General features: G+C 65.8%; 241 protein-coding genes, 8 tRNA genes and 1 pseudogene (1 of these 250 only partly in view). 97 read left to right on the top strand and 153 right to left on the bottom strand.

Translation table 11 applies throughout. The features are described 5' to 3' along the window. Positions 1–390, top strand: the final stretch of a protein-coding gene (coxB, locus tag C449_RS11655) for a cytochrome c oxidase subunit II (protein WP_006078219.1). Its footprint begins 471 nt before the window's first position; only the last 390 of its 861 coding nucleotides appear in the window; its start codon lies beyond the left edge, outside the window; its stop codon occupies positions 388–390. Positions 391–622: 232 nt separating this feature from the next. Further along, entirely contained in the window at positions 623–3,874 is a 3,252-nt protein-coding gene (locus tag C449_RS11650; RefSeq protein ID WP_006078218.1) for an FAD-binding and (Fe-S)-binding domain-containing protein, read from the top strand. A gap of 39 nt (positions 3,875–3,913) precedes the next feature. Here C449_RS11650 and C449_RS11645 read toward each other — a convergent pair whose 3' ends face one another. After that, entirely contained in the window at positions 3,914–4,774 is an 861-nt protein-coding gene (locus C449_RS11645; RefSeq protein ID WP_006078217.1) for a cytochrome c oxidase subunit 3, read from the bottom strand. Positions 4,775–4,890: 116 nt separating this feature from the next. On the opposite strand from C449_RS11645, the gene C449_RS11640 reads away from it, so the two are divergent. From C449_RS11640 to C449_RS11625, 4 genes are all read left to right on the top strand, one after another. Beyond that, a complete protein-coding gene (locus tag C449_RS11640; RefSeq protein ID WP_006078216.1) occupies positions 4,891–5,295 on the top strand; it encodes a DUF7541 family protein in 405 nt (134 codons plus the stop codon). Positions 5,296–5,335: 40 nt separating this feature from the next. Then, positions 5,336–5,728, top strand: coding sequence for a DUF6684 family protein (locus C449_RS11635; RefSeq protein WP_006078215.1), 393 nt, complete (start codon positions 5,336–5,338; stop codon positions 5,726–5,728). A gap of 191 nt (positions 5,729–5,919) precedes the next feature. After that, on the top strand, positions 5,920–7,713 hold the full coding sequence (locus tag C449_RS11630; RefSeq protein ID WP_049914146.1) for a cbb3-type cytochrome c oxidase subunit I: 1,794 nt from the start codon (positions 5,920–5,922) through the stop codon (positions 7,711–7,713). 370 nt (positions 7,714–8,083) lie between these two features. After that, positions 8,084–8,362 (top strand): DUF7520 family protein, encoded by a 279-nt coding sequence (locus C449_RS11625; RefSeq protein WP_006078213.1) that lies wholly within the window; start codon positions 8,084–8,086, stop codon positions 8,360–8,362. Positions 8,363–8,410: 48 nt separating this feature from the next. Here C449_RS11625 and C449_RS11620 read toward each other — a convergent pair whose 3' ends face one another. Next, complete coding sequence (locus C449_RS11620; RefSeq protein WP_241430109.1) at positions 8,411–9,304, bottom strand: hypothetical protein; 894 nt, start codon at positions 9,302–9,304, stop codon at positions 8,411–8,413. Between the two features lie 72 nt (positions 9,305–9,376). Here C449_RS11620 and C449_RS11615 point away from each other — a divergent pair, with 72 nt between their 5' ends. Beyond that, positions 9,377–9,772: a universal stress protein gene (locus C449_RS11615; protein ID WP_006078211.1), complete on the top strand. Its 396-nt coding sequence runs from the start codon at positions 9,377–9,379 to the stop codon at positions 9,770–9,772. 67 nt (positions 9,773–9,839) lie between these two features. Here C449_RS11615 and C449_RS11610 read toward each other — a convergent pair whose 3' ends face one another. The 8 genes from C449_RS11610 to C449_RS11575 form a co-directional block, all read right to left on the bottom strand. Then, positions 9,840–10,610, bottom strand: a complete 771-nt coding sequence (locus C449_RS11610; RefSeq protein ID WP_006078210.1) for a thioredoxin family protein — start codon at positions 10,608–10,610, stop codon at positions 9,840–9,842. After that, positions 10,607–11,350 (bottom strand): ABC transporter ATP-binding protein, encoded by a 744-nt coding sequence (locus C449_RS11605; protein WP_006078209.1) that lies wholly within the window; start codon positions 11,348–11,350, stop codon positions 10,607–10,609. The genes C449_RS11610 and C449_RS11605 overlap by 4 nt, the downstream gene beginning before the upstream one ends. Further along, positions 11,347–12,105, bottom strand: a complete 759-nt coding sequence (locus tag C449_RS11600) for an ABC transporter ATP-binding protein (protein WP_049914108.1) — start codon at positions 12,103–12,105, stop codon at positions 11,347–11,349. The genes C449_RS11605 and C449_RS11600 overlap by 4 nt, the downstream gene beginning before the upstream one ends. Beyond that, entirely contained in the window at positions 12,105–13,247 is a 1,143-nt protein-coding gene (locus C449_RS11595) for a branched-chain amino acid ABC transporter permease (RefSeq protein ID WP_006078207.1), read from the bottom strand. Before C449_RS11595 ends, C449_RS11600 begins: the two co-directional genes overlap by 1 nt. Before the next feature lie 181 nt (positions 13,248–13,428). Then, positions 13,429–14,400 (bottom strand): branched-chain amino acid ABC transporter permease, encoded by a 972-nt coding sequence (locus tag C449_RS11590; protein WP_006078206.1) that lies wholly within the window; start codon positions 14,398–14,400, stop codon positions 13,429–13,431. 205 nt (positions 14,401–14,605) lie between these two features. Further along, positions 14,606–16,057 carry a substrate-binding protein gene (locus C449_RS11585; RefSeq protein WP_006078205.1) on the bottom strand — a complete coding sequence of 484 codons (1,452 nt, stop codon included), beginning with the start codon at positions 16,055–16,057 and terminating at the stop codon, positions 14,606–14,608. Between the two features lie 159 nt (positions 16,058–16,216). Then, complete coding sequence (gene acs, locus C449_RS11580) at positions 16,217–18,193, bottom strand: acetate--CoA ligase (protein WP_006078204.1); 1,977 nt, start codon at positions 18,191–18,193, stop codon at positions 16,217–16,219. Positions 18,194–18,340: 147 nt separating this feature from the next. Continuing rightward, on the bottom strand, positions 18,341–20,041 hold the full coding sequence (locus C449_RS11575; RefSeq protein WP_006078203.1) for a methylmalonyl-CoA mutase family protein: 1,701 nt from the start codon (positions 20,039–20,041) through the stop codon (positions 18,341–18,343). A gap of 91 nt (positions 20,042–20,132) precedes the next feature. On the opposite strand from C449_RS11575, the gene C449_RS11570 reads away from it, so the two are divergent. Further along, positions 20,133–20,510 (top strand): winged helix-turn-helix domain-containing protein, encoded by a 378-nt coding sequence (locus C449_RS11570; protein WP_049914143.1) that lies wholly within the window; start codon positions 20,133–20,135, stop codon positions 20,508–20,510. A gap of 54 nt (positions 20,511–20,564) precedes the next feature. Here C449_RS11570 and C449_RS11565 read toward each other — a convergent pair whose 3' ends face one another. The 4 genes from C449_RS11565 to C449_RS11550 form a co-directional block, all read right to left on the bottom strand. Then, a complete protein-coding gene (locus C449_RS11565) occupies positions 20,565–21,380 on the bottom strand; it encodes an ABC transporter permease (protein ID WP_006078201.1) in 816 nt (271 codons plus the stop codon). Next, the gene (locus C449_RS11560) at positions 21,377–22,399 is read right to left on the bottom strand and encodes an ABC transporter ATP-binding protein (protein WP_006078200.1); all 1,023 of its coding nucleotides are present in this window, start codon (positions 22,397–22,399) and stop codon (positions 21,377–21,379) included. The genes C449_RS11565 and C449_RS11560 overlap by 4 nt, the downstream gene beginning before the upstream one ends. 185 nt (positions 22,400–22,584) lie before the next feature. Beyond that, a complete protein-coding gene (locus C449_RS11555) occupies positions 22,585–23,388 on the bottom strand; it encodes a CBS pair associated ParBc domain-containing protein (RefSeq protein WP_006078199.1) in 804 nt (267 codons plus the stop codon). A gap of 48 nt (positions 23,389–23,436) precedes the next feature. Then, complete coding sequence (locus tag C449_RS11550) at positions 23,437–25,047, bottom strand: DHH family phosphoesterase (RefSeq protein ID WP_006078198.1); 1,611 nt, start codon at positions 25,045–25,047, stop codon at positions 23,437–23,439. Between the two features lie 146 nt (positions 25,048–25,193). On the opposite strand from C449_RS11550, the gene C449_RS11545 reads away from it, so the two are divergent. Further along, on the top strand, positions 25,194–26,348 hold the full coding sequence (locus C449_RS11545; RefSeq protein ID WP_006078197.1) for an NAD(P)/FAD-dependent oxidoreductase: 1,155 nt from the start codon (positions 25,194–25,196) through the stop codon (positions 26,346–26,348). A 58-nt stretch (positions 26,349–26,406) separates the two neighbouring features. Here C449_RS11545 and C449_RS11540 read toward each other — a convergent pair. After that, positions 26,407–26,539, bottom strand: a tRNA-Ile gene (locus tag C449_RS11540). A gap of 201 nt (positions 26,540–26,740) precedes the next feature. After that, a tRNA-Asn gene (locus tag C449_RS11535) sits at positions 26,741–26,813 on the bottom strand. Positions 26,814–26,898: 85 nt separating this feature from the next. Here C449_RS11535 and cca point away from each other — a divergent pair. Then, positions 26,899–28,263: a CCA tRNA nucleotidyltransferase gene (cca, locus tag C449_RS11530; protein WP_006078196.1), complete on the top strand. Its 1,365-nt coding sequence runs from the start codon at positions 26,899–26,901 to the stop codon at positions 28,261–28,263. Between the two features lie 66 nt (positions 28,264–28,329). On the opposite strand, the gene C449_RS11525 is transcribed toward cca, so the two are convergent. Further along, the gene (locus tag C449_RS11525; RefSeq protein ID WP_006078195.1) at positions 28,330–28,767 is read right to left on the bottom strand and encodes a winged helix-turn-helix transcriptional regulator; all 438 of its coding nucleotides are present in this window, start codon (positions 28,765–28,767) and stop codon (positions 28,330–28,332) included. Positions 28,768–28,883: 116 nt separating this feature from the next. Between C449_RS11525 and C449_RS18850 the strand changes: the two genes are divergently transcribed. Then, positions 28,884–29,006 (top strand): hypothetical protein, encoded by a 123-nt coding sequence (locus C449_RS18850; protein WP_275039169.1) that lies wholly within the window; start codon positions 28,884–28,886, stop codon positions 29,004–29,006. On the opposite strand, the gene C449_RS11520 is transcribed toward C449_RS18850, so the two are convergent. The 4 genes from C449_RS11520 to C449_RS11505 form a co-directional block, all read right to left on the bottom strand. Beyond that, positions 29,007–30,017 (bottom strand): histone deacetylase family protein, encoded by a 1,011-nt coding sequence (locus C449_RS11520; RefSeq protein ID WP_006078194.1) that lies wholly within the window; start codon positions 30,015–30,017, stop codon positions 29,007–29,009. Continuing rightward, the gene (locus C449_RS11515; RefSeq protein WP_006078193.1) at positions 30,014–30,457 is read right to left on the bottom strand and encodes a histone-like protein; all 444 of its coding nucleotides are present in this window, start codon (positions 30,455–30,457) and stop codon (positions 30,014–30,016) included. The genes C449_RS11520 and C449_RS11515 overlap by 4 nt, the downstream gene beginning before the upstream one ends. Before the next feature lie 45 nt (positions 30,458–30,502). Further along, positions 30,503–31,984, bottom strand: a complete 1,482-nt coding sequence (locus tag C449_RS11510; RefSeq protein WP_006078192.1) for a single-stranded DNA binding protein — start codon at positions 31,982–31,984, stop codon at positions 30,503–30,505. 149 nt (positions 31,985–32,133) lie between these two features. Continuing rightward, on the bottom strand, positions 32,134–32,793 hold the full coding sequence (locus tag C449_RS11505) for a hypothetical protein (RefSeq protein WP_006078191.1): 660 nt from the start codon (positions 32,791–32,793) through the stop codon (positions 32,134–32,136). Positions 32,794–32,889: 96 nt separating this feature from the next. Between C449_RS11505 and C449_RS11500 the strand changes: the two genes are divergently transcribed. Next, positions 32,890–32,962 (top strand) — tRNA-Arg (locus tag C449_RS11500). A gap of 99 nt (positions 32,963–33,061) precedes the next feature. Here C449_RS11500 and C449_RS11495 read toward each other — a convergent pair. After that, positions 33,062–33,676 (bottom strand): YegP family protein, encoded by a 615-nt coding sequence (locus tag C449_RS11495; RefSeq protein ID WP_006078190.1) that lies wholly within the window; start codon positions 33,674–33,676, stop codon positions 33,062–33,064. Positions 33,677–33,780: 104 nt separating this feature from the next. On the opposite strand from C449_RS11495, the gene C449_RS11490 reads away from it, so the two are divergent. Beyond that, positions 33,781–34,401: a VOC family protein gene (locus C449_RS11490; protein ID WP_006078189.1), complete on the top strand. Its 621-nt coding sequence runs from the start codon at positions 33,781–33,783 to the stop codon at positions 34,399–34,401. Between the two features lie 46 nt (positions 34,402–34,447). Here the strand turns inward: C449_RS11490 and C449_RS11485 are convergent, their stop codons facing one another. Further along, complete coding sequence (locus C449_RS11485) at positions 34,448–34,894, bottom strand: MaoC family dehydratase (RefSeq protein WP_006078188.1); 447 nt, start codon at positions 34,892–34,894, stop codon at positions 34,448–34,450. A 192-nt stretch (positions 34,895–35,086) separates the two neighbouring features. On the opposite strand from C449_RS11485, the gene C449_RS17505 reads away from it, so the two are divergent. Next, positions 35,087–35,617 (top strand): DUF4112 domain-containing protein, encoded by a 531-nt coding sequence (locus tag C449_RS17505; RefSeq protein WP_006078187.1) that lies wholly within the window; start codon positions 35,087–35,089, stop codon positions 35,615–35,617. A gap of 67 nt (positions 35,618–35,684) precedes the next feature. Beyond that, complete coding sequence (locus tag C449_RS11475) at positions 35,685–36,305, top strand: DUF309 domain-containing protein (protein WP_006078186.1); 621 nt, start codon at positions 35,685–35,687, stop codon at positions 36,303–36,305. Between the two features lie 21 nt (positions 36,306–36,326). On the opposite strand, the gene azf is transcribed toward C449_RS11475, so the two are convergent. Together azf and C449_RS11465 are read right to left on the bottom strand one after the other, a co-directional pair. Continuing rightward, a complete protein-coding gene (azf, locus tag C449_RS11470) occupies positions 36,327–37,082 on the bottom strand; it encodes an NAD-dependent glucose-6-phosphate dehydrogenase Azf (RefSeq protein ID WP_049914105.1) in 756 nt (251 codons plus the stop codon). Positions 37,083–37,181: 99 nt separating this feature from the next. Continuing rightward, positions 37,182–37,790, bottom strand: coding sequence for a translation initiation factor IF-2 subunit beta (locus C449_RS11465; RefSeq protein ID WP_006078184.1), 609 nt, complete (start codon positions 37,788–37,790; stop codon positions 37,182–37,184). Between the two features lie 316 nt (positions 37,791–38,106). Here C449_RS11465 and C449_RS11460 point away from each other — a divergent pair, with 316 nt between their 5' ends. Further along, positions 38,107–38,478 (top strand): dihydroneopterin aldolase family protein, encoded by a 372-nt coding sequence (locus tag C449_RS11460; RefSeq protein ID WP_006078183.1) that lies wholly within the window; start codon positions 38,107–38,109, stop codon positions 38,476–38,478. Between the two features lie 10 nt (positions 38,479–38,488). On the opposite strand, the gene C449_RS11455 is transcribed toward C449_RS11460, so the two are convergent. Beyond that, a complete protein-coding gene (locus C449_RS11455) occupies positions 38,489–38,794 on the bottom strand; it encodes a MazG nucleotide pyrophosphohydrolase domain-containing protein (protein WP_006078182.1) in 306 nt (101 codons plus the stop codon). 110 nt (positions 38,795–38,904) lie between these two features. On the opposite strand from C449_RS11455, the gene C449_RS11450 reads away from it, so the two are divergent. Then, positions 38,905–39,978: a DUF7544 domain-containing protein gene (locus tag C449_RS11450; RefSeq protein WP_006078181.1), complete on the top strand. Its 1,074-nt coding sequence runs from the start codon at positions 38,905–38,907 to the stop codon at positions 39,976–39,978. Positions 39,979–40,097: 119 nt separating this feature from the next. Beyond that, positions 40,098–40,574, top strand: coding sequence for a DUF5790 family protein (locus tag C449_RS11445; RefSeq protein WP_049914104.1), 477 nt, complete (start codon positions 40,098–40,100; stop codon positions 40,572–40,574). Positions 40,575–40,589: 15 nt separating this feature from the next. Here C449_RS11445 and C449_RS11440 read toward each other — a convergent pair whose 3' ends face one another. The 4 genes from C449_RS11440 to C449_RS11425 form a co-directional block, all read right to left on the bottom strand. Then, positions 40,590–41,438, bottom strand: coding sequence for an ABC transporter ATP-binding protein (locus C449_RS11440; RefSeq protein ID WP_006078179.1), 849 nt, complete (start codon positions 41,436–41,438; stop codon positions 40,590–40,592). After that, positions 41,426–42,274, bottom strand: coding sequence for an ABC transporter permease (locus C449_RS11435; RefSeq protein WP_006078178.1), 849 nt, complete (start codon positions 42,272–42,274; stop codon positions 41,426–41,428). Before C449_RS11435 ends, C449_RS11440 begins: the two co-directional genes overlap by 13 nt. Further along, positions 42,271–43,341, bottom strand: a complete 1,071-nt coding sequence (locus tag C449_RS11430) for an ABC transporter substrate-binding protein (RefSeq protein ID WP_049914102.1) — start codon at positions 43,339–43,341, stop codon at positions 42,271–42,273. Before C449_RS11430 ends, C449_RS11435 begins: the two co-directional genes overlap by 4 nt. A gap of 116 nt (positions 43,342–43,457) precedes the next feature. Continuing rightward, positions 43,458–44,204, bottom strand: coding sequence for a creatininase family protein (locus C449_RS11425; protein ID WP_006078176.1), 747 nt, complete (start codon positions 44,202–44,204; stop codon positions 43,458–43,460). Positions 44,205–44,278: 74 nt separating this feature from the next. Here C449_RS11425 and C449_RS11420 point away from each other — a divergent pair, with 74 nt between their 5' ends. Continuing rightward, the gene (locus C449_RS11420; RefSeq protein WP_006078175.1) at positions 44,279–44,605 is read left to right on the top strand and encodes a DUF5789 family protein; all 327 of its coding nucleotides are present in this window, start codon (positions 44,279–44,281) and stop codon (positions 44,603–44,605) included. 12 nt (positions 44,606–44,617) lie between these two features. On the opposite strand, the gene C449_RS11415 is transcribed toward C449_RS11420, so the two are convergent. Both C449_RS11415 and C449_RS11410 read right to left on the bottom strand, forming a co-directional pair. Beyond that, on the bottom strand, positions 44,618–46,555 hold the full coding sequence (locus C449_RS11415; RefSeq protein ID WP_006078174.1) for an ABC transporter ATP-binding protein: 1,938 nt from the start codon (positions 46,553–46,555) through the stop codon (positions 44,618–44,620). Between the two features lie 105 nt (positions 46,556–46,660). Next, positions 46,661–47,182 carry a DUF192 domain-containing protein gene (locus C449_RS11410; protein WP_006078173.1) on the bottom strand — a complete coding sequence of 174 codons (522 nt, stop codon included), beginning with the start codon at positions 47,180–47,182 and terminating at the stop codon, positions 46,661–46,663. A gap of 82 nt (positions 47,183–47,264) precedes the next feature. Between C449_RS11410 and C449_RS11405 the strand changes: the two genes are divergently transcribed. Beyond that, positions 47,265–47,338, top strand: a tRNA-Val gene (locus C449_RS11405). 59 nt (positions 47,339–47,397) lie between these two features. Here C449_RS11405 and C449_RS11400 read toward each other — a convergent pair. After that, positions 47,398–47,901: a GNAT family N-acetyltransferase gene (locus tag C449_RS11400; protein WP_006078172.1), complete on the bottom strand. Its 504-nt coding sequence runs from the start codon at positions 47,899–47,901 to the stop codon at positions 47,398–47,400. An 86-nt stretch (positions 47,902–47,987) separates the two neighbouring features. Here C449_RS11400 and C449_RS11395 point away from each other — a divergent pair, with 86 nt between their 5' ends. From C449_RS11395 to C449_RS11385, 3 genes are all read left to right on the top strand, one after another. Then, on the top strand, positions 47,988–48,917 hold the full coding sequence (locus tag C449_RS11395) for a DUF502 domain-containing protein (RefSeq protein ID WP_006078171.1): 930 nt from the start codon (positions 47,988–47,990) through the stop codon (positions 48,915–48,917). Then, positions 48,914–49,339, top strand: a complete 426-nt coding sequence (locus C449_RS11390) for an archease (protein WP_006078170.1) — start codon at positions 48,914–48,916, stop codon at positions 49,337–49,339. The genes C449_RS11395 and C449_RS11390 overlap by 4 nt, the downstream gene beginning before the upstream one ends. A gap of 61 nt (positions 49,340–49,400) precedes the next feature. Further along, positions 49,401–50,903: an RtcB family protein gene (locus C449_RS11385; protein ID WP_006078169.1), complete on the top strand. Its 1,503-nt coding sequence runs from the start codon at positions 49,401–49,403 to the stop codon at positions 50,901–50,903. Position 50,904: 1 nt separating this feature from the next. Here the strand turns inward: C449_RS11385 and C449_RS11380 are convergent, their stop codons facing one another. Continuing rightward, positions 50,905–51,195: a hypothetical protein gene (locus tag C449_RS11380; protein WP_006078168.1), complete on the bottom strand. Its 291-nt coding sequence runs from the start codon at positions 51,193–51,195 to the stop codon at positions 50,905–50,907. Between the two features lie 282 nt (positions 51,196–51,477). Between C449_RS11380 and C449_RS11375 the strand changes: the two genes are divergently transcribed. Beyond that, entirely contained in the window at positions 51,478–52,332 is an 855-nt protein-coding gene (locus C449_RS11375; RefSeq protein WP_006078167.1) for a translation initiation factor eIF-2B, read from the top strand. Here the strand turns inward: C449_RS11375 and C449_RS11370 are convergent, their stop codons facing one another. Next, positions 52,333–52,542 carry a phage terminase large subunit family protein gene (locus C449_RS11370; protein WP_006078166.1) on the bottom strand — a complete coding sequence of 70 codons (210 nt, stop codon included), beginning with the start codon at positions 52,540–52,542 and terminating at the stop codon, positions 52,333–52,335. A gap of 130 nt (positions 52,543–52,672) precedes the next feature. Continuing rightward, a complete protein-coding gene (locus C449_RS11365; RefSeq protein WP_006078165.1) occupies positions 52,673–53,419 on the bottom strand; it encodes a proteasome assembly chaperone family protein in 747 nt (248 codons plus the stop codon). Positions 53,420–53,784: 365 nt separating this feature from the next. Between C449_RS11365 and C449_RS11360 the strand changes: the two genes are divergently transcribed. Beyond that, positions 53,785–54,804, top strand: coding sequence for a mechanosensitive ion channel family protein (locus tag C449_RS11360; RefSeq protein WP_006078164.1), 1,020 nt, complete (start codon positions 53,785–53,787; stop codon positions 54,802–54,804). 10 nt (positions 54,805–54,814) lie between these two features. Here the strand turns inward: C449_RS11360 and C449_RS11355 are convergent, their stop codons facing one another. Then, positions 54,815–55,222 carry a universal stress protein gene (locus tag C449_RS11355; RefSeq protein ID WP_006078163.1) on the bottom strand — a complete coding sequence of 136 codons (408 nt, stop codon included), beginning with the start codon at positions 55,220–55,222 and terminating at the stop codon, positions 54,815–54,817. Between the two features lie 136 nt (positions 55,223–55,358). Between C449_RS11355 and C449_RS11350 the strand changes: the two genes are divergently transcribed. Together C449_RS11350 and C449_RS11345 are read left to right on the top strand one after the other, a co-directional pair. After that, positions 55,359–55,598: a DUF5816 domain-containing protein gene (locus C449_RS11350; RefSeq protein ID WP_006078162.1), complete on the top strand. Its 240-nt coding sequence runs from the start codon at positions 55,359–55,361 to the stop codon at positions 55,596–55,598. Between the two features lie 67 nt (positions 55,599–55,665). Next, positions 55,666–55,986: a DUF7116 family protein gene (locus C449_RS11345; protein WP_006078161.1), complete on the top strand. Its 321-nt coding sequence runs from the start codon at positions 55,666–55,668 to the stop codon at positions 55,984–55,986. Between the two features lie 10 nt (positions 55,987–55,996). Here C449_RS11345 and C449_RS11340 read toward each other — a convergent pair whose 3' ends face one another. Beyond that, entirely contained in the window at positions 55,997–57,169 is a 1,173-nt protein-coding gene (locus C449_RS11340; protein WP_006078160.1) for a pyridoxal-phosphate-dependent aminotransferase family protein, read from the bottom strand. Positions 57,170–57,315: 146 nt separating this feature from the next. Here C449_RS11340 and C449_RS11335 point away from each other — a divergent pair, with 146 nt between their 5' ends. The 4 genes from C449_RS11335 to C449_RS11320 all read left to right on the top strand — a co-directional run bounded on the left by C449_RS11335 (position 57,316) and on the right by C449_RS11320 (position 59,889). Next, complete coding sequence (locus tag C449_RS11335; RefSeq protein ID WP_006078159.1) at positions 57,316–58,323, top strand: metal-dependent hydrolase; 1,008 nt, start codon at positions 57,316–57,318, stop codon at positions 58,321–58,323. A gap of 39 nt (positions 58,324–58,362) precedes the next feature. Next, entirely contained in the window at positions 58,363–58,950 is a 588-nt protein-coding gene (locus C449_RS11330) for a hypothetical protein (RefSeq protein WP_006078158.1), read from the top strand. Further along, the gene (locus C449_RS11325) at positions 58,947–59,618 is read left to right on the top strand and encodes a hypothetical protein (RefSeq protein WP_006078157.1); all 672 of its coding nucleotides are present in this window, start codon (positions 58,947–58,949) and stop codon (positions 59,616–59,618) included. The genes C449_RS11330 and C449_RS11325 overlap by 4 nt, the downstream gene beginning before the upstream one ends. A gap of 70 nt (positions 59,619–59,688) precedes the next feature. Continuing rightward, on the top strand, positions 59,689–59,889 hold the full coding sequence (locus C449_RS11320) for a dodecin (RefSeq protein ID WP_006078156.1): 201 nt from the start codon (positions 59,689–59,691) through the stop codon (positions 59,887–59,889). A gap of 254 nt (positions 59,890–60,143) precedes the next feature. Here the strand turns inward: C449_RS11320 and C449_RS11315 are convergent. From C449_RS11315 to C449_RS11175, 29 genes and pseudogenes are all read right to left on the bottom strand, one after another. Further along, positions 60,144–61,623 (bottom strand): annotated as a pseudogene (locus C449_RS11315) (TrkH family potassium uptake protein). Positions 61,624–61,700: 77 nt separating this feature from the next. Continuing rightward, entirely contained in the window at positions 61,701–63,188 is a 1,488-nt protein-coding gene (locus C449_RS11310) for a TrkH family potassium uptake protein (protein WP_006078154.1), read from the bottom strand. Beyond that, complete coding sequence (gene trkA, locus C449_RS11305; protein WP_006078153.1) at positions 63,188–64,522, bottom strand: Trk system potassium transporter TrkA; 1,335 nt, start codon at positions 64,520–64,522, stop codon at positions 63,188–63,190. Before trkA ends, C449_RS11310 begins: the two co-directional genes overlap by 1 nt. A gap of 135 nt (positions 64,523–64,657) precedes the next feature. Then, on the bottom strand, positions 64,658–66,409 hold the full coding sequence (locus C449_RS11300) for an alkaline phosphatase D family protein (RefSeq protein WP_006078152.1): 1,752 nt from the start codon (positions 66,407–66,409) through the stop codon (positions 64,658–64,660). 236 nt (positions 66,410–66,645) lie between these two features. After that, entirely contained in the window at positions 66,646–68,073 is a 1,428-nt protein-coding gene (secY, locus tag C449_RS11295) for a preprotein translocase subunit SecY (protein ID WP_006078151.1), read from the bottom strand. 10 nt (positions 68,074–68,083) lie between these two features. Then, positions 68,084–68,596, bottom strand: a complete 513-nt coding sequence (locus C449_RS11290; RefSeq protein ID WP_006078150.1) for an uL15m family ribosomal protein — start codon at positions 68,594–68,596, stop codon at positions 68,084–68,086. Positions 68,597–68,619: 23 nt separating this feature from the next. Continuing rightward, a complete protein-coding gene (gene rpmD / locus C449_RS11285; protein ID WP_006078149.1) occupies positions 68,620–69,084 on the bottom strand; it encodes a 50S ribosomal protein L30 in 465 nt (154 codons plus the stop codon). After that, a complete protein-coding gene (locus C449_RS11280; protein WP_006078148.1) occupies positions 69,084–69,719 on the bottom strand; it encodes a 30S ribosomal protein S5 in 636 nt (211 codons plus the stop codon). The genes rpmD and C449_RS11280 overlap by 1 nt, the downstream gene beginning before the upstream one ends. Then, positions 69,712–70,293 carry a 50S ribosomal protein L18 gene (locus tag C449_RS11275; protein ID WP_049914099.1) on the bottom strand — a complete coding sequence of 194 codons (582 nt, stop codon included), beginning with the start codon at positions 70,291–70,293 and terminating at the stop codon, positions 69,712–69,714. The genes C449_RS11280 and C449_RS11275 overlap by 8 nt, the downstream gene beginning before the upstream one ends. A gap of 2 nt (positions 70,294–70,295) precedes the next feature. Further along, positions 70,296–70,757, bottom strand: coding sequence for a 50S ribosomal protein L19e (locus C449_RS11270; RefSeq protein ID WP_006078146.1), 462 nt, complete (start codon positions 70,755–70,757; stop codon positions 70,296–70,298). Then, complete coding sequence (locus C449_RS11265) at positions 70,750–71,703, bottom strand: 50S ribosomal protein L32e (RefSeq protein WP_006078145.1); 954 nt, start codon at positions 71,701–71,703, stop codon at positions 70,750–70,752. The genes C449_RS11270 and C449_RS11265 overlap by 8 nt, the downstream gene beginning before the upstream one ends. Next, positions 71,693–72,244, bottom strand: coding sequence for a 50S ribosomal protein L6 (locus C449_RS11260; protein WP_049914097.1), 552 nt, complete (start codon positions 72,242–72,244; stop codon positions 71,693–71,695). Before C449_RS11260 ends, C449_RS11265 begins: the two co-directional genes overlap by 11 nt. 7 nt (positions 72,245–72,251) lie before the next feature. Next, positions 72,252–72,644 carry a 30S ribosomal protein S8 gene (locus tag C449_RS11255; RefSeq protein WP_006078143.1) on the bottom strand — a complete coding sequence of 131 codons (393 nt, stop codon included), beginning with the start codon at positions 72,642–72,644 and terminating at the stop codon, positions 72,252–72,254. Beyond that, complete coding sequence (locus C449_RS11250) at positions 72,641–72,814, bottom strand: 30S ribosomal protein S14 (protein WP_006078142.1); 174 nt, start codon at positions 72,812–72,814, stop codon at positions 72,641–72,643. The genes C449_RS11255 and C449_RS11250 overlap by 4 nt, the downstream gene beginning before the upstream one ends. Continuing rightward, on the bottom strand, positions 72,811–73,329 hold the full coding sequence (locus C449_RS11245) for a 50S ribosomal protein L5 (RefSeq protein WP_006078141.1): 519 nt from the start codon (positions 73,327–73,329) through the stop codon (positions 72,811–72,813). Before C449_RS11245 ends, C449_RS11250 begins: the two co-directional genes overlap by 4 nt. Continuing rightward, positions 73,326–74,123 (bottom strand): 30S ribosomal protein S4e, encoded by a 798-nt coding sequence (locus C449_RS11240; protein ID WP_006078140.1) that lies wholly within the window; start codon positions 74,121–74,123, stop codon positions 73,326–73,328. The genes C449_RS11245 and C449_RS11240 overlap by 4 nt, the downstream gene beginning before the upstream one ends. After that, a complete protein-coding gene (gene rplX / locus C449_RS11235; protein ID WP_006078139.1) occupies positions 74,116–74,472 on the bottom strand; it encodes a 50S ribosomal protein L24 in 357 nt (118 codons plus the stop codon). The genes C449_RS11240 and rplX overlap by 8 nt, the downstream gene beginning before the upstream one ends. A gap of 11 nt (positions 74,473–74,483) precedes the next feature. Further along, the gene (locus C449_RS11230) at positions 74,484–74,882 is read right to left on the bottom strand and encodes a 50S ribosomal protein L14 (protein ID WP_006078138.1); all 399 of its coding nucleotides are present in this window, start codon (positions 74,880–74,882) and stop codon (positions 74,484–74,486) included. Beyond that, positions 74,882–75,295 (bottom strand): 30S ribosomal protein S17, encoded by a 414-nt coding sequence (locus C449_RS11225; RefSeq protein ID WP_006078137.1) that lies wholly within the window; start codon positions 75,293–75,295, stop codon positions 74,882–74,884. Before C449_RS11225 ends, C449_RS11230 begins: the two co-directional genes overlap by 1 nt. Then, a complete protein-coding gene (locus C449_RS11220) occupies positions 75,286–75,648 on the bottom strand; it encodes a ribonuclease P protein component 1 (RefSeq protein WP_006078136.1) in 363 nt (120 codons plus the stop codon). The genes C449_RS11225 and C449_RS11220 overlap by 10 nt, the downstream gene beginning before the upstream one ends. Next, on the bottom strand, positions 75,648–75,872 hold the full coding sequence (rpmC, locus tag C449_RS11215) for a 50S ribosomal protein L29 (RefSeq protein ID WP_006078135.1): 225 nt from the start codon (positions 75,870–75,872) through the stop codon (positions 75,648–75,650). The genes C449_RS11220 and rpmC overlap by 1 nt, the downstream gene beginning before the upstream one ends. Continuing rightward, positions 75,872–76,990, bottom strand: coding sequence for a 30S ribosomal protein S3 (locus C449_RS11210; RefSeq protein WP_006078134.1), 1,119 nt, complete (start codon positions 76,988–76,990; stop codon positions 75,872–75,874). Before C449_RS11210 ends, rpmC begins: the two co-directional genes overlap by 1 nt. Next, positions 76,990–77,463, bottom strand: coding sequence for a 50S ribosomal protein L22 (locus C449_RS11205; protein ID WP_006078133.1), 474 nt, complete (start codon positions 77,461–77,463; stop codon positions 76,990–76,992). Before C449_RS11205 ends, C449_RS11210 begins: the two co-directional genes overlap by 1 nt. Positions 77,464–77,477: 14 nt before the next feature. After that, positions 77,478–77,900, bottom strand: a complete 423-nt coding sequence (locus C449_RS11200) for a 30S ribosomal protein S19 (RefSeq protein ID WP_006078132.1) — start codon at positions 77,898–77,900, stop codon at positions 77,478–77,480. Between the two features lie 3 nt (positions 77,901–77,903). After that, on the bottom strand, positions 77,904–78,617 hold the full coding sequence (locus C449_RS11195) for a 50S ribosomal protein L2 (RefSeq protein ID WP_006078131.1): 714 nt from the start codon (positions 78,615–78,617) through the stop codon (positions 77,904–77,906). A 2-nt stretch (positions 78,618–78,619) separates the two neighbouring features. Beyond that, entirely contained in the window at positions 78,620–78,871 is a 252-nt protein-coding gene (locus tag C449_RS11190) for a 50S ribosomal protein L23 (RefSeq protein ID WP_006078130.1), read from the bottom strand. Beyond that, a complete protein-coding gene (gene rpl4p / locus C449_RS11185) occupies positions 78,868–79,608 on the bottom strand; it encodes a 50S ribosomal protein L4 (protein WP_006078129.1) in 741 nt (246 codons plus the stop codon). Before rpl4p ends, C449_RS11190 begins: the two co-directional genes overlap by 4 nt. Continuing rightward, positions 79,609–80,622, bottom strand: a complete 1,014-nt coding sequence (locus tag C449_RS11180) for a 50S ribosomal protein L3 (RefSeq protein WP_006078128.1) — start codon at positions 80,620–80,622, stop codon at positions 79,609–79,611. 16 nt (positions 80,623–80,638) lie between these two features. After that, positions 80,639–81,481 (bottom strand): putative RNA uridine N3 methyltransferase, encoded by an 843-nt coding sequence (locus tag C449_RS11175; RefSeq protein WP_006078127.1) that lies wholly within the window; start codon positions 81,479–81,481, stop codon positions 80,639–80,641. 192 nt (positions 81,482–81,673) lie between these two features. On the opposite strand from C449_RS11175, the gene C449_RS11170 reads away from it, so the two are divergent. Then, a tRNA-Gly gene (locus C449_RS11170) sits at positions 81,674–81,744 on the top strand. Positions 81,745–81,881: 137 nt separating this feature from the next. After that, entirely contained in the window at positions 81,882–82,757 is an 876-nt protein-coding gene (locus tag C449_RS11165; RefSeq protein ID WP_006078126.1) for a homoserine kinase, read from the top strand. 9 nt (positions 82,758–82,766) lie between these two features. Here C449_RS11165 and C449_RS11160 read toward each other — a convergent pair whose 3' ends face one another. From C449_RS11160 to C449_RS11130, 7 genes are all read right to left on the bottom strand, one after another. Then, positions 82,767–83,279 (bottom strand): PH domain-containing protein, encoded by a 513-nt coding sequence (locus C449_RS11160; RefSeq protein WP_006078125.1) that lies wholly within the window; start codon positions 83,277–83,279, stop codon positions 82,767–82,769. Between the two features lie 381 nt (positions 83,280–83,660). Next, positions 83,661–85,001: a glutamyl-tRNA reductase gene (hemA, locus tag C449_RS11155; RefSeq protein WP_006078124.1), complete on the bottom strand. Its 1,341-nt coding sequence runs from the start codon at positions 84,999–85,001 to the stop codon at positions 83,661–83,663. Then, on the bottom strand, positions 84,998–85,708 hold the full coding sequence (locus C449_RS11150) for a precorrin-2 dehydrogenase/sirohydrochlorin ferrochelatase family protein (protein WP_006078123.1): 711 nt from the start codon (positions 85,706–85,708) through the stop codon (positions 84,998–85,000). Before C449_RS11150 ends, hemA begins: the two co-directional genes overlap by 4 nt. Before the next feature lie 286 nt (positions 85,709–85,994). After that, positions 85,995–87,062 (bottom strand): siroheme decarboxylase subunit beta, encoded by a 1,068-nt coding sequence (ahbB, locus tag C449_RS11145; protein ID WP_006078122.1) that lies wholly within the window; start codon positions 87,060–87,062, stop codon positions 85,995–85,997. A gap of 69 nt (positions 87,063–87,131) precedes the next feature. After that, entirely contained in the window at positions 87,132–87,527 is a 396-nt protein-coding gene (locus tag C449_RS11140; protein ID WP_006078121.1) for a DUF5778 family protein, read from the bottom strand. Positions 87,528–87,721: 194 nt separating this feature from the next. Beyond that, on the bottom strand, positions 87,722–87,916 hold the full coding sequence (locus C449_RS11135) for a cold-shock protein (protein WP_006078120.1): 195 nt from the start codon (positions 87,914–87,916) through the stop codon (positions 87,722–87,724). Between the two features lie 2 nt (positions 87,917–87,918). Further along, complete coding sequence (locus C449_RS11130; RefSeq protein WP_006078119.1) at positions 87,919–88,113, bottom strand: cold-shock protein; 195 nt, start codon at positions 88,111–88,113, stop codon at positions 87,919–87,921. Between the two features lie 132 nt (positions 88,114–88,245). Here C449_RS11130 and uppS point away from each other — a divergent pair, with 132 nt between their 5' ends. After that, positions 88,246–89,169: a polyprenyl diphosphate synthase gene (uppS, locus tag C449_RS11125; protein WP_006078118.1), complete on the top strand. Its 924-nt coding sequence runs from the start codon at positions 88,246–88,248 to the stop codon at positions 89,167–89,169. A 22-nt stretch (positions 89,170–89,191) separates the two neighbouring features. Here uppS and C449_RS11120 read toward each other — a convergent pair whose 3' ends face one another. Next, positions 89,192–89,590, bottom strand: coding sequence for a hypothetical protein (locus tag C449_RS11120; protein WP_006078117.1), 399 nt, complete (start codon positions 89,588–89,590; stop codon positions 89,192–89,194). Positions 89,591–89,707: 117 nt separating this feature from the next. After that, the gene (locus C449_RS11115) at positions 89,708–90,316 is read right to left on the bottom strand and encodes an undecaprenyl diphosphate synthase family protein (RefSeq protein WP_006078116.1); all 609 of its coding nucleotides are present in this window, start codon (positions 90,314–90,316) and stop codon (positions 89,708–89,710) included. 128 nt (positions 90,317–90,444) lie between these two features. Here C449_RS11115 and C449_RS11110 point away from each other — a divergent pair, with 128 nt between their 5' ends. Further along, the gene (locus C449_RS11110) at positions 90,445–91,830 is read left to right on the top strand and encodes a DUF92 domain-containing protein (RefSeq protein ID WP_006078115.1); all 1,386 of its coding nucleotides are present in this window, start codon (positions 90,445–90,447) and stop codon (positions 91,828–91,830) included. Further along, complete coding sequence (locus C449_RS11105; protein WP_006078114.1) at positions 91,827–92,288, top strand: GNAT family N-acetyltransferase; 462 nt, start codon at positions 91,827–91,829, stop codon at positions 92,286–92,288. The genes C449_RS11110 and C449_RS11105 overlap by 4 nt, the downstream gene beginning before the upstream one ends. On the opposite strand, the gene dnaG is transcribed toward C449_RS11105, so the two are convergent. Beyond that, positions 92,219–93,760 (bottom strand): DNA primase DnaG, encoded by a 1,542-nt coding sequence (gene dnaG, locus C449_RS11100; protein WP_006078113.1) that lies wholly within the window; start codon positions 93,758–93,760, stop codon positions 92,219–92,221. The two genes, C449_RS11105 and dnaG, sit on opposite strands and share 70 nt — an antisense overlap. A gap of 246 nt (positions 93,761–94,006) precedes the next feature. On the opposite strand from dnaG, the gene C449_RS11095 reads away from it, so the two are divergent. Further along, positions 94,007–94,549, top strand: a complete 543-nt coding sequence (locus C449_RS11095) for a hypothetical protein (RefSeq protein ID WP_006078112.1) — start codon at positions 94,007–94,009, stop codon at positions 94,547–94,549. Between the two features lie 64 nt (positions 94,550–94,613). Here the strand turns inward: C449_RS11095 and carA are convergent, their stop codons facing one another. Further along, entirely contained in the window at positions 94,614–95,678 is a 1,065-nt protein-coding gene (gene carA, locus C449_RS11090) for a glutamine-hydrolyzing carbamoyl-phosphate synthase small subunit (protein WP_006078111.1), read from the bottom strand. Between the two features lie 98 nt (positions 95,679–95,776). Here carA and C449_RS11085 point away from each other — a divergent pair, with 98 nt between their 5' ends. After that, positions 95,777–96,190, top strand: a complete 414-nt coding sequence (locus C449_RS11085; RefSeq protein ID WP_006078110.1) for an Lrp/AsnC family transcriptional regulator — start codon at positions 95,777–95,779, stop codon at positions 96,188–96,190. Between the two features lie 11 nt (positions 96,191–96,201). On the opposite strand, the gene C449_RS11080 is transcribed toward C449_RS11085, so the two are convergent. Continuing rightward, positions 96,202–96,906, bottom strand: coding sequence for a hypothetical protein (locus C449_RS11080; protein ID WP_006078109.1), 705 nt, complete (start codon positions 96,904–96,906; stop codon positions 96,202–96,204). A gap of 59 nt (positions 96,907–96,965) precedes the next feature. Next, positions 96,966–97,673 (bottom strand): CehA/McbA family metallohydrolase, encoded by a 708-nt coding sequence (locus C449_RS11075; protein ID WP_006078108.1) that lies wholly within the window; start codon positions 97,671–97,673, stop codon positions 96,966–96,968. Between the two features lie 53 nt (positions 97,674–97,726). Here C449_RS11075 and C449_RS11070 point away from each other — a divergent pair, with 53 nt between their 5' ends. The 4 genes from C449_RS11070 to C449_RS11055 all read left to right on the top strand — a co-directional run bounded on the left by C449_RS11070 (position 97,727) and on the right by C449_RS11055 (position 101,049). After that, positions 97,727–98,710: a diacylglycerol/lipid kinase family protein gene (locus tag C449_RS11070; protein WP_006078107.1), complete on the top strand. Its 984-nt coding sequence runs from the start codon at positions 97,727–97,729 to the stop codon at positions 98,708–98,710. 102 nt (positions 98,711–98,812) lie between these two features. Further along, entirely contained in the window at positions 98,813–99,385 is a 573-nt protein-coding gene (locus tag C449_RS11065) for an NUDIX hydrolase (RefSeq protein WP_006078106.1), read from the top strand. 359 nt (positions 99,386–99,744) lie between these two features. After that, positions 99,745–100,086 carry a tRNA-binding protein gene (locus C449_RS11060; protein ID WP_006078105.1) on the top strand — a complete coding sequence of 114 codons (342 nt, stop codon included), beginning with the start codon at positions 99,745–99,747 and terminating at the stop codon, positions 100,084–100,086. Between the two features lie 63 nt (positions 100,087–100,149). Beyond that, entirely contained in the window at positions 100,150–101,049 is a 900-nt protein-coding gene (locus tag C449_RS11055) for an HFX_2341 family transcriptional regulator (RefSeq protein ID WP_006078104.1), read from the top strand. Between the two features lie 108 nt (positions 101,050–101,157). Here C449_RS11055 and C449_RS11050 read toward each other — a convergent pair whose 3' ends face one another. The 6 genes from C449_RS11050 to C449_RS11025 all read right to left on the bottom strand — a co-directional run bounded on the left by C449_RS11050 (position 101,158) and on the right by C449_RS11025 (position 106,206). Continuing rightward, the gene (locus tag C449_RS11050) at positions 101,158–101,745 is read right to left on the bottom strand and encodes a hypothetical protein (protein ID WP_152415701.1); all 588 of its coding nucleotides are present in this window, start codon (positions 101,743–101,745) and stop codon (positions 101,158–101,160) included. Positions 101,746–101,827: 82 nt separating this feature from the next. Beyond that, complete coding sequence (locus tag C449_RS11045; RefSeq protein WP_006078102.1) at positions 101,828–102,013, bottom strand: hypothetical protein; 186 nt, start codon at positions 102,011–102,013, stop codon at positions 101,828–101,830. A gap of 62 nt (positions 102,014–102,075) precedes the next feature. Next, positions 102,076–103,080, bottom strand: a complete 1,005-nt coding sequence (locus C449_RS11040) for a Cdc6/Cdc18 family protein (RefSeq protein WP_006078101.1) — start codon at positions 103,078–103,080, stop codon at positions 102,076–102,078. 113 nt (positions 103,081–103,193) lie between these two features. Further along, complete coding sequence (locus C449_RS11035) at positions 103,194–103,907, bottom strand: DUF1405 domain-containing protein (RefSeq protein WP_006078100.1); 714 nt, start codon at positions 103,905–103,907, stop codon at positions 103,194–103,196. Between the two features lie 90 nt (positions 103,908–103,997). Further along, a complete protein-coding gene (locus C449_RS11030; RefSeq protein ID WP_006078099.1) occupies positions 103,998–105,185 on the bottom strand; it encodes a cystathionine gamma-synthase in 1,188 nt (395 codons plus the stop codon). Positions 105,186–105,225: 40 nt separating this feature from the next. Then, entirely contained in the window at positions 105,226–106,206 is a 981-nt protein-coding gene (locus C449_RS11025; RefSeq protein ID WP_006078098.1) for a PLP-dependent cysteine synthase family protein, read from the bottom strand. A gap of 178 nt (positions 106,207–106,384) precedes the next feature. Here C449_RS11025 and pdxS point away from each other — a divergent pair, with 178 nt between their 5' ends. The 3 genes from pdxS to C449_RS11010 all read left to right on the top strand — a co-directional run bounded on the left by pdxS (position 106,385) and on the right by C449_RS11010 (position 110,296). Further along, positions 106,385–107,293 carry a pyridoxal 5'-phosphate synthase lyase subunit PdxS gene (gene pdxS / locus C449_RS11020; protein WP_006078097.1) on the top strand — a complete coding sequence of 303 codons (909 nt, stop codon included), beginning with the start codon at positions 106,385–106,387 and terminating at the stop codon, positions 107,291–107,293. Positions 107,294–107,673: 380 nt separating this feature from the next. Continuing rightward, positions 107,674–109,050: an NAD-dependent succinate-semialdehyde dehydrogenase gene (locus tag C449_RS11015; protein ID WP_006078096.1), complete on the top strand. Its 1,377-nt coding sequence runs from the start codon at positions 107,674–107,676 to the stop codon at positions 109,048–109,050. 115 nt (positions 109,051–109,165) lie between these two features. After that, positions 109,166–110,296 (top strand): acyl-CoA dehydrogenase family protein, encoded by a 1,131-nt coding sequence (locus C449_RS11010; protein WP_006078095.1) that lies wholly within the window; start codon positions 109,166–109,168, stop codon positions 110,294–110,296. Positions 110,297–110,375: 79 nt separating this feature from the next. Here C449_RS11010 and C449_RS11005 read toward each other — a convergent pair whose 3' ends face one another. Both C449_RS11005 and C449_RS11000 read right to left on the bottom strand, forming a co-directional pair. Beyond that, positions 110,376–111,215 (bottom strand): phosphosulfolactate synthase, encoded by an 840-nt coding sequence (locus C449_RS11005; protein ID WP_006078094.1) that lies wholly within the window; start codon positions 111,213–111,215, stop codon positions 110,376–110,378. Between the two features lie 65 nt (positions 111,216–111,280). Beyond that, on the bottom strand, positions 111,281–112,633 hold the full coding sequence (locus tag C449_RS11000; RefSeq protein WP_006078093.1) for an MmgE/PrpD family protein: 1,353 nt from the start codon (positions 112,631–112,633) through the stop codon (positions 111,281–111,283). 111 nt (positions 112,634–112,744) lie between these two features. On the opposite strand from C449_RS11000, the gene C449_RS10995 reads away from it, so the two are divergent. After that, complete coding sequence (locus C449_RS10995; RefSeq protein WP_006078092.1) at positions 112,745–113,104, top strand: hypothetical protein; 360 nt, start codon at positions 112,745–112,747, stop codon at positions 113,102–113,104. Positions 113,105–113,289: 185 nt separating this feature from the next. On the opposite strand, the gene C449_RS10990 is transcribed toward C449_RS10995, so the two are convergent. From C449_RS10990 to C449_RS10975, 4 genes are all read right to left on the bottom strand, one after another. After that, on the bottom strand, positions 113,290–115,365 hold the full coding sequence (locus tag C449_RS10990; RefSeq protein WP_006078091.1) for a hypothetical protein: 2,076 nt from the start codon (positions 115,363–115,365) through the stop codon (positions 113,290–113,292). Between the two features lie 95 nt (positions 115,366–115,460). Beyond that, positions 115,461–116,327, bottom strand: coding sequence for a hypothetical protein (locus C449_RS10985; protein ID WP_006078090.1), 867 nt, complete (start codon positions 116,325–116,327; stop codon positions 115,461–115,463). Beyond that, positions 116,311–116,637 carry a hypothetical protein gene (locus tag C449_RS10980; protein ID WP_006078089.1) on the bottom strand — a complete coding sequence of 109 codons (327 nt, stop codon included), beginning with the start codon at positions 116,635–116,637 and terminating at the stop codon, positions 116,311–116,313. The genes C449_RS10985 and C449_RS10980 overlap by 17 nt, the downstream gene beginning before the upstream one ends. Before the next feature lie 242 nt (positions 116,638–116,879). Then, entirely contained in the window at positions 116,880–117,173 is a 294-nt protein-coding gene (locus C449_RS10975) for a hypothetical protein (protein ID WP_006078088.1), read from the bottom strand. A 111-nt stretch (positions 117,174–117,284) separates the two neighbouring features. Between C449_RS10975 and C449_RS10970 the strand changes: the two genes are divergently transcribed. Beyond that, positions 117,285–117,938, top strand: a complete 654-nt coding sequence (locus tag C449_RS10970; RefSeq protein ID WP_006078087.1) for a MogA/MoaB family molybdenum cofactor biosynthesis protein — start codon at positions 117,285–117,287, stop codon at positions 117,936–117,938. Positions 117,939–118,070: 132 nt separating this feature from the next. On the opposite strand, the gene C449_RS10965 is transcribed toward C449_RS10970, so the two are convergent. Beyond that, positions 118,071–118,868 carry an HpcH/HpaI aldolase family protein gene (locus tag C449_RS10965; protein WP_006078086.1) on the bottom strand — a complete coding sequence of 266 codons (798 nt, stop codon included), beginning with the start codon at positions 118,866–118,868 and terminating at the stop codon, positions 118,071–118,073. Between the two features lie 151 nt (positions 118,869–119,019). Between C449_RS10965 and C449_RS10960 the strand changes: the two genes are divergently transcribed. Further along, complete coding sequence (locus tag C449_RS10960; protein ID WP_006078085.1) at positions 119,020–120,000, top strand: Gfo/Idh/MocA family protein; 981 nt, start codon at positions 119,020–119,022, stop codon at positions 119,998–120,000. 229 nt (positions 120,001–120,229) lie between these two features. Here the strand turns inward: C449_RS10960 and C449_RS10955 are convergent, their stop codons facing one another. Continuing rightward, on the bottom strand, positions 120,230–120,577 hold the full coding sequence (locus C449_RS10955) for a hypothetical protein (protein WP_049914092.1): 348 nt from the start codon (positions 120,575–120,577) through the stop codon (positions 120,230–120,232). A 277-nt stretch (positions 120,578–120,854) separates the two neighbouring features. Between C449_RS10955 and C449_RS10950 the strand changes: the two genes are divergently transcribed. Continuing rightward, complete coding sequence (locus tag C449_RS10950) at positions 120,855–121,754, top strand: alpha/beta hydrolase (protein WP_006078083.1); 900 nt, start codon at positions 120,855–120,857, stop codon at positions 121,752–121,754. Between the two features lie 89 nt (positions 121,755–121,843). Next, the gene (gene kynU / locus C449_RS10945; protein ID WP_006078082.1) at positions 121,844–123,139 is read left to right on the top strand and encodes a kynureninase; all 1,296 of its coding nucleotides are present in this window, start codon (positions 121,844–121,846) and stop codon (positions 123,137–123,139) included. Positions 123,140–123,475: 336 nt separating this feature from the next. On the opposite strand, the gene C449_RS10940 is transcribed toward kynU, so the two are convergent. Continuing rightward, positions 123,476–123,790: a cupin domain-containing protein gene (locus C449_RS10940; protein ID WP_006078081.1), complete on the bottom strand. Its 315-nt coding sequence runs from the start codon at positions 123,788–123,790 to the stop codon at positions 123,476–123,478. Between the two features lie 114 nt (positions 123,791–123,904). On the opposite strand from C449_RS10940, the gene C449_RS10935 reads away from it, so the two are divergent. After that, on the top strand, positions 123,905–124,723 hold the full coding sequence (locus C449_RS10935) for an aldo/keto reductase (protein ID WP_006078080.1): 819 nt from the start codon (positions 123,905–123,907) through the stop codon (positions 124,721–124,723). Positions 124,724–124,756: 33 nt separating this feature from the next. Here the strand turns inward: C449_RS10935 and C449_RS10930 are convergent, their stop codons facing one another. Continuing rightward, the gene (locus C449_RS10930; RefSeq protein ID WP_006078079.1) at positions 124,757–125,515 is read right to left on the bottom strand and encodes a creatininase family protein; all 759 of its coding nucleotides are present in this window, start codon (positions 125,513–125,515) and stop codon (positions 124,757–124,759) included. A 149-nt stretch (positions 125,516–125,664) separates the two neighbouring features. Between C449_RS10930 and C449_RS10925 the strand changes: the two genes are divergently transcribed. Both C449_RS10925 and C449_RS10920 read left to right on the top strand, forming a co-directional pair. After that, a complete protein-coding gene (locus tag C449_RS10925; protein ID WP_006078078.1) occupies positions 125,665–126,339 on the top strand; it encodes an MBL fold metallo-hydrolase in 675 nt (224 codons plus the stop codon). A gap of 36 nt (positions 126,340–126,375) precedes the next feature. Then, positions 126,376–126,714 carry a hypothetical protein gene (locus C449_RS10920; RefSeq protein ID WP_006078077.1) on the top strand — a complete coding sequence of 113 codons (339 nt, stop codon included), beginning with the start codon at positions 126,376–126,378 and terminating at the stop codon, positions 126,712–126,714. Here C449_RS10920 and C449_RS10915 read toward each other — a convergent pair. Genes C449_RS10915 through C449_RS10900 form a run of 4 tightly spaced genes read right to left on the bottom strand, consistent with a single transcriptional unit; the run spans position 126,711 to position 130,280 of the window. Continuing rightward, the gene (locus C449_RS10915; protein ID WP_006078076.1) at positions 126,711–127,052 is read right to left on the bottom strand and encodes a DUF7126 family protein; all 342 of its coding nucleotides are present in this window, start codon (positions 127,050–127,052) and stop codon (positions 126,711–126,713) included. The two genes, C449_RS10920 and C449_RS10915, sit on opposite strands and share 4 nt — an antisense overlap. Beyond that, positions 127,049–127,966, bottom strand: coding sequence for a glutamine-hydrolyzing GMP synthase (gene guaA, locus C449_RS10910; RefSeq protein ID WP_006078075.1), 918 nt, complete (start codon positions 127,964–127,966; stop codon positions 127,049–127,051). The genes C449_RS10915 and guaA overlap by 4 nt, the downstream gene beginning before the upstream one ends. Further along, positions 127,966–129,609 carry a CTP synthase gene (locus C449_RS10905; RefSeq protein ID WP_006078074.1) on the bottom strand — a complete coding sequence of 548 codons (1,644 nt, stop codon included), beginning with the start codon at positions 129,607–129,609 and terminating at the stop codon, positions 127,966–127,968. Before C449_RS10905 ends, guaA begins: the two co-directional genes overlap by 1 nt. 59 nt (positions 129,610–129,668) lie before the next feature. Further along, positions 129,669–130,280: an alpha/beta hydrolase gene (locus tag C449_RS10900; RefSeq protein WP_006078073.1), complete on the bottom strand. Its 612-nt coding sequence runs from the start codon at positions 130,278–130,280 to the stop codon at positions 129,669–129,671. A 54-nt stretch (positions 130,281–130,334) separates the two neighbouring features. On the opposite strand from C449_RS10900, the gene C449_RS10895 reads away from it, so the two are divergent. Beyond that, a complete protein-coding gene (locus tag C449_RS10895) occupies positions 130,335–131,195 on the top strand; it encodes a PspA/IM30 family protein (RefSeq protein ID WP_006078072.1) in 861 nt (286 codons plus the stop codon). Between the two features lie 84 nt (positions 131,196–131,279). After that, positions 131,280–132,326, top strand: coding sequence for a hypothetical protein (locus tag C449_RS10890; protein ID WP_006078071.1), 1,047 nt, complete (start codon positions 131,280–131,282; stop codon positions 132,324–132,326). 26 nt (positions 132,327–132,352) lie between these two features. On the opposite strand, the gene C449_RS10885 is transcribed toward C449_RS10890, so the two are convergent. Further along, entirely contained in the window at positions 132,353–132,868 is a 516-nt protein-coding gene (locus C449_RS10885) for a deoxyuridine 5'-triphosphate nucleotidohydrolase (RefSeq protein ID WP_006078070.1), read from the bottom strand. Between the two features lie 165 nt (positions 132,869–133,033). Between C449_RS10885 and C449_RS10880 the strand changes: the two genes are divergently transcribed. Both C449_RS10880 and C449_RS10875 read left to right on the top strand, forming a co-directional pair. Beyond that, complete coding sequence (locus tag C449_RS10880; protein WP_006078069.1) at positions 133,034–135,007, top strand: aconitate hydratase; 1,974 nt, start codon at positions 133,034–133,036, stop codon at positions 135,005–135,007. A gap of 472 nt (positions 135,008–135,479) precedes the next feature. After that, on the top strand, positions 135,480–135,668 hold the full coding sequence (locus C449_RS10875; RefSeq protein ID WP_006078068.1) for a hypothetical protein: 189 nt from the start codon (positions 135,480–135,482) through the stop codon (positions 135,666–135,668). A gap of 34 nt (positions 135,669–135,702) precedes the next feature. Here the strand turns inward: C449_RS10875 and C449_RS10870 are convergent, their stop codons facing one another. After that, complete coding sequence (locus C449_RS10870; RefSeq protein ID WP_006078067.1) at positions 135,703–135,996, bottom strand: hypothetical protein; 294 nt, start codon at positions 135,994–135,996, stop codon at positions 135,703–135,705. Between the two features lie 51 nt (positions 135,997–136,047). Beyond that, positions 136,048–136,638, bottom strand: coding sequence for a DUF6663 family protein (locus tag C449_RS10865; RefSeq protein WP_006078066.1), 591 nt, complete (start codon positions 136,636–136,638; stop codon positions 136,048–136,050). 73 nt (positions 136,639–136,711) lie between these two features. Here C449_RS10865 and C449_RS10860 point away from each other — a divergent pair, with 73 nt between their 5' ends. Next, a complete protein-coding gene (locus C449_RS10860; RefSeq protein ID WP_006078065.1) occupies positions 136,712–137,641 on the top strand; it encodes a cobalamin-binding protein in 930 nt (309 codons plus the stop codon). Between the two features lie 20 nt (positions 137,642–137,661). Here the strand turns inward: C449_RS10860 and ubaA are convergent, their stop codons facing one another. Further along, complete coding sequence (gene ubaA, locus C449_RS10855; protein WP_006078064.1) at positions 137,662–138,477, bottom strand: SAMP-activating enzyme E1; 816 nt, start codon at positions 138,475–138,477, stop codon at positions 137,662–137,664. 146 nt (positions 138,478–138,623) lie between these two features. Between ubaA and C449_RS10850 the strand changes: the two genes are divergently transcribed. Further along, positions 138,624–139,502, top strand: a complete 879-nt coding sequence (locus C449_RS10850; protein WP_049914086.1) for a DUF7282 domain-containing protein — start codon at positions 138,624–138,626, stop codon at positions 139,500–139,502. Positions 139,503–139,642: 140 nt separating this feature from the next. Here C449_RS10850 and fer read toward each other — a convergent pair whose 3' ends face one another. From fer to cdd, 3 genes are all read right to left on the bottom strand, one after another. Continuing rightward, on the bottom strand, positions 139,643–140,287 hold the full coding sequence (fer, locus tag C449_RS18845; RefSeq protein WP_006078062.1) for a ferredoxin Fer: 645 nt from the start codon (positions 140,285–140,287) through the stop codon (positions 139,643–139,645). Positions 140,288–140,391: 104 nt separating this feature from the next. Beyond that, positions 140,392–141,219 (bottom strand): nucleoside phosphorylase, encoded by an 828-nt coding sequence (locus C449_RS10840; RefSeq protein ID WP_006078061.1) that lies wholly within the window; start codon positions 141,217–141,219, stop codon positions 140,392–140,394. Further along, the gene (gene cdd, locus C449_RS10835) at positions 141,216–141,611 is read right to left on the bottom strand and encodes a cytidine deaminase (RefSeq protein WP_006078060.1); all 396 of its coding nucleotides are present in this window, start codon (positions 141,609–141,611) and stop codon (positions 141,216–141,218) included. Before cdd ends, C449_RS10840 begins: the two co-directional genes overlap by 4 nt. A gap of 167 nt (positions 141,612–141,778) precedes the next feature. Here cdd and C449_RS10830 point away from each other — a divergent pair, with 167 nt between their 5' ends. Together C449_RS10830 and C449_RS10825 are read left to right on the top strand one after the other, a co-directional pair. Next, positions 141,779–142,105 carry a LysE family transporter gene (locus C449_RS10830; protein ID WP_006078059.1) on the top strand — a complete coding sequence of 109 codons (327 nt, stop codon included), beginning with the start codon at positions 141,779–141,781 and terminating at the stop codon, positions 142,103–142,105. Beyond that, entirely contained in the window at positions 142,102–143,307 is a 1,206-nt protein-coding gene (locus C449_RS10825) for an MFS transporter (RefSeq protein WP_006078058.1), read from the top strand. The genes C449_RS10830 and C449_RS10825 overlap by 4 nt, the downstream gene beginning before the upstream one ends. Before the next feature lie 3 nt (positions 143,308–143,310). Here C449_RS10825 and C449_RS10820 read toward each other — a convergent pair whose 3' ends face one another. The 6 genes from C449_RS10820 to C449_RS10795 form a co-directional block, all read right to left on the bottom strand. Further along, on the bottom strand, positions 143,311–144,399 hold the full coding sequence (locus C449_RS10820; RefSeq protein WP_006078057.1) for an ABC transporter permease: 1,089 nt from the start codon (positions 144,397–144,399) through the stop codon (positions 143,311–143,313). Continuing rightward, the gene (locus tag C449_RS10815; protein ID WP_006078056.1) at positions 144,396–145,676 is read right to left on the bottom strand and encodes an ABC transporter permease; all 1,281 of its coding nucleotides are present in this window, start codon (positions 145,674–145,676) and stop codon (positions 144,396–144,398) included. The genes C449_RS10820 and C449_RS10815 overlap by 4 nt, the downstream gene beginning before the upstream one ends. Next, positions 145,673–147,274 (bottom strand): ABC transporter ATP-binding protein, encoded by a 1,602-nt coding sequence (locus tag C449_RS10810; RefSeq protein WP_006078055.1) that lies wholly within the window; start codon positions 147,272–147,274, stop codon positions 145,673–145,675. The genes C449_RS10815 and C449_RS10810 overlap by 4 nt, the downstream gene beginning before the upstream one ends. A 44-nt stretch (positions 147,275–147,318) precedes the next feature. Then, positions 147,319–148,494, bottom strand: coding sequence for a BMP family lipoprotein (locus C449_RS10805; protein WP_006078054.1), 1,176 nt, complete (start codon positions 148,492–148,494; stop codon positions 147,319–147,321). A 292-nt stretch (positions 148,495–148,786) separates the two neighbouring features. Next, entirely contained in the window at positions 148,787–150,187 is a 1,401-nt protein-coding gene (locus C449_RS10800) for a phosphomannomutase (protein ID WP_006078053.1), read from the bottom strand. 57 nt (positions 150,188–150,244) lie between these two features. Further along, on the bottom strand, positions 150,245–150,703 hold the full coding sequence (locus tag C449_RS10795) for a DUF5793 family protein (protein WP_006078052.1): 459 nt from the start codon (positions 150,701–150,703) through the stop codon (positions 150,245–150,247). 145 nt (positions 150,704–150,848) lie between these two features. Here C449_RS10795 and C449_RS10790 point away from each other — a divergent pair, with 145 nt between their 5' ends. Both C449_RS10790 and C449_RS10785 read left to right on the top strand, forming a co-directional pair. Beyond that, entirely contained in the window at positions 150,849–151,514 is a 666-nt protein-coding gene (locus C449_RS10790) for a class I SAM-dependent methyltransferase (protein ID WP_049914138.1), read from the top strand. 41 nt (positions 151,515–151,555) lie between these two features. Beyond that, a tRNA-Gly gene (locus tag C449_RS10785) sits at positions 151,556–151,656 on the top strand. Positions 151,657–151,738: 82 nt separating this feature from the next. Here the strand turns inward: C449_RS10785 and C449_RS10780 are convergent. From C449_RS10780 to C449_RS10755, 6 genes are all read right to left on the bottom strand, one after another. Continuing rightward, complete coding sequence (locus C449_RS10780; RefSeq protein ID WP_006078050.1) at positions 151,739–152,746, bottom strand: YihY/virulence factor BrkB family protein; 1,008 nt, start codon at positions 152,744–152,746, stop codon at positions 151,739–151,741. A 104-nt stretch (positions 152,747–152,850) separates the two neighbouring features. Beyond that, complete coding sequence (locus tag C449_RS10775; RefSeq protein ID WP_006078049.1) at positions 152,851–153,636, bottom strand: ABC transporter permease; 786 nt, start codon at positions 153,634–153,636, stop codon at positions 152,851–152,853. After that, a complete protein-coding gene (locus C449_RS10770) occupies positions 153,633–154,613 on the bottom strand; it encodes an ABC transporter ATP-binding protein (protein WP_006078048.1) in 981 nt (326 codons plus the stop codon). Before C449_RS10770 ends, C449_RS10775 begins: the two co-directional genes overlap by 4 nt. 79 nt (positions 154,614–154,692) lie before the next feature. Further along, positions 154,693–155,982 carry an MFS transporter gene (locus C449_RS10765; protein WP_006078047.1) on the bottom strand — a complete coding sequence of 430 codons (1,290 nt, stop codon included), beginning with the start codon at positions 155,980–155,982 and terminating at the stop codon, positions 154,693–154,695. Between the two features lie 559 nt (positions 155,983–156,541). Further along, positions 156,542–156,614: transfer RNA gene (locus tag C449_RS10760), tRNA-Arg, on the bottom strand. A gap of 40 nt (positions 156,615–156,654) precedes the next feature. Continuing rightward, positions 156,655–156,978, bottom strand: a complete 324-nt coding sequence (locus C449_RS10755; RefSeq protein ID WP_006078046.1) for a Sec-independent protein translocase subunit TatA/TatB — start codon at positions 156,976–156,978, stop codon at positions 156,655–156,657. Positions 156,979–157,219: 241 nt separating this feature from the next. Between C449_RS10755 and C449_RS10745 the strand changes: the two genes are divergently transcribed. Together C449_RS10745 and C449_RS10740 are read left to right on the top strand one after the other, a co-directional pair. Continuing rightward, positions 157,220–158,041, top strand: a complete 822-nt coding sequence (locus C449_RS10745) for an HD domain-containing protein (protein ID WP_006078044.1) — start codon at positions 157,220–157,222, stop codon at positions 158,039–158,041. A gap of 74 nt (positions 158,042–158,115) precedes the next feature. Continuing rightward, positions 158,116–158,188: transfer RNA gene (locus C449_RS10740), tRNA-Gly, on the top strand. A gap of 22 nt (positions 158,189–158,210) precedes the next feature. Here the strand turns inward: C449_RS10740 and C449_RS10735 are convergent. Together C449_RS10735 and C449_RS10730 are read right to left on the bottom strand one after the other, a co-directional pair. Next, a complete protein-coding gene (locus C449_RS10735) occupies positions 158,211–159,974 on the bottom strand; it encodes an ABC1 kinase family protein (RefSeq protein WP_006078043.1) in 1,764 nt (587 codons plus the stop codon). 13 nt (positions 159,975–159,987) lie between these two features. After that, on the bottom strand, positions 159,988–160,365 hold the full coding sequence (locus C449_RS10730) for an Hsp20/alpha crystallin family protein (RefSeq protein ID WP_006078042.1): 378 nt from the start codon (positions 160,363–160,365) through the stop codon (positions 159,988–159,990). Between the two features lie 177 nt (positions 160,366–160,542). Between C449_RS10730 and C449_RS10725 the strand changes: the two genes are divergently transcribed. From C449_RS10725 to C449_RS10715, 3 genes are all read left to right on the top strand, one after another. Continuing rightward, positions 160,543–160,896 carry a hypothetical protein gene (locus C449_RS10725; RefSeq protein WP_006078040.1) on the top strand — a complete coding sequence of 118 codons (354 nt, stop codon included), beginning with the start codon at positions 160,543–160,545 and terminating at the stop codon, positions 160,894–160,896. Positions 160,897–161,008: 112 nt separating this feature from the next. Further along, the gene (locus C449_RS10720) at positions 161,009–162,223 is read left to right on the top strand and encodes a molybdopterin molybdotransferase MoeA (protein WP_006078039.1); all 1,215 of its coding nucleotides are present in this window, start codon (positions 161,009–161,011) and stop codon (positions 162,221–162,223) included. After that, positions 162,220–164,163 carry a molybdopterin biosynthesis protein gene (locus C449_RS10715; protein WP_006078038.1) on the top strand — a complete coding sequence of 648 codons (1,944 nt, stop codon included), beginning with the start codon at positions 162,220–162,222 and terminating at the stop codon, positions 164,161–164,163. Before C449_RS10720 ends, C449_RS10715 begins: the two co-directional genes overlap by 4 nt. On the opposite strand, the gene C449_RS10710 is transcribed toward C449_RS10715, so the two are convergent. The 8 genes from C449_RS10710 to C449_RS10675 all read right to left on the bottom strand — a co-directional run bounded on the left by C449_RS10710 (position 164,141) and on the right by C449_RS10675 (position 172,480). Beyond that, positions 164,141–164,770, bottom strand: coding sequence for an HAD family hydrolase (locus tag C449_RS10710; RefSeq protein WP_006078037.1), 630 nt, complete (start codon positions 164,768–164,770; stop codon positions 164,141–164,143). The two genes, C449_RS10715 and C449_RS10710, sit on opposite strands and share 23 nt — an antisense overlap. Positions 164,771–164,869: 99 nt before the next feature. Continuing rightward, the gene (locus tag C449_RS10705) at positions 164,870–165,145 is read right to left on the bottom strand and encodes a 4a-hydroxytetrahydrobiopterin dehydratase (RefSeq protein ID WP_006078036.1); all 276 of its coding nucleotides are present in this window, start codon (positions 165,143–165,145) and stop codon (positions 164,870–164,872) included. 76 nt (positions 165,146–165,221) lie between these two features. Beyond that, positions 165,222–168,440: a carbamoyl-phosphate synthase large subunit gene (gene carB / locus C449_RS10700; RefSeq protein ID WP_006078035.1), complete on the bottom strand. Its 3,219-nt coding sequence runs from the start codon at positions 168,438–168,440 to the stop codon at positions 165,222–165,224. Positions 168,441–168,661: 221 nt separating this feature from the next. Continuing rightward, the gene (locus tag C449_RS10695; protein WP_006078034.1) at positions 168,662–168,892 is read right to left on the bottom strand and encodes a hypothetical protein; all 231 of its coding nucleotides are present in this window, start codon (positions 168,890–168,892) and stop codon (positions 168,662–168,664) included. A 104-nt stretch (positions 168,893–168,996) separates the two neighbouring features. Continuing rightward, on the bottom strand, positions 168,997–169,524 hold the full coding sequence (locus C449_RS10690) for a DUF5815 family protein (protein WP_006078033.1): 528 nt from the start codon (positions 169,522–169,524) through the stop codon (positions 168,997–168,999). Between the two features lie 48 nt (positions 169,525–169,572). Beyond that, positions 169,573–170,397, bottom strand: coding sequence for a hypothetical protein (locus tag C449_RS10685; RefSeq protein ID WP_006078032.1), 825 nt, complete (start codon positions 170,395–170,397; stop codon positions 169,573–169,575). A gap of 56 nt (positions 170,398–170,453) precedes the next feature. Then, on the bottom strand, positions 170,454–170,873 hold the full coding sequence (locus C449_RS10680) for a DUF7124 domain-containing protein (RefSeq protein WP_006078031.1): 420 nt from the start codon (positions 170,871–170,873) through the stop codon (positions 170,454–170,456). 365 nt (positions 170,874–171,238) lie between these two features. Further along, complete coding sequence (locus tag C449_RS10675; RefSeq protein ID WP_006078030.1) at positions 171,239–172,480, bottom strand: NAD(P)/FAD-dependent oxidoreductase; 1,242 nt, start codon at positions 172,478–172,480, stop codon at positions 171,239–171,241. 244 nt (positions 172,481–172,724) lie between these two features. On the opposite strand from C449_RS10675, the gene C449_RS10670 reads away from it, so the two are divergent. Next, the gene (locus C449_RS10670) at positions 172,725–173,318 is read left to right on the top strand and encodes a DUF6149 family protein (RefSeq protein WP_006078029.1); all 594 of its coding nucleotides are present in this window, start codon (positions 172,725–172,727) and stop codon (positions 173,316–173,318) included. A gap of 72 nt (positions 173,319–173,390) precedes the next feature. Next, on the top strand, positions 173,391–173,651 hold the full coding sequence (locus tag C449_RS10665; RefSeq protein WP_006078028.1) for a hypothetical protein: 261 nt from the start codon (positions 173,391–173,393) through the stop codon (positions 173,649–173,651). Positions 173,652–173,767: 116 nt separating this feature from the next. On the opposite strand, the gene C449_RS10660 is transcribed toward C449_RS10665, so the two are convergent. After that, positions 173,768–174,175: a hypothetical protein gene (locus tag C449_RS10660; protein WP_006078027.1), complete on the bottom strand. Its 408-nt coding sequence runs from the start codon at positions 174,173–174,175 to the stop codon at positions 173,768–173,770. A 133-nt stretch (positions 174,176–174,308) separates the two neighbouring features. Between C449_RS10660 and C449_RS10655 the strand changes: the two genes are divergently transcribed. Together C449_RS10655 and C449_RS18120 are read left to right on the top strand one after the other, a co-directional pair. Further along, entirely contained in the window at positions 174,309–174,893 is a 585-nt protein-coding gene (locus tag C449_RS10655; RefSeq protein ID WP_049914082.1) for a nitrilase-related carbon-nitrogen hydrolase, read from the top strand. Then, positions 174,845–175,084, top strand: a complete 240-nt coding sequence (locus tag C449_RS18120) for a nitrilase-related carbon-nitrogen hydrolase (protein ID WP_049914080.1) — start codon at positions 174,845–174,847, stop codon at positions 175,082–175,084. The genes C449_RS10655 and C449_RS18120 overlap by 49 nt, the downstream gene beginning before the upstream one ends. A gap of 42 nt (positions 175,085–175,126) precedes the next feature. Here the strand turns inward: C449_RS18120 and C449_RS10645 are convergent, their stop codons facing one another. The 3 genes from C449_RS10645 to C449_RS10635 form a co-directional block, all read right to left on the bottom strand. Beyond that, positions 175,127–175,741 (bottom strand): class I SAM-dependent methyltransferase, encoded by a 615-nt coding sequence (locus C449_RS10645; protein ID WP_049914078.1) that lies wholly within the window; start codon positions 175,739–175,741, stop codon positions 175,127–175,129. 44 nt (positions 175,742–175,785) lie between these two features. Further along, the gene (rnz, locus tag C449_RS10640; RefSeq protein ID WP_006078024.1) at positions 175,786–176,703 is read right to left on the bottom strand and encodes a ribonuclease Z; all 918 of its coding nucleotides are present in this window, start codon (positions 176,701–176,703) and stop codon (positions 175,786–175,788) included. A gap of 483 nt (positions 176,704–177,186) precedes the next feature. Then, positions 177,187–177,903 (bottom strand): glycosyltransferase family 2 protein, encoded by a 717-nt coding sequence (locus tag C449_RS10635; RefSeq protein WP_006078023.1) that lies wholly within the window; start codon positions 177,901–177,903, stop codon positions 177,187–177,189. Positions 177,904–178,062: 159 nt separating this feature from the next. On the opposite strand from C449_RS10635, the gene C449_RS10630 reads away from it, so the two are divergent. After that, entirely contained in the window at positions 178,063–179,226 is a 1,164-nt protein-coding gene (locus tag C449_RS10630; RefSeq protein WP_006078022.1) for a glycosyltransferase family 2 protein, read from the top strand. Positions 179,227–179,365: 139 nt separating this feature from the next. Next, entirely contained in the window at positions 179,366–180,718 is a 1,353-nt protein-coding gene (locus C449_RS10625) for a glycoside hydrolase family 26 protein (protein WP_006078021.1), read from the top strand. Here C449_RS10625 and C449_RS10620 read toward each other — a convergent pair. Next, positions 180,715–181,737 carry a glycoside hydrolase family 26 protein gene (locus C449_RS10620; protein WP_006078020.1) on the bottom strand — a complete coding sequence of 341 codons (1,023 nt, stop codon included), beginning with the start codon at positions 181,735–181,737 and terminating at the stop codon, positions 180,715–180,717. The genes C449_RS10625 and C449_RS10620 overlap by 4 nt on opposite strands. A 277-nt stretch (positions 181,738–182,014) precedes the next feature. Here C449_RS10620 and C449_RS10615 point away from each other — a divergent pair, with 277 nt between their 5' ends. From C449_RS10615 to C449_RS10595, 6 genes are all read left to right on the top strand, one after another. Beyond that, the gene (locus C449_RS10615) at positions 182,015–183,250 is read left to right on the top strand and encodes a DUF7282 domain-containing protein (RefSeq protein WP_006078019.1); all 1,236 of its coding nucleotides are present in this window, start codon (positions 182,015–182,017) and stop codon (positions 183,248–183,250) included. Between the two features lie 58 nt (positions 183,251–183,308). Beyond that, on the top strand, positions 183,309–184,313 hold the full coding sequence (locus C449_RS10610; RefSeq protein ID WP_006078018.1) for an AAA family ATPase: 1,005 nt from the start codon (positions 183,309–183,311) through the stop codon (positions 184,311–184,313). 126 nt (positions 184,314–184,439) lie between these two features. Next, the gene (locus C449_RS18840) at positions 184,440–184,571 is read left to right on the top strand and encodes a hypothetical protein (RefSeq protein ID WP_275039168.1); all 132 of its coding nucleotides are present in this window, start codon (positions 184,440–184,442) and stop codon (positions 184,569–184,571) included. Beyond that, positions 184,565–185,575, top strand: a complete 1,011-nt coding sequence (locus tag C449_RS10605; protein ID WP_006078017.1) for a YeiH family protein — start codon at positions 184,565–184,567, stop codon at positions 185,573–185,575. The genes C449_RS18840 and C449_RS10605 overlap by 7 nt, the downstream gene beginning before the upstream one ends. Before the next feature lie 72 nt (positions 185,576–185,647). Then, positions 185,648–186,403 carry a helix-turn-helix domain-containing protein gene (locus tag C449_RS10600; RefSeq protein ID WP_006078016.1) on the top strand — a complete coding sequence of 252 codons (756 nt, stop codon included), beginning with the start codon at positions 185,648–185,650 and terminating at the stop codon, positions 186,401–186,403. An 82-nt stretch (positions 186,404–186,485) separates the two neighbouring features. Further along, entirely contained in the window at positions 186,486–187,361 is an 876-nt protein-coding gene (locus C449_RS10595) for a sulfurtransferase (protein ID WP_006078015.1), read from the top strand. Positions 187,362–187,385: 24 nt separating this feature from the next. Here the strand turns inward: C449_RS10595 and C449_RS10590 are convergent, their stop codons facing one another. Beyond that, entirely contained in the window at positions 187,386–188,360 is a 975-nt protein-coding gene (locus C449_RS10590; RefSeq protein WP_049914133.1) for an RNA methyltransferase, read from the bottom strand. 120 nt (positions 188,361–188,480) lie between these two features. Here C449_RS10590 and C449_RS10585 point away from each other — a divergent pair, with 120 nt between their 5' ends. Next, positions 188,481–189,050: a TATA-box-binding protein gene (locus C449_RS10585; RefSeq protein WP_005045880.1), complete on the top strand. Its 570-nt coding sequence runs from the start codon at positions 188,481–188,483 to the stop codon at positions 189,048–189,050. Positions 189,051–189,080: 30 nt separating this feature from the next. Here the strand turns inward: C449_RS10585 and C449_RS18350 are convergent, their stop codons facing one another. After that, positions 189,081–189,254 carry a hypothetical protein gene (locus tag C449_RS18350; RefSeq protein WP_006078013.1) on the bottom strand — a complete coding sequence of 58 codons (174 nt, stop codon included), beginning with the start codon at positions 189,252–189,254 and terminating at the stop codon, positions 189,081–189,083. 142 nt (positions 189,255–189,396) lie between these two features. On the opposite strand from C449_RS18350, the gene C449_RS10580 reads away from it, so the two are divergent. Next, positions 189,397–189,816 carry a RidA family protein gene (locus C449_RS10580; protein WP_049914131.1) on the top strand — a complete coding sequence of 140 codons (420 nt, stop codon included), beginning with the start codon at positions 189,397–189,399 and terminating at the stop codon, positions 189,814–189,816. 13 nt (positions 189,817–189,829) lie between these two features. On the opposite strand, the gene C449_RS10575 is transcribed toward C449_RS10580, so the two are convergent. Both C449_RS10575 and C449_RS10570 read right to left on the bottom strand, forming a co-directional pair. Beyond that, on the bottom strand, positions 189,830–190,153 hold the full coding sequence (locus tag C449_RS10575) for a hypothetical protein (protein ID WP_241430107.1): 324 nt from the start codon (positions 190,151–190,153) through the stop codon (positions 189,830–189,832). Between the two features lie 94 nt (positions 190,154–190,247). Next, entirely contained in the window at positions 190,248–191,198 is a 951-nt protein-coding gene (locus C449_RS10570; protein WP_006078010.1) for a hypothetical protein, read from the bottom strand. A 219-nt stretch (positions 191,199–191,417) separates the two neighbouring features. Here C449_RS10570 and C449_RS10565 point away from each other — a divergent pair, with 219 nt between their 5' ends. Then, positions 191,418–191,792 carry a DUF7473 family protein gene (locus C449_RS10565; protein WP_006078009.1) on the top strand — a complete coding sequence of 125 codons (375 nt, stop codon included), beginning with the start codon at positions 191,418–191,420 and terminating at the stop codon, positions 191,790–191,792. Positions 191,793–191,850: 58 nt separating this feature from the next. On the opposite strand, the gene hisG is transcribed toward C449_RS10565, so the two are convergent. The 5 genes from hisG to C449_RS10540 form a co-directional block, all read right to left on the bottom strand. After that, the gene (gene hisG, locus C449_RS10560; protein ID WP_006078008.1) at positions 191,851–192,696 is read right to left on the bottom strand and encodes an ATP phosphoribosyltransferase; all 846 of its coding nucleotides are present in this window, start codon (positions 192,694–192,696) and stop codon (positions 191,851–191,853) included. A gap of 132 nt (positions 192,697–192,828) precedes the next feature. Continuing rightward, positions 192,829–193,008, bottom strand: coding sequence for a hypothetical protein (locus C449_RS10555; protein ID WP_006078007.1), 180 nt, complete (start codon positions 193,006–193,008; stop codon positions 192,829–192,831). 4 nt (positions 193,009–193,012) lie between these two features. Next, positions 193,013–194,080, bottom strand: coding sequence for a hypothetical protein (locus C449_RS10550; protein ID WP_006078006.1), 1,068 nt, complete (start codon positions 194,078–194,080; stop codon positions 193,013–193,015). Position 194,081: 1 nt separating this feature from the next. After that, positions 194,082–195,614: a glycerol kinase GlpK gene (gene glpK, locus C449_RS10545; protein ID WP_006078005.1), complete on the bottom strand. Its 1,533-nt coding sequence runs from the start codon at positions 195,612–195,614 to the stop codon at positions 194,082–194,084. Between the two features lie 176 nt (positions 195,615–195,790). After that, positions 195,791–196,969 carry a Cdc6/Cdc18 family protein gene (locus C449_RS10540; RefSeq protein WP_006078004.1) on the bottom strand — a complete coding sequence of 393 codons (1,179 nt, stop codon included), beginning with the start codon at positions 196,967–196,969 and terminating at the stop codon, positions 195,791–195,793. A 338-nt stretch (positions 196,970–197,307) separates the two neighbouring features. Here C449_RS10540 and glpA point away from each other — a divergent pair, with 338 nt between their 5' ends. From glpA to C449_RS10515, 5 genes are all read left to right on the top strand, one after another. Then, positions 197,308–199,059, top strand: a complete 1,752-nt coding sequence (gene glpA / locus C449_RS10535; protein WP_006078003.1) for an anaerobic glycerol-3-phosphate dehydrogenase subunit GlpA — start codon at positions 197,308–197,310, stop codon at positions 199,057–199,059. Continuing rightward, complete coding sequence (glpB, locus tag C449_RS10530; RefSeq protein ID WP_006078002.1) at positions 199,049–200,323, top strand: glycerol-3-phosphate dehydrogenase subunit GlpB; 1,275 nt, start codon at positions 199,049–199,051, stop codon at positions 200,321–200,323. The genes glpA and glpB overlap by 11 nt, the downstream gene beginning before the upstream one ends. A gap of 16 nt (positions 200,324–200,339) precedes the next feature. Next, positions 200,340–201,707, top strand: coding sequence for an anaerobic glycerol-3-phosphate dehydrogenase subunit C (locus tag C449_RS10525; protein WP_006078001.1), 1,368 nt, complete (start codon positions 200,340–200,342; stop codon positions 201,705–201,707). An 85-nt stretch (positions 201,708–201,792) separates the two neighbouring features. Continuing rightward, positions 201,793–203,043 carry an FAD-dependent oxidoreductase gene (locus tag C449_RS10520; RefSeq protein WP_006078000.1) on the top strand — a complete coding sequence of 417 codons (1,251 nt, stop codon included), beginning with the start codon at positions 201,793–201,795 and terminating at the stop codon, positions 203,041–203,043. A 68-nt stretch (positions 203,044–203,111) separates the two neighbouring features. Next, the gene (locus C449_RS10515) at positions 203,112–204,404 is read left to right on the top strand and encodes an amidohydrolase (protein ID WP_006077999.1); all 1,293 of its coding nucleotides are present in this window, start codon (positions 203,112–203,114) and stop codon (positions 204,402–204,404) included. Here C449_RS10515 and C449_RS10510 read toward each other — a convergent pair whose 3' ends face one another. From C449_RS10510 to C449_RS10500, 3 genes are all read right to left on the bottom strand, one after another. Then, on the bottom strand, positions 204,405–206,084 hold the full coding sequence (locus C449_RS10510; RefSeq protein ID WP_006077998.1) for a PQQ-dependent sugar dehydrogenase: 1,680 nt from the start codon (positions 206,082–206,084) through the stop codon (positions 204,405–204,407). It lies immediately after the preceding gene. A gap of 72 nt (positions 206,085–206,156) precedes the next feature. Further along, entirely contained in the window at positions 206,157–208,280 is a 2,124-nt protein-coding gene (locus C449_RS10505) for a PQQ-dependent sugar dehydrogenase (protein WP_006077997.1), read from the bottom strand. Positions 208,281–208,385: 105 nt separating this feature from the next. Beyond that, positions 208,386–208,781: a type IV pilin gene (locus tag C449_RS10500; RefSeq protein WP_006077996.1), complete on the bottom strand. Its 396-nt coding sequence runs from the start codon at positions 208,779–208,781 to the stop codon at positions 208,386–208,388. Between the two features lie 116 nt (positions 208,782–208,897). Here C449_RS10500 and C449_RS10495 point away from each other — a divergent pair, with 116 nt between their 5' ends. Both C449_RS10495 and hjc read left to right on the top strand, forming a co-directional pair. After that, a complete protein-coding gene (locus C449_RS10495) occupies positions 208,898–210,175 on the top strand; it encodes an adenosylhomocysteinase (RefSeq protein ID WP_006077995.1) in 1,278 nt (425 codons plus the stop codon). Further along, positions 210,172–210,597, top strand: a complete 426-nt coding sequence (gene hjc, locus C449_RS10490; RefSeq protein ID WP_006077994.1) for a Holliday junction resolvase Hjc — start codon at positions 210,172–210,174, stop codon at positions 210,595–210,597. Before C449_RS10495 ends, hjc begins: the two co-directional genes overlap by 4 nt. A 219-nt stretch (positions 210,598–210,816) precedes the next feature. On the opposite strand, the gene C449_RS10485 is transcribed toward hjc, so the two are convergent. Continuing rightward, complete coding sequence (locus C449_RS10485; RefSeq protein ID WP_006077993.1) at positions 210,817–211,485, bottom strand: potassium channel family protein; 669 nt, start codon at positions 211,483–211,485, stop codon at positions 210,817–210,819. Between the two features lie 129 nt (positions 211,486–211,614). Here C449_RS10485 and C449_RS10480 point away from each other — a divergent pair, with 129 nt between their 5' ends. The 5 genes from C449_RS10480 (at position 211,615) to C449_RS10460 (ending at position 215,359) form a co-directional block, all read left to right on the top strand. Then, positions 211,615–212,691, top strand: a complete 1,077-nt coding sequence (locus C449_RS10480; protein ID WP_006077992.1) for an aminotransferase class I/II-fold pyridoxal phosphate-dependent enzyme — start codon at positions 211,615–211,617, stop codon at positions 212,689–212,691. Positions 212,692–212,755: 64 nt separating this feature from the next. After that, positions 212,756–213,130: a translation initiation factor IF-5A gene (locus tag C449_RS10475; protein ID WP_006077991.1), complete on the top strand. Its 375-nt coding sequence runs from the start codon at positions 212,756–212,758 to the stop codon at positions 213,128–213,130. A gap of 1 nt (position 213,131) precedes the next feature. After that, positions 213,132–213,947 (top strand): agmatinase, encoded by an 816-nt coding sequence (speB, locus tag C449_RS10470; RefSeq protein WP_006077990.1) that lies wholly within the window; start codon positions 213,132–213,134, stop codon positions 213,945–213,947. A 215-nt stretch (positions 213,948–214,162) separates the two neighbouring features. Next, a complete protein-coding gene (locus tag C449_RS10465; protein ID WP_006077989.1) occupies positions 214,163–214,948 on the top strand; it encodes a YihY/virulence factor BrkB family protein in 786 nt (261 codons plus the stop codon). Between the two features lie 90 nt (positions 214,949–215,038). Further along, positions 215,039–215,359 (top strand): transcription factor S, encoded by a 321-nt coding sequence (locus C449_RS10460; protein ID WP_006077988.1) that lies wholly within the window; start codon positions 215,039–215,041, stop codon positions 215,357–215,359. A gap of 24 nt (positions 215,360–215,383) precedes the next feature. Here C449_RS10460 and C449_RS10455 read toward each other — a convergent pair whose 3' ends face one another. Beyond that, positions 215,384–216,199: an aldo/keto reductase gene (locus tag C449_RS10455; protein WP_006077987.1), complete on the bottom strand. Its 816-nt coding sequence runs from the start codon at positions 216,197–216,199 to the stop codon at positions 215,384–215,386. Between the two features lie 165 nt (positions 216,200–216,364). On the opposite strand from C449_RS10455, the gene C449_RS10450 reads away from it, so the two are divergent. Further along, entirely contained in the window at positions 216,365–216,871 is a 507-nt protein-coding gene (locus tag C449_RS10450; RefSeq protein WP_006077986.1) for a YkgJ family cysteine cluster protein, read from the top strand. A gap of 52 nt (positions 216,872–216,923) precedes the next feature. Here C449_RS10450 and C449_RS10445 read toward each other — a convergent pair whose 3' ends face one another. The 5 genes from C449_RS10445 to C449_RS18345 all read right to left on the bottom strand — a co-directional run bounded on the left by C449_RS10445 (position 216,924) and on the right by C449_RS18345 (position 220,324). Continuing rightward, positions 216,924–217,400, bottom strand: coding sequence for a redoxin domain-containing protein (locus C449_RS10445; protein WP_006077985.1), 477 nt, complete (start codon positions 217,398–217,400; stop codon positions 216,924–216,926). 214 nt (positions 217,401–217,614) lie between these two features. Then, a complete protein-coding gene (locus tag C449_RS10440; RefSeq protein ID WP_006077984.1) occupies positions 217,615–218,259 on the bottom strand; it encodes a helix-turn-helix domain-containing protein in 645 nt (214 codons plus the stop codon). A gap of 102 nt (positions 218,260–218,361) precedes the next feature. After that, positions 218,362–219,225: a hypothetical protein gene (locus C449_RS10435; RefSeq protein ID WP_006077983.1), complete on the bottom strand. Its 864-nt coding sequence runs from the start codon at positions 219,223–219,225 to the stop codon at positions 218,362–218,364. A 72-nt stretch (positions 219,226–219,297) separates the two neighbouring features. Beyond that, positions 219,298–220,014 (bottom strand): SDR family oxidoreductase, encoded by a 717-nt coding sequence (locus tag C449_RS10430; protein WP_006077982.1) that lies wholly within the window; start codon positions 220,012–220,014, stop codon positions 219,298–219,300. A 127-nt stretch (positions 220,015–220,141) separates the two neighbouring features. Further along, a complete protein-coding gene (locus C449_RS18345; RefSeq protein WP_080504922.1) occupies positions 220,142–220,324 on the bottom strand; it encodes a hypothetical protein in 183 nt (60 codons plus the stop codon). A 47-nt stretch (positions 220,325–220,371) separates the two neighbouring features. On the opposite strand from C449_RS18345, the gene C449_RS10425 reads away from it, so the two are divergent. Beyond that, the coding region (locus tag C449_RS10425; protein ID WP_049914072.1) for a phytoene desaturase family protein at positions 220,372–221,502 on the top strand (1,131 nt) is incomplete at its 3' end.

Raw genomic sequence — 221,502 nt, 5'->3', positions numbered from 1 at the left:
CACTACCCCGAGGCAGGTGTCAACGCCTCCACGCTCGCCGTTCCGAACGGGACCGACGCCTACTTCCATATCACCTCGACCGACGTGATCCACGCGGTCCACGTCCCCGAACTCGGGCTGAAACAGGACGCGGTCCCCGGTGAGTACAACACCATCAAGACCAAACCCACCGAACCCGGCTCCTACCAGCTCTACTGCGCCGAGTTCTGTGGCTCGGGTCACTCCGGGATGCTCGCGAACATGACCGTGATGCCCCAGGGCGAGTACCAGCAGTGGCTCAGCCAGCAGGAGGCAGCCGGCGGTAACGCCTCCGCGGGCGGCAACGCTTCGGCAGGCGGCAACACCTCCAACAGCTCGGCGATGAGTGCGGCCCCGGCGAAGCCAGCATAGCTGCTTTTCGACACGACGAACACCGCCCCCGACCGACGTCACGGCTGCTCGACCAAAGAATCATTCTTGCGCTCTCGCTTGCTGTAACCGTGCAACGCATTCGTCCAGTCCGCTCGGTCGTGCCGGTCACGCAACGAGCGACTCGACCGCGGACAATCGAGCCAGAACTCGGGAGGCGTCCCCGTGATTCGATCTCTCTTGCCGGGACCGAACGCTGGAGGATCGTCCGCCGATGAGTGGCGATTCGCACCGATCGCCGACGGCCGACCGGCCAGCACACGACGCGAACTACGACCACCAAAGCACGGCGGTGGCGCGACCGGAGCTCCTCGACGATCTCCAGTCACGCATCGAGGGCGACGCACGCTTCGATACCTACACCAGGCAGCTCTACGCCACCGACGCGAGTGCCTACGAAGTGACGCCCATCGGCGTCGTCTTTCCCCGCTCGACTGCCGACGTGGCAAGGGTAATGGACTACTGTGCCAAGCGGTCGATCCCGGTGCTTCCGCGCGGCGGCGGAACCAGTCTCGCGGGGCAGGCCGTCAACGAGGCCGTCGTCCTCGATTTCACTCGCTACATGGATTCGCTCGTCGATATCGATCCCGACGCGCGGACCGCACGCGCCCAGCCGGGGTGCTATCTCGGCGACATCGACGAAGCGCTCGAACCCCACGGCCTGAAGTTTGCACCCGACCCGGCGTGGGGCGACAAGAGCGCACTCGGTGGCGCGATCGGCAACAATTCGACGGGCGCACACTCGCTCGTGTACGGCAAGACCGACGCTTACGTCGAATCGTGCGAGGTCGTCCTCGCCGACGGCACCGTAACCGAGTTCGGCGAGTGCACGATCGAGGACCTCCGCGACCGCGCCGATCCAGCAGGGGACCTCGAAGCTCGGATTCACGCCGCTGTCGCCCGGATCCTTGACGAAGAGACGGACACGATCGAGAACGCCTACCCCGATCTGAAACGAAACGTTTCGGGATACGATCTCGATCGGCTGGTCGAAGACGCGCGCGAGACGCAGCACGTCTCGGAACGTGCGAGTAGCGCGGAACGGAGTTCCGCGGACCGTTCGAGCGGGCAGGGCCCGCGAGAAGACGGTGGAACCGCGAGCGAGTCGGGTAGCGTCAACCTCGCCCGGCTGCTCTGTGGCAGCGAGGGGACTCTCGCGATCGTCACCGAGGCCACCGTTTCGCTCGAACCGATCCCCGAGACGAAGGCCGTCGCGCTGCTGACTTACGACTCGCTCGGCGACGCGATGGCAGACGTCACCGCCATTCTCGAACACGATCCGGCCGCCGTCGAGGTGATGGACGACGTGCTGCTCGATCTCGCGCGTGACACCAGCGAGTTCGCCGACGTCGTCGGGATGCTACCCGACGAGACCGATTCGGTGCTCCTCGTGGAGTTCTACGCCGATTCCAACAGCGACGGGAGACAACAGGTCGCCGACCTGATCGCCGACAGAGTGCCCGACGGTGATCCGGATACCGAGCCGAGCGATGGCGCGGCCGAACGAACTGACGAGCCACGCTACGCCCGGGGGGCGATGGAGGCCCACGATGCCGACACTCGCGCACGGTTCTGGAAGCTCCGGAAATCAGGGCTCCCGATCCTGCTCTCACGGACCTCCGACGCGAAGCACATCTCGTTCATCGAGGACTGTGCCGTCCCGGCCGATCGCCTTCCGGAGTACGTCGCCGGTTTTCAGGAGATCCTCGACGACAACGACACGTTCGCGAGTTTCTACGCCCACGCCGGTCCCGGTGTGCTCCACGTTCGGCCGCTGATCGACACCAAAACCGTCGACGGCGTCGAGACGATGGAGCGCATCGCCGACGCCGTTACCGATCTCGTGGTCGATCTTGATGGATCGGTCTCGGGTGAACACGGCGACGGCCGGGCCCGCACCCAGTGGAACCGGAAACTCTACGGCGACCATCTCTGGGAGGTGTTTCGCGACCTCAAGCGTGCGTTCGATCCCGATTGGCTGCTGAACCCGGGCCAGGTCTGTGGCTTCCTCGATGAGGCGGCGGGCGACACTGGGGAGGAGTGTGCGGACGCACCTGATCTGGCCGCAAACCTCCGGTTCGACCCCGACTACGAGTTCGACGCCGGGTTCGATCCCGTACTCCAGTGGGACAACGAGAACGGCTTCGAGGGGATGGCCGAGCTTTGTCACGGCTGCGGCGGCTGTCGTGGTCACCAGTCGACCACCGGTGGCACGATGTGTCCGACCTATCGCGCCGCAGAGGAGGAAATTCTGAGTACGCGCGGCCGGGCGAACCTGCTCCGGCAGGCGATGAGCGGCGATCTCGCTGAAGACGAGGCGTTCGACGTCGAGTTCATGAACGAGGTGATGGACCTCTGTATCGGCTGCAAGGGCTGTGTGAACGACTGCCCGAGCGAAGTCGACATGGCCAAGATGAAAGCCGAAGTCACTCACGAACACCACCAGCGCCACGGGGTGAGCCTTCGCGACCGTGTTTTTGCGAACATCGATCGGCTCTCGGCGCTCGGGAGTCGCCTCGCGCCGCTCTCGAACTGGGCGTCCGAAATCTCGGGCGCACGCACCGTACTGGAAAAGACCGTCGGGATCGCCGCCGAGCGCAGTCTGCCGACCTTTCACGACGAGTCTTTCGAGGACTGGTTCGAAGCACGCGGCGGCGCGTGGGTGCCGGCCAGCGACGCCGAACGACAGGTTCTGCTGTTTCCGGACACCTACACCAACTACAACCATCCGGAAGCCGGGAAAGCCGCCGTCAGGGTGCTCGAAGCCGCCGGTGTCCACATCCGGCTGCCGCTCGGCGTCGCCGACAGCGGTCGGCCCGCGTTCTCGAAGGGGTTTCTCGACAAGGCACGTGCGGCCGCCGAGCAGAACGTCGCCGCGCTCGCGCCGCTGACTCGGCGGGGGTGGGACGTCGTGGTCGTCGAACCCTCCGACGCGGTGATGTTCCAGTCCGACTACCCGGACTTGCTCGGAGGCGATGATGAGAGCGTTCCGACAGGCACCGTCCCGGCCGGTGAGGGCGGCGAGCAGCCGGCAACGGACGGTGGATCGACGAAAAGCGATGTCGAAGTCGTTGCCAGAAGCACCTACGGCGTGATGGAGTACGTCGATCGGCTCCGTCTCGACGAGGCGCTCGACGCTGCCACCCCCGACGAATCACTCACGTATCACGGTCACTGCCACCAGAAAGCCACGAAGAAGGACCACCACGCTGTCGGCGTCCTGCGACGAGCGGGCTACGACATCGATCCGCTGGATTCGGGCTGCTGTGGGATGGCCGGTTCGTTCGGCTACGAGGCCGAACATCTCTCGATGAGTCGGGCGATCGCCGACGTGCTCTTCGATCAGGTGGGCCGAAGCGATGGCGATCGGGTCGTCGCGCCCGGTGCGTCCTGCCGGAGTCAACTCGGCGAGCGAGCGGACTCCGAGCCGCCACATCCGGTCGAGAAACTCGCCGAGACGCTCTGATCGACTGTTCCGGTCAGCAAAACCGCGCTCTGACGGTCCTCAGACGTTCGCCACAGCGCCGACGTACAGCACCACCACGAGGAAGAGCCAGACCACGTCGACGAAGTGCCAGTACATCGAAACCGTGCTCACGGAGGTGTGACGTTCGGCGGAGTACTGGCCGGCGAACGCCCGCACGAGCACGATCCCGATCAAGACTGCGCCCAGCGTGACGTGGAGGCCGTGAAGTCCCGTGAGCCCGAAGAAGGCGCTCGCGAAGATCCCGCTGGTGAGCGTGAAGCCCTCCTCGACGATGAAGGTGTAGTATTCGAGGATCTGGCCGCCGATGAAGACTATCCCGAGAAGCGCGGTGGCGGAGAGCAGGCCGAGGAAGCGCCGACGATTGCCCTTCCGGAGCGCGACCTCGGCGAAGTGGAACGTGAAGCTGCTGACCACGAGGATCGCGGTGTTGGCGAGAACGAGCGAGCTTAGCAGATGCGGAAGCTCGCCGGGTGCCCACGTGCCGACTCGGATGAAGAAGTAGTAGATGAACCCCGCGCCGAAGGTGGCGATCTCGGTCCCGAGGAACAGGACCATCGCGAATCGGAGGGTGTCCGCGCTGTGTTCGTCGGTGCCACGCGTCCAGAAGTCGGCGATGAAGGCGTGATACAGCCAGCCGAACAGGCCACCGAGGAAGAGTCCGGTGCTGGCGATGAACACCGCCGGACCGGCCATCGGTGACACGATTTCCACGTCGCCACGCCCCAGCAAGAACAGGGCCGCGCCGACGTACAGTCCGGCCGCACCCGCCGCGCTCACGAACGGCCACCAGCTCGCCTCGCCGAACCCGCGCGGCCAGTCCTCGTCCGCCGGGAGGTGATGGCCGCCGTGGTCCTCCGCCGTATCGTCCGCTGTTCCCATGCGATCGGGTTGCGGACCGACCACCAAAAACCCTCCCAACCTCCTCGGTCGCCACGATCGTCGACGGTCGCGGTGGCTTTCGATGGATTTCTTACGTTCGCTACCCAACGATGGATATGGACGACCAGCCCGGGATCAGCGACCAGTACCGGATGTCGAGCCCCTGGCCGCTGATCGTGGTCCTCGGGTTCGTGTGTTCGGAGCTCGGCCTCCTGTTCAACGTCTTCCCGGTCGCCGTTGGCGGTCTCCTGTTGCTCGTCGGGTCGGTCGCGGGGATCGTCCAGGAGTCGGGCTACGCCGAGCGACCCTGGAACCTGCTCGTGGGGCTCGGGCTCGCGCTCGTGGCGCTCGGCGGTATCCTCGCGTTCACCCAGCTCGACAGCCTCTCCGTCGACGCGCTCGCGAGCACCCTGCTCAACCCCAGCGGGATCGTCACCCGTGGTGTGGCGCTCGCAGTCGCGGGACTGGTCGCCGCACTCGTGGGGGCCGGCGGACGGTACGTCGAGAGCGATCCGTACTGAACCGACAACCTATTTATCGGGCTGGTCGAACCCGCGGCCAATGTCAGAGCGTACCTTCGACCGCGAGACCCTCCTCGATCTCACGGTCAACGTCATCCCCCTGGGGATCATCCTGTTTTTCGTGGTGCTGTTTCTCGTCGTCAGGCCGTGGGAACAGAACCTCTTTCTGACGGCAGTGAGCATGGCGCTGCTGGTGGTTCCCTTCGTCGCGCTCGCGCTCCTCACGTACTTCTCCGGGCGGGCGATCGCCGGGGCCGAACAGGCCGACACCGAAGTGGCGGCCACCGATTCCAGCACCGCCGAATCCGGCTCGAAGGGCGCGAGTGCTGACCTCGCTGATGGCGTCACCGCCGATAGGGCCGACGACGAAACGACGGCCGATCGGGATGACGACGATCTCGAACCCGCCGTCACCGAAGCCGACTCGAAGTGATCGATCGGCCGGTCTTGACCGGCCACCGAAACGTCTCCACTCCCGTCGTCTGTCTCGGCCCAATTCGCCCGTGAAGAGGCTCCTGTCGGGCGATTCGACTTCCCGAACTGCTGGCCGAAATCTAAGGGTTCTTTACGCTGTGGATTCGAGATCCGGACATGGTTCAAGCCCAGCTCGCGCTGACGGTCCTGATGGGGCTGCTCCTCGTGGGCGTGGCGGTCTGGCTCACCCGTATCGAGGACTGGCGGTCGTACACGCCGCTGGCTGGCGGTGGCGGTGCCGTGGGTGGGGAGACCGGCTACGCACACGAGGAGAAGCCCGGGGGGATCATCCGGTGGTTGACGACTGTGGACCACAAGGACATCGGGATCCTGTACGGGACGTACGCGCTCATCGCGTTCTCTGTCGGTGGTATCATGGTCATGCTGATGCGTGCCGAACTCCTCGCGCCGGCCACCGACGTCATCGGCGCTGAGTTCTACAACTCGTTGCTCACGAGCCACGGGATCACGATGCTGTTCCTGTTCGGGACGCCCGCGATCGCGGCGTTCGGGAACTACTTCATTCCGCTGCTGATCGGCGCTGACGACATGGCGTTCCCACGGATCAACGCCATCGCGTTCTGGCTCCTTCCACCAGGGGCGATCCTCGTCTGGGCCGGCTTCTTCACCGCCCCGATCGCGAGCCTCGACATCGTCCCGGCACAGACCGCGTGGACGATGTACACCCCGCTGTCGGCCGGCGTCGGGGCCGGGACGCAGGCGAACGTCGGGGTCGACTTCATGCTACTCGGCCTCCACCTCACCGGGGTCTCGGCGACGATGGGAGCGATCAACTTCATCGCCACCATCTTCACCGAGCGCGGGCCCGACGTCAACTGGGCGAATCTCGACATTTTCAGCTGGACGATCCTGACCCAGTCCGGATTGATCCTGTTCGCGTTCCCGCTGCTCGGCAGCGCGCTCATCATGCTGCTGCTCGACCGCAACTTCGCGACGACGTTCTTCGCGGTCGGAGAGGGCGGGGGCCCGATCCTCTGGCAGCACCTGTTCTGGTTCTTCGGCCACCCCGAGGTGTACATTCTCGCACTACCGCCGATGGGAATACTGAGCCTCGTGATCCCGAAGTTCAGCGGACGGAAGCTCTTCGGGTTCAAGTTCGTCGTCTACTCGACGCTGGCAATCGGGGTGCTCTCGTTCGGCGTCTGGGCCCACCACATGTTCGCGACCGGGATCGATCCCCGGATTCGGGCGAGCTTCATGGCGGTCTCGCTCGCGATCGCGATCCCGAGTGCGGTCAAGACGTTCAACTGGATCACCACGATGTGGGGCGGCAACGTCAGACTGACAGCCCCGATGCTGTTCTGTATCGGCGCGGTGTCGAACTTCATCATCGGCGGGGTCACCGGCGTGTTCCTCGCCTCGATCCCCGTCGATCTCGTCCTCCACGACACCTACTACGTGGTCGGGCACTTCCACTACATCGTGATGGGGCTGCTCGGGTTCGCTTTCTTCGCCGGGATCTACTACTGGTTCCCGCTGTTCACCGGGAAGATGTACCAGAAGCGGCTGGCGAAAGCCCACTTCTGGCTCACCGCCATCGGGACCAACGTGACCTTCTTCGCCATGTTGTTCCTCGGCTATCTCGGGATGCCTCGGCGGTACGCGACGTACGACTTCGGCCTCGGGCCGGTGAACATCGTCACTGTCTTCCACCAGCTCGCGAGCCTCGGCGCACTGATCATCTTCGTCGGCCAGGTCATCTGGGTCTGGAACATCGTCCAGTCGTGGTACGAGGCCCCGACGATGGAGGACGCCGATCCGTGGAATCTGAAGGAGAGCGGCCAGTTCACCCACGAGTGGCAGTGGCACGAACGCCGTACCGAGACCGCCATCGCCGACGGTGGCGAAGAACCCGAGGAAGGAACAGCGATGACGGACGGCGGTGAGCAGGCCGAAGGCCTGCGAACGACGGAAGACGAGTGAAACGAGTTTTCCGGAAGCGAGCGGTCGCAACGCGACCGCGAACCACGCCGGACGAGCGAAGCGAGTCCGGCGATGGTGGGAGATGCGAAATCGAAGGCAAGCAGTGATTGCCTGACCGTTGGAAATCCACGGATTTCAAGACTTCTCGAACGGCGGGAAATGAGTAGAACAGGTAGCCGTGTCGTGCGGCCGGAGGTTCGAGCGCAGAGCGTCGACGGCCGTATTAACTGACGACCAGCACGACGGTCATCACCGCCATCGACATCGAGATGGCGACCAGAATCAACAGGAGGAGTTCTTTTTCGGCCATACGGCACGTGGGGCGTGCGAGGACAAAAGGCTGATTGTCCGGCGGGCGCGACGTAGCGGTATGTCGGAGAACCCGACGGCGACGACGCCATCGACGGGACGACGCGGCCGATCGGTGGTCTTGACCGTGTACGTCGTCGTCATCGCCATCGCGGGCCTCACGGGCTTTTTGCTCGGCACCTACGGTCCCGAGGAGCTCCGCCCGGTCGATCTCTTCTTCCTGATCGAACTCCAGCCCACCCCACTTGGACTCGCGATCTACGGGATGGGAACGATGGGAGTCGGGCTGGGGGTCCTCTTGATCCTCGTGAGCTACGCCTCACAGCGCTACGACGAATGACAACGGTAGACTCACGAGCACGCCAGACGACGGAGCTATCGGACTCGTTCAGCCGGCTGTCGTCGGCGTCGCACTCGTCTCGTTCCGCCTCGACGCCGTCGGGTCGGTTGCCGCGACCGCTCTTTCGTACCAGGCGGGTCGCTCGATGTCGGTCGCGCCGATCGCGGTGTAGCGCGCCGAAACGACGATCGTCGTCGCCCCGTCGGCTCCATCACCACTGAGTCGCTGAGTAAGCGTGTAGTTGCGAACGAGCCCCCGTTCGGTGACGCGAGCACAGACGCTGACGGACCGATCGAGGATGGTCGCCGTGTTCGACGAATTTCCTCGTGTCCCCGTCGGCACGAGGTGGTAGACCGTCGTGCCGTTGCGCTCCGTCCGGCCAGCGACGCGGGTTTCGGCGGCCACGAACATCGTTTCGATCCGTCCGCTGCCCCCATCCGAGACCGACGACCGCTGGGCGGCGACCGCCTGTGACGACAGCCGACGGTACGTCGTCGCGTCGTTCGTCCTGGTCGTCGTCACGAGAACTCGCTCGCCATCGTCGTAGTACCCCACTTGTTGCAGCGCTGTCGATCCGTTCCAGCGTTTCGTGACCCGGAAGCGGCCGTCGTCGCCGACACGGGTCGTGCTCTCGATCCGGCGGATCGGTATGCCGTCCTCACTCCGATATACCACGGTCTCTTGCATCGTGAACGACGTGTTTTCGAACGTATCGAGGTGTGCTGCTGCCAGTGCACTGGCGTTCGTGACTCCATCGGCGGTGAGGCCCGGTGCGAGCCGTGGCACGGGCGTCGGGGTCGGTTCGTCGGTCGGGACCGCTACCGGCGTGAGCGTCGGTGTCTGATCGTCGCTCTCAGTCACGAAAACACCGTTACAGCCGGCGAGGACGACACAGACGACGAGGACGTACGGGAGGAGACGGCGCATGCAGGTACTCTTCATGGTGGCCGTGATGCACTCCTGTGTTCGGCACCGTCACAACAGCTAAGTCGCCGCTCGCCGGAGTGATCGGACATGTACGAGATCCTGTTGTGTGTTGACGCGGACGGGGCGAGCCTCGATCGACAGCTCGACGCCGTCACCGATCTGCCGAGCGCAGCCGACGACGTTCACGTCACGATCTGTCACGTCTTCGGCGAGAACCCGTCGGGAGCGTCCGTAACCCAGGTCGGATCGGTCCGGCGCGCGCTCGATCGTCTCGAAGACGCCGGGATCGAAACCTCTGTCGCGGAGGAGAGTGGCGATCCGACCGACGCCATCCTTCGACTGGCGACCGAACGGGACGTGGACACAATCTACATCGGCGGACGAAAGCGCAACCCGTCGGGAAAGGCGCTGTTCGGCAGCGTGACCCAGTCGGTGATCCTCAATGCGGAGCGTCCGGTGCTCGTTGCCGGGCTGAACGACTGAGCACCACGTCACCTCGATAGCGTTCCGAAAATCGGAGTCGTTCGACGCGCGAACCGCCCTCTCGGTGCTACGCACCGTCGCCATCTTCGTAGACCTCGGTACACGCCGCGGCGACACGGTCGGGCGTCGCCCGACCGGTGAACGCTTCCCGAAGGTCCCCGTCCGCGAACAGCGCCAGCGCCGGGGCGGCGTCGATGTCGGTCGCGCGCCGAAATTTGGGACTGTCCTCGCCGTCGAGCCCCCCGACGGCCACTCCCTCGGGAACCGCGGCGAGAATGTCCTCGATATCGTCTTTCATCGCCTCGCATGGGTCACAGTGATGTTTCCAAACCGTGACGATCGCACGGTCGTGCGACGAGACGAACTCCTCGTAGCTCCCGTCGTCGAGTTCGACCACCGCATCCGGAACCGGCGTCCCGGGACGTAGCTCGCTCACGACGTGTGCCATCCTCGCGAGTGTCGCCGTCGACGGCGACCGATCGAGATGGGCGTCGATCGCGAGATACCCGACGAACTCCTCGCGAGTGACGCCGAGATCGTCGACCCGTTCGGCGGCGGCATCGGTCGAGTCGAGATCGAACACCTCGGCGACCGACCCGTGGAACCGCTCGGCCGACGCGTCGGCGTAGCTGTCGTGGTACACCGAACGGGTGTCCTCGAACGCTGCGGTCGTCGTCACGGCCGTGGTCTCCGAATCGATCGAAACTACACCACCCTCGACGAGCGCGTCGAGGAGCGCCTCGGCGTCGGAGTCTCCACTGGTGTCATCGCTGGCGTTGCCGCTGGTGTCCACGTCCGGATCGTTGCGTTCGTGCTGGCTGTCGATCCCGTCGGTCATACGCCGAGGTACCGTTCGCGGGTTTCGTCGTCCTCGCGAAGCTCTTCGGCGGTGCCGTCGAAGACGATCGCACCCTGATCGATCACGTAACACCGATCGGCGATCTTGATCGCCGCCGCGGCGTTCTGCTCGACCAACAGGAGAGTGGTCCCAGCGTCGCGAATCCGCTCGATCGCGTTCTCGACCGCCTCGATGATCTGTGGCGCGAGCCCCTCGTACGGTTCGTCGAGCATCAACAGCTCGGTGTTCTGTTTCAGCGCCCGCCCGATCGCGAGCATCTGCTGTTCGCCGCCAGAGAGCGTGCCGGCTTTCTGTGACTCGCGCTCTTCGAGTCGCGGGAAGAACTCGAACACCTCCTCCGTCGACATCCCACTTCGCTGTACCTGCACCGATCGACCGAACGTGTTCGACCGGTTGCGAGCGACGTCCGCGAGATGGAGATTCTCCCCTACTGTCAGATCCGCGAAGATCCGGCGTTCCTCGGGCACCAGCGAGATCCCGGCCATCGCGACGTCCTCGACGGCTCTTCCGGTGATGTCCTCGCCGTCGTAGGTGATCGTGCCGTCGCGGACTTCGGGCGGTTTCGAACTCGCGATCGAGCGGAGCGTGGTCGTCTTTCCCGCACCGTTGCGTCCGAGCAGCGCGCAGATCTCGCCGTCCTCGACCGTCATCGAGAGGTCACGCAGGATGTGGCTCTCGTCGTAGTACGCATCGACCTCCTCGAGCGTGAGCAGGCTCACAGTTCGACACCACCGAGGTAAGCTTCCTGAACGTCCGGATCGCCCTGTATCTCCTCGGGAGTCCCCTCCGCGATGACCCGGCCCCGATTGAGGACGATGATGCGATCCGAGACCTCGAAGACGATCTCCATGTCGTGTTCGATCAACACTAGCGTCAGTCCGAGTTCTTCCTTCACGTTCTCGATGAGCGAGACGGTCGCGTTGGTCTCCTCGGGGCTCATCCCCGCCGTGGGTTCGTCCATCAGGAGGAGGTCCGGCTCGCTCGCCAGTGCGATCCCGATCTCCAGCCGGCGCTTGTCGCCGTAGGGGAGATCCGCCGCCGGCACCTCGCGTTGATCCCAGAGATTGACGGCTTCGAGCGTGCGCCGCGTCGCGTCGTCGACTTCGGGATACCGGTTCCGATGACGGAAGAAGTTGAGACGGAACGAGCCGTGTTCGGCACCCAGCGCAGCAATCTCGGCGTTCTCCTCGACCGTGAGCTCCGGGAAGATCGAGGCGGTCTGGAAGGATTTGCTGATCCCCTGTTGGACCACCTCGTAAGGGGCCCGGTCGGTGATCGATTCTCCCTGAAACACGATGTCGCCCTCGGTCGGTTCGAGCATCCGCGTGATGAGGTTGATGAGCGTGGTCTTGCCCGCGCCGTTCGGCCCGATCACGCTCACGCGCTCGCCCTCTTCGATCGCAATGTCGACGTCGTCGGTCGCGGTGAGCCCGTTGAACCGCTTCACGAGCCCACGGGTTTCGAGCAGCGCCATCAGCGCTCCTCCAGCCGCGCTGTGATCCACGATCGACCGTCCTCCACGACGCCCCAGACCCCCTGCGGGAACAGGACGACGACCGTGACGAAGACCAGTCCGAGCACGAGATGCCAGTAGGGGCCGATCCAATCGAAGGGATAGCCGCCGCTCACGATGTACTCGACCCAGAGATAGATTCCGGCCCCGATCAGCGGACCGATCAACGTTCCGACGCCGCCGAGAACGGTCATGATGACCACCTCGCCGCTCGTGGTCCAGTACAGCGAGGACAGCGGGACGTACTCGCCGTGGACGGTGAACAGCGCCCCCGCGAGCCCTGCAAACGTCCCCGAGAGCACGAACGCCGCCAGCTTGTACCGCCAGACGTTGAATCCGACGAACGACGCACGCTGCTCGTTCTCGTGGATCGCGCGGAACACGATCCCGTACGGCGAGTTGAGGATCCGGAGGATCGTCGCGACGCTCACCACCAGCGCCGCCGCGATGAACGCGTAGCGCCACGTCCCGAGCAGCGTTCCGGCGATCGAGGGAAGTTCAGTTCCGAGGTCGAACGATCCGAGCAGCGGCCCGATCTCCACGCCAGTCAGCCCGTTGTCACCGCCGGTGATGAACGCGAGCGGTGCCGAAGCCATGTAGTAGAGCATCTGTGCGAACGCCAGCGTGAGAATCGCGAAATAGATCCCGCCCCGCCGGAGCGACAACACCCCGAGAACGACCGAGAGGACCACGGCGAACAGCACCGCGACCCCGACGATCACGAGGGGGGACTCGACGACGTTCGCACTGAGCCAGCCAGCCGCGTACGCACCCGCTCCCCAGAGGGCGGCGTGGCCAAAGGAGAGCAGTCCGGTGCGCCCGAGCAGCAGATCGAACCCGATCGCGAAGATCCCCCAGACGAGGATCAGCGACGCCAGCTCCTGATACCCTTGGAGGAGATCGCTGATAACCGGTGCTCGGGCGAGCAGATACGGAAACAGCGCGACGCCGACGATCGTCAGCGCGATGACCGTCGACTCCCGCCCGCGGACGCGCTCCCATCGGGCTCGGATCCCGGCGAGGGACGTCGTACCGGTCCCGCCACTCACAGTTTCGCCACCGTCGGCTTCGGTCTCGGTCGGATTTGGGTTCTGATCACTCATGCACACCACCTCCGTGGACGGCCACGAACCCACGCAGCCCGGTTTCGTCGACACCGTGGGAACGTACGATGTGTATCGGTACCGTGGCTGTCGGTTCCATGCCTCCCACAGGAAATACGCGTTAATAAGCGCCGCGGGCATGGCTCGATCGGTTCGCCGCCAGTCATCGTCGGTGCCTGTTTCATGAGATATCCACCTCGCTGCCGAGCAGCCCTTGTGGACGGACGAGGAGGATGACTGCGGCGATCGCATAGATCCCGACCTGCGACCACGGCGCGAACGCGTAGTTGATCCCGAGCGCAGGGATCACGAGACTCCACTGGATCAGGAACGACTGCGTGATCCCGAGGATCAGTCCCCCGAGCACCGCGCCCCTGATGCTGCCGAGCCCGCCGATCACGACCGTGAGAAAGGCCGGGACGAGGATGTCGGTACCGACCGTCGGATTCACGACGTTCAGCGGCCCGCCGACGACGCCAGCGACGCCCGCCAGCGCAGCACCGATACCGAACACCGCGATGTACGGCCGTGTGATCTTGATTCCGAGGAGTTGGACCATCTCCGAATCCTGAGTGCCCGCTCGCACCGTCAACCCGAAGTCGGTGAACTCGATCAGCGCGTACACGAGCACGACCAGTACTGCCGTGATGACGATGACCCAGAGCCGCCACTGGGGAAATCCGCCGACCAGCGGCAACTGCACCGCCCCTGACGCCCATTCGGGCTGGGCGAAGCTCTGGCTGTTACCGCCGAACAGCACCCTGAGAGCCTGTTGGACCACGATCGCGAGCCCGAAGGTGAGGAGGATCTGGTCGGTGTCGGGGCGGTCGTAAAACGGTCGTGCGACGAACCGTTCCATCGCCATCCCGAGGACGAAAACGATGATCGGGACGATGATCAGCGCGGCCAGAAACCCCATATCGAGCCCGAGCGTGCCGAATCCGAGCTCAGCAAGCTGTCCCTGCGAGAAGGTCGTCTCTTGGGAAACCAGGAGACCGACGTAGAGCCCGACGACGTACAGCGCGCCGTGGGCGAAGTTCACGAACTTGAGCGTGCCGAGGATGATCGACAGCCCGATCGCCAACAGCACGTAGATCGCCCCCGTCTGGAGACCGTTGAGCAGGATGCGGGCCGTTTCGGCGACGAGACTCATCGATCCTCCTCGTGTTCGTCGCTCGGTCGTTCTCGACGATCGGGGCCGAGAAATCGATGGTACCGTTGCTGTCGGCAGTACTGGCCGCACTGAGCGTCACTGTTCGATTCGGTCGCTGTCGGGGTGTGCATTGTATCGTCCCTCGTTCTATCGATCGGCTGTCGTTGCCACACGTCTTCGTCGGAAACGCGGTGTGATGGGAGAGCTATTCGTAGCTACCGAGCTCGCATTCGGCCGCTGGGCCGGTGTTGCAGTCGTAGCCAACCTGGTCGCTGGGGACGAGGTTGACGAGGTTCAGCAGGTCGCCATCGCTCTGCTGATCGACCGGTTTGCCCTGGACGACGGGGATCGCCCGTTGGGCCTGGTGGTCGCACTTGCGCATCACTTCCTGGCCCAGACCGATGTTGTTGTACTCGTAGCCCTCGAGCTGCCGGATGACTTCCGGTGGGTAGAACGTCCCGGCGCGTTCGGCGGCCGCCGCGTACTGGAGCGTCTGGGCGTACGCGACGTGCGCGACGCCCGGTGGTGGGTTGCCGTACTCCTGCTGGAACGCATCGGCGAACGTGTTCGACGGCTCGTTGTCGATCCCTGGGTCCCATGCGGTCGTGCCGAACACGCCCGGAATCGCCTGTTTCGCGTTGCCCGCCACCAGCTGGTTGTAGAGCGGCACGACGATCTCCATCTCCTCGTTCAGGCCCTGGTTGGCGGCTTGTTTGAGCGAGTTCGCGCCGTCGAGTCCGTACTCGACGAGGAACAGTGCGTCGGCGTCGGAGCTTTGGGCCTCCGAGAGATACGAGGAGAAGTCCGAGGTGCCGAGCGGCGTCGCCGTGTTACCGACCTCGGTCCAGCCGGCCTCCTCGAAGAACTGCTTCATCGACGACTGGACGCTTTGACCCCACGTGTAGTCGGCGTAGAGCTGGTAGAAGTTCAGATCGTCGCCGTACTCCTCCGTCACCGGCGGCACGAGCGCCTGTGCGGTCGTGTACCCGTTGAACATCTCTCGGAAGGCGTACCGCCGACAGTCCGCGCCGGTCGTGGCGTTCGAGTGGGTGAGACAGCACTGGTACAGCACTTTCTCCTGTTGGGCCAGCGACTGGAGCGCGATCGCCACTGCGCTCGACGAGCCGCCGGTGAACATGATCACGTTGTCCCGGTTGATCATCCGGCTTGCGGCGTTCCGTGCCGTGTCGGGGTCGGTCGCGGTGTCACCCTCCACGAAATCGATCTGCTTGCCGAGTACGCCGTCACCGCTGAGGTCTTCGAAGCTGTCGACCCAGCCACCGCCGTTGTTGAGATGGTCGATGGCGAGTTCGTACGCGTTGAGTTCGCTCGCGCCCTCCGCTTGGTAGGACCCACTCTGGGGGACGGTAAGCCCGAACGTCGCGGTGTCACCCTCGACGGGGAAGTTGCCGAGCGATGGGTAGTCCCCACCGCCACCACCGGAGCCGTTTCCGCCGCCACCACCGCCGGAACCGTTGCCGCCACCACCGGACCCATTGCCTCCACCACCACCGCCGGAACCGCTGCCGCCGCCGGAGTCGTTTCCGTCGCCTCCGCCACCGAGACAGCCTGCCAACCCGGCGATACCGACGGTGCCCGATGCACCGGCCAGTTTGAGCACGTCACGGCGGGTCTGTCCTGTGTCCTCGCGTCGCATACCACTTGCATGGAGGAAGAACATAATAATCTTTGCATCAGAACAATACCTGTGGTTGATCTGTAAAGGAGGCGCTTGATACCGCTCGCAGAACTGCATCGACATCGTTCGACACGTCGACCCGCGAGACGGGTCGGGTGCAGACGATCGGACGGCTGTTTAGTCGGTCTGGACCTGGTCGCGGATCTCTTCAGGGACGCTCGGATCCCGGAGTGTGGTGGTGTTGCCGAGCTCGTCGCCGTTCGAGATGTTCTCGAGCAGCCGGCGCATGATCTTGCCCGATCGGGTTTTCGGGAGATCGTCGACGAAGATGACCTCGTTCGGGCGTGCGAACTTCCCGATCTCCTGTTCGATCGCCCCTACGATCCGGTCACGGACCTCCTCGTTCTCCTCGACGCCCTCCCTGACGGTGACGTAGACATCGGGCACTTCGCCCTTCTCGGCGTCCTCGCGTGCGGCGACCGCGGCCTCGGCGACATCGTCGACCTCCGCCACCGCGCTTTCGAGCTCCATCGTTCCCAGCCGATGGCCGGCGACGTTCATCACGTCGTCGAGCCGCCCGAGAACGCGGTAGTAGCCGTCCTCGGCCTGGACTGCACCGTCGCCCGCCTCGTACACCCAGTCGCTCGAATCGTCCGAATCGGTGTCCGAAAAGCGTTCCCAGTACTCCGAGATGAACCGTTCGTCGTTGCCGTAGACGGTCTGCAACATCCCGGGCCACGGCCGTTCGATCACGAGGTTGCCCGCCTCGCCGCTTTCGGCCGGGATCGACTCGCCGTTGTCGTCGTAGATCGCGGGTTGAATTCCCGGTGCGGGATGGCCCGCGCTGCCCGGCTTCATGTCGTGGAGTGCGGGCAGGTTGGTGATGAGGTGGCCGCCGGTCTCGGTCTGCCACCACGTGTCGACGATGACCGCGCTCTCGTCGCCGATGTGCTTGTAGTACCAGAGCCACGCCTCGGGCTGGATCGGCTCGCCCACCGTGGTCATATGTCGAAAGTCGAAGTCGTGGCCCTCGACGTGCTCCTCGCCCCACTTCATGAACTGGCGGACGGCGGTCGGTGATGTGTGGAAGATGTCGACGTCGTACGCCTCCGCGATCTCCCAGATCCGGCTCTTGGTCGGGTGATCCGGCGCACCCTCGTACATCACCGTCGTCGTGCCCAGCGAAAGGGGCCCGTAGACGATGTAAGAGTGGCCGGTGATCCAGCCGATGTCGGCGGGACACCAGTAGGTGTCCTCGGGTTTGATGTCCTCGACGTACTTCGAAGTCCCCGTCACGTACGCGAGATACCCGCCGGTTCTGTGTTGACAGCCCTTCGGCTGGCCCGTCGTCCCGGAGGTGTACATCAAAAAGAGCGGATCCTCGGCGTCGCGGCTGACCGGCTCGACCGTCTCGCCACGGTGATCGTCCAGCAGATCCGCAACCATCGTGTAGTCATCGCTGACATCGACCTCCGGCTCGTCGTGACGGGTCCACGCGAGGACTTCGGGATCGCGGTCGGTCTCCGCCATGGCCTCGTCGGCCTTCTCGATGTGATCGAGGAACTCGCCGCGGCGGTAGTAGCCATCGATCGTCACAACGTGATCGGACTCGGCGCTGCCGACCCGTTCCGCGAGGGCGTTCGCCGAGAAGCCGGCGAAGACCACGCTGTGGGGCGCACCGATGCGCGCACACGCGAGCATCGTGATCGGGAGCGCGGGCACCATCGGGAGGTGAATCGTGACGACGTCGTCCTCCTCGACGCCCACGGATCGAAGTGCGGCCGCGGTCTCGTTGACTTTCTCGTGGAGATCGTCGTAGGTGATGTCGCGGGTTTCGCCGTCCTCTCCCTCCCAGAGGAGGGCGGTCTCGTCGCCGCGCTCGTCCAGATGGCGATCGACACAGTTGTGGCTCGCGTTCAGCTCCCCGCCAACGAACCACTCGTAGAACGGTGGGTTCGAGTCGTCGAGCACCGTGTCCCACTCCGAGTCCCAGTCGAGCATCTCGGCGTACTCCTCGAAGCCCCCGGGGAACTCGTCGAACCGGTCGTAGATCGCTGGATCAGCGGCGTTCGCCTGCTCGACGAACTCCTCGGGTGGCTCGAAGTAGTCCTGTTCGGCGAGCCGCGACTCGATCGTGATATCCTCGTCTGACATGATTGTCTTCCAGTCGTGTGGTTCGGTGGTACGCCACATATCATTAACGATACCCGCATTGTTCCGCGATATCGAACCACAAGCAAACAGAACGGACCGGCACGGGACCCATCGATCCGCATACACCGACTGTCGATGCGATCTCGATCAGGCCACGCCGACCGTCTCGCTGTACGAACCGTGGCGCGCCTCGAATACCCGCATGATCTCGCCCATCGACGCCCCGATCTTGACCGCATCGACGATCGCCGGCATCGTGTTCTCGCCCGTCTCGATCGCGTCTTCGAGGTCCGTGAGCGCGTCCTCGACGGCTCCGTCGTCGCGTTCGGCTTTCACCTCGGCGAGGCGGGACTGCTGTCGTTCCTGGACTTCCTCGTCGACTTCGAGGATCTCCGGTCGAGTGTCCTCGTCCATCGTATACTCGTTGACGCCGACGACGGTTTCTTCCCCTTCCTCGACGCGTTCTTGATACTCGAAGGAGGCGTCCTGGATCTCGCGGTGGAAGTACCCCTGCTCGATCCCCGTGAGAACGCCGTCCCGAACCGACCCGTCGCCCATCTCGCGGATCTCCTCGATGTACTCCATCGCCTTTTCTTCGGTCTCGTCGGTCAGCGACTCGACCGCGAAACTTCCCCCAAGGGGATCGACGATGTCGGCTGCACCCGACTCCTCCGCGATGATCTGCTGGGTTCGAAGCGCCACGCGAACGGCGTCTTCGGAAGGAAGCGCGAGCGCCTCGTCGTAGCTGTTGGTGTGGAGGCTCTGAGTGCCTCCCAGAACACCCGCGAGCGCCTGGACCGTCACGCGAGCGATGTTGTTGAGCGGCTGCTGGGCGGTCAGACTCTGGCCCGCGGTCTGGGTGTGGAACTTGAGCTGTTTCGATTTCGGATCCTCGGCGTCGTACCACTCGTCCATCACGTTCGCGTAGATCCGGCGGGCCGCGCGGAACTTCGCGACCTCCTCGAAGATGGCGTTGTGGGAGTTGAAGAAAAACGATAACTGAGGAGCGAACTCGTCGATGTCGAGGCCGCGCTCCATGGCGTCCTCGACGTACGCGAACCCGTCGGCGAGGGTGAAGGCGAGCTCCTGGATCGCGGTCGAGCCCGCTTCTCGAATGTGGTAGCCCGATATCGAGATCGGTTTGATCTTCGGGGTCTCTTCGACCGCGAACTCCACCGTATCAGTCACGAGGTCGAGCGAGGATTCGGGGGGCGTGACCCACTCCTTCTGGGCGATGAATTCCTTCAGCATGTCGTTCTGCATCGTCCCCCGAAGCTTCTCGCGTGGGACACCCCGTTTGTCGGCGAGCGCGACGTACATCGCGAAGATCACGGGCGCGCTCGGATTGATCGTGAAGGAGGTCGAGACCTCTTCGAGATCGATCCCGTCGAAGAGGATCTCCATGTCGCGGAGCGTGTCGACCGCGACGCCCTCTCTCCCTACTTCGCCGTCGGCCATCGGGTCGTCCGAGTCGATCCCCATCAGCGTGGGCATGTCGAACGCGGTCGACAGGCCAGTTTGGCCCTCGTCGACGAGGAAGCGGAACCGTTCGTTGGTCTCCTCGGCGGTGCCGAAGCCCGCGAACTGGCGCATCGTCCACGTCCGACCGCGATACATCGTGGGATAGACGCCCCGGGTGTACGGCTCCTCGCCGGGGAAGCCGAGGTCCTCTTCGTAGTCGATGTCCGCGACGTCGTCTGGAGTGTAGAGTCGATCGACTTCGAGGTTCGACACCGTGGCGAAGCGGTCCTGGCGCTCGCCGTGGCGCTCTAGTACCGGGTCGAGCGTCTCCTCGGTCCAGCGTTCCTTCTCATCGCGGATCGCGGCGAGATCCTCATCGTCGTACATGGGCGTAATTGTTGCCGGGTCGGTAAAGAAGATTCGGGCATCGATGTCGATCGAGCAAGGATTGATTCCGACGGCCGGTCGAACTCCGACCATGACCCACTCCACGGTGGATCCGACGGACGCCCTCTCGGCCCTTGGCAACGAAACGCGGGTCGCCATCCTCCGCGAGCTCGCGGACGCCGACGACACGCTCTCCTTTTCGGACCTACGCGATCGGGTCGGCATCCGCGACTCGGGAAAGTTCAACTACCATCTCTCGGAGCTGTGCGCGTACTTCGTTCGGGAGACCGAGAGCGGCTACGAACTCGGCCACGCCGGCACGCGTGTCATCGATGCGGCGACATCCCGCGACGAACCAGTACCACGCGACGACTCCGATGCTGTCGACGCGTCCGAGACGTGTCCGGTCTGTGGAACCGAGAACTGCGAGAAGCTCTTTCACGTCCACCTGTCCCCGCCGTGGGGCTGACGGCCGATCGCCGCATCCTGCACCGAATCGGGCGGAGACGGCGGCGTCGGGCTCTCAGTAATGACCCATGACGCCTTTCCGGCGCGCACGACGCTGTGCCCGGTAGAAGGCGAAGTAACCGACCCCGAGATAGCCGACGGCGGTGGCGACGAGGATCGCGAGCTCGGTCGCGGGGAACGCCCACAGTCGGACGCCGTCGGCCATCGCGCGCCCGAGGAGATGGCTGCCCTGGGCGAGCGGGAGCCATTTGAGAAGCGGGTACTGGGTGACCGGCGCGGCGATCAGCCCGATCAGCACGAACTGGACGATGTTGAAGGCGTTCTCGACCCGTTTGTAGAGCAGGGCGAGCGCCCCCATCGCGAACCCGACGCCCACCGCGGGCGCGATCGCGAGCGCGCCGAGGGTCAGCACCGTCACCGGCTCGATGACGAGGGACTGACCGGTCGTGGCGAGCATCAGCGCGAGGATGAGCACCCCCCAGAGGAACGCTTCCAGTACGTTTACCGCGGTCTTGATCGCCATCACTCGCCCGAAGCCGAACGGAGACATGTAGAGCTGTTCGAGGGTTCCCCACTGGGATTCGCGGGTCACGTTCCACGCGAGCCCGGAGTACGCCGTGATCGAGATGCTCCAGAGCAGGTAGCCTACGATGATCCCCTCGATCGACTCGGCGAGCGCCGCGCCCGCGATCGCGCGCCCGCCGAAGAAGATGATGAGGAAGACGAGATACATCACGCCAAACTGCGAGAGGGTGTTGACCGGGTAGCGCACGAGGAGCAGCACGCGCTTTTTCGCGACCGCCCGGATCAAAGTCGACAGGCCGGCGTCGGCTGTCGCACTCGTTTTCGAGCTTGCGGTATCCGTACTCATCCGTTCTCACCCCCAGTGAGTTCGAGGAACACGTCTTCGAGGTCCGGTTCGATCGAGTCAACTGACTCCGGTACCGTGTCGGCCTCTCGAAGCGTGTCCATCACGTCGTAGAGCGCGCGCCCGTCGGGTAGCGACACCGCAAAGCGCGTCCGGTCGCCGACTGCTTCGAACCCGTCAACGTCGAACTCGGCTGCGAGACGATCGCGCACCCCCTCCGGGAGATCGTCGACGGTGATGTGGTACGCCTGGCTCCGGAAGAGATCGATGAGACCGTCGACGGTATCGTCGGTGACGACGCGGCCGTCGTTCATGATGATTACCCGGTCACAGACTGCCTGTACCACGTCCATGTCGTGGCTCGACAGCACGACCGTCATCGATTCCTGCTCGGCGAGCCGGCGGAGCTCCCGTCGGAGTTCGAGCGAACTCTCCACGTCGAGTCCGAGTGTCGGCTCGTCGAGGAAGGCCACCGAAGCGTCGCGTGCGAGAGTGCAGGCGAGCGACACTTTCTGTTTCATCCCGCGTGAGAGATCGTTCACCGGAACGTCGGCCTTCTCTGTGAGCGCGAGCTGGTCGAGCAGCCGGTCGTGGCGGTCGGCCACCGCAGCGGGCCGCCGGCCGGAAAGCGCGGCGAAGAACTCCAGGTTCTCCCGTACCGTGAGCTTCCAGTAGACGTTTCGCGCTCCTTCGAGCATCGCGCCGACGCGCTGATAGGCCGCCCGCGGCTCCTCGTGAACGTTCACGCCATCGATCGTCACCGTTCCGGTGGTGGGAACGACCAACCCGAGCATCGCCTTGATCGTCGTGGTCTTCCCGGCCCCGTTCGGCCCCAACAGTCCGACCACGGTCCCCGGTTCGATGTCGAACGAAACGTCCTCGACGGCGCGAACGGCGTCGTCACCGTCTCCGTAGGTCTTTCCGAGCCCGTCGACCGAAACCACGGAGCGGCTCGACTCATTCGATTCCTCGGCCGTCCGGTCCCTTGCGTTCTCCCGTTCGAGCGGTGCGTTCGTGCTCATTCGGCTTCATCCCCACAGCCGCTGTCATTAAGCATTTCCAGAGTTATATTTCTGTTCTATAGATAACACATGTCGGCGGGGGTTTCGGTAGTAGTCGTACCGAACACCGATATGTCGAGAGCGTCGCGGGCGTCTCTACCTGTTCTAAGAACGGTTGGTGGTGGCGGCTGGCGCTGGCGCGTCGCTCACTCGGCTTCGTTCAGTCTGCTGATCGTCTGCACCAAGGGATGGTGGGCGTAGTCGACGACGCAGATGTCTTCGATCGATTCGAGCCCCTCCTTGCGCGCTGTTTCGGCCATTCCGAGCTCGACACCCTCCCCGAGCACGATCACGTAGGCGTCCGATTCCTCGATCCCCTGGCGATCGGCGGCCTTCACGCGGTGGTGGCCGTCGGCGAGCAGGAGGTCCCCGCCGTTGTCGATGACGACGAGAGGCTCGGCGAGTCCGTGTTCGAGTTCGTATCGCCGGCCTTCGAGTTCGTCGGCGTACACCTTCGACTGGGTGGGTGTGAGGTCGTCGAGTGCGACCCGCCGGCGCTCCTCTCGCGTGCTGATCTCGTGGATGTTTTCGAGGGTGCGCGAGAGCTTGCCGACTTTCTCGGGGGTGGCGCGCTCGATCTGGCTCCGGATCACGTCGGCGTTCGAGATGATCCCGACGAGGTTGCCGGCGTCGTCCACGACCGGGAGTTTCTGGATGCCCGACCGGAGGATGACCCGCGCGGCGTCGTCGAGGTCCATCTCGGGATGAGCAACCACGAGATCCTCGGACATCACCGTGAAGACGGCGGCGTTGTCCGCGGCGAGCAGGAGGTCGCGGGCGGTGACGAACCCCTCACACCGCCGGCCGTCACAGACCGGGAACCCGCTGTGTTCTTCGTCGCTCTCGGCGACGCGGCGGGCGACCGACGCGACCGTGTCGTCGGGCGAGACGGTCACGACGTCGCGAGTCATGTAGTCTTTGACCCGCGGTGTGCCGGTGTCGGTGGCCATCGAGTGTGTGCTCGCCGTCGCCGGACAAAAACCCCTCGTTCAGGCGGTTCAGCCGTCGTCGGGCGTTTCGTTCGGGTCGCCATCGTCGTCAGGTGTTTCGCGCCGTTCGTCATCGTCGCCGGCCCCGCTCTCGGATTCGCTATCGCTTCCGTTCGTCCCGTCTCCCGCATCCGTTTCGACCGCCTCGCTCGTTTCGTCCGCCCCAGCCGATCCGGCTGCCCCCGCGATCACGTCGGCTGTTGCCGTTGCTGGCTCCACGTCCGGCCGCGACTCGATCGCCCCGAAGAATCGATCGTTGATGACGTCGTGAACGATCCCCGAGAGCGCAGTCTCGTCGGCGTCACCGAGCAGCCCGAGCGGGAGCTGTGCGCCCGCCATGTCGGCGTGGCCGCCGGCACTCCCGATCCGATCGAACGCGTCCCGGAGCGTCTCGCCGATGTCGAGGCCTCCACCTCGTGTCCGACCGGAGCAGTAGATCGTGCCGTCGATGATCCCGTACACGAGCGTCGTCCGGATCTCCTCGATGTCGAGAAGCTGATCGGCGGCCTGGGCGAGCGCGTCGCGCTCGTGGAGGTCGTCGATGTAGCTCACCAGTACCGACCCCGAGACCTCGCGGTTCGAGATCGCGCGGGCGATCGTTTCGAGGGTTTCGGCGCTCATGCTCGGCGTCTCGACCTGCTCTAAGATGTCTTCGTCTGCGTACGGGAGCAGGAATGCGGCGGCGTCGAAGTCCACGGTCGACACCTCGCGCTGGAAGTCCTTGGTGTCGACCCGGATGCCGTAGAGCAGCGCCGTGGCGACGGTACTGTCGATCTCGATACCGAGTCGACCGAGATAGTCCACTAGCAGCGTGCTGGTCGCACCGACGTCGCTCCGGAGGTCGACGAACCGCGCTTCGACCGGCGCGCGCGGCGGGTGATGATCGATCAGCACGTCGATGGGGGTGTCCTCGGGGAGTTGGTCGTTGACTCCCGGCCGCGAGTGATCGACCAGCGCGATTCCTCCGTACTCCTCGATGTCGTCGGGAGCGAGCTCGCGCATCTCGACGTCGAGCAGGTTGACCATCGCCCGGTTCTGCTGGTGCGTGATCGCACCGAAATAGCAGACTTCGGCGTCACAGCCGGCCGCTGCGGCGATCCGGCGGAGTGCGAGCGCGCTCGCGATCGCGTCGGGATCGGGGTTGTCGTGGGTCACGATCGCGAGTGGGCCGTCGATCGTGCGGAGCACCCGCCACAGCCGTCGTGGCCGCATGCTCTCCTCGCCGATACGTTCGAGAAGTTCGGTCGCCGCCGTCGTCGCCGACGTGATCGTGCGGTCGGCGATCGACTCGATCGCGAACCGGCGGTCGTCGGTCGGTTCCTCGCCGGTGTACGCCAGCACGAACGCGTTCGGGTGAGTTTCGCGTGCCGCCGTCGCAGCGGCTTCGTTGGTCGCGGGGTCGTCGCTCGCCACGACGACGACGTCGACCGGTTTGTCGAGATCGGCGAGCGTCTCGGGTTCGGTCGGGTCGGCTCGTCGCGCCGCGACGCGATCGCTCCGCAGCGTCTCGACGCGGTGCTCGTCGGTGCAGAGCACCGTGACGCCGCCGGGTCGATCGCCGAGTGCGTCGACCAGGATGCGCCCGACCGAGCCACATCCCAGCACGAGCCGCGAGACCATGCCCACCGATGGACGCCACGATGGTTAAAACCCTCCGCCAGCATCCGAATCACGTCCCCGGACCGTCGTCGAACGGACGATCCGCCACCGTTCCGCTCCCGCCCCGGTTTCAAAGGCTTTGTAACGACTGGCCGCGCAGGACGGACATGACCGAAACCGTTGTCGTGCTCGGTGCTGGCTACGCCGGCGCTGGTGCGATCAAGAGCCTCGAAGACGCCCTCGACGACGAGGCCGACATCATCTGGATCTCCGATCACGATCACCACCTCGTGCTCCACGAGGTCCACCGGTGCATCCGGGACCCGAGCGTCCGCCAGAACGTCACGATCCCCATCGAGGAAATCAAATCCCCACACACTCGCTTCATCGAGGGCGAGGTTACCGGTCTCGACTGCGACGACCGGGAGATCGCGCTTGCGGACGGTTCGACGGTCGACTACGACTACGCGCTGGTCACGCTGGGTTCTCAAACGGCATACTACGGGATCGACGGGCTCGAAGCGCACTCGCTCACGCTCAAGAGCCTCGACGACGCGCTTGAGATCCACGACGCGGTGAAGGAAGCCGCTCGCGACGCCACCCCCGACGACCCGGCACAGGTCGTCGTCGGCGGCGCGGGGCTGTCGGGTATCCAGACTGCGGGCGAGATCGCGGAGTTCCGCGATCTGCACCACGCTCCGATCGAGATCACGCTCGTCGAGGCCTTAGAAGAGATCTTCCCGGGCAACGATCCCGAACTCCAGGGCGCACTCAGAAAGCGGATTCTGGAGCGCGACATCGAGATCTCGACCGACGATCCGATCACCGAGGCCGATGAAGACGTGATCCACTTCGAGTCGGACGCGACACTCGAACACGACGTGTTCGTCTGGGCCGGCGGGATCACGGGCCAGGAGGCGATGGACGGGACCGACCTCGACAACGAACACAACCGGGTCAACGCCGCAGCGACCTTCGAAACCTCCGACGATCGGGTGTTCGCACTGGGCGATTCGGCGATCGTCGACCAGCCCGAGGGGCCGTGTCCACCGACCGCCCAGGCCGCGTGGCAGGCCGCCGAGGTCGCCGGCGAGAACGTCGCACGGGCGCTCCACGGCCAGCCGCTGACGTCGTGGACCCACGAGGACAAGGGCACGCTGGTGTCGGTCGGCGAGAAGGCGGTCGCGCACAACGTCGTCAACGTCCCGATCAACACCTTCGGTGGGCCCGGTGCAAAGTTCCTGAAGAAAGCGGTCGCCACACGGTGGATCCGGGACATCGCCGGTTCGTCTCGGGCGGCGCGCGCGTGGCCCGATATGTAGCGCTTCAGGACACACAACGCATCCCTACGCCGTCCGTTCCTTTCTGGGTCGCTGTGAATGGGCCCTGTCGGATTCGAACCAACGACCACTCGGTGTCTCATGTCACCCGAGGACCGCACCGAGACAGTGTGCGATGAGGATCCTCGGATGTCAGTATGAGCCGAGCGCTCTTACCACTGAGCTAAGGGCCCTTGATTGGTGTCTTCCTGTGTCTTGCCCTTTAGCTTACCGAATATAATCCAACCTTACGCCGCCACTAGGGCTCGAACGCCGAAAGACGGTCGGCCTCACTTCGTTCGGCCGCTGCGACTTTCGAGCTCGACCCCTGGCGGCGGCGCTTTCACTGCTCACAGACGGTTCGTTACGCTCACCGTTGCGTTCGCAGCAGAAAGCGCCGCCGCCAGGGCTCGAACCTGGGACAACCTGGGTAACAACCAGGTGCTCTACCAACTGAGCTACGGCGGCTCTGTTCCATCCTAACGCGAGTTCGTTCATAGCCGTTTCGCTTTCGACCGACACGTTTTCGCCCGACCGCGGGGAAGCGTCCGGTATGACCGACGACGCCCTCGACGCCGTTCTCACACGGGTTCGCGATCGCGTCACCCCCGACGCCGAGGAACGCGCCCGTCTCGACGAGGCCGTCGATCGGCTCACCGACGCCACCGAGCGCGCGGTCGCGGACCGCCCAGTCGAAGCGGATGTCGTCCACGTTGGCTCCACCGCTCGCGGCACGTGGCTGCCCGGCGACCGTGACATCGATCTGTTCGTCCGATTCCCGCCGGGGCTTCCCCGCGAAGATCTCGAACACCACGGGCTCGCGATCGGTCATCAGGTGCTCCCCGACGGTCGCGAGGAGTACGCCGAACACCCCTACGTTACCGGCGATTTCGACGGGTTCGCGGTCGATCTCGTTCCCTGCTTTCGGGTCGAACGCGCGGCCGACGTCCGGTCGGCGGTCGATCGAACGCCCTTTCATACGCAGTATCTCGATTCCCGTCTCGACGCGGCGCTCGCCGCCGATGTCAGACTCGCAAAACAGCTCCTCTCGGCGATCGGCGTCTACGGCAGCGACCTCCGAACACGGGGGTTTTCGGGCTATCTCGTCGAACTCCTCACGCTCGAACACGGTGGATTTCGCCCGCTGATCGAGTCGGCCGTCGACTGGCACCCACCGGTACGGTTCGATCCCGAAGGCCACGGCACCCCCCAAAACGAGGGGTTCGACGACCCGCTCGTGGTGGTCGACCCGACCGATCCCGGGCGCAACGTCGCGGCGGTACTCTCGACCACCAATCTCGCCCGGTTCCAGCACTACGCTCGCGACCTCTGCGCCGACCCGCGCGAGTCTGCATTCACTCCCGATTCGTCCGCACCGCTCTCTGCCGCGGAGGTCCGGACCGAGCTCGAACGTCGTGGAACGATTCCGGTCGCTGTGCGGTTCGATCCACCGGATCTCGTCGACGACCAGCTCTACCCCCAGCTCGAACGCTCCCGACGGGGAGTGGCCGATGCGCTCGACCGGCGCGGGTTCGACTCACTCCGATCGGCCGCGTTCGCCGACGAGTCGGCCGTCCTGTTCGTCGAACTCGGGGTCGCCGAACGGCCCCGAATCGAGCGCCACGAGGGACCGCCGGTGAGCGCGCGCGATCACGCCACCGCCTTCTACGAGAAGTACGCCGACACGGACTGCTACGGCCCGTTCGTCGAAGGAGGACGGTACGTCGTCGAGCGCGAGCGAACGTTCCCCAGCCCACGGACGTTCCTCGAAAGCGACGCGCTGTTCGACGTGGCGCTCGGCGCGGACGTCGAACGTGCGCTCGCGGCCGACTACACGGTGCTCGTTGGCGACGAGACGGCTCGCCTGGCCGACGAGTTCGGCGCGAAGCTGGCGCGCTACTTTTCGCCAACGCCCTGAAAACGCCGAATTAGGACGATTCATCGGCCAAACAGCTCGTCGCAACGGGTCTCCCGGCCCGAAGAGTCAACAACACTCCTCGGTGGCCGCTGCCGTTCGCTCGGCATCCACGGTGGCCACCTCACACTCCTCCGCACAGCCACACTCGACGAGATCGACTTCCACCTCTAGCTCCCGAAGCACTGCGACGAATCGTCTCCCAGCAGGGGTGAGTTCGTACCGCGTCGAGGGCGGCGACGTCGCCTCGACGTGGCGCTCGACGAGACCGTGACACCGGAGTTCGGTCAGGCGTTCCGAGAGCGTCTTCGCCGTCGGTCCGTCGAGTTCACGGCGCATCTCGTTGAATCCCCGTGGTCCCTCGAAGAGCAGCCGAAGGACGTGCATCGCCCACTTCCCCCGCAGCGCTTGGTGGAGGCCGTGCCACACGGCCCGCCATTCCGACGATTCCTCGGTGGCGGACTCCGGTGGTTCGATGGCAGCACGTTCGGGTGACTTCTCGTTCATACGTCTCTTCGGTGCTACCAATACCTGAATCCCCACATCCGGTTTCCGTTCGGAAAGCGCGTTTCTATCGAGAATCTGACTTCTTTATGTCATCGAAGCCCGTCAGTCCGACTGCGATGGCAGAGCAACACTGTTGTGAGGCCGACGCCGAATCGCTCGCCGACCTGTTCGAAACCACAGTTGAGGTTCCCGTCGGGATGGTTCTCGCCGGCGGCTGCTGTTGCTGTCGGTGCTGTTGATCACCCGTTGAGGCCGTGAGCCGCTCGAACTTCGTCGATAACTGAGCGCGCACGATCGTCGACGGATCCCTCGGGTTCGACGGGATCGTACCCGCCGAAGACCTCGTTCACCGTCGTGATACTTTCCGAAAGGGTGTCGAGACCGTAGCCGCCTTCGAGGACGAACCCGAAGCCCGCGTCGGATCGATCCGCGAGATCACGGAGCCGTGCGGCCAGCACACCGTACCCCTCGGTCGAGACGCTCATCCGTGAGATCGGGTCGTGTTCGTGAGCGTCGAAGCCCGCACTCACGAGGAGGAGATCGGGACCGAACTCGTCGAGAAGCGGCGCAAACACCTCGTCGATCGCGGCGACGTACGCCGGATCACCCGCCCCGGAGGGGTACGCGAGGTTCACGGTTGCGCCTTCGCCGTCGCCCGTTCCGATCTCGCCGGCCTCGCCGGTGCCCGGGTAGAGCCCGCGCTCGTGGATCGAAGCGTAGAACACGTCGCCTCGATCCTCGAAGATGTCTTGGGTGCCGTTGCCGTGGTGGACGTCCCAGTCGACGATCGCGACCCGTTCCGCGCGCCCGTCGTCGATCATCGCCTCGGCCGCGATGGCGGCGTTGTTGAGGAAACAGAAGCCCATCGCGTCGTCGGCGACCGCGTGGTGGCCCGGCGGTCGACCGAGAGCGAAGGGAGTTTCGCGTCCGCTCGCGCCGTCGAGGGCGGCTTCGGCGGCCCACACCGCCTGTCCCGCACTTCGGAGTGCAGCGTCCCACGTCGCCTCGACCGCGACGGTGTCGGGGTCCCACTGACCACCGCCCGACGCACAGAACTCCCGAAATTCCCGAACGTAGTCGGCGTCGTGGGCCGCTCGGGCGGCCGACTCGTCGATCGGATCGGCCTCGACGTACTCGACGCCGTGACGTTTCGCGAGCGCCTGCCGGATGGCGCGGAGCCGGTCGGGGCTCTCGGGGTGGCGCGAGCCGGGATCGTGTTCGAGACACTCCGCGGAGTAACCGAATCTCATTCGTCGGGGAAGTACGGTGCGAGTTCGAAGTACGTCTCGACGTCGGCGACCGTGATCGTACGCCGGCCGGCGTGGCGCGCGAGCACTGCCGCGGCCGCCGCGATCCGGCCGGCGTAGCGTTCGAGCCGGTGGGCGAGCGCGACCCGGGCGTCCCGGGCGACTCGGTATCGGTCGTCGATGTCGAGGCGGGCGATGCGATCGACCGGCGCGACCGGGAGTTCGAGTTCGCCGGGCCCGGCGGCGTCGGTCTCGAAGTCAGCGGCCTGAAGGGTCTTGCGGTCGTCGTCGGTCGCGCGCTGGGCGGCGTCGGCCGCGAGGTGCGCGCCGCGCTGCTGGATGCGTTCGGCGAGCTCCTCGGTGGCCTCGCTGCTCACCCGCAGCGAGCCGGCGTGCCGTCGGATCACGGCGTCGACCGGCGCGAACGGGAGCTCGACGCTCATAGCGCATACGGGGACTGTTCCGGTCTTAAGGGTTTCCGTGGGACGTCAGAACACTTCGTCCGCATCGAGCGCGCCGTCGGCCTCCCGTCCCCGCGCAGTGAGCTCTTCGCCGAGGTGTACCGTTGCGGAGGTCTCGATGCGCATCGTCTCGCTGCCGTTGTCGAGCACTACCGGATCACTCGCCTGTACGACCGTCCCGGTGAACTCGATCGGCCCGTCGTCCGCACCGCTCTCGGTCCCGTTTTCGGTCGTCGCGTCCGTCGTTGCCGCATCCGTCGCTGCTGTGTCCGCCGCCTCACGTTCGGTTTCGGACTCGTGTCCGTCGGTCGTCGTCCCGTTCTCGCTGTTCGCACCATCGCCGGTGAACGCTCCGAGACCGGTCTCGTCGTCGCTGGTTTCGTCGTCTTCGGCAGTCGAAGGCACTCCGCCGGTGTCGAACGTCGTCACGCTCGTCTGCCAGCCCGCCGAGGCTTCGAGATCGTCCTGCCAGCCGTCCTGGATCTCGACGTCCGCGAACTGGACCTCGTCGCCCGGGCCCAGATCACGGTCGGCCTTCTCGCCCCACAGCGCCACCCGGATGTCGCCGGTCTCGTCCTGAACGCGGATGTTCTTGACCTGGCCCTCCGAGCCGTCGTCGCGGTCGAAGGTGCGTTTGGGATCGGTCGACCTGATGACGCCACCGATGTCCACAGTGGTATCGATCTCCAGATCCTCGATCGGGGTGGTTTCGGGCGTGTACTCCACCGTGGCATCGACCTCCGTGAGGCCACCGCGATCGCCGACGTGGAGTTCGAGGTCGCCGTTGCGCTCGCGGACGTAGCCGTCGGTGAGTTCGATCGTCGTGCCGGCTGTGAGTTCCTCGACTCGTCCTGCCTGGTCGTCCCAGAGTGTCACCCGCGTTCGGCCGGTTTCGTCGCCGAGCGTGAGGTTCGCCACCCGACCCTCCGAGCCGTCGTCGCGATCGAACGTTCTGACGGTGTCGGTGTCGAGGACGAGGCCCACGAGATCGACGTCGGACTGGCCGAGCGAGAGCCCCGCGATGGTGTCGGCGGCGTCGAGATCGACGTCGACCTCGACGTCGGCCGGTTCGACCCGATCCGCGCTGATCTCGATCCCGTTGTACCCCTCGCGCGGCCGGCCCGCGATCTTGAGTACCGAACCGGTTTCGAGCTCCTCGGCCGCGCTTTCGGCCCGTTCGTCCCAGAACGCCACTCTGATCTGTCCCGTTTCGTCGGCGACCTCGACGTTGATGACTTGGCCGTCCTCGTCCTCGCCGTCGCGCTCGAAGGTGCGGAGCTCGCCGACGCTCGTGACCTTCGCGACGAACTTCGCCTCCTCCATCCCCGGCTCGACGTCGGCGACGCCTTCGACCTCCCCGTCGGCGACCTCGTGGGCGATCAACATCGCGGCGGTCTCCTCGTCGGCGAGCCCCCCCATCTCCTCGACTTTCTCCTCGACGGCCTCTCGGAACTCCCCCTCGGGTACGTCGGCGTCGAGGTCCGCGTAGATCTCCTCTATCGCACCCATGTTCTACGCCAGTCCATGAGCGATGCGCGCTTAAGCGTTGTTGTCAGGATCCACCCCGCCGCTGTTGTGCGATTTCTATCCCGGGCGCATGCTCCGCTCTCGACGAAGTTGTCTACGTTTTCACTGATAAACTTCGGGTCGACTGCGACTCATCCACCGGGCTCGGCGGTGGTGACCGTCTCCTCGCCACCAGCGCCGCGGTGGATCACCGTTACCGACGCCGGCTGACTCTCGGTGGTGACGGTCGCGCGATAGCTGATCCCGACGAGCGCCTGCGTACACATGGTGCCGGCGTCCGCGGCGCGCTCGGTGGCGACCACGATCCGAACCTCGCCGGCGTCGGTGCGGACCGAATTGAGGGTAGCCGTCTGGCATCCGTTCTCGCCGGTGATCGTTCCGGTCACGACGATCCGCGAGCCGCCGCTCTCGACGGTCACACTCGCCTCGTTACCCGGTTCGCCTCCCGTCTCGCGCACCGTGAACGATCGATCGGCCGCCGAGCCGTTCGTCGTTGTCTCGTTGGCCGTCGGCCCATCCGTGGTCGTTCCGGCCGGCGTCTCAGTGCGGGCTACGGTCGTGGTTTCGGTAGCCTCGCTGCCAGTCGTCGTCTTCGCCGACCCGGCGGGCGTCGCCGTTTCGGTAGCGGTGGTCGTCTCAACCGTGTCCGTAGCATTGGTTTCGGTTGACCCAGTCGTCGTAGCGGCTCCGTCGGTGGGTTCGGCTGTCGAGCCGTTCTCGCTTCCGCCGTCGCCGAGACAGCCGGTACCCACGATGGCGGCAGTCGCCACGAGGACCTCACGACGGTTCATGTTGGCACGTCACCGGGCGAAAACATGTGTCTTGTGGCGGTCCGCCGACGCGGCAACCGTAACGGGTTTAACCCGAACTGGTGTAGAGGGGAGTGAGTCCTGGTTGGGTAGTGGACTATCCTACTGGCCTGCGGAGCCGGTGACCGGAGTTCAAATCTCCGCCAGGACGTTCACTCACTTCGTTCATGCCCTGGTGTGCCCCACGCTCGCTGCGCTCGCGTGGGACTCCGCCAGGACGTTTCTGCAGCACAAAACGGAGAGCGGCCGCTCAATCCTCGATTGCTGCGCCGAGCGCGTTCGTTTTGAGCGCGGTGATCGAGTCCTCGGCGTCCTCGCGCGACTCGTAGCCTGTCGAGCTGACCGCGAGCGTCTCGTCGTCGTGGGTCAGCCGCCAGCGCCAGTTTCCGCCGTCGTCCTCGTAGAGATCGAACGTCGCCGACGACCCCGACAGCGCGATCTCGACGGTCGTGTCGCGTGGGCCGGGAATCTCGACCGTTCGCGGCGTTTCGGCCGCCTCTTTGGCGTCCGTGATTTCGAGCGACGATTTCGACCGTCGCTCACGGAGGTCGCCGATGCGCTCGCGCAACTGTCGACCGTACTTGGTGGCGGTGTCGACGCCACGTTCGAGACCGCGCTCGACGTCGCCCGATTCGACGAACGGCGACCCGCGATCGAGCACGTTCTCGCCGTTGCGCGAGAGCGCGATCTCGTACCCCCGCCACACGATCCCCTCGCCGTCGTCGCTCATCCCGTCGATCCCCTCGTGGCCGTACTCGAACGCGAGTAGGGCCTTTTCGAGCGTTCCCTCGCCGGTGCTGTACGCGACCCGGAGGGTGGCGTTCGGTCGAACGGTCAGTGTGTAATCGTGATCGTGTTCACTCATGGAATCACCGTTGATTGTCCGTTCTCATAAATGTCCATCCGGCGCTCGCAAACCCTCCCCCACCACGGACAGATTCATCCACGTCGGCACCCGAGTTCGACGCGATGAGCGACGACGCACCCCCGATCACCGCAGACCGGCCCGACAGCCCTTTCCACACCACCGGCACCGATCACGTCACCGTCTGGGGCAGCAACGAAGCCGACACGCTCGCGTTCTACCGCGACCTCCTCGGAATGCCCCTCGTGCTTCGCCAGCCGAACCTCGACGATCCCTCCCAGACGCACCTGTTTTTCGACACCGGTGACGGCCGCATTATCACCTTCTTCGTGAGCGACGAGCGCGAGTCGAACCCCCAACCCCAGCGCAGCGGCGTCGGCGGGGTCCATCACCTCTCCTTCGGCGTCGATCCCGAACGCTTCGGCGAGGTGATGGCGGCACTCGACGACGACGGCCGCGGCTACAACGTCTTCGACCGTGGCATCTTCCACTCGCTGTACACCCGCGACAACAATGGTCTCGTGATCGAACTCGCCACCGACAAGTACGAGATCCCCGACGACCGCCGGGGTGAGGTGCTCGCGACTGCCCAGCGCATCCGCGAGGACGAGGGGGCCGATTACGCCGGGGAAGAACACCTCGCGGCCGCGCTCGAAGAACTCGACCTCCCCGCCGAACCGCACGACCTCCCGGACGCGTCGAGCGGGGTCGGTGGCGTCGAATAACTTCGGTAATCGTTCCGGCTGACGACCGTCAGTACCCGATCCCCGCTCACTCCGGGTCGCGGCGCTCGTACAGTACGAGTCCGACCATCGACATGACGGGCTCGTCGTTCTGGTTGTGGGTCGTCGTCTTGCTCCGAACCAATCCGAGACGATCGTTCCACGGTTCGGTGTCGAGCACCTCGGTCCGAACCGAGAGCGTGTCGCCCGGTCGTACGGGATTCGGCCACCGGAGTTCGTCGACACCGACCGCGCCCGTCGCGGCCGATCCCTCGAAGACGTTCGTGACGAGCAGTTCCATCGTCATCGCCGCAGTGTGCCACCCGCTCGCGATCAACCCGCCGAACATGGACTCCCTGGCCGCCGTTGTGTCGGTGTGAAACGGCTGTGGATCGTACTGGCCGGCGAACTCGACGATCTCCTCACGGCTCACGTCGCGATCGCCGAACTCACGGGTCTCGCCCACGGTGACGTCCTCGAAGTGTTCGCGCGCCATACCTCTGACTCTCGGCCGGTGGCCATAGCAGTTCCCCCACAGCCGACGCGCTCACTCCGACACTCCTCGCTTTCTGCTCGGTTCGACGTATCGCATCAGTCGGGGCTGCTCCCGACAGTGCTCCGGTCGTCGGTGTGGTTGCCCGCTCTCGCCGGCAGCATACCTATCCGTCCACGGGTTGATGATCGAACCATGTCTGCAGACGACTCGTCAACCGACGACGCCGAGGACTCGTTCACGAACGGTTCGGACGACTCGTTCACCGACACGTCCGGGGACTCCGCCGACGACGCACTCGGCACGCTCCAGGAGTGGTACGAGGAGGCGTCGACCCGCGAGGACGGTCCCGACCTCGACGAACTCTCGGCCCGCGAGCGCGGGGCGCTGAAGCGCGCCCGGGCGATGGCGACGTTTCTCGACGACGCGATCCCGGTTCCCGTGATCGGCTACCGGGTTGGGGCCGATCCGATTCTGAGCATCGCTCCGGTCTCGGGCGATCTCGCTGGCGCGGCGCTCTCGATGCACATCGTCGCCGAGGCCGCACGCCTCGGGGTACCGCCGAAGACTCTTGCTCTGATGGTCGGAGACGTCGCCGTCGACACGATCACTGGGTCGGTCCCGGTCGCCGGAACGCTTTTCGATGCGGTCTGGAAGGCCAACAGGCGCAACGTCGCACGGCTCGAATCCCACCTCGAAAACCGCACCGAGGTCCCCGTCGAGTAAGCGGACGAGAGGCCATCGCGTCGGCGCACCCGGAACGCGTTTCGGCCCGCCACGCGAACCGAAGTGTATGGACGCTCACCTCCAAGCCGGCATCGCGATCTACAACGCCGGTCGTTTCCACGCCGCCCACGACGCGTGGGAAGATCGGTGGCTCGCTCTCGATACGGGCGACGACGACGAGCGCTTTCTGCACGGGCTTATCCAGTTCACCGCGGCAGTCCACCACGCGACCGGGCGCAACTGGACGGGTGCGTGTGGCCTCGCCGAGAGCGCCCGCGAGTATCTCGCCGACCTCCCCGAAGACTACCGTGGCGTGAACGTCGGCGAGGTCCGAGAGTATCTCGCCGTTCTCGACGCCGACCCCGAATCGATCGAACGCGGGCCACCACTCACCGTAGCCCACGAGGGCCGCCAGCTCGGTCTCGACGATCTCGACTTCGAAGCGAGTGCCGTCGCTGCGGAGGTCCTCGCCGAGGCGGGCGACGCCGACCACGCGACTATCGAACGCGCCGTCGAATACGCCCGCGACGATTTCGCTGCCGGCAACGAGACCAGCCCGTTCGTGACGCTCGTGATGGATTTTGTCCGTGACTCCGACAACCGTGGGATCGTCCGCCAGCGTCTCACCGAGCACACCGAACGCCGCGCCGCCCGCGATCGGGACGTCGACGGACTGTTCGATCCGTAGTTCCGACTCGACGCTCGAACCCTAATACTCGACCGAGTTGTCCTGGGGATCGTAGCCGAGTACTTCGCGAGCGCGCTCGATGGAGTAGTATTTCCGGTCGTTGTCGGAGATGCCGTAAACGATCTCGTACTCGTAGTCGGCTTCGAGACACCGCTCGAAGAGGTGGGCACAGTCCCGATAGGAGAGCCACATCGCCTGCCCGCGCTCGTAATCGATCGGGGGGTGATCCTCGGTCAGGTTTCCGACGCGGACACAGACCGTGCTCATTCCCGTCTCGTCGTGGTAGTACCGACACAGCGTCTCGCCGGCGACCTTGCCGACGCCGTAGAGGTTGCTCGGCCGCGGGAGCTCGGTGCCGTCGAGCCGGAACTCGTCGTCTGTACGGTACAGTTCGGGCACGCGCTCGTCGGTCTCGAACGCCCCGACTGCGTGGTTCGAGGAGGCGAAGACGAACTTCTCGACGCCGGCGTTGGCGGCCGCCGCGACCACGGTTTGGGTCCCGTCGATGTTGTTCGCGAGCACGCTGTCCCACGGCGCTTCCGGCCGGGGGTCGCCGGCGAGGTGAACGACTGCGTCCATCCCCTCGACTGCCTCGCGAACGGCCTCCTCGTCGGTGACGTCCGCGACGACGTACTCGTGGTCGGGCTCACCGGTCGGCGGCTCGCGGTCGAGTAGCCGCCAGTCGTACTTCTCACCGAGCCGGCGCAGGATCGCCTCGCCGACGCGCCCCGACGCGCCGGTAAGTAACACTCTCGAATCCCGTGACCTCCCCGCCATTCAGCCGGGAGTCGGGAACCCGCCGGTAAGTAACGTGCGGTTCGCCCCGCGGAGGAAACCGCCGAAGGACAGCGATCCGCTGGAACCCGTCTCGGCGCGCTACGCCAGTCGGGCGAACGCGAGCGTCCCGCTGATGTTCTCGATGTAGGCGTCGACCACGTCGCCTTCCTGTGCGCCGGGCACGAAGATGGTGTACTTGCCCTTCTCCGCGACGCCGTCGCCTTTCCGGCCGGTGCCGGTGATCTTGACTTCGTAGGTCCGGCCCTCCTCGACGTCGGCCTGCTGGCTGGACTGCTGGGAGCCGGTGTTCTTCGCGACCGGGCGGAAGGCCCCACACGCCTCACACCGGAGCATTCGGGTCCGGCCTTCCATTTCGAGGCGTGTGTCCGGCAGGCCACACTCCGAACAGATCACGAACTCCTCGATGTAGCCGTCGATGGCCGTGCCGAAATCGTCGCCGGAGAACGAGCCGTTATACCGCGCGCGGTCGCCGCCGAACTGGCCGTTCGTCCCGAGTTCGCGCTGGATCACTCGGTGGAGGTGTTCGGGCTCGCGCGAGAGCGCGTCGGCGATCCGGCCGAGGTTCACGAGTCGCGTGAACGCGCCGTCCTTCTGGGCCTCCGCGTCGGGAACGTCGAGCCGCGAGTCGCCGGTGTCGAGGTCGGGGACCGAGTCCATCGCTCGGTCGAGACTGGCTTCGTAATCCATGGCTGATACGTGGGTCTCACTCCCTAAATGGATTCCGTGAGAGACCGCGCCAGGGACGTTCGCCGGCGTTTGGCACCGGAAGTGGTGGGCGGTGGCGCGCGGGAGCACGCCGCTTGTCGGCGCGCAACTCGCGTGCGAGGGATGACTGAGCGACCGTAGGGACCGAAGGAATCGGCTAGGGAGGGTGTGGCTTGCGGTCTCTCATTTGTGTCGGGATTCGGTGTAGACGAATCGTGTTAGATGGATTCCGCGGCGGGGATGTTCGAATCCGTTCGACTGACAGTATATTTGTCCGCTCCTCACGAACCACCACACGATGACCAGTAACTCCGGAACGAACTCGACTTCACCGACTGACGCCGAAACTGCCTGCTTCGAGGCCGGGATCAAGTTCGGCACGCTGTATCACCAGTTCGCCGGCACGCCGGTTAGCCCGGCGAGCGCGGCCAGTCTGGAGCGCGCGATCGAGGACGCGATCGAAAATCAGCCGTACTGCGAGTCGGTCTCGGTCGCGATCCTCGCCGACGAACTCGACGCCGCCATCGATCACGGCTACACGGAACTCACGGGTCGGTTCATGGAGGTCGAACTCGTCGTGGAGTACGAAGAACACCGAGTCACGGCACGGATGGCGATGGAAGAGGGCTACCCACGAATGCGGGTCGCATCGATCGAGACGCTGGACTAATCTCGCCGAATCAACTGTCGGACGATGCGCTTCCCGTGCCCTCGATCCGCTTCTCGTACTTCGCGAGTGATTCGTCGAGGGCGTCTCCAGCGTCGATGTCGAGCGACTCGGCGACAGCGAGCAGCGAGAAGAGGGCGTCACCGATCTCGTCGGTTTCGACGTCGAGATCGCTCGGCTTCGTTCCCCAGTCGGTTGATTTGGTCGCGTCGGCCGCGATCTCGCCGACTTCGGCTGCCAGATCGAGGACCCGAAACGCCGGCTCGCCCCGTAGATCGTACTCCTCGATGAACGTCGCGACGCGCTGTTGTTCGTTCATCGTCACGCTTCGTTCCTGAACGAGAAGTAAGTGTTCCGACGAATCGAGAGTCGGGTTTCAGTGGCTCAGATCCGCCGATAGCGTCATATACTCTCACGGCAATTGGATGTATGACACTTTACGCAGTCGACGACGTTAGTGACGCCTACGACGTGACCCGACGATTCCTGTTTCCGTTCACGCTCGGCCGATGGCTCAAACTCGCGCTGGTCGTCCTCTTCATTGGCGGCGCAAGTGCGGGATTTCCGGCCGGGTTCGATACGACCGTCCCGGTGGATCAGCCGACTGGGCCGGAGTTCGGAGCGGAGCCTGAGTTCGATGCAGGACCGGCCAGCGGGGCGGACATCGAGCAGTTCCTGCCGTTGATCCTCACACTCGCGGCGCTCGTCGTCGTGTTCGTGCTCGCGTTCGTCGTCATCGGATCGATCATGGAGTTCGTGTTCGTCGCCTCGCTCACCGAAGGAGACGTCACCGTTCGACGGTACGTCGGACGCTACTGGGGGAAGGGGCTGCGACTGTTGGGATTCCGGATCGTTCTCGGCCTCCTGACGGCGGCGATCGTGGCGATTCCGGTCGTCGTGGCGTCGGTCGTGTTCTTCGATCCGGGCCTCGGTATCGGCGGGGCAGCCGGCGCACTGGCACTCCTCGCGCCCGTCCTCCTATTTGTCGTCCTCGTCGCTACGCTGGTGAGCGGTTTCACGACGATGTTCGTCGTCCCGGTCATGCTCTTGGAGGACCGAGGCGTGCTATCGGCGTGGGGACGGTTCTGGCCGACGCTCCGTGGCCAGTGGAAGCAGTACTTCGCGTACGTCGTCCTCGAACTCGTTCTGAGCATCGCGGCCGGTGTGGTCGTCGCCGTCGTCACGGCTCTCGCGCTCGCCGTGCTCGCGATCCCGTTCGGCATGCTTGGCGTGCTCACCGTCGTGGTTGCCGGTGGGTTCGGTGACCTCTCGCTCGCCGTCGTTGCGCTGTTGAGCATCGGTGCGGTCGTCTTCACCCTGCTGGCGTTCTTCGTCGTCCTGCTCGTCCAGGTTCCGGTCGTGACGTACTTCCGGTACTACGCGTTGCTCGTCCTCGGCGATACCGACGAGTCACTCGACCTCGTTCCCGAACGCCGCCGTCGCGTGCGTGGCTCGGGATCGAGCGACGATCCGGCCTCGATGGGCGATCATCCAGCCGCGTAGTTTCACTTTCGACCGCCTAGCCGGTGGCGACGAGAGCGGGCCGAGAGAACGGCTGGACTCGATTTTCACTTCCGCTTTCGGGCGCGGGTTTAAACCCCGTGCGGGCGAACCGCATGGTCATGAGCCAGTCGACGTTCGAGGACGACGACCTGTTCGATGAGGCCGCGGCGGACGTCCGTACCGATGTCGAGGAGCACCTCGCGGCGGCGCGCGACGCGCTCCCCGAGTCCGACGCGATCTGGACGGTCGAGGCCGACAACACACTCGGGGTGCTCAACGCGCTCGGGCAGGCGCTCGACACCGGCGACGCCGCCGAGCGCCTCCGCGACGCCAAGAAATGGTACGCGATGGGCGAGCGCGCCGACGCCTTCGACGACGCCGACGACCTCGCCAAGCAGATCGAGGAGCTCGAAACCGTCATAGAGGACGTCGAGACCGCCCACGACCACGCAAGCGCCCTGTCGAGTACGGTGCCCGAACTCCGCGGTGCGCTCGACGAGGCCGGCGAGGCCGCAAGCGAGGGAGGAAACGACGAAGGGGAAAGCGACGCTGACACCGACGCCGACGCGGAGGAAGCCGAGGAAGCCGCCGAGTAGCACCCCGATAGGATATCAAAATCGATCGGTCGTCTCGTCACCGATGAGCGAGCGGATCCAGTCGGTGTACTCGACGAATGACTCATCGGTTCGAGAGCGCGGGCGCGGAAGATCGACATCGATCAGCTCTTTCACCCGTCCAGGTTCAGCACTCATAACAAGCACTCGATCACCGAGGAGCACCGCCTCGCTGATCTCGTGGGTCACGAACAGCGTCGTTTTTCCCGTCTCCTGCCAGATGTCGAGCAGTTCGGCGTGAAGCCGCTCACGGGTCTGGGCATCGACACTTCCGAACGGTTCGTCCATCAACAAAATGTCCGGATCAACGGCAAGTGCGCGCGCGACAGCGACGCGCTGTTTCATCCCTCCACTGAGTTCCTTCGGGTAGGCGTCCGCGAATCCGTCGAGGCCGACGAGATCGAGCATCTCGTAGCAGCGGTTGTCACACGCCTCTCGCGCCATCCCCTGTCGTTCGAGCCCGAAACAGACGTTCTCTTGGACGGTGAGCCACGGGAACAGTCCGTACTCCTGGAACACCATTCCGCGGTCGGTGTCGGGACCGCCAACCGCCTCGCCGTTGATCACGACCGCGCCCTCCGTCGGCGCTTCGAGCCCCGCGATCGCCCGGAGGAGCGTCGTCTTCCCACAGCCCGAGGGACCGACGATGCAGACGAACTCGCCAGTCTCGACGGCGAACTGCACGTCAGACAGCGCCTGCACCGACTGGCGGTCGGACTCGTAGCGCTTGCTCACACCATCGACGAGGATTTCAGGAGTGTCGTCGGTATCGTCCACGTCGCCAGTGCCGGTAGTGTGGGCACCGACGCGCTCGACCGCATCGACGCTCTCGTCTATTCGCGCCACGCGAGCATCCTCCCTTCGAGACTGCGGAACGCTCCATCGGTCACGAGATAGACGAGGCTGATCACCAGCATGTACGCGACGCTCGTGTCCATCGCGAGGTTGTTCGAGGCGTTGATGATCTCGTAGCCGACGCCGGGTGCGCCGAACAGCTCCGCACCCACGACGATCATCCAACACCGACCGATGCTCGTCCGAAAGCTCGTCAGGATCTGGGGCGCGGCACTCGGTAGGACGACGTAGCGAATCATTTCGAGATCCGCTCGCACTCCGAGGCTCGATGCGACCTCTGCGAGCTGGTTGGGAGTGTTCTCGACGCCACTGTACGCACCGTAGAAGTTGATCCAGAACGCGCCGATAAAGACGATGAACGCTGCCCCCGCGTGACCGATCCCGAACCACACGATCGCGAAGACGATCCATGCCAGCGGCGGGATCGGCCGGAGGATGCGCACGACTGGCGTCAGCGCATCGTCGAGTCGCCCACTCCACCCGAGAGCGACGCCCAGCGCGATCCCGAGCGACGCGCCGACGAGCAACCCCGGAATATAGTGGAGCAAGCTCTGGGCGAGTTTCACCACCATCCGTGCGGTCTGGATCTCAGTGCCGACCACCGGGAGGGTAAACCACGCACTCGTCGTGAGTTGTTCGGCGAAGGCGCTCGCCGCCGCTGGCGGACTGGGAAGGAGATACGCCGGTTCGACGACCGACGATGCTGCCCACCACAGCCCGAGAAATCCAAGCGTCCCGAGGACTCCGCGCACGATTCGACCGGCGTTCCACGCGGGAAACGTCCCCTCTCCAGTAGCCTGGTCAGCGTCGCTCGTTTCGATGCTCATTGGTTCGAGACGCTATCGTAGACACTGAAGTCGAACAGTTGCTCCGGCGAGACAACCGAATCGGTGTTGCCGACCTCTTTGACGAACTCGGCCATCGTCGCCGCCTGATCTCTGACTTCGTGTGGGTCGGAAATGAAATCGGACGCCTGTGAGTCGATCGCCTGCCGTGCCAGGTCGGTACTGACACCCGATCCGATGACCGCCGCGGCGTCTTCGGCCGCTTTCCTCGGGTTCTCGCGGACGAATTGGGTCGCCTTGGTGTGCTGTTCGACGAACTGCTCAGCAACGTTCTCGGGGACGCTGTTCTGGACGAACGTCACGGTTACTGGGTGCCCCGGGAGGATATCGCCCGACCATGCGACCTCACCGAAGCCCTGCTCGCTCGCAATCACTGTCGCAAACGGCTCCTGAATCATCGTCGCGTCGATCTCGCCCGCTTGAATCGTCTGTGGGGCCTTCGCCGGGGATACTTTCACCTTGTCTATCACCGACTCCATCTCTCCGAGATCGAGATCCTGCTCGATCCAGTATCGCAGGACGACGTCCGGAACACTCCCGTCGGGTGGGACGCCGAATTTTACCTTCCTCTCGTGCTGGTTCTCGAATACCGAGAACGCATCCTCTTGCTTGTTCTTGTATAGATCAGCGAACGCGCTCGTCGACATAACTCGGAAACCATTTCGACTGTTCGCCGCCAGTACACTCGCCGCTTTGCCCTTGTCGACGAGCACCATCGCTGGCGTGACGCCGAACAGCGCGATGTCGACTTCGTCGCTCGCAAACGCCTTGACCACGCTCGGGCCATTCGAAAAGCGTTCGACCGTCACCTCCGCGGAGAGCGATTCGTAGTAGCCCTCCTCTTGCATGATGTAGTGCTGCATATTGGGGTAGATCGGCACGTAGGCAACAGTGAGCTGGCCCATACGACTCGCAGTGGCAGTGGTGTTGGTTCCTTCGACATCGCTGCTGCCAGGATTACTTCCGCTGATACAGCCGGACAGCCCTACCACACTACCGGCTGCTACCCCACTCGACGCGAGGATCTGTCGTCGGGTGTATTTCTCCATCTGTTATTATCTACACGATCAATCTTAATAAGTGCTGCTATGTTGGATGGTTTAGTTGTTAAGAAAGTACGTGGCTCCCGCTACAGGATGTTCGATGTTTTCGTCCGGCAGTACAATCACTCCCGCATCTGTCGGCTGCCGTCGCGGTCCTCGATGGCGTCGAGCAGCGTGACGAGTGCTGCCGTCGCATCCTCTAAGAGTTCCTCGCCGCGCTCCGCGCTGCCGTCTCCGGGATCGCCGACTACACCGTTGTCGGTGAACTCCGCCGCATCGAACGCGAGATTCGTCCCCGAAACCCACTCGCCCCACGTCTCGCTCGCTCCAGCCTGCGCCTCCTCGATCCGGTTCTCGCGGACGAGATCGGGATGGATGGCGCGGAGGAGCGCGGTCTCGATCGGACCGCCGTGGCCCATCTCGGACAGGCTCGCGGCGGCCTCGAACCAGGTGAATGGCACCGCGTAGGCTGCATCGTGGCGGGTGATCGCCCCGCAGACCTCCCGGAGCGCATCGACGTTGCCGCCGTGGCCGTTGACGAGTACGACCCGATCCCACCCGTGTGAGGCGAGACTCGCGACGGTCTCCCGTACGTAGCTCCGGAGGGTGTCGGGCGCGACCCAGAGCGTACCGGCGAACTGATGGTGCTCCTCGGCGATCCCCACGGGGATGGTGGGTGCGACGACCACTTCGCTGCCGTGGACTTCCTCGTAGCGCTCCGCGCCCGCCGCCGCGACCGCACGCGCGGTGAGGCGGTCGGTGCCGAGCGGTGCGTGGGGGCCGTGCTGTTCGGTACTGCCGACGGGGAGGAGCGCAAGGTCGGTCTCGGTCGCGTCGGCGTCGGTCCACGTTGCCTCGGTGAGTTGCATACCGGGGTGAGCGCCGCCGGAGGCTTAAGCAGGCACAACTCCTTTGCCGTCGCTGTGCGTCGGTCCGCTGCACCATGACTGACGAAGACGACGCCAGAGAACACGGTATCGAGTTCGGGGACGTCGAGGACGAACTCGAATCCATGGACTACCCCGTCGACCACGAAACGGTGATCGAACGTCACGGCGACGCGGAGATCGGTCTACCCGATAGAAGCACCCCTCTCGAGGACCTCCTCGAACCGCTTCAGGACGAAGACCAAACCTATCAGGACGCCGACGAACTCACGACGATGATCAAGAACATGGTCGACGCCGACGCCGTCGGTCGTGAGGGCTACTCCGACCGAGGCCCCTCGACGGAACCCGATAGCAACGGCGACGATGCGGAGTCGCTCTAACCCGGCCGTCCGTCAGTCGTCGCCGGCTTCGGCCTCGGTCTGTGCCTGACGCTGGGTCGCGCGCTCGATGAACTCCTGTGGGAGTTCGTCGATCTCGCCGGCCTGGACCGCCCAGAGGTTCGCGTACAGTCCGTTCTCCTCGATGAGGTCGTCGTGGGTGCCACGCTCGCGCACCTGGCCATCCTCGAGGACCACGATCTGATCGGCGTCCTTGATGCTCGACAGCCGGTGGGCGATCGCGAACGTCGTTCGATCCGTGGTCAGCCGATCGAGACTGCGCTGGATCAGCATCTCGGTCTCGGTGTCCACATCGGAGGTCGCCTCGTCGAGCACCAGGATCTCGGGATCCTTGAGGATCGCGCGCGCGATGGTGATGCGCTGGCGCTGGCCCCCGGAGAGTTTCACGCCGCGCTCGCCCGCCATCGTGTCGTAGCCATCCGGGAGATTTCGAATGAACTCGTGGGCCTCGGCGGCCTTCGCGGCCTCGACGATCTCCTCGTCGGTCGCGTCGAACGTGCCGTACGCGATGTTCTCCTTCACTGTGCCGTAGAACAGGTAGGAGTTCTGACTGACGTAGCCGATCGACCGTCGGAGGCTCGACAGCGTGACGCTGTCGATGTCCTGGCCGTCGATCCGGATCTCGCCGTCGTCGACGTCGTACATCCTGAGCAGGAGTTTCAGGACGGTGGATTTGCCCGCGCCCGTTGGCCCGACGAGCGCTACCGTGTCACCACCCGGAACGTCGAAGTTGACGTCCTCGACCGTGGGGTTCCCATCGCCGCGCTCGCTCTCGTAGCCGAAGGTAACGTCGTCGTACTCGACGTGGCCTGCCGACACCGCCAGATCCTCGGCGTCGGGGTCCTGGTTCAGCCGGCTCGGCTCGTCCATCAGCCCGAAGATACGCTCGGCGGACGCGCGAGCGCGCTGGTACATGTTGATGATCTGCCCGAACTGTGCCATCGGCCAGATGAATCGCTGGGTGTAGAGGATGAACGTGACGAACAGGCCGGCCGAGAGGTCTTGAGTGAACGGTCCGAACGGTCCGTTGAGAACCCAGAATCCACCGACGATGAACGTGGCGACGAAGCCGATGCCCGCGATCACCCGGAGCGTGGGGAAGAACTTGATTCGGAGGTTGATCGCGCCCCACTGGGCGTCGTAGTAGGACTTCGAGACGTCACCGACGCGGTCGGACTCGTAGGGTTCGGTGTTGGTCGATTTGATGACCTGGATCCCGCCGAGATTGTTCTCCAGTCGGGAGTTCATCTCGCCGACCGTCGAACGGACTTCGGCGTATTTTGGCTGGATCTTCTTGACGAAGTAGTAGGTGAACCCGGCGATCAACGGCACCGGCAGCAGCGCGATGATGGCGAGCTGCCAGTTGGTAGCGAACATCACAACCGAGATGCCAACCACCATCGCCGCGAGCCGGAACACCGAGTTCATCCCGCCGTTCAGGAACTGTTCGAGCCGGTTGACGTCGTTCGAGAGTACCGACATCATCTCGCCGGTCTGCTTGTCGGCGAAGAAGTCCATGTTCAGCCGCTGCATCTTGTCGTAGGTGTCCGTCCGGACCTGGTGCTGGATGTTCTGCGAGAAGGCGTTCCACCCCCAGTTCCGTCCGTAGTGAAAGCCCGCCCCGCCGAAGAAGGCGAACGCGATCAGCCCGGCAAGCAACCAGAACTGGCCGGCTCGGGTCGTGGGAAGCCACGCCTGTGGAACGAACGCCAGCCCGAACGGCCGCGTCTGGTAGAAGATCGAATCGATGGCGATCCCGAGCAACAGCGGCGGTAGCAGATCCAGCACCCGTGCGACGAGACTCGTTAGTGTCCCGACCGCAAAGGAGAACCAATTCTCACGGCCGTAGACTGCAAACAGCCGCCGCATCGCGTTCTCCGTTCCCTCTCGTTGGTCTTCGAAGGGATCGTCATCATCAATAGAAATACCCATCACTATACTGCAAACCGACACGTGCCTAAAAGCGTTCGTAACCATGAGAAAATACCCCATAGTTACGGTGCGGGGATCGGTTTGCGACCGCCACGAACCCCGTTCCTATCGTCGATTCGATCGATCGATGTCGACCCGATGGCCGACGTGGATTCCGTGACTGGCCATCCACCCACGCGGCACTTCGAGGATATACTGTCCTCGGCCAGTGCGCTGGATGTTCTCGCCGTTCTCGTTCGGCCCCGGTGCGGGCGCGCTCTCGATCGCGTTGATGCGGCCGTCGGCTCCGATGAAGACGATGTCGAGCGGGAAATCCATCTCCCGCATCACGTAGGTGTGCTCCGACGACTCCTCGTAGGTGAACAGCATGCCGGAGCCGTTCGCGAGCGACGAGGTGTTCGAGAGCCCAGTGTACTTCTGCTGGTAGGTGTCGGCGATCCGGACATCGACGGTGCCGAGGGTCTGACTACAGTTGTTGGTGATCGTCACCTCTGCGCGCTCGTAATCGTCCGGCGCACCCATGAACGCCGCCGGTGGCGGGACGACTCCGGCCGCGACCGCCGCGGTGAGCACCAGCGCGAGCACCGCGACCACGCCGATACCGTTGAGAGCGCGCTGGAGCGCCATACTTCGATCGTGGGCCGGGGACGGCCTAAGCGTTCCGACAGAGAGAAAAGGTTATTCGGACCGCACCGATTGATCGGATGCGGGGCTCGTGGTCTAGGTGGTTATGACGCGGCCTTTACAAGGCCGAGGTCGGTGGTTCGAATCCGCCCGAGCCCATCCGTTCTCGATCCTGCACGAGTTCGAGGAGAGCGATCGTCCCCGGCAGCGAGCAGCGGTCAGCGCCGCATGAACTCGGAGAGCCGATCGGTGAGTCCGCCGCCGCCGAGTTTGAGGTAGTACGCCGCGCCGCCGTCCTCGTAGTAGTTTTCGATGTGCCGTTTGATCTCGAAGCCGATGTGTTCGTAGAAGTCGATGGCGGCCTCGTTGGTCGCGCGGGCGTGACAGGTCACGCTGTCGTGTTCGTCGGCGACGGTCGCCATGAGCTTGCGACCGAACCCCTCGCCGCGGTGGGTGGGATCGACCGCGAGAAAGAGGACGTAGCCGTCACGGCGAACGGCAGCGAATCCGATGAGATCGTCCGTCTCCGAGCCATGTTCGCCGCCATGAACGCCCGCGAACAGGAGATGGACGGTCGCGCGACGATAGGCGTTGGCGAAAAAGCCACGACGTTGTTTGAGAACGGCCTCTTCGTGCCGAATACACTCTTTCAGCTCCCACGCGGCGTCGACGTGCTCGTCGCTGCCCGCCTCGACGACGCGCCTCGTGACATCCACACTCACTGCCGACCGATAGCGCGCGCATCGATATAATTCCACCGCCCGTGCATGCACAACGCTTTCCGGTGGGGCTCCAATCAGGCGAGGGTATGTCCGATGTAGATACCCCTGCGACGACCACACCGGGGGCGAACGCGGGAGTTCGCGAAACGCTCCGCGAGTGGGTGATCACCGGGGCCGCACTCACGATCCCGTTTCTCATCACGGTGATGGTACTCGCGTTCGTATTGAACTTCGTCAGCAACCTTCTCACGCCGGTCGTCGATGTCGCCCGGTATTTCGGACTCGTTAGCCCGATGGTGATGATGGCGCGCTCGCTCGGCCTCGGGCCGGAGTTCGGCTCCGTGCTCATCGAACTCGGGACGGTGCTCCTCCTGGTGGCGATCGTCCTCGGCGTGGGGATCGTCGCCACCCACACCTCCTCCGACCGCGAGTTCTCGAAGCTCTTTCACACCGCGATGGAAGCGATTCCGGGAGTCGGCTCGGTCTACACCAGCTTTCGACGGATGAGCGACGTGTTGATCGAGAGCGACACCTCCAGCTTCCAGGAGGTCAAACTCGTTGAGTTCCCGAACGAGGGCACCTACTCCTTCGCGTTCGTGACCGCCGAACCGCCCGCTTCGGTCGACGAGGCCGCAAGCCACGACGACCTCCGGACGCTGTTCATGCCGCTCGCGCCGAACCCAGTGATGGGTGGGTTCCTGATCCACGTCCCGGCAGCGCAGATCTACGACGTTGATCTCACCGTCGAGGAGGCCGTCAGCGCGATCGTCACTAGCGGCGTCGCGATCGGCGACACCGACGACGCGACGAGTCTCTCGGCGGACGAACTCGCCGCACTCGGACGGTACGGCGGTGCCGAACAGGTCAACGGTGGCGAAACTACCGATGATGGCTCAGCCGGACCCGACGCTGTGAAAGCGACCGACACCGAAGAGGCGATGGTGGGGGCGACCGACGGCACCGAGTCGACGATCAGCAAGACTGAGGACGAACGGACCCGGAACGAGGAGCCGTGAGTTTCGAACTCCGGGAGCACACCGCCGACGTCGCGGTCGCCGCCGACGGTGCCAGCCTCGATGGAACCTTCGCGGCGGTCGCCAACGGGCTGGCGGCGGCGATGTGTGAATCGATTCCGGCGGACGGCGCGCGTTTCGATCTCACCACGTCGGCCGAAAACCGGGAGGCGTTGCTGTACGAGTACCTCGCCGAACTCATCTACCAGCGCGACGTCCGGGGCGTCCTGCCGGTCGACAACCACGCGACGATCCAGCGAGACGGCGGTGCGCAAGGGGAGGACGCCTGGCAGCTCGACGGGAGCGCACGCGGCGTCCCACTCGAAACCGTCGACGCCCGGGAGGTGAAGGCAGTCACGTACTCGGAGATGCGAATCGAACGAACTGCCGACGGCTGGCAAGCGTACGTCGTGTTCGACGTGTAGGGTGGGTGGAGTGGCCCCGAGAGACGAAACCCTCTCAGGGAACGCCGGAGTAGGCCCTGGTATGGACACCTACGACGCTGACGGGATCACGCTCGAACGAGTAGGGGAATACGTCTGGGAGATCCCCCAGGAGGGCGAGATGAACGCGCCCGCACGGGTGCTCGCGAGCGAGGCGCTGCTGGACGAGATTTCGGACGACATGACGCTCGAACAGCTCAAGAACTCGACGCACCTTCCTGGCGTGACGAAGCACGCGATCTGCATGCCCGACGGCCACCAGGGTTACGGCTTCCCGGTCGGTGGGGTCGCGGGCATCGACGCAGAGAACGGCTGTATCTCACCGGGAGCCGTCGGGTTCGACATCAACTGCGGCGTCCGGATGATGACGACGAACCTGACCTACGCGGACATCGAGGGCCACGAGGAGGAACTGGTCGAATCGCTGTTCGCAAACATCCCCTCCGGACTCGGCGGCGGTGGCGTGGTCGAGTCGGGCGTCGACACCGTGGAGGCAATCCTCGAACGGGGGATGGACTGGGCGCTGGAGGAGGGCTACGCGGTCGAGGACGATATCGCACACTGCGAGGACGAAGGCCGACGACCGGACGCCGATCCCGGGGTGGTCTCACAGAAGGCGAAGGACCGCGGGAAGAACCAGATCGGGAGCCTCGGCTCGGGAAACCATTTCCTCGAAGTCCAGCGCGTGACCGACGTTTTCCGTGAGGACGTGGCGGATGCGTACGGCCTCACTGAAGACCAGATCGTGGTGTTGATCCACTGCGGGAGCCGGGGACTAGGCCACCAGGTCTGCACTGAGTACACCCGCGAGGTCGAGCAGGCCCATCCCGGGCTGCTCGATCAGCTCCCGGACAAGGAGCTCGCGGCCGCACCCGCCGGCAGCCAGCTCGCCGACGACTACTACGGCGCGATGTGTGCCGCGATCAACTACGCATGGGTCAACCGCCAGCTCATCATGCACCGCACTCGCGAGGTGTTCGAACGCGTCTTCGATCGCTCGTGGGAGGACATGGAGATGGATCTCCTCTACGATGTTGCGCACAACATCGCGAAGAAGGAAGTCCACGAGGTGGGGGTCGGGCCGGAGGGCCGACCGGCAGGAGACGACGCAGCCGTCGACGGCGAGGAGCGCGAACTCTACGTCCACCGGAAGGGCGCGACGCGGGCGTTCCCGGCCGGCCATCCGGAAGTCCCGAGCGCGTACCGCGACGTTGGCCAGCCCGTCATCATCCCTGGAAGTATGGGCGCGGGGAGCTACGTCCTCCGTGGCGGCGAGGCCTCGCTCGAAACCACGTTCGGCTCGACGGCCCACGGTGCGGGCCGGACGATGAGCCGGACCCAGGCGAAAAACGAGTTCTGGGGCGAGGACGTCCAGGACGAGTTGGAGGAACAGAAGGTGTACGTGAAGGCCCAGAGCGGCGCAACGGTGGCCGAGGAAGCGCCCGGGGTCTACAAAGACGTCGACGAAGTGGTGCGGGTGTCGGACGAGTTGGGGATCGGTGATACGGTCGCACGGACGTTCCCGGTCTGCAATATCAAGGGCTGACTCAGAGGAAGTCGAACGAAACGTCCGCTGGCGTCGTGCGTGCGTCGATTTCGCGACCCGCCTCGTACTTCACGAAGTTCAGGTAGAACATCTCGCTACAGCCTTCACCCTCCGTCTCACTCGCCCCGCAGACGATCTCGACCCCGTCGCTTGCCTCGAACTCCTCGTACGGAGCGGCGTACTCCCAGCCGTCGAGTGCGAACGGCGTCACCGACTTGTCGGCGAGGCTAGCGTCGCGATCGAGGGTGACGACCGCATCGCAGCGTGGGCAGGTATACCGGACGGCGACCATATCGGCTGGTGGAACCGATCGCATATAGCTCCGGTGTCCCCGGCAGTAGTGATGCGGTGGCGGTGCGGCGGCGGTGGCCATGAGCGCGCCCGAGCGCGACAGCGCCGGGCGTGCGAACACGGGGGAGGGCAAGGACCTTAGCGCGTGCCGGGCTACGCGCCCGGCGCGCGCAATGCGTTGCTGTACGGACTGGTAGACATGAAAAGGGCGAGCGAGCGCGCCAAGCGCGAGCGAGGGCTTTCGGGCGGAACGGCTTTGAGGCCGACGCGAGAGGGTGGACGTATGATCGACGAGACGGTCGAGGAGATCCGGGAGATGCGGACCCACTCTTCCTCGGTGGTCGCCGTCAAGGCTGCCCGCGCGCTCGAAACCCTCACTGAACGTGAGTTCCGGAGCCTCGACGACTACCTTCGGGACGTCGAGCGCAACGCGACCGCGCTCCGCCAGGCGAACCCCTCGCACGCCTCGCTCCAGAACACCCAGCGCGAGATCGTCGACAGCGTGACCGACGCCGATCCCGAGGACATCGAGGCCGCGAAAGCCAGAACCAGCGAGGCCATTCGAACGGTGATCGAGCGGGTCGAGATGGCGAAACGCCGCGCCGCCGAGTACGGCGCAGCCGCGATCGAGGACGGAACGACCGTCCTGACCCACGATTACTCCTCCACCGTGCTGGAGGCGATCGAACTCGCCGCGCGGGACGGGGCCGCGATCGAGGTGTACGTGACCGAGGCGCGTCCCCGCTATCTCGGGCGGAAGAGCGCGCGCACCCTCGCGGGAATCGACCGGATCGAAACCCATCTGATCGTCGACAGCGCGTGCGGGCACTTCCTCCCTGAGTGCGACCGTGTCCTCTTCGGGATGGACTGCATCGTCGGCGACACTCTCTACAACCGGGTCGGAACCTTTCCGATCGCCGCGACTGCCGCGACCTGTGACGTGCCCGTCACCGTGATCGGTTCAGGGGCGAAGATCATCGACGAGGGGTTCGTCTTCGAGAACGAGTTTCGATCGAGTAGCGAAGTGATGCGCGAACCGGCCGAGGGGTTTCGGCTCGAAAATCCCGCTTACGACGCAACACCCACCGAACTGCTCGATACGGTCATCACCGACGAAGGAATGGGCGCGCTCGACTGACTACGCGATCGCGAGGCGGGTGGGCCGACGAGCGATGACCGCGCCACACTCGGGACAGATGTAGGCGGCGCGGTCGCGATCGTCGTCGGTCGTGTGTTCGACGTGCCAGTCACCATCGATCGTGCTTTCGTGGCCGCAGTCCGGGCAGTACAACGTCGTCTTTCTCCAAGTGCCGCCGTCCGGCGGTGGCCGGCGTTCCGATCGAGTCATGGCCGTTGATACGGTTGCGACGAATATACGTCTGGCGGAGAGTTCCCTCAAATGAACTATTTTGCCAATCAATGGTGCAGAATGGTGGGTCGGATAGAGCGGTCGGTGGGGAGTGTGTCGGGGCGGCGCGCTATCTGAACATCTGGTCGTCGTACCGGTGGTCGTCGGTCGATTCGACGTGTTCGGCCAGGCTCTCGTAGTGCTGGCGGACTTCCTCCGCGAACGAGCGCAGTGGACCGGCGTCGACACCGAGATCGTAGATCGTGTCGGCGGTTTCGAGCAGTCTCGCGGCGGCCTCGGCGTCGGGCGCGAGCGGATGCACAGGTGTCGTGAGCACACAGGCGTCGAGCGGCGAGTCGATGCCACGGGCCATGAGTGTCCCGTTGATACCGTCGAGGAAGCCGTTGCCCATCGGCTGGACGTCGATCCCGTCGAGCCGTCGCTCGCGGTAGGCCTCGGTGGCGACGTAGAACGATCGGTGTTCGCCGGGGCCGTGGGCCATCGGCACTCCCGACAGCACTGTGGTCTCCGTAACCCCGTTCGACTCCGTCCATTCGAGAACCGATTCGGCGAGCGCGGCGGCGGCCGGCAATGGGACGAACAACTCACCGACCAACACCGTAATATCGAGATCGGGACGGGAGAACAGTCTCGTGTGGTGGCGCGCCACGCCGTCGGAAAACGGCGTGATCGCGGGGAGTCGATCGGCGGTGATGTGGCCTGTCTGCTCGAGATCGAGCTGATCGACCAGCGAGTCGGCGGCGGTGAGGCCAGCCATCCCGAACTCCGCGAAGCCAGCGAGCAGCGTCTCCGGTGGCTCCGCGTCGTGGACCACGTCGAACGTCGCGTCGGGGCTGGTCCGGATCGTCTCGGCCATGGTCCGATCCACGACTGGCGGGCGTTTAGTCGTTTCCCGGTTGATGACTGCGCCGCGAACCACGATTTTGGTAGTGGACGCGGTCGCGGGGCAGTGGTGGCGGTGCGGTTGCGGTACCTGGCGGATGAAGGGCGAGGCCCGCGGAGCGGGCCGAGGGCTTCGGTGGTGCTGTGCGGATGCGGAGGCGGTTGCTGTAGCGGGGAGTGCCAGCGATCCCACCGCGAGCGACCGAAGGGAGCGAGCGGGGGTTTTTGATCCACATTTTTGCGAGGAGCGGTGCGCGAGTGAGCGAAACGAGCGAGCGCACCCGACGAAGTAAAAAGGTGGGTCGGAATCCTTTTTCCTACCGACGGTGAGCGGAGGACATGGAGGCGGAAGGCGTGACGTGGGGCGTCACGCAGCGAGCACAGGTCGGCACGCAACTGAACGGTACGCCCGAAAACGGTAGTATCGAGAACAGTACCGGCGAGGTCGTCGAGACCGCGACTCGGGTGCTGCCCGAGTGGGTTCCCCAGTGGTCGGTGCAGGTGGCGCTGGCACTGGTGGTGCTCGGGCTCGCGTGGTACGGATCGAAGCTCTTCGTCAGGCTGATCGGGCGTCGTGTCGCGCGCCGCTTCCGCCGCCCCAGCGTCACTCGGGCAGTGCTGCGCACGATCCGCGTCGTCGTCATGTTCTTCGGGTTGCTCACGGCGGCGGCGATCCTCGGAGTCGGACTTAGCAACATCCTGCTGTCGGTGACAGTGCTCACGGCAGCCACCGCCGTCGTGATCTCGCCGATCCTCGGCAGCATCATCAGCGGTCTGTTCGTCCTCTCCGATCAATCGTACGAGATCGGCGACATGATCGAACTCACCGATACAGATACGCAGATCCGTGGTTTCGTCGAGGACATCACCTTCCAGTACACCAAGATATTCACGCTCGACAACACCTTTCTGGTGATCCCGAACGGGACGATCCGCGACCGCGACGTGATCAACTACTCCGCCGAAGACCCACGGACGAGGCTCTCACTCGACATTCTCGTGACCTACGAGGGCGACCTCGCGCAAGCTCGGGATCTGATCGAGCGCGCGGCCCGGGACGTCGATACCGTGATCCGGGGTGGACCGGACATCCGGATCGGTAGCGCGCGCTATCCTGCCGCGCCGACGTGCTACATCAACGAGTACGCCGACAGCGGCGTGTTGCTGACACTGCGGTACTGGGTCCGAGAGCCGTACAAACTCTTGACTGTGCGTTCGGCGGTGCAAGAGAACATCTGGGAGCGACTCGACGGGACCGACGTCGAGTTCGCATACCCACACACGCAGGTCGTCTTCGGTGATTCCAACGACTCGTCCATACCGCACGACGGCCCGCAGTTCGACGACCGGCGAGGGTGAGAGAGCCGACTCACCCGGAACGCGGCGCGGCGACGACGTGACAGTCGAGCTGGTCGCTCAAGTACTGTGCGACGTCCGGCTCGTCGGTGATCCGGCGAACCATCCGCCGCCACCGGCCAGCCTGCTTCCGGCCGATCACGACCACGTCGGCGTCCTCGGTGGCGACCTCGTCGAGGATGGTCTCCTCGACGAGGAAGCCGGTGCGGACGGCGTACCGCGTCCGGTCGAGCGGACCGAACTGCTCTTCGACCGCGTGCTTGAGGTCGGCCTGCGTGACCCGCTGGTTCGACTGGTAGAGATCGACGTGGAGCACCGAGAGGGCGGCATCGCGTTCGTCGGCGACCGCGATCGCGGTTTCGAGCGTGCGCCGGGAGTGTTCGCTCAGCGGATACCGGACGGGCACGACGACCTGCGTCATCGATCGTTCGTAGCGGAGCGAGTTGCCTGAACCTTTTCATTCCACTATCGTGGCGGTGCGCGTCGCGCGACCGCTCGCAGCAACCTCAGTGCACCGGACCCAGTACGCACTTGTCCGGCGCGGCCCACCGTCGATCATGGACGCGAAAACGACCGCAGACGGCCGGCGGCTCTACGTCGACCGTGAGGCGGCCGAACGCGGCTCGAAGGGGCCGTTTTTCGTGGCGTACACGAGTGAAACCGACGACTCACGGTGGGGCTACTACTGCGCGAACTGCGGCGCGTTCGACAACGCGATGGATGCGATGGGCCGACTCAAGTGCAACGTGTGCGCCAACATCAAGAAACCGGACGAGTGGGACGCAGCCCACGAGTAGCGAACGAACTATACAGTGGCGTTCGGGGAGGAACACTTATTGCGTGACGTGTTGTACTCTCCGTCGAATGGGGGCTGTTAGCATACCACCGACCGAGGCGGCTCGATCGATCTTCACCGACCTCGGCTACACCGTCTCCGGGAGCGGCCGCGAGTTCAGCGCCGAGCGAAAGTGGCGTGTCGTCGCCGTCACGGCTGCCGATGAATCGACGGAACTACCCGAATCGGGCGATCTTCGGTGTTTCGTCGCTCGCACCGACACCGCACACGATCTCCGCGAGCGACTGCTCGCGACCAAACCCGACTACGACTGGGCGGTCATCGGCGTCGACGGTGCCGGCGACTACGAGGTGCTCCACCCCTCGCTCGGCCCCGCACTCGTCGCCTGAGGCCGTCGGACTACAGCCGGCGTCGTGCCGCCGCGAGCCCGGCGTCGGGATCGACGTCGGCGTCTTGATCTGCGAGCACGTCGCCGAGTGCCGCCACGAGCGCGAGAACGTTCGCCGGTCGTGCGGAGTGGCCCATACACCCCACTCGGAGCACGTCGCCAGCGAGGTCGCCGAGCCCGCCAGCGACCTCGATCCCGTGTTCGGCGAGGAGGTGATCGATGACCACTGTATCGTCGACGCCGTCGGGGAGTGCCACAGTGTTCAGGCTCGGGAGCCACGACTCGCTCGCGAGACCGAGCCCCATCGCCTCGACGCCGTCACGGAGCGCGCCCGCAACCCGCTCGTGGCGCTCCCAGCGTGCCTCGATCCCCTCCTCCGCCACCAGTCGAAGCGCCTCGCGAAGCGCGTAGACGTTGGTGATCGGCGCGGTGTGGTGGTACGCACGCTCCTCGCCCCAGTAGTCCGCGAGCAGTGAGAGATCGAGATACCATGACCGAACCGGCGCGTCGCGGCTCGTGACCTTCTCGACCGCGCGTTCGGAGAGGGTGAGCGGGCTCGCGCCCGGCGGCGCGGAGAGACACTTCTGGGTGGCCGAGTACGCCGCGTCGATCCCCCATTCGTCGACCCGGAGCTCGACGCCGCCGAGTGATGTCACGGTGTCCGCGACGACGAGCGCACCGTGATCGTGGGCGGTCTCGGTGAGCGCCGGCACGTCGTGTTGGAGCACGCCGGTGCTGGTCTCGGCGTGGACGAACCCCACCACGTCGGGGTCGTGGGTTTCACACGCCGCGGCCACGTCGTCCGGATCGAGCGGCGCACCCCACGGGGCGTCGACGCGCTCGACCGAACCGCCCGCCCGCCGGACCATCGAGGCCATCCGATCACCGAAGTACCCGTTGTCCGGAACTAGAACTGTGTCGCCGGGCTCGGTGAGGTTCGCGATCGCGCTCTCCATCGCGGCCGATCCCGTGCCGCTCACGGGGATGGTGAACTCGTTGTCGGTTTGGAAGGTGTATCGAAGCAGCTCCTGAACTTCGTCCATCAGGTCGACAAAGGCCGGGTCGAGATGGCCGACCAGAGGCGTGCTCATCGCTCGCCGCACGCGCGGGTGGACCTCGCTCGGGCCGGGCCCCATCAACATTCGATCCGGTGGCGTGAGTTCGCCGACTTCGGGCGGTTCCATACCGCCATCCGGAGGGCTGTGAGCAAAAGGATGGGGAAATCGGCGTGATCCGTTCCTCGGGACTGTCGATTGACGATCGAGCGCGGGACGGGAGTGCATCGCGTACCCACGAGTCACTTAATACTGTCGGCACGCTTTATCGAGACATGTTCGTCGGCCACGGACTGTTGGCGTTCGCGCTCGTTGCGGCCGGCGCACGCTGGGCCGGGCGCTCGCGCGAGCACGCGCTCACACTCGGCGTAGCGGCCGGCGCGTTCGCCACGCTTCCCGATGTCGACATCCTCTATGCGCCGCTCGGATTGGTGGCGTCCGGTGCATTCGACGTCGAGGGGTTCTGGGCTGCCGGCAACGTCGTCCACCGTGCAGTCACCCACTCCCTCGTCGTCGCGGCGATCGCGGCGATCGCGTTTCGCTACTGGAGTCGGGCGGAGCGGTCGGCGACCGCGCCGGCGATGAGCACCGCACGTGCGACGGGATGGTCGACAGCTGTGACTGTCGATCGCGCTGTGGCCGTCGTACTCCTCGCGAGCCTCACCGTCGTCGCCGGGATCGTCAGTGGTCTGCTCGGCGCGTTCGTCATGACCGTGTTCGGCCTCGTGGGCTGCGCCGTGACGACGGTGGCGGTTCGACGTGGCGATCTCTCCCCGAACGCAGTCCTGCTCGTCGCGGCGTTCGGCCTCGCCAGTCACCCGTTCGGCGATCTGGTCACCGGGGGACCGCCACAGCTGCTCTACCCGTTCGACCTCGGCCTGTTGACCCAGCGCATCAGCCTCGCTGCCGACCCGACGCTGCATCTGTTCGGCGCGTTCTGGCTCGAACTCGCCACGCTCTGGCTCGCGCTCGTGGTCTACACCACACTCACCGACCGCCGGGTGCGCGAGGCGATCCACGGCCGGGCGGCGCTCGGCGTGGCCTACGCAGCGGCTGTACTTGCCGTGCCTGCACCGACGCTCGCATCGTCGTACGAGTTCGTCTTCAGCGTGCTGGCGGTCGGAATCGTCGGTCCCGTACCGCTCGTGCGACGGCAGTGGCGCGCGTGGCGACGGACACACCGGCCGGCCGGCGAGTACGGTGGGATCGCGGCGGCGCTCACCGGCCTCACGGCGATCACGCTCGCGTCGGTCGGTTATGCGATCGCCTACGCCGTGCTCTGAGGACGGCAGTCTTATCCTTCGGGCGACGAACGAGGGGCTATGTCGCGGGCGGACATCGGTCGGATCGTCGAGAGCGAGCGCCTGAACGCGAGACTCGGGTGGGTGCTGATCGCGTTCGTCGCGGTGGTCGCAGCAGCGAACCTGTTCGAGGGCGACCTCCTCGGAGCAGGGTTCGCGGCGAGCGTCGTGGCTCTCGTTTCGTTCCCCTCGATCGCGTTCGGTTCTCCACGGGCGATGTTGCCGTGGGAGGTGCTCGCGGTCGTCGCACTTCCGATGATCGGCCGCACGATCGCCCCGCCGGTGGTCGCCGAAGTCGCCACGTACCTCGGTGTGGCGGCGATCGCACTGGTGATCGCGGTCGAACTGCACCTCTTTACGACTGTCGAGATGAGCTATCGCTTCGCCGTGGTTTTCGTCGTGATCACCACGATCGCGACCGCCGGAATTTGGGCGGTCGCGCGCTGGGTCTCCGATCTCACCCTCGGTACTGGTTTTCTGGTGTCCGAGGACGCGCTGATGTGGGAGTTCGTCGCCTCGACCGTCGCCGGGATCGGTGCGGGGATCGTCTTCGAGTGGTACGTTCGCCGGCGGCTCGACCCCGCCCGGTTCGCCGGAGGCGTCGAATGAACCTTCGCGATCGAATCGGAATCACCGAGCGCCGCCAGCGCCAACTCACGTGGGCGATGGAGGTCGGGTTGGTCGGGATGTTCTTCATCGGGCTCGATCGTGGGACCACGGGGATCGTGGTCAACACCGGCATCGCGTTGCTCGTAACGCGGCTCCCCTCGGTGCTCGAACACGATTTCGGGATTCCGATGGATCCAGGACTCACCCTCTGGATCACGAGCGCGGTGTTCCTCCACGCCTTTGGTACTGTAGGCCTGCCGGGGTCACCGCTCACGCCCTACCAGTCGGTCTGGTGGTACGATCACCTCACGCACGGGCTGTCGGCGTCAGTGGTCGCGGCGGTGGGCTACGCCGCTGTCCGTGCGCTCGACGTTCACAGCGACGAGGTGTCCTATCCGCCGGAGTTCACGGTCGTGTTCGTGTTCCTGTTCGTGCTCGCGTTCGGTGTGCTCTGGGAGGTCATCGAGTTCACGGTCGCGGAGCTCGCCGCGGTACTCGGGACCGGCAGCGTGCTGACGCAGTACGGGCTCGAAGACACGATGCTCGATCTCATCTTCGACACCGTCGGCGCGGCGGTGGTCGCGATCTGGGGTGGCGCACGCCTGAGTGGGGTCGTGAGCGCACTTGCCGACCGATTCGACGCTGCGAGGCGCGGTACCGAGCGATAGTCGTCGTCGGGATCACCGACCACCGGGAGCCACGGTTTTATGCCGTCGCCGAGCGAACCGGGCGACGCACATGGTGTACAAAAAGATCACACTGATCGGGACGAGCGACGAAGGGTTCGATGCGGCCGTCGATGAAGCCGTCGACCGAGCAGAGGATACCCTCGACAACGTGAAATGGGCCAACACCGAGAACCTCGGCGTCGAGATCGCGAACGCTGACGGTCGCGAGTACCAGGCCGAGGTCGAGGTCGCGTTCGAGCTGGACGAATAGTCCGACAACGGTGCGGACGGATGCGATCGCGGTGCGGGGCGGTTGCGGAACGGCGCGGATGCGGAGTGGTGCGGTGCTGCGCGGAGCGGTGGCCGTGAGCGCGCCCGAGCGCGACAGCGCCGGGCGCGCTAACATGGGGAAGGGTAGGGCCTTAGCGCGTGCCGGGCCACGCGCCCGGCGCGCGTAATGCGTTGCTGTGCAGCCTGGAGGACATGAAAAGGGCGAGGCGCGCCGCCAAGGCGCGCCGAGGGCTTTCAAGTGCGCCAGTAGGCCGGGGTGAGAAGCACCAGAACGGGCAGGATCTCGAGGCGGCCGATCCACATCAGAAACGTCAGTAGAAGCTTCGACGTGGCCGGAAACTCGAGGTAGCTGTTCATCGGGCCGACTACACCGAACCCGGGGCCGACGTTGCCGAGGGTCGCAGCGACGGCGCTCATCGACTCGAACGGAGTCACCTGATAGCCGACCCGCCACGCGTCGACAACAACCAGCACCGTGGCGACGAAAAAGAAGACGAGATACAGCAGCGTGAACGCGTAGATGCCCCTGATAGCGCGCTCATCGACGACCCGGCCGCCGAGTCGAACCGGCGAGACCGCTTTGGGATGGATAGTCGTGAAGAGTTCACGGCGGAGTGATTTGACGATCACTACCCACCGGACGATCTTGATCGCGCCGCCGGTCGAGCCCGCCGAGCCACCGACGAACATCGCGAACAGGAGGAGGTATTTGGCTGGCGCGCCCCACGTGTTGAAGTCCATGCTGGCGTAGCCAGTCGTCGTGACGATCGAAACGACCTGAAACGCCGCGTGACGCACCGAATCCTCGAGTGCGCCGATGATCGGTGGAACGGCCGACGGGTTCGTGTTGATCCCGATCCCGGTAACCAGCAGCCCCGCGATCACGGCCGTCAGCACGCCGACGACGCCGGCGTACGATTGGAACTCGGTGTCCCGAAACAGGCGTTCGGGCTCGCCGTTGAGGGCGTGCCAGAACAGCGCGAAGTTCGCTCCGGCGGCGATCATGAACGGGATGATGACCCACTGCACAGCGGCGGAGAACGCCTCGATCGAACGGGCTTCCGGTGAGAATCCTCCAGTCGGCATCGTCGTGAGCGGGTGCGAGACGGCGTTGAAGAGGTCCATGTTCGGGGCGAGCCCACCGAGATGGAGGCCGTAGAGGANGACGCTCTTCCGATCTATGGCTTCCCGGCGCTTCGGCGTCCATCAACTGCGCGCCACCGACCGAGAGTTCGGGCAGGATCGCCACGGCAAGAACGACGATCCCCATCCCACCGAGCCACTGGGTGAGCTGCCGCCAGAGCATGATCGCATGGGAGTGCCGATCGAGCGAGATGTCACCCATCACGGTCGCGCCAGTGGTGGTAAAGCCGCTCATCGACTCGAACAGCGCGTTCACGGGATGGGTGAGCGTCGATTCGGTGCCGAAAAATCCCGCGAGGAGGTAGGGGATCGTCCCGATGATCGCGACCAGGAGCCACGTGAGCGCGACCATCAGGAAGCCCTCGCGCGCGCCGAGGTCGGGATCGGGATCGACGCGTTCGAGGCCGACGCCGATGGCGACGGTGACGGCGAACGCGGCGGCGAACGTGGGTGCGTCGGCTCCGTAGTACAGACCCACGGCGAGCGGCACGAGCAACACTCCGGAGAGGTATTTGACGACCGTTCCGACGAGGCCGACGCTCGACCCCCAGTCGACGTGCGACCAACTCACCGCTCCCACCCCGAGATCACGTTCGATCCGGTGACTGTCGATCGGATCAATCTATCGCTCTCGATCCAGACGATCGCCTACGACCGCCAGAAGGCAGTCGTGAAGAGCACGAGGACGGGAACGATCTCGATACGGCCGATCCACATTAGGACGATCATCACCAACTTCGTTGAGACGGGGAACGCCTCGTAGCTTCCATAGGGACCGGCGAGTCCGAACGCCGGCCCGATGTTGAGAAACGTTGAGGCCGCCGCCCCCATCGCCTCAAACTCGCCGAGGGCGAGACCGACCCGCGCGGTGTCCACGATCACGAACACCGTCAGAAACGCGAAGATCACGACGCTCACCAGGGTGTAGGTGTAGACGTCGCGGATCGTCCCCTCGTCGATCGGCTGGCCGGAGAGGCGAATCGGTCGGATGGCCTCCGGGTGGATCGCCGTGAAGAGGTCACGGCGGAACGCCTTGACGACGACGAGCCATCGAAGCGTCTTGATCGAGCAGGTGGTACTGCCGGCCATCCCACCGACGAACATTCCGACGAGGAGGACGTGGCGCGCGAGCGGTGGCCACACGTCGAAGTCGACGGTCGCGTAGCCAGTCGTCGTGAAGATCGAGACGGCCTGAAAGACGGCGTGACGAACGGTATCGAGGCCCGAGAATCCCTCCTCGAACGCCAGTGCGGCCACGATGAGGGCCGTCGCGCCGGCGAGGACCGCGAGGTAGAAGCGAAACTCCTCGCTCTCGCGGAGCCGCGAGGGATCGCCGCGGGCGAGGTAGTACAGCAGGACGAAGTTGGTCGCGCCGACGATCATGAACAGGATCACGACCCACTGGACGGACGGGGAGAACGCCCCGACGCTCGCCGGCTCGGGCGAGAATCCGGCGGTCGAGACGGTCGTGAGCGCGTGGGCGACCGCGTTGTAGGGGCCCATGTTCGGAGCCAGACCTGCGATCCGGAGCGCGAGCAACACGAGGACCAACAGCGCCGTCAGCCCGACGTACAGTCCGCCGAGCAGACGCGCGGTGCCGGCGATGCTGGGGGTGAGTTTCGTGACGTTCCTGGTCTGAGTCTCGGTCTCCATGAGCTGTGCGCCGCTGACCGAGAGCTGCGAGAGCAGTCCGACCGCGAGCACGAGGATGCCGAGCCCACCGAGCCACTGGAGCACGCTCCGCCACAGCAGAATCGACCGCGAGTGGATGTCGAACGACTGGATGACCGTCGCTCCCGTGGTGGTGATCCCGCTCATCGACTCGAACAGCGCGTTCACCGGGGTCGCGAGAACGCCCGTGTCGGCGAGAACGAATGGAATCGCTCCGACGAGCGCGACCGAAAGCCACGAGAGCGCCACCAGCAAGAACGCCTCGCGTGGGCCCGTATCGCTGCGTTCGAACCGTTCCAAACCCTCACCTAGAACGAGTGCGGGGACGAGCGGGACGACGAACGGAACGGCCGATTCGCCGTAACCGAGCGCGACCAACGCGAGAACGCCGAACGGCCACGCGAGCCCCTTCAGCACGGTGCCGAGGAGGCTCGCGGTCGTCCGGAGGTCGACCCGGACGGCCATCAGACCTGGCTGGCGACGGCGTCGATGGCGTCGATCTCGGCGAACACGACGACGTGATCGCCGACCTCCACCACTGTGTCACCTCGCGGCGTGACGAACGCCCCGTCGCGAGTGATCGCGCCGATGGTCACCCTCGCTGGGAGGTCGGCGGCGGACTCGCGGATCGGGCGGCCGGCGAGCACGCTGTCGTCGGCGATCTCGATTTCGAGCACCTCCGCGCGGTCCCGGTCGACGATCGCGACGTTCTCGGGGGTGCCATCGTGCGCGAGTCGGATGATCTCCTCGGCGGTCGCCTCGCGTGGGTTGATCGCCGCGCCGACGCCCACCGCCTCGAAGAGGTCGGTGTACTCGGCGGTCTCGACCAGTGCGACCGTTCGTGGCACCCCGATCCGCGTGGCGAGTAGACTGGCGAGCAGGTTCTTCTCGTCGCTGCCGAGCGCTGCGATCACCACGTCGGCATCGTCGACGTGTTCGCGCTGGAGGAACTCCTGGTCAGTTGCGTCGCTCTGCATCACCGTGGTGCCGGCGAGCTGCTCCGCGAGCTCGCGGGCGCGGTCCGGGTCGCGCTCGACGAGCCGTGGGTGGAGCCCGCGGTCTTCGAGCAGCCGCGCGGCCTCGACCGCGATCTCGCTGCCGCCGACAATCACGACGTCCTTGCCGTCCTCGTTACGCCCCGGTGCGAGGTCGCCCGCGAACGTGCGCGTGTTCTCGGGGCTCCCGATCACGACCAGCTCGTCGCCGGCCTCGATCGTCGTCTCCCCGTCGGGAATGACGACCTTGCCGTCCCGGAGCATCGCCGCGAAGGTGAGTTCGGTGAAGTGATCGGCCTCGGCCACCGTCCGGCCCGCCACGGGGCTGCCCTCGGGCACGCAGAACTCCGCCATCATCACGCGGCCCTCGGCGAACACGTCGACGTCCCGAGCGGCGGGCAGCCCGATGACCCGGACCATGGTCTCGGCCGCCAGCAGGTTGGTACAGACCATGAAGTCGACACCGAACGCGCCACCGGCCTCCTGCCACGTGTCGAGGTAGTTGGTCCGCTTCACCCGGGCGACGGTGAACGCGTCGCTCGCGGTCTTTGCCGTCGCACACGCTACGATGTTGGTTTCGTCGTCGTCGGTGCTCGCGATCAGGAGGTCCGCCGCCTCGATTTCGGCTTCCCGGAGCGTCGACAGCGACGCACCGTCGCCCTCGATGGCGAGCACGTCGAGCGAGTACGTCAGCGCGTCGACCCGCTCCGCGTCCGTATCGACCACCACGACCTCGTGGTCGGTGTCGAGACTCGCAGCGATGGAGGAACCGACCTGCCCCGCCCCGATGATGACTACCCGCACGTGTACCGCCCTCGAACCATACCGACAGTTCTCCGGATCGGGTAAGTGGATTTCCCTTCGCTACCGCTGAGCCATGCCGTGGTCACGGCCAATGTCGCGGATCGTGGTTGCTCGGGACTCGTTTCCGGGTGGGATCTACTCGCGGTACTCGTCGGTCACGTCTTCGAGTTCCACGGTTCCTTCGGGGACCCGGTAGGCGGCGACGACGGAACGATCGGCGTCCGGCGAGTTCACCGTCTTGTCGACCGCGTAGCCGACGTACGTACAATCCTCGCGCGTGAACTCGACCACCGAGTAGCCCCAGTTGTGGCTGTCGAAGAACTCGATGTGAGGGTTCATCGTCGTGACCAGCCACGTCAGTAACGGTTCGGTGAGTTTGCCGCGCCAGCCCCGCGTGAGACGGAGCGCCTCGGCGATGTTGAGCGAGGTCACCGCGGGCGTCATGAACTCCACGCCGATCCGATCGCCCCGTGCGACGCCCTCACCGCCCGAGACTCGTCCCGGATAGGAGGTCTGCTGGTACGCCGCCACGTAGCAGTGCATGTCGCCGGTGAGCGTCACGTAGTTGTCGACGTCGGCCGCACCGATCGACTCCGTGATCCGCAGGCGTTCGCGCGTGTAGCCGTCCCAGCCCCCCTGAACCGGGTAGACCGACAGCGGCCCGGAGCCCAATCTGAGGGGGACCGTCAGCACCTCGTCGGCCCAAACCGTCCACGTCGACGTCGACTCGGTGATCGTGTCGATGAGCCACTCGCGCTGTTCCTCGCCGAGCATCGTCCGTCCGGGGGGTTCGTACTGGGGACCGACGTTGTCCACCGTTGGAATCGCTTCCCGTGGGGGATCGCGGAACAGGCGTTCGTCGGTCATCACGAGCGTCACGAAGTCGCCGAACTCGAACGAGCGCCACAATCGAAAACGCTCCTGGAGGGAGTCGCCGTTCGGGTCGTACTCCACGCGGGCAGGCATGTACTCCCACCACGCGTGCATCGCGTCGGCGACGAGGTCGGTCATGAACTCGGGGTCGTCGGCCCGTGGGTGGTCGCCCGCCGGCGCGTCCCGCCGGTCGTCCCAGTAGAGGTCGTTGACGAACTCGTGATCGTCCCAGCTGGCGATGATCGTGTGGGATTCGAGTGCCTCCTGGTAGAACTCATCCGAGCGATACTTGCGATAGAGGTAGCGATAGTCCTCCAAGCCCTGCACGCGGTCGTGGCCGCTCGGGAACGACTTCTCGCGGTCGTACTCGTCGACGTTGGGGCCGCTGAAATGGCCGTCGTCGGATTCGTAGATGGAGTCGCCGACGTGGACGAGGAAGTCGACGTCCTCCTCGGCGATGTGGTGGAAGGCGGGATAGTAGCCGTTCTGGTAGTTTTGACACGCGAGCACGCCGAGACGGAGCGAGTCGGGCGAGTCGTCCGGTCGGGGGAGCGTCTGACACTGACCGGTTTTCGACGCCACCCCGTCGTAGACGAACCGGTAGTGGTACGCCTGGTTCGGAGCGAGATGGCCGTCGAGATCGACGTTCACCGTATGGTCGTGAGCACGAATCCGCCGCTCGTCGTCGGTGACACCGCTGTACACGATGTCCTCGAACGCCGCGTCGGTGGCGACCTGCACTGCCAGGGATGCAGCAGCGTCGAAGGCGTCGGGTGCGATGCGTGTCCAGAGAATGACGCCCGTCGGCGTCGGCCCGCCGCTCGCGATCGACTGGGGGAACGTCTCGGCTGGGTCGGCTCCGGGATCGAAATCAAAGACCGACGCATCGCTCGCCGCGGAAGGAGCCACCGCGGTCGCGAGGTCGTGCGAATCGAGCGTCGACAGCAGCGCCGAGTGGTCGTCCGCTCCGCTCAGCAGTTCGTCACGCCCGCCGATACTCGCGTCGTTCGCCATGGCCGACAGTCGAAAGCGAAGCGCATCCGCGTTGCGGTTGACTCACCTGAGGCTACGGTGCCGCGATTTGAGACGATAATGGCTGTTCGGTGCGGAGCGGTGCGGAAGCGCCAGTAACAGAACCGCGAACGAGCGACCGTAAGGGAGCGAGTGAGCGGAAGTTTTTGGCCCAGGTTTTTGCGAGGAGCGGTGCGCGAGCGAAGTGAGCGCACCCGACGAAGTAAAAAGGTGGTTGTTCAGCCGAACATCTGGCGCATCATGGGATGCATCTCCATGAGCTGCTCCTCGGCGATCTCCTCGTAGAGTTTGTAGGTGATCGAGACCGTGAGCAGCAGTCCGGTCCCGCCGACGGTCCCGATGGTGCCGAGCATGTTCGCGCCGACCGCGAGCAGGCCCACCAGTGCGCCGCCGATCACCGTGACCTGCGGGATGTAGCGTTCGAGCACCTTCTCGATCACGCCGGGGTTCTGGCGGAAGCCGGGGATCTGCATCCCGGAGTTCTGGATCTGTTTTGCGGTGGCCTCGGGCCCCATGTCGGCAGTTTCGACCCAGAAGATCGCGAAGATCGCGCCGCCGACTACCATGAAGGTGAGGTCGACGCCGACACGAAGTGCGACCTGCCACGCAGCCTGGCTCGCCCCGAGCCAGTCCTGTGGGGTGTAGATCGGGGCGAAGTAGTAGAACAGCCCGCCGACTGGCTGGCCGTCCGAGTAGACGCCGATCCATGCCGGCAGGCCGAGCTGGGAGTTCAGGATGCGGCCGAGGAACTGGATGTTGGCCTGGACCGCGCGCACGAGGATCATCGGGAGGACGCTCGCGTAGATCAGCTTCACCGGGAACCGACCGCGTGCGCCCTTGACCCGTGCGTGGCTCAGCGGGATCTCGACCCGGACGCTCTCGGCGTACACCACCACCACGAAGATCAGGACGGTGGTGAACAGCGCCACGAGTTCGCCCTGTCCGAGCAGCAGTGTCTGGAGGCCCGAGCTGGTTAGCGGCGAGACCTCGATCGAACCGGTCAGGATCCCGAACCAGCTCGCGAAGAAGCCGTCGGAACCGATGAGCCCACCGACGAGCCGCTGGCTCACGCCCGCGATGATGAACAGTCCGATCCCCGAGCCGACGCCCCACTTCGAGATGACTTCGTCCATGAACAGGATCAGCACGCCACCGACGAAGATCTGGGCGAACAGTAGCCACTGAACGCCCACGATACCGATCCCGGTCGACTGCGCGACCGCTTCGCTCGCCGGCAAGAAGCCGCCGGCGAACACGTACGGCAGTCCCGTGACGCAGATCATCACGATCACGAGGAACTTCTGGAGCCCCTGATAGAGGATCTGATCCCGGGGATCAGAGGTGTCGAGTCCGAGCAGGTTGGCCCCGCCGAGGAGCTGGAGCACGATGCTCGCGGTCACGATCGGCCCGATCCCGAGCTGGAGGATGCTCCCCCGGCCTACTGCGAGGATCGAGCTGAACTGCCCGAACGGGTTCCCGGCCTGCCCCGTCTGGAGGCCGTAGAGTGCGACGTTCGTCAGGAAAAAGTACAGAACGAGCACCCCGGCTGTCCACCCGAGCTTGCGTCTGAAGGGTACGTGACCCTCCGGCTGCCGGACCGTCGGCATCCGCGTCAGAACCGGCTCGGCGGTCTCCTTCCAACCCATTTTCGCGCCCTCAGGACTCCGCGGTTGTAGCTTCTTCGTCTGATTCCTCGTCGTCGTCCTCGCGGGCGGCGAGGCGCTCCTCGCCGCGGTCGCTCAGAACGGCCTCGCCGCCCGCACCGTCGAGCAGATCGCGTGCGCTGTCCGAGAACGCGTCGGCGGTCACCGTCAGCGACTGACGGACCTGACCGCCGCCGAGCACTTTCACGACGTCGGCCTCGTGGCCGTCTTCGACGACGTCACGCGCGTCGAGACGGTAGCCGTCGTCGGTGTCCTCGGCGAGATCGTCGGCGGCGTACAGCGCCGCGTCTTCGTCGAGCTCGCGCACGTCGATCGTGCGGATGTCCTCTTTGACCTTTTCCGGGCGGTCGAACCCGTGTTTGCCGAGCGGTCCGTAGTTGTGGAACTCGTGATCGTCACGCCCCGCACGCCCGCGCCCGCCCCGGTGGCCAGCCCCGCGTCGGTTCTTGTGGGAGCCGCCGCCGTGGGTGCGCGACCCGCGCTGGCGTCGTTTCTTGCTTGTCATTGTTGTGATCGTGAACCGCGTGGTTACCGCATCGCCGTCAGCAGCGCGTCGATACCGTCGGTGTCGTGCTTACCGAGCTCGCCGCCCTCCGGCGTCGGGTGCTTGACGCCGTCGTGGCCGCCCCGCGGCGGGTGGAGCCGGAGCGCGGGGGCGAGTCCTGCCTCCCGCAGCGTGGTCTCCTCGTCGAGCAGCGCTGTCGCGAGCCCTGCGAGATCGTCGTAGTCGGTGTTCTCGGCCACCCACTCGTCGTCGATTGCTGCCGAGCCCTCGGCGGGCTCGCCACGGGTCCGGAGGGTGCGTTCGAGCACCGCCTGGCTCGGCTCGCCGTAGGCCACGTAGTCGTTGACCTTCGTGATCATTCCGCGGTAGGTGTCGGTCTCGGGCACCAGCGCACAGTGATTCGTACTGTGCATGTTGAGCATCGAGAGGGTGTCGCGCACCTCCTGGCTCATGTTGACCTCGCCGCGGAGCTGGACGAGCGCTTGCATCACTCGATCACCTCCCGCTTGCGGCGGGTTTCAGCGGGGACTCTGGCCTCGCCGGTCGCCCGGAGCGCGTTGAACGTCGCCTTCGCGAAGTTCACCGTGGTACGGGTCTTCCCCGACGAGCGCGTCCAGATGTCCTCGATCCCGGCGAGTTCGAGCACCGAGCGGACGGTCTCCCCGCCCGCGAGCCCGAGACCGCGCGGCGCGGGCCGGAGCTCGACCTCGACGCTGCCCGCCTTCCCGCTGGATCGGAGCGCGACGGTGTGGGGGCGGCCGCAGCCACACTCCCACGAGCCACAGCCCCGCGAGACGTTGACGATGTTGAGCTTCGCGATCCCGATCGCCTTCTGGATCGCCGAGCCGACCTGGTCGTCGCGGCCTTCGGCGTAGCCCACGTAGCCGTCGCGGTTGCCGATCGCGACCACACACCGGAACTTCACCCGGCGGCCGGAGTCGGTCATCCGTTGGACCATGTTGATGTCGAGGACGTCGTCCTCGAGTCCGGGGAGAAGCTGGTCGGTGATCTCGGGCTCCTTCAGCGGGAGGCCCGAGTTCAGCGCCTCCTCCATCGTGGTGATCTCTTCTTCGGCGACCTGCTTGCCGAGTCGCGTACGCGGCTCCCAGCCGCGACTACTCATCGGTGCCTCCCAGCTCGTGGTCGAATGCGTCCATGATGTCTTGGCGTACCTCCTCGAAGTGTGTCGGCAGTTCGGTCGCGTCGAACTCGTCGGAATACAGCGGCCCGTCGCGCGATTCGGCGTACTCCGCGACGTGCTCGCCGCTGGTGCGCGACCAGTCGGCGAACACCGACTCGTTGTGCGGGACGTGGAGTCCAGCATCGATCGCGCCCTCCTGGATCGCGAACACCTTGCTACCCGGCGTCGCGGTGTTGAGGCCGATGTCGAGCACGGCCTCGTCGACGTCGGTGTCTCGCGCGCGCAGTCCGGCGAGCAACCCCGTGAGGTACGCGCTCGGCAGGTTCCCCGTGGGAGCCTCCCAGCCGTACTCGGCGAGGTCGGCCGAACTCGCGCTCGCGTGTGTTTCGTCGCCGTCGGGGCCGGGAGTCACCAGCTGCGCCCTGACGTGGCGGTTGCTCTTGCGAGCAACCAGTCGGGGTTTGCCTGATTTCAACAGGCGCAACCGCTGATGGTAATCCGTCCGGACCTCGCGCCGGCGGCGCATCGGAACGTTGTATCGTGGTCCTGTTGCCATTGTTATTCGTCCTCGATCGTAACGTCGTACTCGTTCGTGGCGAAGGTTTCCAGCCGGTCGACGCTGTCGAACTCGCCACCGCCCGCCTTGTCGTAGAGCGCGCGGTACTGGGTTCGATCGAGCGTCCCGTCGGCCCGCAGCTCCTTCAGACGGCGGCGCTGAGCCCGAATGCGGGACACCCATGCGTCCTTGCGGTTCTCGCGGGCTCCGGCGGTACCCTTCCGCGTCCCGGGTCCTTTCCGGTGGCCGGCGGCGCGCTTCTCTTCGCGCTCGCGTGCGCGGCCTCGCGAGTTCGACTTCGCCGCTTTCGATTCGACAGTACCATTGGCGACCAGCTCGCGGATGTCCTCGCGGGTGATCGCTTCCGCGATCTCGCCCTGGGCCTCGGGATCGAACCAGACGCGGTTCTTCCCGACGTCGAGCACGTCCGCGGCCAGTCGCCGCTGTGCGCTCAGATCAGTCATCCTCTGTTACCTCGACTTCGACGTAGGTCGGGTTGAGAACCCGGATCCCGTCGTCCTCTGCTTGCTCCTCGATGCGTTCGCGCTTCCGGTCGCCGACCGACGATCCGATTCGCACTGCTTGGGAGTCGCCGTCGACGCCCTCCAGATCGTCCGTGTTCTCGACGCGGACCTCCTCGAACCCGCTCGGGTGGCGGCCCCGAACCGGCTTTGCGGTCCGGTAGCCCGCCTCGACGGTCGCGCCCTTGCCCTTGACGCCCCGACGCTGCTTCGAGAGCGTCCCGGTCGGCCGTCGCCACGAGGTCGAGACACGCTTTTTCATGTGGTGGTTCTGCCGGTCGAACGCCGGGCCCGAATCGCGTCGGCGCTCGGCGAGGAGGCGGCCCTCCTCGTCCTCGAGATCCGGGGTCTTCTCGGTGAGACCGCGCGGCTGGAGTTCCGTCTCGACATCCTCGGCCTCCTCGGTTTCGGTCTCGTCTTCGACCTCGGTTTCGGTCTCGTCGGCGACTTCGAGACCGCCGACGTCGGCCTTGATCCGTGCAGCGAGCGCGTTGCCGATCCCCTCGACGTCCGCGAGATCGGACTGGTCGGCCCGCCGAACGTCGTCGACGGACTCGAAACCAGCCTCGCGCAGCGTGTCGGCCTTCGCGTCGCCGACACCGCTGACATCGGTGAGTTCGTCCGGAACCTCGTCGGTCCCGTCGTCGGCTTCGTCCTCGCTAGTTTCACCGGCTTCGTCGGCATCGTCGACGTCGAGTTCGTCGACATCGGCCTTGATCCGTGCGGCGAGTGCGTTACCGACACCCTCGATCTCGGCGAGTTCGTCCTGATCGGCGTCGCGGAGATCGTCGATCGTCTCGAAGCCCGCCTCGCGGAGGTCCTCGGCCTTCTCGTCGCCGACGCCGTCGATCGCTGCGAGGTCGCGTTCGTTCTCGATATCAGTTGCCACCGGCGGTCACCTCCGGTTTCTGCGGTTTCTCGGTGATGTACACCCCGTCCTGGAACACTCGTGTGTCCTTGCCGCTGACGCGGGTGAGCTGTTCGATGTCCGCGGCGGTCTGGCCCACGTCCTCCTTGTTCGGTCCGGAGAGCGTGACCCGCTCGTCGTCGACTTCCACAGTCGTATCGCCGTGGACGGCCGTTCGTCGCGGTGCTTTCTCCCCGAGGAAGTTCTGGATCACGACGTCGCCGTCCTCGGCGCGGACCTGCATCGGAAAGTGCGAGTAGAACACTTCCATCTCGTAGGTCCATCCCTCGCGGACGCCGTGGAAGGCGTTCGCGATGTGGCTGCGGAAGGTGCTGACCGTGGCATTCGTCTTCGCGTCGTCGGCGTCGCTCTCGACGACGACCACGTCGTCCTCGACAGCAACGGTGACGTTCGGGTACCACAGCCGGCGCGTGACGCTGCCCTCTGGCCCGGAGACCGTGACGTCGAAGCGGTCGACTTCGACGGTTACGTCGTCCGGCATCTGTAGTCGTTCTTCTGTCATTGTTGGATCAGTAGACGTACGCGAGCACCTGGCCACCGAGGCCCTGCTCGCGTGCCTCGTAGTGGCTCATCACGCCGTGGCTCGTCGTGACGATCAGCGTCCCGTAATCACGGGCGGGGAGATACCGTTTCTCCCACTTTTCGAACTCGTCGGCTCCCGCGGAGTAGCGGGGCTTGACGGTGCCACAGCGGTTGATCGCGCCGCTGAGTTCGACCTCGAACTCGCCGGCGCGGCCGTCCTCTACGAACTCGAAGCCGTCGATGTAACCCCGGTCGTAGATGACTTCCAGCACCGAGCCGATCGTGTTCGAGGCGGGCTGTACGGTCAGGTTGAGCTTGCCGACGCGGCCGGCGTTGTCGAGCCCCGAGAGAGCGTCGGCGAGTGGATCGTTGTTCGTCATTTGTACTTCCTGAACCCCATGCCGCGTGCGATCTCGCGGAAGCACTGTCGACAGAGCCAGATGTCGTACTTCCCGACGAGGCCCTGTTTGCGCCCGCAGCGCTGGCAGTCCTCCAACTGGCCTGTTCGCTTCGTCGCGTGTTCGCCGGTGTCGGTTTCGCTCTCGCTCATTGTACCTCCACGTCGAATTCGTTCTCGAGGAACGCGATCGCGTCCTCGACGTCGAGCCGGTGACGGCTCGGCAGCTGGCGCGTAGCCTTGTTCCGTCGTTTCACCCGTGCGCCGGGTCGGTTGAGGTTGACCGTGACGTCGAGGCCGTAGATCCCGACGTTCGGGTCGTACTCCTGGTCGGGGAACTCGGTGTGTTCTGCGACCCCGAAGCTGATGTTGCCGGTCTCGTCGAACTGGGTTCGCGAGACGTCCGCGAGGTCGAGCGCGGTGTCGAGGAACGTCTCGGCGGCCTCGCCACGAAGAGTGACCTTCGCCCCGATCGGATCGCCCTCGCGGATGTCGAACTCGGGCTCGGTCGCCCGGGCGCGCGTCCGCACGCTCTCCTGGCCAGTGACGGCCTCGAGGATCTCCTCGGCGTTCGCCAGCTCGCGGCCACCCTCGCCGACGCCCATGTGGACGACGACCTTCTCGACCACGGGTTCGCGCATCGCGTGGAACTCCGCGGCTTCGCTCATTCGTCGTCACCTCCGTCGTCGGTTGCGTCGTCGTCCGTGGCCTCGTCGTCTGCCGTCGATTCCGCGTCCGCTGCGGTCTCGCCGGCGTCGTCCGTGGTCTCGTCGTCGACGAAGTTCTCGTCGATGACGACCACGTACTCCGCGACCGTCTCGAACCCGTCGCCGTTCGTTTGGGTGACGGTGACGTTGTTCGACGAGCTGCCTGGCGTGACCTGGATGTCGTCGATCTCGCCGACCTCGCCGGCGTGGCGACCCTCGACTGCGGTCACCAGCGCACCCTCCTCGTAGGAGAAGTGCGCGAGGATTTCGTCGTCCTCGTCGACAACGATCGAGTCGCTGCCGGCGTACTCGCTCGCGTCGTCGACTTCGAGGGTGCGCCCGTCGTGGAGTGCGAGCTGTGTCGCACCACCGGAGACCTGCTGTTTGCCCTCGATCTTGCCGAGCTTCGAGTCCGCGTCGTCGGCGTCGATCGTCGTCAGCGCGAGCCGTCCGCCCTCGTCGGGGAACACCCGGTAGTGTTCGTTCCGCTCGTCGAACTCGAGGATGTCGAACATCCCGATCGGGCGTTCCTCGTCGTCGAGCGCGTCGCCATTCACAAGGACCGAGCCCTGGTTCAGCGCGTAGCGCGCCTCCTTTCGGGAGTCGACGTAGCCGAGCACGTCTCGCAACACGACGAGCAGCGGAACGCCGCTTTCGCCGTGCGGGCCCGCGCCCGCCTTCACCGTGAACTTCTCGGTCTTGCGCTCGACGGGCCACGAGTTCGGCACCGAGAGCCGCTTCTGGTGCTTACTCATCGTCGGCCTCCAGACGCTCCTCGCGCCGGTCGTCCTCGAGATCGAGCTCCGTGATCCGAAGGTTGCTCGCGTCGAGCGGTCGGGCGACCTCCTCGCCGTCGGCAGTCTCGGTCGTGACGTCCTCGACGTGGACGGTCGCGTCCTTCAGGTCGACGCGCACGACGTCTTCCTCCTCGCCGGCGAAGTCGCCGCGGAGGACCTCGACGGTGTCGCCCTCGTTGACTCGGGCGTTCCGCCGGCCGTACTCTTCGCGGAGATCGTCGGCGAGCGTCGCACGGACCTGGCGATGCTTCTCGTGGAGCGGTGCGCGCTCCGTTCGTGTCCGTTGTTTGTGTGGTTGTTTGCTCATGCGTTCGTACCTCAGACGATCATCGTGGCCGCGCTCGCGATCGAGCCGAACCGCTCGGCGACTTCGCGCGCGACGGGCCCGCGGAGCTCCGTACCCCGGGGGTCCTCGTTCTCGTCGACGACCACGGCGGCGTTGTCCTCGAACTTCACACGGGTGCCGTCGGGTCGTCGGATCGGCTTGCGCTGGCGCACGATCACGGCTTCGAGCACCTGACGGCGCATCTCGGGTGTGCCCTTGGTCACCGAGACCGACACCTTGTCGCCGAGACCCGCCTTCGGGTGGCGGTTCTTCGTACCGGAGTAGCCCGACACGCTGATGACCTTCAGCTCGCGTGCGCCCGTGTTGTCCGCACACGTCACGAGCGACCCCTTCTCCAGGCCCTGTGTGACGTCGGCGGCGAGCGCTTCCATCAGGCGTCACCTCCCGCACTCTCGATCTCGTCGAGGGCGACCTCCGAATCGGGATCGGACGGCCCCGAGAGGCTGCTCGCGCCGAGGTCCCGCGTCGTGTCGAGCGTGCCGACCACGACGTGGGCCTTGGTCTTCGAGAGCGGCCGGGTCTCGGCGATCCGGACCGCGTCGCCCACCGAGAGGTCGAGGCAGTCGGGCGCGTGCGCGGGGGTGCGCGAGCGCCGCTTCATCTTCCGGTCGTACTTCGGGACCGTCACGTCGTACTCGCGTTCGACGATCACCGTTCTGTGCATCTCCGTCGAGGCGACCATCCCGTCGACCGTCCCACCGCGCACGGAGACCGTGCCGTGGAACGGACAGTTGGGGTCATCGCAGGTCGTCTCGGGTTCGTCGACGTTCAATCCTAGCGCCATGTCGAATCACTGCTCCGTTCGGTGCGGCGGGCCGGTGTCGCGACCAGCCGCTCGCCCTCGACCGTCACGTGGACGGTCTCGGCTGCTTTGGGGTCGGCCGGGGTGACGTCCGTCGGGGCGACCGACTCGCCATCGAGCGCGAACTCGAACGTCGCGCCCGCCTTCGGCACCTGTTTCGCGGCCGGTGTGGCCCCACTGTCGTCCGTCGAATCCGTCTCGACCGACAGCGTGTTCTTCGTCTCGCGCACGACCCGTCCCTCGATACCCGTGAGGGATGGGTTGTCGGCCGCTGCGACCCGCGTGTGCAGGCCACAGAGTTCGTGTCGAGCGAGCGTTGCGGGAGTGAGCGCCATCAGGCACTCTCTCCGTTCTCGTCGAGGTCGCCTTCCTCGTTTCTGATCGTTTTGAGTCGCGCGATCGTGCGCCGGAGCTCCCCGATCCGGCCAGGGTTTTCGGGCGCGCCACCGGCGGCCTGCACAGCTTTGGTATTGAGCAGCTCGGTTTCGAGCTCCTCGAGCTCGGCCTCGCGCTCGGCGGGCGTCATGTCGCGCATCTCTTCGGCGTGGAGGATCGCCATCAGGCGTCACCTCCGCCGAGATCCTCGGCACCCTCCTTGATGCGCTCGGCGAACGCCGGGCCGACGCCTTCGGCCTCGGCGAGGTCGTCCTCGCTCGCCGCGCGCACGGCCGCGACCGACTCGAAGCCGGCCTCGACCAGCGCGTCGGCCTTCGCGTCGCCCACGCCGTCGATGGCGGTGAGGTCCGAATCGGCCTCGGCGTCGTCCATCTCGTCGAGGATCGCTTCGGCTGCGGCGTCGGTCTCCTCGGAGAGCTCCTCGTCGATGTCCTCGCTCGCTTCGACGGATTCGTCCGGTGCGGTCTCGGCCGCACCCTGCTCGGCCTCGATCTCCTCTTCGATGATCTCCTCGGCTCCGGCCTCGGTGGTTTCCGCTTCGCCCTCGGGGGGCGTTTCGGTCACCTCGAAGTCCTCTTCGCTGTCGGACTCCTCGGGGCCGGCGACCGGCTCCTCGCCGTCGCCGCTGAGGAGTTCCTCGACGTCGTCGCCCTCGACCTCTTCGGGTTCGAGCACGCTGGTGTCGACGTCCTCCTGGATACGGAAGTCGTCGGGCAGCTCCGCATCCGGCGGGATGATCTTCACCGTGACGCCGATCGTCCCGAGCTTCATCACCGCGACGCCGTCGCCGCGATCGACGATGCTCTGGGCCGGCTCGCCGTTGTGCTTGATGTAGCCCCGGTTGAACTTCTCGTTGCGCGAGCGTGCGCCCGTCACCTTGCCGTTCAGGGTGATCTCCGCACCGCGCGCGCCAGCGTCCATGATCCGGTCGATCGTGGTGTGGCCCGCCTTCCGGAAGTACCAGCCACGTTCGAGGGCGTTGCCCAGTCGATCCGCGACGATCTGGGCGTTGAGGTCGGGTTCGTCGACTTCTTGGACGTCGATTTGGGGGTCGTCAAGGTCGAAGCGCTCTTCGAGCTGGGTCGTGATCTTCCGGATGTTCTTCCCACCCTTCCCGATCACCATGCCGGGCTTCTCCGCTCGCAGGACGATCTGGGTCCCCATCGGGGTCTTGGCGAGCTCCATCCCGCCGTAGCCAGCGCGCTCCAGCTCGTCGCCGAAGAACTCGTCGATCTGGGTCCGCTGCATCCCGTCCTCGATGAACGTCTGCTCGGAGCCCATCAGTTCTCACCCTCCTCGTCGGGTTCTTCGACGATCAACTCGACGTCGACCTCGGGCGTGTTCCACGCGCTCGCGCGGCCCATCGCCCGGGGCTGTCGGCCCTGCACCTCGCCGATCTTGTGAGCGGCGACGTGTTTGATCGTCATCGGATCGGGCTCGAACCCCTGGTGTTCGGCGTTCGCGCCGACGTTTTCGAGCAGATCGAGGAAGGCCTTCGAGGCCTTCTCGGGATAGCGACCGGCGTCCCAGCCGTCGATGTCGCTGCGATGCCCGACGCCCGAGTTGTGCGAGCGGAAGGGAACCGACTGGTCGCCCGCGATCACGCTCTCGAGATACTCGCGTGCGTCGGCGACGGTGCGCCCCTTCAGCTCCCGGGCGATCTCCTTGCTGTGCTTGTGGCTCATGTGGCGCTCCCGGAGCATGGCTTTCGCCGTTCGCTCGGGGTCAGCGTCCACGCTGTAGCTGATTCCCATGTCTTATGCCTCCATCATTTGAGCGGCACGAACTTCGAGGAGCGTGTCGCGCCGATCCCCGCCTGGCCGTGTTCGACCGAGGTCCGGGTGAGCTGGAACTCGCCCAAGTAATGGCCGAGCATCTCTGGCTCGACACGGACCCGCTCGAACTCCTGGCCGTTGTGGACCGCGAACGTCTTGTCGACGAACGCGGGCAGCACCGGCATGTCGCGCAGGTGCGTTCTGATCGGATCGTTAGCGGTCTCCTCGCTGCCGCTTTCCTTGGCCTCCTCGATCAGCTGTTCCTGTTCGACCGAGAGGCCGCGCTCGATGGTGCGGCGCAGGCGTGCGGGCAGCAGCTCCGCGACCGCCTCTCGGTCCATTGACTGTAGCTCCTCCACTGTGTGGCCGCGGTAGGTGAACTCGCCCTCGCGACCGGTTCTGTAGTCCGAACTCATGAGTCACTTCCTCCCGGTCCGCTTGCTGGCGATGTCGCCGACCTTCCGGCCGGGCGGCGCGTCGCGCGAGACGCTTTTCGGTTTCCCGGGGTGCTGGCGACCGCCACCGCCGAACGGGTGGTCGATGGCGTTCATCGCGACGCCACGCACCCGCGGGTACTTCGTCCCGCGCGCACGCATCTTGTGGTGCTTGTTGCCTGCCTTCACGAACGGCTTCTCCGTTCGTCCGCCGCCCGCGACCACGCCGATCGTGGCGCGACACTGCGGGTCGAGGCGCTTCACCTCGTCGCTCGGCAGTTCGACGACCGCCACCTGGCGGTCGTGGGTGATGAGTTGGGCGTTCACGCCCGATGCGCGGGCGAACTTCCCGCCGTCGCCCGGCTGACTCTCGACGTTACACACCGGGACCCCTTCGGGGATCTCGGCGAGCGGGAGCGTGTTACCCGGCTTGATCTCGGCCGAGACACCGACCTGAAGTTCCTCGCCGACGCCGATGCCTTCCGGCGCGAGCACGAGGCGCTGGTCGCCGTCCTCGAACTCGACCGCCGCCACGGGTGCGCTCCGGGCGGGGTCGTGCTCGATGTCGACGACCGTCCCCGAGATCAGGTCGTTATCCTCGGTCGATCGGTGCGAGAGCTCTGCCTTGTATCGATGGGATGGCGCGCGGAACGTCGGTCCGCCCCGACCCCGGCGCTGGCCCTGGATTCGTCGTCCCATGTTCAGAACACCCCGATGCGCGAGGCGACTTCGTCCGCATCGTCGTCCTCGCTGAGTTTGACGGTGGCTTTCTTCTCGCCGTTCGGCGTCACTTGCGTTGTGACGTCGACGATCGAGACGTCGAAGCGCTCCTCGATCTCCTCGGCGATCTCCGGCTTCGTCGCGTCGAGCGCAACGATGAACTGGAGCTTGTTCCGGTAGTCCATCTCGTTCATCGCCTTCTCGGTGACGTGTGGGTAGCGGATCGAACTCATCGGTCCGCCACCTCCTCGATGGCGCTCTCGGTCCAGATCGTCAGCCGGCCACCCTGTGCGCCCGGCGCGAGGTCCTCGGTGTTGACCTCCCGCGCGGTAGCGACGTCCGCTCCCGCGAGGTTTCGCGCCGCGCGCGATGGTTCGTCGCTCGTGACGAACAGGATCGACGACGGCCGCTTGTACTTCCGGCCACGCGTCGTCCCGCGACCCGCGCGGACGCGTTTGTCCTCGGCACGCTCGATGTCGTCGTGGACGCCGAGCGATTCGAGCAGGGAGACGACCTCTTGGGTCTTCACGAGGTCCTCGAACTCGTCACTCACCACGAGCGGGAGCTCGAGATCGTCGAAGTCGTGGCCACGGTCGACCACCCGTTCGGCGTCGGCCGTCGCGGCGATCGCGCTCCGGGTGGCGAGTTTTCGCTCCTTCGTGTTGATGCTCTTCGAGCTGTCCTTCTCTTCTTTCGGCGGGTGGGCCTTCCGGCCGCCCACGGTCTGGGGAACGCGGCGGCCCTGACCGTTCGATCGGGGAACGTGGGCCATGCCGCGACCGCTGCCCTGTGACTCGGCGGGTGTCCGCATCCCGGCGTAGTCGTCGGCACCGGTGGCCTGGGTGCGGTTCGCCTGTGCGGCGCGCACCGCATCGCCGATCAGGTCGGGCCGGTACGGCGTCTCGAAGACCGCGGGGAGGTCGACCTCGCCCGCCTCGCCGCCGTCGGTGTCGTAGACTGTTGCGTTCATTTATCCTTGCCCCTGGTTCGATGCCGTCGAGACGTACCGGACCTCGGGATCGAGGCGCGGTTGGTCACCGGGTCTGATCGCCGGCCGGAACCGGAGAAGCCGCTGGTCCGGACCGGGAAGCGACCCCTTCACGAGCGCGTACGGCCCGTCGATCTCGCCGTAGTTGACGAACCCGCCGTCGACCGAGGGTTCGTCGCCGTCGCCGGCGTCGACGAGGCGTTTGTTGAGCTCGGTTCGCTGGTGGTAGCCCGTCTGGCCCTGCTGGGGGACAGTCGAGCGAACCCTCGAGGGGTTCCACGGGCCGAGGTTGCCGATCCGTCGGCGGTAGCCCTGGCGGAAGTGTTTGCCCTTCCGTTTCTGGACGCCCCAGCGCTTGACGGGGCCCTGGGTGCCCTTGCCCTTCGTGACGCCGGCGGCGTCCATGTACTCGCCGGGGCGGAACACTTCGGTCAGGTTGTGTTCGCCGCCGCCGGTGATGAGCTCGAGCCCGAACTCGACCCGATCGTCGAGCGAGCCGCCGCCGATCCGGGTCTCCATCACGTCCGGGCGTTTCTTCGGGACGTTCGCCATCTCGCCCGGTACCGTGTGGGTGATCGCGCGGATGTCGCCGATATCGGCCTCACTGATGGCCTCCCGGAACGCATCCGGGTCGGCCTCGCCGTCGGGGACGTCGAGCGCGCGGTCGAGGTCCGCGTGGAACTCGTCGGTCCACGTCTCGGTCAACGGCCGCAGTCCGTAGGGCGTGTCCTCGTACGCCCGGAGCGCGACCGCCCGCATCGGTGGCGTCTCGACCACCGTCACGGGTACTGTCTGTTCCATGCCTTCGCGCGGGGAGTTGGCCGCGTCGTCGATCATCACGACGTGGCTCATGCCGGCCTTGTAGCCGGCAAAGCCCTGGAGCCCAGGCTGGCCGTCAGCCTCGGGCCACGAGCCGAAGCGCGGGACTTCGCTACTCGCGCGTTGTCGCGGGCCGTATCCCAACGAGCCCTTGCGTGGTCTGCTTGGTTGTACCATATGTGTTCTCCTCCTGCTATCGCGGTAGGGTGAGGCAGGCGAGGGTGGCGAACACCGCTTCCTCGGTGCGCACGACCTCGCTGCCCTGGTTCGGAACCGTGTCGAGCCAGCGATCGAACCCTCCAGGGTCCGACCCGGTCTCGTCCGCACTCGCCACCGACGCCGTGTCGATGCCGAGCATCGCCGGCAGCCCTCGCTCGGGCGCGCCGAAGGCGACAGTCATGCCGTCTTCGACCCGTCCGGCCAGCACTCCGAGTCGCTCCGTCGTGAGCGCCTGACCGTGGCGCGACGTGGCGATCCGGAGCCCGGCGTCCTCACGGCCGAGCGCTGCCGAGAGGTCCGCGCGCTCGACGACGAACCCCGGAAGGGGCTCGTCGACGATCCGCGCGCGGACCGGCTCTCGCGAAGAGATCCTGACGGTCACACGCTCCCCCTCGTCGAGTCCCACGTCGGTGGGATCGACCAGCGAGATCGGGTGTTGCAGTCCGCAATTGACCCGAACGCGTCCATCAGGGCCGACCTCGGTCACGATTCCCTGTCTTGACGACCCCGAACCTTGGGATTCGGAGCCGGTCCGTGAGACGGCGCGAAGCGGCGGCAGGACGCCCACCTGCTCCAGTTCGTCCCGCGTGCCCCACGCCTCCTTTCGGAGGTAAGGGGCGGTCGCGGCGTACTCCATCACTGTCGAAACGAACCCGCCACCCCATCGCCGGTCGCCGTCGGGATCCGGGAAGACCACCACACGGTCGACCCGGAAGACGGTGGCCGCGCGGGCAACGAGACCGACCTTGTGGGTCGCCTCGCGCTTGTCGGCGGCCTCCCGGCAAAGGGACGACGGCACGAGCAGGCTGACTGTCATACCGTGACGCTTTCGCGCCGTGCCACTAGACTGTAGCGCTTCTACCGTATTGGGTTACAAAAACGTAGCGCTTCGCTCGGTGAGTGTGTGGCGTTCACAGGCGATTCGAGCGACTGTACGGCGTTGGGTACTGCCACAGTCGGGTGGGTTCGGAACGTTTTTATCTCTCACCGGGGTACGAAGGAGCACAGGGCGCTGGTAGTGTAGTGGTATCACGTGACCTTGCCATGGTCACAACCCGAGTTCAAATCTCGGCCAGCGCACTTCTATCGAACCCACCTCCGAGCAGCTCGTCAATCGGTGCGTTAAATGCAGTGTGGGTAGCGAGCCGACGACAAACGATCCCTAGGCGAGGGTAGCGTCCGCTATCCTTTTGCGCCCCCTCGCACAACCCGCGGTCATGCTCACCGTCCGGGCCCCCGCGACGAGCGCCAACCTCGGCAGCGGGTTCGACGTGTTCGGCGTCGCTCTGGAGCGCCCGGCGGATGTCGTTCGGGTCGCGAGGGCCGACCGGACGACGATCGAAGTCACGGGCACCGGGAGCCAGTACATTCCCGAGGACCCCGAGAAGAACACTGTCGGGGCGGTCGCCGAGGCGCTCGACGCGCCCGCCCACATCGAGATCGACAAGGGGGTGCGGCCGGCCTCCGGGCTCGGATCGTCGGCCGCGAGCGCCGCCGCCGCCGCGGTCGCGCTCAACGAACTTTACGCACGCGGACGCACGCGCGAGGAACTCGTCCCGATCGCGGCCGAGGGTGAGGCGGTCGTCTCCGGTACGGCACACGCCGACAACGTCGCACCCGCGATCCTCGGGGGGTTCACGGTCGCGGCAGGTGAGGGCATCTCACAGGTCGACACCGCGATCCCGCTCGTGGCGTGTCTGCCCGAGATCGTGGTCTCCACCCGTGACGCGCGCCGGGTCGTCCCTGAAAGGGCGACGATGGAGGAGTTGGTCGAGACGGTCGGTGCGGCTGCGACGCTCACGGTCGGAATGTGTCGTGGCGATCCGGAACTCGTCGGCGAGGGGATGGACGATCCGGTGGTGACGCCTGCTCGCGCGGACCTGATCGACGGGTACGACGACGTCAGGACCGCAGCGCTCGAAGCAGGGGCGACAGGGGTCACCGTCAGTGGTGCGGGACCGGGCGTGCTCGCGGCGTGCGGGGCGGACGACCGGCGGCAGATTGCGAGCGCGATGCTCGACGCGTTCGCCGCTCGCGGGATCGACGCGCGCGCGTACCCGACGCGAGTCGGACAGGGCGCGACGATCCACTAATGTCTTCGCTCAGAGTCCCTTTCGCTCCCCGGCGGCGATCTCGTCGAGCGCCTCGGTCAGCGCCTGGTTGACCTGCTGGGGATCGGAGACACCGTTGAAGGAAATATCCATCGTGTCCGAACCGGCGGTATAGATCGTGATGTGGCCGTACGAGAACAGACGTTCGAGTATCGACTGTTCGTAGGTGGTGTTCTGGACGCGATCGAGCCTGACCTGAGCGACGTTGCGGTTCACGATCCCGGTCTTGCGGTAGACCTCCTCGCTCGTGATGATGTAATGGGTGCTCCGTTGTGAGACGTACGCCCACCCGATGATCGCGATCCCGATCGGGACCCCCACGAGGGGGAGCCACTGAAGCGAGGGTTCGGGGACGACGAATACCAATGCGACCCCGGCGATCGCGATCACGAGTCCGATCACGATCGACGGCAGGACCAACCGGAGGCTAGGGTGGCCCTCCCACCGAACCCCCTCGCCCTCAGTGAGTGTGACCCACTCCGGAACCTCGTCGTTTGCCGACATGCCTGCCGGTACTGACGGGTCCCGGATAGATGTACCGGCACTCGATGGCGCGATCGACTGGTGATCTCCGCCGATCGAACGAGTTCGAGCCTTGCACCGCGTGGCTGCGGCGCGGTGGCGGTGCGGGAGCGGTCCTGGTGGATGAAGGGCGAGGCGTGCGAGCGACTGGGGGGAGCGAGCAGCGAACGAAGTGAGCGCACGCCGAGGGCTTCGGCGGTGCTGTGTGGTTGCAGAGAAAATCGTCCGTGCGAGCGAAGCGAGCGCGGTTCGCCGCGAACGAGCGATAGCGAGTGAGCGGGTGTTTTTAGTCCAGGTTTTTGGAAGGGGTTCGAGGGAGCGCGCGAAGCGCGCGACCGAGGACCCCTTGTAAAAAAGTGGGTTTTAGTCGTCCAGTTCGTCGTAGACGGCCGCAGCGAACGCACGTCCCATCTCGGAAGCCGGCTCGTCAGCCGCTGGATTGTTCTCGTCGGTCGATGTGTCGCCGTCGAACGTGGGATCGAACAGCTGGAGCGCGGTGTTGATCGTCGACCAATCGTCGTCCTCGGCGGCGTCGCGCAAGCTTCGGGTCGGAGCGGCGAGCAGCTGGTTCACGAGCGTGTCCGCGAACGACTCGACGACGGCGCGCTGGTCGTCGGTCAGTCCGTCGGTTTCGAGCTTCGAAACCGCGTGCGCGAGTTCGCGCTCCTTCATCCGCTCCGCGCCCGCGTACATCGTCCCGATCACCTCGTCGGCACGCTGGCGCTTGTATCGAGCGAGCAGTCGATCGAACTCGTCGTCGATCAGCGCCTCGACCCGCGATGCGGCCTCCCGGCGACGGTCGTGGGTCTCGTCGGTGACGGATTCGAGCGCGTCGAGGTCACACACCGTCACGTTTGGCTGATCGTCGGCACTGGGTGGCACGTCGCGCGGCTGGGCGAGATCGACCACGAGCGTCTCGCCGACTGCCTCGAACGTCGCCCGTTCGAAGACCGGGTCGGGGCTGCCGGTCGCCGAAACCACGACGTCGGCGGCGTTGACCGCGGTCGCCACCTCATCGAGCGTGAGCGCGCTTGCCTCGACATCGACGGTACTGGCGACGTGCTCCGCGTTCGCTGCCGTCCGGTTCGCGATCAGGAGCTCGTCGACCGACTCGGCGAGCGCGGTGGCGGCGAGCGATCCCATCTCGCCCGCGCCGACAACGAGCGCGGTCGCATCCGCGAGGTCGGCCTCGCTCGTGGCGAGTTCGACGGCAGCACTCCCGAGCGAGACCACGCCCTCGTTGATCCGGGTCTCGGCCCGCGCACGTTCGCCGACGTGGAGCGCCTTCTCGATCCCCGTCTCGAACAGCCGCCCGATCCCGCCGGCCGCCCGGGCGGTCGCGTAGGCGTCCCGGAGCTGGCCGAGGATCTGGTCCTCGCCGAGCACGATCGATTCGAGTCCGCAGGCGACCCGCATAAGGTGACGAAGGCTCTCCTCGTGGTCCAGTTCGACCACCGCTTCGTCCGGCACGCCTTCGACGACCGACCCGACGATCGCCCGTCCGCGATCGCGATCGTCGGTGACAACGTACGCTTCGACCCGGTTGCACGTCTCGAGGACGTACGCCTCGCAGACGTCCTCACGGTCGAGCAGCGCCTCGACGGCCGCGCGTTCGTCACGGACGCCGGCAGCCTCGATCGTCTCGACGCTCGCGCGCCGATGTGAAACGCTAACGCCGGAGATGACACCGGTGGCCGTGGTCATTCTGCCCCTGTCGACGAGAGCACGTCGCTGATCACTGATTCCGCCTCTGTCCTCGCGTTATCGCTTGGATCACCTAAAGCCTTCCAAACCCGATCCGAGCGGACGACCGCCCGGATGGCTGCCCGGCGCTGAGAGGGACCGACCCCGCGCTCACGGAGCTCCGTGCGGAGCTGTCCAGAGAGATTCGCCATCGCCCCCATATCCGCGAACTCCGCCTCGAACCGCTCGCGAAGGTATCGACTGAGCGCCGGACTCCGCCCGCCGGTGGCGACCGCCATCATCACTGGGTCGTCCCGTACCGTCGCCGGTACGACGACTTCCCTCGCATGCCCGTCGCTGTCACCGCTCCTCCCGTCAGTCGTCCCGCCGTTCGATTCATCGGCGTTCCCACCTCTGCTCCGATCGGCGCGATTCAAAAGAACGCCGCGATCGTGCGCTACGCGCGCAACGGCGTCGTTCACCGCATCGTCGTCGGTCGCCGCGACCGCGAGCGCCGGCTCGATCCGTTCGAACCATTCCGGAACGGTTGCGGGGCTGGGGGCGGCGCGAACCAGCTCTCCACCGCCGAAATCATGGTCGCCGAACGTTGGGCTCACGACCACGACCCGCGCCTCACGGGCGAACCGGCGGACCTTGCGTGCTCCGACTGAGCCGCCACCGAACACCAGTACCGTCGATCCCGAGAAATCGTGGAGTAGTGGGATCATGTTGCGCCTCCTGATGCGCTGCCGCGGTGCGGTGCGCGGCGCGGTCTGCGGTGCCGTTGGCGTGGCGGTCTGCTATGGCGGCTCCTGGTGGACTGGAAGGGCGAGCGGGCTACGCAAACCCGGATGCCGCAAGCACCGCAACCGAGCGAGTGCAACGAGCGAGGTGAGGAGCGCAGCGAATCCCGGGAGCGTAGCCCGCGAGGGCTTTCGCCGTCGTCACGGTGGACGTTTCTGCTCTGCTGTCCTTGCGGCCCGACGAACTCGAACACGAACGATCGCGCCATACTCATTCGGTGTTCGCTGTAGCACGTTCGTCCAGCCGGATACCCGTCTTCTTCAGGATGCGCGTCGAGAACAGCGTGTCCCAGTCGTCATCGTTGACGTCAAAGAAATTATCCATCTGAGCCCTAACCTGTTCGATCCGGCGCTCGCTCTCGCTCTCGGAGCGGCCGTGGGTCATCGCGAAGAAGTTGTACGGCCAGACGCCCTCGTGGCGTGGGCGCTCGTAGCAGTGGGTCACGAAATCGAGGTCGGCGATCGCCGGTCCGACTTCGCCGACGAGCTCGTCAGGGACGTTCCAGACCGTCATCCCATTCTCAGTGTAGCCGAGCGCGTAGTGGTTCGGGACGACGCCCACGCGCCGAATCTTCCCGCCGCGCTCGAAGCGTGTGATCGTCTCGATCACCCACTCGACGTCCGCATCGATCGCCTCGGCGACGTCGCGGTAGGGCGTCGCGGTAATCGGCAGCCCGCCCTGGAGTTCGACCACGAGATCGCGTTCGGCGGGCGTGAGCCGGTCGTCGGTGGCGGGTTCGACGTCAGGGCTGAGGTCCGATAGATCGAGATCCCCAGTCGAAATCGGTCCGTCGAGCAGGAACTTCGCCTCGACCCGGAACTCGCGTTGTTTCGGGAGGTTGTAGGTTTCCTGTCCGGTTTCGGCCTCGATTTCGGCGAGCACTTCGTCGACGCGAGCCGCATCAGCGACGCTCACGACGAACCACATGTTGAGGTGGGGATGTTCGCGCTCGTAGTTGTGCGCGACCTCGCGGTGGGCGTTGACCGTCTCGGCGACCTCCTCGAATCGGTCTTCGGGCGCGTGCATCGCCACGAGGGTCGCCGTCCCGCCGATCGCCTCGGCGTCGATCAGCGCACCGAACCGCGAGAGGGTGCCCTCTTCGTCGAGTCGCTGTACCCGGTCGAGCAGTTCGTCGGCCGAAAGGTCGACGCCACGCTCGCGGAGGGCCGCAGCCGCGGGCTCGAACGGCCGCTCGACGACCGGGAACCCGCCCTGGAAGGCGTTGAGGATCGCGCGATCGCGGCGGTCGAGATCGACTGCGATGTCCGCCTCGTTCATGGTCGTTGTCGGTGCGCATCGGGGATAAACACCCCGTTCGGCCGGTCTTCGATACCACGGATTCTCCAGCTATCCTTCGACGCCGGTCACTGTGTACCCCTCGTCGCGAAGCTCGTCGAGGATCGCCGCGTGGTCGGCGCTCGCCTCGTAGTAAAACACCACGTCGTAGGTTCTCTCACGGAGGAGCTGCTGGCACTCCCAGACGAACTCGTCGCCCTCGATCGTGAGTCCCTGGTGTTGGTTCAGCCCGAACTCGGGGTCGTCGGTGCCCGAGTAGACGTAGGTGTCGCCCGCGTCCGCGTGACCTGCGATGATCTCGCCGATCTCGATCGTGGCCTGGTGGAGCAGGCTTTCCTCGGCGCTCGAAAACTCGGTATGCACCACGACGCCGTTCAGCTCGATCTCGCCGGGTTCGAGCAGCGCCGCCGCCCGCCGATAGAGGTCCTCGTCGATGGATTCGCTCATGTGGGTGGCTCGCGGTCGGCGTATATATACACTGTCGATCAGCGCCGTCCGAACGGTCGCCATCGGAGAACAGCCGATAGCGGGAGCGTCGACGAATCGATGACCGAGAGATCACTGATCGACAGTGTACTGCCGGAGAGCGATCGATGGAGCCGCCGCTCGCCGGGAGCAAATATTGTGTTCGAAGGTCGCCGTTACAGCCGTTCGAGGTTCTCGGCGCGCGGACCCTTGTCCGCCTGCACGATGTCGAACTCGACCTCCTGGCCCTCTTCGAGATCGGGGCCGCCGACGTCCTCCATGTGGAAGAACACGTCTTCCTCGGAGTCGTCGCTGTCGATGAAACCGTACCCGCCCGTGTCGTTGAAGAAGTCTACTGTGCCGTTCGCCATGATTACAGCCGTTCGAGGTTTTCCGCGCGCGGACCCTTGTCCGCCTGCACGATGTCGAACTCGACCTCCTGGCCCTCTTCGAGGTCGGGGCCGCCGATGTCTTCCATGTGGAAGAAGACGTCCTCCTCGGAGTCCTCGCTGTCGATGAAGCCGTAACCGCCCGTGTCGTTGAAGAAATCGACCGTACCTGTCGCCATTGCACTCGATCCGACGCACCGGGGACATAAAAACCTGCGCAAATCCCGGTCATCCAGTTCCTCACTTCTTCCTCGTTACCGCCAGCGCGACGTGGCATAAGACTCATTTCACCCGCGCGAGTGCGAACTGTAATGCCTTCCAGCGCGCGTCGCTTGCTCGATCGGACGTACGAACGTCTGCTCGAACGCGAGGTCGACGGCGCACCCTCCCACGTCGCCGTGATCCAGGACGGCAACCGACGGTACGCCGACGAGCGTGGTAAGGACGCCTCCGATGGCCACCGGGCTGGCGTGAAAACCACCGAGCAGGTGCTCGATTGGTGTGCGGACGTCGGTGTCGAGGAACTCACGCTCTACACCTTCTCGACCGAGAACTTCGACCGCCCGCCCGAGGAGAACGAACACCTCTTCGCACTACTCGACGAGAAGCTCCGGGAGTTCGCCGACGCCGAGCGCGTCCACGACCGGGAGGTCGGCATTCGGGCGATCGGCGAGACCGACCGGCTGCCAGCGCATCTCCGCGACGCCGTCGAGTACGCCGAGAGCCGTACCAGTGGGTACGATACCCTCCAACTCAACATCGCGCTCGCGTACGGCGGCCGCGCCGAGTTGTTGGGAGCGGCCCGTGACGCTGCCCGTGCGGTCGATGGAGGTGACCTCGCGCCACACGAGATCGATGCCGACGAGATCGACCGCCGGCTCTACGAAGGGCCGACGCGCGACGTCGACCTCATCATCCGCACCGGTGGGGACGAACGCACCTCGAACTTCCTCCCGTGGCATGCGAACGGCAACGAGGCTGCGGTCTTTTTCTGTACGCCCTACTGGCCGGCGTTCGCGAAAAAGGACTTCCTGCGGGCGATCCGGACCTACGAGTCCCGTGAGGAATCGTGGCGGCGCACCCGTGCGCGGCGTGCACTGGCGCTGGTGCGGGCGGTTGGCGGTGCGGAACTCGACGACGCGCGCGCCATCGTCGACCGGTTCCGCGAGTATCTCCCACGTCGCGAACTCGAACGGGTCGACCGTGACGACGGCGAGCCGGCGGCTGCCGACTGACTGGCGGCTCACCACCGAATAGTCATCGTACTGCTGTGCGACGCTCGACGGTCAACAGAACGGCGGCGATCACCGACAGAACCGCAAGTGGGACGATCACGCTGCCAATGCTGAACAGCGAAAGCACCGAAAACACCGACACTGCCACCGCCAGTCCCCACACACGCCAGACTTGTTCTGTCCACGCCCAGTAACCAACGCCAAGCGAGAGCGCAATGACGACAGCCGACCAGAAAAGCATTACTGGTGCGTTCTCGGCGGCGAGCGTTGCGCCGTCGACAAACAGATATGGAATCACGGATATGACGAGCAGATAGCCAGCACCGAGCAGTCCAACGAGGGCCGCGAGTAGTCCCGCTCCTCTGCCGATGAAGCCGAGCCGCGAACCACCGTCTCGTCCGCGATTGTGGGACAACGACATCACAATTGGAATTTCGATGTATTTACTGATAAGTATTGTGTGGAACAATCTTTGAGTCGTTGTAAATGGCGTCGTGACGTGTTTCCACGACGGTGATCCTCTTCTTTCGATCGAGATCTACTGCCCGTACCGGCGCTGTCGGTTCTGATAGTCCTGGAGAGCCCGCAGATAGTCGCGCTTCCGGAAGTCTCGCCAGTTTACGTCGGTGAAGTGGAGCTCCGAATACACGGACTGCCAGATCATGAAATCCGAGAGGCGCTCCGCACCGGTCTTGATCACGAGATCGGGATCGATCGGAAAGACCAGCCGCTCCTCGATCGCGTCGCCGTCGACGTCGCCGGGTGCGAGCGTGCCGGCCTCGACCTGGGTTGCGACCCCGCGTACTGCCGCCGCGAACTCGTGTTTGCCGCCGAGACCGATACTGACCTGGATGGGGGCGTCGGCGCGCTCGGCGTCGTCGGGCCCCCGGACCGCGAGTTCGCGCGGTGCGTCACACCGCTCGAAGACTCGTCGGATGGCGGGCACAGCGCCGGTATCGAGCACGCTAACGTACACCAGTACGCGGTCGGCTCCGTACTCGAACGCCCACGCGAAACAGTCTTCGAGGGTACGGTAGGCTCCGTCTTCCAGGAGATCGCGCTCGGCGATGACCACCGCGACCCGCTCGGGCAGCGGGGCCGGGTTCCGACGGACCCGGCTGGCGAGATACCGATCGTAGAGTCCCACACGCCGACTACTCGCGGGGTGCGCCTAAAACTCACGGCTCGCGCCGACGAAACCGGCGGTTCGCCGTGTCACACCTGCCGGTTCCGGGCTTCGGGAGTGTTAAGTGGCCATCGGCGAAACGACGGGCAGTGACATCCACCGTCCGGCGGGCGGGCGCGTTCGCACTCGTCGGCGCGCTCTCGCTCGCCGCGCCCCTCTTCGGCCCCGCGATCGCGGCCCCGTTCGCGCTGATCGCCGGCCTCGCGGCCTTCGTGATCGACGACGGGCCGGTGTTCGAGCTGTTCGCCCGGTCCGGTGATCGTCAGGAGCGCACGCTCTACGGGCTCGCTGGCTTCGCGCTCGCCATCGCGGGGCTCGCGCTGTTCTCGTCGGTGTTCGACATGCCGATGTTCGTGTTCGTGGCGAGCGTGCTCGTGCTCTCGGGCGGCACTTTCGCTGAGGCGGTGGCCCAGGAGTGGCGGGGGACGCCGATCGCGGGCGTCGTCGGGTTCGTGGTCGGTGGGACCCTCGCGGGTGTGGCGGGCCAGCTCGTGGTCGGACTCGCGGCCCCCGCGCCACCACCCGCACTCGCGGTCTTTTACGCTGCCAGCGGGGCGTTGCTCGGCGCGCTGGTGCGATCGGTGCTGTTCGAACGCGACGATCCCCTCGTGCTGTTCTCGATGGGGCTGCTCCTCTGGCTGCTGGCCGCCCTCTCGCCGTCGGTCCCTGCCACCGGGATCGGTCTCGCGCTCGCGGTCACCGCCGGGTTCGGGTATCTCGCGTACGCGCTCGACACCGCCTCGATCCCGGGGATGGTGACGGGGGTGCTCTCGGGACTGTTGATGATCGTCCTCGGCGGATTCGGCTGGTTCGCGCTCCTCATCGCCTTCTTCGCGGGCGGCGGGCTCGCCACCAAGTTCCGATACGACCGGAAGCGCCAGCGCGGAATCGCCGAGGACGACGGCGGCGCGCGCGGCAGCGGGAACGTCCTCGCGAACGCCGCGGTCGCACTGGCGGCGGTGCTCGGCTACGCCGCGGCCCCGCTGCATCCCGCCGGCGGCGAACTGTTCCGATTCGTCTTCGCCGGATCGATCGCCGCCGCGATGGCCGATACGCTGTCGAGTGAGATCGGCGGCCTCTACGATACGCCGCGACTCATCACGACGCTCGAACCCGTTCCGCCAGGCACTGACGGCGGCGTGACGTGGCAGGGTGTACTCGCCGGACTCGGCGGTGCGGCGCTGGTCGCCGGACTTGCCGCGCTCGTGTTCGACGTGACTCCTGCTGGCGCGGCGATCATCGCCGCAGCAGGCGTTGCTGGAATGGTGGTCGACAGCCTCCTCGGGGCGCTGTTCGAGAACCAGCGCTTCGACAGTCTCCTCCCGGGTGCGAACGACGCTGCGGGAACCGACCGAGACCTCGGTTTGCTCGGCAGTTTGGAGTTCGACAACCGGACCGTGAACTTCCTCGCGACGCTCGCGGCCGCGCTGGTCTGTGCGGCACTCGCCGTGAGTATCGGCCTCGCACCGGGATGACGCGCGAGGCGATCCGCGACGACCTCACGACGCTGCTCGCCATTCAGTCGACATCGCTCGATTCGACGTGGCCCGACCTCCTCCACGCGGGAATCGACGGCCCACCGTTGGTCCTCGTCGCCGGACAGCCGCCGGTGGGCTACGCGCTCGCGATCACGGGCGATCCCGCCTACCTCGCCGAACTCGCGGTCGCGCCCGATCATCGAGGGTCGGGCCACGGCTCGGCGCTTCTCACTGCACTCATCGAACGCGTGGGCGACAGCGAACTCCGACTCACGACCCGCGCAGACGCCACGGACGCACGACGGTTCTACGAGCGCCACGACTTCACGGTCGCCGAGCGGTTGCCGGGCCACTACGACGGCGACGACGGTCTCTTGCTCGTCCGTCAGTCCGAGGTCGACTTGCCAGGCGCTGACGACGAATCGGCCTCCCCGTCGGATTCGGGTCGGAGCTGAGCCGCCGTTCGCACCCGAACGCCGGTGGGTTTCTTGACGAACTCGCCCTCCGAACGCGCGACGATCTGCTCGACGCCGCGCTGAGCGGCGATGTCGAGCACGCGCTGGGAGAGTTCGCCGTCGAGCACCACGCTCGCTGGCACCGCCGTCGCCTCGGCGATGGTATCGAACGCCGCCGCCGCCGGGGCCTCGGCCACCGTCTCGAACTCGGTGTCGAGCAGCCGGACGAGCTCGGATCCGTCGTCGATGACCGCTCTGACGTGTCCCTGAAGCGTTTCGGGCTCGGGCGCGGCGTCCGGTTCGGTGTCGGGCGACTCGTCGTCCGTCGGATCGCTGTCCGCTGGTTCGTCGCTTCCCGGTTCGTCCGTCTCGCCGGTCGTCTCACCGCCAGCGTCGCCTCCGGCCGATCCGGCTCTCTCGGTCGTTGCCTGCTCCCCGGTTTCGTCCCCTTTGTCCGTCGAATCCGGTTCCGTCGAAGGCAGTTCCGTCGATGCGGCCGATTCGGTCGCCGAATCGCCGGCAGCGTCGTCCACCGCTGTCTCGACCTGGCCAGCGAGGGCGTTCGGTCCGGCCATACCGTCGGGTTCGACCGGCGGCGCGGGTCCGGCGCTCTCGGGTGCGGGCCGCAAACTGCCGTCGGTGGCGGCGACGGCCTCGCGCGGGCTGCTCGCGCCCGCGACGAGATCGTAGGCGACCTTCTCGCGGAGCGCAGACAGCGCCGCCTCGCGCGAGAGGTCCTCGACGCTTTCGCCTGTGGGCGCGACCGCGACGTAGTCGACGTCGCCGACCTGATCGAGTTCCTTCAGGATCAGGTCGCCACCACGGTCACCGTCGAGGAAGGCAGTCGTCGTGCGTTCCGTGGTGAGCGCAGCGACCGCGTCGGGGACGTTGGTTCCCTCGACCGCGATGGCGTTTTTGACGCCGTACCCGAGCAGAGTGAGCACGTCCGCCCGCCCCTCGACGACGATGATCGCGTCGGCGTCGGCGACCCGTGGGCCGGCCGGTAGTCCCTCGTAGGTGGTGATCTCTCCGGTGCGTGCGCTCTCGCGGACGGCCTCGACGAGCTCCGCCGAGCTCATCGTGGTCTCCTCGAACGCGCCCAGCAGTGCTTTCGCGCGATCGACCACCTCGCGGCGTTTGGCCGCCCGGACGTCCTCGATTCGGTCGACGTCGACGGTCGAGCGACACGGCCCGATCCGGTCGATGGTTTCGAGCGACGCGCCGAGGATCGCCGTTTCGACCTTGTCGAGCCCGCTCGCGATGGTGATACGGCCGAACGACTGGCCGTTGCGAGAGTTGATCGTCACGTCGATCCGGCCGACCTTCGAGGCGTCCTGGAGCGTTCGGAGATCGAGATCGTCGCCGAGCAGACCCTCAGTCTGGCCGAAGACCGCGCCGACAACGTCGTTGCGCTCCACCACCCCCTCGGCGGTGACGTCCGCGTGAATCAGATACTTCGCTGAGTCCTCCATGATTGTGAACTGCCCCGGTGGGGCGTACTCCGTGAACCGCGTTGAAACCGCGTCACTGATGCAGCAGATATTGCCAGTCCGAACGCATATACCTACCGCACCGAACGGATCGAGAGCGACAAAACGCCGTCCCTTTGCAAAGCGATTTCGGTTGCTTGGTGTGCCGGAGTTTCCGGTGGTGACCGTCCTACTTTCGCTGGCAACTCCTCCAATAGTTATATTGGTATCGTTACTGTTTTCTCACATATGCCGGCGAAGGAATCAGAATCCCACAGACTCGCTACCGTGGTGTCGGAGCTTCTCTACGCCGTCGCTGGCTGGATGCTGGTGGGATTGGGCGTGCTCGGCATCGTCGTACAGATCGGGTATGCCATAGAGGGACTGGCTGATCCAGTACTGACGCCTGCGGTCGTGCTCATCTCTTCGGCGCTCGTTCTCTTCGGTGTGTTCGTGAACCCGCGCTTTCGTCGCCGCTTGGATCGTCGCCACTCGCTCACCCGGCTTGGACGAGTCCGGAGCGTCGACGAGCGCGTGCTCCACGCTTCGGAAGGCTGGACGGAACGGTGTGTGAGCTGTGGCTCACGACTGAACCAGGGGTTGGTCCGGCGCTACCGCGAAGAGATCTGTCTTGCCGGGATTCCCGTCGTCACTACGTCCGTAGAACACAACCACTACTGCGTTGACTGTGCCACGACTGAGTTTCCGGGTCTTACGCGCTCGGATGCCGCTGCGATCGAATCACCGGACGAGTCGAAAGAAACAGCGCGGCCGGCGACCGAACGGCACTGACGAGCACCGATCTACCGACTCGGCTCACTCGGTTTGCTCCAGGGTGACGGCCGAGGATCGACGATCAGTCCGCGGTCGGGGCGATCTGCTGGGCGTCCGCCATCGCGAGCACGTCGTCGAAGAAGTCGAGCGAGTCGTGCGGGCCAGGGTTCGCCTCAGGGTGGTACTGGCGGGTGATGACGTCGAGTGCGTCGCTCGCGAGCCCTTCCGGCGTGTCGTCGTTGACGTTGATCTGCGTGACGTCGAGCTCGCCGGGGTCGGTCACGGTGTAGCCGTGGTTCTGGGTCGTCATCACCACGCGGCCGGAGTCGAGATCCTGAACCGGCTGGTTCACGCCACGGTGGCCGAAGGCCATCTTTTCGGTGGTACCGCCGAGCGCCGCCGCGACGATCTGCTGGCCGAGACAGATGCCCGCGAGCGGGAGCTCGCCCGCGAACTCCTCGACGAGCGCTTGGGCGGCCTCGAAGTTCTCGGGATCGCCAGGACCGTTCGAGACGAACAGGAGGTCCGGGTCGACCGCCCTGACGTCTTCTGGCGTGGCGTCGTACGGCAGCACGGTGACGTCCGCACCACGTTCGAGCAGCGACGACCGGATCGAGCCCTTCGCGCCGCAGTCGATCAGCGCGACCTCATACGCCCCGCCGCCCTCGTAGCGTGCGGGTTCGTCGACGCTGACCGTCGCACCGATGTCAGTGTGCTCGCTCATCCCCTTGCACCGATCGAGTTCGGCGAGCGCGTCCTCGGAGGTCGCGTCGGGACCGGCGGCGATCCCACACTCCATCGCACCCTCTTCGCGGACGTCAGTCACGACGTCGCGGGTGTCGAGGTGGTCGATCGCGGGGACGCCCTCCGCTTCGAGCCACTCGGCAACGTCGTCGGTGAGTTCTCGTGCGAGAACCGCCGTGGGCTGGACGCGATCCGACTCGAAGCGCTCGTCTCGGACGCCGTAGTTGCCGATCAACGGGTACGAGAAGGTGAGCACCTGTTCGGCGTAGGATGGATCGGTGAGACTCTCCTCGTAGCCGGTGTAGGCGGTCGTGAAAACCAGTTCACCACGGGCCGTGCCCGGTGCGCGCGCACGCCCAGTCAGGACGTGGCCGCCCTCGATCGCCACGTAGGCATCCGTCATTACGATATGCGCACGAACTCACCCGTAATAACCGTTGTGTTCGAAACAAGGTTACGATATTCGTAATCGTGAAGTGCCGGCGACGGGTACGATCGCGAATGGACGACCTCGATCGCCGCATCCTGAACGTCCTCCGGCGGGACTCCCGAACTCCCTACACCGAAATCGCCGAGCAGGTGGGGACTTCGGAGGGAACGGTCAGAAACCGCGTCGAGCAACTCGTCGACGACGGAACCATCGAACGGTTCACTGTGACCACCCGAACCGGTAATATCAAAGCGATGATCGAAGTCGGCGTCGCGGTCGACGTCGACACCTCGGCGGTCTCGAAGCGGATGACCGAGTGGCCCGAGGTTGACTTCGTCTGGCAGGTCTCGGGCGAGGAGGACGTGGTGCTCGTCGTCGATGCAGCCGATACGACCGCGGTAAACGCGCTGATCACCCAGGCTCGCGAACTCGATGACGTCGTGAGTACCAAGACCCGGCTGATCCTCGACGAACGCCGCGGGTAGGGTAGTCGTCGTCAGTCCCCAAGCGCCTCGATACCAGCGCGGAGCTGTGCTCTCCCGTTGGTCACCACGGCGTGTGGAAACCGCCGGCGCGCACCGTCGAGTGCGTCCGACAGCGCTGCCGCGGCATCGTCGAAAATTCCCTCACCGTGGCCGACGAGGACTCGTTCGGGTTCGAGGTCAACGAGCAGATTCCGCGGTGGGAGCGCTCGACACAGCAGGTAGATTCCGAGCCACTCCGCACCGACGGTAAACAGTGGCGCGGTCCCGAGCGCCTCCGGCACGTAGAGCGTCCGATCCGACTCGCGGTACGCGATGGCCTCGTTCCAGCCGGGAAACGGTGCGTACCGCTGGACCACGAATCCGCTATCGCCGAGCGACCACGCGAACCGCTCGACCGGTGCATCGATCCGCGCCGCGGCCCGGTCCAGCCACCGTGGCACGTGCACCGACACGCCGTGACGCTCGGCGATGGCGCTTGCACCCCGGGCATGATAATCGGAGAGAACCGCCACGCCAGCGATCTCGCCGACTGCTTCGAGTAGGTCGTCAACGCCCGGCGCGTCGAGCGGATCGATGATCCACACGCCGTCGTCGCCGCGGATCGCGTGACTTGCTCGCTGCCCGTTCTCATGGGGATGCGCCAGCCAGCCGACGCCATTCTCCCACCGACCGATGGGGCGGCACTCGGTCGGTTCGTCCCGTGCGTACATCGGCATGGCCGATCTGTCACTGGAACTCGTCAAAGAGATTGTGTTTCGATCCCGAACGACCGCCGTCAGTCGTCCTCCGGTGGTGCGCCGACACCGGGCGTCGCCCATTCCGGTCGGTCGAACTGGTCGCTGTCCTCGTGGATGTACCGGTAGAGTCGGCCGATGATCTGGTAGGGCAGCCAGTCGTCGACTCGTGGCTCGACCCGTCCGTCCTTGATGGCTGCGACCACGTTCTCGGGGGTCGGTTCGGTGACGTCGACCGCGGTGTACGCCCGGCCCACTTCCGGCGGGTAATGGACGTCGCTGCCGCCGGTCATCGGGAGGCCGTGGCGGTCGGCGAGGCGTTCGACCCACGCCCGCGTCCGGGGATGTTTGCCGTTGACTTCGATGGCATCGAACGACGCATCGACCTCTCTGACTGTCGAGTTCCGATAAGGATGAGCGATGATCGCGGCACAGTCCCGCTCGTGCGCGATCTCGACGACTTCTGTGGGTGTGAGCTCTCCACGGACCGTCTCTGACGGTGGATCGGGGCCGACCACGAGCACGTGGCCCTTCGTCGTCGAGACCTCGATTCCGGGGATGATCGCGACGCCGGCGAGTTCGTCGTCGAACGAGCGGTAGTAGTCGTGGTTGGTGGTGGCGACCCCGTCGAGCCCGCGGAGGCGCGCGGTCCCGGCGAGCAACCGGACCCCGAGCGGGTCGTAGGCGTCGCCGAGCCGCCGATGACCGTGGAAGAATCGCGTGTGTGCGTGGAGGTCGATCCGGTACACAGCCGACGGTGGAGCCGGCAGCCCTTTGCTGTTCCGTCCGCAATCGGTGGCCCATGACCGAACGATCGGCACTCACGACCCCGACCCGCCGGCGATCCATCCGCGCCGACGGCGGCCACGCCACCGACGTCGGGATCGAGGCGTCGCGGGTTCTCGTCTTGAACCCGGTGAGCGGGAGCGCCGATCACACCGAGCGGATCCACGAACTCGCCGCCGATCACGACTTCACCGTTCGCGAGACCAACGAGGCCGGCGACGCCATCGATTTCGCCCGCGAAGCGGCCGACGCCGACCTCGTCGCGGCCGCCGGGGGCGACGGGACGATCCACGAGGTGGTCCGAGGCCTCTACGACGCCGACGCACTCGATTCGACGACCGTCGGGGTCGTCCCGACGGGAACCGGCAACAACTTCGCCGGCAACGTCGGTGTCGACGACGTCGAAGAAGCCTTCGCGGTGCTCGAAACCGGTGACACCCGGGCGATCGATCTCGGGATCGCGAACGGCCGACCGTTCGTCAACTCCGCGATCGCGGGGCTGACCGCCGACGCGAGCTCCGAGACCACCGCCGACATGAAAGACAGCTTCGGCGTGCTCGCGTACGTGATGAACACCGTCCAAACCGCCGCGTCGTTCGAGGGACTCACGCTCGATGTCGAGACCGCCGCGGACGAGGAGTCGTGGCGCGGCGAGGCGGCGTTCGTTCTCATCGGGAACGGCCGTCGGTTCCCCGTCGAGGGTCACACCCAGGCCGACATGGAGGATGGCCGGTTCGAGGTCACCATCATCGAAAACCGGCCGACCGGGGAACTCGTCGGCGAGGCCGCCATCCGGCGGCTGCTAGGGACCGACACGTCGAACATCACCCGGCTCGACACCACTTCGCTCTCGGTGTCGGTCCGGGACGGCGAGCCGGGGACGTTCAGCCTCGACGGCGAGATGCTCTCGGCGCGCGACCTCGACGTCGAGACGGCGCGCGAGGCGCTCTCGATCCGGGTCGGCGAAGGCTACGAGATCGACCCGGAACCGCTGGACTGATTCTCGTCCATCTGCGTTCGGATCGGCGGCCGCACAGCCCCAGCGACGATCCACTCTGCCGGGAGTCGAAGCCGCTTTGAGGCCCCTCCGCGAGACCCATCCATGAGCACGCCCGACTCACCCAGTGCGGACGCCGGGACGGCCCACCCGAACGCCGGCCAGGACGTGATCGCGGTCGACGCCGACGACGAGTCGACGGGAACGGTCAACCGCCTCGACGCCCACACCGGCGACGGGACTCGCCACCGCGCGTTCACGGTGTTGGTCTTCGATCAGGACGGCCGCATCCTGCTCGCCCAACGTAGCCCGGAAAAGCGCCTCTGGGACACCTTCTGGGACGGCACCGTTGCCTCCCACCCTGTCGAGGGACAGACCCAGGTCGAGGCTACCCGCGAGCGCCTGGTCGACGAACTCGGCATCACCGCCGACCAGTACGAGGAGGTCCGGGTGACCGACCGCTTCGAGTACAAACGCTACTACTACGACGAAGGCGTCGAGCACGAGGTCTGCACCGTGCTGAAGGCCACCCTCTCGGACACCGACCTCGATCCCGACGAGAGCGAGGTCGCCGGCCTGCTGTGGGCACCCTACGAGCATCTCCACGAGAATCCACGGTGGTACCGACAGCTCCGACTCTGTCCCTGGTTCGAGATCGCGATGCGGCGCGATTTCTAACGCCCACCTTTTGCTGCGCTCAGTCGCGCTACGCGCTCCCTCGCTGGCAAAATGTGGATCAAAAGCCTCGTCACCCCCTCGCGTCGCTCGGGGGTTCCTCGGCCCGCTCACTCGGCCTGCGGCCTCGCTCGCGGTAGAACTGCTAGCGTTTTCCGCCTCCGCAACCGCACAGCACCGCCGAAGCCCTCACTCCCTTCGGTCGCTCGCCCTTCATCCACCGAGGTCCGCACCGCCGTCGCACCGCTCCCGCCACCGCCGCTGCACCGCCCCCGCCATCGCTACCGCACCGCGGCCACCGACCGCACCGACCGCCGCGCGGGTTCCGGTGCAGTCATGACACCCGACGACACACGAGATTCATGGGCATCGACGAACCCGACATCGACCCTGAAGCGTTCCTCGACGACGTGGAGATGCGCGTCGGCGAGATCGTCGCCGTCGAGGAGTTCCCCGAGGCGCGAAAGGATGTTTACAAACTCGACGTCGACTTCGGCGGCGAACGCCTCCAGTCGGCGGCCGGGCTGACGCGCTACGACCGCGAGGAACTCCTCGGTCGCCAGGTGATCGCGGTCGTCAACCTCGGCACCGTCTCGATCGCAGGCTACGAGAGTCAGTGTCTCGTGACTGGCGTCGACGCAGCCGACGGCGTCGTCCACCTTCAGCCCGAATCCGAGGTCGAAAACGGCACACGAGTGTACTGACGCAGGACGTGGCTGGTCGGTCCGCTCGACAACGCTTATTCGTCGTTCGCCGATAGGAGGCGTATGCAGACACACATCGTGCCGGTCGGGTTCGACTACGACCGGCTCATCGCGCCGCTGGTGCGCGATAAACTCGATGTCGATCACGTGATCCTCCTCGAAGGCGCGGTCGGCAGCGCTGCGAACGTCGAGTACTCCCGGAATCTCGCGGCAAAATTAGAACAGGACTTCCGGAACCTGCTCGGCGCGGAGACCGAGCGGTTCGTGGTCGACGACGTGTACGACTACGACGCGGCGTTCGAGCAGGCCTACGAGATGATCAACACCGAGCTCGACGCGGATCGGGAGGTCTGGGCCAACATCAGCGCGATGCCGCGAACGGTGAGCTTTGCCTTCGCTACCGCCGCCCACTCGATCGGCGTCGAGCGCAGCGAGGACCGCGGGCAGATTCACACCTACTACACCATCCCCGAGAAGTACCTCGAAACCGAACTCGCCGAGGAACTTCATCGGCAGATCGACCTGCTCGCAGATCTCGCCGGCGAGATCGACGACGAGCGCGTCGACGAACGCCTCCAGAGCGCGCGCGACCTGCTCGCGGAGTTCGACGAGCGCGGCACCACCATCGGCGCGAAGTCGGTCGACGGCAGTCACATCATCGAACTTCCGGTGGCTTCGTTCTCGAACGTCAAACCGTTCGAGGAGCTGATCCTGTTCAAACTCGGCGAGGACGGCCCCTTCGAGAGTGTCTCCGAACTCGCCCAAGCCCTTGCACGAGAACTCTCCGAGGAGTACACCGACAGCTTCCGCTCGAAGGTGATCTACAACGTCGATCGGCTCGGCCCCGGCGGAAAGGGGTACATCGAACAGGACGCTCACGGCAAGTCCCACCGGACGCGGCTCTCGCGGATCGGTGAGTTGTGGGTTCGTGCTCACGCGAACGGGGAAATCCGAACGGAGTGAGGATTTCCGAACGGTCGATCGGGGAGGTACGACCCGCGAGACGGCGAGGTGCGAACGGAAGGCGGACCACCGAACGGCTGACGCTGGCCAGCACACGATTGCTGCCGTTCAATCCCGAGGAGCGGCTGTCTGTGGCCAGCTTTGTGGAAACGTCGGACCGCCGACCGACGGGAACGACCGAGCGTAGAGATCGCAGGCAAGCGTTTCGATCTCGGTCAACCGGTCCGCGCTGTCGTCGGTGCAGTCGGTTCCACACGCTGCGTAGATCGTCCCTGCTCCGATCTGCTCGTAGCTGAGCCGGCCGTGACACCGTGGACAGCGAACGTCGACGTGAGCCAGCATCCAGTCGGCGTCGTGATCCGCGTGGCGCACTCGTGCGCTCAACGCGAGCCAGACGATCGCGTCGGGTGCCCGCGGTCCGCTCGCCGATTGCTTGAGCCGGCGCAGCCAGAGCGCGACCTTCCGGTAGAGGGCGGCGTTTTCCGCTTCGTGGTACTGATGACTGCGGCGAAAGTGCGCGAGCAGCGCGCGTCGCGATGACCGTATCGACCCCGCCGTGAGTTCGCCATCGAGTTCCGTCTCAGCGACGATTCCGTCCGCAACGGGTGCGCGGAGCGCACGGCCGTGTTCGTCGTAGTGGCGTCGTTCGGAGAGCTGTGCACCGGTCTTCGGACAGAAGGTGGTTGCGCCGATCATCTGCATCCCCCACCGGGAGGGAACCGACAAGCCGGTGTAAGCGAGCGGGACGGAGTGCCGGAACTTCCACACTGAGACGAGACTACAACCAACCGAGCATCCGGGCGATCGTGAGCGCCGTCGCGACGATAACGAGGGTCAACTTCACGAGCCGGAGGTACCGGTAGACCCGCGAAACGTCGTTCTCGCCGTGTGCAGCGTCGCCGTCGTCAGCAACGAACGACCTTACACGGCGAGCGCGGGCGCTGAGTGATTCGAGACTGTCCATGCAGTCGGACTATCTGGCCAACGATACTGAACCCGCGCGCCGGACTTCCGGAACGCCCAGTATCAGTCCTGAAGCCGGTAGGTCCGCCCGCGGCCGTCGCCTTCCTTGACGACGAGATTGTAGTGGGCGAGCTTCGAGAGGTGGTTGCGCACCGTCCGATCGGTTTTGGGGTCGTCGACGCGCGCGGCGTACGCCTCGTAGAGATCGCCCGGCGCGATCGAGCCGTGGTCGTCGACGATCTCGTAGAGCACGCGCTGGTGGGGTGTGAGCTGATCGACGTGTTTCCGCTGGACCGCGGTCCGGCCCGCCGGAATCGCTTCCTTGACCATCGTGGACGTGATCGTTGCAGTGCCGTCGCGCTCGGCCCGCCGCGCGGCGTTTCGGAGGACGGTGATCGCCACACGGGCGTCACCGGCGGCGGCGTCGGCGATCCGTGCGAGCCCGTCGCGGTCGATCGCGCCCTCGTCGAGCCCCCACCGAACTCGGTCTTCGAGAATCGAAACGAGTTCGTCGATCGCGTACTTCTCGAATCGGATGCGGGTCGCACCGTGGAGCCGCGAGACGAGCCGTTCGTCGAGCCGCGCGAACAGTTCGGGTTCGCGGTTGGCGATCAGCACCATCGTGATTCTCGGGATTCGGTAGAGATCGTAGAGCACGCTCTCGTCTTCGAGCTGGTCGACCTCGTCGAGGATCACCACGAACGGCGGACCGTCGTAGCTTTCGAGGCGTTCGAGGAGCTCGTCGGTCGGCGTCGACTGGCGGTGAACGTCGTAGGTCGGCCCGATCGCTTCGAGGAGGCGATACAGCGCACGAAATCTGGTGTAGTCCTGCCAGCAGTTGACGTACTGGTGGGTGAGATCGATCACGCTCTCGCGCAGCCGATCGACAGCAAACCGGGAGAGGCAGGTCTTGCCGGCCCCCGAGGGGCCAAACAGCAGGGCGGTTTCGGCGGGCTCGTCCCGCGTCACCGGAGCGAGCGCGTGAGTCAGCGCGTCCATCTCCTCGTCGCGATGCCCGACCTCGCTCGGGATGAACTCGTCCTGGAGGATTCGGGCATCCTGGATCATACCCGGTTGGTGCCGGCCGAACGAGTATAAATGGAACCGTCGTGTTTCCAGTTCTTCCGGGTGGCGGTTCGTTCGATGCCGACCATCGTTCGTCCTCGTCGGCAACTGTCCGCCTACTGCCCGGCTTCGAGCTTCTTCACCCGCGTCGCGAGCACGAGGAAGGTCGCGAGCAGTGTCAGCGTCACCGCCGCGGCCGCGGCGAGGTCGTGGGCAGGCAGCGAGTGATCGATCACGCCGTTGACGAACTCCGCGCGCAGGAGGGTGTGGTGGTAGTCGCCGACGAGCGGGACGAAGTAATCGACCACGTCGTTGAACCCGTACCATACTACAGCGATCGCGACCGCGCCGACCGGGAACTCGGCGTAGCGATGGATCACGAAGGCTTGCAGCGCCATCGCGAGATGGCTCAGGATGAGGAACCAGTAGAGCCACGCCGCGATGCCACTCGGGCCGTTGAGGAACAGCTGGACGAACGGCGTCCAGAGACCGAGTTTGAGACACCCGAAAAACGCGAGCGCGTTCAGCCGCTCCGGATCGTAGCCGAGTTTCCACGCCGCGAGCGACAGCGCGATGAACAACGTCGCTGCCGGACTGTCGGGCACGAACGGCCACATCACCAGCGGGGTTCCGGCGAACTGGACCCGATAGTACCAGAAACCGAAGGCCGTGCCGACGAGGTTCACCGTAACAACGAGCCACACGAGCCGAAACCCGAGATCCTCGATCGCACGCGGCACCGGTGCGACGTACCACGGCAGCGCGTCGCTGTCGGGAACCTCCCCATCGAGGACGCGCCCGAGCGGGCCGACACCGGGTTCTCCGGCCATTGCGTGGTCGAAGGGTGGCCGTGGCAAAACGATGGCGGTCCGATCGGCAGACGGCGTGCGATCGAGACCGCCGAACCGCAGCGACTGCCGTCAGTCGAGTGCGGCGTCGATCGCGCGGTCGAGGTCACGACGCTGATCGTCGAGGTGTTCGATCCCCACCGAGACGCGAATCAGACCGTCGGTCAGTCCCGCTTCGAGGCGCTCCTCGCGCGGGATCGCGGCGTGGGTCATCGCGGCGGGCTGCTCGATCAGGCTCTCGACGCCGCCGAGTGACTCGGCGAGCGTGAACACCTCCGTACTCTCGACGACCGTACTCGCCTCCTCCAAGCTACCGTCGAGTTCGAAGCTCAACATCCCGCCGAAGTCGTCCATCTGCCGTGCGGCGAGGTCGTGCTGTGGGTGCGAGCCGAGCCCGGGGTAGTACACCTCGCTCACGTCGGGATGATCGTCGAGCCACGTCGCGAGCGCGCGGGTGTTCTCGCAATGGCGATCCATCCGGACGGGGAGGGTCTTCGTCCCCCGAAGAACGAGGAAGCTCTCGAAGGGACCGGGCGTCGCGCCGACCGAGTTCTGGTAGAACCCGATCCGTTCGTCGAGGTCGTCGTCATCGACAACGAGTGCGCCACCGACTACGTCCGAGTGGCCTCCCAGATACTTCGTCAGCGAGTGGCTGACGATGTCCGCACCGTCTTCCAGCGGCCGCTGGAGGTACGGTGTGGCGAAGGTGTTGTCGACCGCGCACAGCGCGTCGTGGTCGTGGGCAAGATCGGCGAGCGCGGCGATGTCGACCACCCGCATGAGGGGGTTGGTCGGGGTTTCGAGCCAGAGGAGTTCGGTGTCGGGGCGCATGGCTGCCGCGACCGCGTCGTGGTCGGTGGTGTCGACGAAGTCGAAGTCGAGATCGTAGTCTTCGTACACCTGGGTGAATAGCCGATGAGTGCCCCCGTACACGTCATCGCCCGCCACCACGTGATCGCCCGCTTCGAGCAGGTTCAGAACGGTGTTGATCGATCCCATCCCGCTGGAAAAGGCGCGACCGTGTGCGCCACTTTCGAGGGAGGCGAGGTTGGCTTCGAGGTCGGTGCGGGTGGGGTTCCCCGTCCGGGAGTACTCGTAGCCACGATCCTTGCCGGGGGAATCCTGAACGTACGTGGAGTTCGCGTGGATCGGGGTCATCAGCGCGCCCGTCTCCCCGTCGGGTGCCTGGCCGGCGTGGATCGCGCGGGTCTCGATGTGATCCTCGTAGCTGTCGTGGTCCGTACTGTCGTCGTTCGCCATGAGTCGACGTGGGTGGCGCGAACTGTGACTCTTGTCGTTTCTACCCCTCCCAGCTCTCGAATTCGTCGTAGATCCCTTTCGAGAGGTAGCGCTCCGAGGAGTCGGGGAACACCGTCACCACCGTGTCGTGGGGGGCGTCGATTTCGCCGTCGCGGATCCGTTCGGCCACGTCGCGGGCGGCGACGCTCGCCATCCCCGCGCTCGCCGCCACGAGGTGGCCCTCCTCGCTCGCGAGCCGTTTGAGCTCGTCCTGGGCGGTGCGATCACCGACTCGGATGACTTGGTCGACGAGTTCGGGATCGAACAGCTCGTTCGTCGAGGGATCGTGCGTGCCGATCCCTTCGGTCTTGTACTCGCCTTCCTCGACCTCGGTGCCCATCACCTCGGCGTAGCGTGATCCCTGGGGTTCGACCGCGGCCACGAACGTCTCCGGATGCTGCTCGCGGGCGTAGCGCGCGATCCCCATGAGCGTGCCCGCCGTGCCACAGCCTGCGACCACCGCGCCCACCCGCCCGTCGAGCGCGTCGTGGATCTCGGGCGCGGTAGTCGCGTAGTGCGCCTCGGCGTTGAGCGGGTTCGCGAACTGCTGGGGCACGACCGCGTTCTCGTGTTCGGCGGCGAGTTCGTCGGCGCGATCGATCGCGCCGCCCATCCCCTCGTCGGTCGGCGTGTTGACGATCTCTGCACCCAGCGATCGCATCAGTTGCTGCTTTTCGAGGCTGAACCGCTCGGGCACTACGAACACCGCCTCGACGTCCAACTGGGTAGCGGCGAGCGCGATCCCGATTCCCGTGTTCCCCGCTGTTGGTTCGATTACGGTCCCACCAGGATCGAGGTCGCCGCGGTCGAGCATCTCTTCGAGCATGTACTGCCCGATCCGGTCCTTGACGCTCGCGCCGGGATTGAACGATTCGAGCTTCGCGTACACCGGGACCGACTCGGGCGCGGCGTGGACGCGAACCAGCGGGGTCTCGCCGATGGTCTCGTTCACCGAATCGAGTGGCTCTCGATGCGTCGTCATCGGTCGTGCGGGGGCGCGGGACTGGCTTCGGCGGCCTGGTTCGGGGGGGACATGAGCGGTATCATCGTTACGACTGAGGCAGTATTCGCGCGGCCGACGTTTGGTCCTTCTGCCTTCGGCGGCCGAACGATCTGTGGCCGAAGAGGAGGGTTAAGTGCGTCGGGCGGCAACTCCGGTCATGGCCGACGAGACCGACTTGGAGGAACTGAAACGCGGTACCGACCTCGTGAAGCGCGGGTTCGCCCGGATGCAACAGGGTGGGGTTATCATGGACGTCGTGAACGCGGAGCAGGCGCGAATCGCGGAGGACGCCGGTGCGGTCGCGGTGATGTCGCTCGAAGCCGTCCCCGCCGACATCAGAAAGCGCGGCGGCGTCGCGCGGATGGCCGATCCCGCCGACGTCACCGAGATCGTCGAGGAAGTCTCGATCCCGGTGATGGGCAAGTCACGGATCGGCCACACCAAGGAGGCCCAGATCCTCGAAGCCGTCGGCGTCGACATGATCGATGAGAGCGAGGTGCTGACGCCGGCGGACAACGAGTACCACATCGACAAGCGCGACTTCACCGCACCGTTCGTCTGTGGCGCGCGGAACCTCGGTGAGGCGCTCCGACGGATCGACGAGGGTGCGGCGATGATCCGAACCAAGGGCGAGGCCGGTACCGGCGACGTCAATCAGGCGGTCCACCATCAGCGTACGATCAAGGGTGCGATCCGGAAACTGGAGGGCATGAGCCACCAGGAGCGCGAGGCCTACGCCCGCGAGATCGAGGCCCCCGCCGGCCTCGTTCACGAGACCGCAGACGCCGGCCGCCTGCCAGTCGTGAACTTCGCTGCCGGCGGGATCGCAACGCCCGCCGACGCCGCGCTGATGATGCACCACGGCTGTGACGGCATCTTCGTCGGCTCGGGCATCTTCGGCGCGGAGAACCCCGCCGCGATGGGCGAGGCGATCGTCGAGGCCACCAACTCGTGGGACGACCCCGAGACGCTCGCACGGATCGCCACGAACACTGGCAAGGGAATGAAAGGCGACGCGAACGTCGACCTCCCCGAAGAAGAGAAGTTGCAGGGCCGCGGCGTCTAGTCACCCACTTTTTTACTTTGCTACGAGACGGCGAAGCCGTCTCGGCATGACGAAAGGCGCGAAGCGCCTTTCGAACCACGTCGGGTGCGCTCGCTACGCTCGCGCACCACTCCTTGCAAAAACCTGGACTAAAAACACCCGCTCACTCGGCCTGCGGCCTCGTTTGCGGCGGGGCTGCTGGCACTCTCCGCACCGCAACTGCTCCGCGACCACACCGCCGAAGCCCTCGGCCCGCTCCGCGGGCCTCGCCCTTCATCCGCCAGGACCGCCCCGCAACCACGCCACAGCCACGCTGCACCACTCTGTACCCGCACTACCATGCGAACAGCCGACGAATCGCAGGCCGAAACTACAACTACGCCCCCGTCCCAACGCGGCGCATGGACCGTGTGAACCCGGCCACTGGAGAGACGCTCGAACCCGTCGAGGGACACTCCGACGAGGAGGTCGACGACGCGCTCGCACGCGCGAACACGGCGTTCGAGTCGTGGCGCGACCGATCGATGATCGAGCGCCGCGAACTCCTCGCCGACGCCGCGGACGTCCTCCGTGGGAACAAACGCGAGTACGCCGAGATCATGACTCGGGAGATGGGCAAACCCATCTCGGGGGCGATCTCGGAGGTCGAGAAGTGTGCGTGGGTGTGTGACTACTACGCCGAGACCGCCGGCGAACAGCTCGCCGACGAAGCACTTTCGAGTGCGTCGGAAGCGAGTGCATTCGTCTCCTACGAACCGCTCGGCCCGATCCTCGCAGTGATGCCGTGGAACTACCCGTTCTGGCAGGTGTTCCGGTTCGCCGCGCCGCACCTCACCGCGGGCAACGTCGGCCTGCTGAAACACGCCTCGAACGTCCCCGAGTGCGCGATGGCGATCGCTGATGTCTTCGAGCGCGCCGGCTACCCCGAGGACGTCTTTCAATCCCTACTGATCGGTTCGGACCAGGTCGAGGCGATCCTCGAAGACGATCGACTCAGAGCCGCGACGCTGACAGGCAGCGAGTACGCCGGTCGAGCGGTCGCCGAGACCGCAGGCCACGAACTCAAGAAAACGGTGCTTGAACTCGGCGGGAGCGACCCGTTTGTGGTGCTCGACGACGCCGATCTCGACGCCGCCGCCGCGACCGGCGCGGGCGCACGCACCCTGAACTCCGGACAGTCCTGCATCGCCGCCAAACGATTCATCGTCCACGAGGACGTCTACGACGAGTTCCTCGATAAATTCACCGACGAAATGGACGCCCTGACGATTGGCGATCCCACCGACGAGGACACCGATATCGGCCCCCAGGCCCGCGAGGACCTGATGGAAGACCTCCACGATCAGGTCGAGCGCACGCTCGACGAGGGCGCGAGCCTCGAACTCGGCGGTGAGCCGATGGACCGCGAAGGATACTACTACCCGCCGACGGTCCTCACGGACGTTCCCCAGGATGCGGCGGCGGCCTGCGAGGAGACGTTCGGCCCAGTCGCGCCGGTGTTCCGAGTGAGTGACGCCGAAGAGGCGATCGAACTCGCGAACGACGTCGATCTCGGGCTGGGTGCCTCGGTCTGGACCGAGGACCTCGAACGCGGCGAGCGGGTCGCGCGGCGATTCGAGGCAGGGTGTTGTTTCGTCAACGAACTCGTGAAATCCGACCCCCGGGTGCCGTTCGGCGGGATCAAGGACTCGGGGTACGGCCGCGAACTCGCCGGCCACGGCATCCGTGAGTTCGTCAACAAGAAGACGATCTGGGTCCAGTCCCCCGAGGGCGAGTAGACTGAAAGTTGATCGGAAGACGTTCGTTTTTGCTGGCGTTCGATCGATGACGACCGTCCAACCTCCACCGTCGAAGGCCCCGTACAGTCAAGCGTCGTGCCATCGATACGCCGGTATGGGATTCGGACTGACGGACGCACAGCGCGACCTGCGGGACGACGTCCGGGAGTACGCCCGAACCGAAATCGCGCCGCGAGCCGCCGCACTCGATCGAAACGAGGAGTATCCGGCGGCGATCCTCGACGATCTCGGCGACCGACGGCTTACCGGTCTCACCCTTCCCGAGAAGTACGGCGGTCGCGACGAGGGACTCGTGGAACTCGCCGTGGTGATTGAGGAGCTCTCGGCCGCGATGATGCCCGTGGCGAGCGCGCTCGCCCTCCACCTCGGCGTGGCGACCGTCGTCGAGCACTTTGGTTCCGAACGGCTCCGGGAAGAGTTCCTGCCCGAGATGGCGCGGTTCGACACCGTCGGCGCGCTCGGGCTCAGCGAGGACGACGCCGGTAGTGACAAACTCGCGATGGAGACGCACGCCGAGCGGGACGGCGACGAGTGGGTCCTGAACGGCCACAAACGCTGGGTGACGAACTTCTTCGACGCCGACACGGTGCTCACGTACGCGAAGACCGGCCCGGACGACGAGGCCCCGCACAACGTCAGCGCGTTCCTGGTGCCGACTGCGGCGTTCGAGGTCGACACCGTCTGGGACACGCTCGGCGCGCGGAGCGTCAAATCCCCCCGCGTCTCGCTGTCCGATGTCCGCGTTCCGGCGGCACGGCTGGTCGGCGAGGAGGGGGAGGCGTACGTCCAGCGCGGCGCGGTCGATACGGGCGTCAACCTCCCCGCTCGCGCGGTCGGTCTCGCGCGGTCGGCGCTCGACGACACGGTAACCCACGTGACCGACCGCGAGCAGTTCGGACGGCGGATCGGCGAGTTCCAGGGAATCCGGTGGCGGATCGCCGAGATGGCGACGCGCGTCGACACCGCTCGCTTACTCACGCTCCGGGCGGCCGCCCGCGCCGACCGTGGTGCGGACATCAGTCACGAGTTGAGTATGGCGAAGATCCACGCGACCGAGGCCGCCGTCGAGAACACGAACAAGGCACTCCAGCTCCACGGTGGGATCGGCTATACGACCGAGCGCGACGTCGAACGATACCTCCGCGACGCACGGCTGCTCACCATCGCCGGAGGACCGAACGAACTCCACCGGAACACGCTCGCCGACGCCGTTCTCGGTGACTGAGGCCTCTCGACGACTGACGGAGTCGCAGTCGCATCGAACGGTGAGTCGTGGGCTGTGACCGCCATGTCGATGGCAGTCATTACTCCCGGCTGTACGACGTGATCCGGCCCCAGCTCGTGGTCTTCCCCCAGAGGCCCGAGCGCATGCATTCGAGTTCGACGATCTGGGAGTTGTCGACGAACAGGTTCACGTTGGGCCCGAAGTTCTTGATGTACCACTCGAACATCTCGGGGCCGGGGGCCTCGAACACGCAGTTTTCCATCCCGAGCTCGTTCGCGATGGTGTACACCACGTCGGTGCGCCACTCGTGGACCTCCTCGGTGATCCCCTCAGCCTCGACCATCAGGAACTCCGCGCCGGCGTCGAGATGACGTCGGCCTTCTTCGACCGCCATCTCGGGGTCCTGCTGGACCTCGCTTTCGAGTTCCTCGGGGCTCGACGCACCGCCCGCGCCGAACTGGACGTTGATCTCGGGTTTGGGCTCGACGCCGTCGGTCTCGGCGACCAGCTCCGTGAGCGCCACCATGTCGTCGGTGTCTATCGCGAGGAATCCCGACGAGATTTCCACGATGTCGAAGCCAAACTCCGCACACTCTTCGACGTACGCCTCGACGTTGTCGTTGTCCCTCACGAGGACGTTCTCGATGAACCCGCCCGTCGAGACCTTCACGTCGAACTCGTGGCAGACCTCGATGAGCTCCTCGACCGCCGTCTCGGGCATCAACGCGAACGAACCACCTGAAAACTTGTAGATATCGACGTACCATCCCATCGTTTCGAGGATGTCCCGGAGTTCGCGGGGCCCCATCGGATCGTAGTACGGCCCCCGCATCTCGGTGATCCCCTTCTCGCGCGGCTTGTCCGGGCGGTCGTTGACGTGCAGGAAGTCGAACGCCCGGTCGAACGGTCTCTCGGACATACCCGTTCCAGTAGGATCGCCGACCACTTAGGGATTGGTGGCGACGGCGATCGCTGGACAGCCGATCACTCCATCAGCGTGACGAGATCGGCGACATCGTGGGTTTCGAGGTTTCTGACGACATCGACGATCCGTTCTCTATGATCCTCGTCGTAGCGTTCCTCGGTCATCGTCTCGAACTTCGCCTCGACCTGCTCCCACGTCATCGGATCGGTGGGATGGCCGCTGAACGCGTCCTTCTCGATGTGACGTGTCGAATCGTTGGCGAGCTCGATGTCGACGACCGCGGGCATCTCGCCGTTCTCGAAGCGCTCGGTGAGTGCTTCGTCTTCCTCGACTTCCACAGTTCGAAGGAGTTTCTGGACGTCCTCTCGCTGAATACGCTCGGGATCGTAGGCGTCGTTGGTGAGTTCGCGGTCGATCAACGCCGCCGCGAGCATGTACGGCAGCGAGTGGTCGGCCTGGGCTTTCGTCTCGACTTCGTATCGCGACCCCTCGCCGCCGCCGATGATGAGCTTCGCGCCGTGGAACGTGTCGAGGTGGATCGTGTTCACCTGGTCGGGATCGATGTCGGCGTGTTCAGCGAGTTCGATCACGCCCTCGACCGCGGACTGGGCGTAGGTCTCGGCGACGTAGCGCTTGGTCATGGTGTCGAACACGCGCTCACAGCCGGAATCGAGGTCGGCAGTGAAATCGCCCGCAATGATCTGCTTCCACCCCTTCTGGCCCTCGAAGAGGTTCGTCGGACCGTCCATCCCGTTGCTAGCGAGTAGCGCCGAATAGACCGCGTTCCGGGCGGCGTTCGCGCTCGCGACCCCTTTCCACTCGTTGATCCCTCCCGTGCGAGTCACTCGGAGCGCGTTGTGGGCGGTCCCGGCGATCCCGACTGCGTTCCGCAGTTCTTCGTGGTCGAGTCCGAGCACCTTCCCCGCGCCGGCGGTCGCCGAGATGACGGTGTGGGTCACGTGATCGAACCCGCGATCGCGGACTGGCGCGTTCCACGCGAGCTCACCCTGGATCTCGTAGCTCACCCCGATCGCCTCCACGAGCTCCGTGCCGGTGGCGTCGGTGTGCTCGCCGCAGGCGATCAGACTCGCGATGTTGTCGCTCGGATGTGGCGTTTCGCCGGGCGCAAGAAACGAGTCCATGAAATCCAGATACCGCGTGAGCGTGGTGTTGTACATCGCCGCTCCCGTCGGGCTGGCGCGCGTCTCCGATCCCCACAGCCGGGCGGCGTCGCCCGGAGCAGTCTCTTCGACCGTCTCGCGGACGGCCTCGACCGGCTCCGCACCCAGTGCGCCCACCGCGATCCCGACCGAGTCGAGGACGCGCTTTTTCAGCTCCTCGATCGTGTCGTCGTCGAGCTCCTCGAACGCGACCGCCTCGGTGAACGACGCGAGCTCCTCGGTCGTGGCCATGATTCACATACTCTTGACTCCGGCAAAAGCTTTCGCCGCCGACCTCCACACTGCATCGCACCGTACTACCGCGGCGATTTATTCCGATCGACGGTCAACCACGGCCGAACCATGAGCGAGAGCGCGAGGTCTGCGGTGATCGGGACGGGGTCGCCGGTACGGATCACCGAACACGACAGCCAGAAGGTCAAACTGGTGTTCGGTCACGCCGAGTCCGGGGAACTGCTCGCCACCGCCGACGGGACGAGCCTCCCGATCCCGGAGACCGACGAATCGATCCGTTTCGGTGAGATCGGACCCGACGAGACGGGTGGTCAGGCCGCGAACGTCGGGGAGGAAACGTACGTCGTAGTGGATCGAGAGTATCACTACTTCGATGTTGACATCGCGGACGTCCCCGAACGCGAGGAATCGGCGTGTCTCGTGACCGTCGTCGTTCGGGTGCTGCCGGAAGTCACCGGCGAGAACTGATCGAGCAGCAAACGGTGACTTCTCCGTGGTGATCGATCGGTGACAGAGGGACGACACGCGGTCGTGCCGTCCAAATGTACTCGTCACGGTCACCGAGCGACGACCATCGGATGACGGTCGTTCTTCGCTGGAACTACCGAACTGTTGTGAGAGCGATCGCGGATGAGGCCGAAATCGAGTATCAGTCAGGCACCGGTTCGGAGGTCTTTCACGCCTACCTCGGTGCCATTGCGATAGAGCGTCACCGGGCCATCGGCGGCGACGAACACACGCGAAGCCCCGTCGATGCGGTAGCGGTGTTTCGCTTCATCGAGTTCGCCGCGCGCCGTGCCGAGGACGGGCTTGTTGCTGTCGCCGTTTCCGGAGCCACGTTTTTCGACCGCGCCATCGCCTCCAAGGACGTAGACGGTCTTTCCGGCCGCGGCCTCGATTTCCAGCTCCCACGGCTCGTCTTGCGCAGCACCTGCGGCGTCACCTGGACAGTGTTTGTCGGTCGTGAGGCCCTCGGTCGCGGCTCCCTCGACTGGCGTGCCGCTCACGTTCACGTTCGAGTTCCGCACCGTAGTGCCGGACGATCCGGTACACCGCACGCCGGTCCGGTTGTTCCCGTCACACGAGACACAGAGTTTGTCGATGGTCGAGCTCGGCCGATCGACCAGCCGAACCGCCGAAGCCGCCCCGCCTCGGCCAACGATTCCGACCTGTTCGATCGTCGCGGCGTGGGGCGTCGGCGGCGAACTTCGATTGCCGATCCCACACGGCTGTTTTCCGACCACGCCACGGACGCCGCCGGTGTCGATTCGGATGCGCACGTTGCGGACACCGAACGCGCCCGTATCCTGGTTCGCGACCACTGCACCGCCCGAATGTGGCGTGTCGGCGATCCGAATCGTGCAGTCGCGGGCTTCGGCCCCGTGGACTTTCGATTTTGGACCGTCGAAGCGGACGCCACGGGTGTTGAGCGCTGCCTCGGGGTTCGGCGAGCGCGAATCGCGCATATCGACTTCGAGCAGCGCGTTCTGCACGTAGCTGCCCTTGCTGCCGAGGCGGACCTGCGAGATGTCGTTGTTCCGGAACAGGCCACCCTCGACCCGGACCGCGCCGTTGGTCCGGCTGGTGTAGAGCCCATTGTTCGGGAACCCCTCGAAATTACAGCCCTCGATGGTGAGGGTGCCCTCATTCGCCTGACCGGTGAAGATCCCGACGCGGCCGTCACCCTCGTTGTACGCCCCCATCAGGCCGGCGTTGTGAGCGATGACGTGTTTGATCCGGCCGGTGCCGTCGGGAGCGCGGACGTGGGCGTTGAGCGCGTTCGCCACGTCGGGGTTGCCCGATCCCTCCCCGCGGGGCGTGGAGTCGGGATGGATACCCTGACCGCGGTAGCGGACGTGACGGACATCGAGACCCTCCTGCGCACCGAGATGGAGACCAGGGGTCGCGTTGTTCGCTCGGAGATCGACGTCGATGTTCTCGAACAGCGTGTTCATCCCGCGATCGATAACCACGAACTTCCCGTTGAACCCTTCAGGCGCGACGAACCGCGTCGCGTCCTGCCCACACAGCCCGAAGTTCTGGAGCCCCGTGTGGACCGTCTTCTCGTGTTTGGCGAACGCACCATCCGGAAAGACGATCAGCGTGTAGTCGGCGGCCGCGTCGCTGAGTTTCCCGTCGATGGGTTCGTTGCCGCCGGGGTCCATCCCGAGATCGTCGACGGCGTGGAGGACGGTTTTGAATCGGATACCGTGGCGCTCGATCGGCCCGTCGCCGCTCGCAGGCAGCGATCCTGCGCCGCAGTTCCCGCTACCACTGCTCCCGCTAGTGGTACTACCGCTACCATCGTTCCCACTGTTGCCACCGCCACCGCTGCTGCCGTCACCGTCGCTGGCGTTACTGTTGTTTCCTCCGCCACCGTCGTTACTGCCCCCGCCACTCCCCTTACCGCCGCTTCCGCCGGACCACGATGTCGTCTCCCCGAACGCGCTGGGGGGCTGCCAGTCCTGATCGTTGATCTTGATCCGAACGCGTTCGGGATGCTCGAACGCCATCCCGAGGCGCTTTCCGTAGTATCGATAGGCGTCGCGGCCACCGTAGACTTCGCCCTCGACACGGTACCCCTCCGCAGTCTTCGTGATCGAATCACTGTCATCCGTGGTCGCGCCGTGGACGGTCTCCTTTTCGGGTTGAGTGTCGCCGCTGAACGCGATCCAGTAGCTGTTTGCTTCGCCGTTGCCGTCGTCGCGGATCGTGATCGTGTGTCCCATCTGTTGTCCCTGATCGAGTTCGTTCGTCGTTCGATTCGCACACGCCGTCCACCGTTCATCAGCGGCTGCCGGGGTCGGATCCGTCCTCCCGCGAGCTACGTCCGGGAGCCCACTGTGTCTGGCGTTTCCGTGGCGTGTTCGTTCTGGGCGTCGGTTTCCGGCTCCGCAGCGAGGGAAACGTCGCGGATACCGTCGATGCGGACGGTGTGACCATCGGTAACGGTGATCGACTGTGCCGCCGCGATGTGGAGGATACGCCCGTCCATCGGCGCGGCTACATCCTCGCTCGTGCTCCCCGCATCCGTTCTGGTTCGGTCGGAGGTGGTTCCGTTTGACCCCGGGTTGGAGTCGTTGTTCGTCGGTGTCGCCGCTCCCGTCACCGAATCTGCCCCTGCCCCGTCACCGGACGTATCGTTCGCCTCCGTCTCGGCTGCATCGCTTGGCGCGTCGGTTGTGTCCGTCCGCTGTGCGTCGGCGGTTGTATCGGCTCCTGTGGCCGCTGTTTCGTCCATACCGAGGTCCGCGGCGACATCGTCCTGTGGGCCTGGCACACCATCACTACGGCCCGGTTTGTCGCGCCTCGCTTGGCCGCTATCCCCCGTTCCGAGGTCGGCCGCCACGTCGTGGCGCGGCGATGAATCGCCGTTTCGTTGCTTGCCATCGTTCTTCGTCGCTGCTTCGGCCGAATCCGCCGCAACGTCGCCGTCCCGGAACGCGAACGTATCACCGCGCGCGCCACCGTTCGTCGAGGATTCGGTCGTTTCGGCTGCGTCGTCCCCGGCTGCACCGGTTCCACCGGTCTGTTCTCGGGACGCTGCTTTCTCGTCCGTCGCTCGGTTCGCTGTCGTCTCCCCGTCCCCGAGGAGTTTCTCGGTGAATTCCATCGTGTGTGGGATCCGTGGTGTTCGCTCGTCGGTCGTATCGCTGTTCCAGCCGGAGTGGTCGTTACTTCCCGCCGCCACTGCTGCGATTGCCTCCCCATCTCTCGAACGCCATCTCGCCGAACGCCCAGACGCCGGCGGCCCCGACGAGACTCACGTAGACCACTCGCATCTCGACCGGGATCGCCCCCAGGTCGATGATACCCCGCCCGGCGATCGCCAACAACCCGATGAACGAGAGGGTGAGGACGATCGCGAGGATGTCGTTCGTCAGCCAGAACCGCGCTCTCGTGGACGTGGTGTCCTCCGTCGTGCCTTCGACATCGACGATCTTTTTCTCGCCCGTCTCGCCGCCGGTGTTCGATGGCTGCCCGCTTTGGTTGGATGACATTGGTTGCGCTCCGGTGTCCGCATCGTACGGCACTGCGATCGCTCCGCGATGCGTCGCTGTTGTGCTCTCCCCGTCGTCAGTTCGCCCGGTGGCTGAAAGCGGCCGTCGAGACGACCGACTGTCGGCTCGGGAGTCATCCGCGTCCGCGACGCGTCGTCCGGGGCGTACGTCTCGGAGTTGTCGCGTACGAACAAAACCTCGTCGTCGGTCTACAGATCAGCACTGTTCGTACCGACCGTTCCCTACGCCCGTGAAGCCGCCCACACCGCCGTCAGCCCGAGCGCGAGCGCGGGAAGCAGCGGGAGGACGAGAAAGGTATCGCGCCACGTCAGCCCGAGCGCGCTCAGCGTGCCGCCGGCATACGGTATCGCGAGAATCAGTCCGGGCGCGATCAGGAAGGCAAAAACAATCACGCCGACGAGTGCCCAGCCACGCCAATCGAACGAGCGATTCTCGCCGCGTGCAGCGGCCTCGTCGTACTCGCTCCGCGGGGTGTCCTCGAACGCCTCCGGGTCGTGGACGTACTCGTCGGTCATCCCGACACCCCACACCCTGTCGGTTGGCGTTCGGAACCGCACATGTCCTGAACCACGAGTTGTGTGGGCAAAAACCCGGCGGGTTTTGGTCGCGCGGGCGTAGATTCGACCATGCGACACACCGACGGCGGCAACCCTGACGACGCACACGGCGACGACGATCACGAACACAGTCACGCCGATCACGGGGGCGACCATGCTGCCCACGACCATGAGGACGAGGCCGTCCACGCTCACGGGCACGATTTCGGCCCGATCGGGGTCGGGGTCGTGACGGTCTCGACCAGCCGAACCCTGGAGGACGATCCCGCGGGCGACGCGATCACGGCCGCGATCGAGGACACCGATCACGAGGTCGCGACCCGCGAACTCGTCGACGACGACCACGACGGCATCCAAGGGAGCGTCGACGCCCTCGTCGGGCGCGAGGACGTCGACTGCGTCGTCACCACCGGCGGGACAGGCGTCACACCCGACGACGTGACCATCGAGGCCGTCCGGCCGCTGTTCGGCAAGGAACTCCCCGGATTCGGCGAACTGTTCCGCGCGCTCTCGCGCGAGGAGATCGGGACGCGAGTCGTCGCCACCCGTGCGACCGCGGGGGTCGTCGACCGGAGTTCGAGCGGCGGCGGGACCGAGGACGCCGGCAACGGCGTGCCGGTGTTCTGCCTGCCCGGCAGCGAGGACGCCGCCCGTCTCGGCGTGGATATCGTGATCGAGGAAGCGCCGCATCTCGCCGGGCTCGCCACCCGCGACGATCGGTAGGGCCGGCTCTTCGGCTCCCGCCGTCGATTCTGGGCTTGATTCGCCGGCAAGCGTGCCAGCACTCCCGCACCCGATCGAGTCTGGCTGGAGCGGGCGCTGCCGACTCCGCGATCTCGTCCCCGTCGGTCAGCGCTACGTCCCGTCGTCCGTCGCCGCTGCCCGCTCGAAGGCCGATCGCATCGTCTCGTTTCGTTCCACGAGGAACGTCGCATCGAACCCCACGATCGCGAAATCGAACCCCATCGCCAGCCAGTCATCGATCCGGTCGGGGTCCGTCGCGAACACTCCGACCGGTACGTTCTCGTCGGCCGCAGCGTCGATCACCGTCCCGACGGCGGCTCGGAAGTCGTCGGCCTCGAAGTCGAGATGAACGTCGAGCGCGGCGGAGAGGTCGGTCGGGCCGACGAACAGCGCGTCGACCCCCTCGACGCCGGCGATGTCGCCGGCCGCCGCCACCGCCGCTTCCGTCTCGATCTGGATGATCCGGGTCAGCGCGTCGTCGGCCCATTCGAGGTACGTCGGGAACGTTCGACCGTACCCCGAGGCACGACTGGCGGCAGTCCCCCGGACCCCGGCCGGTGGATACCGGGTGGCCTCGACCACGCTGGCCGCCGTCTCGGCCGAGTCCACCCGTGGCACCATGATTCCCCCGACACCCGTGTCGAGAAGACGCTTGATTGCGACCGGATCGGCGGTCGGCGGGCGGACGATCGGGATCGCGTCGCCTGCGGCGTCGACCGCCCGGACGAGGTTTTCGACCGTCTCGATGCTGTTCGCGGCGTGTTCCGTATCGATCGTCACGAAGTCGTAGCCCGCCGCTCCGGTGATCTCGGCGACCGCCGGGTGGCCGATCGACACCCAGCCGCCGACGACGGGCTCGCCCGAGCGGACCGCCTGCCGGAACGCCGCCATGTCCGCCGTTGGATCCATGTCTCCCCACCCGGGCCGGGCGGTCTTAACTCGCTCCGTCGATCCCGGAGCGCCGAAGGCGGACCTTGCCCTCGGATCGATCCGACGCTCTGGCTGGGGTCGCCGGGCATTCGGCGGATAGCTTTTCTCGCTGGCGCGTTCGAGTGACGCCATGCGATTCGGCATTCTCGGCACGGCGAACATCGGACGGATCGCGGTACTTCCAGCTATTCGGGCTACGGACCACGAAGCACTCGCGGTCGCCTCCCGCGACGAGGAGCGCGCCCGAGCCTTCGCCGACGAGTGTGACGTTCCCCGTGCGTACGGCTCCTACGAGGCGTTGCTCGCGGACGACGACATCGAGGCGGTGTACAACCCGCTGCCGAACGCCCGCCACGCCGAGTGGACCAAGCGAGCGGCCGACGCCGGCTGTCACGTGCTCTGTGAGAAACCGCTGACCGTCGACGCGGCCGAGGCCCGCGACCTCGGTGCGTACTGCGACGAGCGCGGCGTCACCCTGATGGAGGCGTTCATGTACCGATACCACCCCCGAACCGAGCGTGCGGTCGAGGTAGTGCGCGAACAACTCGACGACGTTCGGTTCGTGAAGTCGTCGTTCCAGTTTCCGCTCGGCCACGACGCCGAGGACGTCCGACTCGACCCCGATCTCGCCGGTGGGAGCCTGATGGACGTCGGGTGTTACGCCGTCACCGCCGCGCGACTGTTCCTCGGCGAGCCCGAGCGCGCGTACGCGAGCGCGGCCGACACGCGCGATGCCGGCGTCGACACCCAGTTGACCGGACTTCTCGAATATTCGGACGGCGCAACCGCCGAGGTGTCGTGTAGCTTCGACACCCAGGACACCCAGTTCTATCGGGTCGAAGCCGAAAACGGGTGGCTCGAAGCCGATCCGGCGTTCGTTCCCCGTGACGATGATCGAGCTACGCTCAGATACGCTGCCGACGGTCGAGAGGTCACCGAAACGTTCGATCACGTCGACCAGTACCGCCGCCAGATCGAACACTTCGCCGACTGCGTTCGCCACGACCGTCGGCCACGAACCGACGCCCGCGAGGCCGAGCGCACGATGGCGGTCATCGACGCACTCGCCGAGAGCGCCGAGCGGGGCGAGCCGATCGAACTCACTGAATGACGGCGGCTGTCGGTCGGCAGCCACAACGGTCTCTGGCGTCGCTCTTTCCCGCGTTCATCCATATAGGAGCCTCATCACCTCGTCAGCGATGCTGGATTCGACACGGACGCAGCGGTGGTCGCCTTCGAGCGCCGTGTCGGAGCCGGTGATTTAGCCACCGTAGGCGTCTCCTCAGTGTCGACGAGTCCGACGAATCAGCGGACAGCGTCGCCGACCCGGAACCAACCGTCTATGTCTTCCCTTGTTGTTCGATGTAGAACGCTGCCTTCTCACCGCGGGCAGTCACGCCGAAGATCGGTCCGTCAGTCGCCTCTTCGGGGACGAGCAGCTCGACGAGGTCGCGTTTGTGAAGCTCGGTCAGTGCCCGATGCGCGCGGCCGGTGCTGATCGGCGTGTCCGTTCCGATCGCCTGTGGGGACACCGGCCCCTCTATCAGCCGGAACAGCACCACCGCGCGCGCCGATCGCGTCGATTCCGCGGTGCTCACCGACGCCGTCGACGCACCCCCCGACTCCGCGATGAACCCGGCGTCCGCTGCCATCTGCTCCCGTTCGGATTCAATGGCGTCATTCGGCATACATTCGTCTTCGGACCTCACGACACTAAGTGTATCGCTCAGCCGAACCTCTATGGGTGGCTGATACGTCGGTGCAAAAGGTTCACACCACATTTTAGTGCAGTCGTCGCAGGCGAGGGTTCCGAAGCGCCGAACGAGATCAGCAGAACGGAACCGGTTGTCTCGGCCAATCGAGTCGGAACAATGATGGCCGATGCGGCGGAACGGATCACCATACCGACCAGTGACCCGACGACGAGCCGATACGGACTCCCTTCCATCGACGCTCCACCCCGCAATGGCAGCCGCCGTCGCGGCGATCCGCCGCCAGGAGGGACTGCCGGCGTGGCACGAGATGTCGATCGATCGGGCACGTCGCCGCGAGGACGCCGTATTCACCGCCGACGCCCCTGCCGTCGATCGGATCGGCGATCGATCGATTCCCGGTCCCGCGGGCGACATCTCGATCCGCATCTACCACCCCACGACCACCGCCCCCGCGCCGGTGTGCGTCTTCTATCACGGCGGTGGATGGACACTGGGAACGCTCGATTCTGCCGGCTCGATCTGCCGACGCCTCGCTCGCCGAACCGGCTGTGTCGTCGTTTCGGTCGACTACCGTCTCGCACCCGAACACCCGTTCCCGGCCGCGGTCGCGGACGCCGAGAGCGCGCTCTCGTGGACGGCGGCCAACGCCGAGACGTTCGGCGGCGATCCCGACCGCCTCGGCGTCGCCGGGACCAGTGCGGGCGGCAACCTCGCGGCGGTCGTCGCACGTCACGCGCGCGATACCGATCTCGACCTCCGCCACCAGCTCCTCCTCTACCCGATCACCGATCACGCCGCCGCCGCCGATCCCTGTGACGACCACACAGGGCTCCTCACACGCGCGGACATGGACTGGTTCTGGGAGCAGTACCTCCCGATGCCTGCCGACGGCGCGGACCCCGACGCCTCGCCGCTCCGCGCGGACGATCTCTCGAAACTCGCTCCGGCCACCGTCGTCACCTGTGGGTTCGATCCGCTCGGCGAGGAAGGCATCGCCTACGCCGATCGACTCCGCGATGCCGGCGTCGCCGTCGACCACGCCCACTACCCCCGAATGGCCCACGGTTTCCTCAGCCTCGCGGGCTCGGTCGACGCAGCGGACGAGGCGCTCGACGACGTGGCGGCTGCCGCCCGCGAACGACTCGGGTGAGTTCGTTAGACGGTCGGCGGAAGCGAGAGAACACACAGTCGAACCGAACGCCGACAGGACATTGTACCCCGGACGAGTAGCCTGGGCATATGGACGAGTTCGACGCCGACAGGGCGTCCGCCGAGCGGCTGGATCGGGACGATCCGCTGGCGTGGTGTGCCGAACGGTTCACGGTCCCCGCCGAGATCTATCTCGACGGGAACTCGCTCGGACCGCTGTCGGCCGACGCCGAGCGCGCACTCGACGACGCGATCGACGAGTGGCGGGAGCTGGGGGTCCGGGGCTGGACCGACGCCGACCCGCCGTGGTTTCGCTACGGCGAGCGCCTCGGCGACCGGCTCGCGCCGCTCGTCGGCGCACGCGAGTCCGAGGTGGTGGTGGCGAACGCCACGACAGTCAACATCCACACCCTGATCGGCACGTTCCTCGATGGGCTCGACGATGGGTCGAAAATCCTCGTGAACGAACTCGACTTTCCGACGGACCACTACGCGATCAGGGCGCAGTTCCGCCAGCGCGGTCTCGACCCCGACGACCATCTCGTGGCCGTCGAGAGCGTCGACGGCCGGACGATCGACGAGGAGCGCGTCGTTGCGGCGATGGACGACCACGACGTGGACATCCTGTTCATGCCGTCGGTGCTCTACCGGAGCGGCCAGCTCCTCGATATCGAGTATCTCACGAGAGCGGCCCACGAGCGGGACGTGCTCGCCGGCTTCGATCTCGCGCACTCGATCGGTGTCGTCTCGCACGATCTCTCGGAGTGGGAGGTCGACTTCGCCGTCTGGTGTTCGTACAAGTACCTCAACGCCGGGCCGGGCGCGATCGCGGGTCTCTACGTCAATCAGAACCACTTCGGCACGATGCCCGCCCTCGCCGGCTGGTGGGGTCACGAGAAGGCGACCCAGTTCGATATGAATCCGACGTTCACCCCGGCGGCCGACGCCGGCGCGTACCAGATCGGTACGATCCCGATATTCAGCGCCGCGCCGCTCGACGGCGCGCTCGATCTCATCGACGAGGTCGGAATCGACGCGATCCGCGAGAAGTCGCTCGACCTGACGTCGTATCTCGTCGCTCTCGTCGACGACCGCCTCGGTAACGAGATCGACGGCGCGGACGGCTGTACCATCGGGACGCCCCGCGATCCCGGGCGGCGGGGCGGACACGTCGCGATCGAACATCCCGACGCCGAACGGATCGCGCAGGCGTTGACTGAGAGCGGTGTGGTTGTCGATTTCCGCCCGCCGAACGTCGTCAGGATGTGTCCGTCGCCGCTGTACACCAGCTACGCCGACGTGTGGGACGCCGTCGAACGCTGGCGGAAAATCCTCGATACGGCGGCACACGAACGGTTCGACGCCGATCGGTCGGGTGTCTCCTGACGAGTGCGAAGTGGGGGCGGTGGGGATCGCTTCGCGGTCGCTCGACTCATCGGAGCACCGATCACTCGTCGTCCGATTACTCACGACAACGTCTTTCACAGATCTCTATAGAGGAATGCCGAAAGTACGGCCGTGAAATTCATTCGTTCTGACGGCCTCGCCAGAAATGCGGCACCGCCACCGCTACTGCCAATCACGTCGGGCGGGTGTTCGAGCCGACCGACCCACCGCCACCACCATCGTCGGTCGCTCGATCCCGTCACGCCGCTTTTCCGGCCGAACGACGACTTGTTACCGGGAGCGTCGCTCTCAACAGTCCATCGACCGGTCGTTGTCTCAACTCGGCAGCGGACACAGACTCGCGGTGAGTACCGTCCGTTCGTCGGTCTCGTTGTGCGCACCGTGGACCGCTCCACGCTCGTTGGGGACGACGCCGGGCGCGCTCACCCGCTCTTCCTCGTCGTCCCTAGTCACGACGACCGTCCCGTCGAGCACGTGGAAAACGTTGGTCGCATCGGGATGGTCGTGAGGGTCGACCGTCGCGCCGGGACCGAGCGCGAACGCCTTCACGAGGACGTCGTCGCTAACGTGGAGTTCTTCGGTCAGAACTTCACCCTCGTCCGGATCGAGGTCGGGATACTGATCGAGCACATCTCGACGACGAGGGCGAACGCCGTAGCCGTTTCGCCCGTCCAAGGGGGTGGCGACGGGACGGTAAATGCGATGAGACGGGAGCGTTTTACGCGCGCCGCTCCCCGTCACAGTATGGAACACGTCACTATCCAGGGTGTCTCGGTCCCGGCCATCGGGCTCGGTACGTGGCGGATGACCGGCCCGACCTGCCGGCGCGCCGTGTCGACCGCACTCGATCTCGGCTATCGCCGGATCGACACCGCCCAGGCGTACGGCAACGAGCGTGAGGTCGGCGCGGCGATCGACACTGCCGACGTCGACCGCGAGGACGTCTTCCTCACCACCAAGCTCGATGCCGGCAATCGAGACCGTGACTCGGTTCTCGACTCCGCCCGTGAGAGTCTCGATAAACTCCGGACCGAGTACGTGGACCTCCTCCTGATCCACCAGCCGAACCCGGTGGCCGACCTCTCGGAAACCCTCGACGCGATGGACGAACTCGTCAACGACGGGGCGGTGGAGCACATCGGCGTCTCGAACTTCGGCGTCGAGCGGCTCCACGCCGCACGTGAGCACGCCGACGCGCCGATCCTCGCCGACCAGGTCCAGTACCACCCGTTCTGGGATCAGACGACGCTGCTGGATTACTGCCAGATCAACGATGTCATGCTGACGGCGTACAGCCCACTGGCCCACGGCGGCGCGGTCGACGACGACGTGCTCCGGGACGTCGGCGCGCGCTACGGCAAGACGCCCGCCCAGGTCGCGCTCCGGTGGCTGGTCCAGCAGGAGAACGTCTCGACCATCCCGAAATCCACGAGTCCCGCGCACCTCGAAGCCAACCTCCAGGTGTTCGACTTCGAACTCACCGACGCGGAGATGGACGCGATCGCGCGGCCGTCGCTCTCGCGCACCGCGTCGAGCTTCCTCCGTCAGCGTCTCCCGTTCTGAGGAGATCGGTACCGACGGACGCCGTCGTAGTTCTCAGGTGGCGTCGCGTTCGGCGTCGATCCGCTCGGCGTACGCGGTCGCGATCCGTTCGAGAATCGCCTCACCCGCTTCGGCCGTTCCTTCCCGCGGATCGCCGAGAACCCCGTTCTCGCTGATCGCATCGAACCCTTCGCTGAGCAGTCTGGATGCCGACACCTCGCCTTCGTGACCGACCGCGAGTTCGTCCGTCCGGACGAGGCCCTCGTTCACCGCGAGCACGATCGCGGTTTCGGCGGCTCCCGCGTGGATCACCGGCTCCTCGTATTCGACACCGGCCTCGCGGAGTCCTTCGTTCATCAGCCGCATGTTCTCGTCGAGATCCGCGATCGCGATCACGTTCGCATCGATCTCGCGGGCGATCTCGGGTGCGACGGTGTTGACGGGCGCGAAGTTGCCGCCGTGGGTCGGAACGAGAACGACGTGCTCGAACCCGTGCTCGTCGAGCGACTCACAGTACGATCGAACCAGATCCATCAGCGTCTCGGGCGCGATCGTGATCGTGCCGGGGAACGCCATGTGATGGCCCGAGCAGCCGGGTCGGATCGTGGGTGCGGCGAGGGCGTCGCCAAGGCGGTCGGCGATCCGCCGCGAGAGTTCGTCGCCCGCGAGCGTGTCCATGATCACCGGAAGATGTGGGCCGTGCTGTTCGACCGATCCGACGGCCACGACCGCCGTCGTGGTGCCGTCGTCGAGCGCTGCCTCGATCTCCGGCCACGTGTGCTCCGCTAGCCGGACTGACGTGCGAGAAGACATCGGCAACTACCGCCGTCACAGGCGGGAGTATTAAACGTTCGTCCGCCGATGCCGCCCCGCTCGTCCGTTCGTTCGCTCCGACTGCGGTGGCGTGCTTCGGTTTCCGACGCAAGCGCCGGAGGTTTCACCTCGTGGATCGTACCTCCGTCATGGCCACGCAACTCGGTGACGGCATCTGGTGGTTCGATCTCCGCGGCGTGAACGCGTACCTGATCGAGGACGATGTCCTCACACTGGTCGACGCCGGAACGCCGCTCGGCGCGAGGGCCATTGCGGCTGGCATCGAGGAGACGGGCCACGCCGTCGCGGATATCGAGCGCGTTCTCCTGACCCACTACGACATGGATCACGTCGGCGCACTCGACCGACTCGATGACCTCGACGCGGTCGTGCGGGCGGGTGCGGCCGACGCACGGGTGCTCACCGGGGATGCAAAGCCGCCGTGGCGCAACCACAAGGGCGCGTTCCAGCGAGCCATGGGGCCGTTCGTCGGCACGCCGGACCTCCCAGTCGCGCCGATCGACGACGGTGAGGCGGTCGGCTCGTTCACCGCTTACCACACGCCTGGCCACACCCCCGGCCACACTGCGTTCGTCAGCGAAGAGCGCTCAGCGGGGTTTCTCGGCGATCTCGTCTTCGAGAGTGCTGGCGCGCTCACCGTCTCGGCGTGGCCCATGAGCTACGACACCCGCGAGGCCGCCGCGAGCGTCCGCTCGCTCGCCGAGTGCGCGCCCGTGTTCGACGGCCTCGGAATGGGCCACGGCGTCCCGTTCGTTCGAGACGGTGACCAGCGGCTCGCGGACCTCGCGCGGTCGCTCCGGTAGGAGGGATTTTACGCTGCGGCGTCGAACCTGCTTTCGATGAGCGCTACTGACGATGGACTTCCTGGCGGCTGGACGGAGGTCGACGACACCGAAGGAAAAGCCGGACAGTACGATCCACAGCGACCGCTCCGCTACGAACACGCCGACGAAATCGAACTCGTCGTCCAGCCCACGTCACCGAACGTCGCCGACGCCGACCAGGACGTCTGGCGCGTCCGCTCGATCCGCGAGGGTGGCGACGAAACCGAAACCCTCCGCGAAGGAATCGACGGTCGCGACGATGCGATCGGTGTCGCCCGCGAGTTCATGACGGCGTACGAAGAGCGGTGCGTCGAGGGCGACGAATCGCCAACGGAGCTCGCGGCGTCGTTCTAACCCGCGAGTTCCTCGGCCACGGTATCGGGGTCCAGCAGCGCGGGATCGACGAGCAGATCCGCCTGGCCCTTCGCGAACTCGGGTAGCGATTCACGCGCGTAGACGACCACCCGGAGGTCGGCCGCGAGATCGAGCGCGACCGGGATCGAGGTCGCGTGACCGACGTCGGTCAGCACGAACAGGTCCGCCTCAGCGATTCCGCCATCCTCCAACGCCGGCCGGTTCGCCGCGCCGTCGATCCGCGCTACCGACAATCCGTGTGCTTCGAGCGCGTCGCCGAGTCCTTCAGGATCGGGGCCAGCAACGACTGCCGTCTCGACGTCGTTTTCCATCGTCATTCGTACTCGATGGTCGCGGGCGGTTTGTGGGTGACGTCGTAGACCACGCGTGCGACGTTCTCCTGAGAGCCGGTGATCCGGCTCTGGAGGCGCTGGAGGGTCTCCCAGTCGAGTTCGAGGGCACGGGCGGTCATCCCGTCACGGCTCTCGACCGCCCGGACCGAAACCACCCAGCCGTGAACTCGATTGTCGCCCTTCACGCCCGTGGCCTTGCCGATCACCGCAGCGAGCGCCTGCCACGGGTCGTACGCTTCGAGTTCCTCCTCGACCGCGTGGGTCGCCTCGCGGGCGACGTCGAGTTTCTCCTCGGTGACTTCACCGAGAACTCTGACGGCGAGGCCCGGCCCGGGGAACGGCATCCGCTCGGCCACCAGTTCGTCGAGGCCGAGCGCGCGCGCGACCTCGCGGACCTCGTCCTTGTAGAGCTCCCGGACGGGTTCGACGATCCCCTCGAAGTCCACGATGTCGGGCAGTCCGCCGACGTTGTGGTGGGATTTGATGTTCCCCTCCGACTCGATCCGGTCGGGGTAGATCGTCCCCTGAACGAGGTAGTCGGCCTCGGCATCGCGGGCCTCGCGCTCGAACTCACGGATGAACCCCTCGCCGACGATATGACGTTTCTCCTCGGGGTCCGTGACGCCGGAGAGTGCGTCGAGGAACCGCTCGTGGGCATCGACGATCCGCAGGCTGTCCATGTACGAGAACGTCTCCGCGACCTGCTCGGTCTCACCCTTGCGCATCAGACCGGTGTCGACGTACACAGGAGTAAGACGGTCGCCGAGCGCCTCGTAGGCCAGCGCGGCCGCCACCGACGAGTCGACACCACCGGAGAGCGCGATCACCGCGTTCGCGTCGCCGACCTCGTTCTCGATTTCCTCGACGGCCTCCTCGATGAAGAGTTCGGTGTCGACCATCAGGCTTCGACCTCGTCGATCGCTCTGTGGTCGTCATCTCCCATAGCGGCGTCGAGCAGCCCCACGAACGGCGGGCTCGCCCGGCCAGGCCGCGACCGGAACTCGGGGTGGAACTGGGTTCCGAAGAAGAACGGATGGTCGGTGAGTTCGAGGATCTCCATCCGGTTGTTCGCTCGGCCCGAAAAGCGAAGTCCCGCGTCCTCCAGTCGGTCGATGTACTCGGGGTTGACCTCGTAGCGGTGGCGGTGGCGTTCGGTACACGACTCACCGTAGAGGTCGGCCGCGAGCGTCCCGGACTCGATGTCGGTTTCGTGTGCGCCCAGCCGCATCGTTCCACCGAGATCCTCGACGTCGTACTGCTCGGGCAGGAGCCCGATCACCGGGTGCGACGTTTCGGCTTCCATCTCGGTCGAGTGCGCGTCGTCGAGGTCACAGACGTTTCGTGCGTACTCGATGACCGCTATCTGGAAGCCGAGACACAGCCCGAGGAAGGGGACATCGTTCTCGCGGGCGTACCGTGCAGCGGCGATCTTCTCGGTCGTTCCGCGGGTGCCGAACCCGCCCGGCACCACCACGCCGTCGGCCTCCTTCAAGCGCTGCTCGTGGGTGTTCGCCATCTCCTCGGCGTCGACCCAGAGCACCTCGACCTCGACGCCGCGTTCGAGGCCGGCGTGTTTGAGCGCCTCGTGAATCGAGAGGTACGCGTCCTCTAGGGCGTACTTCCCGACGAGCGCGATCGTCACGGTACCGGACTGTTCGCGGGTCACGAGATCGCGCCACTGACTCGTTCGCTCGTCGGCGGGCAGCGCACGCCCCGCGATCCCCAGCTCGTCCATCACGTACTCGTCGAGGCCCTCGCCCTCGACCATCAGCGGGACGTGGTAGATGTCCTCGACGTCGGGGTTCGAGAACACCGCGTCCTCGGGGACGTCACAGAACAGCGCGATCTTCTCCTTTGTTTCGGGGTCGAGCTCGTCCTCGCAGCGACCCACCACGATGTCGGGCTGGAGCCCGATCGACCGCAGCTCTTTCACGCTGTGCTGGGTCGGTTTGGTCTTCTGCTCGCCGTTTTTCGAGTACGGGACCAGCGTGACGTGGGCGAGGAGAACGTCCTCGTCGTTCTCCTCGTGGCTGAACTGCCGGATCGCCTCGTAGTAGGGGCCACCTTCGATGTCCCCGACCGTACCACCGACCTCGATCAGACAGACGTCGTGGCCCGCGGCAGCCTCCCGAACGCGGCGCTTGATGTCGTCGGTGATGTGCGGGATGATCTGGACGGTCTTGCCGAGGTAGTCACCGCTTCGCTCCTTCTCGATAACGTTCTTGTAGAGCTTTCCCGTCGTGATATTCTGGTCGAAGCTCATGTCCGCATCGAGGAAGCGCTCGTAGTTACCGAGATCGAGGTCGACCTCGCCGCCGTCGTTCAGGACGTAGACCTCGCCGTGCTGGTAGGGGTTCATCGTCCCGGCGTCGACGTTGAGATAGGGGTCGATCTTGACGGCGGTGACGTCGAAGCCGGCGTTCGCGAGCAGCCGGCCGGTGCTGGCGGCCGTGATGCCCTTTCCGAGGCCACTCATCACACCTCCGGTGACGAAAACGAATTTCGGTCCCTCGCCGGGACCGGTGTCGGGGGTTGTCGGCATATCAACGGTGCGCCAGCGGGGGACAAAATCGTTTCGGAGCCCGCGGTGCCAGCTGTGCGTCACCACTCCTCGTCGAAGAACCCGACGACCGCCGCAGCCACCTTCTCGGCCTGCCCGACGAAGAAGTGATCCGCCGGTAGCGCCGTCACGGTGATCCCCAACTCGCGGGCGCGCTCGACGACTGGCTCCCAGTCGGCGGTCGTGTCACGCTCGGCGTACAGCACTTGTGTCGGGCAGTCGATCCCGTCGAGGGCGGCCACCGCATCCGCACCCTCGCGGCCACGGTCGGGCGCGAGCGCGCTCACCGCTCGAACCCCGTCGGTCTCGGCGGCCGTACACAGCGCCATCGTCGCGCCGAAGCTGAACCCGTAGAGGCCCACAGCGTCGGCGTGTTCGCGCGCCCACCGGACGGCGTTTTTCACGTCGACTTGCTCGCCCTGCCCCTCGTCCCACTTGCCGTAGTCGAACCGGAGACACGCGACGCCCCGGTCTCCGAGCGCGTCGCTCACCGCGACGAGCCGCCGATCGGAGCGCGTTCCACCGTCCTGTGGATGGGGCGGACACGCGACGACGACTCGTTGGAGGTCCGGCTCCGTGCTCTCGTCCGACGTATCGCCGGGGTGATCGAGCGTTCCACGTACGTCCCGACCGCCAGGAACCACGACGTCCATCGTCCGGGGTTCGCGTAGGAGGTGTTTTAAGATGACGGGACTCCAACGGGCGGCATGGGTATCCTCTCGCGCGCGTCGTACGTCGTGCGGTCGAAGCTGAACGCGGTCCTCAACAGCGCCGAGGACCCGAGCGAGCAGCTCGATTACTCCTACGAACAGCTCCGCGACCAGCTCCAGGACGTCAAGGGCGGGATCGCGGACCTCACCACCCAGAAGAAACGCCTCGAGATTCAGAAGCGCCGGCTGGAGGAAAACGTCGAGAAGCACAACGACCAGGCCCGCGAGGCCGTCCGTCAGGACCGCGAGGATCTCGCGCGCCAGGCCCTCGAAAAGAAAAAGCAGAAGATGACCCAGATCGAGGACCTCGAGAGCCAGATCGCCGAACTCCAGAACACCCAGGATCAGCTCGTCGAGAAGAAAAACACCCTCCAGGGTCGGATCGAAGAGTTCCGCACGAAAAAGGAGAGCATGAAAGCGCGCTACGAGGCTGCCGAAGCGAGTACGAGAGTGTCCGAAGCGATGACTGGTGCAGGCGACGAGATGGAGGACGTGAGCCGGTCGATCGAGCGCGCGAACGAGCGGACCGAGGACATGGAAGCCCGCGCGGCGGCGATGGACGAACTCGAAGAGTCGGGTGCGTTCGAGGACGCTCTCTCGGATAAAGACCAGCTAGATCGCGAACTCGAATCGCTCAGTTCCGACAGAGAGGTCGACGCCGAACTCGAAACGCTTCAGGCCGAGATGGGGGCCGACGGTGGTTCCGAGACGGCGAGCGAGTCGGCAAGCGAGGAGGTCGAATCGGCGACCACCGAGGTCGACGCCACGAGCAACGGAGCCAACGGTGGCAGTGACGAGTCGGCCGATCCCGCGGTCGAGGCCGAGCTCGAAGAGCTCCAGAACGACGAGGACACGTAACCGAACGAGCCCCCGTCGGTAGCGGGTTCCGTTCCGAGCGGCCGCAACCACAACCTTTTGCCCGACAGCGATGGGATGGTGAGTATGGCCGAGTCGGACGCCGACCAGCCGAGCGATACGATGCGCGAGCGGGTCGGCGAGAGTCGGACGAAGCTGTGGCTGTTGCTGGACGCCGACCGGCGGGTGATCGCAACGATCCCGCTCGGACTGGTGTTCATTTCGCTCGTCGTGCTCGGCGTGCTCGATCCCGCACCGATCTCGCGAGCGCTCGTCTCGGGTGATCCCCTCGAAACCGTTTTCCAGGGCTTTCTGACCGCCATCATCACCGGCGTCACCCTCGTGGTCACGATCAACCAGCTCGTACTCTCCCAGGAGCTCGGTGCGGTCGACGACCAGCGCGAACGGATGGCGGGCGCAATGGACTTCCGCGAGGACGTCGAGACCGCGATCGAGGCCCCGATCAGTCCTCCGGAGCCATCGAGTTTCCTCCGAGCGATCATTGACGTGACGCAGACGCGCGCAAACGCGCTCGAAGAGGCCGTCTCGGAGAGTCGAGACGAGCAGTTCAAAGAACGCACCGAGGACTACGTCGACAGCCTCACCGTAAACGCCGAAACGGTCGGTAACCAGCTCGAAGACGCCCAATTCGGCACGTTCGATCTCCTGTTCGCCGCGCTCGATTACAACTACTCGTGGAAGATCTACGAGGCGCGCCGCCTCCGCAACGAACACGAGGACGCGGTGACCGACGAGACCGACGACGCCTTCGAGAGTCTCATCGAGGTACTCAAGTTCTTCGGCCCGGCACGCGAGCATTTCAAGACGCTGTACTTCGAGTGGGAACTCATCAACCTCTCGCGTGCGATGCTCTACTCGGCCGTGCCGGCGTTGGTCGTGGTCCTCTCGATGATGCTGTACGTCGCCAATCCCGGCTCGATTACCGGAACCACGTTCGGCGTCGAGAACCTCGTTTGGGTCGCAAGCGCCGCGTCGACGATCGCACTGATCCCGTTCATGCTACTGCTCTCTTTCATCCTCCGGATCGCCACGGTCGCGAAACGAACCCTCTCGATCGGACCGTTCATCCTGCGCGAGTCCGCCCGGACCGAGGACATCGCGTGGGACGAGTGACGCTCCGTCCGACGGTCTGACGTCGATCAGTCGACGTTCTCGCCCTGGTAGCTTCCGTCGTACACACCGTCGTGGTCGGCCTCGGCGAGCACGAGCTGGGCGATGCGCGCGCTGCGCTCGATCTCGATGTCGTGGTGCACCTGGAGAAGCCCCTCGCCACGCCCCTCGTACCCTGCGTCCCAGACTGCGGTGTTGAGCATGCACGAGTTGCGCATGAGCGACGACCGTGGGTGGATGAACCCGATGTGACCGTCGGGGATCCGGACGGTTTCGGCGTACCGGACGACGTACCCACCCGGTGGGAGATAGTACGGGTCGGTCGCGGTATCGGTCCCGAAATCGATGTCGTCGGCTCCTGGTCCTTCGGTGACGTGTTCGCGGCGTCGGTGGCGATCGCCGATCTCCTTGCCGTCGACGCCAATATGGCCCGGCTCGTGCTGTTCGAACACCGCTTCGAGTGTCAAGTCGACACCGTTCGGTTGGATCTGTTCGTCCGTGACCGGCGTGACGTGTTCGGCGACGAACCGCCCGCTCTCGAACATACGCCCGCTTTTTCGAGGGGGAGCAAAGAGCTATCGGAGGGATTCTGTCGCCACCACGACCACGGCTGGCGCTGTCGCTCCGTACGGCAATACTTGCGGTGTGTGGCGGTCTTTCGTGCGAAACGCACGGGATTTATACCGGTGGCCGGCGGAGTATTCGGTGCTATGGGACAAACGCTGACCGAGAAGATCCTCGATGACCATCTCGTCGAGGGCGAACTCGAAACCGGTGAGGAGATCGGGATCGACATCGACCAGGTGCTCACCCAGGACACTACTGGCACGCTGGTCTGGCTCCAGTTCGAGGCGCTCGGCCTCGACGAGGTCCAGACCGAACTCGCGGCCCAGTACTGCGACCACCAGACATACCAGTTCGACTTCAAGAACTCCGACGACCACCGTTTCCTCCGGTCGGCAGCAGGCACGTTCGGCGCGCACTTCTCCCGGCCGGGTAACGGAATCTGCCATCAGGTCCACAAGGAGCGCTTCGCCGCGCCAGGCAAGACGATGCTCGGCAGCGACTCGCACACCCCGACCCCGGGTGGGATGGGCGAGCTCGCGATCGGTTCCGGCGGTCTCGACGTGGCCGTCGCGATGGGTGGCGGCCAGTACTACATCGAGATGCCCGAGGTCGTGAACGTCCGGCTCGAAGGCGAGCTTCCCGACTGGGCCACCGCGAAGGACGTCATCCTCCACCTGCTCGGCGAACTCTCGGTCAAGGGTGGCGTCGGCAAGGTGCTCGAATACACCGGACCTGGCGTCGAGAACCTCTCGGTGCCCGAACGGACCACCATCACCAACATGGGGACCGAGCTCGGGGCGACGACCTCGATCTTCCCGACCGACGACCACACCCAGGAGTTCCTCGACCGGCTCGGCCGCGGCGACGAGCACGTCGAGATCGGACCGGACGACGACGCCGAGTACGACGACGTGATCGAGGTCGACCTCAGCGATCTCGAACCGCTCATCGCCACGCCGTCGATGCCCGACAACGTCGTTCCCGTGCGCGAGGTCGCCGGCGAGGACGTCGATCAGGTCATCATCGGCTCGTGCACCAACGGGGCCTACGAGGACATCCTGCCTGGCGCGAAGATGCTCGAAGGCCGTGAGGTCGACAAGCGCACCGAGATGATCGTCGCGCCCGGCTCGAAGCAGGCCTCCGAGCTCCTCGCGCGCGAGGGCTGGACTGCCGAAATGATGGCCGCCGGTGTCAACTTCTCCGAGGCCACCTGTGGCGCGTGCATCGGTATCGGCCACGTGCCCGCCTCCGACTCGGTCTCGCTCAGAACGTTCAACCGCAACTTCGAGGGCCGGTCGGGCATCGAGGACGACTCGGTGTACCTCTGCTCGCCGGAGGTCGCCACCGCCTCCGCGTTGGCCGGCGAGATCGTCGATCCGCGCGACCTCGCCGACGAGCTCGGCGACCTCGAGGACCCTGGCTTCGAGATGGCCGACAAATACGACGGCTCGACCGCGGACCTCATCGCGCCCGACGAGGCCGTCGACGACGGGCTCGTGAAGGGGCCGAACATCGGCGACGTCCCGCTGAAGGACCCGCTCGACGCCCACCTTCAGGGATCGGCGCTGCTCAAGATGGACGACAACATCACGACCGACCACATCATTCCGGCCACCCAGGACATCCTGATGTACCGGTCGAACATCCCCAAGCTCTCGGAGTTCACCCTCTCGCGAGTCGACGACGACTTCGCCCAGCGCGCGCTCGACGCCGACGGCGGCTTCCTCGTCGCTGGCGAGAACTACGGCCAGGGGAGTTCGCGCGAGCACGCCGCGCTCTGTCCGATGTACCTCGGCGTCGAGGGCGTCCTCGCCCAGAGCTTCGCCCGCATCCACAAGGCGAACCTCTTCAACTTCGGGCTGCTGCCCCTCGAAATCGACGAGGACACCTACGCGGACATCGAACAGGGCGACGACATCGAGATCGTCGACGATGTCGAGGAGGCCGTGCGCTCGGGCCAGGACGAGTTCACGATCCGCGTGAACGACGACTGGGAGGCCACCGGCCAGCTCGACGCCTCCGCCCGCGAGCGCGAGATCCTCGCCGACGGCGGCAAGCTCCCGCACACGAAGGCCCAGCAGGACGATAGCTCGGGCGCGGCCCCCGCGGACGACTAGCGACTTTTTTACTTTGCTACGAGACGGCGAAGCCGTCTCGGCATGACGAAAGGCGCTTCGCGCCTTTCGAACCACGTCGGGTGTCCTCGCGCGCCTGCGGCGCGCTGCGGGCACCACTCCTCGCAAAAACCTCGACTAAAATACCCGCTCACTCGCGCTCCGCGCTCGTTCGCGGTAGGATTACTGGCGCTTTCCGCGACCGCCCCGCCACCGCAATAGCACCGCGAAACCCTCGCTCGCTCCGTTCACTCGCCCTTCATCCACCAGGAGAGCAAACTCTCCTGAACCCTGCGTTCGCGCTGCGAACGCAGGACGCCAGGACTGAAACCGCACCGCCCAGCGGTCACAGCCGTTCAGAAGGACGAACAGTACGGCAGACTACTGTCAGAACGCTCTGCATTGCACTACCGATTCACGATACGTTAGGTCAAATCATCAAAGCTTTAGCCGCCGAAATCAACTTCGATGGCACATGATCGCACTAGCTCTCGTCCCACTTCAACCGGGCCTCGGTGTAGTGTATGGACTCCTCCCAGTTATTCTACCTCTTGTCGCGTTCTACTTCCTCTGGAGTATTTGGAAGAACACCCGTCAGATAGCAGCCGATGTCGAACGCATCAGAGAAGTTGCCGAGGATCAGGAACCGAACAAGCGACGCTAAGGCACATTCTCTGTGCGAGAACGGGACGAAACCGCTACTCGTCGGACCGATCGCTGTAGGCGGCGTACCGGAGGAGATTCAGGCTCCACTCCTCGGGGAGTTCGGCGACGAGTTCGTTGACGCCCGTCTGTTCGTACTCCTCATCGAGCACGGCGGCGACGTGATCGGCCGCTTTCCCGTACGCGACACTCTTGCCCTCGGCTTCGCCGGCCTCGCGGTCGGTCCAGTCCTCTTGATTCTCGATGGCATCGAGCTTGTGCATCCCACTGAGAACGCGCAGCCGCAGCCGAATGTTCTCCAAGTCCTCGCGATCTGCCTCGTCGAGCATGGGGTTGGGTTGTGCGCTCCGGAGTATAAACGGACCGTCGTGACCGCGGGCTCAGGAAAAGTACGTATCGCGGATCGTCTCCGCGAACAGGGCGTCGCGGTCGAGCGCGAGCGCGACGAGTACGAACGGGTGCTCGGCTGGCCGGATGACGAAGGCCGCGTACGGTGGCTCTGAACCCTCGCCGAGCCGGTCGATCAAGGGTTCGAGCGGCGTGACCCCATCCCGGAACTCACCGTAAAGGTCGCGCTGGCCTGCCTGCTCCGCGAACGTGTAGACAACACCGTTTTCCTCGCCGTCGGTGTCCTGGGTCACTCGAGAGTTCATCGCCGCACCCTCGCGCCGCGCTTCGTTCCACGTCTCGCGCGCGACCTCGAAGATATCGGTCGCGCCGTCGGCGAACTCGATCGTAGTCCGGGTATCGATCGCGAGGTCGGCGAACCGTGGCGCGCCGTCGTCCCACGACAGCGTCGCGTCGATCCGATTTCCGGGTTCCAGCTCCGCGACCGCTTCGCCGAGGTCGCCCTCGTAGCCTACGGTCGTGACGTAGGTCGGGTCCTGGCTCTCGACGTCGAGCAGAAGCAACTCGTCGGGACCACGGGTGCTGTCGAGCACGCGGTAGGTCCCGGCCGTGGTCGGCTGCATACCCGTCATCGCTTCGCCGCGGGTAAATCCCTGTCACCTGAACGGCTTTGAGTCTCCCGTCCGTAACGAGTGCATGCGCATCGTCACGCTGCTGCCCTCGGCGACCGAGATCGTCTACGCGCTGGGGCTCGAACCCGTCGGGACCTCTCACGAGTGCGACTACCCGCCCGACGCCGCCACGAAGCCCGCGGTCAACCGCTCGCGAGTCGACGCCGAAGCGTCGAGCGCCGAGATCGACAGCCAAGTCCTCGAAGCCGAGGATGGTGACGGGGTGTACGACATCGATCTCGATACACTCGACCGACTCGATCCCGACCTCGTTATCTCACAGGGGATCTGTGACGTCTGCGCGGTGGATTCGGTGCTCGTCCGAGAGGCGGTCGAGAAGTTGGCCCTCGACTGTGAGGTGCTGACGACCGATCCTCACAGTCTGGGTGACGTCTTCGCTGACATCCGACGGATCGGCGACGCGACCGGGACTCGGGAACGGGCCGACGAACTCGTCGCCGACCTCGAAGCGCGCGTCGATACCGTCGCAGCCACCGTCGAGAAGGCCGACGAACGCCCGCGCGTGGCAGTCCTCGACTGGACCGATCCCGTGATGACCGCCGGCCACTGGGTGCCCGAAATGGTCGAACTGGCTGGTGGTTCGTACGGTCTCGCGGAGCCAGGCGACGCCTCCCGACCCCGCGAGTGGGACGCGATCCGCGAGTACGACCCCGAAGTGCTCGTAGTCGCGCCTTGCGGGTTCGACCTCGACCAGACCGCCGAAAACCTCGCGGATCTGACCGACCGCGAGGGCTGGGACGATCTCACCGCAGTGCTCGAGGGCCGAGCGTACGCGCTCGACGGCCACCAGTTCATGAACCGGCCAGGGCCCCGGCTCGTCGACTCGCTCGAACACCTCGCGGGGCTCGTCCATCCCGACCTGTTCGATTCGCCACCCGCCGAGGCTGCCCGCCCGCTCCGGACGCTCCGGGGCGAGCCCACGGTCGAACTCTGACGTCGGACGCGGCGTCCGACTCAGGTCGACGCGATCGCACAGGAGTCGGTGTACTCGACTTCGCCGACTGACTCGATCCCTCCCTCGCCACACACCGGACAGTCGGGGTTCGGTGCGATCGGCACCTCCTCGAAGTTCATGTCCATCGCGTCGTAGACCAGCAGCCGACCGTCGAGGGTTTCACCCACGTCGATCAGGTGTTTCGCGGCCTCGGTCGCCTGGATCGATCCCACCACCCCGGGGAGCGCGCCGAGCACGCCGACGGTCGCACAGTCGGGAACCGTGCCCTCGGGTGGCGCTTCGGGGAACAGACACCGATAGCATGGCGATCCTTGGGTGAAGGTCGTGACCTGTCCTTCGAAGCGATAGATCGCGCCGTGGCTGAAGGGAACGCCGGCGAGCGTGCAGGCGTCGTTCACGAGATACCTGGTGCGGAAGTTGTCCGATCCGTCGACCACGAAGTCGTAATCGGCAACGAGATCCGCGACCGTTTCGGAGCCGACGCGCAGGTCGTGAGTCGTGATCTCGATATCGGGATTCAGCCGCTCGACGAAGTCGGCGGCGCTGTCGACTTTCTTCCGGCCGACGTCGCTGTCGCCGTGGACGACCTGACGCTGGAGGTTCGATCGCTCCACCACGTCGTCGTCGGCGATCCCGAGTTCGCCGACGCCCGCGGCGGCGAGGTACTGGATCGCGGGCGAGCCGAGGCCGCCCGCACCGACCACGAGCACACGGGCGTCGAGCAACGCCGCTTGACCCGCCGGACCGATCTCGTCCATGATGACGTGGCGGGAGTACCGGTCGAGCTGCGTGGGATCGAGGCCGGGACCGTTCATACGGGATGTTGGCGGCGAACCGAATAAACCCGCGGGTGTGGCGGATTGCGGGCAGTGTAACCCCTGATCGGGAAACCTAATTACGGCTGCCGGTCCGTCGGATCGATCTCCACATTTATGTGCCCCGACTCTGTACGGTGGCTCGTATGCGAACGAGCACACTCACTGTTGCCCTCCTATCGGCGCTGCTGGTGGCAAGTGCCGGTATGGCGGGTGCGCTCACCACGAACGGTCTCCAGCCACAGGAATCACCGACGAACACCACGACGGGCGGTGGCGACGCGGCAACCGACGGGAGCCCGAGCGTCACGTTCGATGATCAAGAAAGTAGCGGCGAGTCGCTCCTCGTCGCGTCGGCGACCCTTCCCCGACAGGGCTTCGTCGCCATCTACGACAGCAGCCAGTCGGGTAATCAAACGGATCAGGTCATCGGTGCGTCGTACCTGCTCGAACCTGGCACGTCCGACAACATCCGGATCGCACTCGACGAATCCCTCGACAGCTCGGCGTCGCTGACTGCGGTCGTGCACGCTGATACCAACGAGAACGGCGAGTTCGACTACGTCTCATCGGATGGTCAGGAGGACACGGCGCTCACACCCGAAGGCGATCGACGAATCGTCGACATCGCTCAGGTCACCGTCGAGAACGCTGCCGGCACGAACGACAGCGCTGCCGACGGGTCGAACACGACCACAGCGCCCTCCGACGACGAGGCTGCAAACGCCACGACCGACGAAACGACTGCCGATGGGATGACGACTGCCGACGAGACGAGTGCCGAGGAAACGACTGCCGACGAGACGAGTGCCGAGGAAACGACAGCCGAAGAGACAGCTGCCGAGGAGACGGCCGCTGACGACGCCGCCGAAGCGACCGATGCGGCGGACGGAGCGGCCGCGAACGACACGAACGGTTCCGGCGATTCGGGCAGTAGCGGTGCGTTCGGGCCCGGGTTCGGTCCCGTGGTTGCCGTCATCGCACTGCTCGCGGCCGCGTTGCTCGCAGGCCGACGGCGCGAGTAACGTCCACGAACCGTCCCGAACTTTTTCTTCACACCGACGTAGCGTTCGAGTCCATCGGACAGCCAACCGCTCAGTAAACGACTTCATGAACGACCGAAAGACGCTCTGACGGTGCCGGTGTTTCGTCGGTCGAACGCGTTTCAGTCGCCCGGATACGCCTGCTCGAACGGCCGCGGCGGCAGTCGGAGCTCTTCGAGTTCGGGGAGGTGTTTGACGTTGTAGAGCACCTGCATCTCGTCGGTGACCGGGATACCGTTACACGACAGCCGGATGTCCTGATCGATCATCTCCGGCGGGAGGATGTTGTTGACCGGCATCGAGAGCTCGCCCTCCTTGACGATGACCGCACAGTTCGCACACGCACCGCCACGGCAGGCGAAGGGCCACATGAATCCTCGATTCTCGGCGGCTTCGAGCAGTGATTCGTGGGGTTCGACGAGGAACTCGCCGTAGTCCTCGTGATCGAGATCGCCCGCTGCGGCCTTGCCGAACAGATCGTCGTCGTCGAGGTCCCAGCCGTGATCGTCGAGCACCGCGTAGTTGAGATACTCGACCCGCGAGCCAGCCTGCTCGTAGCTCTCCTCGTCTTCGAGTTCTGGCTCGGTATCGACCTCGGGCTCGTAGCCCGCCTGGAGCTGCTTGTACGCCGTCCGGACTCGCTGAAACTCCTCGGGGGAGCCGCCGTGGTCCGGGTGGGCCTCGATTACGCGCTCGCGATAGGCCTGCTCGATCGCCTCCTCGCTTGCCTCGGGATCGACTCGGAGGACATCGAACGGGGACGCCACATCGAAAGGAGGGGCTCGGGATCGAAAAGGGTTCTCAATCGGGAAAGCGCCGTCATCGCGGATCCGTCTTCTGACCCCTCTCGACGACGGTGTTGGTCGTACAGTTACTCCGCCTCGATACCCAGCCCGGGATACCACCGATCGGCTCCGGCCTCGCGCGCCCGCTCGTCCATCTTGGCGAGCAGCGCGGTGGCGAGACTCGCGGTTTCGGCGGCACGGGTCTCACCCTCGGTCCGGAACTCGCCGGTGACGCGGTTGGCGTAGACCGTACAGACCGCGCCGGCGCGGAGGCCGTAGAGGTTCGCGAGGGTGCAGATCGTGCTCGCCTCCATCTCGATATTGAGGACGTTGGCCTCCCGAAGATTCTCGACGAGTTCGTCGCTGCCGGCGGCCTCGAATCCCTCGAAGCCCGGCCGGCCCTGCCCCGCATAAAAGCTGTCGGTGCTCGCGGTCACGCCGACGTGGTAGTCGTAATCGAGGCGCTCGGCCGCCGCGACCAGCGCCGCCACTACGCGGTCGTCCGCCGCCGCGGGGTAGTCCTCGCGAACGTACTCCTCGCTGGTTCCCTCCTGGCGAACGGCTCCCGAGGTGATGACGAGATCGCCCACATCCATTCCGGGCTGGATCGCGCCACAGGAGCCCACTCGGAGAAAGGTGTCAACGCCGACGCGGGCGAGCTCCTCGACCGCGATCGCCGCCGAGGGGCTGCCGATTCCCGTCGAGGTAGTGCTGATCGGCGTTCCCCGGTGCTCGCCGGTCGCAGTGCGATACTCGCGGTGTTCGGCCACGGTCTCCGCGTCGTCCCACACGCCGGTGATCTTCGGGATGCGCTCGGGGTCGCCAGGCAGGAGTACGGTGTCTGCGACATCGCCCTCGCCGACGCCGAGGTGGTACTGGACCTCGTCGTTTGGGTCCTCGCTGTCGCCGGTCATCGTCCCAGAGTCTCGGCGGTGATCGCGTCCGGAAGGAGGTCGCCGAGGCGATACTCGGCGAGTTCGCTCTCCTCGTCACAGAGCACGCGAAAGTCGTCGTCGCAGAACTCGGTGAAGGTCTGACGGCACATCCCGCAGGGGAGCACGCCGTCGCGCTCGCTCGACGTCACCGCAACCTGTGCGAACGCGTCGTGACCGTTTTTGATGGCCTCGGCGATCGCCACTTCCTCGGCGTGGAGGCTGTTCGAGTAGTTCGCGTTCTCGATGTTGCAGCCTGTGAACACCGTTCCGTCGGCGGTTTCGAGCGCCGCGCCGACGCGATACTCCGAGTACGGGACGTGGGCGTTCGCCGTGGCCTCGCGGGCGGCCGCGACGAGGTCTGCGTCGTCCATGTTCGTCGTCACCCGTGCAGCGTGAAATAGCCACCGGGAACGACGGGGCGAAGACCCCACACGATGATGCGCCACACAGATGGCTCACGAGGCTGGGTCGAGTACCTCGACAGATCGCGAGTGATGAGTACCATTACAACCAGCCGATTCGATGGGGGTGACGACCGATGATCTCGATCGAGACGGTGTTGGTGTTCGATCACGGCCTGCTGGTGAATGTCCTCGACCCGAAGGTCACACTCTTCTGTCTCGCCTTTTTCCCGCCGCTCGTCTTCGCAACCGCGTCGAACGCGTCGCTGCAACTCTTCGTCCTCGGCTGCCTGTACGCTGGACTGACACTACTGTATCTCGCCAGCGTCGCCGTGCTCTCGGGGACGATCCGGACGGCGCTGCGTTCGTGCGCAGGCATCGACGACTGGCTGCGCTATGGCACGGGAAACGCTCTCGTTGGCTTCGGTCTCGTCCTCGCGGTTGAGCGGGACTTCCTGTCGTGAGCGACATCGGAGCGATCCCCGAGTGGGTGCCGTGGGAGTGGCGTCACCGAACGAGCGTGCTCGTGCTGTGTGTGCTCGCGTACTTCGGCGTTCGCTTCGTCGAGTTCGCACTCAGTGTGGTGTTTCCGGACATCAAGACTGCTCTCGGTATCTCATCGTTCACCATCGGGCTCGCGGTCACGGTCAGCACGATCACCTACGCGCTCGCACAGCTTCCAAGCGGGGCGCTCGGCGACCGCTTCGGGGAACGAACCGTCGTCCTCGCTTCGGTGGGGCTGACGGGGCTCGCCAGCGTCCTTCTCGCTACGTCGTCCTCCGGGCTGTTCGTCGTTCTCGGTATGGGACTCGTCGGTGCGGTGAGCGGGGCGTACTACAGCCCGGCGACGTCGCTGCTGACCGATGCGTTCGACGACACCGGTCGGGCGATCGGGATCCACCGGCTCGGCGCGCAGGCCGTCGGGTTCACCGCACCGATCGTCGCGGTCGTCGGCGCTCGGTACAGTTGGCGTGTCGTACTCCTCCTCGGCGCGGCCATCACGGTCCCCGTTCTCGCCGGGTTCGCGTTCGTCGTTCGATCTCGCCCGCCTGCGTGCCCCGACACGTCGCTCCGCGAACAGATCCAGCCGTCCACGCTCGTCGCCCTCCTCTCACGGCCCCGCATCGCGTTCACGACGGTCGTCGCGGGCTTCGCTCAGTTCGCCGACACGGCGGCGTTTTCGTTTCTGCCGCTGATCCTCCGTGAGTACCATCGACTTTCGATCGGACTCGCCGGGACACTCTTCACCCTGTATTTCGTGATCCTCACGGCGACGCAGCCGGTCGCCGGCTGGCTCTCCGATCGCTTCGGGCGCGATCCCGTCACCGCCGTGGCGCTCCTCCTCGGCGTCGTCGGCTACCTCGGCCTCCTGCTCGGCAACGCCCTTCCGGCGGTCGCCGTGGCCGTTGGGCTGATCGGCCTCGGAATGGGCTGGGGGCCGCCCGTGCAATCCCGGTTCATGGACGCCCTCGGTGAGGACGAGCGTGGTGTCGGGTTCGGGCTGGTTCGGACGGTGTACATCGGGTTTGCGGCGCTCAACGGAGCCGTCGTCGGTGGGGCGGCGACGCTCGCCGGCTGGCGTGTCGGAATCGGAGTACTGGTTTTTTCGCTGATCGTGCCAGCGGCCGCGATCGGCGCGAACCGGATCGGCGGGTTCGGGCTGTAACCCTCAATCCTCACCGGATTCGTAGTGTTCGCCGGCTGCGGACGGGATCCGGGTTCGGCCGACGAGTGCGAGCACGATGATCACCGTGATGTAGGGGATCGTCTGGACGAGCGAACTCGGCACCGCGTAGGCCGGAATCTGCTGGAGACGGAGCTGGAGCGCGTCGAGCCCAGCAAAGAGCACACCGGCCCCGAACGCCCCCAGCGGGTTGTAGTTGCCGAAGAGGTAGGCGACGATCGCGATGAACCCGCGGCCGTTGACCATCGTCTGACCGTTCCCGATGAACAGTCCGACCTGGCCGAGCGAGAGGCCAGCCCCACCGATCCCCGAGAGTACGCCCGAGAGAGCGACGGCCACGTACCTTGTCCGGGTGACGTTCACACCGGCGGTATCGAGCGCCTTCGGGTTCTCGCCGCTCGCGCGGACGTGCCGACCGAACGACGTGCGGTTCAGGACGTACCACGAGCCGGCCACCGCGAACAGCATGATGTACACCACCGGGCTCGCATCGAACAGCACGGATCCCACGAACGGGAGTTCCGAGAGCACGGGGATCGTCCACGTCCCGAGCGTGCCGACGCTGTCGGTGTTGACGCTACCGTAGGCGACCTGTGAGACGAACGGAGCCAGCCCGAGCGCGATCAGCCACACCGCGAGTCCGGCGATGATCTGGTCGGCGCGGTACTCCAGACAGACTACCGCGAACAGCAGCGACAGCAGCGTGCTCGCGAGTACGCCGGCGAAAAAGCCGACCCAGATCCCGGGCAGGAACGCCAGCGAGCCGACTGCATCGGCGACGTAGACGCCCGTGAACGCCGAGATGATCAGGAGTCCTTCGAGCCCGATGTTGATCACACCGGATTTCTCTGCGAAGATTCCGCCGAGAGCGGCACACACGATCGGCACTGCGAGCCGGAGGGCGGCCCCCAGCGTGCTCTCGCTCAGCGCGACACGAAGGAGATCGCCGGCGGCCGTATTCGGGAAGATTGCACCGTAGGCCACTGCGATCGCGAGGAGCACACCAGCACCGTAGGCGAGTAGCCGCCGGAGCCCGTACTCCGCGACGGTGTTCTGGAGTCGAGCGGTACTCATGGTTCACCCTCCTTCAGCTCGTCGCCGTTAGAATCGCTTCGCTCGCCCGTCGAGGCTCGCGCACCTTCGACGCGCTTACCGCCGTCGGTCGCGACGGGATCGCGGCCGGTGGTGACGAAGCGCTGACCGATGAACCGGAAGAACTCCGGCATCGCCACGAACAGGATGATCAGTCCACGGAGCACGCCCACGAGCTGTTTCGGGGGCGACTCGGCCGAGAGCTGGAGCGCGAGTGACCCGCTTTTGAGCACGCCGAACAGCAACGCCGCGGGCACCACGCCGAGAGGGTTGTTGCCCGCGAGGATCGATACCGTGATACCGTCGAACCCGAGCGCGGGGACCGAGGCCGTGAATCGTCCCGTGACCATCAGCACCCAGACCGCGCCGCCGATGCCCGCGAACGCTCCCGAGAGCGCCATACTCGTCACGATCGTGCGATCGGCGTCGACGCCACCGTACTCGGCGGCTTCGGGCTGGAGCCCGCTCGTTCGGAGATCGTACCCGAACGCGGTTCGCTCAATCAGGTAGTACAACCCTGCGACCAGCGCGAGCCCGAAGACGAACACGAACACCGAGAAGTTGCTACCCGACCCGAACAGCGTGGATTCGAGCACCGCCGCTCCCGGAACCGTGCGCGTCTCGACCGACTGGCTCTCCGGCGCACTGAAGTACGACGAGACGAGGAAGAAGGCGATCTGGGCCGCGACGAAGTTGAGCATGATCGTCGTGATGACCTCGTTCGCGTCGGCGTACGCCTTGAGTGCCCCCGGAATCGCCCCGTAGAGTCCCCCGACGACTGCACCCGCGATCACGCCGAGCGGCACCAGCACGATCGCGCCGAGTCCGGCGGGCACGAACGGAGCGACGGACAGCACGGTGAGTGCGGTCGCGAGCGCCCCGGCCACGAGCTGGCCCTGTGAGCCGATGTTGAACAGCCCGGCGCGGAACGCGACCGCGACCGAGAGGCCGGTGAAGACGAGCAGCGAGGTCTCCTTCAGTGTGAGTGCGATCTGGAAGTTGAAGGGATCGGCGAGGACGTTCCCGATCGCGCCCTGGAACAGCTGGACGTACACGCCGACTGGATCGTAACACGACGTCGGCCCGAAGAAGGCGAAGGCCGGCTCCTCGCACGTCGCCGCCATCCCCGATATCACCACGATGACGCCCCCAACGACGATCGAGGCCGCGAGCGCCGCGAGGCTCAACAGCAGCCGTTCGACCCACGACGCCGCCACCAGCCGCGCGAGTCCGGCTTCGATGTCCTCCCGGCGGCTCATCGCTCACCTCCGGTCGAGCGGTGCTCCGAACCGGTTTCGTCGTCCTGTTGACCGCCGTCTGCGGTCACGTCGGCTGACTCGCGCTCCGTAGGCTGTTCGCCCGCCATCAGGAGGCCGAGGTCCTCCTCGGTGACCGTATCGGGATCGACGACATCGACGAACCGACCGTCGTGCATCACCGCAAGCCGATCCGACAGTCCCCGAACCTCCGTGAGGTTCGCCGATACCAGCAGGACTGCGACACCAGCGTCACGGAGTTCGAGCAAACGGTCGTGGATGAACTCGGTCGAGCCGACGTCCACTCCGCGCGTGGGGTGGGTCGCCACCACGACGTCGGGATCGCGCTCGAACTCGCGGCCGACCAGGAACTTCTGCTGGTTACCACCCGAGAGCGAGTGGGCCTCCGCCGCCGGTTCCGGCGGTCGGACGTCGTACTCCTCGATGATGTCCGTGGCGTGGCCGCGCGCGCCGTTCCAGTCGATCCGGCCACCGCCGATCGGTGGCGTGTGCTGGCTCCCCAGCACGCCGTTCTCGGTGAGGTCGAACTCCATCACGAGACCGCGTTCCTGGCGGTCCTCCGGGACGTAGGCCATCCCGCGGTCGATGTGGCCGCTTCGCGAGACTCGGGTGATTTCCTCGTCGCCGAGATTGACGGTGCCGGCGTCGGGTACCCGGAGCCCGGTGATCGCCTCGATGAGTTCGGACTGGCCGTTGCCGTCGACGCCCGCGATGCCGAAGATTTCGCCCTCCCGTACCGTGAATCCCGTATCCGTGACGTGCTTGCCGCCGTGCTCGCCATGAACCGAGAGACCGTCGACCGAGAGGACGCTATCGCCGGGATCGGCGGGGCCGGCGTCGACGTCGAGCACGACTTCACGGCCGACCATCATCTCCGCGAGCTCCTCGCGGGTGGTGGCGTCCGCATCCACGGTCCCGACGTTCACGCCGTCTCTGAGCACCGTGATATCGTCGGCGGCCTCCATCGCCTCGCCGAGCTTGTGGGTGATGAAGATCAGTGTCTTCCCCTCCGCCGTCAGCTCCTCGAACACGGCAAACAGCTCCTCGACCTCCTGGGGAGTGAGCACTCCCGTGGGCTCGTCGAGGATCAGTACGTCAGCACCCCGGTACAGCGCCTTCAGGATCTCGACGCGCTGTTGTTCGCCGACACTGATGTCCTCGACCATCGCATCGGGGTCGGCCGCGAACCCGTAGCGTTCGGCGAGCTCCCGGACCGCGTCGCGTGCCTGCCCGCGATCGGTCGCGAGACCGCCCCATTTCGTGGGTTCGTGGCCAAGTACGACGTTTTCGGCCACCGACATCGGCGGGACGAGCATGAAGTGCTGATGGATCATCCCGATCCCGGCGTCGATGGCGTCCCGTGGAGAGTCGAACGTTCTGGACTGTCCGTCGAGCTCGATGGTGCCCGCATCGGGCTCGTAGAGCCCGTAGAGCACGTTCATCAACGTCGACTTGCCTGCGCCGTTCTCGCCGAGCAGCGCGTGGACAGTACCGGATTCGACCGCGAGCGAGACGTCGTCGTTAGCGATCACTCCCGGGAAGCGCTTGGTGATCTCTCGGAGTTCGACTGCGTTCGTCATCGGACCTCCCACGTCGTCCGTGGCATGAATCGTTCGTCGGCCACTCACTCGACCTGGCCGGGCTCTTGTGGCACCGAGATGTCGCCCGCGATGATCTTCTCCTGGGACTCTTCCAGGGACTGTTTGACCTCCTCGGGGATCTCTGGGCCGAGTTCCTGGCCGTAGACCGCCTCGACGCCGTTCCCTTCGAGACCGAGAGTCGTCACACTACCGCCGTTGAAGCTGTCGTTAGCGACGTTCTCGATCGACCGGAACACGGCGTTGTTGACCTTTTTGACCATGCTCGCGAGGATCACGTCGGAGAACTTCGGCGAGCTTACCGACTGGTCGGAGTCGACACCGATGGCGTACCGACCCTGTCCCTGGGCGGCCTGAAACACGCCGATACCGCTTCCGCCGGCGGCGTGGTAGACGATGTCCGCGCCGTTGTCGTACATCGAGACCGCAGCCTCCTTGCCTGCACCGGGATCGGAGAACGAACCGGTGTACGCGACCCGCACGTTCGCCTCCTCGTTCGCGTGTTTCGCACCCGCCTCGAACCCGGCCTGGAACTTCTTGATCAACGGGACCTCCTCGCCGCCGACGAATCCGAGCGTCGCGTTTTCGGGGTTGGTTTCGCCCGCACCCGCGCTCATCTCGCGGGTCGTGAGCAGGCCCGCGAGGTGGCCGATCTGGAACGATCCCACGTGTTCTTTGAACGTGTAGCTCGCGACGTTCGGCTCCTCGACCACACCGTCGACGAGCATGAAGTTCTGGTCGGAGAAATTGGGGGCGACGTCCTGGAGCCCACTCACCTGCGCGAACCCGATACAACAGATCAGGTCGTAGGCCGGATTGGTCTGCTGGGCGAATCGGCGCTGGAACGTCGGAAAGTCCGAGTTCTGCTCGGGCTGGGCGTTGTTGAAACTCACGCCGAGTTCATCGGCGGCCCGCTTGACACCGCGGTTGGCCGAGTCGTTGAACGACTTGTCGCCGAGACCGCCCTTCGCGTACACCATCCCGACGTTCATGTCGGAGCCACTCCCCGACCCGCCGCTCGCGTTCCCGGTCGCGTTCGAGCCGTTGCCACCGGAACCGTTCGATCCCGCGGATCCGTTCGACCCGCCGGAGTCGTTGCCCGAACCGCTTCCACCACCGCCGCTCGTACAGCCCGCAAGACCGGCGATACCGGCTGCTCCAGCGATCTGCAGGAATCGTCGTCTGTCCGGACTCGTGCGCATGCCATGAACCACTGTCGTAGTGGAATAAGTGTATCGTTCATTCGGGACAGCCAGCGATGTTGACGATGTTCGAATACCAACATTGATGGACAGGTATGACTCTCGTCCATCGCCGCTCATCCGACGACTGACGTCTCCGAAAAGTCGACAAGCGACGACCGCTTGGCGCAAGCGGAATCAGCTCGGACGCGGCGGACGGCAGTGAGAACGCGACGGCGATCGGAACACCGGCTGTTGTTGGTGCGGTCGCGTCGTAGGACCACTCCCAAACCGATGTTCGCGGATTCGACGTTCAGTCTTCGACGGCCGCCTCGACCGTCGTGACCGCTTGTTCGCGGAGTTCGTCGACCTGTTCGCTCTCGGCGTACACTCGGACTTTGGGTTCGGTACCGCTCGGTCTGACGAGTACCCAACCTTCGTTGAGGTCGAGTCGGACGCCGTGTTCGGTCTCGATGTCGGCGTCCGGGAACGCCTCGGGGAGCGTCGTCGCGAGCTGCCTCATCACCGCGTCCTTTCGATCGTCGGGGCAGTCGACGCTCACCTTCCGGTAAGGGCGCTCGGCGATCGGCTCGCGGAGCGCGGCGAGTCCCTGCTCGGCGACCAGCCGTGAGAACACCGCGGCGCTCGCCACGCCGTCGATCCACGGTCCGAGGTCGGAGTGGATGTGTTTCCACGGTTCGGCCGCAAAGACCACCGACGTGTCGATGTCGCCTGCCTCGCGCACTGCCGCGATCCCGACGTGGAGCGCGCCGAGACGAACGCGCTCCACCCGACCGCCGGCCGCCGCGACCCGTTCGTCGATCCGGGAGGAGGCGTTCGGCGTGGTCACCACCACCGGGTCGGCGGCGTCGCTCGCGCGAGTGTAGTGTTCGGCGAGGATCGCCACGATGGTGTCTTCATGGACGATCTCACCAGTCTCATCGAGGAACACCACTCGGTCGGCGTCGCCGTCGTGGGCGATCCCGAGCGTCGGTCCATCGGTCCGGTCGGCCGTGTCTCCATCGTCGTCGCCGAGAAACGCCTGAAGATCGCCGAGCGTCTCGGGCGTGGGCTTGCTCCCACGGGCGGGGAAGTGGCCGTCGACGTTCGCGTTCAGTGCCACCACGTCGGCCCCGAGCGCGCGGAGCACCTGCGGGGTCGCGCGGCTCGCCATCCCGTTGCCGCAGTCGACGACGATCTCGATCCCGTCGAGCGCCGCCCCGTGACCCTCGGCGTAGTCGGCGATGCGGTCACGGTAACCCGCAAGCGGGTCGATCCGTTCCGCGTTGCCCCAATCGTGCCACGCCGCTGGCGAACCGTCCTCCTCGACGCGGCTCTCGATCCTGGCTTCGGCGTCGTCGCCGTACTCCTCGCCGTCGGCGAACAGCTTCAGCCCGTTGTCGGTCGGTGGGTTGTGACTCGCCGTGACCATCACCCCGCGGCGGCCGCGCGAGGCGAACGCGAGCGCCGGCGTCGGGAGTACCCCTGCCCGTCGAACCGTCGTACCCGCGCTTTCGAGGCCGGCTTCGAGCGCCGCCGCGAGCGCCGGGCCGGTCTCGCGGCCGTCGCGGGCGATCACGAACTCGATGTCGGCCGACGCATCCTCGCGATCGACGGCGTCGGTTCCCGCGGCCCGGCCGACCGCGAGCGCGAGCTCGGGCGTGAGGCGCTCACGGACATCACCACGGATGCCCGCGGTACCGAAGAGAGTCATGGTCGAGGATCGGACGGGTGGTATTTATGGCGGATGGTTTCCACCGACGGCTCCGTCTCAGAGTTCGACGCCGCCGGGGATCAGGGAGTGCTGACGCACGAGGTTCCCCTCGCTATTGTAAACGAGAAAGGTCGTTTTGTCCTGGGTGAGCACGTCACGGCCCTCGAAGCGGACGATCACTCGGTAGCGTCCCTCGTTGTCGGTCGCCTCGCCGTAGGCGCGCGCTGCCCGGATGAACCCGAGTACGCCGTCCGCATCGGCGTTGAGTTCGAGCACGAAGTCGCCGGTGATGCGGTTGGTGATACTGAGTACGCCGTCACCGTCGTCGGCGTGGAGGCGGTAGTTGACGTCGGTTTCGTCGGCATCGACGAGGCCGTCGTCGGCTCCCGCGAGTCGCTTCTCGAGCACCTCGCTCGGCCCGTCGAAGTCGATGGTGAGGGTGGGTTTCGCCGGCTGGCCGTCCACCGCCACCCAGTCGGTGTTGCTGACGTGGAGGTCGAAGTACTCGCGCCTCATTCGATATGGTTCGCCTACGACGCCTGGCGTCATGAACGTAACGCCGGTGTTCCGATCCGTCGGGAATCCGTTCGGATCGGCCGATCGCGGAGCCGAAGGACGAACGGTTGAGGTAGTCGTGGGTCGAACCACCGACGAGGACACGATGGACGAGAACGGCCACCCCACGCGCCGCGGCGTCAGAGAAACCTACGACCGGATTGGGAGCCACTTCGCCGAGACGCGCGCGCACCCGTGGCCGGCGGTCGAGCGGTTCGTCGAGCGTGCGTCCCCAACGACCGACGCGATCGAGTGGGGCCTCGATCTCGGCTGTGGCAACGCCCGCCATGCCGCCCTGCTGGCCGACCGCGCGGAGCAGGTCGTGGGGATCGACGCGAGCCGCACGGTGCTCGACACCGCCCGCGAACGAATCCGGGGGAAGAAAGCGGGTGGCGCGATCGAACTCTGCCAAGCCGACGCAACCCATCTCCCGCTCGCCAGCGACAGCGTGGCCCTCGGGGTCTACATTGCCACGGTCCACCACCTCCCGACCCGTGACGCACGTGTCGCGAGTCTCGACGAACTCTCGCGCGTGCTCGCATCGGGCGGGCGTGCTCTCGTGAGCGCGTGGAGTACGTCCCACGAGACGTTCGATCGGGAGGAGGGGTTCGATACGACCGTCGACTGGACGCTGCCCGGCGGCGAGACCGTTCCGCGATACTATCACATCTACGATCCTGCAGAGTTCGAACGAGACGTCTCAGCGAGTGCTCTCGGGCTCGAACGGGTCTTCGAGGAAACGGGAAACTGCTACGCCGTGGTGTGCGGCTAAAGGGAAAGGTCCTTAGTCGACGCCGAGAGAAACTCGAGTGAGCACCAGTGGTCTAATGGCAAGACCTGGGCCTTCCAAATGCGGACGGTCCCCGTTCGCGTGAAGACAGCCCATGATCCGAGTTCGATTCTCGGCTGGTGCAATCCCCGTTTGTTTTCTTCTACCGGTACATGATGTCAGTGTGTGGCTGTTCGATACCCATTCGATAACATTCATTGGGTGTCTTACGGCGGCCACTCGAATTCGAGGACGAGCGTCTCGTCGTCTGTTTCTGCCATTGCGTGGCGCGGCGACGGCAGGCGCACCTCCGTAGCGCCGACCACGATCCGCAGGTCGTCACCCTCCTCGACGTTCGCAGTCACGTTTCGGAGGTCAGCAGCGAGGTGTTCGCGGTCCAAGGCTCGCGTGCCGTCGGTGGCGTGATCCCCGATCACCGGATCGATGTCGATGTCTTGACTGCGATTCGAGAGCACGGCGTTGACCACCGCGCCGATCAGCACGATGAGCCCGCTGACGTACAGCCACGTGAGGAGCACGAGGATACCGACGATGACGCTGCCGTCCTCGCCGGTCCTGAGCGCGGCGTAGAACTGGAAGACCGAAACGAACGCCACGAGTCCGACGGCGGCGATGGCGACTCCGGGAATCACCTCGCGGACCGAGACATCGGCGTCGGGGAAGACGTAGTACATCGGGAAGAGAACGAGCCCCAACCCACAGACGAGCACCAGGCGTTCGAGCAGCCACGCCCCGAGACCCGGACCGTCGGTGGCGAGCACCGCATCGACACCCCACGCCACGGCGATCGCGAGGCCGACGGTGAGAAAGACCACGACCGCGTCGGCGAACTGGTCGGCGATGGTGTTGTGCGCCTCGGTCTCGTAGATCGCGGAGAACGCCGTGTCGAGCCCCCGGAAGATGCGGAGCGCGCCCCAGAGCAGAACCACGCCGCCGAGAGCCGAGACGCCGGTCGACGCGCCGGCGGATTCGAGTTCCCGCACCAGCGCGTCGCCAGCGTTCTCCGTGAGCACCGCGCCGGCGAGCGAAACGATCGCCTCCTCGGGTGGGTTGCCGACGGCCGAGAGCACCGCGATCACGAGGAGGAGGAAGGGGAGCAACGAGACGAACGCGTGATAGGCGATGCTGCCCGCCACGAACGTCACCTTCTCGATCCGGAGTTCGTGAACGATCGCCCGTCCTACCGTGATGGCGCGTTCGAGACTCGTGTTCATGCGCCGGCAACCGTCCGAACCCGCAAAAACGTGCGGGACGGCCGGTCGGCCGTCGGTGGCCGGATCGGTCGTCGGGACGGCTGTTGTGGGACGGGACGAACGGCCTACTCGGTCAGCCCGTAGCCGCGCTGGAACAGCCAGACATCGATCGCCACGACGGCTGTGGCCGCGCCAGCGAGCACGGCCAGTGAGACGTTCGGTTCGATCGATGCGATCCCGAGGAAGCCGTATCGAACCCCGTCGACCATGTAGACCATCGGGTTCACCAGCGAGACCGTTCGCCACACGGGTGGCAGCGCGTCGAGCGGGTAGAACACCGCACCGAAGAACACGAGTGGACGGATGATAAACTGGTTCAACACCGTGAGGTAATCGAAGTCGCGCGCCCACAGCCCGCCCATCACGCCGAAGCCCGCAAAGAGCACGGCGATCACGAGCACGAACGCGAGCGCGTAGACCGGGTTCGCGAGCCCGACGCCGGTCCCGATGGTCAGCGGGATCATGATCGCGCCGACGATCCCGATGAGGACGCCGATGATCACGCCACGGAGCGCGCTCGCGCTCACGTACGCACCGACCATCTCGGTGTACGAGAGCGGCGAGGTCTGGATCTCGTGGATGTACTCGTTCCAGCGGCCGTGGAAGATCGAGAAGGAGGCGTTCTCGAAGGCGTTCGCGATCACGCCGAGCACGATCAGCCCCGGGAGGATATAGAGGATGTAGTCGACCCCCTCGATCGCCCCGACTCGCGCGCCGAGGATCACCCCGAACACCGAGAAGTAGAGCACGTTGGTGATCAGCGGCGGCAGGAAGGTGTTCCGGGGCCGGCGGACGAACCGGAGGATCTCGCGGTGGACGAGGGTTCGCAGCCCGGTCGAGACGACGCTCATATCGAGGCCTCCGGCGATTCCGTTTCGTCGGCCGGATCGGCTTGATTGGTTTCGCCAGTTTCGTCGCGCCTGGTCAGCTCGACGAACACCTCTTCGAGCGAGGTCCGCGAGATGTCGATGTCGACCACGGTGTGACCCTGGCGGTCGAGCTGGCGGATGAGGTCGGGCGAGACCTCGCCGCCCTGCGGAGCCGTGACCACGAGGGTGTCGCCGTCGAGGTCAAGGCTCTCGACCCGTTCGTTGTCGATCGCGGGGACTCGTGCGGGCGATTCGCGGAGCTGGAGCCTGATGGTGTCGTTGCCGCGGGCCATCAGCTCGTCGGGGCTCGCGACCGTGACCTTCCGACCCGAGTCCATGATCGCGACCTCGTCACAGAGGCGTTCTGCTTCCTCGATGTAGTGGGTGGTGAGGAGGATCGTGGTGCCGTCGTCGTTGAGTTCGGTGATGATCTCCCAGAGGTCCCGGCGGAGTTCGACGTCGACCCCGGCAGTGGGTTCGTCGAGGATCAAGAGGTCAGGATCCGAAACCAGCGCACGGGCGAGCATGAACCGGCGTTTCATCCCGCCGGAAAGCCAGTCGAAGCGGGTCTCGCGCTTGTCGTAGATCCCCACCGTCTGGAGTGCCTCGTCGGCGCGCTCGCCAGCTTCCTCGGTCGAAATCCCGTGATAGCCTGCCTTGTGGATCAGGACCTCGCGGATCGGGAAGAATCGATCGACGTTGAACTCCTGGGGTGCGAGGCCGATCCGGTCGCGGGCCTCGCGGTACTCGTCCTCGACGTCGTGGCCGAACACGCTCGCCTCGCCGCCGGATTTCCGGACGAGGCCGACGAGGACGTTGATGAACGTCGTCTTGCCCGCGCCGTTCGGGCCGAGGAGGCCGAAGAACTCGCCCCGCTCGACCGACAGCGAGAGGCCGTCGAGCGCCTGCACGTCGCCGTAGCTTTTCTTGAGATCCGTCGTAGAAATCGCGAGCGACACTACCGGACAGTGGGTCGGCGGGCGATTAAGCGTGTTGGCTTCACCCGGGCGAAGTCCTCGCTGGTGTGGTCCCGGTAGGTCAGTCGCCCGGTGTGGGCGTCGCGCTCGGTGCAGGATCGAGGCTGTAGAGCGTGGCGAACACCCCTGTGGCAACCACGATGAACCCCGAGGCCGTCAGGAAGGCGACGAACACGCCCGTCGCATCCCAGATCGCGCCCACGGTGAAGGGACCGGCGACTTGGCCGACTTTCCAGCCGATCGAGCGCAGCGAGAGGCTCGCCGCCACCGCGTCGAAGTGCTCGCCCTCCTCGACGAACAACGCCATGCTCGCGGGGAGCCGGAGGCTGTCGGCGACGCCGATGACCGCGAACGCACTGAACAGCACGAAAAACGCGGGCGCGAGCGTGACCCCGCCGAACGCGCTCGTCGAGAGCGCGGGAAACACCCTATCGGCGTATTCGGCGAGCGGGATGATCGCCGCGCCGAGTGCGTACACCAGCGCGCCCGCGATCACGAACTGGTGTTTGTGGCCCACTCGATCGGTGTAACTCCCGACTCGTCCCTGGAGCAGCGATTTGGTGAGTTTGCCGCCCGCGAGCACGATCCCGACGAGGAAGGGGTTCATTCCGAACTCGGTCCGGGCGTAGATCGGGAGGAAGATGATGACTGCCATCTTGCCGAAGCTCAGCCCGAGCCGGAGCACGACGAGCGCGCGGATCGCGGTCCGATCGAGCAGTCGGCGGAGCGTCTCGACTCCGGTGGCCGCCTCGGGGTCGGTCCGCCCGCCGGGGTTGTCCCGGAGGAAGAGGAAGACCGCGACCGTCGCACCGATGGTGACCACGCTCAGGACGGCGTACGTCAGCGTGAACCCGTAGACGTAGAGGAGGAGGCCACCGACGAGATCGCCCGCGAGGCTCGAAAACGCACCGACTTGGTTGTAGGTCCCGAGCCACTTCCCGCGCTCCTCGTTCGGGCTGAGTTCGCCGACGACCGCCGAACCGGTGATCCAGAGGACGCTCGCGCCGAAGCCCTGGAGCACGCGCATCAGGATGACACCGCTGACGTTGCCGACCTGCGAGAACCCGACGAAGACGAGGACGTTCAGGACGAGCCCACCGAGCAGGAAGCGCTTGGCGTTGTGGGTGTCGATCAGCCGCCCGAGCGGGAGGACGATCAGGAGCTGGACGAGGGCGAACGCCGTCCCGAAAAGCCCCTCCACAGTCCCGGTGGTGCCGAACTGGTCGGCGTACAGCGCGAGCGCGATCAGGATGGTGGAGTACGCCTGCGAGCGCGCGAACGCGGTGCTCGCGAGCGCGACGAACTCCCGATTTCTGAAGAGGCTGAGCGAGCCGCCCTCAGTTCCTGACACTACTATGAAAACCGCGATGGAGACTGAAAAATTCGGCTGTTCCGGGGATGTTCGAAGGGTTCTGGCACGCTAGCACTAAGCATGGGTTGTTTGTGTGGCAGCGGCTGCGGCGGTGCGGGATGCGGCTGTGGGGTGGTAGTGCGGTTGCGGCAGCGGTGCGGTCCTGGCGTCCTGCGATCGCTCCGCGATCGCAGGGCTCAGGAGAGCGTCGCTCTCCTGGTGGATCGAGGGCGAGGACGCGAGTGAAACGAGCGTCTGAGGGCTCGGGCGGTGCTGTGCGGTTGCGGTGTGGATGTGGGTGAGTGCTGTCCGCGCGAGCGAAGCGAGCGCGGTTCACCGCCAGCGAGGCCGAAGGCTGAGCGAGCGGGTGTTTTTCATGAACGTTTTTGCGAGGAGCGGTGCGCTCGCGCACCCGACGAAGTAAAAGGTTCGGACGTGACGGGATTCGAACCCTGGTCGATCGCTTCCTCGCTCCCGTCGGTCGCGAGACTGCGCTCTCCCTGCTTCGAATCCCGCACGGTACGCTGTCGGTTGCTCACGTCCGTTCGCAACACGACAGCGGGCGTGGCGGGATTCGAACCCGCGATCGAGAGGTTAGGAACCTCTCGCCCTATCCGCTAGGCCACACGCCCCGGCAGGGGGAGGTGGCGGGTAGGAAAAACCGTTGTGTTGTTAGTTGCTCTCGACTTCGGTGTTCTTCTCGTTGACTTCCGGTGGGTTGTGATCGACCGTATCGCCCCCCGAACTGGCTTCGTTTGCGGCGTTTGCCGTCTCCGAAGTGGCGTCGCCCTGGGCGACGTCCTGCATGTCCTGAAGTTCGTCCTCGACTTCTGCTCGCCCTTGCTCGAACTCGCCACGAGCTTCGCCGAGCGCGCCGGCGAGTTCGGGGATCTTGTTCGCCCCGAACAGGAAGACGATGATCACGAGGATGATCAACACCTCCGGCCCGCCGGGGACGCCTGGTATCTGGAGTATGGCTCCGAGCATCGTGGCCATAGCTTACGATGTGTCAGTTATAGGCTTTTTGCTCGGGTAGGACGTGCTTTGCGGCCGTCCCGGCTCTTGCGGCTCGTGGTCGATGTCGGCGACACGGCCCCGAATTCGGTGCCCCGCTCGCGAACGGCGACCGCGTCGAGCCGTTCGCCCTCGTCGACCGGTGCGGCGCTGTACCGCCTCGACTGTCTACCGACACCCATCGACCCCATCAGTTTTCCTTCCAGCCACCGAACGCTGTCTCATGAGTGATAGCGTCGACGCCGCGAGCAGCGGTCGTGTCTATGCCCCCGAAGACGACCACGCGTTCCCCGACGAACGAGTCAACGAGGTGCTCGACCTCGTCGAGAGCGATCCCGAGATCCAGGCGTATCTCGACGCCCAGAACGTCAACCCGGTCGCGCGCAAACGCTACAACGACCACGGGGCGAAACACATCTCGATCGTGCGCAACCGTGCGCTCTGCCTCTACGACCTGCTCAAGGCCGGTGGCGTTCAGTTCAACGGCGCAGGTGACCAAGGACTCGACGAAGCCGACGAGCCCGTGATCATCGCGCTCGCCGCCACGCTTCACGACATCGGCCACGTCGTCCATCGCTCCGATCACCCGTACTACTCGATCCCGCTCGCCGCCGACGTGCTCGATCGGGTCCTCCCCGAGTTCGGGTTCTACGACACCGAGGCCCGCGTCCGTGTCAAGGGCGAAGTGCTCCACGCGATCCTCTGTCATCACACTCCGGAGACGCCGCTGACGCTCGAAGCCGGCGTCGTCCGCGTCGCCGACGCGCTCGACATGGAACACGGCCGCTCGCGCAAACCCTACGAACAGGGCGGGCGGGGGATCAACACCGTGTCGAGTCAGGCCATCCAGCAGGTCTCGCTCGAATCCGGCGACGGTGCTCCCGTCCTCGTCGAGATCGAGATGACCGACGCTGCCGGGGTCTACCAGGTCGACACGCTCCTGAAGGCCAAGCTCGACGACTCCGGCCTCGAAGATCACATCCGAATCGTCGCCGTCACGAACCACCGTGCCGACGAACAGCTGGTCGAACGCGTAGAACTCTGATTTCGCCGCACCTTTCTCGCCACAGCGCACGAGTTCGGGTGATTTATGTCGTCGAAGCACGTCCTCCCGGATGCGCGTCAGTGGTGTAGCCTGGTATCACCTCAGCTTCCCATGCTGATGACCCGCGTTCAAATCGCGGCTGACGCACTTCTCCACGTCCGACTACCGACTATTGGTCGTCGGTCTCTCGCTCGACGTCGATCGGCGTGCCGATCGGTCCTTCCTCTTCTGTCTCGGGCTCGGTCATGGCATCGGCCTCGCTCATCGACTCCGTGTCCTGTCCGCGACGCTGACGCAGGCTCTGGCGGGTGAACTCCGGCGTGGCCTGGAGTCGACGGCGGCTGCGGAACGACCGGTACAACAAGAGTGCCATCCCTACCGAAAACGCAGCGGCGACCCCAGTCGCAAATGGCGTCGCGAACGCGTAGAGTATCGCCACCGAAAGTACGCCCGCCGTCAGTAGGAGCCCGAAGACGAGGCGATTCGCGAGCGATTCGAACAGGCCGTCGGTGTCGTCGAGGTCGGCGTGAACAGTGAGATTGCCCCGGTTGAGCCCGTCGAGGGCGCGTTCGAGCTTTGGTGGGGTTCGCACCGTGGCCTCGGCGAGGTCGGTGAACTCCTCGCCACGGCTCTCGAGGAACTGCTTGATCCCCTCCTCGCGATACCCCTCTTCGACGAGGTAGTCGGTCGCGACCGAGACGAAGTCGAAGTCCTGATCGAGCGTGACACAGACTCCCTCGACCACGGTCGCCACACGGAGGACTAAAGCGAGGTTCGCGGGCAGTCGGAGCGGGAACTCGTAGATGGTGTCCTCGACCTGGCCGACGACCTCTTGGACCCGGTACTGGTCGACCTCTTCGCCCCGGATGTCCTGAATCGCGAGCTCCATCACGTTCCCCATCGTCTCGCGATCGGCGGTCGGGCTGAGAGTGCCCATCTCGACCAGTGCGTCGAGGATCGCGTCGATATCCTGGTTCGCGATCCCGATGTAGAACTCCACGATCTTGCTCTGAATGTACTCGTCGACCCGGCCGCTCATCCCGAAGTCGTAGAATACCAGCGTGCCGTCGGGTTCGACCGCGAGGTTTCCAGGGTGGGGATCGGCGTGGAACACGCCGTCGTCGACGATCATCTGGAGGTAGACCCGTTCGAGTCGCTCCGATAGCTTGGTGCGGTCGATCCCCATCCTATCGAGCTCGTCGACCGCGGTGATCTTGGTCCCGGGAACGTACTCCATCGTGAGGACCCGGGGGGTGGAGTGACTCTCGATCACGTTCGGGATGCGGATCGTGTCGTCGCCTGCGAAGTTCTCCCGGATCTCCTGAAGCATCCGTGCCTCCCGGCTGTAGTCGATCTCCTCGTGGATCGTCTTGTCGAACTCCTCGGCCAGCGTTTCGAGCGAGAACGAGCGTGCTTCGCCGATGAACCGCATGAGGACGGGGAGACTCCACTTGATGACCTGGAGGTCGGCCTCGATCAGTGATTCGATGTTCGGTCGTCGGACCTTGACCGCGACCGGCTCGCCGTCCAACTCCGCCCGGTAGACCTGGCCGAGACTCGCGCCGGAAATCGCGTCGGTGTCGAACGCCGAAAACGCTTCCTCGACCGGTCCCAACTCCTCCTTGACGACCGGTTCGGCTTCGGCCCACTCCGCAGGTGGGACCTCGTCCTGAAGCTTCGAGAACTCCGCGACGTATTCGGGAGGTAAGACGTCGGGCCGTGTCGAGAGGAGCTGGCCGAGCTTGATGAACGTCGGCCCGAGCGTCAATAGCGAATCGAGCAGGACTCGTGCGCGCTCGCGTCGCATCGTGCTCGTGACCTCCCGCCGCCCGCCGAACAGGAAGTAGCGTCGGCGGTCCCGAAGGTACGCGACGATCAGCGGGAGGAACTGGCGGAAGACGACGAAGAACCGGCCGTACGCACGGAGGTTCACAGCGTGTGCCCCGTCACAGCTCGTCGCGCTCGCTCCCGCCGACCGCTATCGGGATCGACGTCGCCTCGGTGGCGTCGCGCTTCGGGAGCCGGAGCGTGAGGGTACCTCGATCGAGCGTCCCCTCCGCACCCGTCTCGGCGACGTCCGGCGGCAGCGGAAGCTCCGCGTCGAGGAAGAGCGGTCGGTCCTCTTCGAGATACCGAAACGCCATCGGGAGGTCCTTCTCGCGCCGGGCCTCGATCCGGAGACGAGCCCCATCGAGTCGGACGTCGAGCGTCTCGCTGCCGACACCCGGCAGATCGATGACGAGGAGGTACGCCTCCGCCGATTCCAACAGATCGGCGAACACCGGGTCCGGGAGATCGCCCAACGCATCGCGCAGCGCGGACATGGAAGAGCCGTGGACCGCCGGGGCGAAAAACCCCCCGATAGCGGTCACCGATAACCGACCAATGGCCCGATTTCACACCTGAGACGCCGTGAAACAGTCCGAAACAGTGCTGAACGATCAGGAACGGTCGGTAACGGTCCTCATGGTTCATATTGGGGAGGTGCTATCTTCGGATAGATGACGCAGACCCGTCCCGATCCCAGGGTCGAAGGTGATACTGCCGGCCCACAGCCCACCGCCACCGAACCGCCGACCATCCTCCTCCGCAACGAAGACGACACCGATCACGCGCTCGACGTGTGTATCGCTGCTGGTGATGGCGTCCTCGTCGACGACTCTCCGACTGTCGACGGCGACAGTCAGCGTACCGTCACCGCCACGGCCAGCAGTGCCGGAACCGTCCGGGTCGAACTCCGCGCCGACCACGGCGGCTCCGCCAGCCTCGCGTTCGATCCCGGCCAGCCAGGCCCGACACCGGTCCCGGAGTTCGTCATCCGCCGGGAAACCATCGTCGTCGCCGGTCTCCGCTAAAGCGCTCGTTCTCCCGGCTCTCCCTTCGATCACTGACACCAGTCGCTCTCACCGTCGTTCCTCGTCACCGTTCCGGCACACGTTTTTGCCCACTCGTCCGGTTAGGAGAGGTATGAACGACGTCCGCGAGAGCGGGTTCAAACGACTCACTCGGCTCGAAACGGCGCGCGAGCGGCTTCTCGACCGGATCGAACCCTCGGAGCGGGTCGAATCGGTGGGACTCCTCACAGCCGACGACCGTGTGCTCGCCGAGCCGGTCGTCGCCGACCGGGACGTCCCGCACTACCGGCGTGCGGCGATGGACGGGTTCGCGGTCCGGGCCACCGACACGTTCGACGCGAGTCGGCGCTCGCCCGCCGTCCTCCGTCGGGGTGCGATCGACGATCCCGGCACCGCGACGCGGGTCCACACCGGCAGCGAACTCCCGGACGGGGCCGATGCGGTCGTGATGGTCGAACACGTCGAGACGGTCGGTGACGAGATCGAGGTGTTCGATCCGGTCGCCGCCGGCAAGAACGTCGCCCCGGTCGGCGAGGACGTTCGGGCGGGCAAATCCCTCTACGATCCGGGCCATCGGCTCCGTCCCTCGGATCTCGGCCTGTTGAAGTCGGTCGGTGTCGACGAAGTCGCTGTCTACGAGCGCCCGACCGTGGGTGTGATACCGACAGGCGAAGAGCTCGTCCAGCGTGATCCCGACCCCGGTGAGGTCGTCGAAACCAACGGCCTCACGACCTCACGGTACGTCGAACGCTGGGGCGGGCGGGCCACGTATCGGGAGGTCGTGACCGACGACCGGGCGGCGCTCCGGGCGGCGATCGAGCGCGACCTCACGAAGGACCTCGTGGTGACCACCGGCGGCTCGTCGGTCGGCGAGCGTGATCTCGTCCCCGAGATCGTCGACGACCTCGGCGAGGTGCTGGTTCACGGAATCGGCTGCAAACCCGGCCATCCCGCGGGATTCGGCGTCGTCGCGGACACACCAGTTTTGATGCTCCCGGGCTATCCGGTCTCGTGCATCGTCGCCGCAGTCCAACTGCTTCGACCCGCGCTTCGGCAAGTCGGCCACCGCTCGGCTCGACCCCACCCGACGACCGATGCGCGCCTCGATCGGAAGATCGCGAGCGAACCTGGTGTACAAACCTATGCACGAGTCGAGCTACGTGAGAACGACGACGATATGCCGACAGCCGTTCCGACGCGGACGAGCGGCGCGGGGGCGCTGTCGAGCGTCGCGCTCGCCGACGGCTGGGTAGTCGTCGCAACGGGGCGCGAGGGGATCCCAGCGGGTGAGACCGTTGCCGTCGAGCACTGGGAGGAAGCGCCATGAGCGAGCGCAAGCAGTTCCGCGATCTCGCCGCACCGGCCGAGGCCCACGACGCGATCGCATCACTCGACCTCGATCCGGAAACCGAAACCGTGGCGCTCGACGCCGCCGAGGGTCGGGTGCTCGCCGAACGGGTCGACGCGACCCTCGACGTTCCCGGATTCGATCGGTCGGCGCTCGACGGCTACGCGCTCCGTGCGCGCGAGACGTTCGGAGCAACCGAGACCGATCCCGCAGTGTTCGATCTCGTCGGCGTCGTCGAAGCCGGTGAGCGGCCGACCGTGGATCTCGACCCTGGCGAGGCGGTCGAGATCGCTACCGGTGCGGTGATGCCGTCCGACGCCGACGCGATGGTGGCGGTCGAGCGGACCGATCGGGTCGGCAGTGAGAGCGAGGAGAGGGACGATGCGGCGGGTGACGTGAGTGGCGAGCGAGTCGCGGTCCGAACGTCGGTGACACCGGGCGAGAACGTGATGCCAGCGGGTGCGGACATCGCGGCGGGCGAGCGCGCGCTCGGGCCCGGTACCCGGCTGACGGCGCGCGAGATCGGTCTGCTCGCCGCGCTCGGCGTCGATCGGGTTCCGGTCCGTGCGAAACCCCGGGTCGGGATCGTCTCGACGGGTGACGAACTCGTCCGCGTCGGCGAGGATCTCGACAGCGACGCGGGCCAGATCTACGACGTGAACTCCAACGCGACCGCGGCCGCCGTTGCCGAGGCCGGTGGCGAGCCCGTGGTGTATCCCCACGCTGGCGACGACTACGACGCTCTCGAAGACGTGCTCCGCGAGGCCGCCGCCGAGTGCGATCTGGTCTGTTCGTCCGGCTCGACTTCCGCGAGTGCGGTCGACGTGATCTACAAGGTCATCGAGGAGCAGGGCGACCTTCTCCTCCACGGGGTCGCGATCAAGCCAGGCAAGCCGATGATCGTCGGTCGTTTGGATGACTCGGCGTACGTCGGGCTGCCCGGCTATCCGGTCTCGGCGCTCTCGATCTTCCGGACGTTCGTCGCCCCCGCGATTCGCCGGGCCGCTGGGGTTCCGGAGCCTGCGACCGCTACGGTCCGGGGACGGATGGCGGTCGAGGAGCGTGCCGAGGAGGGTCGTCACCGGCTCGTGCCGGTCGGGCTGATCGAGGACGGCGCGGGCGAGACGCTGGTCTACCCGGTCGACAAGGGCAGCGGCGCGACCACCAGCCTCGTCGAGGCCGACGGGATCGTGGAGATGGCCGCCGAGGTCGCCTACCTCGATGCGGGCGAGGCAGTGACGGTCGAGTTGTTCTCGCCCGACGTTCGTCCACCGACGCTTCTCGGTGTAGGCGAGGACGACCCGCTCCTCTCGCGGCTACTCGACCGGATCGACCGGCCGCGCTACCTGAGCGTCGGGAGCCGCGCGGCCCGCCGCTGGCTCCGCGACGGCGTTCCCGATGTCGTGGCGGTTGCGGGCGATCCCGATGAACTGGACGCCAGCACGACCGAAATCGGTAGCTGGACTCGTGAGTGGGGCCTCGTCGTTCCGGCCGACAACCCCGACGACGTGGACGATCTCGCCGATCTCGTGGATCGCGATCTCGCCTTCGTCAATCGACCCACGACTTCCGGCCTGCGGACGAGCCTCTCGAACGCGCTTGCCGCCCTCGCCGACGAGCGCGACGCCGACCGCCACGACCTCGTCGACGCGATCGACGGCTTCGATTTCACCCTCGAAGCCCACGAGAGTCCGGCGCGGCGGGTGGCTGCGGGTGGGGCCGACGCGGGACTCGGGCTCCGTGCGACCGCCGAGAAGCTCGACTGCGGGTTCGTTTCGCTCGACGAGGAGACCGTCCGGGTGCTCGCTGATTCCGACCGGATGGAGAAGTCTGGCGTCGCGGCGCTCGATAGCGTCCTCGACGACCTCGACGAGCTGTGTGCGGACTTGCCGGGGTTCAGAGGTCGCCGAAGTCAGTGATACGGCGGTCACCCCGGACGCACCATCCCCGGCGATCGTGGCCGTGACGCTCGACGTGGATCCCGTCGAGGCCCGCGTTCCACGCCGCACCGACGTCGTGAGGGCCGTCACCGACGAGCACTCCCCGACTCTCCGGTGTGACGCCGAGGCGGTCGATTGCTAACTGCACGGGCGCGGGATCGGGTTTCCAGCCGATCTCGCTCGTACAGCAGACCACCGCGTCGAACCGTTCGCGGAGATCGAGCCGATCCAACACCGGGTCGGCGAGGAACGGCTGACAGTGAGTCACCACCCCGATCGGGGCGTCGACCGACGCGAGGAACGCCCGTGCGTCGTCGTAGAGGAAGGTCGCGGCCGCGCGAGCCTCGGGGTCCTCGACCGCGTGGAGCGCGTCCCAGAACCGGCCGACATCGATCCCCCACGCCCGGAGCTGGTCGTCGCGCAGACCGCCGAGCCCGTGCCAGAGGGTTTCGGCCTCGCGGTCGGTGAATCGCCGATCGAGGCGCTCGCCCACGCGATCGAACACGCTGCGGACGTAGCTCGCCTCGACGTCGACCAGCGTACCGTCGAGGTCGAGCAGCCAGAAGTCGTACTGTGGAGGGGCCATCGGGCTCCGTCAATAGGGTCGCCACCGATAAATCCCTTCTGCCGGTGGTCGACAGCGTGTAGTCGTCTACTGGAGCGCGACGCTGCTGGTTCCGGTGCGTTACCGCACGTCGTCGAACCGCCCGGCCATCTCGATGTCCTGGTCGGTCACTCCACCGGCCTCGTGGCTCGTCAGACGCACCTCGACCTCGTCGAAGCGCACCTGAATCTCGGGATGGTGAAACTCCTCGTCGGCGATTTCGGCTACTTCGGTGACGAAGGCCACGCCGTCGAGGTACTCCTCGAACTCGTAGACCCGAACGATCTCGTCGCCGTCCTGCTGCCACTCCGCGGGAGCGTTCTCACTGATCTCGTCGTCGGAGAGGATTTCGGCCATGGCCAATACATCGCGGCCCGGACGAATAAAGATGGTGTCGGCGGCGGACAGTTCGGCCGAATCGTCTACGAGACGATCAGTCGGCGCGACCCCACTCGGCGTCGTGTTTCGGCCGCCGATCGACCGCCGCAACCGCCGAGTCCGCGTCGCGCGCCGCGAGGCCGGAGAGTGCGGCCCGCGCGCTCGCCTCGGTCGAGAAGTACGTGACGTCCTCCTCGACACACACTTCGAGTGCCGCGCGGTCCCGCGAGATCACGAGGTCGACCTCGCCTTCGCGGATCGCCGCCGCGAGGTCGTCGAACTCCTGGCAGTCGAAGTGTGCGGCGAACCCGTCACGGAGATCGCGTCCCGCGTCGCTTGCGGGATCGGGGAACTCCGCCGCCGAGAGGTCGACCGCCGCGACGCCCTCGGCTGGGATCGGTTTACCCGTCGCGGCCTGGGCCTTCCAGTACGCCTTCCCGAACTCCTCGGCGGTCCCCATCACTTCGCCCGTACTCTTCATCTCCGGGCCGAGCCGCGGATCGCTCCCCGGCAGCCGATCGAACGGCAATACGACCTCCTTCACGCTCGTCTGCTCGGGGACCTGTTCGGTCGCATCGAGATCGTCGAGCGACGCACCCGCCATCACCTGGGCAGCGAGTTTGGCGATCGGCACGTCGGTGGCCTTCGAGACGAACGGCACAGTGCGGGACGAGCGCGGGTTCGCCTCCAGGACATAGACCTCGCCGTCTCTGACTGCGAGCTGGACGTTGAGCAGGCCCACAGTGTCGAGTGCGTCCGCGATCCCCTCGACGACATCGCGCACCCGCGCCAGCACGTCGGCGTCGAGAGAGCGCGGCGGGATCATACACGCCGAGTCACCGGAGTGAACGCCGGCGGACTCGACGTGCTCCATGATCCCGCCGATCAAGACGTTCTCCCCATCGGCGACCGCGTCGACATCGAGTTCCACTGCACCCGCGAGGAACTCGTCGATCAGGATGGGCTGATCCGGACTCACCCGGACGGCCTCCTCGACGTACTCCCGGAGGCCGTCGTCGTCGTAGACCACGTCCATCGCGCGGCCGCCGAGGACGTAGCTCGGGCGGACCAGAACCGGATAGCCGATCTCGTGAGCGAGTTCGAGCGCCTCGTGCTCGCTGACGGCCGCCCCGCCGACGGGCTGGGCGACGTCGAGATCGTCCATCAGAACGTTGAACCGGTCGCGGTTCTCCGCGAGATCCATCGCCTCGACAGACGTGCCGAGCACCTCGCAGTCGAGGCCCCGCCGATCGATCTCGCTCTCCAGCCCGCGCCCGATGTCGACGGAGGTCTGGCCGCCGAACTGGACCATCACGCCGTCGGCCCCGGTAGCCTCGATCGCGTCGGCAACCTCCTCGGGCGTGATCGGCTCGAAGAACAACCCATCGGAGGTGTCGTAGTCGGTCGAGACGGTTTCGGGGTTGTTGTTGACGACGTGGGCCTCGATCCCCATCTCGCGGAGCGCGCGCACCGCGTGGACCGAGCAGTAGTCGAACTCGACACCCTGACCGATCCGGATCGGGCCGCCGCCGACCACGACCACGCTCTCGACGTCGCGATCGACTTCGAGCTCGCCCGCCGCCCCTTCACCCTCGTAGGGACCGGTGTCGGCGTACTCGGGCTTCCGTGCGGAGTAGTAGTACGGCGTCTCGGCTGCGAACTCGCCGGCACACGTGTCGACCTGCTTGTACGTCCGGCCCGTTACCGACGACTCGACGTCGCCGACGCCGCCGATCTCGGCACCGCCGTCCGCGGCGGTCGCGGCGATCTCGCTGTTGGTGAATCCGGCGCTCGCTGCGGGCTGGAACTCGCCCGTGGCGGCCGCTTGCGCGGCGTCAGCGATCCGGACGTACCGCTCGGTGTACCACGATTTGATTCCGGTGAGGGCCGCCAGATCGTCGGCAGTGTAGTCCCGCTCGGCTGCCTCGAACATCGCGTACGGGCGGTCGGGCGTCGGCCGTTCGAGGTACTCCGTTTCGAGCGTCGCGTCGTCGACCGCGTCCCACTCGACGTCGGGCTCGTACTCGGTCGAGCGCAGCGCCTTCAGCAGGGATTCCTCGAACGTCCGCCCGATCGCCATCGCCTCACCGGTGCTCTTCATCGCGGTCCCGAGCTCGAACTCCACGTCCCGGAACTTCTCGCTCGGCCATCTCGGAACCTTGGTCACCACGTAGTCGATCGCGGGCTCGAACGCTGCGGTGGTCTCGCCGGTGATCTCGTTGTCGATCTCGTGGAGCCGTTTCCCCATGGCGACTTTCGCGGTGACGCGCGCGATGGGATACCCGGTCGCCTTCGAGGCGAGTGCGGACGAGCGCGAGACTCTGGGGTTGACCTCGACGACGCGGTACTCGCCGCCGGGCGTACCGTCGTCACGCCACGCGAACTGGATGTTACAGCCACCCTGGATGCCGAGATCGCGGATCACGTCGAGCGCCGCGGTCCGCATCTCCTGATGGCCGTCGTCGGGGATCACCTGGCTTGGGGTCACCACCACGGACTCGCCGGTGTGAATCCCCATCGGGTCGAGGTTCTCCATGTTGCAGATGATGATACACGAGTCGTCGGCGTCGCGCATCACCTCGTACTCGAGCTCGACCCAGCCGGCGATCGACTCGGTGATGAGCACCTCGCTGTTGCGCGAGAGCCGCAGCCCCTTCCGGACGCGCTCGTACAGCTCCTCGCTGTCCTCGACGACGCCCGACCCGCTCCCGCCGAGCGTGTAGGTCGTCCGGGAGATGACCGGAAGTCCGCCGACCGAATCGACCGCCGCATCGACGCGCTCGCGCAGGCCTGCCTCGTCGAGGTTCGTCACCGACTCGCCTTCGTCGAGAGTGATCGTCGTCGAAGCGGGCACCGGCTGTCCGATGTCCTCCATGCGCTGGCGGAACAGATCACGATCCTCGGTGGCGTAGATGGTGTCGAGCGGCGTCCCCATGATCTCGACGTCGAACTCCTCCAGCACCCCTTCCTCGGCGAGTTCGGCGGTCACGTTCAGTCCCGTTTGACCACCGAGGCCCGCGATGACGCCGTCCGGGCGCTCCTCCTCGATGATCTCGGCGATGGCTTCCGTGGTGATCGGTTCGATGTACACCTCGTCGGCCATCTCGGGATCGGTCATGATAGTCGCCGGGTTGGAGTTGACGAGGACGACTCGCGCGCCCTCCTCCGCGAGCGCGCGACACGCCTGCGCGCCGGAGTAGTCGAACTCCGCCGCCTGACCGATCTGGATCGGACCGCTGCCGATGAGCAAAAACGTTCTGTCCTCGTCTGTCATTACCCGTCGTGATGCGTACATCGTAATAAGCACCACGATAGAATACGAGATGCGCAATTGAGTTTCGAAAATCGAAACCGGTGAGCCACGGCGACTTCGTCCCGTGGCCTGTTCGAGGACGGAACTCCACAGCAAGCTCGTCGGAGCCGCCGTTTCGATGGATCGAAGCGCCGCTGCGGTCGAAAAGCAGTTGATCGACCGAAATCGCTCGACTTCGGCGGTCAGTTCGCCGTGTCGTCGAGCACGCGATATCGGTACGGGCGGTCCCGGATGACTTCGACCTCGCCGTCCGCACGGCGGCCGAGAACGGTGGCCACCCGGTGTGGGCTGTCGAGGGTTTCGCCGCGCTCGTCGAGCAGGTCGTGGATCTCCCGGGCCGTCAACGGCTCGTCAGGTTCGACCTCCGCGAGCGCCGTCCGGATGCGCTCGAACTCGCTCCGGCGGAGTTGCATACGTCTTCCCATGGCCTCCACCCACATAACATGGCGTCAGACAGCCGTATGACGCTCTGTTCGGCGAATCGCCAGCCGGCACCGATACGCCCGGTACGGGGGCGTCAGACGGGCGTGTCGGTCTCGCGTTCGAACTCGCGCTCGCGGCGGTACTGCTCGACGAACGCCTCCACGTCGAACTCGTGCATCTGGCGTTCGAACTCGCTCGCCGCGTCGTCGTCGGCGTGGCTCACCGCGTGTTCCATCAGCTCCACGATGAGTTCGACCACGATCTCGTGGAGTCGTCGGGCGTCGAAGTCGGTGGCCCAGACCAGCGCGTAGCCCACGTCGCTGTTCTCCGCGACGTCCTCGGCGACGACCTTCTGGGGGAACTCCTCCAGCACGACACCCATCAGATGGATCGTATCGAACTCGTCACCGTCCTCTGATTCGATCGTCTCGCGGAGCACCTCCACGAGTGACTCGGGGACGAATCGACTCGGCGGGTGGACGTCCATCACGAGGGCGTGGCGCTCGCCGCAGTCACAGCCGAACTCCCGCATCCCCATGTCGAGGTCCGCAATCGCGACCGACTCGCCGCAGGGGAGGGCGAGGTCCGACCCCCGACTCCCAGGGACGCGTGGCTCTGCCATACGTGGTAGCTGGTACGGCACGCGGTTAAACGCCGCGGCTCCCCGGCGTCAGACCGCCCACTCGTCGGTGTCGGCCTCGTCGTTCCGGACGGCGGCGCGGTCGGCGTGGAGCTGTGCGTACGCACGCGTTATCACCGCGGTGCCGAACACGGCCGTCACGCCGCCGACGAGGATCGAAACGATCACGTTGACAAGCGGGCTGACGGCCCCGAACAGCAACGGTACCACCGTCGAAACGAGGAAAACGAGAACGGCAACGCCGAGTACGAGCGCGAACAATTCGAGCCGGTCGCCCTTCGTCAGCTGCCAGCTACTCGCCATCGCGTCGACGAAATTCTCGTCCTCGACCGCGATCTCCTGTCTGAGAAAGAGGAAGGCGATCGCGAAGAAGATCCCTGGAACGATCAGGAAGATCAGCCCGATGGCGACGATGATGCCGACGACGATCCCGCCGACGATACCGTTGAGCGTCGCCAGCACGATGTTCCGGCCGGCGAGTCCGGCCGAGAGTTCCTGGCCGCTGTCGGCGAAGAAGGCTCGAACGGCGACGATGTTGACCGCCTCCGCGAGAATTCCCGTGAGCACGAGAAGCAGCCCCGCGACGAGTGGTGAGATCGGCAGCGCGAGCGGAGCCTGTCCTTCGAGAGCGGTCTCGATCTGGTCGATCTCGCCCGGAGTGAGATCCTCCGGTGCAGTCCCCGATTCTGTCCTGAGAGCCTCGATGAGCGCATCGACTGCCTCGGCGACGATCGTCTGTGTGGCGAGAGCGGTGACGATTCCGATGACGACGAACGCAACCGCGAGAACGAGACCGTCGCGCGTGACCGTCCGGCGGGCACCCTCGCGGAGTGCCGTCCCGATCCGTAGTGACATGGGACAACCGTCTGCGCGGCGGATATTAAATCAATGCATGCGAACGGCGATCGGATTCAGGGCCAGTCGTCGCGCGTCGCGGTGTCGGTGTCAGTATCGTTTTCGTCGGGCGCGTCGGCGGCGAGCGTCCACCCGGCGGCGTCGGCCGCGTCTTCGAGCGCGAGATACTCCCACTCGACGCTTTCCGCGAGGGTGGCGTCGTTCTCGTCGGTGCCGACGAAGACGTGACGTTCGGTGTCGAACTGGCGCTTGACGTTGTCGAGACTCTCCTCGCGCCCGCGTGGTCCCGAGAAGAAGTCCTGTCGGATGCGGTGTTTCCGGGTGAAGTTCGTGACCACGTAGGTGGGCTGATCGGAGATCACGCCGACGTACTCGGTCCACCGGCGCGCGTCCGAAACCACCTCGGTGGGGTCGGCAAGCGCTTCGAGCGCCGCGAGTTCGAACGCCAGCGTCATGTCGCCGCTGCCGCCTTCCATACCCCGGATCGGACGTGATGGAGGAAAACGGCTTCGATGCGATTCCCGCTTTTCGACGGAGACGACGGGCAGTCGGCGGCTCGTTCGACAAACTCAGTTGGGGGGTTTGGTGGCGACGGCCAACCCGTCGCCGACGAATCCCGACACAAATGAGGACCGCAGGCCACTCCCTCCCCAGCCGATTCGCTCCGCTCGCAGAGCTCGCTCCGCTCATCCCTCGCGCGAGTCGGGCGTCTTCGACGCCCTCCCGCGCGCCACCGCCACTCAGGGTAAACTGAGCTGTTCAAGTGATTCGGGCGACCGTCGGGATGCGAACCGCTGGAGCGGTCAAAGGCCTTCGCGTTAGGATAGCTGTTCGCGCTTGTCTACTGCTCGGGGGCGGGTGCGAGATCGTCGAGATCGACTTCCTCGGCCATCAGCACGTCCTTCTGGTCGGCCACGACGCGCTCCTCACGAGCCAGTTTCTTGTACTTGCTCTGGGGGGCGAGATCGCCGATCAGGACGCCGCCGACGATCTTGCCGTCCTTGAACGCGAGCCGCCGCCACTCGGTATCGGAGAACTTCGCCTCGGCGTGGTCGTCGCCGATCGTCGGGTGGCCAAAGGAGAGGAACGGGAAGTCGAAGTGAGTGATCGAGTACGACGAAACCCAACGGAACGCCTCTTCCTCACCGTCGGCGAGCATGTTCTTGGCCGCGATCGTGCCCTGTTCTTTCGCGCTACCCCACGAGCCATTTTGAGCGTAGTCGTCGATGATCGTGTCGTAAAACCGGGTGAGATCGCCCGCGGCGTAGACGTCGTCGACGCTGGTCTGCATGTACTCGTCGACCACCACGCCGTCGTCGCGCTCGATGTCGGTGCCCTGGAGCACTTCGAGGTTGAAGTCGAGGCCGATCGCCACCCCGGCGAACTCGCTGTCGTAGGTCTCGCCGTTCGGGTCGACAGTCGATGAGATGTGGCCCGAATCGTCGACTTCGAAGTGGTCGACGCCGCTGTCGAAGACGGGAGTGACGTTTTTCTCCTCCAGCGCGTTGTGGATGATGTCGGCTCCGTCCTTCGAGAGCGCGTACCGCCACCAGCACTCGCCGCGCATCAGATAGTGGGCGTCGATCTCCTGTGCGCCGCAGATGGCCGCGAAGTCGATCCCGAGAAGTCCGGCACCGACGACGACGCCGGTGTCGGCGTCTTCGGCGTGTTCCTTGATGGCGCGTGCGTCGTCGAACGTCCAGAAGTGGTGGACTCCCTCGGCGTCGCTGTTGTCGACGGGGAGTTGGACCGGCGTCCCGCCCGTCGCGACGAGGAGTTTGTCGTAGGTGTACTCCGTGCCCTCGTGGGTGTGGAGGGTGTGTTCGTCGGTGTCGATTGCGGTGACGTGGGTGTCGAGCTGGAGGTCGATGTCGCGCTCGTCGTACCACTCGGGGTCGTGGATCGACATCGGGGCCGCGGGCAGTTTCCCCTTCGCGAACTCCTTGATCAGAATGCGATTGTAGAGCGCCTCGCCCTCGTCGGTGATCACGGTGATGTCGGCGTCGGGAGCGCCCTCCCGGAGGCTCTCCGCCGCGGAGCTCCCCGCGATCCCGTCGCCGATGATGACGTACGACCCAGCCATAGGTGGGCTTCGACACCCGGGGTAATGTGAATTGCTATCTCCGTAGCCGGTCGGCTCGGGGGCTGGCGCGTCCGCGATCGATTCGTGGCCGGTCGTCTCCATCTGTCCACCTCAGCCGTCCGTCTCCGTCCGCGCTCGTGTGTCTGCCCTGCGTCTCGCCGCCGTCGACAGGGGGTCGAGACGAGTGCCCGGGTTTGGCGGTCGAGGCGGTGCGTTGATGTGGCTCCCGACCTGATATCCGACGATGAAGATCAACCAGAACGTGCGTCACTTCGCGGCGAAACAGGCGCTCACGACGCCCGGCGTCGCCTCGGTCGTCAACTACGGGCTGGTCAAACTCCACACGCGGGTGTTCCTCGGCAAGGCCGACCCCGCCCACGCGGCGGAGCGCGAGGACCACCTCGACGGTCTCTTCGAGGCCACGACCGATACGTACACCGCAGCGCTCAAAGCAGGATTCACCGAGGCCGAAGCGCGCGAGATCACCCACATTCAGGGAAACTTCGACTTCTACAACCACGGCTGGACCGAGATGATGGAGATCCCGGCCGACGAGATCGAGGCCCACTACGACCGCTATCGCGACTTTTTCTCCCACTACGACATCACCATCGCCGATCCGCTCGGCTCGTTCGCGCCGCGCGGCGGCATTCCCGAGGCTCCCTCGACGCCGGAAAAACTCGACGAGCCCGAGCATCCCCACGCCAAAGGCGGGTTCGCCGACGACGTCTACGTCGAAGGCCCGGACGGTGAAGTGCTGATCGGCGGTCACGACGAACCCCAGGATGTCGACCTCACCGACGCGCCCGGCGTCGGGTCCGAGGACGTCGAGAACTGATCGACTGTTGGCAACCGCGAACGTCCGGAGCGAAGGCCGCGCCTTTATCCATCCACCGGCACAGACGGGGGTATGGTCGATCCCGAACTCGGTCGCGCCACCATCGTCTACGACAAGCTCGACGAAGGACAGGTCGAAATCACCGTCGACAACGAGTACATTGCGTACTTCGACGACCACTGGCTCGTGAAAGTCGGCGAGGACGACGACGGCAACGACGTCGTCCGTCGCATTCCACGGGATCGCGTCCAGCACGTCGAACGCTCGGTCGAGAAGTTCCAGGACAAGCTCGACATGATGGCCGACGAGGCGAAAGAACGGCTCCCGTTCTGACCTTTTATTAGGTATCCCACGGCGGTAACCCAGGGCGACGACGGCGCGTCGTCTGGTTCCGCTGCTATACCCTGCTTCTCCAACGACTCGCTCCCGGAGGAACCCCTACCACGCCGTCAGATCGCCGCGACCCACGCCCGATACCCCTTAGAGCGGTCGTAGACCTGTCGAAAGACCCGATCCGCGAATTCGGCGATGCGCTCGTCGTCCGTCCGCGCCGTCACCCGGACGTTGGTGCCGTCGACATCCTCCGGCGTGGCGAGATCGTCGATGGTGAACGACGGGAACCCATCGAGCAGCGATTTCAGCCGGTCGAGCTCGTCGTCGGTGCAGTCGAGGTTGAGCGTACCGTCGGCGTACTGGATCCACGGTGTGGGTTCACTACTCTCTCCGGCTCCCTCGTCCGTGTCGTCCGTCGTGGCCTCGATCGTCAGGAACGCGCTGTTGCGCTCGGTGTGGGCGCGGATCGCGTCGGCAAAGAGTTCCTGACGAGCGTCCGCGGTGGCGGCGTCGAAGCGGGTCATGACGTGGTTTCGACCGTCGGAGTGAAAAACGGGGCGGCACGTCGTTCGTCAGGGAAACGGAGCCATTGGTCGTGTTCGACTCGTCCCCAGCGAACGGCAGGATTTATGTCCCGCGTCGCGTCGTCGCGGTGAGATGCGCGTCACCGTCTGTGAACTCCCCGAGGACCGCACCGCGTTCGAACGCACGTGGCCGGCGCTAGTCGAGCACGTCGCCCACGAGGACAGCGATCTCGTGGTGTTGCCCGAGATGCCGTTCGCGCCGTGGCTTCCCGCGAGCTCGACCGACGACGGGGCTGCGTGGGAGCGCGCCGTCGCCGCACACGACGAGTGGATCGAACGCCTCGACGCCCTCGCACCCGCGACCGTGCTGCTGTCCCGGCCGTCGATCCGTGGGGAGCGACGGTGCAACGATGGCGTCCGGTGGACCGCCGACGACGGCGCGACAACGGTTCACGAGAAGCGCTACCTTCCCGAGGAACCCGGGTTCTGGGAGGAGTCGTGGTACGATCACGGCCAGCGCGAGTTCTCTCTCGTCGAGTGCGCCGACGCGCAGACGGGATTTCTGATCTGTACGGATCTGTGGGCCGCCGAGGAGGCGCGTTCGTACGGCCACGCCGGCTCACACCTCATCGCCAACCCGCGGGCGACCGAGCAGCGCACCCTCGAGAAGTGGCGCGCCGGCGGGCGCTCGACTGGGTCGTCTCGGGTGCGTTCGTAGCGTCGTCGAACCGGGTCACGATCGAAGACGACCCGAGCGTGGTCTTCGGCGGCGAGGGATGGATCGTCGATCCCGACGGAGCCGTGATCGCCCGCACCACGCGAAACCAGCCGTTCGTCACGATCGAGATCGATCTCGATACCGCAGAACGGGCGAAGGAAACGTACCCACGTCCGGCGTTCCGTGACTGACGGCTCCCCTTCGATAGTGGTTCGGACGACACGACGGCCGCCTTACGGCGCTCTCGCGAGGAGGTGAAGCCATTCTCCGTCGCTTCCCTCGTGGAGCTCCTCGACGACGAATCCCGCGTCGATCGTGCGCTCGCGCAACTTCTCTGGAGTGTAGAGCGTGAAGTGCCGCTCGTCCCGTTCTCCATAGGTCTCGCCCCCGCGTGTCCGCTCGCCTTCGCCTCGCGCCACGGCACAGAAGAACACTCCGTTGGGCCGGAGCACGCGCCGGAACTCTCGAAGCGTGTCGCTGGCGTCGGCGTGTGGAACGTGGAGAAACGACGCACACGCCCACAGCCCGTCGACGGACCGCTCGGCCACTCCGAGCGTGCGCATATCCATCCGCGCACGGCTCGCCCCGGAAGCGACTTCGCCGGTGGCGTCGAGGAAAGACCGGGAGAGATCGATGGCGGTCACGTCGAGCCCGTGCTCGCGGAAAGTCGCGGACTCCCAGCCGGGACCGCAGCCGACGTCCAGCACGCGATCACCGTCGATCCCGTCGAGCGCCCCGAGGAACGTCTCGATAGCGTCGGCGATCACGCTGCGATCGGCGTGGCGCTCGCGGTACTCGGGGGCGACCCGTTCGTAGGTGGCGACCGTGTCAGCGACTGACTCGTCCATGGCGGTGACTCCAGCGGTGTCTCCATCAAGGTTGGTGAGCCTCGTCACTCGGGATAGGGAACGTCGATCGACTGGCCGTCCTCGGCGACGAACGCTTCGCCGTCGGCGACCTCGCGCGCCTCGCGTTCGAGCTCGGAGGCGTCGCCCGCGTACCGCGAGGAGATGTGGGTGAGAGCGAGCCGTTTCGCGCCGGCGCGATTGGCGAGTTCGGCCGCCTGGATCGACGTCGAGTGGCCGGTCTGGGCGGCGCGCTCGGCGCGATCGTCCGTAAAGGTCGCCTCGTGGATCAGGAGATCGGCGTCGGTCGCGGCCTCGACGGTCGTGCCCGTTGGTCGCGTGTCGCCGGTGTAGACGACCTTCCGGCCCGGCCGCGGCGGCCCCACCACCTGTTCGGGTTCGACCACGGTGCCGTCCTCCAACTCGACGGTTTCACCCTCGTGGAGTCGGGAGAACTTCGGCCCCTCGGGCACGCCGAGTTCCTCTGCGTGCTCGCGGTCGAATCGACCCTTTCGGTCGTCCTCAACCAGCGCGTATCCCACCGACTGGGTACGGTGGTCGGTCGCGAACGCGCGGATCTCGTACTCGTCTTCTCGGAGCACGACGCCGCCGGGCGAGGCTTCGTTCACCCGGACGGGGTAGCCGGGCCGCGCCCCGGTGACGCCGACGAGATTCTCGACCGTACTCCGGGTGCCCGGCGGCGTGTGGATCGCGAGCGGCTCTTCGCGGTCGTTGAAGTCGAGAGTCTGACAGAGACCGGGGAGCCCGAGCACGTGATCGCCGTGGAGATGCGTGAGGAACACATGAGAAACGGTGAAGCCGGTGCCGAAGCGCATCATCTGGCGCTGGGTCCCCTCGCCGCAGTCGAAGAGGAGTCGCTCGCCGTCGCGCCGGAGCAGGAGTCCGCTGGTGTTGCGCCGGGTCGTCGGGACCGCACCGCCGGTCCCGAGGAACGTTACTTGCATACTTCAAAACCCGTTCGACAGGGTTTCAAACTGTTGTCTTCGCAGCCTGTGGACAACACTACGAGTGATACACTCTCTCACGACGACACCGTACGTCTCGACAGCACTACCGTTCCGCAGTAGAACGCAACTGCTGAACGACGGAACACCACCGTCGATCAGGACAACCTCGTTTGTTCAATACCAAGCACTGTTTGGACGGATACTCGCCATTATCACTAGCTTTATGACGTATCGACGTATCACGTCGGATCGGCTGGTCATCAGCCGTGAAAACCCGACGGCAAGGGGACGATGCCAGGGTAACGGATCTCGATCCACAATCCCCTGCCTTCGGAGCGGGACACCAAGTCCCACCAGCAGTGCTACCACGTACTGTAATGGGTTTTGTGTTTCATGTGCGGTTGCACTACACTATGATCACCACTGAATCCGACAGTCCGATCTATCGTGATTTCCGCCGACGATCCATCCGTGGCCGAGCTATCGTCCGTCGATCGTCTCGGCGATCCAGCCGACGCGCTGGGCCACCCGTCGTGTGGTTCCGAGCCGCGAGTTCTCCCGAAGCGAAGTGTTGAGCGTCTGTCGCACGAGCCACCGATCGGATTTGCCGTCGAGCCGCCACCACCGCACGTCGGCCCGGCCGAGCAGATACGACTTTTCGAGGAAGTCCCGGAAGGACTCGACGTAGGTGTGCTCGACGGCGAGTTCGGGGACGTACTGGATCGCGTACTCTTCGGCGATCCGTTCGGCGAGTTCGGACTCCTCGTGGCCCCAGCCGAAGGCCTCCTCGTCGAACCCACCGACCGACTCGAGTACTTCTCGTCGGATCGCCATGTTACAGCCCGGCAGTAGATCGGTGGGTTTGGTCTCGTCGCCCTGATCGTACCACGGAAGTTCGAGGTCGCGATACGGCGCGTCCGCGGGCTGGACCACCCGGCCCGCAACCGCGGGGTAGGCGTCGAGCGCGACGCTCGCGATCCGGAGGTAGCCCCGACACGGGAGCGAGTCGTCGTCGAGGAAAACGAGCTTCTCGCCGTTGGCTCGCTCGATACCGACGTTGCGTGCGTGCGCTGCTCCCTCGTCGCGTCGGACGATCACCTCGTAGTCGTCGAACCCGTCGTGCGCGAGGCGCTCGACCGGCTCGATCGTCGCCTCGGGCGGCAGGGTCGTCGGAACGATGACGCTCACCTCGACCATCGCTCCCCGCTTTCACCAGCCACCGGAAAGCCCTTCCGGGCGCGCCGTGGGCTGTCCCGACCGTCGAGGCGGTGCGAACGGGCAACAGCATACGGTACGCTGTCTCGATGAGGGCGCAGTCAGCAACACTTAATGTGTCCGCTGTCGTTCATATTGCCAATGGAGGAACAGGTTCTCGCGGCGGTTCCCGCGATCCTCTCGGTGATCCTCTGGATCATCGTCCTCCTCTCTGCCTGTTCCATCGCGTACTGGACGTATCTCGTGGCGTTCGTCGGGCGGCGCTACAAGTATCCCGACCCTGCGTACGATCCCGGCGACGTTCAGGTGCGCTTTCTCACGGTCGACTCCGAGCGGATCGTCCAGGAGAGCGTGAACGCACTCCCCGAGTCGATCACCGACCGCCACGTGATCGCCGAACAGCCGATGACGATCGACGGTGCGACCGTCCACGTCGTCCCCGAGGCGTTCGAATGTGAGGCGATCCGGAAGGGACGAGCGCTCGAATGGGCCCGCCAGCATCTCACCTGCGAGAAGGAGTTCGTGCTCTTTCTCGACGAGGACAGCATCGTGACCGACCTCGACGGGATTCCGGATGCCGACGTGGTCCAGTTCCGCGAGCGCCCACGCCGGAGTCGGTCGTGGCTCACCTATCTCGCCGAAGTCTTCCGGCTCGGGTTTCAGATCGAGCAGCGCGCGTTTCCCTCGCTTTCGGTGCCGCTGTACGCGTGGGGTGGTGGGATCGCGATCCGCGCGGAACTCGAGGGCTGGATCGGGTGGGATCGGAAGACGATGATCGAGGACACCACGTTCGTCTGGAGCGTGGCGGCCGACGAGGGGATCGATCTCGATTTCGCGCTCGCGCGCGACATGTTCGACACCCAGGCCCCGCCGACGGTCCGGGCGATGATCGGCCAGCGAAGCCGGTGGATCGCGGGATCGCAGGCCCAGCGTGGCCTGCTCTCGCCGCTGTACCGGACGCTCACCACCGTCCGGAACATCGCGTGGGCGTTCTCGCCCGCGGTGCCGGTGTTGACGTTCGTTCCGTTGTTCATCCCGGGCACCATCGCGTTCGAACTCGCCTTCCAGGTGCTCTCGGTCGCGGTGTTCTCGTTCGTACTCGTCTGGTCACTCCTCGGGATTCGGTACTACGACGAGTCGTTGCTCGTCGGCGTGGCGTTGGTCGTGCTGACGCCGATCGTCAGCCTGCTCCACTCGCTCGGTGCGCTCGCTGGTCTCGTGATCCCGCCGACGGACTTCGCGGTGACGCGGAAGGTCAATCCCGATCTCGTCGAGACCACCGACCGCGAGATCGACGGCGACTGAACTCGTCGGCACGAAACGCGGATCCGGGTGTCGTGGGCGACTGCTCGGCTGCCGACTCTCCCTGACGGAATGTGGGTTTTCTCCCGGGCCGTCGCACCACAATCTTTAACGGGGCATGCAGCCATTCCCGAACCAGTAGATGAACCGTCGGACGTTCCTGCGGGCGGCAGGGGTTGCCGGAATCATCGGGGCCAGCGGCTGTGCGACGCCGTTCGATTCCCTCGGTGGTTCCGGACAGAACGGCTCGAACGATGGATCGGGATCGGGCGGTTCGAACGGATCGGCTGGAATGGGTGGCTCGTCCGGTTCGAACGGTTCGAACGACTCGACCGGGACGACCACCTCGACGGCGACGACAACGCCTGAAGCACCGTCGACGCGCTCGGGAGCAGCGCTCGCCGGTGTCTATCCTGGCGGGCCCGACTTCGCTTCGAACCTCGCACCCTACACGGAGTGGGTCGGCCAGCCGCCGGCGGTTGCCCTTCTGTTCGTCGATGCGCTCGGTCCGACCGAGAACAAACGGCGGTTCATCGAGGGGCCCCTCACCAACGTCTGGGAGGCGGGCCACGTCCCGATGATCTCGTGGCAGCCGTTCGTCCCCGAGCGACAGCAGACCTCCGAGGCGATCGAACGCGAGATCGCGAACGGCGAGTACGACGAGCAGCTCGAATCGTGGGCGTCGCTGCTCGAATCGTGGGCGCGCCCGCGAGGCGGCCAGACGCGTGGGCGGCGGTTTTACTTCCGGCCAGCCCACGAGATGAACGGCGACTGGTTCCCGTGGAGCGCGGTCGATTCGAGTCGTATCGAGGCGACGCCTGTGCCCGTCGAAGATACCGGCAACGCTACCGGCGGCGAGAACCCCGCAGCCGGAACGCCACAGGACTACGTGGAGATGTGGCGACGGCTGTACGACGCGTTCGGTGAGACTGATCTCGACGAGACGGACGTCCAGTGGGTCTGGGCGGCGAACGCCGAGCAGGTCCCCAGTGGCCTACAAACCGAACGGTACTACCCCGGCGACGAGTACGTCGACTGGGTGGGGATCGACGGGTTCAATCGCGGTGGGACGGAGTCGTATTCGAGCTGGCAGTCGCCGGCGCAGCTGTTCGACCCGATGCTCGGACGACTCCGCGAGCTGACCGACAAGCCGGTGGCGCTGACCGAGTTCGCCTCGACCTCGGTCGTCGGCTGGGAGGGTGGCACCGAACCCCGACCGTCACGCAAGGCCGCGTGGATTGAGAGCGCGTTCACGTACGTCGAGGAGAACGACATCAAGATGACGTGCTGGTTCAACGTCGACAAGACCGGGGTCGACGAGGCCGACTGGGCGATCTTCGGCGGCGAACGCGGGACGGGACAGGTCTCGGTTTCGGGCACCGAATACGCCGCCTACGAGGCGTACAAGCGATCGATCTCCCGCGATGCGTTCCTCAGTGCGCTCCCCGATTACCCGCCGCTGCTGACCGACGACGAGTTCGCCGGCGAGTTCTAACCTCGCCCGAGGAACGCCGCATCGCTCACGATCCGTGATCGCGGTGGCTCCGCACGGTTGTCGTTGACGAGCGCCGCTCTGTACGTCGCGTACGCCTCGTGTGATGGCTCGCCAGCGACACGTTCGGTTCCGCGCTCGCCGCCGAACACTGCCCAGTCGGTCTCCTTGTCCTCGTTGAACCAGCACGCCAGCGCTACCCCTGCGTCGTCGAGATACCCGTATGCCGCCCGGATCCACGCCGCCTTCCGTGCGGGGTCGTGGCCGTTCGCGGTCAGGGAAGTGCTCGCGAACTCCGGCACGGCGATCGGGTTGTCGGCGAGCTGGGTCAATCGATCGATCGCGTCGTCGAAGACCGCTGCGGGCGAGTGCCACGCCGACCACTCCCGACTGTCCCCCCAGTTGAACCCGTCGACGCCGAGCCAGTCGACGAACGCGTCGCCCGGATAACAGTCCTCCATCGACACCCCGCCCACGTCGACGTGGTTGACACACCAGAGCCACTGGCAATGCGTGTTCTCGATACCCCCTCGCTCGATGCGATCGTGAACGTGTCGCCACATTTTGCGGTACGTCGACGGAGCGTCCGTCGTTCGGCTACTGTTTTCGCCGACGGTCGGACTCCAGGGATACCAGTCGCCGTTCATCTCGTGGGCGAGTCGGAGATACAGCCGTCGATCGTCGGTAGTGCCCAGTTCGCCGTCGGGACCGGCGAGCCACGCGGCCAGCCGGTCGGCCCACCGGTCGAGATACTCGTCGTACTCCCCAGCGATGATTCGGGCCGCGATATCCGTTGGTGTCGCGTCGGGCGTCGGAGTGAACGGCTCCCACGTGAGGAGGGGGACGCGACCCGCCGCCCAGATCGACGGGAGGATTCGATCGAACAGCTCGTCGATGACACCCGGACTCCACGGCGCGAACACCGTCTGGATCGCGTGGGACGTGCCGAGCCACTGCTCCATCCGTTCGATGACGGCCATCCGATCCGGGTCGGTGTAGACGCCGAACAGCGGGGTGGTCACGCCGCCGACTCCGCGTGTCGTGTGCTTATACTATCGGGTGATACTGTGAGGCGAATGACTGTCGGTCGTCGGTGCCGCACGCGACAGCGGGATCAATGACCATTCACCGACCGCGACGACCGCCACCGAACGGGTTCGCATAGTCCGCGTAATCCGGATGGCTGACGCCCGTCGGGCACATCGTCGGGCTTTTAACCGTCCCTCTCGTTCCAGAACTGATGACGCTGACGAGGGCGACCGCCCGCCACGCGGCGTTCGCCCCGGCGGAGCTGTTCGCATGACTTCGATTCGACGACGCAGCGCCCTCCTGCTCGCCGTACTCGCAGCGGCAGCCCTCGCGATGACGACGGGAGTTGCCGGGAGCGTGCCTGCGATTTCGGCCGACGGAGTAGCGTTGCAAGCCGACGATACGAATGCAACGACGAACGCCTCGATCACCGTCGCGAACCAGACGCGTGACGGCCGGTCGATTGCTATCGAAGCCGCTACCCTCCCCGACGGTGGGTTCGTCCTGCTCGAAGCGGCCGGGCCGAACGGTTCGGTCGTCGGGGTGAGCCTGCCGCTCAGTGCTGGCACCCACGAGGGACGGGTGACGCTGCGCGGCGTTCCCGGGGCCGACGCGAACGTGAGCCGTCTCGGCACGAACACGACGCTGGTCGCCACGCTCCACCGCGACACCGACGGCGACGACCGGTTCGACGGGCTGGTTGCGGCTGATACCGACGGGTCGTACACCGCGAACGGATCGCCGGTCGCCGAGCGCGTCCGCGTGACGGTTCCGCCCGATGAACGGCCGACGAACGCGACGCTCGCGTTTCCGAATCAAACCACGAACGGCTCGACCGTCACCGTCGGGCCGGTCACGCTCCCCGAGGGCGGCTACGTCGGGGTGCATCGGAGTCTGTACAACGACTCGAACGCAACCGAGAGTGCGATCGGGGCCACCGACTACCTCGAACCCGGCAGCTACACGAACGTCACCGTCCCGGTCAGTAGCGACGATTCCGGCCTGAACGCCACGGCACAGGATCGGAGCGTGCGTCTCAGCGCGGCCGCCTACAGCGACTCCGATGGTGACCGCGAGTTCCAGTACGTGCCTTCCAACGGGAGCGAGGACGAACCGTACACCGACGATGGGACGGTGAACGACTCGGGCGTCGTCACCATCGAAGCGCCGGACACGACCGAGACGCCATCGGGGAACGTCACCACCCAGCCGACGACCGAGAACGGAACGCAGCAGACGACACCAGTCGAATCCACTACGACCGCCCCACAGCCATCGTCGACCACGCCGACACCGGACACACCGACACCAACCACGACCCAGACGACTGAGGCGACCGAACCAGCCACGTCGACTCCCGATCCTGCGAGCGGATCGGACCACGAGACCACCGCCTACGGCGGCGGGAGCGACGGCCGTGAGGGCATCCTCGACAACCCGCTGTTCCCGGTGCTCGCACTCGTCTTCGCCGTCTTCGTGGTGCTCGTCGCGGTCACCGGGCAGTAATCGGCGACCCGGCCCACGACCGACCGATTCATCTTCGTGGCGTCCCGACCACTCATCGATGGACGGGCCGCTGTGGACCGACACGCACGCGCCGGCGCTCGCCGATCTTCCCCAATCTTCGGTCCGGGAATCGCTGGAGCGCGCGATCGACGAACCGCTGAACCTGATCCTCCACGGACCACCGGGTGCGGGCAAGACCGCCGCGGTGCGCGCGCTCGCCGAGCAAACGCACGCCGATCCCGACAACGATCTCGTGGAACTGAACGTCGCCGATGTCTTCGGCCGGACGAAAAAGGAAGTGAGCGATGACCCCCGATTTTCGTCGTTCATCACGCCGAAGCGCCGGCGCAACTCCTCGAAGGCCGATCTCATCAAACACGTGCTCTCGGAGTCGGCGAGCTACGCGCCGGTGGCTGGCGGATACAAAACAGTGCTCCTCGATAACGCCGAAGGGATCCGTGAGGACTTCCAGCAGGCGCTCCGGCGGGTGATGGAGCGCCACCACCGGACGACGCAGTTCGTCATCGCGACACGCCAGCCCTCGAAACTGATTCCGCCGATCCGCTCGCGGTGCTTTTCGATCGCGATGCGCGCGCCGACCACCGACGAGATCGTGGGCGTCCTCGAACGGATCGTCGCGAGCGAGGATGTGACTCACGACGCGGACGGTCTCGAATATGTCGCTGCCTCCGCCGACGGCGATCTCCGGCGGGCGATTTTGGGGGCACAGACCACCGCCGAGGATGTCGGCGAGATCACGATGGAGGCCGCCTACGACGCGCTCGGTTCCGTTGGCCGCGACGACCGGATCGAGTCGATGATCACCGAGGCCGCCGACGGCGAGTTCACCGACGCCCGGTCGACCCTCGACGACCTGCTCGTCGACGAGGGGATGGACGGCGGCGAGGTCCTCGCCGAACTCCTCCGTGTCGCACGATCACGGTCGGTGGGTCCGGACGCCGCCGCGCTCCACCGAATCGCGGGCGAGATCGATATGGATCTCGCGGAGGGCACCAACGACCGACTTCATCTCTCGCACCTACTCGCCGAACTCGATCGGTAGTCCGTGGCGATACGTCCCGCCATCTTCTCTCGATCGGCTCATCCACAACCTGCAGTTCGTCGTGCGCCAACCTTGTCGCACGACGAACGAACGCGTATGACCGTCCCTGGCTGACCTGGAGACACGATGGACGATAGCGTGCCGGCGATCGCCGGCGTCGCGGGATGGTGGACCGGCCTCGATAGCGGTTGGCAGGCCGTCGTTCTCGGCTGGGTTCTCGTCGTGATCGTCCGAGCGGGAGTGTCGATTCCGTGGTAAGGCGAATACGACGGCTGCTGCCGGGACTCCTGGCGCTCGTTGCGATCGGCCTCGCCGCCCGTACCGTCGCATCGGTGGTGCCTTCGGCGAACTATCTCATCGTGACGATCGTCATCGGAATCGTCGTTGCCAACACCTACGGCGTCCCTTCGTGGACACAGCCGGGCGTCGGGACCCACACCGTCTGGCTCGAAACCGGTATCGTGGTGATGGGCGCGAGCGTCGCGCTCGATCGCGTTCTCGCCGCCGGGCCTCGCATCCTGTTACTCGTTGTCAGCACCGTTCTCGCGACCCTCGTGGTCGTCGAAGTGCTCGCCCGCGCGGTGTTCGCTATCCACGAGGAGACCGGATCGCTGCTCGCCGCGGGATCGAGCATCTGTGGCGTGTCGGCGGTCGTCGCCATCGCCGAAAGCATCGACGCCGACGAAACCCGGATCGCCTACGCCGCCGCCACGGTGTTGCTGTTCGACGCGGCGACGCTGTTCGTCTACCCGCTGGTCGGCCACGCGCTCCAGCTCTCCGATACCGTCTTCGGCATCTGGGCCGGGCTGACGATGTTCAGCACCGGGCCCGTGACCGCTGCCGGGTTCGCGTTCTCCGAGGCTGCCGGCGAGTGGGCACTGCTCGTCAAACTCACCCGAAACGCGCTGATCGGGCTCGCCGCCATCGGCTACGCACTCCACTACGCCCGACGGACGGAGGGATCGGGAGCCGCCGAAAGCGTTGCCGGTGGAGCGACTCACCTCTGGGCGACGTTTCCGAAGTTCGTCCTCGGGTTTCTGGGGGTGATGCTCGTCGCCAACCTCGGCCTCCTCGGCGATTCCGCGATCACGTCGCTCTCGCACGCCGCCGACTGGGCGTTCATGCTCGCGTTCGCGGGACTCGGACTCGAAATCGATGTCGACGAACTCCGCTCGACCGGCTACCGGCCAGTCCTCGTGGTGCTCGTCGGACTGGTCGTCGTCAGCACTACTGTCCTGTTGGTGGTCAACGGACTGTTCTGAGTCCCACCCCTGGCTGTCTCTCGACCGTCCACGGACGGCACCCTTTTGTCGAGCGCCAACTCGTCTCCACGAGTGCGGGAGTTCACGTTCGCTATCGACTACGACGCTGGAGCCGACCCCATCATGGACGTCTGTATCGAGTGGCCGTCGGTCGTGGCGCACTCGCTCGACGGCTTCGTGACCGAGGATCGGTTCTGGCGGATCGAACGGATCTCCGGGCCGGAGCGTGCGCTCGATCGGATCGAGGACGTTCGTTTCGACGGGACGAAATGTGGGGAGTCGATCACGGAACGGGACTGTGAGGCGGCCCGGTATCACGACGTGCTCGAACGATCCGCCGACGAGCTCGTGATCTACACGTATCTCGAAGACATCGCGGAGTGCGAGTCGGTTCATACGCTCGCCGGCAAACATCTCCCGTCGGGGCTGGTCTTCGAAACCCGCCGTCAGGGCTCGCGTCACCAGTGGCGGGTGTTGATGCGCTCGGACGCGAGGGTGGGGGTGCTCTACGACGAGATCGGCGCGCGCCTCCGCGATGGGCTCTCCTTTCGGATGGGGCATCTCCGTGACGCCGACGGCTGGCAACGCGACTCGCTCACGACGCTCTCGATGCCGGACGAGCAGCGGACGGCGTTGCGCGCCGCCGTCGAGGGCGGGTACTACGAGACACCACGGGCGACGACCCTCGACGACCTCGCCGACGAGCTCTCGGTGCCGCGGTCGACGCTCTCCTATCGGCTCCGACAGGCCGAAACCCGGCTCGCGCGTCGGTGCGTCGGGGACGCGACCGACGATCGATGGCTCCGAGACCGGGAGACGAGCGAGTGAGCCCTCGATGGCGGCGGTCGAACCGGGCAACTACCCGACGCCACGAGGTTAATGCGTCTCGCGATACGAGGTGGCTCACCGGATGAGCGACTACGCGAACGACGTGCTCGTTTCGACCGCGTGGGTGGACGAGCGACTCGCTGCGTTCGAGCGCGACGACCCATCGCTTCGGCTGCTAGAGGTCGACATCGATCCGAGCAACTACGACGCGGGCCACGTGCCGGGAGCGACGAAGATCGACTGGGAGCGCGACCTCCAGGATGCCACGACCTTCGACGTCCCGACGCGGACCGATTTCGAACGACTGCTCGGCGACGCCGCCATCACCGCTGACTCGACGGTCGTCATCTACGGCGACATGATGAACTGGTTCGCCGCCTACGCCTACTGGCTGTTCGTCTACTACGGCCACGACGACGTTCGCCTGCTCGACGGCGGCCGTGATCGCTGGCGGGCGCGTGATCTGCCAGTAACGACCGACGTGGCCCGCTTCACCGGTCGATCGTACGAGGTGACGGCGACGAACGGTGCTGTCAGAGCGGACCGGCCGGACGTCGAGGACGCGATGGGTCGTGGCGTCCCGCTCGTCGACGTTCGCACCCCCGAGGAGTACCGCGGCGAGATCCTCGCTCCGCCAGGCTGGAACGAGGGCGTTCAGCGCGGCGGCCACATCCCGGGGGCGGTGAACGTCCCGTGGAGCCAGGTCGTCGACGACGACGGCTGTTTCAAACCCGCGACGGAGCTCCGAGAGCTGTACCAGGAGGCAGGCCTCGATCCGGAGACCGAGGTCATCACCTACTGTCGGATCGGCGAACGCTCGGCGCTGACGTGGTTCGTCCTCAGCGAACTCCTCGGTTACGACGACGTTCGCAACTACTACGGCTCGTGGGTCGAGTGGGGGAACACGGTCGGCGCGTCGATCGAGAAAGGCCAGCGTGCCGAGATGCGCCGCGAGTAGGGTTCGAGACCGGCGATCTGCGCCTCAGCCGAGGATCGCAATGTGGCGCACCAGCGAGCGGTGGACCCGTCGTTCGAAGGTTGCCTCGACGTTCCAGTCCGCCTCGCGCGCCGCAGTCGTCCACGGCTGATCGCCGACCACCACGGCCCGGTCGGCGATCCGCCGTGCTTCCGTGAGCGCACCGGCCACCACGCCATCGAGATCGCCCTCGATCTTCGACTGGCGGCCGTACGGTGCGTCGAACACGACGGCGTCGGCCGCGTCGTCACACAGCGGCAGTCTGGTCGCGTCGGATTGCGCGGTAGCGAATCCGGGACCACCTTCGCCGTCGAGGTAGTGTGTGAGATTTCGCGCCGCGCCGCGGGCCATCGTCGCCTGGGTGTCGAAGCCGACGACGCACGCCCCGACGAGCCCCGCCTCGACGAGGATACCTCCTGTGCCGCACATCGGATCGACGAGCCGATGTCCGGACCGCGCGCCCGCGATGTTGACGAGGGCGCGTGCGAGCAACGGGTCCATCGACCCGGGTTTGAAGAAGGGTTTCTTGGTGGGTTTGCGCGGGCCGAAGTCCCGGACGCTCTCCGTGACGAGCCACCCGAGTACGCAGGTCCCGTCCGCGAACAGCGCCCGGAGCTCGTGATCGGGGTCGTCGAGATCGACCGCGAACCCCCGGTCGGTGAGTACGCCACCGAGGCGTCGTTCGACGGTCGGGGTGTCGATCCCGGTCGTGCGGCGCACGTCGCGCGCCCGGACCGCGACCGTTCCTTCGACGTCGAGCGCCGCGTCGCCGAGGAGTGCCGTGGCGTCCGAAACGGTGGCGTTGGTTCGACCGATCAGCCGACTCGCCCGGTGAGTGTACGCGAGCGTTCGGACCCGTTCGTGTTCGACCTCGCAGGCGAGCGCGAGTCCCGGCGCGACGACCTCGACATCGGTCGCCGCGCTCGCTGCCTCGCGGGCGGCGAACGCGTCGTCCTCCCCGCCGAGTTCGAACACGTACACGCGCGAAGCTGGGTCGGTGTAGAGTATGACGCTGTTGATCGGCGGAGCGGTCGTCACCACGACCTATCAGGCTGCGACACCAATCTTTATAAGCCTTAAATACGAGCTTTAAGACGAGTCATGTCTGCCCAAGACCCCAAGGAGACGATCAACATCGAGAACGTTGTGGCGTCGACGGGTATCGGCCAGGAGCTCGATCTCCAGAGCGTGGCGATGGACCTCGAAGGGGCTGACTACGACCCCGAACAGTTCCCCGGCCTGGTTTATCGAACCCAGGAGCCCAAATCCGCCGCGCTGATCTTCCGGTCGGGCAAGATCGTCTGCACCGGGGCGAAAAGCACCGCCGACGTCCACGAGAGTCTGGAGATCGTCTTCGACAAGCTCCGCGACCTCGAAATCCGTGTCGAGGACGACCCCGAGATCGTGGTCCAGAACATCGTCACGAGCGCCGATCTCCAGAAAACCCTCAATCTGAACGCGATCGCGATCGGCCTCGGTCTCGAGAACATCGAGTACGAACCCGAACAGTTCCCCGGTCTCGTCTACCGGCTCGACGACCCCGAAGTGGTCGCCCTGCTCTTCGGCTCGGGCAAGCTCGTCATCACTGGTGGGAAGGAGCCCGCCGACGCTGAACACGCGGTCGACAAGATCACCGACCGACTCGACGATCTTGGTCTCCTCGACGGATAACGCTTCTCTGTCGCGATTTCTGCGGCCGTCTCACTCCCTGAACTCCGGGTTGATGATCTCCGCCATCGGTACGATACTGGTGCTGCCACACTCCGGACACGCGTCTTCGGTCTCCAGCGCCAGTCCACAGTTCTCGCACGCGTACCGATCCTGATCTCGATTCTCGGCGTCGCGTTCCCGTCTGAGATCGTCGGCCCTGGTCATACCAACTGATATGTTGTATGCCATCATGTACCTATCGTTTGCAAATGCCTGCAATACGATCGCACCAGCGAGGCCTCGATCGATGTCGTTGCAGCGGTGACGCTGCGATACTTTTGTTCCTGCCTGCCGGATGGGCGGTATGATGAACCGCGAGCACGTCTCGACCGGTACCGAGTGGGAATCGCAGGTGGGCTACTCGCGCGCCGTGCGTGCCGGACCCCAGATTCATGTCTCGGGGACGACCGCTACCGACGAGAACGGCGCGATCGTCGGTGTTGATGATCCGTACGAACAGACCGTCCACGCGCTCTCGAACGTCGAGCGTGCGCTCGAAGACGCGGATGCGGCGATCGGGGACGTGGTTCGCACTCGGCTGTACGTCACCGATATCGACGACTGGGAAGCGATCGGTGCAGCTCATCGAGAAGTCTTCGGCGACGTTCGCCCCGCGACCAGCATGGTCGAGGTCGCGCGGCTGATCGATCCCGACCTGCTTGTGGAAGTCGAGGCCACCGCCGTCGTGGACGGGGCTGACGGCTCCGAGCACGCGGGAGAGCAGTAGGCGTTCGATCCGTTCAGATTCCAGCCTGGACTGCCACCACCACGACGAAGAAGAGTGCGAGCACGCCGATCACCGCACCGCCAAGGACGAGCCACGACGTCGGAGTCGGTTCGTGTCCTCGGCGGACGGAATCGGGCCGGCGGCGATAGTACACTGCTATCCCGAACATGAAGATTCCATTGGCGATAAAGAATGTGTCGGCCGAGAGCAGTTTGGCTGGAAGTCCGTCTCCGAGTGCGCTCACCAGCCAGAAAATACCCATCGCAGCCCAGAGCACGGCGAGGAAGTCCGCGCGCCGGAGCGAGATCGACCCGACGTCGTCGGTAGGGGTGCTCATACCGAACCAGTAGCACTGTTCATACATATGCATGTGGGAAGTGTGCGAAGACGTTCGGAGACACGATCAGTCTCCGGAGCCTACGATTCAGTCGTCAGTATTGATCAGAGAACGCTGTGAGGAGGGATCGGATGCGGTCGAACATGCCGACGGACCATTTCACTACGAGCCACAGTGCGATGAAGAACGCGAGAGCTACCACCGGCCCTATGAAAAAGAACTGCGGCCAGACGACTCCGGCACCGAACGGGATGATGACGAGGGAGATCAGCCCCTCCGCGTTCCGTCGCCGGACGACGGCTTTGCTGGTCCCTTCTTCGATGCGATCACGAATCGGGATGTCGTGAGAGGCGAACAGCTCTCGAAGGACATCCAACTGGCTGGCGGGAACGAGAACCGCTCTCGGCTTGACGGAAAATCGGGCTTCGTACCGGAGTATGGCCAGCGGTTGCGTACCGACGCGACGGAGTTCCACTCGCTGGACGCCGGCGAGATCGACCTCCTGTTCGGAACCGCTCGGTGAGAGTGGATGGTCTCCGCCCCGCCACGTCATCTGAATCGTGCCGTCCGCCGGATCGAGTCGGATGGTCGTGTCGGTGAACGCATTGGCGGTGCCCAAATACGTCAGCCAGAACAGACAGCAGAACCCGGACAACGCGGTGGCAATGCGTGCATCCACAAGGGCGGAGAGCGTCAACAGGATCGGCGGACCGGTGACTGCCACCCGCCAGAGTGTTTGTCCGTCCTGGATGGTGTACACGAGTCGGCGGGGAAGTCGGCGAAGCCCTCGGTTTTCGATGGTCCAGACCCCGTCGGTTGCTGTTTCGGTTGCCGTTGGTGGGGCGAAATCCTGGGTCGGCAACTCCTCGCGGCGCGAGAGATACGCTGCAAGGATAAGGAATCCGACAATCGGGATCGAGACTCCATAAAAATACATTCCAGAATGATCGAGCTCGCGCCGATTGGCGTCCATGTAGATGAAAAGCCCGAGGATGAACTGGAAAATCACCACGCCAGCAATTCCAAGAAGGATCGTATCCGCCATCACGTGGAGCTATCGGCACGTTGAATATAGTTCTGTGCCTCGATACTCCTTGAACTGGCACGATCTGCCTTCCGAACGAAGTTGCCGAACTGCGCCGCCTCGTGGTGGCGTGTCTTTGCGTGGATTCACAGCCGGCAGCGTACGCGTCGTTCGTGCTCGCCGGACGCCCCACCGACGGAAATAGCCAGACACAAGCCGCCGCGGGGCGGATCGTCGTCCATGATCGGGGCCGCCGTGCTACAGGTCTCGCCGACCGCTGGCGGTCCGCTCGCCTATCTCGGTAGCTTCGTTCTCTTCGCGGTCGTCTACTCGGTGACCGCCCACATCGCCGCACGGAACGTCCTCGGTGACGTGCCGCTTCGTCGGGCGGGGATCGTCGGGGTCGCCATCGCGGTGGTCGTCCTCCTGCTCCAGCAGTACGGAGCGATCGCGTTCGTCGTGGCGCTCGCGGTCGATTTCGTCGTCATCCGATACGTCTATCGGCTCCGATATCGAACGACGGGACTCGTCACGTTCGTCCATCTCGTCGTCAGCATCCTCCTGACGATCGCGACGCTCAGCCTCGTTCGTCTCCTCGGGACCGCCCCGACCTGACCAATCCGATCGAACGACTCGTCGCTCGTTCCCGCCGATCGGGTTCGCGACGCCGTCGCTATTCGACGAGACGTTCGATCTCGGTCACAAGGACGTCGCTCGCGCCCATTCCTTTGACGTCGTTGATCGTCGTGAAGACGTCGTCCTCGTCGACCACCGCATGGACCGCGACTGCATCGTCGCCCGCGATGTCCATCACGGTGGGGCCACCGAGACCGGGGATGACCTCGCGAACGTCGTCGAGCCGGTCGGTCGGGACGTTCATCATCAGGTAGCGCTTGTCGTCGGCCGAGATCACCGACGCGAGCGCGGTCGCGACCTCCTCGACTTTCGGGTCGTCGGCGACGTCGGGGCGGGCGACCAGCCGAACCGAACTCTGGAGTACCTCCTCGACGATCGCGAGGTTGTTGACCGCGAGCGTGGTCCCTGTCGAGGTGATGTCGATGATCGCGTCGGCGACGTCGACGTGGGGCGTGAGCTCGGTCGCACCAGAGACCTCCACGATCGCGGGATCGATCCCTCGCTCGGCGAAAAAGTCGCGGGCGACGTTCGGGAACTCCGTCGCGACGGTGCCGCCGGCGAGATCGTCGACCGACTCAACCGCGCTTTTCTCGGGGGCGGCGAGCACGAGCCGGCAGGTGCCGTAGCCGAGATCGAGCAGGTCGTGCAGGTCGACGCCAGCTTCGCGAACCTGATCCAACCCGGTGATCCCGACGTCGGCCGCGCCGTCGGCGACGTACTCCGGAATGTCGGCGGCACGAACGAACAGGACTGTGACCTCGGGATCGACCGTCTCGGCGTAGAGTTTTCGATCCGCGCCGTCGGCAACGTGGAGCCCGGCGCGTTCGAGCACGTCGATCGTCGGATCGTGCAGGCGGCCCTTGTTGGGCACTGCGATGCGCATACTCGATCCCGGCGTTCGCGAAGCAACTACCTTTCGTTACTCTCAGTACTCGTCCACCGCCGTTTCCGAGCGACGGCTCGGGGAACGCATTCGCGTCGTGCGATCACATCCCTCGACCAGGATATCAGTCTCTCAGCCGAAGTGTGGGTACTCCTCGATCTCGATGAACTCGGTGTTTCCACACCCGGAACACTCTCCGGGCGCGCTATACGTGTGGTCTTCAGGGGTCGATCCTTCCGAGACGTCCCCGACGAACACGCTCTGACAGTCCCGACAGACGTACAGTTCGGGTTTTTCTGCGACGTGTGACATGGTTTCAGAGCCCCAAGTAGCCCGAGGAGGGAATGACGCCGAGGAGGAACAGGACGCCGACGATGAACATGGACAGCGCGATCGCCATCGCCGGCGGATCGACGTGGGTCCCCGAGTGCGAGTAGAAGATCCGCTGGGTCACCTCGCCGAAGAGCCCGCTGATCGTGCCGAAGACACCGGCAGCGAGCAGCGCCACGACCGGGCCGGTGCCCATCGCGGTCGCGATCACGGCACCCACCGATCCCAACAGCGTGATGTGGTGGGTGACCGGGATCTTCTCGACGCCGAGATTGAGAAAGAGGAGACTCATCGCGGAGAACGCGTAGCCGAGGAAGATGCTGCCGGTCTCGATGTAGATGAACCCACCGAGAAGCCCCGCGACGAGACCGATCACGGCGACGCCGGACCACTGGTACTGGTGAGGGAGCCACGGCTCGGTCGCCAGCCGGACTTCCGTCCCGCCGTCCGCCACCGCGCGCTCCTCCTCTCGCTCGAACGGCGACATGTCGAAGATGGAGGACCCGGATCTGGGACCGATCAACGGGTAGTCGAAGACGACGCGGGCGAGCATCGCCGTCAGGAACACCGAGAGCGCGATCCCGTCGGTCGGGAACCCGATCCCGGCTGCGAGTTGGTTGATGAGCATCCCGACGGCCCCGAAGACGGCACCGACTGCGAGGATGTCGGGTTTCGTCCCGAACGCGTACAGGATGTCCTTCCCGAAGTGGTAGTCCCACCCGGCGGGGTTCATCTCGGGATACTTCTTCCCGGCGTACGCCGTCGCCGCCACCCCGCCAGCGAAGGCGATATGCGGGCCGAAGACCATCCCGAACCCGATCGTACCCGTCACGCCGGTGGCGATGTCGCCCTCGATACCGCCGGCACTGGCGAGATTACCTTCGAGGATCGCGAGTCCCTCGCCGAGGAAGACGGCGAACCCGGTGAAGATGAACGCGGGCAGCGCACCGAGGGCTGCGCCGAACGCACCACCGGCGAGCGCCGCGATGAGCAGGACCACGAACTGCTCGACTTCCACTCCGATGACGGGGATCTGCAGCAGCAGGTGCTCCATCTCAAGCCTCCCGCGCCCAGTCGCGCGACCGTTCGACCGCCTCGCTCCACCGCTCGTAGCGACCGTCGACGTCCGCATCGTCGTCGGCGGGGAACTCGCGGTCGACCCGCCAGTTGTTCCGTAGTTCTTCGGGGTCGTCCCAGTACCCCACGGCGAGGCCGGCGGCGTACGCCGAGCCGAGTGCCGTGGTCTCGTCGACCTCGGGTCGGACGATCTCCGTCCCGACGATGTCGGCCTGCTGCTGGCAGAGGAAGTCGTTTTTCACCGCGCCGCCGTCGACTTTCAGGCTGTTGATGTCGAGACCCGCGTCCGCCACCATCGCCTCGGCGACGTCCCGGGTCTGGAACGCGATGGATTCGAGCACCGCGCGGACGATGTGTTCCTTGCCGGTGCCGCGAGTCATCCCGACGATCGTCCCGCGCGCACGCCCGTCCCAGTGAGGTGCACCCAAGCCGGTGAACGCAGGCACGAAGTACACCCCGTCGGTCGAGTCCACTGAGCGGGCGAGGTCCGCGGTCTGGGCGGCGTTGTTGATGAGACCGACGTCTTCAAGCCACTCGATCGCCGCCCCCGTCACGAAGATTGCGCCTTCGAGCGCGTACTGGACGGGCTCGCCCGAGCGCTGGAACCCGACCGTCGTGAGGAGGCCGTGGTCGCTCTCGACGGCCTCTTCGCCGGTGTTGAGAAGGAAAAAGGAGCCGGTGCCGTAGGTGTTCTTCGCGTCGCCCTCGTCGAAGCAGGTCTGGCCGAACAGCGCGGCCTGCTGGTCGCCGAGTGCGCCCGCGACCGGGATTTCCGCCCCGAGGAACCCGTCGGCGTCGGTCGTCCCGTAGAAGTCGTCGTCCGAGGACGGCCGGACTTCGGGGAGCATCTCACCGGGGACATCGAACTCCTCCTGGAGTTCGTCGTCCCACGCCATGTCGTGGATGTCGAACAGCATGGTCCGGGAGGCGTTCGTGACGTCCGTGATGTGATTCCCGGTGAGCTGCCAGATCAGCCACGTGTCGATCGTCCCGAAACAGAGTTCGCCGGCGGCGGCGCGGTCCCTGAGGTCTGCCGGTTGGGCGCGCTGGGTCTTGAGTGGGTCGGCGTTGTCGAGCAGCCACTCGGCCTTGGTCGCCGAGAAGTACGCGTCGGCTTCGAGGCCGGTCTTCGCTCTGATGTCCTCGACTTTGTCCGCTTCTTCGAGCTCCTCCACTCGATCGGTCGTCCGGCGGTCCTGCCAGACGATCGCGTTGTAGATCGGCGACCCCGAATCACGGTCCCAGATCATCGTGGTCTCGCGCTGGTTAGTGATCCCGAGCGCTTCGAGCTGGCCGGCGTCGAGCCCGGCAGTGTCGAGTGCCTCCGTCACGACAGCTTGGGTTTTCTCCCAAATCTCTACGGGGTCGTGCTCGACCCATCCCGGTTCGGGATAGATCTGCTCGTGTTTCTCGTAGGCCTGTGCGACCACCTCGCCGCCGTGGTCGAAGATCATGAACCGCGTGCCGGTCGTTCCCTGATCGATCGCGCCGACGTATGTATCGGATGTCATGTGGTGTTCCTTCGGTCTGATTCTGGAGCCCATCCAGCCATTATTTACTAGTGGCGGTGCTTCGTCCGTAAACACCATAGTGTACCATTATAAATCCTTGGGTACTTTCGACGAATCGACGACGGGACGCCGTCCTGATCGGCACGTGGGTGACGCAACCACGATACCGCAGTGCGCTACGCGTTCGACAGATCGTAGAGTCGCCGGAAGACTGCAGTCGGGAATCGGGGTTCGAGCCGGCTCGGTGGTCGGCCGACGCTCTCGGAGGTGCGATCGCTGGCGACACGTTCGGCGATACCGTCGTTCGCGATCTCGTAGAGCAAGCGTTTCACGGTTCCTGCCGACAGATCGATGTCCGGCGATGCGACGACGGCATCGGCCGCGGCGTCGACGGACGACCGTTGCTCCACATCGACGTCGATGAGACGGCGCAGCACCCGCTGGCGGTTGTCCGGCAGCGCAAACACTCGTCCGAGCGAGACCGACGGGCGGGGAACGGCGTTCATCCCGGTGCGGAGATCGCGTTCGCGGAGCCGGGTGCTCCCTTCGGCAACAGCCTCGTCCGCCGCAACGAACAGCGCACAGAGCGCGTCGTGGGCGTTGCCGTCGGCCCAGCTCGCGAGCCGTCGGAGCTGTTCGTGCTCGACGGCTTGGCGAGCCATTCCTTCCGACGCACGAGCCGTCAGCACGTCCACCAGCGCGAGGTCGCGGTAGGCGGGCACCTCGATGTGTTCCGGTGGCCGGACGGAATCCGGAAGCGTCGACGGCGACGGCCGTCCGACGACGAGCCACGAGAGCGACTCGTCGTCCGCGAACGCCGCCACGATCTCGGAGAGTGGGCGCGCTCCGCGCTCGCCGACGTGATCGACGGCTATGAGCACGCGACGTTCGTAGGGCGCGAGGTATTCCGTCAGGCGCGCGCGAAGCGCGTCCGTGCCGACGCCGTGTTCCGGTACGGACTCGTCGAGCACTGCGTCGAGCACTGTCCGGTACAGCCCGAAATCGCTGCTTGCGTGGCGCGCATCGACGTACACGAGATCGGGCGTCGCACCCGTCCCGCCACGGGTCGAGGTGTGGATGACCGATCTCGACGGCGAATGTAGCCGCCCGAGTCGGGCGAACAGCGCGGTGACGACCGCTGATTTCCCCGTTCCGGGGGGACCCCAGACGTATGCGTTCGGCGGGAGCTCCCCGTCGAACACCGGATCGACGTAATCGAGGAGGCGTTCGAGTACCGATCCTCGACCAGTCGGCTCTCCGAGGTGGGCGACGGGGCTGATCGCATCGTGATCGAGCACCAGCCGCGAGTCGTTCCCCGAGCGCTGTCGTCGGCGGATACGGGCTGTGAGGTCCATCGTGGTCGTCACCGGCTGTCGCCCCGCTCGGAACTATCGGTGGCCCCACGGGACGGTGGGGGTCGACGTTTTCGGCCCGTCCGGGGAGTTGTTTACCGATAGCGCGGTTCCGGGGGTAAAGCGTCCGCAGGAAGGCATAAACTTTGCGTGCGCGACCGACGAGTGCGGAACTCGGCCTCCGGACGAAACCGTTGTCGGATCGACGGATCACTCCTGTCAGCCGTGACATTCTGGATAGGCAATCGTCATCAAATAACATAGCAGAAGTAAATTTTACTGCTGGTGTCGGAATGCCCGATAAAGTAAAGTGGTGACAGGGCTATCACCGAAACGATTGGATGGGACGTGAAACCGAGGTCCTCGTCATCGGGGGTGGCTCGACCGGCTGTGGTATCGCCCGTGACCTGTCGATGCGCGGCGTCGACGTCACGCTCGTCGAACGAGGCAACCTCACTCACGGAACGACCGGTCGGATGCACGGGCTGCTCCACAGCGGCGGGCGATATGCGGTCTCGGATCAGGAAAGCGCCGCCGAGTGTATCGACGAGAACCGCGTACTCCGGAAGATCGCGAGCCATACGGTCGAGATGACCGGTGGGCTGTTCGTCCAGAAACCCGGCGATCCCGACGAGTACTTCGAGGAGAAACTCGCGGGCTGTCGGGAGTGTGACATTCCGGCGGAAGTACTCACCGGTGCGGAGGCTCGCGAGATCGAGCCGTATCTCGCGCGTGACGTCGAGCGTGCGATCCGGGTGCCCGACGGGGCCATCGATCCGTTCCGGCTCTGCGTGGCGAACGCCGCCGACGCGGAGGAACACGGTGCGCGCATCGAAACCCACGCCGAGGTCACGGACGTGTTCGTCGAGAGCGGACAGGTCAGGGGCGTCGAGGTGCGCCACGAGAGTGGTCCCGGCAAGCGCATCCACCGCGAGCCGGGAACGACCGAACGCATCGAGGCCGATCACGTGGTGAACGCGACTGGTGCGTGGGCCGGACAGTTGGGGGCGATGGCGGGCGTCGAGGTCGAAGTCCGCCCATCGAAAGGGGTGATGACGGTGATGAACTGTCGGCAGGTGGATACGGTCGTCAATCGATGTCGACCGAAGGGCGACGCCGACATCGTGGTGCCCCACGAGACCGCCTGTATTCTCGGCACGACCGACGAGGAGGTCGAAGATCCCGACGACTACCCCGAGGAGCAGTGGGAGGTCGACATGATGATCGACACCCTCTCGGAGCTCGTGCCGATCCTGAGCGAGGCGCGAACGCTCCGCTCGTTTTGGGGTGTCCGCCCGCTGTACGAACCGCCAGACACCGGTACCATGGATCCGACGGACATCACCCGCCAGTTCTTCCTGCTCGATCACGCCGACCGCGATGATCTCGCTGGCATGACGACCATCGTGGGTGGGAAGTTCACGACCTACCGACTGATGGCCGAGCAGATCACCGATCACGTCTGCGAGAAGCTCGGTGTCGACGCTCCGTGCCGGACCGCCGAGGAGTCGCTGCCGGGAAGCGACGATTTCTCGGTACTTCGGGACTACATGGAGGTGTTCGGGCTGCGATCGCCCATTGGTCGCCGGAGCACCGAGCGGCTCGGTAGCAAGGCCGACGACGTGCTACAGACCGACGATCCGAACCCAGTCGTCTGTACGTGCGAGGCGGTCACGCGCGCCGAGCTCGAGGACGCCATCGTGGATGCCGGCACCGACCTGAACGCCACCCGTATCCGGACTCGGGCCTCGATGGGGAACTGTCAGGGTGGGTTCTGTGCCCATCGGATGGCCGCCCTGCTCCATCCCGATCACGACGAGGCCACCACGCGAGCCGCGCTCGATGACCTCTACGCCGAGCGCTGGAAGGGTCAGCGCCACGCGCTCTGGGGCGAACAGCTCTCCCAGGCGATGTTGAATCACGCGCTCCACGCCACTACGATGAACCGCGACCGCGACCCCGCGGCTGGCGAGGAGGCCGTCGAGTACGACCGATTCGACGCGGGGCCGTCCACGTCGACCGCCGACACAGCGACCGACGGCGGTCAGGACGAGTGTAGCAACCCCGAGACAGGAGGCGGCCGTGGCGATTGAGGACGACGTGCTCGTGGTCGGCGGCGGCCTCGCCGGAATGACGAGCGCGCTCCAGGCGGCCCGCGAGGGTGCGCGGGTGCGACTGGTCTCCCACAAGAAGAGTACGCTCCGGCACGCGAGCGGCCTCGTCGACGTTCTGGGGTACACCCCGGACGGTGAGCTAGTCGCGGAGCCGTTCGACGCACTCGCCACCCTGCCGGCGGGCCATCCCTACGAACTGGTCGGCGTCGATTCGGTGCGGGACGGACTCGCTCTGTTCGACGAGGTGGTCGGTGACGCCTACTACGGCGATCACACCGACGCGAACGCGCTCGTGCCGACCCACGGTGGGACGGTAAAGCCGACTGCCCGATATCCCGAGAGCACGGCCGCTGGGTTGGCGAGCGACCCCCGGGAAGCGCTGCTCGTAGGCTTCGAGACCCTGACCGCGTTCGACGCACCGCTCGCCGCCGACCACCTCGACGCCGCCGGCGTCCCTGCGGCGACACGCGGCGTTACGGTTCCGTTTCCCGGCGATTTCCGAGCGGATTCGCGGGTGACGCGCTTTGCGCGCGCGCTCGACCGTGACGAAGCGGTCGAGACGGCCACCGGAACGGCTGGTGCGCGGCGAGCGCTCACCGCGGCGGTCGAACCTCACCTCGACGGCACGGAACGGGTGGGGTTCCCGGCGGTGCTCGGTGACGACGAGTCGAGCGAGGTTCGGACAACGCTCGAACGTCACCTCGACGTTCCGGTCTTCGAGGTGCCGATGGGACCGCCGAGTCTTCCCGGAATTCGGCTCGAAAGGCTGTTTGCGGCGGCACTCGACGATGCGGATGTCCGCCGGACGACCGGGAACCCGGTGGTGGATTTCGAGGCCGACGGCGAGCGGATACAGGCGGTCTACGTGGATCGGAACGGCCAGCGAGCGCCCTTCCACGCCGAGGAGTTCATCCTTGCGACGGGGGGCCTCGTCGGAAAGGGGATCGACTCCGACCGCGAAGGGGTGATCGAACCGGTCTTCGACTGTCACGTTCCCCACCCCGACGATCGCTACGAGTGGTTCGTCGACGAGGCGTTCGGTGACCATCCGTTCGCACGCTTCGGCGTCGACGTCGATGGGGAGTTACGACCGCTCGACGCCGACGGGGGCATCGAGTACGAAAACCTTCGCGCTGCCGGGGGCGTCCTTGGAGGAGCGGACTTCGCGGCGGAGAAATCGGGCAGCGGCATCTCGCTCGCGACCGGCTACGCTGCCGGTCGTGCGGCGGGCGAGGCGGTGTGATTCGACGGGTACCACAATGAGTGATGCAGATTCCACGGACGAGTTCGAGCCGGTACAGGTGTTCGAGACGACCAACATGGATCTCCGTCCCGGATCCGACGACTGCTACAAGTGTTCGACGTGCGATACGTCCTGTCCGGTCGCCGAGGTCGACGACGAGTTCCCGGGGCCGAAGTTTCAAGGGCCCGAACAGTGGCGGCTGAAGCGCAAGGAGGGCCACGACATCGACGACTCGATCAAAGGCTGTTCGAACTGCATGCGGTGTGACGACGCCTGTCCCTCTTCGGTCCCGCTGAGTCAGATGCACAACACCGCTCGCGGGGAGTACGTCGAGAGCCAGCGGTTCGGGCGCGAGGCGCTCGCCGCCCTCCGGCGTGGCGAGCCACGCGAGGCGCTCTCGATCGTCCGCGACGGACGCGAGGGGTTCGTCGAACGGGTCCGAAATCGCGTCCTCGCGAACTACCGGGCGTCGGCGTGGCTCGCCTCGAAGGTCCCGTGGCTCGCGAACCGCGCGATGAACTTCGGCCCCGCACGCTGGCTCATGGAGGAGACGCTCGGCGTCACGAAAGAGCGCGAATTCCCCGAATTCGCCGACCAGACCTTCCGGGAGTGGTGGGTCGAACGCGGCGGCGCACACGTCGAGAACCCCGACAAGCAGGTCGCGTACTTCCACGGCTGCTACTCGAACTTCAACACGCCCGAGGTCGCCAAAGCGATGGTCCACGTGTTCGAGGAGTTCGGGTACGAGGTGCTGGTCCCGCCCCAGAAGTGTTCGGGCACGCCGATGTTTGCCAACGGAATGCTCACCGACGCCAGGCGACACGCGGTGACCAACGTCGAGAACCTCGCGGCGGCGATCGAGAACGGGGCTGACATCGTCGCTTCCTGTACCTCCTGTTCGATGGCGCTGCGCCAGGAGTACCCAGAACTGTTCGATCTCGACGGAATCGACTCGGTCGCCGCCCACACCTACGAGGCCGTCGAGTATCTCCGCCTCCACGAGGATCTGGAGGGCGCGCTCGCCGAGGCCGAAGTCGACGCGAGCGAGTTCGCCTACCACGCGCCGTGTCACGCCAGGAACCAGGGACTCGATCGGCAGGCGATCGAACTCTTTGCCGATCTCGACGGTGCGACGGTCGAGGATGTCGGCGACTCCTGTTCGGGAATTTCGGGCACCTACGGTTGGAAAGAGGAGAAGTACGACTACTCGATGGAAATCGGCGAAGAGATGTTCGAGCACATGGAGAGCGCTACGGGTGAGACCGGGATGACCGAGTGTCCGACCTGCGCGATGCAGATGGAACACGGCACCGGCTACGAGATCCGCCATCCGCTCGAACTCCTTGAGGGGGCGTTGGTCGACGATACGGTGTCATCGGCGTGATGTGGGGCCATCGAGTGATGCCACGAACGACGCACCGTCCTTCCGTGACTGACGGAGTGAAGTGGCGTCGAACCCTACTGAGGTCGTGTCCGTACCAACCGACGTGCTCGTGATCGGCGGCGGGGCCACTGGCGTCGGCGTCGCGCGTGATCTCGCGATGCGTGGCGTCGACGTCGTGCTCGCCGAGCGTGACGGCCTCTCCGGTGGAACCACCGGCCGCTCGCACGGACTGCTCCACAGCGGGGCGCGCTACGCCGAGGCCGACGCCGACGGGGCCGCGGCGTGCATTGCCGAAAACCGCGTGCTCCGGGAGATCGCCGGCGACTGTCTCCGCGACACCGGCGGCTACTTCGTCCAGCTTCCGGGCGACGATCCCGACTACTTCGCGGCGAAGCGCGATGCGTGCCGTGACCTCGGGATCGAGGTCGACGTTCGATCCGGGTCGGCGGCACGGGAGGCTATCCCGGAACTCTCGCCCGAGATCGAGCGCGTCATGCGGGTCCCTGACGCCGTGGCGTACCCCTCGCGGCTGGTCGCCGCGACCGCACAGAGCGCCCGCGATCACGGGGCCGCGATCCACACCGACGCCCCCGTGACCGACCTCCACGGCGACGCTGACACGGCCGCGGACGGAGCCACGGACGAGACGATCACCGCCGCATCGATCGGCGGGACGGTCGACGACCGGATCGTCGCCGACCACATCGTGAACGCGACAGGCGCGTGGGCCGGCGAATGTGCCGCACTCGCGGGGATCGACCTGAAGATGAGCCCGACGCGCGGCGTCATGGTCGCGGTCGAGAACGAGGGGCTCGACACCGTACTCAACCGCTGCCGGGAGCCGGCCGACGGCGACATCGTGGTCCCACACGAGAACCAGGTAGTGCTCGGCACCACCAGCGTCGCGGTCGACGACCCCGACGAGTATCCACAGCCGGAGAGAGCGATCGAACGGATGATCGACGAGTGTGCCGCGATGGTGCCGGCGCTCGACGGCCGCGAGCCCGCACGCACCTACTGGGGCGTCAGACCGCTCTACGATCCGACGGCGGCAGGCGAGGGCGCACGCGCTATCTCGCGGGATTTCTTCCTACTGGATAACGAGGAGCGCGACGACACCGAGGGGTTCACCAGCATCGTCGGTGGGAAGCTCACCACCCACCGGCGGATGGCCGAAGCGGTCGCGGATCACGTCTGCGAACGGTTGGGCGTCGACGCCGCGTGTCGGACCGCCGACAATCCGTTGCCGGGTCACGACGATCCAGCCGTCCTCGACGAGTTGGTCCGGGAGTTCGACGCCGGTTCGCCCGCCGATCGGGACGTGACTGGTGCGTGAACCGATCGGACATCCCTCTGTCGACGACGAACCCGTAAATTGACACCACCGGGGCCGAAACGACCGGTATGACGACGCTCGAAATCGTCGGCGGGCGCGTGCTCCGCCCCGATATGACCGTCGAACGCGCGGACGTCCTCGCCGACCAGGGGACCGGCGAAATCCTCGCCGTCGGCGACGTCCCAGCGGGCGATACGTCGCTCGACGTCACCGACGGTCTCGTGATTCCGGGACTCGTGAACGCCCACACCCACGTTGCGATGGCGCTCCTCCGAGGGTACGCCGACGACAAGCCGCTCCACGCGTGGCTCCGCGAGGACATCTGGCCGATCGAGGACGTCCTCGAACCCGAAGACGTCCGCGCGGGGGCCGAACTCGGGCTGGTGGAGATGATCCGGTCGGGAACGACGGGGTTCTGTGACATGTACTTCGATGTCGGGGCGATCGTCGACGCCGTCGATCGTGCGGGTCTCCGGGCCCGCGTCGGCTACGGCTCGGTCACCGTCGGGAAGGACGAGAAGGCCGCCCGCGAGGAGCTCGAAGCGGGACTCCGGGTGGCCCAGGAGTACGACGGCGCGGCCGACGGCCGGGTCTCGACCGCGTTCATGCCCCACAGCCTCACGACCGTCGACGGGAGGGAGCTCGATGCGTTCGTTCCCCGAGTGCGCGAGGCAGGTGTGCCGATCCACATCCACGCGAACGAAACGACGGGGGAAGTCAAGCCGATCGTCGACGAGCACGACGAACGCCCGCTCGCGTACGCTGTGGAGCACGGGCTGCTCGAAGAACGTGACTTCATCGCCCACGGGACCCACTGTGACGAACGCGAGATCGACATCCTTGCCGAGCGCGGTGCGGGCGTGGTCCACTGCCCCGCCTCGAACATGAAGCTCGCGAGCGGGATCGCGCCGGTCCAGGCGATGGTCGACGCTGGCGTCACGGTGGGAATCGGCACCGACGGCGCGGCCTCGAACAACGATCTCTCGATGTTCGACGAGCTGCGCGACGCCGCGATGGTCGGCAAGCTCGCCGCGGGAGACGCGAGTGCGGTCGACGCCCCGACGGCGTTCGGAATGGCGACCGCCGGGAGCGCCGCAGTCGCGGGCTTCGACTCCGGACGAATCGCCGAGGGGAAAAACGCCGACCTCGCCGTCGTCGACCTCGACACACCGCACCTCACGCCACACCACGATCTCGTGAGCCACCTCGTCTACGCCGTCACTGCGGCCGACGTGCGCCACACGGTCTGTGACGGCCGAGTGCTGATGCGTGATCGTGAGGTGTTGACGCTCGACGCCGATGCGGTCCGCGAGACGGCCGAGCGCCGGGCACGGGCGGCGGTCGAGCGCGCGGAGTCCTGATCACTCGTCGCCCGCGAGCAGGTAGGCGACGACGCTCGCGAGGCCCGAAAGCACCGCGATCGCACCGAACCCCGGCCCCGAGCCGGTGCTCGTTCCGGTCTCGGCTCCTTCCTCACCCGCCGCTGTCCCGTTCGCTCCACCCGTCCCGTTCGTTCCAGCTGTTCCGGCCGCAGCATCCGCACCGCCCGCGCCGCTTCCGTTCGATTCGCTTCCCGGTGTCGTTTCGGCCGTTGCGTTCGTCCCGCCGGCCGTTCCGTTTGCGCTCCCGGTCGCATTTTCGACCATCCCTGTCGATTCGCCGGGCGAGACGAGCTTGTGGACTGCACCGCCGAGATCGCCACCGGCCGTCAGTGCGTAGAGTTCGCCGGCGTCGTCCCGACCCACATCGAGCAAGTAGCCGCCGAGCTCGCCGTCGTCCGCACCCGCAATCGTGAGCTTCTCGAACTCCCAGAGCCCCTCGTCGCTGGGCGTGGCAGCGAACAGCGAGCCTCGTGGACTGCCGTCCTGGCTGTAGTCGCCGAAGACGTACTGACCGCCGAGCGAACCGATCGCGCCGTCGTAGACGTACCCGCCGATGACCGAAATACCGATCGTCTCGCCGTCGCGGGCGTGTGGGTACTCGATCACGGGGTCGCGAAGCGGTTCGCCACCGCGGACGTTCTGCGGTGTCGTGTCGGGACACTCGGTCGACTCCTCGCCCGTACTGAAACAGTGGGTTCCTTCCTTCACGTTCCAGCCGTAGTTGCCACCCTTCACGACCCGATCGACCTCCTCGTAGCGGTTCTGGCCGACATCGCCGACGTACAAGGTGCCATCGCTGAATCCCATCCGCCAGGGGTTGCGAAAGCCCCACGCGAACTGTTCGTCGAGGCCTGCATCGCCCACCAGCGGATTGTCGTCGGGGATTCCGTACGGCTTGTCTCCCGCCCGACTATCGACGTCGATCCGGACGATCGATCCGAGGAGGTTCTCGGTGACGTCCTGACCGTTGCCGCCGTCGTTCGCGTCGTACCAGTCGTCGGCGTGGCCGGTGCCGACATCGTTGGCCGCGCCGCCGTCGCCGAACGGGACGTAGAGGTAGCCGTCGGGACCGAACGCGAGCGCGCCCGCGTTGTGATTGCTCTGGGGTTCGGGGACTTCGAGCAGCCGACGTTCCGAGTCGGGTCGTGCGGCGGTCCGGTCGCCGTTCGCACGGAACTCGGCGAGCACCGCTGTGTGGGAGTGGCTATCGGGCGTCGCGTCGGTCGGTGGCGCGCTGTAGCGCAGGTAAAACCGCCCGTTCGTCCCGAAATCGGGATGGAACGCGAGCCCGAGCAACCCCTGTTCACCTTCGACGGGCGTCATCCGACCGCTGACGTCAAGGAACGGCTCCTCACGCCGGCCGTCCGGGCCGACGGCGTAGATCTGTCCCGGTCGATCGACCACGAACTGGCGGCCGTCGCCAGAGGGTGTCGCGAAGTCGACCGGCATCTCGAACCCCTCGGCGATCGGTTCGAGCGCGACGGTCGGCCCCGTCGGAACGGGACCTCCGTCCTGTGCGGTCGCGCTCGTGGTGGTACCACCGTACCCAACCACTCCGGCGACCGCACCGGCCGCGGTCGTTCGAAGCAGTCGGCGACGGGTCACTTCCGAACGATCCTGCTCGGCAGCGTCAACCGTCGTCGCTGTCGTGTGAGTCACTACCACCAACGAGTGGTCGTTCGACCAAAGACCTGACGCAAAGCGGTCGACGATGCCGCGCGAGCGCGGCTGTTATCGTCGCACGAATCGACGCGCGGCGACGCCAGCCAGCCCGGCGAGTGCAGCGAGAACGCCGAATCCGGGACCCTCGGCATCGCTCGTTCCGTCCGGATTCGCTTCGGCGGTTCCTCCCGGCGTCGATTCTGCCGATGGCGTCGCGTTCGTCCCGGCGGTCGTCGTCGCGGTTGTCTCCGTCGCCATAGCAGTCGTTTCGGTCGCCGATCCGGCCGTCCCGGTCGGTGTTTCACGCGTCGTTCCCGTCGCTGGCGAGTCAGTCGATCCGACCGTCGTCTCGGCTGCGCCAGTCGTCGTTCCGCTGACCGTCGCCGTTCCGTTGATCGTTGTTCCGTTAGTCCCCGTGGTCGTGTTTCCAGTCATCCCCATCGATTCGTCGGCCGAGACGAGTTTGTGGACTGCGCCGCCGAGGTCGCCGGCGGATGTGAGTGCGTAGAGTTCGCCGGCGTCGTCCCGGCCGATATCGATGAGATAGCCACCGAGCTCGCCGTCGTCCGCACCGGCGATTTCGAGCTTTGTGAACTCCCAGAGCCCCTCGTCGCTGGGCGTGGCGGCGAACAGCGATCCTTGTGGATTCCCCTCTTGGCTGTAATCGCCGAAAACGTAGGTGCCGTCGAGCGAACCGATCGCGCCGTCGTAGACGTACCCGCCGATGACCGAGAGGCCGATCGTCTCGCCATCGCGGGCGTGTGGATACTCGATCACGGGGTCGCGGAGCGGTTCGCCACCGCGGACGTCCGGCGGTGTCGAATCCGGACACTCGGCCGGGATCGCTCCCGGATTCGCGGTGCTGTAACAGTGCGTTCCCTCCTTGACGTTCCAGCCGTAGTTGCCGCCCTTCACGACCCGATCGACTTCCTCGAATCGGCTCTGGCCGACGTCCGCGACGTAGAGATCGCCGTCGGAAAACCCCATCCGCCAGGGGTTGCGAAAGCCCCACGCGTAGTGTTCGTCGAGGCCTGCATCGCCCACCAGCGGGTTGTCCTCGGGGATCCCGTAGGGTTTGTCGCTCGTTTCGCCGTCGACATCGATCCGGACGATCGATCCCAGCAAGTTCTCACCGACGTCTTGGCCGTTACCACCCGTGTTTTCCTCGTACCAGTCCGCGGCGTGGCCGGGGCCGGTGTCTCTCGATCCGCCGCCGTCACCGTACGAGACGTAGAGATAGTCGTCGGGGCCGAACGCGAGCGCCCCGCCGTTGTGGAACTTCGTGGGTTCGTCGACCGCGAGCAGGACCCGTTCGGAGTCCTCGATCACCCCGGTCGCATCCTCTGTCACCCGGAATTCCGAGAGTCGCTCCGTATGCGAGAACTCGTCGGGGGCGTCCTCGCTCAATGGCGCGCTGTAGCGCAGGTAGAACCGCCGGTTCTCGTCGAAATCCGGGTGGAACGCGAGCCCGAGCAGTCCACGCTCGCCGACACGTTCGGCGAGACGGTCGCTGATATCGAGAAACGGCTCCCCGCGCCCACCGCCCGACGCGACGGTGTAGATCTGCCCCGGGAGATCGACGACGAACTGGCGATCGTCGCCGGGCGCGGTTGCGAAGTCGGTCGGGACCTGAAACCCGTCGGCGACGGTTTCGAGCGCGATGGTCGGCCCCTGCGGGACGGGGCCGCCCGCACTTCCGGCGGATCCAGCCTCGTCTCCGGGAGATTCGGTCGTCGTAGTGGTTTCGGATGCTGAACCTTCACCGACAGCGAGCGCTCCGCGCATCGTTCCGCTGTGCGGCTCGCAGATGTACTCGGCCATCGCCTCGCGCGCGGTGAACGTAAGGGACTGAGTCGTGCCCTCCTCGCTCATCACCTCGGTGCGTTCGAGCGTCGCGCCGTCGCCGTCGAGCAGCGCGACGTTGTGGCCCATCCCATCCAAATTCTCCCAGACCACGCGGTAGTCGGTTCCCGGTTCGAGGTCCAGCGTGGGGTTGGTCTCGCCCGCGATCGTGTCGGGCGCACGGCCCTGCCAGCCAGCGATTTCGCCGCCGAGCCGGATGATTTCTGGCTCGGACTGGGCCGCGGCGCTGCCGAGACCGCCGACGCCCGCGAGCGCGCCGGCAGCGGCCGCTCCGAGGAATCGGCGGCGGGACGCCTGGTGCACGTCAGTGTTGCGTGGATCACCTGTCATCGTATTCACCGAGCCGTTCAGTGAAGGAAACCAACGACCGTCCGAGTAAAGCCCTGACGGACTCGGCCGGCACAGCCGGCGATCGCTCTCGGAGCGCCGTGCCTATCACGCCGTCGCCGTCTCCGTCTCCGCGCCCTGTCGGCTCGCGAGCTGGAGGTGGTCGGTGCGGCCGCCGTCCCAGTAGAGCCGCACTACCTGTCCACGAGACGCCTCGACCGCGACCGCATCGCCCGTCGTCACTCGATCGTCCCACGCGGGGTGACGGCTGTACCCATCGACGGTCACGACGAGCGCCGATCCCGCGACCGACTCGCCGCTGTCGTGTGCGATCCGGACGTGTGTCTCGTTGACCTGGCTGATCGACCACTCGGCGTCCGGAGCGTCGACCCGATTCGCCGGGACGTTCACCGCCACGACGACAGCGACGGCTATCACCACCACGAGTGCAACGACGAGCGCGCCCCCGATGACGTTCAGCAGTCGATCACCTTCTTCAGCCATATGTTCTCATCTGACTTCCGCACCATCCGTTCGACGGCCGAGGAGAAAAAGATCGGTCCCCGCGACGTCGGCTGGGGTCCGGTAGCGTTTTGAGCGCGCTGGCTCTCGATTCACCCATGACCAACGCCGCGCCGATCACCGACCGTATCGACGATCCCGAGAGCGCCCGCGAGTCGGGCCGCCAGAAGATCGACTGGGCGCGCGAGCACATGCCGATCATGCGTGCGCTCCGCGAGGAGTTCGAGACCGATCAGCCCCTCGCGGGCGAGCGGATCGGGATGGCGATGCACGTCGAGGCCACCACTGCCGTCCTGACCGAAACGCTCGCTGCCGCCGGCGCAGAGGTCGCGATCACGGGCTGTAACCCACTCTCGACCCACGACGACGTGAGTAGGGCGCTCGATGCCCACGACTCGATCACCTCCTACGCCGAACGCGGCGTCGACGACGAGGCCTACTACGCCGCGATCGAGGCCGTGATCGGCCACGAGCCGACCATCACCGTCGACGACGGGATGGACATGGTCGCCGCGATCCACGACGACCACCCCGAACTGATCGACTCGATCCTCGGCGGCTGCGAGGAGACGACGACGGGCGTCCACCGACTCCGTGCGATGGACGACGACGGTGCATTGGAATACCCCGTGTTCGCGGTGAACGACACGCCGATGAAGCGGCTGTTCGACAACGTCCATGGTACGGGGGAGTCCGCGCTCTCGGCGATCGCGATGACCACGAATCTCTCCTTTGCGGGGAAGACGATCGTCGTCGCAGGGTATGGCTACTGTGGGAAGGGCGTCGCGAAGAAGGCCGCGGGCCAGAACGCCCACGTCGTCGTGACCGAAGTCGATCCCCGGCGCGCGCTGGAGGCTCACATGGAGGGCTACGAGGTCCTTCCGATGGCCGAGGCTGCGGCGAAAGGCGACGTGTTCGTCACCACGACCGGCAACCGCGACGTGATCACCGCCGAGCATTTCGAGCGGATGGACGACGGCACGCTGCTCGCGAACGCAGGCCATTTCGACGTCGAGATCGATCTCGACGGACTCTCGGATCTCGCGGCGAGCACCCGCGAAGTCCGGCCCGGAGTGCAGGAGTACGAACTCAGTAGTGGAAAACGGCTGAACGTGCTCGCCGAGGGTCGACTCGTCAACCTCGCCGCACCCGTCGCGCTCGGCCACCCGGTCGAGGTGATGGACCAGAGCTTCGGTGTCCAAGCAGTGTGCGTTCGCGAACTCAGCGGGACAGCGTACGAACCGGGCGTCCACGACGTGCCCGACGATCTCGACCGCGAGGTCGCCGAGATCAAACTCGACGCCGAGGGGCTCGGGATCGACGACCTCTCCGACGAACAGACGGAGTACATGGGAAGCTGGGATCACGGAACGTGAGCAACGCCAAGGGCGACCGTCGGGAGCGCGAACTCGTCAACGAGCTCGACGATGCCGGGTTCGCAGTGATGCGCGCGCCGGCGAGCGGTAGCGCGACCGACCGCGAGCTCCCCGACGTGCTCGCCGGTAACGACGGCGATTTCTACGCGATCGAGGCGAAATCCAGCGCGGGCGACCCGATCTATCTCACCGGCGAGGAGGTCGAAGCGCTGGTCTACTTCGCCCAAAACTTCGGCGCGAAACCCCGGATCGGTGTCCGCTTCGACCGCGAGGCGTGGTACTTCTTCCATCCGGGCGACTGCTACGTCACCGACGGCGGTAACTACCGCGTCAAGAAGGAGACTGCGCTCGCCGACGGTATTGACTTCGACGAACTCACCGGCCAGTCGACCCGCACGCAGCTGGATCAGTACGACGCCTGAGCGAGAGTCTTGGCGGTGGACGAAATCGTCACGACCCCGACCCAGCGTTTGTCACGCGTGTGTCTGACGCAGATTTAAGTACCGACCGATCGTCGACCGATCCGGGCGCGCCGACGGCCTCGAATTCCCCCATCCTCCCACTCGCGCGCCCGGCAACGGTTCCCGCTGCGACGCCCTCCCCCTCCTCGTGCTCTTTCGATATCGCCGCCGATCGATCCGTCAGGCGTCGCCTGCGTCCCCGTGGAGCTGGTCGCGAACGACGGCTACGGCGTCCGGTTCGGCGACCACCGCGAGCTGGTCGCCGGCCTCGATCGCGGTGCGCGGCAGCGGGATCTCCATCGCTTCGCCCGCCCGGCCGTGGGCGTAGATCCGCGCGCCCTCGGGCACGTCGAGACTGACGACGCGTTCGCCGATCGCCGGCGATCCCTCGGGCACGGTGAGCGTGGTCGCCGCCAGCTTCTCGGTAACGTCGGCGAGAACGTTGAAATCGCCGCCGAGGAGTGCGGTCTTCGCTCCTGCGGCTCCCAGCTGTTCGGGGTAGACGATCTCGTCGACGCCCTCGCTGTACTGCTGGTAGACCTCCTCGCTGAACTCCTCGCTGATCCGCAACACCGTGCGACAGCCGTGGTCGTTCGCGGTCGTACACACCGCGAAGTTGGTCTCTGGATCACCCGTGAGTCCCCCGACCGCGTCGGCAGTGTCGAGATCGGCCTCGGCGAGTACCTCGTCCGCCGCGCCGTCGCCCTCGATGACCGCAAAGCCCGTTTCGCGGGCGCGCTCGATCTTCGCCGGATCGTTGTCGATCACGAGCACGCTATGCCCCTCTTCGGCGAGGATCTGTGCGGTCCGGATCCCGACGCGACCGTACCCGACGATCACACATCTCATGCGGCTCGGTACGCCACCCGGGATTAAAAACACTAACCCCCTCTCGACACGCACTCGTGGCGATCCCCCCCCCTCGCACGGAACGCCGCTATCCCTCGAATTTTTGCCGCTGCTCGTCGACATCGCCATATGGAGATCGAATCGTTCGCGCTCGAACGCTGGTTCGACGAACACGAACACGACGCCGACATCATGCTCGCCGAAAGCGGCATCCGGAGCCTCGATTCCGCGCGGTTCGACACCGATCCCGGCGATCTCGGCTACGTGATTCCCACCGACGGCGATCCCGACTTTCGCGCACGGGTCGCCGACCGCTACGACCGCTCGGCCGACGACCTCCTCTTCACGTGTGGCACGCAGGAGGCCAACCTTCTCGCTGTCCTCGCAACGCTCGATCCCGGCGATCACGCAGTGGTCGTGACTCCAACCTACCAGTCCCTCTATGCGCTCCCCGAGGCGATCACGGACGTCACCCGGGTCGAGCTCTCGCCGCCGGACTGGCGACTCGACGTGGAGCAAGTCGCCGACGCGATCGAACCCAACACGCAACTCGTTGTCTGTAACAACCCGAACAACCCCACCGGGCGATACCACTCGTGGGATCGGATCGAGGCCCTCTACGATCTCGCCGCCGACAACGACGCCTACCTGCTCTGCGACGAGGTGTACCGGTTACTCGCCGACGATCCCCTCCCGCCGGTGGCGAGCCTCGGCGAGTGGGGGATTTCCACGACGAGCCTCACGAAAGCTTACGGCCTCGCCGGCCTCCGATTCGGCTGGCTGTGTGGCCCACCCGAGATCGCCGACGCGGCACGGCGCTGGAAGGACTACACCACGATCTCGCCATCGATCTTCGGCCAGCATATCGCTCGTCAGGCGCTCGGTGAGCGGGAGGACGCGATCCTCGACGAGAACCGCGAGCACGCCCGCCGGAACCACGAGATCGTCCAGGAGTTCGTCGACGACCACGGACTCGACTGGCATGATCCCGTCGGCGTCAACGGGTTTCTGACGATTCCTGACGGGTTTCGGGACGCCCGTGAGTTCTGTCGAACGGTTGTCGAAGCGGAGAGCGTGGTGCTCGCACCGGGCGACGTCTTCGGGTTCGACGACCGGTTCCGGATCGGGTTCGGGCTCCCGACCGACGAACTCGACGAGGGCCTCGACCGGATCGATCGGGTGATCGAAGCACACACGGCCGAGTAACGGCTGCCGGGAACGATAGGGCTGCTTCCAAACCGTTTATACTGCCGGGTTAGCAATCACGGGCATGGCCAGAGAGCAGACGCAGGTGCGAGATCTCGGCGAAGGGAGCTACGTGATGATCGACGACGCGCCGTGCAAGATCACGGCGTACAGCACGGCAAAACCGGGCAAACACGGCAGCGCGAAAGCCCGTGTCGAAGGCAAGGGCGTCTTCGACGAGAACAAACGCAACTTCACCCAGCCTGTGGACGCGAAGGTGTGGGTCCCGATCATCCAGCGAAAGCAGGGCCAGGTCGTGAGCGTCGAGTCCGACGACGTCGCCCAGGTGATGGCGCTCGACACCTACGAGACGTTCACGATCAAGACCGGTGACGCCGACCTCGCGCCCGACGACGAGATCGAGTACCTCGAGATGGACGAGCAGCGCAAGATCGTCTGAGGTGTTCCCCGACGCGAGCGCCGAGCGAGGCGACGCCGACTACGTTCTCGTCGGCGCGCCGCTCGATCGCTCGACGACGTTCCAGCCCGGCGCACGCTTCGGCCCCCGCCGGGTGCGCCACTTTGCGAAAACGTTCGACGACTACGACAACCGGACCGGGAGCCGGTTTTCCGAACTCGGCGTCCACGACGCCGGCAATCTCGATCCGTTCGAGGACGTCACGGAGTATCTCGATTTCCTCGCGGGAATGCTCGGCGATGCCGTCGACGACGGAGCCGTCCCGCTGCTCGTGGGTGGCGAACACACGGTGACTGCCGCGGGTGTGCGCGCGACCGATCCCGACGTGCTCGTCTGTCTCGACGCTCACCTCGATCTCCGGGAGTCGTACGCGGGCGACGAGTACAGTCACGCCACCGTCACGCGCCACGTGCTCGATGTCGCCGATCGTGCCGTCGTCCTCGGCGCACGCGCCGGCAGCGAAGCCGAGTACGAGCGCGCCGAACGCGACGACGTCACTGTGGTCCCGCCCGGCGACGTGGCTGATTGGGAGCCCGACTTCGACGACGAATCTACCGTCTACTGTAGCGTCGACATCGACGCCGCCGATCCCGGGTTCGCACCGGGCACCGGCACGATGGAGCCGTTCGGGCTCGAACCGCGCGAGCTCCGGGCCGTCGTCCGATCGGTCGCGCCCTCGACTGTCGGATTCGATCTCGTCGAGGTGAACGACCGCGACGACGGCCAGACGGCCGCACTCGGGGCGAAACTCCTCCGGGAGTTCGTGTACACCCACGCTCACGCCCGCGTCGACGACTGACGGTCTCGAAACGGTCTCCGCCGATCTTCACTCCCCCGAATCGGTCCCCTCCGATCCTCACTCTCCGAATTGACTCCCGGAACACCGATTCGATCACCCACCCCGTGACGTGCCGGCCCACAGTATATCCTCGCGCCCATCGTACGCGGGTGTACCGTGCCCGGTCCGAGAACCGCTATCGTTCGGTGTGACGGCTCGTTGTCGGAACGTCGATCATGAACGAACGACTCGCCGCCGCAGCCGTGACTGTTCGTCGGATCGTTCGTCACGTGACCGGGAACTACGTACCCTTTCTCGCCGGGAGTCTCGCATACCACGTGTTCGTCGCCCTCGTCCCAGTGTCCCTGCTCTCGCTCGTCGTGGTTTCGGCGGTCGGCGGCGAGGCCGGCGTCGGCTACATCGTCGAACTGACACAGCCGTATCTCACGCCACGAGCGCGGGCGCTGCTCGCGAACGCCATTACGGGTGCGGCGGATCGCACTGGGCTGGTCGTGTTGGGTGCTGGTGCGCTGGTCTGGAGCCTGTTCAGGATCTTCCGTGGGATCGATATCGCCTTCGCGACGATCTACGACGCTCCGACCCACGATTCACTCGGACGACAGTTCGGCGACGGCGTCGTGGCCGTACTCGCAGTGACCGCCGGACTCGCTGCGTCGGTGATCGTCGGGACGGTCGTCGCGGTGGTGCCGCTGGGACCGCTCGCCCGGCTCGCCAACCCGCTGCTGTTCGTGGTCGTGCTGGCGGTCGTGTTCTTCCCACTGTACTACGTCTTTCCCAACGTCGAGGTGACGCCCCACGACGTGCTCCCCGGAGCGGTGGTGGCCGCGGTCGGCTGGGCGCTGTTTCACGTCAGCTTTCAGCTCTACGCCACCTACGCGATCACCCAGGAGGCCTACGAGGTGCTCGGGGTCGTGCTCTCGGTGCTGATCTGGGTGTACGCGAGCATGTTCATCCTCCTCACCGGAGCGGCCGTGAACGCCGTCCTCGCCGGCTACGGCTGAGGCGCTCGACGCCATCGTCCTCCGGACGTCGACGGCGAGAACGATTACGCTGGGCGGGTGCTTTTCACGGTCGCCCCCGTGGGCCTCCGCATGCAGTTCTGCGACGAGTGCGGATCGATGATGCACGCAGACGGCGACGAGATGGTGTGTGCGGACTGTGGCGAACGCGTCCCGAAGGACGGTGACCGCGCGGCGGCGTTCGTGAGCACCGAATCCCAGACCACCGACGACGTGATCGAAACCAGCGAGGACGCCGCCGACGAGGGCAAACCCACCGCCGAGGTCGCCTGCGACGAGTGTGGCAACGATCGGGCGTGGTACACCATCAAGCAGACCGGATCGGCCGACGAGCCGCCGACGCGGTTCTTCAAGTGTACCGAGTGCGGCCACCGCTGGCGTGGGTACAGCTGAGAACCGCTCGCCGTCACGAATCGGCTACAGTCCGAGTTTCGATGCGAGATCGTCGTCGAGATCCCCGCCGACGGCGAACAGGTCGCGCATCTCGTCGTCGGTTAGCTCAAAGTCGAACACGTCGGCGTTCGCCCAGACGTGGTCGGGGTTCGACGACATTGGGATCGGCGACACCAGCGGCTGTTGGAGCAGCCACCGGATCACGACCTGGGCGGGCGTTCTGTCGTGGTCGTCGGCGATCCTCCTCACAACCTCGTCGTTGAGGCAATCGCCGACCCCGAGCGGGCTGTACGCGGTGAGCATGACGTCGTGATCGAGACAGAACGAGAGGAGGTCGTCCCGGCGCTCGTGGACGTTGTACTCCACTTGGTTCGTGAGGATCGGCGCGTCGGAGTGCTCGATCGCCGTGCGAGTTTCCTCCACCGAGAAATTCGAGATGCCGACGTTCTCCACCGCCCCCTCATCGACCAGTTCGTTCATCGCGTTGAGGGTCTCCTCGTGTGAGGGCTCCTGATCGGGCGAGTGGATCAGGAGGAGATCGACGAACTCGGTGTCGAGTCGATCGAGGCTGTCGTGAGTCGACTCGATCACTGCGTCGTGGGCGCGATTCTCGCCCAACAGCTTCGTGGTGACGAACACCTCTTCGCGGTCGACGTCCGCATCGTGGATCGCGTCGCCGACCGCGGACTCGCTGTCGTACATCTGTGCGGTGTCGATGTGGCGGTAACCCGCCTCAAGCGCGGCCGAAACGGCCCGGTAGCGCTCGTCGTCGGTGTCCATCCCCGACGTGCCGAAGCCGAGTGCGGGCACCGTCGTGTCGCCCACGGTAATGTGTTCCATCCCGAGAGACGTGTTCGCGCCCAGGCTTCAAGATTCGGTTGCCGGCGATGGCTTGCCCGGCTTGCTACCGCCGCCGTCGAAGATTCGGTCTTCGACGAAACGGACGCGAACGACCGGCGTGACGCCGACCGAAAGGCTTTGTCCGCCGCAGCGCCCAGAGCGGGCGTGAACGAGCCACGCCGCGTCGAGGTCCACCCCGGCTGTGAGGCGGTCGTGGCGTTCGACCCCGACCTCACCTTCGAGTGCGTCGACTCGTGTACGTGGTGCTGCCAGCACGGTGTGTTGCTCTACGATCACGACCTCCTCGGCCTCGCCGCGCGCGCGAACCTGAATGACGCCACCACGACCGCCCACGGCCAGCAGTTCGTCCGCCGCGAGGCCAAGGACAGAGACGATCACGTTGGCGACGACGGCGCGGCGTGTTACTTCCTCGGCGAGGACGGCCTGTGTGCGCTTCACGCCGAACACGACTGGAAACCCGCGCGGTGTTCGGTGTTCCCGCTCGAAGTCCACTACGAGAACGGAGAAATTCGCGTGACGGTGCGCGACGAGGCCGAAGAACACTGCGAGGGTCTCGACGTGAGTGACCGCCGCGTGATCGACAACCTCGATGCGTTCCTCCCCGAGGTGCTCTGGTCGCTCGAAAACCCCGAAACGAAGATCGAGCTGTAGCTCTGCGGTGGGTTCGAAAAACGGCGACTTGCGGTCCGGGATTCGTACGAGTTTACGCCGCGGCCTCAGCGGCCTCGTAGACCGCGTCGTAGTCGGGTTCGTTGGTCGGATCGTCAGCGACCCACGAATACGTAACCGTCCCGTCGCCGTCGATGACGAAGACTGCGCGCTCGGCCACGCCCTGAAGTCCGAGATCGTCGATGTCGAGGCTCACGTCGTAGGCCTCGATGGCTGCACGATCCATGTCGCTCACGAGATCGAACTCGAGGCCGTGCTCGTCTTGGAACGCGGCCTGGGAGAACGGCGAGTCGGCGCTGATACCGTAGAGGGTCGCCCCGGTTTCGCGAAGGGCGTCGAGATCGTCCTGAAACGCCACCATCTCGTTGGTACACGGCGGCGTGAACGCACCGGGGAAGAAGGCGAGGACGAGCGGAGCCTCGCCGAACTGTTCCGAGAGCGTGAATTCCTCCGGCTCGTCGCCGGCGAGCTTTGCGGTGAAGTCAGGGGCGGAATCACCATCCGAAACCATCACTTCCGGGTACACACGCCGGAAACAAGAGCATGTGGTTCGCTGGTTGAGTGGCTGTCACCTCGACCGCTTCCGGCGGCTCGACGGGGGACGAAAACGGCGGGGCGGTCGAGTATGCGATGCCACGCAACGGAACCTGCCCCGAAAGACGATCTCTCGACCGCCGGGAGACACTCGCTCGGCTAAACGGTTCGCGATGACATATCGAGCACCTCTAGCCGAACAGATCGCCGACGATCCGCGCACAGCCGCGACGGAGTCGTTCGGAAACGGCCTGGTTCGAGACGTCGAGATCGTCGGCGAGGTCGCCGAGAGTAGCCTGACGTGGGATGTCGAAGTAGCCGCGTTCGTGGGCCAACTGGAGGGTTTCGCGCTGGCAAGACGTGAGCTGATCCCGCGGTGGTCCGTCGGTGGGATCGGTGTTGTACAGTCGAGCGAGTCGGAAATCGAGTCCGTGCTCGTCACAGGAACTACTGAACGTGCTCAGTGCCTCACGATCTGGAAACCGCATTCGGGTGTGCCATCGCCCGTCTGCGTAGCGCATTTCGAGCCGTGCTGCCCCGAGATCGATCCACAGGTCGTAGGTCACGACGGAGGCTTCGCCGGTCAACTGCACGCGATAGAGCCGCTGATCGTCCGATTTGCTCAACCGTCGGATGTCGGTCAGGGTCTCGTCGCGTTCGAGTCCATGCTCGAACGCTTCGAGGTCCCCGCCGCGCGCCCAGCAGAACGCGATCGGCGTCGCGGATCGCGTTCCGTACTCGCGTTCGATCTCGAATTCGACCGACGGTGCGGCCGAGAGCGCCGTCGCGAACGAGAGCTTTCCCGGCGCGAGGCTGAACTCGGCGATAACACCCATACGAGATGGTATGGTATTGAGTAGCAAAACGCTTACCTTTCATCGGTCACTCGACACGTGTTCGGAACCGGCCCGGGATCGAGTGGTGGCTGGCGTGACGCGTCAGGCGGCGAGGGCTAGCCACGCGAGAAACACCGCTCCCGCGCCGACCGCGGTGCTCGCCACCGCGTGAACCCGGAGCCGATCGAGCAGCGCGTGGTCGTCGCCGGTGAGCGCCGCCACTTCACCGACCTCGCCGCCGACCTCACACTCCGGTAAGAAATCCATCGCGACATGGAGGAAGAGTCCGGCAGCGAACCCGAAGACTGCGGCCGAAACCGCCATCGACGACGGCGGTTCGAGAAGGCCTGCGAGAAGCGCCGCGACCCCCACCCCGGCTGCCGGGAGCACGACCATCCCGACCGGCATGTCGTGCCGTCGGAGCCGCCGTGCGGCGGCGTAGCCCGCGGGCCCCTTGTGAGAAACGATCCCCAGTCCGAGCAGGAGTCCGAGATCGGGCAGCAGCGTGTAGACGGTCCCGATGACGATCCCGGCCGTGAGCGAATGCGCAGTGAGCTGGGCGGTCGTGGTTTCTATGGGGAGATCGCGGTGGGCGAACCGATGGCCGATGGTGTGGCCGGCGTAGCCCGCGAGCAGCCCGGCTGCGATCCCGAACCCTCCGATCTTCGGGTCGTACCCGATCGCCTGTGGAACGAGGAAGACGGCGGCACTCGTGACCATCGCGCCGCTCGCGAGGCCGTACCCCCAGACCAATCGCACAGCGTGGGTGTCGGCGGTCGCCGAGCGTGATCCCACGACTGCCCCGCCGGCCATCGCGACGAACGCGACCCAGCCGACGACGAGCACTTTCCAGAGGCCCGCCGTCGCCCCAACGACCGAGAGGCACACGAGCGCGCCCGTGCCGGCAATGCCGAGCCACGGAATCGATCCACGATTGACGACCCCAACCTCCTCGGTGATACCCATTCGGTTAGCAACACAGGTCCAGGAGTTAATAAGGCCATCGAGTGATGTCCGGTCGCGGTCGGGGGGACGATCTCAGCGAGTCGCTTGCCGCCACGCCCGGAGGTCGAGAATCTCGCCGTCGAGGTCGTCCGGTTCGACATCGTTCGCCGCCCAGACGAACATCTCGGCGATCTCCTCGGGATCGCGTCCGCCGTCACCGGCGAGATCGGTCGCGACCTGACCGGGATCGACGACGCCCACAGGCTGGTCGGTTTCGGCCGCGAACCCGCGAGCGAGCGCCTCTGCCGCGGCTTTCGAGACGGCGTACGATCCCATGCCGGACTGTGCTTCCCGGGCGACCGCTCCCGAGGGCACGAGGACGCGGGCGTTGGCCGCGAGGTGGGGCAGCGATTCCCGGATCGTGGCAAAGACGCCACGGGCGTTCGTCCGGAGGTGCTCGTCGACCGCAGCATAACTCTCCTCGTTGAGCGGTGTTTCACCCGCCGAACCGTGATAGATGCCCGCATTCGCCACTACGAGATCGATCCCGTCGTTCCCGCCCGCTCTGGCGGCGGTCTCCGCGAGGCGTTCGACGTCGTACTCGTCGCGGACGTCCGCGCGCTGGACGGTGATTCCGCCCGCGTCGTCCGTGCCGCCGCTGTCCGCCCGTATCTCCTCAGCGAGCGTTTCGAGCGCGTCGGCATCGCGCGCACAGCCGACGACGTGTGCGCCCTCGGCGACGAAGCGCCGCGCGAGTGCCGCGCCGATCCCGCGACTGACGCCGGTGACGAGTGCGGTGGTCCCGTCCATACACACGACAGCATCGGCAACCCGATACCCGTTTCCGTCCCGGCGGCCGATGCCGCCGGTTGCCGACCCGCGATCGTCGGTCGTTGCTCTCTCATTCCGATGGATCGGGGGCGACCCTCGCTCCCGATCACGCCATCGAGCGCGTCGGCTCGCCGTCACGGTAGAACTGGCCGTGAAATCCGAGCTGGGTCGGATGCGGGGCCGGCGCGCGGGCGTGCTCCTTGACGGTAACGGCGGTCGAGCCGTCGGCTGCCCGCCTCGGAGGTCTCCGAACCGCTTCGGAGGAGGGCTCGGGGATAGTTCCCGACACCGGCGGGTCCGTCGATTTTTATGCGCCGCGGCCGTGGGAACGAGCACATGGATTCGCTCTCGGGCGGAACGCGTGCGGCAGGAGTGGGGTCGGACGATCCGCTCGCTGGGCGGTCGATCGCCGTGGTCGGCGGTGGCTTCGGCGGACTGTCGGCGGCGTGTTACCTCGCCGATGCAGGGGCCGACGTCACCCTTCTGGAGAAAAACGATCAGGTCGGCGGGCGCGCCTCGCAGTTCGAGACCGAGGGGTTCCGGTTCGACATGGGGCCGTCGTGGTACCTGATGCCCGACGTTTTCGAGCGCTTTTTCGGCCACTTCGAGAGGCAGCCGACCGACTACTACGGACTCTCCCGCCTCGATCCCCACTACCGGGTGTTCTTCAAGGACGGCGACCGGGTGGATCTCACGCCCGACCGCGACCAGGTCCGGGCGACGTTCGAATCCTACGAGGACGGCGCGGCCGAAGCCTTCGACGCGTATCTCGATCAGAGTGAGTCGACCTACGAGGCCGCGATGGAGCGGTTCGTCTATACCGACCGCCCCCGCCTGCGGGACTGGGTCGACAGCGAGGTGTTCCGGTCCGCGCCGGTCGGGCTGAACCTGCTCCGGTCGATGGACGACCATGTCTCGAACTATTTCGAGCACCCGAAGCTCCAGCAGATCATGCAGTACACCCTCGTCTTCCTGGGTGGCTCACCGAAGAACACGCCCGCGCTCTACACCATGATGAGCCACGTGGATTTCAATCTCGGCGTGTACTACCCTGAGGGCGGGTTCGGCGGCGTCGTCGATGGGATCGCCGACCTCGCCCGGGAACTCGGTGTCACCTTCGAGACCGGCGCAGAAGTCACCGAGATCACGAGGCGACGCGAGAGGTTCCTCGTCGACACGGTGGCGGGAACCCACAGCCCAAATGCGGTCGTCAGCGACGCCGACTACGCCCACACCGAGCAGGAGCTCCTGCCTGAACACGAGCGCCAGTATTCGGAGGACTACTGGGACGATCGCACGCTCGCGCCCTCCGCCTTTCTCCTCTATCTCGGTGTCGAGGGTGATGTCGAACCGCTCGCCCACCACACCCTCGTCCTCCCGACCGACTGGGACGGCCACTTCGCCCAAATTTTCGACGAACCGGCGTGGCCAGACGATCCCGCCTACTACCTCTGCGTTCCATCGAAA

Source organism: Halococcus saccharolyticus DSM 5350 (assembly GCF_000336915.1).
GTDB classification, from domain to species: Archaea; Halobacteriota; Halobacteria; order Halobacteriales; family Halococcaceae; genus Halococcus; species Halococcus saccharolyticus.
Note: the sequence above shows the minus strand (reverse complement) of the source record. Positions and strands in the feature narration are given on the sequence as shown.

Bases quoted from the DNA above. Each gene is read 5' to 3' on its own strand.
- C449_RS11620 (WP_241430109.1), bottom strand. From the start codon at position 9,304: ATGAAGAGTACCTGCATGCGCCGTCTCCTCCCGTACGTCCTCGTCGTC.
- C449_RS11225 (WP_006078137.1), bottom strand. From the start codon at position 75,295: ATGGCGCTAGGATTGAACGTCGACGAACCCGAGACGACCTGCGATGAC.
- C449_RS10840 (WP_006078061.1), bottom strand. From the start codon at position 141,219: ATGACCGGCGACAGCGAGGACCCAAACGACGAGGTCCAGTACCACCTC.
- C449_RS11150 (WP_006078123.1), bottom strand. From the start codon at position 85,708: ATGATCCCACTACTCCACGATTTCTCGGGATCGACGGTACTGGTGTTC.
- rpl4p (WP_006078129.1), bottom strand. From the start codon at position 79,608: ATGAACGCAACAGTCTACGACACCGACGGCGGCGAGGCGGGCGAGGTC.
- C449_RS11640 (WP_006078216.1), top strand. From the start codon at position 4,891: ATGGACGACCAGCCCGGGATCAGCGACCAGTACCGGATGTCGAGCCCC.
- hisG (WP_006078008.1), bottom strand. From the start codon at position 192,696: ATGCGCATCGCAGTGCCCAACAAGGGCCGCCTGCACGATCCGACGATC.
- ubaA (WP_006078064.1), bottom strand. From the start codon at position 138,477: ATGAACGGTCCCGGCCTCGATCCCACGCAGCTCGACCGGTACTCCCGC.
- C449_RS18850 (WP_275039169.1), top strand. From the start codon at position 28,884: ATGGCAGAGCAACACTGTTGTGAGGCCGACGCCGAATCGCTCGCCGAC.
- C449_RS10975 (WP_006078088.1), bottom strand. From the start codon at position 117,173: ATGACCGACGAGTACGTCCACGACCCGGAGGCGTTCGAGGACACCCCG.
- C449_RS11385 (WP_006078169.1), top strand. From the start codon at position 49,401: ATGGACACCTACGACGCTGACGGGATCACGCTCGAACGAGTAGGGGAA.
- C449_RS11355 (WP_006078163.1), bottom strand. From the start codon at position 55,222: ATGACGCAGGTCGTCGTGCCCGTCCGGTATCCGCTGAGCGAACACTCC.
- C449_RS11280 (WP_006078148.1), bottom strand. From the start codon at position 69,719: ATGAGTAGTCGCGGCTGGGAGCCGCGTACGCGACTCGGCAAGCAGGTC.
- ahbB (WP_006078122.1), bottom strand. From the start codon at position 87,062: ATGAACGAGGCGGACATCGCAGTCGATCTCGACCGCCGCGATCGCGCG.
- C449_RS10920 (WP_006078077.1), top strand. From the start codon at position 126,376: ATGAGCGCTACTGACGATGGACTTCCTGGCGGCTGGACGGAGGTCGAC.
- C449_RS11445 (WP_049914104.1), top strand. From the start codon at position 40,098: ATGAGCCAGTCGACGTTCGAGGACGACGACCTGTTCGATGAGGCCGCG.
- C449_RS11335 (WP_006078159.1), top strand. From the start codon at position 57,316: ATGTTCGTCGGCCACGGACTGTTGGCGTTCGCGCTCGTTGCGGCCGGC.
- carB (WP_006078035.1), bottom strand. From the start codon at position 168,440: ATGACAGACGAGGACAGAACGTTTTTGCTCATCGGCAGCGGTCCGATC.
- C449_RS11140 (WP_006078121.1), bottom strand. From the start codon at position 87,527: ATGAGCGAATCCATCGACGAGGACCTCTATCGGCGGGCGGCGGCGCTG.
- C449_RS10505 (WP_006077997.1), bottom strand. From the start codon at position 208,280: ATGACAGGTGATCCACGCAACACTGACGTGCACCAGGCGTCCCGCCGC.
- C449_RS10730 (WP_006078042.1), bottom strand. From the start codon at position 160,365: ATGTCCGCGCTGCGCGATGCGTTGGGCGATCTCCCGGACCCGGTGTTC.
- C449_RS10800 (WP_006078053.1), bottom strand. From the start codon at position 150,187: ATGACTCTCTTCGGTACCGCGGGCATCCGTGGTGATGTCCGTGAGCGC.
- rplX (WP_006078139.1), bottom strand. From the start codon at position 74,472: ATGAGCAAACAACCACACAAACAACGGACACGAACGGAGCGCGCACCG.
- C449_RS10475 (WP_006077991.1), top strand. From the start codon at position 212,756: ATGGCCAGAGAGCAGACGCAGGTGCGAGATCTCGGCGAAGGGAGCTAC.
- C449_RS10565 (WP_006078009.1), top strand. From the start codon at position 191,418: ATGATCGGGGCCGCCGTGCTACAGGTCTCGCCGACCGCTGGCGGTCCG.
- C449_RS11410 (WP_006078173.1), bottom strand. From the start codon at position 47,182: ATGGCGCTCCAGCGCGCTCTCAACGGTATCGGCGTGGTCGCGGTGCTC.
- C449_RS10755 (WP_006078046.1), bottom strand. From the start codon at position 156,978: ATGGCCACGATGCTCGGAGCCATACTCCAGATACCAGGCGTCCCCGGC.
- C449_RS10575 (WP_241430107.1), bottom strand. From the start codon at position 190,153: ATGAGCACCCCTACCGACGACGTCGGGTCGATCTCGCTCCGGCGCGCG.
- C449_RS10630 (WP_006078022.1), top strand. From the start codon at position 178,063: ATGGAGGAACAGGTTCTCGCGGCGGTTCCCGCGATCCTCTCGGTGATC.
- C449_RS11065 (WP_006078106.1), top strand. From the start codon at position 98,813: ATGAGCACGCCCGACTCACCCAGTGCGGACGCCGGGACGGCCCACCCG.
- pdxS (WP_006078097.1), top strand. From the start codon at position 106,385: ATGGCCGACGAGACCGACTTGGAGGAACTGAAACGCGGTACCGACCTC.
- C449_RS10595 (WP_006078015.1), top strand. From the start codon at position 186,486: ATGAGCGACTACGCGAACGACGTGCTCGTTTCGACCGCGTGGGTGGAC.
- C449_RS10580 (WP_049914131.1), top strand. From the start codon at position 189,397: ATGAACCGCGAGCACGTCTCGACCGGTACCGAGTGGGAATCGCAGGTG.
- C449_RS10965 (WP_006078086.1), bottom strand. From the start codon at position 118,868: ATGGATCCAACGGCGGACATGGCGGCGTTCCGGCAGGCGGTCCGCTCG.
- C449_RS11465 (WP_006078184.1), bottom strand. From the start codon at position 37,790: ATGGATTACGAAGCCAGTCTCGACCGAGCGATGGACTCGGTCCCCGAC.
- rpmC (WP_006078135.1), bottom strand. From the start codon at position 75,872: ATGGCGATCCTCCACGCCGAAGAGATGCGCGACATGACGCCCGCCGAG.
- C449_RS11370 (WP_006078166.1), bottom strand. From the start codon at position 52,542: ATGACTCGATCGGAACGCCGGCCACCGCCGGACGGCGGCACTTGGAGA.
- C449_RS11610 (WP_006078210.1), bottom strand. From the start codon at position 10,610: ATGACCGACGGGATCGACAGCCAGCACGAACGCAACGATCCGGACGTG.
- C449_RS10660 (WP_006078027.1), bottom strand. From the start codon at position 174,175: ATGACCCGCTTCGACGCCGCCACCGCGGACGCTCGTCAGGAACTCTTT.
- C449_RS11005 (WP_006078094.1), bottom strand. From the start codon at position 111,215: ATGTCCGAGAGACCGTTCGACCGGGCGTTCGACTTCCTGCACGTCAAC.
- C449_RS11455 (WP_006078182.1), bottom strand. From the start codon at position 38,794: ATGAACGAACAACAGCGCGTCGCGACGTTCATCGAGGAGTACGATCTA.
- C449_RS10645 (WP_049914078.1), bottom strand. From the start codon at position 175,741: ATGGACGAGTCAGTCGCTGACACGGTCGCCACCTACGAACGGGTCGCC.
- C449_RS11490 (WP_006078189.1), top strand. From the start codon at position 33,781: ATGAGCGACGACGCACCCCCGATCACCGCAGACCGGCCCGACAGCCCT.
- carA (WP_006078111.1), bottom strand. From the start codon at position 95,678: ATGACGGATGCCTACGTGGCGATCGAGGGCGGCCACGTCCTGACTGGG.
- C449_RS11040 (WP_006078101.1), bottom strand. From the start codon at position 103,080: ATGATCCAGGATGCCCGAATCCTCCAGGACGAGTTCATCCCGAGCGAG.
- C449_RS11255 (WP_006078143.1), bottom strand. From the start codon at position 72,644: ATGACGAACAACGATCCACTCGCCGACGCTCTCTCGGGGCTCGACAAC.
- C449_RS10820 (WP_006078057.1), bottom strand. From the start codon at position 144,399: ATGAGTACCGCTCGACTCCAGAACACCGTCGCGGAGTACGGGCTCCGG.
- guaA (WP_006078075.1), bottom strand. From the start codon at position 127,966: ATGGTCGACACCGAACTCTTCATCGAGGAGGCCGTCGAGGAAATCGAG.
- C449_RS10555 (WP_006078007.1), bottom strand. From the start codon at position 193,008: ATGTCACACGTCGCAGAAAAACCCGAACTGTACGTCTGTCGGGACTGT.
- C449_RS10685 (WP_006078032.1), bottom strand. From the start codon at position 170,397: ATGTCACTACGGATCGGGACGGCACTCCGCGAGGGTGCCCGCCGGACG.
- C449_RS11615 (WP_006078211.1), top strand. From the start codon at position 9,377: ATGTACGAGATCCTGTTGTGTGTTGACGCGGACGGGGCGAGCCTCGAT.
- C449_RS10990 (WP_006078091.1), bottom strand. From the start codon at position 115,365: ATGGGACACACGATCACGATCCGCGACGACGGCAACGGCGAAGCAAAC.
- uppS (WP_006078118.1), top strand. From the start codon at position 88,246: ATGCCTTCCAGCGCGCGTCGCTTGCTCGATCGGACGTACGAACGTCTG.
- C449_RS11345 (WP_006078161.1), top strand. From the start codon at position 55,666: ATGGGGGCTGTTAGCATACCACCGACCGAGGCGGCTCGATCGATCTTC.
- C449_RS10480 (WP_006077992.1), top strand. From the start codon at position 211,615: ATGGAGATCGAATCGTTCGCGCTCGAACGCTGGTTCGACGAACACGAA.
- C449_RS11000 (WP_006078093.1), bottom strand. From the start codon at position 112,633: ATGGCCACGACCGAGGAGCTCGCGTCGTTCACCGAGGCGGTCGCGTTC.
- C449_RS10860 (WP_006078065.1), top strand. From the start codon at position 136,712: ATGCGCATCGTCACGCTGCTGCCCTCGGCGACCGAGATCGTCTACGCG.
- C449_RS11475 (WP_006078186.1), top strand. From the start codon at position 35,685: ATGGACGCTCACCTCCAAGCCGGCATCGCGATCTACAACGCCGGTCGT.
- C449_RS11320 (WP_006078156.1), top strand. From the start codon at position 59,689: ATGGTGTACAAAAAGATCACACTGATCGGGACGAGCGACGAAGGGTTC.
- C449_RS10500 (WP_006077996.1), bottom strand. From the start codon at position 208,781: ATGGCTGAAGAAGGTGATCGACTGCTGAACGTCATCGGGGGCGCGCTC.
- C449_RS11395 (WP_006078171.1), top strand. From the start codon at position 47,988: ATGTCCGATGTAGATACCCCTGCGACGACCACACCGGGGGCGAACGCG.
- C449_RS10550 (WP_006078006.1), bottom strand. From the start codon at position 194,080: ATGGAGCACCTGCTGCTGCAGATCCCCGTCATCGGAGTGGAAGTCGAG.
- C449_RS11310 (WP_006078154.1), bottom strand. From the start codon at position 63,188: ATGGCCGTCCGGGTCGACCTCCGGACGACCGCGAGCCTCCTCGGCACC.
- C449_RS10915 (WP_006078076.1), bottom strand. From the start codon at position 127,052: ATGACGATGGAAAACGACGTCGAGACGGCAGTCGTTGCTGGCCCCGAT.
- C449_RS10665 (WP_006078028.1), top strand. From the start codon at position 173,391: ATGGTCGATCCCGAACTCGGTCGCGCCACCATCGTCTACGACAAGCTC.
- C449_RS11460 (WP_006078183.1), top strand. From the start codon at position 38,107: ATGACCAGTAACTCCGGAACGAACTCGACTTCACCGACTGACGCCGAA.
- C449_RS10950 (WP_006078083.1), top strand. From the start codon at position 120,855: ATGGCAGCCGCCGTCGCGGCGATCCGCCGCCAGGAGGGACTGCCGGCG.
- C449_RS11590 (WP_006078206.1), bottom strand. From the start codon at position 14,400: ATGAGTCTCGTCGCCGAAACGGCCCGCATCCTGCTCAACGGTCTCCAG.
- C449_RS10850 (WP_049914086.1), top strand. From the start codon at position 138,624: ATGCGAACGAGCACACTCACTGTTGCCCTCCTATCGGCGCTGCTGGTG.
- C449_RS10880 (WP_006078069.1), top strand. From the start codon at position 133,034: ATGGGACAAACGCTGACCGAGAAGATCCTCGATGACCATCTCGTCGAG.
- C449_RS11175 (WP_006078127.1), bottom strand. From the start codon at position 81,481: ATGACAGTCAGCCTGCTCGTGCCGTCGTCCCTTTGCCGGGAGGCCGCC.
- C449_RS11550 (WP_006078198.1), bottom strand. From the start codon at position 25,047: ATGGTCTCGCGGCTCGTGCTGGGATGTGGCTCGGTCGGGCGCATCCTG.
- acs (WP_006078204.1), bottom strand. From the start codon at position 18,193: ATGTCAGACGAGGATATCACGATCGAGTCGCGGCTCGCCGAACAGGAC.
- C449_RS11555 (WP_006078199.1), bottom strand. From the start codon at position 23,388: ATGGCCACCGACACCGGCACACCGCGGGTCAAAGACTACATGACTCGC.
- cdd (WP_006078060.1), bottom strand. From the start codon at position 141,611: ATGGACGACGCAGACCTCGTCGCGGCCGCCCGCGAGGCCACGGCGAAC.
- C449_RS11515 (WP_006078193.1), bottom strand. From the start codon at position 30,457: ATGAGCGTCGAGCTCCCGTTCGCGCCGGTCGACGCCGTGATCCGACGG.
- C449_RS11070 (WP_006078107.1), top strand. From the start codon at position 97,727: ATGACCGAACGATCGGCACTCACGACCCCGACCCGCCGGCGATCCATC.
- C449_RS10445 (WP_006077985.1), bottom strand. From the start codon at position 217,400: ATGGTTTCGGATGGTGATTCCGCCCCTGACTTCACCGCAAAGCTCGCC.
- C449_RS10900 (WP_006078073.1), bottom strand. From the start codon at position 130,280: ATGGACGTCGTGGTTCCTGGCGGTCGGGACGTACGTGGAACGCTCGAT.
- C449_RS10830 (WP_006078059.1), top strand. From the start codon at position 141,779: ATGATCTCGATCGAGACGGTGTTGGTGTTCGATCACGGCCTGCTGGTG.
- C449_RS10890 (WP_006078071.1), top strand. From the start codon at position 131,280: ATGGCCGAGTCGGACGCCGACCAGCCGAGCGATACGATGCGCGAGCGG.
- C449_RS10895 (WP_006078072.1), top strand. From the start codon at position 130,335: ATGGGTATCCTCTCGCGCGCGTCGTACGTCGTGCGGTCGAAGCTGAAC.
- C449_RS11035 (WP_006078100.1), bottom strand. From the start codon at position 103,907: ATGGCCGGAGAACCCGGTGTCGGCCCGCTCGGGCGCGTCCTCGATGGG.
- C449_RS10525 (WP_006078001.1), top strand. From the start codon at position 200,340: ATGAGTGATGCAGATTCCACGGACGAGTTCGAGCCGGTACAGGTGTTC.
- C449_RS10610 (WP_006078018.1), top strand. From the start codon at position 183,309: ATGGACGGGCCGCTGTGGACCGACACGCACGCGCCGGCGCTCGCCGAT.
- C449_RS10870 (WP_006078067.1), bottom strand. From the start codon at position 135,996: ATGCTCGACGAGGCAGATCGCGAGGACTTGGAGAACATTCGGCTGCGG.
- C449_RS11200 (WP_006078132.1), bottom strand. From the start codon at position 77,900: ATGAGTTCGGACTACAGAACCGGTCGCGAGGGCGAGTTCACCTACCGC.
- C449_RS11080 (WP_006078109.1), bottom strand. From the start codon at position 96,906: ATGCCGATGTACGCACGGGACGAACCGACCGAGTGCCGCCCCATCGGT.
- C449_RS10865 (WP_006078066.1), bottom strand. From the start codon at position 136,638: ATGCAGCCGACCACGGCCGGGACCTACCGCGTGCTCGACAGCACCCGT.
- C449_RS10905 (WP_006078074.1), bottom strand. From the start codon at position 129,609: ATGCCGACAACCCCCGACACCGGTCCCGGCGAGGGACCGAAATTCGTT.
- C449_RS11245 (WP_006078141.1), bottom strand. From the start codon at position 73,329: ATGAGCGAAGCCGCGGAGTTCCACGCGATGCGCGAACCCGTGGTCGAG.
- C449_RS11135 (WP_006078120.1), bottom strand. From the start codon at position 87,916: ATGGCGAACGGCACAGTAGACTTCTTCAACGACACGGGCGGGTACGGT.
- C449_RS10705 (WP_006078036.1), bottom strand. From the start codon at position 165,145: ATGGCCGAAATCCTCTCCGACGACGAGATCAGTGAGAACGCTCCCGCG.
- C449_RS10690 (WP_006078033.1), bottom strand. From the start codon at position 169,524: ATGGCAGAGCCACGCGTCCCTGGGAGTCGGGGGTCGGACCTCGCCCTC.
- C449_RS10680 (WP_006078031.1), bottom strand. From the start codon at position 170,873: ATGGAAGGCGGCAGCGGCGACATGACGCTGGCGTTCGAACTCGCGGCG.
- cca (WP_006078196.1), top strand. From the start codon at position 26,899: ATGACCGACGACGCCCTCGACGCCGTTCTCACACGGGTTCGCGATCGC.
- C449_RS11095 (WP_006078112.1), top strand. From the start codon at position 94,007: ATGCCGGCGAAGGAATCAGAATCCCACAGACTCGCTACCGTGGTGTCG.
- C449_RS10780 (WP_006078050.1), bottom strand. From the start codon at position 152,746: ATGAACACGAGTCTCGAACGCGCCATCACGGTAGGACGGGCGATCGTT.
- C449_RS11545 (WP_006078197.1), top strand. From the start codon at position 25,194: ATGACCGAAACCGTTGTCGTGCTCGGTGCTGGCTACGCCGGCGCTGGT.
- C449_RS11025 (WP_006078098.1), bottom strand. From the start codon at position 106,206: ATGACGACGCATCGAGAGCCACTCGATTCGGTGAACGAGACCATCGGC.
- C449_RS11365 (WP_006078165.1), bottom strand. From the start codon at position 53,419: ATGGCCGAGACGATCCGGACCAGCCCCGACGCGACGTTCGACGTGGTC.
- C449_RS11415 (WP_006078174.1), bottom strand. From the start codon at position 46,555: ATGGGTATTTCTATTGATGATGACGATCCCTTCGAAGACCAACGAGAG.
- C449_RS10930 (WP_006078079.1), bottom strand. From the start codon at position 125,515: ATGTCTTCTCGCACGTCAGTCCGGCTAGCGGAGCACACGTGGCCGGAG.
- C449_RS11230 (WP_006078138.1), bottom strand. From the start codon at position 74,882: ATGGAAGCGCTCGCCGCCGACGTCACACAGGGCCTGGAGAAGGGGTCG.
- C449_RS10495 (WP_006077995.1), top strand. From the start codon at position 208,898: ATGACCAACGCCGCGCCGATCACCGACCGTATCGACGATCCCGAGAGC.
- C449_RS11165 (WP_006078126.1), top strand. From the start codon at position 81,882: ATGCTCACCGTCCGGGCCCCCGCGACGAGCGCCAACCTCGGCAGCGGG.
- C449_RS11030 (WP_006078099.1), bottom strand. From the start codon at position 105,185: ATGGCGAACGACGACAGTACGGACCACGACAGCTACGAGGATCACATC.
- C449_RS10980 (WP_006078089.1), bottom strand. From the start codon at position 116,637: ATGTCATCCAACCAAAGCGGGCAGCCATCGAACACCGGCGGCGAGACG.
- C449_RS11360 (WP_006078164.1), top strand. From the start codon at position 53,785: ATGGAGGCGGAAGGCGTGACGTGGGGCGTCACGCAGCGAGCACAGGTC.
- C449_RS10805 (WP_006078054.1), bottom strand. From the start codon at position 148,494: ATGCGCACGAGTCCGGACAGACGACGATTCCTGCAGATCGCTGGAGCA.
- C449_RS11630 (WP_049914146.1), top strand. From the start codon at position 5,920: ATGGGGCTGCTCCTCGTGGGCGTGGCGGTCTGGCTCACCCGTATCGAG.
- C449_RS10455 (WP_006077987.1), bottom strand. From the start codon at position 216,199: ATGGAACACATTACCGTGGGCGACACGACGGTGCCCGCACTCGGCTTC.
- C449_RS11560 (WP_006078200.1), bottom strand. From the start codon at position 22,399: ATGAGCACGAACGCACCGCTCGAACGGGAGAACGCAAGGGACCGGACG.
- C449_RS10485 (WP_006077993.1), bottom strand. From the start codon at position 211,485: ATGAGATGTGTGATCGTCGGGTACGGTCGCGTCGGGATCCGGACCGCA.
- C449_RS11050 (WP_152415701.1), bottom strand. From the start codon at position 101,745: ATGATCGGCGCAACCACCTTCTGTCCGAAGACCGGTGCACAGCTCTCC.
- C449_RS11340 (WP_006078160.1), bottom strand. From the start codon at position 57,169: ATGGAACCGCCCGAAGTCGGCGAACTCACGCCACCGGATCGAATGTTG.
- C449_RS10925 (WP_006078078.1), top strand. From the start codon at position 125,665: ATGGCCACGCAACTCGGTGACGGCATCTGGTGGTTCGATCTCCGCGGC.
- C449_RS11430 (WP_049914102.1), bottom strand. From the start codon at position 43,341: ATGGAGAAATACACCCGACGACAGATCCTCGCGTCGAGTGGGGTAGCA.
- C449_RS11600 (WP_049914108.1), bottom strand. From the start codon at position 12,105: ATGGCGCTGCTCGAAACCCGTGGGCTCGTGAAGCGGTTCAACGGGCTC.
- C449_RS11015 (WP_006078096.1), top strand. From the start codon at position 107,674: ATGGACCGTGTGAACCCGGCCACTGGAGAGACGCTCGAACCCGTCGAG.
- C449_RS10775 (WP_006078049.1), bottom strand. From the start codon at position 153,636: ATGAGCGTCGTCTCGACCGGGCTGCGAACCCTCGTCCACCGCGAGATC.
- C449_RS11485 (WP_006078188.1), bottom strand. From the start codon at position 34,894: ATGGCGCGCGAACACTTCGAGGACGTCACCGTGGGCGAGACCCGTGAG.
- C449_RS10635 (WP_006078023.1), bottom strand. From the start codon at position 177,903: ATGGTCGAGGTGAGCGTCATCGTTCCGACGACCCTGCCGCCCGAGGCG.
- C449_RS11425 (WP_006078176.1), bottom strand. From the start codon at position 44,204: ATGCAACTCACCGAGGCAACGTGGACCGACGCCGACGCGACCGAGACC.
- azf (WP_049914105.1), bottom strand. From the start codon at position 37,082: ATGGCGGGGAGGTCACGGGATTCGAGAGTGTTACTTACCGGCGCGTCG.
- C449_RS11525 (WP_006078195.1), bottom strand. From the start codon at position 28,767: ATGAACGAGAAGTCACCCGAACGTGCTGCCATCGAACCACCGGAGTCC.
- C449_RS10715 (WP_006078038.1), top strand. From the start codon at position 162,220: ATGAGCGAGCGCAAGCAGTTCCGCGATCTCGCCGCACCGGCCGAGGCC.
- C449_RS11650 (WP_006078218.1), top strand. From the start codon at position 623: ATGAGTGGCGATTCGCACCGATCGCCGACGGCCGACCGGCCAGCACAC.
- C449_RS11300 (WP_006078152.1), bottom strand. From the start codon at position 66,409: ATGGCGAACGACGCGAGTATCGGCGGGCGTGACGAACTGCTGAGCGGA.
- C449_RS11045 (WP_006078102.1), bottom strand. From the start codon at position 102,013: ATGGACAGTCTCGAATCACTCAGCGCCCGCGCTCGCCGTGTAAGGTCG.
- C449_RS11645 (WP_006078217.1), bottom strand. From the start codon at position 4,774: ATGGGAACAGCGGACGATACGGCGGAGGACCACGGCGGCCATCACCTC.
- C449_RS11085 (WP_006078110.1), top strand. From the start codon at position 95,777: ATGGACGACCTCGATCGCCGCATCCTGAACGTCCTCCGGCGGGACTCC.
- C449_RS11595 (WP_006078207.1), bottom strand. From the start codon at position 13,247: ATGAGTGATCAGAACCCAAATCCGACCGAGACCGAAGCCGACGGTGGC.
- C449_RS10710 (WP_006078037.1), bottom strand. From the start codon at position 164,770: ATGGCCCCTCCACAGTACGACTTCTGGCTGCTCGACCTCGACGGTACG.
- C449_RS18840 (WP_275039168.1), top strand. From the start codon at position 184,440: ATGGACGATAGCGTGCCGGCGATCGCCGGCGTCGCGGGATGGTGGACC.
- C449_RS10815 (WP_006078056.1), bottom strand. From the start codon at position 145,676: ATGAGCCGCCGGGAGGACATCGAAGCCGGACTCGCGCGGCTGGTGGCG.
- C449_RS17505 (WP_006078187.1), top strand. From the start codon at position 35,087: ATGTCTGCAGACGACTCGTCAACCGACGACGCCGAGGACTCGTTCACG.
- C449_RS10810 (WP_006078055.1), bottom strand. From the start codon at position 147,274: ATGACGAACGCAGTCGAACTCCGAGAGATCACCAAGCGCTTCCCGGGA.
- rnz (WP_006078024.1), bottom strand. From the start codon at position 176,703: ATGCAAGTAACGTTCCTCGGGACCGGCGGTGCGGTCCCGACGACCCGG.
- C449_RS11565 (WP_006078201.1), bottom strand. From the start codon at position 21,380: ATGAGTACGGATACCGCAAGCTCGAAAACGAGTGCGACAGCCGACGCC.
- C449_RS10790 (WP_049914138.1), top strand. From the start codon at position 150,849: ATGGACGAGAACGGCCACCCCACGCGCCGCGGCGTCAGAGAAACCTAC.
- C449_RS11195 (WP_006078131.1), bottom strand. From the start codon at position 78,617: ATGGGACGACGAATCCAGGGCCAGCGCCGGGGTCGGGGCGGACCGACG.
- C449_RS10725 (WP_006078040.1), top strand. From the start codon at position 160,543: ATGACGCAGACCCGTCCCGATCCCAGGGTCGAAGGTGATACTGCCGGC.
- C449_RS11205 (WP_006078133.1), bottom strand. From the start codon at position 77,463: ATGGGAATCAGCTACAGCGTGGACGCTGACCCCGAGCGAACGGCGAAA.
- C449_RS10675 (WP_006078030.1), bottom strand. From the start codon at position 172,480: ATGGCTGGGTCGTACGTCATCATCGGCGACGGGATCGCGGGGAGCTCC.
- C449_RS11520 (WP_006078194.1), bottom strand. From the start codon at position 30,017: ATGAGATTCGGTTACTCCGCGGAGTGTCTCGAACACGATCCCGGCTCG.
- C449_RS11270 (WP_006078146.1), bottom strand. From the start codon at position 70,757: ATGACTGATCTGAGCGCACAGCGGCGACTGGCCGCGGACGTGCTCGAC.
- C449_RS10885 (WP_006078070.1), bottom strand. From the start codon at position 132,868: ATGTTCGAGAGCGGGCGGTTCGTCGCCGAACACGTCACGCCGGTCACG.
- hemA (WP_006078124.1), bottom strand. From the start codon at position 85,001: ATGACCACGGCCACCGGTGTCATCTCCGGCGTTAGCGTTTCACATCGG.
- C449_RS11220 (WP_006078136.1), bottom strand. From the start codon at position 75,648: ATGGCGCTCACTCCCGCAACGCTCGCTCGACACGAACTCTGTGGCCTG.
- secY (WP_006078151.1), bottom strand. From the start codon at position 68,073: ATGGGTTGGAAGGAGACCGCCGAGCCGGTTCTGACGCGGATGCCGACG.
- C449_RS10960 (WP_006078085.1), top strand. From the start codon at position 119,020: ATGCGATTCGGCATTCTCGGCACGGCGAACATCGGACGGATCGCGGTA.
- C449_RS18350 (WP_006078013.1), bottom strand. From the start codon at position 189,254: ATGACCAGGGCCGACGATCTCAGACGGGAACGCGACGCCGAGAATCGA.
- C449_RS10460 (WP_006077988.1), top strand. From the start codon at position 215,039: ATGCAGTTCTGCGACGAGTGCGGATCGATGATGCACGCAGACGGCGAC.
- C449_RS11180 (WP_006078128.1), bottom strand. From the start codon at position 80,622: ATGGTACAACCAAGCAGACCACGCAAGGGCTCGTTGGGATACGGCCCG.
- C449_RS11260 (WP_049914097.1), bottom strand. From the start codon at position 72,244: ATGACAGAAGAACGACTACAGATGCCGGACGACGTAACCGTCGAAGTC.
- C449_RS11505 (WP_006078191.1), bottom strand. From the start codon at position 32,793: ATGAACCGTCGTGAGGTCCTCGTGGCGACTGCCGCCATCGTGGGTACC.
- C449_RS10720 (WP_006078039.1), top strand. From the start codon at position 161,009: ATGAACGACGTCCGCGAGAGCGGGTTCAAACGACTCACTCGGCTCGAA.
- C449_RS11375 (WP_006078167.1), top strand. From the start codon at position 51,478: ATGATCGACGAGACGGTCGAGGAGATCCGGGAGATGCGGACCCACTCT.
- C449_RS10995 (WP_006078092.1), top strand. From the start codon at position 112,745: ATGAGCGAGAGCGCGAGGTCTGCGGTGATCGGGACGGGGTCGCCGGTA.
- C449_RS11635 (WP_006078215.1), top strand. From the start codon at position 5,336: ATGTCAGAGCGTACCTTCGACCGCGAGACCCTCCTCGATCTCACGGTC.
- C449_RS10440 (WP_006077984.1), bottom strand. From the start codon at position 218,259: ATGGGTGTTATCGCCGAGTTCAGCCTCGCGCCGGGAAAGCTCTCGTTC.
- C449_RS11330 (WP_006078158.1), top strand. From the start codon at position 58,363: ATGTCGCGGGCGGACATCGGTCGGATCGTCGAGAGCGAGCGCCTGAAC.
- C449_RS11240 (WP_006078140.1), bottom strand. From the start codon at position 74,123: ATGAGTAAGCACCAGAAGCGGCTCTCGGTGCCGAACTCGTGGCCCGTC.
- C449_RS11575 (WP_006078203.1), bottom strand. From the start codon at position 20,041: ATGTACGACGATGAGGATCTCGCCGCGATCCGCGATGAGAAGGAACGC.
- C449_RS11290 (WP_006078150.1), bottom strand. From the start codon at position 68,596: ATGACAAGCAAGAAACGACGCCAGCGCGGGTCGCGCACCCACGGCGGC.
- C449_RS11510 (WP_006078192.1), bottom strand. From the start codon at position 31,984: ATGGGTGCGATAGAGGAGATCTACGCGGACCTCGACGCCGACGTACCC.
- C449_RS10670 (WP_006078029.1), top strand. From the start codon at position 172,725: ATGAAGATCAACCAGAACGTGCGTCACTTCGCGGCGAAACAGGCGCTC.
- C449_RS10465 (WP_006077989.1), top strand. From the start codon at position 214,163: ATGAACGAACGACTCGCCGCCGCAGCCGTGACTGTTCGTCGGATCGTT.
- C449_RS10875 (WP_006078068.1), top strand. From the start codon at position 135,480: ATGATCGCACTAGCTCTCGTCCCACTTCAACCGGGCCTCGGTGTAGTG.
- C449_RS11435 (WP_006078178.1), bottom strand. From the start codon at position 42,274: ATGAGCATCGAAACGAGCGACGCTGACCAGGCTACTGGAGAGGGGACG.
- C449_RS11210 (WP_006078134.1), bottom strand. From the start codon at position 76,990: ATGGGCTCCGAGCAGACGTTCATCGAGGACGGGATGCAGCGGACCCAG.
- C449_RS10745 (WP_006078044.1), top strand. From the start codon at position 157,220: ATGAGTGATAGCGTCGACGCCGCGAGCAGCGGTCGTGTCTATGCCCCC.
- C449_RS11495 (WP_006078190.1), bottom strand. From the start codon at position 33,676: ATGAGTGAACACGATCACGATTACACACTGACCGTTCGACCGAACGCC.
- C449_RS11585 (WP_006078205.1), bottom strand. From the start codon at position 16,057: ATGCGACGCGAGGACACAGGACAGACCCGCCGTGACGTGCTCAAACTG.
- C449_RS10935 (WP_006078080.1), top strand. From the start codon at position 123,905: ATGGAACACGTCACTATCCAGGGTGTCTCGGTCCCGGCCATCGGGCTC.
- C449_RS11380 (WP_006078168.1), bottom strand. From the start codon at position 51,195: ATGGTCGCCGTCCGGTATACCTGCCCACGCTGCGATGCGGTCGTCACC.
- C449_RS11120 (WP_006078117.1), bottom strand. From the start codon at position 89,590: ATGTCGTTGTCCCACAATCGCGGACGAGACGGTGGTTCGCGGCTCGGC.
- C449_RS11350 (WP_006078162.1), top strand. From the start codon at position 55,359: ATGGACGCGAAAACGACCGCAGACGGCCGGCGGCTCTACGTCGACCGT.
- C449_RS10970 (WP_006078087.1), top strand. From the start codon at position 117,285: ATGCGACACACCGACGGCGGCAACCCTGACGACGCACACGGCGACGAC.
- C449_RS10955 (WP_049914092.1), bottom strand. From the start codon at position 120,577: ATGCCGAATGACGCCATTGAATCCGAACGGGAGCAGATGGCAGCGGAC.
- C449_RS11130 (WP_006078119.1), bottom strand. From the start codon at position 88,113: ATGGCGACAGGTACGGTCGATTTCTTCAACGACACGGGCGGTTACGGC.
- C449_RS11060 (WP_006078105.1), top strand. From the start codon at position 99,745: ATGGGCATCGACGAACCCGACATCGACCCTGAAGCGTTCCTCGACGAC.
- C449_RS11055 (WP_006078104.1), top strand. From the start codon at position 100,150: ATGCAGACACACATCGTGCCGGTCGGGTTCGACTACGACCGGCTCATC.
- C449_RS10615 (WP_006078019.1), top strand. From the start codon at position 182,015: ATGACTTCGATTCGACGACGCAGCGCCCTCCTGCTCGCCGTACTCGCA.
- C449_RS11250 (WP_006078142.1), bottom strand. From the start codon at position 72,814: ATGAGCGAGAGCGAAACCGACACCGGCGAACACGCGACGAAGCGAACA.
- C449_RS11190 (WP_006078130.1), bottom strand. From the start codon at position 78,871: ATGAGTTCGATCCGCTACCCACACGTCACCGAGAAGGCGATGAACGAG.
- C449_RS11420 (WP_006078175.1), top strand. From the start codon at position 44,279: ATGACTGACGAAGACGACGCCAGAGAACACGGTATCGAGTTCGGGGAC.
- C449_RS11325 (WP_006078157.1), top strand. From the start codon at position 58,947: ATGAACCTTCGCGATCGAATCGGAATCACCGAGCGCCGCCAGCGCCAA.
- C449_RS11105 (WP_006078114.1), top strand. From the start codon at position 91,827: ATGACGCGCGAGGCGATCCGCGACGACCTCACGACGCTGCTCGCCATT.
- rpmD (WP_006078149.1), bottom strand. From the start codon at position 69,084: ATGCAAGCGCTCGTCCAGCTCCGCGGCGAGGTCAACATGAGCCAGGAG.
- dnaG (WP_006078113.1), bottom strand. From the start codon at position 93,760: ATGGAGGACTCAGCGAAGTATCTGATTCACGCGGACGTCACCGCCGAG.
- C449_RS10570 (WP_006078010.1), bottom strand. From the start codon at position 191,198: ATGGCGGATACGATCCTTCTTGGAATTGCTGGCGTGGTGATTTTCCAG.
- C449_RS10435 (WP_006077983.1), bottom strand. From the start codon at position 219,225: ATGGGTATCACCGAGGAGGTTGGGGTCGTCAATCGTGGATCGATTCCG.
- C449_RS10695 (WP_006078034.1), bottom strand. From the start codon at position 168,892: ATGCAACTCCGCCGGAGCGAGTTCGAGCGCATCCGGACGGCGCTCGCG.
- C449_RS10430 (WP_006077982.1), bottom strand. From the start codon at position 220,014: ATGGACGGGACCACCGCACTCGTCACCGGCGTCAGTCGCGGGATCGGC.
- C449_RS11010 (WP_006078095.1), top strand. From the start codon at position 109,166: ATGGGATTCGGACTGACGGACGCACAGCGCGACCTGCGGGACGACGTC.
- C449_RS10540 (WP_006078004.1), bottom strand. From the start codon at position 196,969: ATGGACCTCACAGCCCGTATCCGCCGACGACAGCGCTCGGGGAACGAC.
- C449_RS10585 (WP_005045880.1), top strand. From the start codon at position 188,481: ATGTCTGCCCAAGACCCCAAGGAGACGATCAACATCGAGAACGTTGTG.
- glpA (WP_006078003.1), top strand. From the start codon at position 197,308: ATGGGACGTGAAACCGAGGTCCTCGTCATCGGGGGTGGCTCGACCGGC.
- glpK (WP_006078005.1), bottom strand. From the start codon at position 195,614: ATGACATCCGATACATACGTCGGCGCGATCGATCAGGGAACGACCGGC.
- C449_RS10795 (WP_006078052.1), bottom strand. From the start codon at position 150,703: ATGAGGCGCGAGTACTTCGACCTCCACGTCAGCAACACCGACTGGGTG.
- C449_RS11570 (WP_049914143.1), top strand. From the start codon at position 20,133: ATGACCCACTCCACGGTGGATCCGACGGACGCCCTCTCGGCCCTTGGC.
- C449_RS11450 (WP_006078181.1), top strand. From the start codon at position 38,905: ATGACACTTTACGCAGTCGACGACGTTAGTGACGCCTACGACGTGACC.
- C449_RS11160 (WP_006078125.1), bottom strand. From the start codon at position 83,279: ATGTCGGCAAACGACGAGGTTCCGGAGTGGGTCACACTCACTGAGGGC.
- C449_RS10655 (WP_049914082.1), top strand. From the start codon at position 174,309: ATGCGCGTCACCGTCTGTGAACTCCCCGAGGACCGCACCGCGTTCGAA.
- kynU (WP_006078082.1), top strand. From the start codon at position 121,844: ATGGACGAGTTCGACGCCGACAGGGCGTCCGCCGAGCGGCTGGATCGG.
- C449_RS10625 (WP_006078021.1), top strand. From the start codon at position 179,366: ATGAACCGTCGGACGTTCCTGCGGGCGGCAGGGGTTGCCGGAATCATC.
- C449_RS10515 (WP_006077999.1), top strand. From the start codon at position 203,112: ATGACGACGCTCGAAATCGTCGGCGGGCGCGTGCTCCGCCCCGATATG.
- C449_RS11275 (WP_049914099.1), bottom strand. From the start codon at position 70,293: ATGGCAACAGGACCACGATACAACGTTCCGATGCGCCGCCGGCGCGAG.
- C449_RS11625 (WP_006078213.1), top strand. From the start codon at position 8,084: ATGTCGGAGAACCCGACGGCGACGACGCCATCGACGGGACGACGCGGC.